This window comes from Moheibacter sediminis (assembly GCF_900176425.1).
Classification (GTDB): domain Bacteria; phylum Bacteroidota; class Bacteroidia; order Flavobacteriales; family Weeksellaceae; genus Moheibacter; species Moheibacter sediminis.
The window spans coordinates 57,672-226,844 of the sequence record NZ_FWXS01000006.1; the positions used below are offsets into that span (position 1 = coordinate 57,672).

The window sequence follows — 169,173 nt, forward strand, 5'->3', positions numbered from 1 at the left end:
ATTCTTATTTGACGAATTTAACTTGTGCCACACCGATTGAAATCAATTTAAATCTGGAAGAAATTTACCGTTATTCTAAATCCAAATACAAACTTTTTTGGAAAGAACATTTCGTTTGTTTTTCGCCGGAAACCTTTGTCAAAATTCACAATGGAAAAATTTATTCCTATCCGATGAAAGGAACGATTGATGCTTCGGTTGAAAATGCAGCAGAAAAAATTCTCTCTGATGAAAAAGAAATGGCTGAACATTACACGATTGTAGATTTGATCCGGAATGATTTGAGCCAAGTTGCCAAAAAAGTAACCGTTGAAAAATTCCGTTACATCGATGAAATTTCAACACACGAAAGAAAAATTTTACAAGTAAGCTCTGAAATTTCAGGTAAATTAGCTGAAAATTTCCACGAAAACATTGGAACTATTTTTAACAAATTATTACCTGCTGGTTCCATTTGTGGCGCACCCAAAAAGAAAACCGTTGAAATTATTTTAGAAGCGGAAAATTATAATCGAAATTTCTACACGGGCGTTTTCGGTGTTTTTGACGGAGAGAATCTCGATAGTGCAGTGATGATTCGTTTCATCGAACAAACGGATAAAGGTTTGGTTTTCAAAAGTGGCGGCGGAATCACACACCAAAGCAATGCAGAAGATGAGTACAACGAAATGATACAAAAAGTATATGTCCCGATTTATTGAAAGCATCTGTATCAAAGACGGGGAAATCCGAAATCTCACTTTTCATCAAGCGCGAATGAACCGTTCACGTTATAAAATTTTGGGAATTGACGGGGGAATTAATTTGGAAGAATTCATTCTTTCCCATCAAATACCACAAAATGGAAAGCATAAATTCAGAATTGTTTACGATGAAAAAATTGAATCGATAGAATTCATTCCTTATAAGATCAGAACAATCAATTCGGTTAAATTAATCGAAGACAATCAAATCGAATATCCTCATAAATTTCTTGACAGAATACAGTTTGAATTACTTTCTGACAATGTTTCGGAAGACGAAATTTTGATTGTTAAAAATGGAAAAATTACAGATACATCTTATTCCAACATCGTATTTTTCGACGGAGAAAATTGGATTACGCCTTCGACCTTTTTACTCAACGGAACGATGCGTCAATATTTACTAAAATCTAATCAAATCATCGAAAAAGAGATTGATGAAAATGATTTAAACAAATTTATTTCGTTTAAGCTGATCAATGCCATGATGAATTTGGAGGAAAGTCACGAGCTGGATATTTCAATTATCCGTTAATTTGCTGAATGAAATTTGACAAATTCGTTCTGGCAATCATTGTTACAATCATCATTGCTTATTTTTTTCCGCAATTTGGCGCTGAAGATTCAGTTTTACCATTGAACCTAATTGCTTCGGTCGGAATTTCCCTGATTTTTTTCTTTTACGGATTGAAATTGAGCAAAGAAAAAATAAAATCAGGGTTGAGCAACTGGAAACTTCATTTACTGATTCAGCTTTCAACTTTTGCACTGTTTCCCTTATTAATTATCGCGTTTTATCCCTACTCAACTACGAACGATCACATTCATACAATTTGGCTCGGATTTCTGTTTTTAGGCGCATTGCCTTCTACGGTTTCCTCTTCGGTGGTAATGGTTTCTATGGCGAAAGGAAATATGCCTGCCGCGATTTTTAATGCCAGCATTTCGGGTATTATTGGAATTCTCATCACACCTTTATGGATTGGATTATTTGTACACCAAACGAATCATGATTTCGATTATTCAGCCATTTACATCAAGTTGCTTTTGGAAATTGCTGCGCCACTTACATTAGGGATTCTATTACAGAAATTTGGACATCAATTAGCAATCAAATATGCCAAAGAACTGAGCTTATTTGACAAAAGCATCATTCTCATCATCATTTACAAAAGCTTCGCTGAATCCTTTATAGAAAACATTTTTTCAAGTTTGGAATGGAAAGATTTAGGAATAATTTTGGTCATGGTTTTAATTCTTTTCTTAGTTGTTTATTTACTGATTGCAAGGATTTCACGTTTCCTGAAATTTTCGCAGGAAGATACAATTACTGCACAATTTTGTGGAACAAAGAAATCATTGGTTCATGGAACGGTTTTCTCAAAAATACTTTTTCAGGGAACAACTTCTATCGGAATTATTCTGCTTCCGCTAATGATTTTTCATGCAGTTCAAATCCTTATCATCAGCTTGATTGCTACAAAACTTGCGAAACGTGAAGATGTTTTGGGTTAAATATTTTTATCAAATAATTCTCTGATTTCTTTGTCTGAAGGACGTGGTGCATCTGCGCTTAAAATGTTTCCGTTTTTGTCAATCAGTAAAAATCTCGGAATCGCATCGATGCCGTAAGCTTTTACGAATTCAGATTTCCAATCACTGTCAGCAAATAACTGAACACCTTTCAATTGTTTGTCCGTTACCATTTTTTTCCATTTTTCAAAATCTTTTTGAACGTCAATTGAGATGCTGATTATTTCTACATTTTTACTTTTGTAATCTTCCTTTAACTGTTTCAAAGCAGGAATTTCCTGGATACACGGTCCGCACCAAGTAGCCCAAACATCGATGTAAACCAATTTTCCCTTGAAATCATCTAAAGAAACGTTCTTTCCGCTGATATCTTGATAAGAAAATTTCGGTGAAGGTTTTCCAACCAAAAGACTTTTAATGGCATTGGTTTTTTGAAGCGAACGCATTTTAAGCTGTTCGTTTTCAGAATATTGCTGAATGATTTCATTTAAACTTTCAGAATCTGGATTCGTTGAAGAAATTCTATAAAACAATGCGCCGACCAAGTCTTCTTTGATTTCTTTTGATTTGATTTTTGAAACCATTTCTTCCAAAGCTTTTGGAGATTCTGCCTTTTCAATATCCAACATGTATTTATTGATAATCAAATCTTTATAGTAAGGAATCAATTCATAATCTTCCTGACTGTCATAACTGATTCCATCCAATTCTTTTAAAAATCCTGCGGGCAATTCTGGAGCATTTCCTGTGAAATATTTGTGAGCATCAGGATATTGAGCGATGAGAGAAAGGTATCCGTATTTCAAGTTTCTTTTTTCAATTTCTTTGAATTCTTTTTCGGCTTTGGATGAATTCAAAGCAGTTTCCAATTCTTCAGAATGTGTTTTAAATTTCTTTTGAAAATCAATTGGATTGAGAGAAAATAATTCTGCGGAACTCGTTCCCATAGCTTCTTCTTTCAAGAATTTTTTAACCAAATAATTATTTTTATCAGCTCCAATTCCGCTGTAAACGATGGATTCGTCAAATTTTTGTGTGTCCAAAGTGATGTACAAGCTATCGCCTGAAAAAAGAAATAATTCCGCTTGTTCTCTGCCGTCAGAAAAATAAAAATATCCTTTTTGGTCTAATTGAATCGTGTCATAAAATTCACCTTTTTCATTCAAGGCAAATGATTTTTCTCTATCTGGAAAGTAAAGATAAACACTGTCTGACTGCGGATTTATAACTTTTCCGGCAAAAACAGTGTAATCTTTCGGCTCGTTTTTGTCACAAGAAATTATGAAAAGCGCGGACAAAACTGCTAAGAATATGGATTTTTTCATTTCGGGCATTTAGCCGGCAAAGTTAATGCTATCTGAGGATTTATCCGCCTCAAATCCAGTATCAATTTTTAAATCTTTTGAATTTGCAGCAGCAACTGCAATTACGTCGGCGCGTTCGTTGAATTCATTTCCTGCGTGGCCTTTTACCCATTGGAAACTTACTTTATGTTTTCGATAAAATATTAGGAATCTACGCCACAAATCTTCATTCTTTTTCCCCTTAAATCCTTTTTTTTCCCAACCCAAAACCCATTTTTTTTCTACTGAATCGCAAACGTATTTTGAATCGGTATAAATCGTAATTTCAGTTTGCGGTTTTTTGAGCATTTCCAAAGCAACGATCACGGCCAATAATTCCATACGGTTATTGGTTGTCAAACGAAATCCTTGTGAAAACTCTTTCTTGACCTTTTTTTCCGTTTCCAATAAAATCGTTCCGTATCCGCCCGGCCCAGGGTTTCCGAGCGATGAACCGTCGGTGTATGCTATGATTGCCAATTTATTTTTGTTTAAAGTTTAAGGTTAAAAGTTTCGAGTTATTCAGATTTTAGTTCAGATAAAATCTTTTGAAAGCAAACTTCTTTCAAACCGTCTTTATCCTTCAAACTTAATTCTTTTGTTTCGATTATGTCCAATAATTTGACTTCAACTGTTCCGGGATACCCTTTGCGCCAACTGAAAGGAAACATTTCTTTCAAGCCTTTGATTGTATAAACCGCAATCGGCAAATCAGTTATGGTCGCAATCGCAAAAGCACCGTCTTTGAATTCATCCAAAATTATATTTGTATCATCGGGAACGCCTCCTTCAGGAAAGATTACAATGCTGTTTCCTAAATTAATTTTTTCTTTTGCCAATTTAAAAACCCGGCGTTTACTCGTATTGTCAGACCGATTGACGAGGATGCAAATTTGCTTATAAATCCTGCCAAATATGGGAACTTTAGACAATTCTTCTTTGGCAACAAACACAATTGGGTGTTTGGGATGAATGATAGCCATGACCAAAATGTCGATTCCGGAAGTATGATTGGATATAAACATATAAGATTGGTTTGGATTGAGTTCTTGATTTCTTTCAAGATTTAATCGAAATCCGGAACCATAAAAAATTAAAATTGCCCACAATCGTATACCTTTGTAAGCCAATGGAAATGTTTTTTGGGAAAATGAAAGTGGATAAGTCCAGAAAATACCGATGGTAAGAATAAGAAAGACAGTCAGAAAACAAAACCAGCATTTCCAAAGTATAATAAATATTTCGCTGAGCATTTTCATTTCGGATCAAAAATAAGAATTCCCTCAAATTATAGGAAATAAAAAAGCCCCGAATTTCGGGGCTTGATTTTTATAAGCTTCGCTTAATTATTTTGCAGGAGCTTCTTCAGTTGCAGCTGGAGTAGTTCCGTCAGCTGGAGCAGCTTCTACTGGAGCAACTTCAGTTCCGTCAGCTGGAGCAGCTTCTACTGGAGCAGTTTCTACTGGAGCAACTTCTTCAGTTGGAGCAACCTCAGCACCTTCAACACCTTCTTCTGTAGTTTCTACAGTTTCTTCAGCTTTTTGCTCACAAGAGATGTTAGCGAAAGACAAAGCAACAACTGCTAATAATGCGAATCCTTTTACAAATACTTTTTTCATAACTAAAATTTTTTAATGGTTTTTATTTGTTCCAAAAGTACATTAGCTTTGCATCTGAGTTGTTGAAAATGGGTTGTAAGGGTCTTGTAAATCATTTTACAATTTACAAAAAACTGAAAATCAATAAATTAAATCTAAATATTTGACTAAATTTTCTGATATAGAATTGTTTGATTTGCTTAAAAAAGACATCACTAAACACTTTTTTGAGTCAAATTCTGCTTCGTCTTATGACATTTCGGAGTGGAAAGGACAAGACATTGTAACTTTTCAGGAAGATTTGTTTGCAAGAACAAAATCAACGGTAAGCGAAAAATGGTTTTATACCTATTTCAAATCTGATTTTAAAAAGCTTCCACGGATAGATATGTTAAATATTTTGGCGCAATATGCCGGGCATACTAATTGGGCGGCATTTTCCAGGTCACAAAATAACAATTACGTTCCCGAGACTCCTGTTTCAGTGGAATTAGACGTAATTCCTGTTACCACTGAAGCGGATATTTCTCAGATTGAAGATAAAATAGAAGCTAAAATCATCAATCCTCCAAAAAAGAAAGGCAAATATGCAGTAACAGCTGCAATTAGTATTTTGATTTTAGGAATTTTTGGTGCAATTATTTATTATTCATTCTTTTATCAAAGAACTTATGAGTTTTGTTTTATAGATTCTGACAGAAATACTTCTATAAAAGACCCGATTGAAATTACAATTCTCAGGAAAGGATTTACACCGTTGCAGTTGGTTACCAATAATGGCTGCATTCAATTTAGTTCGATGGAAGACACTTTGCAGATGTATGTAAGTTCTCCTTATCATAAATTAGATACGTTTAAAATTAATTTACATCAATACCAAAACAAAGAAAATATCCGCTTGGAACCTGATGATTATAAGGTAATGTTGCGGCATTATTCAAAATCTTCCCAAAGCGTTAAGGAAAGAATCAAAATGCTCAATGAAATGATTGCGGATGATGCGTTGATCTATCAAGTATATGATAATGAGTTCTTTGGCGTAGAAGTTTTGAGCAAAAAACAATACATCAATTTAGTATCGCTTCCCACAAGTTCATTGAAAAATTTCACTTTGATAGAAGCTGAAAGGAAAAACGGGAAGATCGTTAAGTTAAAATTTAAAATCCATTCAGATGAAAGCTAAACGTTTTATATCGATTTTATTCTGTTTGATTTTTGTTGCAGTTGCCTGTAAAAAAGAGCAATTCTTTGATGGAGAGCATGATCCGGAAGTAATTAAAAATTATAAAAATGAGTCTGCTCCGGTTTCCAAAATGGATTCTATCGCCTCTATCAACTTCATTACCAAACAGAAACTTTTGGAAGTTTACGAACTTTCTCTACTTTATTCGTCTAAACAAAATGACAGCATTTTAAAAGATTTACTTCATTCACAATTAGCAAGTTACTTTTTAGAATCAGATACTTTGAGTATTCTTGAAATGTTGAAAGAAATTGATTCGCTTCAGGCAAAATTTATAGAAATCAGGAATTTTAAAGATGTGGAAAGTGATTCTATTACAGATGATTCCGTAAGGAAAATTGATTATTGGGTAAAATATTATTCGGTAGACAAAAAACTGATTGATTCTCTAAACAAAACTGCAGAATTCATTTTGAAAAAAGAACCGAAAAAATTCAAGCACGAATTTACTTTTTATTTTACAGATTTGAATTTGCCTAAAAATCAAAAGGATACAATTTCCTCTCCGGTAACGCAATAATCCAGTGGAACATCCGATTCAAAAATATTTTCTATTTTCGGAATGGGTGCAAAAAAATTCAATCCGATTTTGATGATGTCTTTTCTGCAGTCTTTTAAAAATTGATCGTAATATCCACCTCCATAGCCAATCCTGTTTCCATTTTGGTCACAAATCAGCATGGGCATAAAAATTACATCGATTTGTTTTGAATCAATGAGTTGAAAAGATTTAGGTTCAGGAACATTGAATTTTCCAGATTCAAATTCCGTGTTTTCATTAATCAAACAACTTAGCATTCTATCTTCTTCAACTTTTGGAACACTCACTTGTTTTTCAAGATGAAATAAATAATCAATAATCGGTAAAGTGTTGATTTCTTTTTGGTTTGAAATCGGAATGAATACATGAAAAGAAGAATTTCCCCAAATCTGCATTGATTGTAAATTCTCTAAAATTCTTAGGCTGATTACATTTACTTCTTCTGAAGAAAGTTCTTTCCGTTTGGATTTGTAAAGCGTTCTGAGCTCGGATTTGGTCATGTTTCCTTTACTGAAATGATATTGACAGGACAAGCTTTTGCGGCACGTTCACATTCATCCAAAACACTATGATCAGGATCTTTCAGTGTATGAAATCCTCTTTTTTCAATGGATTTCAGCAACACAGATTTACCATCTTTTTTAGACATCCTGAATTTTTCAGGTGCTAATTCGGCACAATAATTACACCCAATACATTTATCTCTTTGTAAGGTAATAATTACCATTTATGCTTCGGCGTATTCTGTTTTTACCAATTTGTATAATTTATCGGAAGGACGTATTCTGAAGTCCATCGGAATAGTAATACTGTCACCTTTTTTGGCAGAATCAGAAACTACATCTTCCACCATCATAGAAGAAATAATCAATTCTTTCGCTCCGGTTGTCGGTCCTGTAACCAAAATTTTATCCCCGATTTTCACATCGTAAGCTTCAATTTCAAATTGTCCAATATTGGTTTTCGGGAAGAAATGTTTTCCTTTTCCGACGTAAACTTTTTTCTGAGTAGCCATCGAACCATTTGCAGGCGACCATTCTCCTAATTTTTGACCTAAATAATAACCACTCCAGAATCCTCTGTTGTAAACGGTTTGCAACAAAGTCATCCAATAATCTGTTTTTTCTTTGGAGAAAGTTCCATCTGCAATTGAATCAATTGCTTCGCGGTAGCAACGAATCACGGTTGCGACGTATTCAGGTGCGCGACCGCGGCCCTCAATTTTCAAAACCTTAATTCCCGCATCTTCAATTTCATTTAAGAAATCAATCGTACACAAGTCTTTTGGCGACATCATGTATTCGTTATCCAGCTCAATTTCAAAACCGGTTTCCTGATCTATAACGGTATATTTTTTACGACAATTTTGTTTGCAAGCGCCTCGATTTGCAGAAGAATTACTCGAATGTAGGCTCAAATAACATTTTCCGGAAACCGCCATACAAAGCGCGCCATGACCAAAAATTTCGATTTCAACCAAATTTCCTGAAGGCCCGCAGATGTTTTCTTTTTTGATTTGATCGGTAATTTTTTTTACCTGACTTAAACTCAATTCACGGCTTAAAACAACTGTATCTGCAAACATTGCATAAAACCTCAAGGTTTCGATGTTTGTCACATTGATTTGCGTTGAAATGTGAATTTCCATTCCAACTTGTCTTGCATAAGCAATTACAGCTTGATCCATCGCAATTACTGCGGTAATTTTAGCGTCTTTTGCTTTGTCAATCAATGTTTTAATAACTGATAAATCATGATCATAGATAATGGTGTTAAGGGTAAGATAGGTTCTAACACCCAATTCTGAACAGCGTTTAGAAATTTCGGGCAGATCATCCATCGTAAAATTGATAGAAGCTCTGGCACGCATATTTAACTGTTCCACACCAAAATAGACAGAATCGGCTCCATTGTCCAACGCAGCTTGTAATGATTCAAAATTTCCGGCAGGTGCCATCAATTCAATTTTTCCGTCTTTAGTCATAATCTGATTTTTGAATTTGCAAAGTTACGTTTTTTTGTAATTGCCTGCAGAAGGTTAATTAGGTTAAAATATGTTAATGTGAAAATAAAAAACCAGCTGAATTTCAGCTGGTTTGAATATATAGTTTTTGTTAAAACATTATCTGGAAGTTACAGTAATATCAACTCTTCTGTTTTTTGCTTTACAGATATCGCTATCGTTTTGTTCACAGCGAAAATGTTGTGCTCCATATCCTTCTGATTCGATCCTGTCAGCGGAAATTCCTCCGGCAACCAATTCTGATTTTACTTTTTCAGCTCTCGCGGTAGAAACTTTTTTGTTAGCATCGTTAGTCCCAGAGTTGTCAGTATATCCTCCGATCTTTATTTTTGATGTAGGAAATTCATTTAGTAATAAAACTATGTTTTGAATCTGTACTTTTGATTTGTCAGTTAAATCAGCAGAATTGGTTTTGAAATAAGTTCTATCTAAAGTAATCCATTTCCAGTCTTCACCACGTGCTCCTGCAGATTGGATTTCTTCATTGGTCAAAAAATGATATAAACTTTGTTCTGTAGAATTTCTACCTGTATTGATTTTTTTTCCAGAAGGTAGATTAATAGCTATTTTATCTCCTAAATCATATACAAAATTCCCATCGGTATCCAATGTTTCGACATAAGTGGATTGAGCAGGTGTTCCGGTCGTAACTACTTCTGATGTTGGGGAAACAACTACTTCTGAAGTATGTCCGCCTAAAATTGGTGCAATCACCAATCCAACTAAACAGGTTAATTTGATCAAAATGTTCATGGAAGGTCCTGAAGTATCTTTGAATGGATCTCCAACAGTATCTCCAGTAACAGCTGCTTTGTGTGCATCGGAACCTTTGTAGGTCATTTCTCCGTTGATTTCAACCCCTGCTTCAAAAGATTTTTTAGCATTGTCCCAAGCACCACCAGCATTGTTTTGGAAAACAGCCCAAAGAACACCTGAAACGGTAACCCCAGCCATGTATCCTCCTAACATTTCAGCCACCAGTGCATTTGCACCGATGTCATTCATGTAAACCAATTTTCCAAAAAGAACAATTGCAATTGGAAAACCGATAGTCAGAATTCCAGGTAACATCATTTCACGCAATGCTGCTTTGGTTGAAATTTCAACACATTTTCCATATTCGGGTTTTGCTTTCCCTTCCATGATTCCAGGGATTTCTTTGAACTGACGACGCACTTCATAAACCATATCCATTGCAGCTTTACCTACTGAATTCATGGCTAAAGCAGAGAAAACAACCGGAACCATTCCTCCTATAAATAACATAGCCAATACCGGCGCTTTGAAAATATTAATCCCATCAATTCCGGTAAAAGTTACGTAAGCCGCAAACAAAGCCAATGAAGTCAATGCAGCAGAAGCGATTGCAAAACCTTTTCCTGTTGCCGCAGTTGTATTTCCAACAGAATCTAAAATATCCGTTCTTTGACGAACTTCTTTTGGTAATTCACTCATTTCGGCAATTCCTCCTGCGTTGTCTGAAATTGGTCCGAATGCGTCGATTGCCAACTGCATTGCGGTTGTAGCCATCATTGCAGAAGCTGCCAATGCTACTCCATAAAATCCTGCAAATGCATAAGATGCCCAAATTGCGGCAGCAAATAATAGAACAGTTGGGAAAGTAGAAATCATACCTGTTGCCAAACCTGCTATCACGTTGGTTCCTGCTCCGGTTGATGATTTTTGAACGATTGCCAAAACTGGTTTTGTGCCCAATCCTGTATAATATTCAGTTACAGATGAAATTACGCCGCCTACAACCAATCCTACAATTGTTGCATAAAATACTCTCATAGAAGAAATATCTTGCAATCCTTCTCCAAAGAATTCCATTTTCATGGTTTCAGGTAACATATATTTAACCAATGCAAAACAAGCGATTGCAGTCAAAATGATTGAAACCCAGTTCCCAAGATTTAATGCTCCTTGTACTTGTTTTTCTTTTGCATTGTTGTCTTTAATTTTAACCAACATGGTTCCGATGATAGAGAATAAAATCCCAAACCCGGCAATTGCAATCGGCAATAAAATTGGGCCAATTCCGCTGAATCCCTCGCTAACAATATTTCCACCCATGTCTTTGATAACATAGTTACCCAAAACCATCGCCGCCAATACAGTTGCCACATAAGAGCCAAACAAATCGGCACCCATTCCGGCAACATCACCTACATTGTCACCTACGTTATCTGCAATTGTTGCTGGATTACGAGGGTCGTCTTCAGGAATTCCTGCTTCCACTTTACCTACCAAATCTGCACCAACATCAGCTGCTTTGGTATAAATACCTCCACCCACACGTGCAAAAAGTGCAATAGATTCTGCACCTAAAGAAAACCCAGCCAATGTTTCCAAAACAATGGTCATGTCTTCAGTCGAAGTCCAAGTTCCGTTCATGAAAACCTGATATAATATAATAAAGAACCCAGTCAGACCTAAAACTGCAAGACCAGCTACTCCCAATCCCATTACAGTACCACCTCCGAAAGAAACTTTCAATGCCTGTGGCAAACTTGTACGGGCGGCTTGCGTCGTTCTTACATTGGTTTTGGTTGCGATTTTCATGCCCATATTTCCTGCCAATGCAGAGAAGATTGCTCCGAAAATAAATGCAATTACAATCATCCAGTGCGTAGTTGGGACTATCATTGAAATTCCTGCCAATACAATGCTGGCTCCGATTACGAAAAAAGTAAGTAATCGGTATTCTGCCTTTAGAAATGCCAGAGCACCTTCATAGATGTAGTCTGAAATTTCTTTCATTTTACCATCGCCGGCATCCTGCTTCAGTACCCAACTTCTTTTAATTGCCATAAAAATTAATCCGACAACAGATAAGATTATCGGAATCCATAAAAATATTTCGCTCATAGTTCTTAAAAAATTTAACAATTAACAAATATAGTATATTCACTTAATTTGAAAAGAAAATATAGAATGAATACACTTTAATTTAAAAATAAATAAAAAAGCCTTGAATTTTTTGAGGATTCAAAGCTTATTAATATGACTAAATAGTGATTTATTATTTTTGCTGAAAATAAACCTCTTCATAAGGCTGAATCAACACCCAACCATTTCCTGAAAATTTCATTTGAAATTCTTCTCCGCTTCCTCTTCCAATCAAGCTTCTGAATGAGACACTTGTTTTCAACTCCGGACTTAAATTTCCTGACCAAGCAACTGTGGCATTTGGATCTGTGAAAACCGGATTTTCCGGTGTAACCATCAATGTCAATGGATCTCCGTGAGTAGTGATGGCAACGTGTCCTGTTCCGGTCAATTTTACTTGGAATAAACCACCAGACATCATACCTGCAACGCTTTTGAGCATTGTAATTTGATTGGTTACGGTTTGATCATGGGCTAAAATATCGTTACCATTGACGCAAATGCTGTCATTTTCCAAATGTAAAACCTGTACTTTTTTGCCGCTGTCTGCAACGTACAGTCTTCCTGTGCCTTCGGCTTTCATTAATTTTGCACCTTCACCTGTTAAAGTTTTTTTCAAAAGATTTCCCAAACCGCCTGAAAGCATTCCTTCACGTTGAAAATTAATGTTTCCTACATAACCTACCATGCTTCCTGCCTTGGTCCAAACAAATTGGTTTTTGAGATTTATCTCAAGAAGTTGAGGTTTTTCTAATTCAAAATAATCATGTTCAGCGTCATTTTGTTTTGTCTTTGCGATAAAAGACTGGATTGAATATTCGCTCATATTTTTTTATTTTATAAATTAAAAATAGGTAATAGTTAAGTTCTGAATTGTTAAATAAAATATAAATAAATGTAATATTAAAACTTTAACCTGTGAATAAATCATGTAAACTCTGTATAGATTTAGAGGTGATGAAGTCATGAATTCTTTTAACTTTGCTCAAACCTTTCAGATATGCAACAACGTGAAGATTTTCTTCTAAAAGCTTACGAACTCGGAATCATTAAATTTGGGAATTTTACATTGAAAAGCGGTATCGAATCGCCTTTTTATGTGGATTTGCGTCCGTTATCGTCCAGTCCTCAACTTTTAAAAACTTTGTCCAACAATTTATTGGAATTGGTGGAAGATGCTCCTTTTGACCTCATCTGCGGGGTTCCCTATGCGGCATTGCCGATGGGGACTACGATGAGTTTGGCGAGCGGTGTTCCATTAATTATCAAAAGAAAAGAAAACAAGGGTTACGGTACAAAGCGTATGGTAGAAGGTGTTTATGAAGATGGTCAGAATTGTTTGTTGGTGGAAGATGTAATTACCAGCGGACAAAGTTTGTTGGAAACTATCGAGGAAATCGAAAGAGAAGGATTGAAAGTGACAGATTTGGTTGTGGTTCTTGACCGCGAACAAGGCGGAATCAATAAATTGAGAGACAAAGGTTACAGAGTACATACTTTGTTTACAATTAATGAGGTGATTGACATTTTGCATCGCTACCATAGATTGAGTGACGGTGATATGGCAAGAATCAAAAACTTTTTGAACAATCCCCCGGCTCCGCCGCAGATGAAGAGAATTCCTCTGGAAGGAAAAAAAATACAACATCCGATAGGGAAGAAGCTGATTGAATTTGCTTTGAAGAAAAAGTCAAATTTAATTGCTTCGGCAGATGTAATTACTTCTAGCGAATTGTTGAAACTAGCTGAAGAAGTAGGTGACCATGTGGTTGCGCTGAAATTACACACAGACATCATCAAGGATTTTTCATTTGATTTAATTGATAAATTGAAAGTGATTGCCAAGGAAAAAGAGTTTCTTTTATTTGAGGACAGAAAGTTTGCAGATATAGGAAACACGCAGGAATTGCAGTTCAAAGAAGGCGTTTATAAAATTGCTGATTGGGCGGACATGGTTACTGCACATCCGATTGCGGGTGAGGAAAGTTTACAGGTTTTTGAGCATGTGGGTGTGGTTGCAATTGTGGAGATGTCTTCTAAAGGGACGTTGACGGATGATTATTACATCACGAAAGCTTTGAATGTGGCTGAGAATTCTTCGAATGTTTTGGGAGTTGTGGCGCAGAGACAAGTGGCAGATGAATTGCTTTTGTTTACGCCGGGAGTAAATCTGAGTTCGAAGGGTGATACAAAAGGGCAGCAGTACAATACGCCTGAAAGGGTTTTCAAAGCGTATCATACAGATTTCATGATTGTCGGACGCGGGATATACCAATCTGTGAATGCAAAGGAATCTGCAATTGAATACCAAACTGCTGGTTGGAATGCTTACTTGGAAAGTTTGAATTAATTTAATTGATGAAATATATAAATCCTGTCAGGTTTGCACTTGACGGGATTTTTTGTTTTAAGAAAGGAATGAGTATTTTGGACGGTGGAAAATGAGTCAAGCATTTTCATTACAGCATTTTAATAAAAAAATGCACTGGGAATTCTCCGAAGTGTTTTGTGAATTCCGGGAATTTTAGCAGGAATTTCTGACTTGGTACTACTAGTTTTGAGTTGAAATTTTAATTTGTTTTTATTCGGATGATTAAATTTAAACATTCTTAAAAATTATCATGAGCAGTTTGAAAATAAAATCGTTAATAGAATTATATGACCATATTCCAGAGAAAGAGTTTCTTTTGGTTGATGTTTTGCGCCAGATTACCATTGATGCTTTGAATGGATATGGTAAAGAAAAGATTTCTTATAATGTTCCATTTTTCCATGGTAATAAATCTATCTGTCTTATATGGCCGGCTTCTGTACCGCGGGGCGGTGTGAAAAGCGGGGTGATGTTTAGCTTTTGGTATGGAAATAAATTGAAGGATGAGGACAATTACCTGACGCATGGCACCAATAAGCAAATTTTCTATAAGATTTACCAAGCGGTGGACGAGATAGATGAAGGGGCATTGGTAAAGCTATTGCAAGAGGCAATAGAACTAGATAAATGTCTTGGAAAACGTTGAAAATAATTAATTCCCTCCTGCTTTCCAAGTATCGTATTGGGTTACAACTTCTACGATGTCGTCATGTTTGAGTTCTTTATCGTCAATTTTTTTACTTAATTGGGGATAATCTTTGAAGTATTCAGTCGCATTTTTCCGAAAAATGCTGTTCTTATTTACCTGCGTTCTGAATGTCCATGAAACTATAGTTGCCACATCTTCGTTTGGTCTTTTGCAGTACCAGAAAGTATCACTTACGTCCACATTTCCGCGGTTACCACCACCTTGATTTACGTTAACTGAAGATGCTGAAAAAACTCTGTATAATTTAATGTTAGGTAAATCCAAGATAACTTCTGCCTTGATGCCGTCTTTCACTTTTTTATTGTTTGCATTTTTATAGCCCTTGATGGTTACAATTTTCCCTACTTGTGAATCCTGTGCGTGTAAGTGGTTGAATGAGAAAAGGCAGAATACGGCTAAGAAATAAATGTAGTTTTTCATGTTTTAATATTTTTTAAGATAAATCTAAATTTAAACAAATAATCTATACAATCAAATGCAAAGTTTAAATTTGTTGAATGGAGAAAATCATTTTGGGTATCGACCCAGGAACAACAGTAATGGGTTTTGGTTTAATTAAAATTGAGAAAAAAAAGATGTATTTTCTTTTGTTGGATGAGTTGCTGCTGCATAAACTTGATTCGCATGAATTACGGCTGAAAAAGATTTTTGAGAAAACACTTCATATCATAGATACTTATCATCCGGATGAATTGGCGATCGAAGCACCTTTCTTTGGGAAAAACGTACAGTCGATGCTGAAACTGGGTCGTGCGCAGGGTGTTGCAATGGCAGCGGGTCTTTACCGTGAGGTGCCGATTACGGAATATTCGCCCAAGAAAATCAAACAATCCATCACGGGAAACGGAAATGCTTCTAAGGAGCAAGTTGCGGGTATGCTTCAAAACTTATTGGGTCTGAAAGAATTGCCGAAAAGACTGGACTCTACCGACGGATTGGCTGCTGCGGTTTGTCATTTTTTTAATATGGGTCAGGAAACACAGACGAAATCTTATAGCGGATGGGATGCTTTTGTGAAAGCACATCCGAGTAGGTCGAAATAAAAAAACGGAATCTTAATGAAAAGATCCCGTTCGGAAAATAGTATTAATCTAAATTATTGTTAATCTAATATAAGATTCTGAAATTGGATTAATTTATTGCCAAGATTCTAGAACTGAAATATTCAGAGATGATTGAGCCATTTCCTGATTTAAAAAAGTGGTATTGATTGCTTTTCCCACAGCGAATGTTGTTTGTACATTTCTTCCGAAACAAGCTACCCTAACATTATATACAGTACCTCCCGCACCTCCTGGTATTGGAAGATTCTCCAATGTTACATTCATATTAATGATTTTGTTGCTTCCTGTAGTACCTCTTACTGCGTCAGTTCTTACTCCTTTTAATCTGTAAATAGTTTCAGCTTGCTGTTTCATGAAAATGCCACAGGCAAAACTTGCAGATGCTGAACTTCCGTTTCCGGTAATTTGCCCGGTGGTCTGAAAAATCAAGTTTGTTTTATTACTTGTTTTGTAAACGGTAAAAGAATTATCAAGTCCACTCAATATCTTCCAATCTGTTGTTATAGGCTGATCAAAACTATAGGCGTCTTGATTTACAGTTGTCAAATCCACCCCTGTTGTATCAAAATAACTATTCATGTATGTTAGGTTGAAACTTTCGCCAAACCCATCAGGAATGGTTTTCTTAACCCATGCTGTAGGATTTGTGGGGCCTGAGGAAACAATAATGTCTTTGTCATCTCCCTCATCTCCGGGTTGGTTTGTATTTAGTGCGCCTCCTTTAAGAAGTATGCGGTGAGAAACATTCGTTATGCCATTTACATCTAATCCTACTTCTGATCTTGGATTCTCGGTTCCTATCCCTACCTGTGCATTTAAACTAGCACCAATTATAAAAATTATCGATGTGACCTTTATATATAGTTTCATTTGAAAAAGATTAATTATTGAACAATATCGTTAAAAACCTGAGGTGCTTCATACACTTCAACTTTCAGTGAAGATTTGGCAACAAACTCATTGATATTTGTAGAGGCACTTCTACCTATTGTTAAGGTAGGTAAAGTTCCATGGCTGGCTGTCCGTTTACAAGCAACTTCTACTTGATGTAATCCAATACCTAAATCATCTGCAAGGGCAATCTGGGTGTAAGTTATAAAAGGGTTACTCGAAGCACCATATGATTGTTGCAATGTTAATTTTCTAAGACCCCTTAATGTACGTGTAGTTGTTGTATTTCCACCAGCAAAAATTCCACAAACAAAATCTGCTCCAATATCTGTTCCACCTCCTGTGATATGAGCTACAGCCTCGAAAGTTATATAAACCTGATTTTCATTGCTATAAACTTCAAAAGTTTTAGTGAGTCCGGTTATTGTTGTGAAATCGGTACCTAGCGATGCTCGGGTAATACCTAATTCATAGGGACCATTATTACCAGCAGTACTATTTATGGTTATCCCTTCGTTTACAGTATTATCATTTGTAAAATCTGTGAACGCGTTATTATAAATTAAGTAAAAGAAATTTTCTTCCACAGTAGGTATGTTTAAGGTTCTCCAACGCGGTGGTAGTCCAGTGCCCTGAGAAACCAAGACCTGACCATTTTTTCCTGGGTTGCCTAACGTGAGATCTGTACCCCCTACAAAAATCCTGTCTCTTATAGTAACGTTTCCATCCACCGACAGACCCGTGCCGGCACCAGGTGTATAGTTTGTTAAAGAACTGATTCCAACCTGTGCTGAGAGTTGAATACAACTCAGAATTATAAATAAATAAAATAAATTTTTCATCGTTAAATATTTTTTAGGGTGTTGATACTGTTACTAATTCAATTATATCCATTTTGAGAACAGAGCCAAGCATAAAATCATTTGAAACATTATTTCCGGCATTAGCAGAGTTCCCTATCGATAACAATGATGTTCCCACTGTACCTCCTCCATCTGTAAGAGAAATTCTTCGACAGGCAGTACTGAATATATAATTACCTACAGGTGTATTATTAACTGTATAATTTAAAGTGAACACCCCCTGAGTTTTATCCATGATGGTTTTATTGATTGTATTATTTATCTGGTCACCTCTCAATGCAATCAATGTAGCTGAAGATAATGGCTGAGAAGAAGTCCTTCTAAATAGTCCACATAGAAATCTGATATTTCCAGCTATTTGAGAACCTGTAGTTGCTGCGTTCATCTTTGACTCCACACCTGTTTGAAAAATTACAGATATTTTATTGTCCCCATTATTTATTGTAACGGGTATATCTAATCCAGGAATATTTCTCCAACTTTTTGCTCCTATTTTCTCTCCAATTGAAGAAAGGTTTAGGTCATAAGCGGGATGTACAAGAGATCCCAAATCATATACAACGATGTCATCCAGGACATTCGCACGGCCTCCATTACTCATTCCTTCAAAGGCGATTTGGTAAGTAGCGGATGGATTTGGAAGCTCCAGTGTAACCTGCGTCCATGCAGAAACATTGGTTGTATAAGTAGCAGTAGGTATCAGCGTCCAACTTCCTCCAGATGTAGTTCTATAATAAACTCTTAATTGATTTTGATTTGTGTTGACTGCTTGTGCATAGAAAAAGGAAACAGACGGGGCTGTCATAGAAGATAAATCAAACGTAGGGCTTATAAATCTCGTTGTCTGGCCTGTGGTTGATGTAAATCTCGCGTTTAAAGTATTACCTGTACCTGCCGTATTGTCTGCAGTAGGATTTCCTGCACCTGCGCCTGCTCCAAACGTCCAGTCTGAGGTGCCTGAAATTCGCTGATTTGTCCAACATGACCTCGAACCGCTAGTTACCTCGAAATTTTCTGTAAAAGGAAATTTGTTGATGGTGCAAGCAGCTGTTGCATTTAAGCCATCATCAACTGTTACATCATCCACAACAACCGCTCTTCCTGCGGTTGCAGGATTGGTAGCTAAAAATGCTATCTGGTAAGTGGAAGAAGGACTTGGTAAAGTAAGTGTTCTTTCCGTCCAAGTGTTGACAGCTGTTGTCCATTGTGCAGTAGGAATTAATAGCCATGAACCAGCTGGAGAAGTCCTGTAGTAAACCCTTAACTGGTTAATTCCGCTTCCATTATTTTCCTGCGCGTGCCAAAACCTCAATCGGGGTGTTGCAAGGGAACTCAAATCCATTACAGGACTTACATAATAGGTTGATCTAGATGCACCTGTTACAAACCTAGCGTTTAAAGTACCATTATCAGCTGTGTGGTCTGTGTTTGAAAGAGGTGCAGTACCAGCGCCAGCACCCTCACCATGAGTCCAAGTATTGGGAGTACTACCACTAACAACTTGATTTGTCCAATTGGTTCTTGTTGTGCTATGATCTTCAAAAGTTTCTGTAAAAGGGAAAGAGGTTATAACAGTATTGTCGCTATCTACAACCACTTGGTCTATCACATTGGCACGTCCTCCGCTGCTTACTCCTTCAAAAGCAATCTGGTAGGTGGATGATGGATTGGGTAGATTTAAATTTACCTGAGTCCATGCTGTAATGCTGGTTATGTAAGTCGGTAGAATCTGTACCCATTCACCCGCTGGAGAGGTTCTGTAATAAATCTTTAGCTGGTTTTGATTTGATCCGCTTGCACGTTGCCCGTACCAAAAGCTGATGCGAGGTGAATTTAACTGGGATATATTCATTACCGGACTTACCAATTTTGTAGTTTGACCAGCAGTACTTGTAAATCTTGCATTAAGAACGCCTGCATATGCTGTATTATTAACAGCTCCGTTTGGGGTACCCGTGCCCCCTCCGTCTCCCAAAGCATATGTCCAATTGGTGGCTCCCACTACACGTTCATTTGTCCAACAAGAACGGGTTGTACTGTTAGCCTCAAATGTTTCTGTAAAAGGAAAAGTCTCTACTACACATCCTCCAAATTCTCCAATCCAGTCAATTCCGACTTGATCACTCTTTGCATATGTATTAACGAGTTGGTATTGGCCTTCTTCTAGAAATGTTACATTGGCAGTTTTCCATTCTGCATCTGAAATTTGTCCGCGAGAGAAATATATTTGTCCAGGAAGCCCTGGGTTTCCGTTTATTCGCAATTCATCCCTTAATTGGATGCTTCCGTTGATGTCTAATTCTGTTTGGGGGGTTTGCGTATTAATCCCCACTTGCGCATATATGCAGGTTACGCACATAGCACAGCATAAGCTGAGTAGAAGCTTTTTCATTTTTGTTAGTTTAGTTAATAGTTCATTTAAAAGGAACTAAGTTGTTTAGTTATGTAAAAATCATGAGCAAAACTCATAATTTTCGGCAAATATAGAAACTTAAATTTGTTTTTCAGTTAACTGACAAACAATGTTTTAAAAAATAATAATTTATATAGATAAGATGTTTTCATTTCCTAACTGATATACAGTATAAAGTCTATGTCCTTCTACATTTTCCCCTTTAAAATTTAACAATAAATAAGTTTCACCTCCCAGAAAATTCTTTTTTACAGGGTAAGACCATTCATCTAAATCGTAATGATTATCTTCCTTGCCAAAAAGTTCCTGAATTTCTTTTTTGGTTCTTCCCGTAAATAGTTTGTTTTTGATGATTGAACGAACGATTTTTACTCTATAACTAGTCAATGTTTTCCATAAATCACTCCTAAATTCTGTTTCTTTTTTTATCATAATTACAATTCAGTTTAGATTAGAATAGTTGGTCAGGGGCTCTCTAAATTAAAAGAGAGTATGTAAGCGTATTAATCTCGAAAAATAATTGTAGTAGAGAAGAAAAACCCCTTTTTGATTATTTCAAAACTAGGGGTCTCTGACATTTGTTTTGGTTTATTTAAGGTTTAACAAAAATAAGTAATCAATCTATAAAATTCAAACGCTTGGCTTTCCGTTTTCAGGAATATGAGAAAAAATAGAATTATAAATATATACAATTCTTTAAAAATTAAAGAGTTGTAAATTTAAAATTTAACATTTAAAACAACCTACATTGTAATAAATTTCGTCATAATTAGTTTTTTGAGCTCTTATTTTCTGCCAAATGAGAAAGAAATGTTGTAGGAGATACGCCAGTTACATTTTTGAAAATCGTAGTGAACTTGCTGTGTGATGAGAAGCCGCATTCGTCAGCCAAATAACTGATTTTATAGTTGGAATAAATCGGTTCATCATGCAATTTTCCAACGATGTAATTTATTTTGAGTCTGTTGATATAGTTATTGAAATCGGTCTGTTTGTTTTTATTGATGACATGCGAAAGATATTTTGTATTGGTTTCCAGTTCAACAGCAAGCATGGAAAGTGAATATCCTTTTTCGAGATATTTAACAGAATCCTCGAAACCATTAAGTTTATCCATTATTTTTTGTTCAGTCTCTATCGGAACAAATTCTCTTTCGAAGCTTTTTTGTTCTGATTTTGAAACAGTTTGTTCTTTTGTTTTTTTATGTCTTTGCTTTAATTCCTGTATGGTTTGGTTGAAATGAAGGATGTCTTTTCTTCTCTTCTTTCTGATATAAAGATATGAGCCGAAAGCGAAAACAATAAGCAATACACTGATTCCAATAATTGTATAAAAATTGAAAGCCGCAGATTTTTCACGAGAATGAAGTTCCTTTACAACATAATTTGCTGACAATGTTTTTGCTTGTTCAAACTCATCTCTCAGTTTCAGATATTTTTCATTGAACCGGACATAATTTTCCTGATCTTTTGTGATTTTATAGTAATTAATAAGAGCCTGATAAACCTCCTCTTTCAATGCCAGGAATTGAGAAGCTTCTGCAATTTCAAGAGCCAGATTGTAATATTTAATTGCACTTTCGTTGTCATTTCGAGCCAAATGAATATTTCCCATCCCATTGTAAATAAACCCTTCCAAGGCGCTTTCGTTGCCAGATTTATCTAAAAAAGAAATTGATTTTTCATAGGCAGCCAATGCCTGTTCATATTCTCTCAACGACACATAGTTTTTGGCAATTAATTCCTCATTGGTTGCAAGCAGAAAATTTCTTTCTTTGGTAATTTTAACTTTTTCAAAAGATGATTTTCCTTTTTTTAAAATAGAGATGGCTTCCCTATATTTTAAATCATCCATTGCATAATAAGCCATTTCCTGATGCAGATTTCCCTGGAATTTGGAAGAATTATTAATATCGACTATTTTCTGGCTCGCCTTCATAGCTTTTTCCAGATAAACTTTACCCTGAATGGGTAATTTAGCAACCCTGTAAATGGTAGAAATCAATCCGCAAACCCTTGCCTGTAAATCATGAAGTTGAGATTTTTCCGCAATACTGTCTGCTCTTTTTGCATAGACAAGCGCTTCATTTATCATCCCCGTTTTCTGAAGCAAATTTGCCGATAACATAGAAGCCCGGACTTTCTGCTCTTCTGTAGCAGATATTTTGTAAAGTGAATCTGCAACGTTTACCGCCCATTTCATTTTGATAGTTTCAGAAGATACTAGATTGTAAACACTGTCAAATTTACTTTGTTGAGCGTAAATCGATTGTGAGCACAGAAACAAAATGGAAATGCATAAAAACTTGGTCATTCTTTAATTTTTTTCATTAAAAATGAAATTCATTCTCAATGATAATGGCAAAATATTTATGTAGGGCTTTGGTTTAGTCTTGTCAAAAGTAAAAAAAATACTTGGTCGAGCGCCTAATTTTCAAGTTTTTTGTATGTTTACCCAAAATGAAATAAATGCGGAATTTAGTATTGGTATGTTTTTTTCAATTGGTTTCAATTGGTTTATTTGCGCAAAGACAAGGCTACTGGCAGCAAAGGGTTGATTATAAAATGGATATCAATGTTGATGAACAGAAATTTCAATATGACGGAAAGATGAGTTTGAAATATGCAAACAATTCTCCAGAAACATTAAAAAAAGTTTACTTTCATCTTTATTACAATGCATTTCAGCCGGGAAGCGCGATGGATTATCGATTGGTAAATATTGCCGATCCCGATGCGCGAATGGTCACCAACAAAGGTACGAAAGAAAATCCGCAATTTGAAAGCAGAATCGCACAGTTGAAGCCTGAAGATCAGGGATTTCAAAAAATAAAATCCATCAAACAAAACGGAAAAGAATTAAAATTCAAAATTTCAGGAACAATCCTCGAAGTGGATTTGACACAGCCTATGACTTCCAATTCTACCACCAATTTTGAAATGGAATGGCAGGCACAAGTACCTTCCATCATTCGCCGCGGAGGAAAGAATACCAAAGAAGGTGTTGATTTTTCGATGACACAATGGTATCCGAAAATGGCGCATTATGATGAATTTGGCTGGCATTTGGATGAATATATCGGTCGTGAATTCATAGCTCCGTTTGGAAATTTTGATGTGAAAATTAAAATTCAGCAAGATTATGTTATCGGAGCTTCAGGTACTTTGCAAAATCAAAATGAAGTAAAAGGCTATACTCAAAATGCAAAACCCAAAACCCAAAACGGTAAAACAACTTGGCATTTCGTGGCTGAAAACATCCACGATTTTGCGTGGGGCGCAGATAAAGATTTCGTAGTGGAAAAACAAACGGTTCCGAACGGACCTGAATTATTTTTCGTTTACCAACCCGGAGAAAAAACAACTCCCAATTGGCAGAAAACACAAGAACCTTCTGTGAAATTCTTTGAATACATGAGCAAACATTTCGGGAAATATCCTTGGAAAACTTACACTATTGTGCAAGGCGGCGACGGCGGTATGGAATACGGAACCGTGACTTTGATTACCGGAGAAAGAAATTTTGAAAGCCTTTTGGGTGTTATTTACCACGAGGCTGCACATTCTTGGTTCCAGCATCTTTTTGGGTTAAATGAAACGGTGGACGAATGGATGGATGAAGGATTTACTTCCTATGCTGAAAACTTAGCTTACCTCGAAATTTTCAATAAAAAATTAGATGGAAACCCAAATTTAGATGCGAATGCAGGTTATATCGATTTGGCAAAATCAGGTGTGGAAGAGCCTATGAGTTTGTTGGCAGATTATTACAATTACAATTATGCTTACGGCGTTCAGGCTTATAACAAAGGGCAGGTTTATTTGATTCAATTGGGTTATATCATCGGTGAAGAAAATTTGAAAAAAGTATTTTTGGAATTTTACAACCAATGGAAATTCAAACATCCAACACCCAATGATTTCAAAAGAGTTGCAGAAAATGTTTCAGGAATTAATTTGAAATGGTTTCAGAATTTGTTTGTGAATACAACTCGTGTGATTGATTATTCTGTCAGAAATGTTTCGGATTCAGATATCGAATTGCAAAATCTGAGTAATTTTCCGATGCCTATTGATTTGTATGTGGAATATGCCGATGGTTCAAAAGAGTTATTTTACATCCCGGCTATGGAAATGAGGGCAGAAAAACCTGCGGAAAATTTTGAAATTTACAAAAACGTAAAACGTACCGTTTTGGAACCTTGGAAATGGACGAATCCAAATTACAATGTGAAAGTTTCTAAAAAGGTAAATAAAGTAATCATCGATCCAACGCAGCGATTGGCTGATGTAGAATTTTCAAACAATGTTTATCCAAAATAAATCATGTTATTAGCTGTAAACATAGGAAATTCGAACATCCGTTTTGGAGTATTTCAATCGGATGGAGAAATTATTTCGTGGTTTATTAATACCAGACCTTATCCTACAGAAGATGAATTTTTTGCGAAATTCAGCTCGATGTATTCACCTTTCGGATTGAAAAAAGAGTCAATTACAGGCATCGTAATTGGCTCGGTTGTTCCTGCTTTGACGAATTCCGTTTTTAATTCTTTAGAAAAAATTCATCAGATAAAACCTATCATCGTTGATCGAACTTCCAATTCCAAAATCGAGCATACTTCAAAACAAATGGGAACGGATTTATTTGCCAATGCAGTTGCTGCAAATGAATTTTATCCGGGAAAAAAAATCGTAGTCGATTTCGGAACAGCATTGACTTTCACGGGAATCGACGAAGCCGGAAAAACGATGGGTGTTGCCATCGCGCCTGGTATCATTACCGCACTCAAATCATTGGTTGGCGCAACTGCCCAACTTCCGGAAATCGAAATCAAAGCACCCGCAAAAGTTCTGGGATTTGATACAGTAAGCTGTATGCAGAGTGGAATGGTGTTTGGTTTTTTGGGAATGGTAGAAGGGATGATTGATAGAATTAACCAAGAAGCAGGCGAAGAATGTTTCGTAATAGCAACCGGAGGAATGAGCTATGCGTATGCTCCACTTTCAAGTAAAATCAATATACAGGATGCTCTTCATACGATAAAAGGTTTGGCGGTTTTGTATGAATTAAACCAATAAAAATTCCCCTGATATTTCAGAGGAATTCTTAGAAAATAAAATTTTAGAATTTAAATCTTTTCAAAGGTCAAAAGATCTACGCTGCCATCACCGCCGCTCACGTGTCTCAATTCTATCTTTGAAGGGGTTTTCGAAATGATTTGCCAGTCTTCTGTTATTTCTTCAAAAGGGCTGTCGTCGGGAGCCGCCGGGAAAGTAATCCACAGTTTGTTTAGGCTGTCATCATTTCCAGTTGACCAGGTTCCCGTTTGAGTAGTGCCTCCATTTACTGCAACCAAAGTACCGTTGGTGTTAAATGTAAATGCGTAACCTGAAAAATGATTTGTCTGATTTGAATTGTCTTCCTGAAAAAGTGTAACTCTCCAAGAACCTTCTACAACAATGCCAGAGGTTCCACCATTGTTGTTATTATTGCTGTTGTCATCATCATCGCTGCCAAAGCAGGAAACAAGGGAAAAGCTAAGCATCAGGCCCAGCAAAACCATGAGGTAAGAATTTTTTTTCATAAAATGATTAGTGATTTTCTAGGATAACGAATAACTGATTTATTTATTATGTAAGTCAAATTGGTATAAATATTGAGCACGTCGATGTTAAAAAACTAAGAAATATGAAAAATCAAATCTTAATGCTTGCTGTTGCTGGTTTTGTCTTATTCAGCTGCGAAACAAAGAAAGAAGAATCTGTAATTAATCCAGATGAAAAACAAGTAGTAGACGAGCACAATGCTAAAAATTCATTGGATATTTTAGGGACTTATAAAGGAATCTTACCTTGTGCAGATTGTGAAGGAATCGAAACTGAAATTACTTTATCTAAAGATGAGACTTACACCAAGAAAATGAAATATCTAGGCAAAGATGAAAAAGTATTTGAAGAAATGGGAGATTATACCTGGAAAGAAGATGGGAATACTTTGGTCTTGGAGAATATCAATTCAGATATAGTAGAGTATTTTGTTTCTGAGAATTCGCTTACGCAATTGGACATGGAAGGGAATAAAATAACAGGAGATTTATCAGGAAAATATATCCTTAACAAGTGAAAATAATTTTTGGCATGAAGTTTGTTACTGAATAAATAGATTTAGTAAAATAAATTGTCCTCATGTGTTAATTAAGATAAAAAGCCTGGTTTCTCGACTAGGCTTTTTTTCGTTTATCTTAATTCCTAGTCAATTATTTCATAAAAGACTCTGCTTTTTCTACCATATTTTTGGAGCCGCAGAAAAATGGAACACGTTGGTGAAGTTCTGTCGGTTGGATGTCCATGATTCTTTCAAAACCATTAGTAGCTTTTCCGCCGGCTTGTTCTGCCAAAAATGCCATTGGATTACATTCATACAGCAAACGCAGTTTCCCGTTCGGATTTTTGGTTCCTGATGGATAAATATAAATTCCACCTTTCAGCATATTTCTATGAAAATCAGCGCACAACGAACCAATGTATCTCGAAGTGTAAGGTCTGTCACCTTCTTCTTCCTGACAATATTTTATATAATCTTTTACACCTTTTGGGAAAAGTGCGTAATTTCCTTCATTAACAGAATAAATTTTTCCGTCTTCAGGAATCTTCACATTCGGATGAGAAAGATAAAAAGTTCCAATCGAAGGATTGAGTGTGAATCCATTTACACCATTTCCAGTGGTATAAATCAACATGGTTGAGCTTCCGTAAATCACATATCCGGCAGCTATCTGCTGATTTCCGGGCTGAAGAAAATCTTCCAACTGTACAGGTGTTCCTTCCGGTGTAACCCTTCTGTAAATAGAAAAAATTGTTCCTACAGAAACATTTACATCAATATTTGAAGAACCATCTAAAGGGTCAATCAAAACCACATATTTACTTTTTTCAGAATTCTGATGATTTTCAATTCGTATGAAATCATCGTTTTCTTCAGAAGCGATTCCACAAACCACCTCGCGTTGTGAAAGGGTTTTGATGAATGCTTCATTAGCAAACACATCTAATTTCTGCTGTTCCTCACCCTGAATGTTTTCACTCCCAAATGCACCCAATATTTCGGTAAGCCCCGCTTGGTTTACTTTATGGTTCACGATTTTGGTTGCGAGTTTGATTGAGCTTAGCAATCGGGTTAATTCACCAGATGAATACTTGAAATCTTTTTGGTTTTCGATGATAAATTCACCTAATGTTTGTCCGGATTCTGCTTTCATGTTGTTTTGGTTTTACGTGCGGCAAATATCGTTAAATTTATAGTACAATCACATTTTTACGAAATCGTTTTCGTAATGAATTTGGAATTAAAATCAATTAAACAATTAAAAATGTATTTCTAAATTGCGCACACAATTTTAAAATTTGAAAAAAATAATTTTTATATCCTGTTTTGTCATATCATTTTTAAGCAAAGCGCAGGAAGATAGCTTGTCTGTAAAATTGGATAGTATCATAGTAGATTCATCACAAATTCAACAAGTTCAAACGAAGAAAAATCCTATTTGGAAAAACCTGAAGTATGATGCTTCCAATATGGCGGGTGGTTTTTTGAATGCTTATACTCAGCCTACACGATGGCAAAAAGATGATTACATAAAACTCGGCGCAACCGCCGCGGGAATTACCTTATTGTATTTTGTAGATGAGGAAATCAACAATTATTTCCATAAACAAGAGCCCGATGTACCTGGTGTCATCAAAGATTTCGGGTGGTATTTCGGAAGTCCGCAAAATAATTATGGAATTACAGGAGCCGTTTATCTTTTTGGGCTTTTTACAAATAACGAAAATATACGGCAAACGGGTGTTTTGATGATTACTTCTGCAAGCGCTGCAGGTCTCATTCAACAGGTTTCAAAATCTTTGGCTGGAAGAGCAAGGCCTAATTCTGGATTGGGGCATGACCATTTCAAACCATTGGGTGGTTCGGCGGAATATCGTTCGTTTCCTTCGGGACATACAGTACTTTCTGTGACGACGATGTATGCTTTGTCTAAACAATTTGAAAATCCTTGGGTAAAGGCAGGTTTCTGGACAGTAGGGATGATTGCTCCCGTTTCCCGATTGTGGGAAGGAGCGCATTGGTTTACGGATATCGCGTTGAGTACAGCCTTAAGTGTGGCAATCGTAGAGGGGGTAGATAATTACCTGAAAAGAAATCAGAAATATAACTATTCAGAATTTAAATCCAAAAAACAAATCAATTGGAAATTGGTTGCCGGCCCTTCGCAGTTTGGTATTATCGGTGTTTTTTGAATGAAATAAAAAATTAATGACAGATTTTCAAATTCAAAAAACTCTTAACATGGTTCTGATTTTAAACTTTGTTTCCTGGGAAAGATTATTTTGTGTTTTTAAATTTTTATTTTTTTAAACTCCTTTCAATCATTCATCTCTTTACTGATTAGTAGAGAGGTTTTTACTTTACAATTATTTAACTAAAATAGTCTATAAATTTGGTAGAAAGTACTAACTTTGCAGACTCATTTAAAAATTGAACAAAATGAAAAAATTATTTACAACTTTAACTGTTCTTGCAGCTCTTTCTTTGTCTGCACAGAATTTATTGACAAACCCAAGCTTTGAAAGCGATTTCACAGGTTGGGCTTCAGGTCCTGCCGCATCTTATACTGCTCCTACAGTAGTTACAGGTGGTGCTCAAGACGGAAACAAAAGTGTTGCTTACAATTCTCCAAGTGCTACTACAGGATTTTTCCAAAATGTACCTGTAACTTCGGGAGAATCTTACACTATTTCTTTCTGGTACAAAGCTTCAGGTGACGATTCTGATGCAAGATTGTGGAGTATCTTCAAAGATGCTGCTGGAACACCGGTTTACACTACTGAGGCTACAACAGAAGACCCATTCAGAACAAATGACGGATACCTTCCAACTACATCAGCTTGGACATTCCACACAGCTACTATGCCTGCAGGTCCTGGCGCTACTAATTTAGATGTAGCTTTCAGAGCTTATACTGGTGGTACTGCTTCATTTGATAACGTTTTGGCTTATACAGGAACGATGTCTGTAGGTGATGTAAATAACTTCGCAAACGGAGTTAAAATGAACACAGTAGTTACAAACAAATTGACTCTTCAATTGCCTGAGCGTGCAACTGTAGATATCTACACAATCGAAGGAAAATTGGTTTCTTCTAACCGTGTTGATAACAACGGAAGCGTTGATACAAACTCTTTAGCTAAAGGAGTTTATGTAGTAAAAGTTTCTAACGGATACGCTACAACGACTCAAAAAATCGTTAAAAAATAATTCTTTTTAGAATTTAAAATTATAAATCCCGTTCTAACTGAACGGGATTTTTTATGGAATTAATTTTAATTTGGATTAATTTAAATTCTAAACTTTCTTAAATCAATTTTGATTCATTGACCAGAGTTAAGATTAAATTATTTCAAGCTAGTGTGAAATCGTAGAACGTCTTTTCTTGATTAATCTATCCAAAGAATACCTTCCCGGACCTATTAACAACAAAGCAAAATAAATAGCAAGATACATCAATGCTAATTCCTTGTCACCAAAAGCATCATTGAGATGTACAACAAACCCTGCATAAACCATCGTGAAAATCAAAGGAATCAAAGCATAACGTGTCATCAGCCCTAAAATAATCAAAATCGAACATATCGCTTCTGCAAAAACAACCAATGCCAAAGTAGCTGTAGAACCTATCCCAAAAGGATCGGCGAATTCTATTTTTTCATCAGAAAAGAATTTGAGAAACTTTCCTCCGCCGTGCTGGTAAAGCATAAAACCTCCGCCCACCAAGCGTAAAATCAGGCTTGCAAGGTTCAAATTGGTTATAGATGTTCCGGACGAAAAGAAATTTCCTTTTTTCATATTTTACCCTTTAGGCAGGATAAAGGTATAAATTTATTCGGAATCAATCTAAATCACATTCTAGTTTTCGAGGAAAGCAATGGTTTTTTGGAAGAATTCTTGCGGATTTTCAGCGTGAACCCAATGTCCTGAATTCGATACAGTTTGGATTTCCGCTTGCGGAAAATGCTTACGAATCAAATCAAAATCTGCATCCAAAACATAATCTGATTTTGAACCACGCAAAAACAAAGTCGGCTTGTCAAAAATACCATTGGATAAATTTCCTCCAACCATTCCATCATAAGAATCGGTCAGTGTCTTAAGATTGAAACGGAAAGCATATTTCCCATTTTCAGCATGGTAAACATTTTTCAAAAGAAACTGACGCGTACCTATATCTGGGATATATTGTTTCAAAATTTCTTCCACGTCAGAACGTTTTTCAATTTTATCAAAATCAATTGAATTCAAAGCTTTGATGATTCCCTGATGATGTGGCGGATAAGCCTTTGGAGCCATGTCTGCAACGATCAATTTGTCGATGTTTTTAGGATGTTTGTAAGAAAATTCAATTACGGAGCGCCCACCTAAAGAGTGTCCGAGCAAATAACAGGATTCAATTTGATGATGATTTAAATAATTCAAAATATCATCGGACATCGCATCAAAACTCATGTCATCCGAATGAAAACTTCTCCCATGATTTCTCAAATCTATGGCATGAACGGTATAAAATTCCGCAAACTGTTTTGAAAGCGTTGCGAAATTGTCCGATTGACCAAACAATCCATGAAGTATCAATAAATGTTTCGGTTTGTCACCCGTTATTTTGCTGTGGAGAATTTCAGTCATCTATTAAATTTATTAGCCATCTCAATCCTCTTTAAATAAGCCTGAATCGTATTTTCAAATCCCATGTAAATCGATTCCGAAATCAAAGCATGACCGATGGAGACTTCATCAATTTCTGGAATTTGTTCGATGAAATATTGCAGATTATCCAGACTCAAATCATGTCCGGCATTCAATTTCAATCCGTTTTTCAGAGCTTCATCCGTCGTTTCGCGGTAAGGATAGATTCCGTTTAAATTTCCTTTTGCATACTCAACCGCAAAACTTTCCGTGTACAGTTCAATTCGGTCAGTACCTGTTTTCGCAGCGGCTTCCACCAATTTTGGATTTGGATCTAAAAAAATAGAAGTTCTGATGCCATTTCGTTTGAATTCGGAAATAATTTCAGTCAAATAATCCAGATGTTTAATCGTATCCCAACCCGCATTGGAAGTAATCGCATCGTCCGAATCAGGAACCAAAGTCACTTGCTCAGGTTTCACTTCCAAAACCATTTTCATGAAACTTTCCACCGGTTTTCCTTCGATGTTAAATTCAGTTTTTACGACTTTTTTTAAATCATAAACATCCTGGTAACGAATGTGTCTTTCGTCCGGTCTTGGATGCACGGTAATTCCCTGCGCACCAAATTCTTCCGCTTTTATAGCGGCTTCTGCGACATTCGGAGTATTCCCGCCACGCGCATTTCTGAGCGTTGCAATTTTATTGATGTTTACACTAAGTTTAGTCATGATGTTGAATTACAAATGGTTGTGATATTTCTAAATCAAATTCTTTGGAAGCACTTATCAAATGGTCAAATATATCAGATTGAATTCGTTCAAACTCAATCATATCCGATGAACTTGCAAAACAGCTGATTTCCAAAGGCAAACCTTGTGAAGTTAATTCCAATTGGCGGACAACGATTTTATCACTTTTTGAAATATCGTTTCGGTTCGAAAGATAATTTTCTGCATATTTCCTGAAAACACCGATGTTCGTCAGTTGTCTTCCGTTGATTACATAATCTTTGTTGGTAATATTTTTATTGCTTTCCTTTAATTCTTCTTCTTTCAATTGAATATAAGCGCTGATTAAGTCAATTTTTTTGAAACGGCTCAACATTTCTTCATCACAAAAAGAAAAAGAATTTACATTAAATACAATCGGACGTTTTATTCTACGTGTATTGGTCGCGGTCATCCATGAGTGATTTGTAACTTCTGAAGCAATCAAATCGTAAGTAGGAACCGTAGAAACTGTTTTGTCAAAATTCTCAATTTTAGTTACAGCAAGGTTAATTTCCTTTACAATTCCCTGAATACTGTATTTGGAAACTGAAATCCAATCGCCTACTTTTATACTTTTTGAAGAAGCAATCTGCAATCCTGAAACAAACCCTAAAATCGAATCCCGGAATATCAATAAAACCACCGCAGTCAAAGCTCCTAATACAGTAAGTATCTGTCCGATTTTTACGTCTATCAATGTTGCGATAAACGTCAATATCCCAAAGAAAGCAACAAATATTTTGATCATCTGACCAAAAGTCCTTACCCCAACCGTTGTGTGACTGGCTTCTGCATCATTGATATCGATAATGGCATCAATAACTCTGAAAAGGAATCGAAGAATTAAAACAATAATAATTAAGTTGATAAACTTGTCTGCAAATTCGTCAAAGCCATGGTAACGCTGAAAAACATACGGATTGATGCTGATCAAGATGTTCAATGGAATGAAATGAATGAGTGACCGAAATACTTTATGGGTATAAAACTTTTTAATCCAAGTAAATTTCGAATGCTTTGCAATCAATCCGAAAATTCCACCAAAAATCTTTTGCAGAAGAAAATCCAGTAGCAGCAAAGCAGCTATCCAAACAAATACTTCAATAAAAGGCAAAAATGCTTTGTTTAAAGTATCGCCAAAAATTTCCCTGATCTGCCTTCTGACAACTTTTGCCATTTCAGTGAGAAATTTGTTGGAATATAAATTGGGCGCTTTATCAAACACAGATTTTATTTTTTGCAAATTTAAATCAAACCTAATAATTATATGTTTAAAAATTCCCTAAAAAGCATTTACATTTACGTTGTGGAAGAAATTATCATCAAATCTTTATTTGCATTGGCGATGTTAGTAGGTATAGTCGGTGCAGTTTTGCCGGTTTTACCTGGGTCAACATTGGCATTCGGATCACTTTTACTGGCTAAAATTCTCAATTATTCAGAAATGAGCTGGTGGATTGTAGGTATTTTCGGTTTTTTTACAATTTTAGGAGTTGTGCTCGACTACATCATTCCGATTGCCACCACCAAAAAAATGGGCGGCAGCAAATACGGGATATGGGGTTTGATTATCGGGTTAATTGTCGGAATTGTATTTTCACCGTTCGGGCTTGTAAGCATCATTATTGCACCATTTTTAGGAGCATTCATTGGAGAATTAATCTATGACAGAGATAACTACAAACGAGCACTGAAAGCGGCATTGGGATCTGTTTTAGGTTATGGTTTAACCACAGTTTACAGTCTGGTACTTGCGATTGCAATTTTCGGGACTTTTTTCTTTACTGATCTGTTTGGATTAATTAAAGCCTCAATTTAAACATAAATATCATTTTGACCTTTCTGCAGTCGGACAGTCAAAGGAGAATTTCAAAACAACTCCATCGTTTTGATTCCTTTTTCCAATTCGAGTAAATATTTTTTTCGGTGCAGTCCTCCCGCATATCCCGTCAGGCTTCCGTCTTTTCCGATGACGCGATGGCATGGGATAATAATCGAAATTGGATTTTTTCCATTGGCACTTGCTGCGGCACGAATTGTTTTTTCATCTCCTAAATCTTGTGCCAATTTCAGATAAGAAATTGTTTTACCATATGGAATTTTCTGTAATTCGTTCCAAACTCTTGTTTGAAAATCAGTTCCTTTTGGTTTCAGCGGAACATCGAAAGTCCATTTTTTATGGTTGAAATAAGCATCAAACTGCTCATTTAATTGAATGAAATGTTGCGGTAATTCTTCCGAAACCTCAGGTTCATCTTCTTTGAAATAAATCGAATGAATAAAATCTTCATCTCCTTTGATTTCGAGCCAGCCAATTTCTGTGTAATATTTTCCGGTAAAATTCATCAATTCAAAAAGTTGTCGTATATTTGCAACGAATTTAAGGAGAAAAACCAATGAAGAGAGCCCATAGCTCTCTTTTTTATTCATTATGAATCAACAATTAGTAAAACAGTTAATAGACGAAGCAGTTGCCGAGAATCCTGAACTTTTTTTAGTAGAATGGAAAATCTCCGGCGACAATGCGATTGAGGTTCTGGTTGATGGAGACAAAGGTTTGTCAATCGATGAAATCGTTAGAATCAGTCGCCATGTAGAGCATAATCTGGACCGTGAAGAAGCAGATTTTTCACTGAATGTTTCATCTGCCGGAATAGGAAACCCACTGGCTTTACCGCGTCAATACCAGAAAAATATTGGCAGGATTTTGAAAGTTACTAAAACAGATGGCAGGAAAGAGATAGAAGGCGAATTAGTTTCAGCAGACGAGGAAAGCATCGTTTTGAAATGGACTGCACGTGAACCCAAACCGGTAGGGAAAGGGAAACACGATGTGGAAAAACAAGAGAAAATAAATTATACAGAAATAAAAAAAGCAATTGTAAAAATCACTTTTTAAACTATACGAAAATGGACAATATTGCATTGATCGAATCATTTGGTGATTTCAAAGATGAAAAAAACATAGACCGCATCACGCTCATGGCGATTTTAGAAGAATCTCTTCAAAGCGTTTTGAGAAAAAAATACGGCTCAGACGATAATTTCGATATTATCGTAAATCCTGACAAAGGAGATTTAGAAATTTGGCACAACCGAATTGTGGTTGAAGATGGAATGTCTGAAGACGACAGCGCGGAAATTGAATTATCAGAAGCCCGTAAAATCGAGCCGGATTTTGAAATAGGCGAACAGGTTTCTGAGTCAATAGCTTTGATGGATTTAGGTCGTAGAGCGGTTTTGGCGTTGCGACAGAATTTGGTAGCCAAAGTAATGGAACATGACAACGCGAATCTTTACGAAAGATTCAAAGACATGGAAGGGGAAATCGTTTCGGGTGAAATTCACCACATCCGTCACAAACACATTATTGTGATGGACGACGAACAAAACGAAATGATTTTGCCAAAAGAAAACCAGATTCCTTCTGATTATTTCAGAAAAGGAGAATCGGTTCGTGCAGTTGTTGACGAAGTAAAATTGAAAGGAATTAAACCTCAAATTATTTTATCAAGAACTTCACCTAAATTTTTGGAAAAATTATTTGAACAAGAAATCCCTGAAATCTTTGACGGAATCATTACTATTAAAGGTTCAGTTCGAATTCCAGGTGAAAAAGCAAAAGTTGCAGTTGAATCTTATGATGACAGAATCGATCCGGTTGGAGCCTGTGTCGGAATGAAAGGTTCAAGAATTCACTCCATCGTGCGTGAATTGAAAAACGAAAACATAGACGTAATTAATTATACAAGCAATCTTCAGTTGTACGTAACACGTGCTTTGAGTCCTGCAAAAATCTCACGAATTGAAATCGACGAGAAAAACAGTAAAGTAACCGTGTATGTAAAACCGGAAGAAGTTTCCAAAGCAATCGGAAAGGGCGGGCACAATGTGCGCTTGGCTGGAAAATTGTTAGGAATGGAAATTGACGTATTCCGTGATATACCACAAGACGAAGATGTTGAACTGGCAGAATTCTCTGATGAAATCGATGCGTGGGTAATCGAAGCCTTCCAAAAAATTGGATTGGATACAGCCCGAAGCATTTTGGAACAAGATGTAAATGACCTGATTTCACGTACCGATTTAGAAGAAGAAACCATCCAGGATGTCATCAGAATATTGAGAGAAGAATTTGAGGAATAATATAATACCTGTCACTAATTTTAGAATTAGTACATTTGCAAACTGAAAAATCCAAATCATTGTATGTCGGAAACGATAAGATTAAATAAAGTACTTAAAGAATTAAACATCTCCATCGATCGCGCAGTTGACTTTTTGAGCGAGAAAGGGGTTCAGGTTGAGCGTACGCCAAATACGAAAATCGACCAGGAAACCTATTCTGTTTTGATCAAAGAATTTCAATCCGATGCTAAGCAAAAAGCAGCATCAGAAGAAGTTGTCATCAATAAAATGCCAGATAGAAAACCTGAGCCGGTGAAAGAAGAGCCTGCTCCAAAACCAGTTGAGCCGGAAAAAATTACCGTGCCCAAAGTGGAATTGGAAGGTCCTAAAACCATTGGTAAAATTGATTTGGATCAATTCAATAAAAAACCGAAGCCTGCTGAGGCGGAAGTGAAAAAAGAAGTGGAAGCTCCAAAAGCTGAAGAGCCGAAAGCCGAAACGCCAAAAATTGAGACACCTAAAGTTGAAGTTCCGAAAGAAGAGCCAAAGCCTGAACCTATACCAGAGGTAAAGCCTGAACCAAAAGAAGAGCCAAAACCTGTGGTAGAAGTAGCGCCAACGCCAAAAATTGTTGAGCCTCCGAAGCAAGAAGAAACCAAAAAAGAGGAGCCGAAAAAGGAAGAACCTAAAAAGGAAGAGGTAAAACCTGCTGCTCAAACTCCTGAAGCTTCACAATCTACAGAGCCTGAAAAAATCAAAACCCAATACCAAAAATTGGATGGGCCTAATTTTACAGGGAAAAAATTAGATTTGTCTGAATTTGAAAAAGACAAAAAACTTGCTGAAGAACGCAAAGAAAAACAAAAGAAGGAAAACGAAAATAAAAAGAAACGCAAGAGAATCCGCAAGGATGTGAAGTTAGACGACAAACCTTCTGGCAACAATACAAATAATAACAATAATCAGAATTCCGGAAACAGACCTCCTTACAATCCAAACAGACCAAATCAAAACAGACCGGGTCAAGGTGGTGGTGGAAATAACAACAATCGCCCTCCGGTAAGAAGACAACCTGCGGAATTAACAGATGAACAAGTTTCAAAACAAATCAAAGAAACTTTAGAAAAACTTACCAATAAAGGAGTTAAATCCAAAGCCTCTAAACACAGACGTGACAAAAGAAAAGAACGTCGTGAATATGAAGCCTTGGAACAAGAAGCCATGGACATGGACAAAACTTTACACGTAACAGAATTTGTTACGGTAAATGAATTGGCCAGTTTGATGGATGTTGCGGTGACGGAAGTTATTTCTGCATGTATGTCATTGGGTATCATGGTGACCATGAATCAAAGATTAGAAGCAGATACCATTTTATTGGTAGCAGATGATTTTGGATTTGATGTTAAATTCAGCAATGTTGAGGAAGAAATTACCACAGAAGATGTAGTAGTAGATGCGCCGGAAGATTTGGTTCCGCGTGCACCGATCGTTACAGTAATGGGTCACGTTGACCATGGTAAAACTTCATTGTTGGACTACATCAGAAAGGCTAATGTAATTGCGGGTGAATCCGGAGGGATTACTCAGCACATCGGTGCCTACAATGTAGAATTACCGAACGGACAGAGAATTGCATTTTTAGATACACCGGGACACGAGGCATTTACCGCGATGCGTGCGAGAGGTGCGCAGGTTACCGACATGGCGATAATCGTAATTGCCGCAGACGACCAGGTGATGCCGCAAACACGCGAGGCAATCAGCCATGCGCAGGCAGCTGAAGTTCCGCTGATATTTGCAATTAATAAAATTGACAAACCGGGAGCAAATCCTGAAAAAGTAAAAGAACAATTAGCCCAAATGAATTTGTTGGTTGAAGATTGGGGAGGAACCATTCAGTCTCAAGACATTTCAGCCAAACAAGGTCTTCATGTAGAAGAACTTTTGGAGAAAATATTATTGGAAGCCGAAGTATTGGAACTGAAAGCCAATCCAAAAAGATTAGCAATCGGAACAGTTGTCGAAGCTGCTTTGGATAAAGGGAGAGGATACGTTTCAACCATCATTGTACAAAACGGAACGCTTAGAGTAGGAGACTATGTAGTAGCCGGAAGCAATCATGGAAAAGTACGTGCGATGTTGGACGAAAGAGGAAATCAGGTGAAAGAAGCAGGTCCTTCTACACCGGTTACAATCTTAGGTTTGGACGGCGCACCGACTGCAGGTGATAAGTTCAGAGTATTTGAAGACGAAAGGGAAGCAAAACAAATTGCAACCAAACGTGAGCAATTACAAAGAGAGCAGACAATCCGTACGCAGAAGCACATTACGTTGGATGAAATCGGAAGACGTATTGCTTTAGGAGATTTCCAGGAATTGAACATTATATTGAAAGGAGACGTGGATGGTTCGGTAGAAGCATTGACAGATTCATTACAAAAATTATCGACGGAAGAAATTCACATCAACATTTTACATAAAGGAGTAGGTCCGATTACGGAATCCGATGTTTTGTTGGCGAGCGCTTCCGATGCGATTGTGATTGGATTCAACGTACGTCCGGGAACATCTGCCAAAGAAATCGCAGACCGCGAAGAAATCGAAATTAGAAACTACTCCATTATCTATGATGCCATCAATGATGTGAAAGAAGCAATGGAGGGAATGTTGTCACCTGAATTGAAAGAACAAATTACAGGAAACATCGAAATCCGAGAAACTTTCAAAGTTTCAAAAGTGGGAACGATTGCAGGTTGTATGGTTTTAGACGGAAAAGTAAGCCGAAATTCAAAAATCAGACTGATCAGAGATGGAGTTGTAATTCTAGATGGAGAATTGGCGAGTTTGAAACGATTCAAAGACGATGTGAAAGAAGTTTCAAAAGGATACGAATGTGGATTGAACATCAAAAACTATAATGACATTCAAGTAGGAGATATAATCGAAGCTTACGAAACAGTAGAAGTCAAAAAGAAATTAAAGTAAAGTACAATTCTATATTAAATAAAAAAAGTGATAGGTTTTTAAAATCTATCACTTTTTTTGCAAAATAAATAAATGGATATAAAGACAAATTCTATTTATATTTGAATTACTTAAAATTTAAATAAAAACTCATGAAAACAATATTTGCTTTTTTAAGCTTAGTGACTTTACAATTTGTATATTCTCAAAGGATACATAGCGAACGCATTAATACTGGTTTTAATAAAAATGGTTCAATTGAATTAAAGGCACCGACCAAAGGAGAGTTAGAAGGATCAATGTATATTTATGAGGAATTTTCAGCAATAAAAGCAGGAGGAGAACTTCAGGTTTTCTTAGGGAGATACAATGCTTTTAAAGATAAGATGGAATTTAAAGATAAAGATAAAATTTATGAATACTACCCAAGTGTAGGTGATAAAGATATTCTTATTATAAATTTAAACAAAACTTACGTTTACGTTAATTATTATATAGATGACAAAAAGGATGAAAATGGTTATTTAGTAAAGTTACAGTCCGGAGATAATGTTGTTTTATATAAAAAAGAAAAAATAAAATTCAAGGAAGGGCGGGTTTCACAAACAGGATATGACAAGACAGTGCCAGATAAGTATATTAAGGCAAATGATGTTTTTTATATAAAAGTAAATGATGGCAATATTGTGAAATTGCCAAATTCAAAAAAAGAATTTGCTAAAATGTTTGGAGAAAAGGAAAAAGATATTCTAAAATTCATAAAAGATAATTCATATTCATTAAATGAAGAGGCACATATAAATCAAATACTTTTTTTTATAAATAAATAATTTTACAAAACACTAAATTATCTATAACCTCCATATATTTTAATGCTCAATTTTTAAGAAATAAATTAGGTTTTCTTAATAAAATGTTACAATTTTGTGATGATAATGTTATAAAAATTTAAGTATGAGGACAAAAAATGCATTTTTAAGTGCACTATTCCTGCTCATAGGGCAGGTCTTATTTGCCCAAGTCACTGGTGTTGTGAAGGATGGGGATGATTTTCCTGTTTCTGGAGCAGAAGTAACCGTGATGGGTAGTAATGCTTCAACCGTAACTTCAGAAAACGGTAGTTTTTCTATTGATGCGAAAGTTGGAGATGTTTTAGTTATTGTTGATGACATGGGTACATCGCAAGATTTTAAAGTTTCTAAAAATAATTTAGGCACATTAAAATTGGGATCAGCGGTTGAATTAACTACTGTAACCTTACTTGGAGGTATTAAAATGGATGCAGCTCAAAAAGTAGGAGCCTATGATGTAGTTTCAAGAGAACATTTTGAGTCTACACCTTATTCATCTGTTGATGATGTGTTAAATGGACGCGTTGCCGGTCTTACATTCTCTTCTGCGAGTGGAGATCCAGGTTCGTCTAACATGGTAATTATTCGTGGAGTAAGTTCATTAGTAGGATCTCCCAATCCACTTTATGTGATTGATGGAGTCGTTGTAGGTAAGGGAGCGGATAATGCTGCTATGATGGAATCATGGAATCCTTTGTCGGCATTAGATCCTAATGCGATAGAGTCTGTTCATGTGTTGAAAGATGCTTCTGCCACTGCCTTGTATGGTTCAAGAGGGGCTAACGGAGTTATTATTGTTAAGACAAAACAAGGAAAGTTTAACCAAAAAACAAGATTCAATTTTTCTTCGGAAATGGCAATTCAGGACAGAGCCTTTGAGAAAATGACGTTGATGAATGGTGATGAATACATAAAATACGGAGGTATGTTAATGTGGAACTCACAGGGAGGTAACGGCTTACCTGGAAGCACTACTTTCTCTACACTTGAGGATGCTACAAATTATTTTTTAAATACATATGAGCCTCAATATACAGCTGGAGACCCTTTCACAGATTGGACAGATGCTGTAACGCGTAATCTTGCAATAGTAAAAACCTATAGTTTTTCTGCAGCGGGAGGAGGTGAAAATACATCATATAGATTAGGAGGATCTTATTATGAAAATAAGCCGTGGGTTAGAGATGCAGGATTTAACAGAATAAGCTTAAATTCAGCAATTGAGCACAAAGCCTCAGATAAATTAAGATTTAGTGCCAATGTCAATTATAGTAATATTGACAGAGATACCTATGCTGGAGGAAGAGCATCTGCAAATCCAGTTAACTCCGCCATCATGTTGTCGCCATTAAGACAGATTTATAATGCGGATGGAACTTATAATCAAGATCTAGGTAACTTAGGTACAAATGATTATACTCCTGGATTTAATCCTGTAGGTGTTCAAGACGGTACTATAGAAAAAGCTAGAATAAATACAGTTATCGGATCCATAACTGCTGATTGGGAGTTTGCTAAAAATTTGAATTTTAATTCACTTTATGGTGCACAATATCAGTGGATGAAAGAATCACAATTAGTTGCTAGCTACATTCCATATTTTGTTTTATCAATTGATGATAAAGGATTCTACCAGGATAACAGAACCCAAATGTTGGATTGGAACTGGTCAAATACGGTTAGCTATACAAATAAATTTGCAGACAAACATGACTTACAAGTTTATTTAGGAATGGAATACCAAGATCATATGTATGATCAACTTAGTGCTTTTACATATGGGATGAACGAATTTAAACCTTATTTTCGTTTTACGGATGAAGAAATCTTCGTAGGTAATACTGACTTTCGTTGGACTCAGATTTCATATTTCTCACGTTTGAATTATAGCTTTGAAAATAAATATACATTTTCAGGACAATTCAGAAGAGATGGTAACTCTACTTTAGGTTCAAGAGAAAAATTTGGAAATTTTTGGTCTTTAGGTGCTGCCTGGAATTTGCATAATGAAGAGTTTATGTCTGATGCTATTTCTACATTAACTCTTAGAGGAAGTTATGGGGTATTAGGAAATATACCATATGCTGACCAATGGGGTGGGCAATGGGATGCTTTAGCATTATTAGGATACAATAATACAAATACTTGGGGTGGTAATACCGGTATTGGAGCTATCAATAATCCCGGCAACTCTTCTTTGGTTTGGGAAGAATCTAAACACTTGGATATTGGTCTTGACTTAGGTTTTTTCAATAATCGTTTAAAATTAACCCTTGATTATTATGACAAAATGACTGACTTGGCAATTTTTGGTGTTACACCTGCTGTAGAGTCCGGTTTCTTAGGCGATTATAACGGAAATGCAGCTACATTGAGTAACAAAGGATTTGAACTATCTTTAGATGCTTCTATTATCAATAATGAAAATTTCAAATGGTTTTTGAACTTAAACGGATCATTTCAAGAAACTTTTGTTGATAAGCTTTATCAAGACTTAGTAACTTTTGGTTCTGACGATCCGGGAGCTGGGGATAACGAATTGGTAGCGTTGGCTCCTGGACATTTACTAGGAGAATATTATACTATATTGTATGGTGGTGTAGATGAAAATGGTGCTGCATGGTATTGGACAGATGGTACTAAAACAGAAACAACAACAGACAAAACTTTAGCAGAAAAAGCTTGGTTTGGCAAAAATGCTTTTCCAAGATATATGGCTGCAATTAGTTCAGATTTTTCTTACAAAAATGTATCTTTAAGCTTTATGTTCTCAGGTCAGTTTGATTTTTATGTACAGAATGCAGTTCATTCTTATACAATTCATGATGGTAGATTCCCAACACGTAATCAGATTACTGATGCGTTGTATGATAGCTGGACAACTGCTCCGGGGATGGAAAATACTGACGCATCAAATCCAATGGCTACTTTGGGGAATCTTAGTGAATCGCGTTTAGAATCATCAAGATTTTTGAAAAAAGGAGACCATATTAGATTGAAGGATTTAAAAATAGCATATTCTTTTGGAGACTTATTCAAAAGTAGTACTGGTTTAAATAATTTGTCAATCTATTTCAGAGGTACAAACTTATGGACATATGCATTTGACAAAGATCTGAATTTTGATCCTGAATCAAACTCAAACTCATGGTCTTGGATTGGTAAAGGAAGATACTGGTATTCTGCACCTGTTTTAAGAACCTATTCATTAGGTGTACAAATTGATTTTTAATTTTTTATTATGAAAAAGTTTTTAATAATATTACTTGCTCTATTTGCAACTCAGATTATGACATCATGCTCTGAAGACGAATTAGACATTAAGCCTGAGTATCTAGATAATCTAGATACGATTGATACCGAGGAAAAATTGCAAATGTTTTTAAACGGTGCATATTTAAGTATAACAAACGTTCAAGCTTACGGAGCAGAAGCACTGATGTTTGGTGATTTGTTGTCAGACCAAATGTTTTCAAGTTCATATCTGAATACAGCCAATTTTTCTTATAATGAATTAGTAAATGACTTTAGTACTTATGGTCATATGTATGCTGCAATACTGAGATGTAATTTAGTGATAAATAATGATTTAGTAGATGATTCTGAGAATGTTAGTAGAATAAAAGCTGAAGCTAAAATTCTAAGAGCATTTGCTTATTTTCATTTAATTAGCACATATTCTGCTACTCCAACTTCAGGACTAAATCAGGAATACGGTGTGCCGATAGTTTTAGGAGATTTTGATATTACAATTCAGCCGGCCAGATCAACAGTAGCTGAGGTTTATGATCAAATTATTTCAGATTTACAAGCTGGTATTCAAGGTGCACACAGCGCGCCGGAGTATAAAAATTACTTGAGCCAAACTGCTGCTAAATTGATTTTATCTCGTGTTTATTTGACAAGAAGAGCCGCAGGTGATGCAGAACTTGCTTTGCAATACGCTACAGAAGTTGTAAATAGTTCACCATCAGTTTTTGCACCTATTTCTACTGTAAACGCTCCAATTTCTGGAGCAGATTATGTTGCGTATTTTAATGCTAACCTTAATGCTGTAACTGAAAATCGTCCAGAAACTATTTGGGAACTTGACTTAAATTTTAATAACAGCGCTTCTGCTGGGATTGGAGGTAATTTATCTTTGTCAAGTTATTATGAAAGAACAGGAACAAGAAGATCATTCTTATTTACACAAAGTTTTTTTGCTAGTTTTGGCGACAATGTTGGTGATGTAAGAAAAGGTCTTTTTACAGCTCAGGGGGTACCACCTACAGATAGCCCAACAGGGCTTTGGACGACTAAATGGACCCGGAATTCAGAATCAGGAAATTTTGTTAGAGATATTAAAATTTTAAGATTCGCTGAAGCTCAGTTAAATCGTATAGAAGCTCTTTATTTAACAGGTCAGACTGGTGTTGCCCTAACAGAATTGAATGATTTTGCAACATCTAGAGGAGGCTTAACTTACACAGGAAGTAATCTATTAAATGACATCCTTACTGAAAGATATAAGGAGTTTTTTGCAGAAGGACATAGATTCTATGATTTAAAGAGGTATAATTTACCAATAGTTAGAACTACTAACTGTAATACTTGTGAGTTACCTGCAAATGATTTAAGATTTGTTTTCCCTATGGATGAAGGAGTTTTAAATCAAAATAGTGCTTTGACTCAATATCCTGGATATTAATCATTTTTTAAATTTATTTAACCGTTTCATAATCTTTATGAAACGGTTTTTTTATTTAACATAGTTAAAAATTAACTTTTAAATTCTGGACGAAATTCTAAATAAACTTGGAATTCTTAATAAAATGTTACAATTTTGCGACGATAATGTTATAAAAAATAAAGTATGAGGACAAAATTTGCATTTTTAAGTGCACTTTTCCTGCTCTTAGTTGGGCAGGTAGTATTTGCCCAAGTTACGGGAATTGTACAGGATGGGGATGGATTTCCACTATCTGACGCAGAAGTAACTGTAAGAGGGGGAGATGCTTCGGCGATAACAAATGAAAAAGGAGCTTTTTCGATTGACGCCAAAGTGGGAGACGTTTTGGTTGTGGCAGATTTATTTGGAACAACTAAAGAGTTCAATGTTAGTAAAAATAATTTAGGAGTTCTTAAATTAGGCGAAGCTTTAGTATTAACTGAAGTTACTCTAGTTGGTGGTGTTAAACTAGATGCTGCGCAACGAATAGGAGCTAATACAGTTGTAGGAAGACAAGATTTTGAACTAGCACCAGTTTCTTCAGTAGATGAGGTATTAAACGGACGGGTAGCAGGTTTGTCATTCTCTACAAATAGTGGTCACCCAGGAGGTACTAACCTAATTACAATTCGAGGTGTGGGTTCCTTTGTGGGGACACCAAATCCATTATATGTAATTGATGGAGTAGTAGTGGGTAAAGGACAAGATGCTGCATCTATTATGGAATCCTTTAATCCGCTTTCAAGTATTGATCCTAATAGTATTGAAAATATCGCAGTATTAAAAGATGCTTCTGCGACTGCTTTGTATGGAGCAAGAGGAGCTAATGGGGTAATTGTAGTTACTACAAAAAGAGGTAAATACAATCAGAAAACAAGATTTAATTTATCATCAGACTTTGGTATTCAGAATATTGCCTTTGATGACCAAAAATGGATGACCTCTGAAGAATTTATTAAATGGGGTGGATTGACTTTATTCAATGCAAATCCAGGAAATTTTGAATCAATGCAAGCTGCAGTGGATCAATTTTCTTCAGACAGAGGATGGGATGGTACTACAAATACAGATTGGTTAGATGCCGTTACCAGAAATAATGCTTCAGTTAAAACATATAACTTTTCAGCAACAGGTGGATCTGAAAACACTTCTTTTAGAATTGGAGGTGCTTATACTGAAAACAGACCATTGTTAGTAAACAGTAAATTTGATAGATTTAGTTCAAATTTAGCAGTTGATCATAAAGTAAGTGATAAATTTAAATTAGGTGGTAACGTTAACTTTACTCACATTTCAACAACTGGTATTGACGATGGTGGAGCATTCAGAAACCCATTCTTAACAGTTTGGACTATTGCCCCGATATATCCAGTTTATAATGAATCTGGAGATTATAATCAAGACTTAGGTGCTCAAAGTGATTACAATCCGGTAGGACTTCAAAATGTGGATGAAATGAGCGCAAATATTAAAACATTTGTTTCTTCTATCAATGCTGAATTTCAATTTGCTAAAAATTTCTATGCTTATTCTATGTTTGGAACACAGTACCAAATCATTGACGAACTTCAGTTTTGGAGTAAACAGATGGGCGACGGTTTGAACTATGGTGGTAATGTCGTAAAGTCGAATACCCAAACTTTTGATTGGAACTGGAACAACTCCATTAGCTATAGAAATGTAATCAACGAAAAACATGATGTACAAGCCTTTGTAGGCGTTGAGTATCAGGAACATAAATATTTTAACTTAGGTGCGCAGGCATGGCAATTAGTTAGAGATATACCTTGGATAACTTTTGGTTCTCAGGATCAAGATCAGATTTTACCTGGTTTTGATGATTTCTTGGAATGGAAGCAGTATTCTTACTTTGCTAGAGGAAATTATATTTACGATAGCAAATATACATTGTCTGCAACAGTTAGAAATGATAATAACTCAACTTTAGGTAATGATAAGTCAGGATGGTTCTGGTCGGTAGGTGCCGGATGGGATGTGGCTAAAGAGAAATTTATGCCTTCATTCTTAGGTGAATTGACATTGAGAGCAAGTTATGGTGAAATTGGAAATGTTCCTTATGCTGATGGATGGGGGTCAATTTACAATCAATATACTTTAGTAGGAGCTGCTGGATATGGTGGTCAGCCTAGCTTAGATCTTATAAGAATAGGTGATCCTACTTTAATATGGGAAACCGCAGAACAGTTAAACCTTGGTTTAGATTTCAGATTAGCGAGCAATGTTTTTGGAGCTTCAGTAGATGTCTATAATAAAACTACATCTTCTGCAATCTACAATGCAAGTATTGCAAATACTACATATCCAGGTACTTCACAAAGAAATATTGGTGAAATTATTAATAAAGGAGTTGAGGTTGCATTTGATGCAAGACCAATCAACAAAGAATTCAAATGGATTTTAAATGGTAACTTTTCATATAACAAAGGTACAGTAGGTAATATGTTGAATCCTGATGAAATTCAAGTAAGTTCATTGCGAGGAATTCAAGAAGGAAGACTTTTTGCAGAGTATTATATGAGAGGTTGGGCAGGAGTTGATCCATTAACCGGAGCAGGTTTATACTTTACAGATGAAACTGAAACAGAAACAACAACAGATAGGGCATCAGCTTCACCTTATTTTCAAGGCACAACACCATTTCCGATGTATATGGCAGGTTTAAAAACAGAATTCATCTACAAAGGTTTTAGCTTGAGTGCATTTTTTACAGGTCAGTTTGAATTTTCTGTAATGAACAGATGGCAAAATTATGTAACCAATGATGGTGAGTACAATACATACAACCAAACTACAGACGTATTGTATGATAGCTGGACTCCTGAAAATCCAAATGCTTCAAATCCAATTCAGATTGCTGGAAACAGTTCACAGTCAAACTTATTCTCTACGAGACATTTGAGAGATGGTGACCATATCCGTTTGAAAGAGGCAAAAGTAGCTTATAGCTTTGGAGAGTTGTTCAAAAGATCTACCGGTGTAGATAACCTTACAGTTTATGTAAAAGGAACCAATCTTTGGTTATGGGTTTTTGATGAGGATTTAAATTTTGATCCCGAATCTAACACCAATGCTTTTGGGGGAGGATGGCAAGGTAAAGGTCAGTTTGATTATACAGCGCCAATTATGAGAACCATTTCATTAGGTGTATCTATTGATTTCTAAATTAAAAAAAAATGAAATTTTCAAGATTTATATTAAGTTTATTAGTATCTTCTGTTTTACTGAATTCATGTAAAGAAGACGAATTAGATATTTTACCAGTTTTACAAGATCCTTTGGAGACTGCGATAACGGATGAAACAAGTCTTCAGGCCATGTTGGTTGGAGGTTATGATCAAGCGAGTACTGCAAATATGTTCGGCGCAAACATTTTGATAAATGGAGATTTAATCTCTGATAATGTTTTTGTGAGTACTACCAATGATGGTTATTTTACGGGAGTAAATAACTTAGGTTTTTCACCTCAAACAGATTTAGGGCAATTGGGTGGTTTGTATAAAATGATTGTTTATGCCAACATTGTATTGAATCATCAATTGGAGGTAACTCCTGTTGTTGAAAACATTGAAGGGCAGGCTCATATGATGAGAGCGCTAGGACTATTTTATGCTTTGAACCTTTTTGCTTCTAATCCAACTTCTGGTCAGTACCAAGAATATGGAGTTCCTGTATATACGGGTCCATTTAATCCGTCTGAAACATATCCAAGAGCTACTGTAGCGGGAACTTATGATCAGATTATCTTAGATTTAGAGAAGGCGATTGCTAAAATGAACCAGAACATTAATTTGAATAAAGGTTATTTCAGTCCAACTGCAGCTAAATTTTTATTGTCAAAAGTTTATTTGACAAGAGGACAAGCTGGAGATTATCAATTGGCTTTGAATTATGCTGATCAAGTGATTAACAGTTCTCCAGGTGAATTTGGATTTGTTTCATCTGCAAATTATGTGACTTATTTCAATGGAGAGGTTGCTTTGAGTGAAAATCAACCTGAAACTATTTGGGAAATTAACTTTACAACAGGTGACAACTTACAGTTAAACTCTGCTATTTCTTCTTTTTACCACAGAACAGGTGCTCATGGAAGTTTGTTGTTCAGACAGGATTTTTATAATATGTTTGAGGCAGGGGATGTACGTAGAGGTTTATTCTCAACTGCTGGAGCTCCAGCATCTGATACACCATTAGGTGTTTGGACGACTAAATGGCCAAGAACTGTAGCACCAGAAGGGAACTATGCAATCAATGTTAAGGTTTTCAGAATGTCAGAGGCTGTATTGAACCGTATCGAGGCACTTTATCATTTAGGGCAAACAGGAACTGCATTGACTGAATTAAATGCTTTTGCTGCTACAAGAGGTGCAAGTCCTTATTCCGGAACAGATTTATTAGGCGATATTTTGACTGAAAGAAGAAAAGAATTCTTCGGAGAAGGTCAACGTTTTTATGATTTGAAAAGAAATAACTTAGGATTTGTAAAATCAACTAACTGTGGAGGAACTATATGTGATGTTCAAGCAAACAGTAGATACATGGTATTTCCTATGCCAGAAGTAGGGGAGATGTTATTAAATCCATTAATGACTCAACACCCATTGTGGCAATAATATTTATTAATATTAGTAATACTAAACCCACTCAATCGAGTGGGTTTTTTTATTCAATTAAAATTCAGTTAACTTTGTGGCAAATCAATTGTCGTTATATGAAGCAGCTGTTTGGGCTATTGTTTCTTTTAATATGCTTTTTCAATTTGGATGCACAAATCATTCAAAATAACCAAGACCAGAAAGCAGTTCAGGATTCCTTAAATGAATTCAGCAAACGTGAAGTTGCCAACGACAGCTTGGCGGTTCACAATCCTACTATTTTAGATTATAAATATTGGACGGAAAGAAATACCAAACCAGAGGTCATCGACACGGCTTTGACAATCGAAAGTTTGTACAATCAGAATTTCACCCAAAAAGACGTTTTTGGAAAGATGTTCTTTCCCAATTTCGGGCAGACATTTAATCCGTTAGAATACGAAGAATCCAACCCAAGGATTCAATTATTGCCAACCGGAAAATCGTTCAACTATATTTATGCAGAAGACGTGAAATACTACGATGTAAAAACACCGTCTACAGAATTCATTTATGAGAACGGATTGCGCGAAGGGCAATACCTTTCCACCACGTTTACGCACAACCTGACGCCTCAGTGGAATTATTCCGCACGTTACCGAGGACTTCGTTCAGTGGGTCGGTATGCGAACAGCTTGGCAGCAAATAATGCCTTTATTGCAACTCTTAGCCATCAATCTAAGAATGAAAGACTGAAAATCTGGACGCATTTCATGTCGCAAAATATAGACAACGAAGAAAACGGAGGGATTCAAAATCTCGACGAATTTGTGAAAGACGACAGTTTAGGAACCACGAACCGCCAGAATATATTAGTCAATTTAGACTATACTGACACCGAATTTGATTCAAGAAGATTTCATGTGGGTTCGAGTTATGGTTTCTTTGGGAAGGCAAAATCAGATTCGTTGTCCACAGGTTCGCCCTTGCGGATTAAAAATGTTTTTACCTACGAAAAACAAAAATATTTACACAAGGAAAATACAGCCGAAGATTATTACCAAAGCGCAGTATTTATAGGATTGGGAAGGAGAAATCTCAGAAGTTTTGAGACTTTACAAAATACTTCCACATTGGAATTTACCTGGGGCGAACGATTGCTTATCGAAGCCGGTTTCCGGTATGAAAATGTGAAACTATATTCACCCGATCCACTCACACAAGGGTTGGTCAATATTCCGCAACAAATGGAAGACCAGTTGATCGGTGGTATTGCGAAACTATATTTTGACTGGAATGAAAAAATTAAATTAAATGCCGATGCAGAATTCAAATCGGGAGAAATTTTTAAAAGCCAATACAACGTCAATGCAGTACTAGATATTCAGCCTATTGACGGTTACCATATCATCGGAGGTGCCTTGTTACAATCCGCTTATCCGTCTCTAAATGTGATTTACAATCAAAGTTTCTACAAAGATTTTAATTATTACAACATCGGATTTGACAATACCAATACGCAAAAACTATTCGGGAAAATTGATTTGGAGAAATTAAACACAGACGTCGAAGCCAGTTTGTATAATGTAGAAAAGTATGTGTATGTAGGCTCAGATTTCAGACCGCGACAATTGGACGGGAGCATTTCTCTTTTCCAGATCAAAGCCAATAATTTACTTACATACAAGAAATTCAATTTGAGAACCACCGTTCAATACCAAAAGGTAACCCAAAACGCAGCCTTCATGCCGTTGCCGGACTTGATTGCGAGAGCTTCTATTTACTGGCAGAGCAAAGTGTTTGACAATGCAGCAGAAGTCCAGATTGGTTTCAATGCCAATTATTTTACAGAATTTGAATCGAGAGAATTCTTCCCGGTCATCAACGAATTCATGCTGCAAAGAACCAACACAGAAACGGGCATTCAGAAAATCGGAGGATTCCCCATGTTAGACTTCTTCCTCAACATCAAAGTCGACCGTATGCGCATCTATCTGCGTGCCGACCATTTCAATACATTCTGGGGAGAAAACAATTATTACAGCGCACCCAATACACCTTTCCGCGATTTCAAAATCCAGATGGGAGTGAAGTGGTATTTGTTTACTTAATATTTGTCAATTGAAATCTATTCCATGGTTATTGATTATATTCCGGTTGCTTTGCACACCTATTATACTTTTAATAGCTTATAAATTTAAGGAAGAAAGCACTATCTGGGTTTTATTATTAATGTATCTTGGTTTTATTTCTGATATCTTTGATGGAATTATAGCCAGAAGATTAAACGTTTCAACAAAATTATTACGACGAGCCGACAGCCAGGTAGATCTATTATTTTGGATATCCATTGGTTTTTCTATTTGGATGATTTATCCTGAATTCATTAATGAAAATAAATGGTTTATTTTACCTTTATTTATATTAGAAGGAACAATTTATCTCATTAGTTTTCTGAAATTTAAAAAGGAAATTTCAACACATTCTTATCTGTCTAAACTTTGGGGAATTACACTTTTACTTGTTTTTACATCTATTTTAGGATTTCAGGAAATGGGATTCTTCTTTTATCTGTGTGTCATAGTTGGGATGATTTCACAAATAGATGTTATATTGATTGTATTAATTTTACCTCAATGGAATCACGATATACCAAGCTCATATCATGCTTACTTAATTCGAAAAAGTAAACCATTCAAAAAATGGAAGCTATTTAATAGCTAACTATTTTAGAACTCCTCAAACCCATAATGGCCGATGATTTCATAATGAAACAAAACATCTTCGAGCACTTGTCCGCCGCCGATGTTGTGGACGATTTTGAAACGTTTCCCGTCTTTGGATTTTTTATCAACGACCATGCCGATGTGTGTCATTCCGTTGATGAGTCTCCAGCAGACGATGTCGCCCGGTAGGTAATCATCTGCATAATCCGTCATCGGTTTTTCCTGTCCAAATCTGGAAAAATAAACCATCAGATTAGGTACACGGCGGTGGTCGATGTTGGTATCGGGCTTGGAAAGTCCCCAAGTTTTGGGATAAAGATTGAAATTAGCTTTCATATCTTCGTGCACCAATTGCTGCAAATCCACACCCAATTTTCTGTAAGTGCGAATTACCACATCGGTACAAACTCCTTTGTCGGCAGGCACATCACCGTTCGGATAATCAATACTGAAATAAGCCGGATCGTAATCGATGCTCGGATCCACGATAGATAAAGCTGCGTCCGAAATTTTCTTTTGCTTCGGGGTTAAATTTGTTTCTTGTTGAGGGATTTCAGCAGATTTAGCAAGCGTTTTAATTTCTGCTTCATTATAAGAATCATGGGATGTAACTTCCAGCTTGCAACTTATCAACCCAACTGCAATTACTCCTAAAACAAAAACCTTTTTCATTTAATCAAAATTTATGAATTCTAAAATTACATCCGGTATACATCTTCCGAGCTACGTCATCATTTCTTATCCAACCTTTCCCAATACCCTTCAAACTCTTTAAAAACAGCAGCGGGCAAATCCTCCGGATTGAAATCATACATATCGTACATCGGATCATAATTCGTTTCCGCTGTATTTTCGATTCGGTAAAATTTATTTTTGTAGATCAAAAGCAAAACCACACTGAGTTGTGTGTCTATATCACCTTTCGGATGTTTCGAATATACAAACAGCACATCTGCCTGCCCGTCCTTATCCGCATCGAAAAACGATTTCCTCGCATCCCATACCGAAGTCATGATTCCTTTTTCAGCAACTGTCTGCTCGGAAGTCACTTTCCACTCGCCATTCACTTTTTTGAACTGCTGTATGTACAGCTCATCTTGTCCTGAATTGTGTTCATTCTTAGAAAATACAAAATAGTTTTCCTCTTGGGGTGTCAAAATGTTCTCCACCTGCAAAACGCGTTTTCCTTTGTATGGAAATCCGGAGTTTTCGAAATTTTCTTTGTTGACAGAGGTATTGGTGATTTGTGCAAAGACAAAACTGAATAGGAATAAAGCGGGCATTAGAAATGTTTGTTTCATCTGAAAAAATTAATTCAGATAAAAGTAAAGATTTTTTTGTTTCAGAATATTTGATGTTAATTCTTTTTAGCTTGACCTACCCAATTGGGAGCGTTGTTAATTGTCTGTCGTAATAACAAGTTTAACTGAGCGGAATGGTGTTGAATGTGTCTGATGTTATAAATCAAAATTTCAAATTGAGAATAATTTTTGTATTCATTGATCCATCTTTGGTTTAATTTCTCGCTTGTCAGCTCTGATATTATCAGGTTTGCCTTTTTTCGACAATGCTCTAAGTAAGAAAGCACTTCAGTTTTGGTGTAAGTTCTATCTGGCAACTTTCCTGTTGGGTCAAATTCTGAAAATGTAAAAGGTGGGGGTGGAGTAAATTTGCTTGGTTCGGTCGTTAAGTAATAATCTGTCCAAAAAATACAATGGTAGCAATCATACCAAAATCGTATTTCCGTGTCCCAATTTTCGTCCGGACACATCGTAATTGCATTTTCAAGCATGTCAAGACTGGCGCCAAATTGACTCCAAATGGATTCTTTTATTGATTTGGAATTGTCCATATTTTAAATAATATTTATCTGGGTGTTATACAATCATCCCTCTTTCAAAGCATCGAGCCAATCTTGTTCTATGCGTACGATCTTTTTATTTTCGGGATTCATCATGATCCATTTTGTTCTTGAATCTACGACCAGTTCGCCGTTTTTATAGAATTCAACTTTACGCGGCTGACGGATTCCTTCAGGGTTTTCAGGGTAAGTTCTCAGGATTAATTCGTCACCTAAATAAATCTGTTTTTTGTATTGTATATGATGATCCACCAAAAACCAGATGTTTGCGGAATGTTTGGTTTTATGTTTTTCCAGATCCCAATGTTCAGCCGCAATCATTTCTACCCAAGCAACAAACTGCACGTTATTTACATGGTTGTTTTTGTCTAAATGTTCAGCGGTGATTTTGATTTCTTTTTCGTGGATAAGCATAATAAATTTTTAAATAAGGAAACGAATGATTTCGGTCTGGAATAGATTTTAAAATCTTCAAATTTCCAAATTTTCAAATTGAGAAACATCATCCAAAATATCGATCAATTCACTCAAATTATCAGAAGTAACCAGTTTTTGTCGGTAAGGCTTGAAATGCGAAACCCCTTTGAAATAATTGGTGTAGTGCATGCGTGTTTCGAGAATTCCGGTGCGTTCGCCTTTCCATTCACAAGCCCAAGTCAGGTGGTTTTTGGCTGCTTCGGCACGTTCTGCTAAAGTCGGATCGGGTAAATGTTCGCCCGTTTTTAAGAAATGTTTGATTTGGTTAAAAATCCAAGGGTTTCCGATGGCAGCGCGACCAATCATGATGCCGTCAACGCCGTATTTTTTTTTGTATTCCAAAGCTTTTTCAGGCGAATCGATATCGCCATTTCCGAAAATAGGAATTTCAATGTTTGGGTTGGCCTTCACTTTGGCGATTTCTGTCCAGTCAGCTTCACCTTTGTACATCTGCGCACGTGTTCGTCCGTGGATGGAAAGTGCTTTGATGCCCGTTTCCTGCAAACGTTCCGCAACTTCCTGAATGTTGATAGAATCATTGTCCCAACCCAAACGGGTTTTCACGGTAACCGGAAGATGTGTGCTTTCAATCACAGCTTTGGTCAAGCGAACCATCAAATCAATGTCTTTCAAAACACCGGCTCCGGCTCCTTTACAAACGACTTTTTTTACCGGACAACCGAAATTGATGTCCACCAAATCAGGCTGTACAGTCTCCACAATTTTTGCAGAAAGAGCCATAGCTTCTTCATCTCCGCCAAAAATCTGAATACCAACGGGTCTTTCATAATCGAAGATGTCCAGTTTTTTGCGGCTTTTGATGGCGTCGCGAATCAATCCTTCCGAAGAAATAAATTCAGAATACATCAAATCCGCACCGTGAATTTTACACAAACGGCGAAACGGCGGATCGCTCACGTCTTCCATGGGCGCAAGCAACAAAGGAAATTTCGGTAATTCTATGTTTCCGATTTTTGGCAAAATGAAATTTTTTGCAAAGATAAGCATTCAAAAATTTAAAAATAATTGATGTCAATTGTATTATATATTTATTACAAATTAAATAAAAATCTATACAAACATCTTTAGGGAAATGCAAAAGCGGAAAACAGAAGCGTCAACAATTATATAGAAACTTTGCTTTGGTATAGCTTTGGTTTTAGAGCGCCAAATGCTGTGGCATTGGCTGCGATTTAGCAAGTTCAGGATCATATGGAGGGAAAAATAAGATTAGACAGGGGAGTCTCTTTGTGAATATTTGAATAGGATTGTTGAAAAGGGGTGGCGTTTCCGCAATTCCTCCCGAAATGAATCCTCACAAATTAAAAGGGAATTACAAAAGTATGTTAGAATGCCAGATACAGCCTGATTTGTTAATCATCTGGTTACAGATTGACGAACCGACGCAAGAAATTCGTTTAGGCTCTCATTCAGAATTGTTTTGATTTAAATCAATTACTTTTGCAGAATTATTTCATTAAGAAAAACATGTCAGAAGAACGCAAAAACAAACCGGTCAATAAATACCTGCAGCTGACAAGCATAGCTTTTCAGATGATGGCGATTATGTTGGTCTTCATCTGGCTTGGTAGAAAGGCAGATGAAAATTGGAATTCGTCAGCAACAAATTATTACACTTTGTTAGGCACTTTGGTTGGATTGGGCATTTCTCTTTATTTAATTTTGAAGCAATTAAAAAATATCAAATGACATTCATTTGATTTAAAATTATGATTTATAGATGAAAGATTTCATTACCGCATTTTATTACGTATTGTATTTTATGGGAATCGAAGCACTGCATTTTGCATTTATGCGTTTCGTATTAGAATCTGAAACGGACTTCATGCCGATTTATAAATTTACCACTTTCATCCTCGCGCTTGTACTTGCAATCGTGGTTCAATTGAATATGATTGCCAAAAACTATATCGGGTTTTTATTTCTGTTCGTAATGGGTTTGAAACTATTTGTTGCAAAGATTTTCATGGACAGACAAGAGCAGTTGGGCGATTCTGAATTTAAATTTAGTTTCGTAGTTTTGTATCTTATTAGTTTAGTTTTGATTACAGTTTTTCTGGTTAAACTTTTAAAACAAGCGGAAAATGATAAAAAGCAGAAAAATACGTTTCCGAATTAATAAAATTAGGTTTACTTTTGCACCCAAAATTGAGTTAAATGAAAACCCCGATAGGTAAATTCTTTACTTTCATTCTTTTAATATTCGCTTTTTCGTTTTCTATGGCGGAAAATCCTCATGCACCAGAAGCAGCAACTCATGTTGATGAGAAGGCGCAGCGTAGAACTGAAATTCAGGCTGATATAGAGCATCACTTACAAGATTCTCATTTCTATGGGATTTTCGGTGACAAAGAAAAAGGAGTTTATTATGGCTTTCCGCTTCCGGTTATCCTAATTGATAATGGATTGAAGGTTTTCAGTTCATCTGAATTTGATCATGGTAAGAAATTGGTTGAAAAAGACGGAATTTTCTACAAATTGTATCACAACAAAATTTATAAAACTGATGCGCAAGGAACCATCAATTATGATGAGCACCACCACGCTATGAATGAAAAACCTTTGGATTTTTCAATTACTAAAAACGTATTCAACATCATTTTGACAGGAGTTATTTTGTTATTGCTTTTCGGAGCAATGGCAAAAGGATATAGAAAATCAATGGTTCCTAAAGGAGTTTCAAGCTTCTTAGAGCCGATTGTATTATATGTAAAAGATGAAATCGCAATTCCAAACATCGGAGAAAAACATTACAAAAAATTCATGGGCTTTTTGCTTACGGTATTTTTCTTCGTTTGGTTTTTGAATATGTTGGGTATATCTCCATTAGCAGCAAATGTCACAGGAAGTGTTGCGGTTACTTTTGCATTGGCTTTGATCGTTTTGATCATTACTTTGGCAAAAGGAGGGAAAACTTATTGGTTGCATATTTTTGATCCATTGGGAAATACTATGCCTTGGATTGCAAAAATTCCTTTGTACATTTTGTTGATTCCAATTGAGATCTTAGGGATTTTTATCAAACCATTTTCATTGATGATTCGTTTGTATGCAAACATTACAGCAGGTCACTATGTTATGATGGGATTGTTGGGGATTATTTTCATTGAGAGAAGTATAGGAATGAGTTCATTCTCTTTCGTACTTGCTTTTGTGATTTTTATAATAGAATTCTTTGTGGCATTATTGCAAGCTTACATCTTTACAATGTTAGCATCATTGTATTTCGGATTTGCAGTACAGGAACATCATCACGACCACGAAGAAGCGCATTAATTAGAAATTGTTTAATTATTTAAATATATACTTATGGAAATTCCAAGAATTGTAGGAGCAGGTTTAGCTGTTATCGGTGTCGGTGTTGGTATCGGTATGATCGGTAAAGGTGCGATGGAAGGTATCGCAAGACAACCTGAAGCTGCAGGTAAAATTCAAACAGCGATGTTGATTGCAGCAGCGTTAATTGAAGGTATCGGATTTGCTGCATTATTCGCAGTAACTGAAGGCTAAAAATTTAGAATCCACTGTCAACGGTTGGTTGCAGTGGGTTTTATTCTTAAAAAGTATTAAATAAGATAAATTAAAAATATAATGGAGAAATTAATAAATGATTTTTCATTTGGATTGTTTTTTTGGCAAGTAATCTTGTTCTTGTTGTTTCTTTTCTTATTGAGAAAATTTGCATGGAAACCAATTTTAGGTGCAGTTAACGAAAGAGAAAAATCAATCGAAACGGCTTTGAACGAAGCAAAAAAAGCACGAGAAGAAATGGCTTTCTTGAAATCTGAAAATGACAAGATTTTAAAAGAGGCAAAAATCGAGCGTGATGCCATTTTGAAAGAAGCAAGAGAAATGCGTGACGGAATCGTTGGAAAAGCAAAAGAAACTGCGCAAATTGAAGCAGATCGTTTAGTGGAAAATGCAAAAGCAGCTATCCAAAACGAAAAAGCAGCAGCGATGACTGAATTGAAAAATCAGATTGCACAGCTTTCTATCGAAGTTGCTGAAAAAGTGCTTAAGAAAGAATTGAGCGACAAATCAGCACAAGAAGCATTGGCAAAAGAAATGATTAACGAAGCTAAATTAAACTAAATCATGGCAGGATTTCGTGCAGCAAAACGATACGCCAAAGGATTGATGCAGTTCGCAGTAGAAATCAATCAGGCACAGCAAATCAACCAGGAAATGGTCGATTTGAAAAATGCCTTGACTGATAACCGTGAATTGGTACAATTCCTAAACTCTCCGGTTTTGGATGCCAAAAGAAAAAATGTGATCGCAAAAGAAATTTTCAAAGATTTTTCTCAGCCTACACAAAATTTCATCCAATTGGTAATCAATCAGGGAAGAGGAAGCGGTATGAAAGAAATTGCCGTGGAGTACAATGATTTATACAATAAATTAAATAACATCCGCATCGCAGAAGTGGTGTCAGCCGTTAAATTGGACGATGCGATGGTACAGGAGATTGTGGATCAGGCAAAACAAACAATGGGTGCCGAATATTCTTATGAAATTGAGAATAGAGTTGACCCGAATTTGATTGGAGGATTTATTTTGCGTGTTGGTGACAAACAAGTTGACAGCAGCGTAAGAAGTAAATTGACCCGATTGAAGAAGCAATTTGACAAAAACGAATACATTCCTAAAATCTGAAGTTAGATTTCAGAAGTTAGATTAATTAATAAAAAGTTGCAAGTAACATTAAACTTGAAACATTAAACTTTAAACAAAAGTAAAATGGCAGAAATTAAACCGGCTGAAGTATCAGCGATATTAAAACAACAACTTTCCAACTTCGACGTAAATGTTGAATTGTCTGAAGTAGGAACAGTACTAAGTGTTGGAGACGGTATTGCCCGTGTTTACGGATTAGACAATGCTCAAATGGGTGAGTTGGTAGAGTTTTCTAACGGATTGGAAGGAATGGTATTGAACCTTGAAGAAGACAACGTAGGTGTTGTATTGTTGGGTCAATCCAAAGAAATCAAAGAAGGAGACACCGTAAAGAGAACAAACCGCATCACATCTATCCGCGTAGGTGAAGGGATGTTAGGTCGCGTTGTGGATATGTTGGGTAACCCTATCGATGGAAAAGGTCCGTTGGAAGGTGAATTATTCGAAATGCCAATTGAACGCAAAGCTCCAGGGGTTATCTACAGACAACCGGTAAGTGAGCCTTTGCAGACAGGTATCATTTCTATCGACTCGATGATTCCGGTAGGTAGAGGACAACGTGAGTTGATAATCGGTGACCGTCAGACTGGAAAAACTTCAGTGGCGATTGATGCTATTTTGAACCAGAAAGAATTTTATGACAGAGGTGAACCTGTTTTCTGTATTTATGTTGCAGTTGGACAAAAAGGTTCTACCGTTGCCCAAATCATGAATACATTAGCAGCTCACGGAGCTGATAAATATACAGTAATCGTTGCAGCGAATGCATCTGACCCTGCACCAATGCAGGTTTATGCACCAATGGCTGGAGCGGCAATCGGAGAATATTTCCGTGATACAGGTCGTCCTGCACTGATTGTTTATGATGATTTGTCTAAACAAGCAGTTGCATACCGTGAGGTATCTTTGTTGCTTCGTCGCCCACCGGGACGTGAAGCTTATCCTGGAGACGTTTTCTACCTTCACTCTCGTTTGTTGGAGCGTGCTGCAAAAATCATCGGTGATGATAAAGTAGCTGCTGAAATGAATGACTTGCCTGCATCTTTGCAAGGTAAAGTAAAAGGAGGTGGGTCTTTGACGGCATTGCCTATCATCGAAACACAAGCAGGTGACGTTTCTGCATACATCCCGACGAACGTGATTTCCATCACTGACGGTCAGATTTTCTTGGAATCAGACTTGTTCAACTCTGGTATCCGTCCGGCAATCAACGTAGGTATTTCGGTATCGCGTGTGGGTGGTAATGCACAGACAAAACCAATGAAAAAAGTTTCTGGTACGCTTAAATTAGACCAGGCACAGTACCGCGAATTAGAAGCTTTTGCTAAATTCGGTTCTGACTTAGACGCAGCAACTATGTCTGTAATCGGGAAAGGAGAAAGAAACGTGGAGATTTTGAAACAAAATGTAAACTCACCGATTCCGGTTGAAGAACAAGTAGCAATTATTTATGCAGGTACACACGGTTTGTTGAGAACGATTCCGGTAGCGAAAGTGAAAGAATGGCAAGAAAATTTCTTATCATTATTAAGAAACAAACATGCTGATTTATTGAGTTCACTTCGTCAAGGAAAATACGATGATACAATTGTTGACCAATTGAAAACTATCATCACGGACAGTGTAGCACAATACGCAAATTAATTTGAAAGTTAGATAATTTGAAGATTTGAAAATGGATTTTAGAATCAATTTCAAGAATTCATTTAAAATTCAAAATTTATAATTTAAACCAATAAAGTCTTTACTTTAAAAGTATGGCAAATTTAAAAGAAATACGAAGCAGGATTTCATCGGTAGGTTCAACGATGCAGATTACAAGTGCCATGAAAATGGTATCTGCCGCAAAGTTGAAACGTGCCCAAGATGCTATCGTGCAGCTTCGTCCTTACGCAGACAAATTAAGAGACATACTTCAAAACATCAGTTCAACACTTGATGCAGATGCAGGTGGGAAGTTGACTGAGCAAAGAGAAGTTAAAAAATTATTGCTCATAGTAGTGACTTCCAACAGAGGTTTGGCAGGCGCATTTAATTCAAATGTGATTAAAAAGGCAAGTTTGCTTTTAACCGATGCCAAAACTTCAGGTGCAGAAGTTGAACTATTGACAGTAGGGAAAAAAGGTTTTGATTTGTTGCGCAAGCAATCAACGATTTACAAAAACAGTTCTTCTCTTTGGGACAATTTGAATTTTGATGACGTAGCCACAATTTCTGAAGAAATAACGGAAAAATTCATCGCTGGTGAATTTGATCAAGTAAGAATCGTTTACAATCAATTCAAAAACGCAGCTACTCAAGTCATCGTTGACGAACAGTATTTGCCGGTACAGATTGAATCGGGCGAACAAACAGCTCCTTCAATTGACTACATTTTTGAACCTTCAAAAGAAGAAATCGTAAAAGATTTGATTCCTCAGACTTTGAAAACCCAATTGTACAAAGCCATTTTGGATTCCAATGCATCTGAGCATGGAGCACGTATGACGGCGATGCACAAAGCGACTGACAATGCCGACTCTATGAGAAGAGCGTTGGTGTTGCAATACAACAAAGAACGTCAAGCTGCAATTACTAACGAAATCCTAGAAATCGTAGGTGGAGCAGAAGCTTTGAATAATTAATATTCAATAAATAAAATAATTTTGAAAGAGACTGGCATTTTTGTCCGTCTCTTTTTTTATTTGCGAAATATATTTTAAATCCATTCCAAATTGAGCATAATTATAGCTTAATTGAGGGCTATACATGAATTTCACTATGTAAAAGCAAACCAAATTAGTAATAAGAAAATTAATTTTATGAAAAAGAATTGCATAAATGCTAATAAATCGTTAAAATTGAATTAAATTTAAATTTACATAAATTAGATTTTAAATAAAACGATAAGTATATATGGAAAGAACTTTACGGATTATTAAATTTATTCCACTTTTAGTTTTCGGAACTTTGCTGATTATCAATCAGGCAAGTCTATCTAAAAATGAAAAATTAAACAATAATGCAGGGTTAGGATTTAACTCGACTGCATTAGACTTCAAAAACACTACGGATTTTAAATTTCCTAAAGAATTATTTAAAGATAGTTTTGACGGATTCATGAAACCTTCAAGTGTTGTAAACGCACCTGATCAGATTCCATGTGATTTCACGCCTGTGTGTTCAAACGAAACTTTCTCGGGTGATGCTCCTGTTGGTAATCCAATGGGCACGATTGAATCTAGCTGTCAAATTCTCGAAAGTGATGACGTGACCTGGTATTATGTACAAATCCAATCGGGAACTACTTTTACTTTTGTTATATCACCGGAGGGAGATGACGATTATGACTTTGCTGCATGGTTAAACCCTGCGGATTGTAATAATTTAGGGATAGCCGATCGGGCTTCTTATGCTGCGCCAGGGGGAGATTATGATACAGGTTTGGCATTAAGTGCGTCTGATACTTGTGAGACAGCCTTTGGTGATGGATTTGTAAGTCATTTTGATGTTCAGCCAGGAGATATAATCGTTATCGCAGTTGATAAATATTCAGATAATGCTCCAGGTTTTGAACTTTCTTTTGGTGGAGATTCTGTTTTGGATTGTTCAATCTTGGGAGAAGCTTTTTATGAAGAATGTGACAATGATAATAATGGAGAGGTACAATTTGATTTGAATTCGATAGCTGTTGATTTAGCAGAAGGAGATGCTACTTTGCAATTTAAATTTTATTCAACAGAAGAAGATGCTACAGATGACACAGCAAATAATTTGCTAAGTTCTCCTTATACTCTAGCAGTTTCAAATTCTCCAACACTGATTTATGCTCAGGTTAAAAATCAAGGCGGAGTAATCGTTGAAATTATCGCTGTTAGTTTAACCTTGAACCCAGGGATTCAGTTAGAAAATGGACCTTTTGTGATACAAGTAGAAGGAAGCGGTACGGGAACTTTTGATTTAACTTCGATTCAATCAAGTTTAGTAGCGGATCCAACCGGACTTACTTTCTTATATTATGAACAAGAATCCGATGCAAATGCTGGAAATAATAATTTTATAGCAAGTCCTACAACTTATCAAGCGGCAAACGGAACTACAGTTTATGTAAGAGTGATTAGCGCTTCTGGTTGTTCAGCGGTTGCATCAGTTAATTTGAGATTAAACCAAGTGAATAACCCTTGTAATTTTATACCTATTTGTTCAAACGATGATATTAATGAAGATGTAGTACCTCTTCCTGAAGCGATTCAATTAAATGCAAGTTGTGTCAGTTTTACCAATACAGACATAGCTTTCTATTATTTGAGAATTGAAGAAGGAACAACTTTTACTTTTACAATTGCTCCAGATACCAACAATGACTATGATTTCATGCTTTGGCAGAATGCTCCGGATTGTAATGACCTGACAAACACACAAGCAACCAGAGCATCTTACGATGCGCCCTTCGGAAGTTATGAAACAGGTTTGATGTTGGATGAAACCGATTTATGTGAAGGTGCAGCTGGTGGAGGATTAGTAGAAGGTTTTGTAAGGCATTTGGATGTACAGCCGGGTGATGAAATCATCATTGCCATCTATAAGTTTAATTCAGGAGGTGGTTTTAACTTATCATTTGGAGGTGATGCTATCCTTGATTGTACAATCTTAGGGGAATTAGATTACGCTCAATGTGATGATGATCAAGATGGAGAAGTGATTTTTGATTTAAATCCGATTGCGGAAGACATAGTTAATGGTGATGATTTCTTAAACGTTACTTTCTATTCAACAGAAGCTGACGCTACAAATGATACTGGAAATAATATTGTCAACACACCTTATACAGTAACGAACACAAGTTCTCCCGATGTTATTTATGCACAAGTAAAAGATGACCTAGGAGAAGTAGTGGAAATATATACAATTACTCTAAGTATAAGTGAAGGTGTTACAGGTGCACAAAGTGTAAGCGATTCTTATTGTGATGCAGGATTAGATGGAACCGAAACTGTAAACTTAACTTCGTATAATTTAATTCCAAATCAGAATACATATACACTTACTTATTACGAAACAGAACAGGATGCAATCGACGGAAACGCAAGTTTCATCCCTACACCTGCAAATTATGTTACAGGAACGACTACAGTTTATGTAAGAATTGAAAATGCTGGAGGATGTTTTGATGTTGTTGAGATTAACATTGAGGTAAGCGGATTGGAAGTAGACTTAGGTGAAAACTTTACTATGTGTGAAGGTGAATTTACAGTAACCGCTGCAGGTGACTTCTCAAACTTTACGGGAGTTACATTTACATGGCAATTCAATGGAGATGTAATTCAGGGAGCTACAACAGATACATTGACCATTACTCAGCCAGGCGAATATACAGTAACTGTAAATACAGCTGAAGGTTGTTCAGGAACTGACACAATCAATGTGTTACCAGGTGAAGCTCCAGTAATTACAGCAGTAAATGTAGGTCCTGATTATGTAATCGTAGAAGCTACCGGTGGTGTGCAGCCTTATCAGTACTCAATTACAGGAGTGGTTTGGCAAAACAGCAATCAGTTCAATTATTTACAGCCGGGAACTCATACAGTGTATGTTAGAACAGCGGAAGGTTGTATAGTATCTCAGGAATTTGTGATTTTCCAGATTCCAACCATGTTTACACCAAACGGTGATGGTATAAACGATACTTGGAACATTCCTGGATTTGATATCTATCCGCAATCCAACATCGTGATTTATGACAGACAAGGAAGGTTGGTTTATCAGTCTGAAATTACATCAAATCAGATTTGGAACGGATTCTTTATGAATGGGCAAAAAGCACCGACTCAGGATTATTGGTACATTATCAATGTATCTGACGGACGTAAATTTACAGGTCACGTAACTGTAAAAAGCCGTGGAGAAAAAAATTAATCAATAAAACTTCGGGGAAGTTCATTCCCTGAAGTTTTCACAATAATTAAAATATTTTTTAGCAGATATAAATTACTACTAAAATGAAAAAACAAAACATATTTCTTACTTTGACACTGAGTTTAATCTCATTTTGCGCTGTTGCACAATCAAGCCTACCGTTTGATGAACAGTATTTCATCATGGATAAATTCCTCGTCAACCCATCATTTACCGGTGCTTCAGATGACATCGTTTTCAGAGCATCACACAGAAGGCAATGGGACAATATGCCAAACAGTCCGGTAACTACTCTTGTGAGCGCACACGCAAACATAGTAGACCGTGTAGGTTTGGGTATGTATTTTATGAATGATGTAAATGGAAATACCAAAACCAATAGCTTCAACCTTTCAGCCGCTTACCACATTCCGATTGGTGACCAAAAAAACAGACAAGCAGGTCAGTTTTCTTTCGGTACATCATTGAGCTTTGCAGGTATGCGTTTCGGTGGGGTGACTGAACAGCCGAACGACCCGATTTACAACGACATGGAAAACAGAGTTTACGTTCCTTACATCAACTTTGGCGCATCGGCTACTTACAAAGGCTGGATGATCGGAGTTTCTGTGTTGGACATCGCTTTGAGCTACAACTCGCCAATTGTAAATCAATACGAACCTTCGCCGACTTTCTATTATGGAATGTTAGGGAAAACCATCAACGTTTCGGAGCAATTTGAACTAGAACCTATGGTTGCTTACCGTTCAAATTTCGACAAAGACAGCCGTTTGGATGCCAATTTGAGAGCCAAAGCAAAATTTGATAACAATGCTGTTTGGTTGGGAGCAAATTACAGAATGGATTTCTTCAATGATGGAAACGAATCATTAAGCGTTTCTCCGGCAATCGGTGCCGAAATTGGAAGAATGCATTTGGCATTTTCTTACAACATTGGTTTGAGCGATATGAACAACGAAGGAAACAACGGATTTACGGGAGTTTTAGGATTTGATATAGAAAACTTTTTTAACCCTCAGTTTAAATAGGAAGTCCTATTTTTAAGGGCTAAATTCATTCAATGTTAAGTTTCCTAAAAAGGTATAATTTCTATTTAATTTTAATCTTAACATTAATTTCGAAATGTTCGTTTGCACAAACGATTTTTGTCAATCCACCTGCAAACTCCAACTCAAATCTTTTGCCCTCACAATTGGTCAAGGAAATTTTGTTAGAGGGCGGAGAATGTTCGGGCATCTCAAATTTTCAGCTTAAAGACAATACTTCAGCGCCATTCCCAAATCCTACAAGAAGCTGGGGATATTTTGAAAGAGGAAATTCTGATTTTCCATTTGAAAAAGGAATAGTCCTGACTTCAGGATTCGCTATAGATGCCATTGGTCCGAGCGAACAAGAAACTCTTTCAAAAGGAAACAGGACATGGCTCGGCGATGCAGATGCAGAGGCTTTAGCTGGAGTGATTACGTACAATTCAACTGTCTTTGAATTTGACTTCGTTCCGCAGGGAAATACCATTTCATTCAATTACATCTTTGCTTCGGAAGAATATCCCGAATGGGCATGCAGCCAGTACAACGATGTCTTCGGATTCATCATCAGCGGTCCCGGAATTGTAAACGACCCCGGATTGTCGGGTAAAAATATAGCTTTGTTACCCAATGGAAATCCTGTTACTATTAACAATGTAAACGATCAGGAATGTGGTGACGATACCTACTATGTGGGGGGAGATTTTCAGGACATCGGCTACGACGGCAGGACGACGCCACTGACTGCATTTGCAGAAGTAATTCCCGGACAAACTTACCACATCCGTTTATTAGTCTCAGATTCTGGAGATGAACGCTATGATTCAGCTGTTTTTCTAGAAGCAGGTTCATTTAATTTAGGATTAAATATAGTTGATGAACAAGGCATTGATGTCGGAGAAAACAAGTACATCTGCGGTGTAGATTCATATACTTTGTATATAGATTCGGACAATCCCAGTCTGCAGTTACAGTGGTACAAAGATGGAAACTCAATTCCCGGCGCAAATTCAAACCTGCTCACTGTCAGCGAATCAGGATTTTATTCTATAAATGCAATCAGCGAAACCTGCTCTCAAGAGGATGGCGTTACCGTTTTATTTGATGCTTTTGAAATAAATGCAGGCGAAGATTTCAGTCTTTGCAGCGGCGAAGCATGGATCAATTTAGAATATGACATATTGGGAGAAATGACTTTCCAGTGGCAATTAAATGGAGAAATCATTACCGAAGCAACCTCAGATTCACTTCTTATTTCACAGCACGGTACTTATGTTGTGACTGCATACTCTTCATTGGGATGTATCGGAACAGATTCCGTTATGGTTTCCGAAGGAAACGGATTTGTTATTTCAAACATTGAGGTAGGCGTAGATTATATCATGATTCGGGCATCGGGTGGCGAAGAGCCTTATCAATATTCCATAGACGGTAGCACTTGGCAGTCAGATAACTATTTTTATGATTTGCCATCAGGCGATTATACGGCTTATGCCCGTTCAGCAGATGGTTGCATCGCATCCAAATCATTTTCGGTATTCAATATTCCTACTTTATTTACCCCAAATGGTGACGGCATCAACGATACTTGGCGTATCAAAGGAGTCGAAAATTATCCCAATTCCCAAATATCAATTTTTGACCGTCACGGCAGAAATGTCTATGAAAGTCATTTGAATTCAAATGAAATCTGGAATGGATTCTTCAAAAACGGAAAAAAAGCTCCCACACAAGATTATTGGTATATCCTCAAAATAGCAAACGATAGGACTTATTCAGGTACCATTACTGTGAAATCGCGTTCTGAAAAAGGAATGTAAATTTAATTAACCTCAATACTTATACTTGCACTTTGCTGAATTAATTTGGTATCTCATCGCGCTGCTGCGGGGTACGCTTCACTTCCGTCCCGAGGTTCCTCTCTGGACCGGCTCGTTCCTCGCCGCCCTCCACATCACGGACGCGGGAGAAATCCTAAAACTGCTGAAACTTCAAGTCTTCTTTATGATGTGGTAAATATTAGTTTTATAATTCATAAAAAGAATCACAAACCCAACATATATTCCTTAATTTTGCTTCATGCACCTCGAATGGTTAAAGCTCCGCAATTTTAAAAATTTCACAGAATCCGATTGGGAATTTTCTCCCAAAATCAATGCTTTTGTGGGAAGTAATGGCGTTGGTAAAACCAATGTTTTAGATGCTATTCATTACATGGCACTCACAAAAAGCTATCTCAATTATTCAGATGCTCAGAACATCAATTTCGATTCAGATTTCTTTTCGCTCGAAGGAAATTTCCAGAAAAATGAAAACGAAGATGTCATTTTTTGTGCAGTCCAAAATGCAAAAAGTAAGGTTCTGAAAAAAAACTCCAAGACTTACGACCGCATTTCGGAACACATTGGCCAGTATCCGCTGGTCATGATTTCTCCTTACGACAGCGATTTGATCAAAGATGGAAGCGATACCAGAAGACGTTTTATAGACAATATTATTTCGCAGTCCAATAAAGAATACCTCAATAATCTCATGCGTTACAACCGCGTAGTCGTTCAGCGAAATTCTCTCTTGAAATATTTTGTGCAAAACAATACTTTCGATGTGGTTTCACTTGAAATTTATGACGACGGACTCATTTCACTCGGAAATGAAATTTACAAGGAAAGAAACAAATTCATTGAAGAATTTCTCCCTATTTTTCAGGAATATTACCAATTCATTTCACAAGGAAACGAAAAAGTAAATATCGTTTACCAATCTCAGTTAAGTGAAAATTCATTCCAAAACTTACTTAAAGAAAATTTATCCAAAGACCGTTTGGCACAATATTCAACACAGGGAATCCACAAAGACGATTTGAGTTTTGAAATTATTAATTATCCCATAAAAAAATTCGGTTCGCAAGGACAGCAAAAATCCTACCTGATTGCGCTCAAACTCGCTCAATTGGAATTAATGAAAAAAACTTTGGGCATTACGCCATTGCTTTTGCTCGATGATATTTTTGATAAATTGGATGAAACACGCGTGGAGCAATTAATCAAATTGGTCAATGAAGAACGTTTCGGACAGATTTTTATTACCGATACACACCCGGAACGTACCGGAAATGTGGTGAAAAGAATTAATTCCGAAAGTAAAATTTTCCGATTATGATGAAAAGGAAAGATAATCAGCTATCACTAGGCGATGCCATCAAACACATGATTTCCGATTTAGGAATGGAAGACAAAATCCTTTCAGTTCAAATTGAAGAAATTTTTGTGGAAATGATGGGTGCTTACATCATGAAATACGTGGAAAGCATTTCTGTTCAGAAACAAGTTCTTTTCATCAGAATCAATTCGCCTGAGCTCCGAAACGAATTGCAATACGGTAAAAGTAAAATCATCGCACACATCAATGAAGAGATCGGAAAAGAATATTTAAAAGACGTAAAGTTTAACTGATGCCTTGGATTGAAAATTCTAAATACAAAGCTTTTGGATTCCTCTCTCGAAATCCGCATTTTTCGACCATCTATATGGCGAAATTGAAACAGTTTCGTTCCCCGGATTACCAAAGAATTAAGTTAGAATTGAGCGACGGAGATTTCTTAAATTTAGATTTTCAGAAAAAAAATGACAAAAAAGCAATCATTTTATGCCACGGTTTGGAAGGTGATTCGCGCAGAACTTATATGAATACATGCGCGGAATATTTTTTGTCAAAAGATTATTCGGTTTTTGCATGGAATTACCGCACTTGCGGCGGAGAGATGAATCGTCTGGTGAGGATGTATCACCACGGAACAGTTGATGATTTGGATGAGGTGGTAAAACATGTAATTGCAGAAGGTTTTGAGGAAATTTATCTGATGGGATTTTCAATGGGTGGTGCATTGACTTTAAATTATTTAGGTCAAATTAAAACAGATGAAAAAATCAAAGCTGCCGTTGCAATTTCAGCACCGCTTAGTTTGAAATCGAGTTCTGATCAGCTCAAAAATGGATTTAACAGGGTTTATTTAAAAAATTTTACCTACAAAATTTCAAGAAAATTAAAAACAAAAGCCAAACAATTTCCTGATTTGATTGACCATTCCAAAATCAAATTAATCAAAACTTTTGATGAAGTTGACGGACTTTTTACCGCGCCATTGCACGGTTACAAAGACAAAGAGGAATATTACCGAAAGGCATCACCGATCTATGTTTTGGACAAAATAAAAATTCCGACTTTGATAATCAATGCTTGGGATGATCCTTTTTTGGGAAAAGAATGCTATCCGGTTGACTTTGCTAAAAACAGCAAAAATATTTTCTTGGAAACACCGCAGAAAGGTGGGCATTGCGCATTTCCATTAATTAAAACAAAATACTCCTGGGCAGAAATGAGGGCTTACGAATTCTTCAATCCGGAAATAACTTCCAAAGGATTTTGAGCTGCAAAAACTGCATTTCCAGCAACCAAAACATCAGCCCCTAACTGAACCAGTTGAGCCGCATTTCCTGGAGAAACGCCACCATCAATTTCGATCAAAGTATCTGCATTTTTTTGTTCAATAAGTAAACTCGCCTGCGTCAATTTTTCATAAGTATGCTGTATGAATTTCTGTCCGCCAAATCCGGGATTTACACTCATGATCAAAAGTAAATCAATATCACGGATGACATCTTCCAAAACATGAACGGGTGTGTGTGGGTTGAGCGCCACTCCAGCTTTCATTCCCTCATCTTTGATGGCTTGAATCGTTCTGTGCAAATGCGTGCAAGCTTCGTAATGAACTGTCAAAACATCTGCTCCAACTTCCTTAAAATCTTTGATGTACCGTTCAGGTTGCACAATCATCAAATGTACATCCAAAATTTTATCGGTCAAATCATCAATCGCTTTGATGACAGGCATTCCGTAAGAAATATTCGGAACGAAAACGCCATCCATCACATCGAGATGAAACCATTCGGCTTCACTTTTATTGATCATTTCCACATCACGTGCAAGGTTTCCAAAGTCGGCGGCTAAAATAGAAGGAGCTACAATCGGCATAATTTTGTTTGTTTGAGCAAAGATAATTAATTGACTGCAGGTAGCAAGTATCGGGAAGCAGTAACAGTATTTTTTGTCATTGGCTTCGCCGAAATAAAATTCATCGACTGGAAAGAGATAATCTTTGATTTCCGAGATGGAGAGGAATCTCAAGCGAAGAATCTTATTTTTTGCTTTCGAGCTCTGAAATACGTCTGGTAAGTTCTTCTATACGTTTTTCGTATTGCTCGATCAGTTTCTCGGAAATCATATTCACCACTCCTTCATTATAAGCAATACTTTGATTATCGGCGTGATTAATAATTACTCTGTCTTCTGTCAGAAAATCATAAATGTCCTTGTCAAAATTTTTAGCAATAGTATCCATCAGGTAAATATCAGGCTTGCTTTTTCCGCTTTCTATGTTTGAGATGGTAGCCTGCGTGACACCCAAGAGGTGTGCAAGCTCTTCCTGGGAGATTTTACGCTCTTCTCTTAACTGTCTGATCTTGTACCCGATTTCCATAGCTATAAAAAATTTGGTTAAAGTTATTAAATATTTAATTGGATGGGAAAATGCAGTTTACAAAATTTGCCGTATTATAAAATTTAATTAATTTCACAAAACCTAATCAACAATTTATGAAAAAATCAGCTTATTTTTTGACGCTGTGTCTTATGGTGCTTTTCACATTCTATTTCATGTAATAATGATGATTCTTTTTTACAGTTAAAGGAGAATCAAGATAACGGATGGAATCAAAGACAAATTAGCTTTAGTGAATTTCTCAATGCAGAAGGAACTAAGCAAAAAATAAAAAATATTCAAAAATATTTCCAAGGACACCAATCTGATGTTTCTAATAAGAATACGGATAGCATTCATTGGGAAATTGATACTACAAGAGTTAATCAAATTATAACTCCAGAGCTTACTACTTACACTTTTTGGGTTAACGAACACGATACTATTGAAGGGTTTCGCAATGTGCTTGTAAAAGTAAGGGGGGATAATGTACAAACTTATCTGATTCATTATCCGGATGGGATAGATTTTGAAAATCATACTACTAGAACTGCTATTGGAGAGGAAATAGAGCCTGAAGCATGGGGTAAAAGTATGACCTGTTATGAGGTGATAATATTCACGGTTTCATGTGATGATACAGAATGTGAATATGGTTGGGGATTGATTGAAGTACCATGTGGAGGTGGCGGAGGTTCATCAGGAGGCGGTGGGTCAGGAAATGGAACCGGTGGAGGGGGTACTGGTGGAGGGACCGGAGGTGGTGGAATACCAACGGGCCCTATCGGGTTTCCACCTGCAGATGGCGGCGGCGGTGGAGGCGGTGCTTCCTATAATACATTTCTTAATCTGTTATCACCACAGCAACTTCAATGGTTAAATCAACCCCAAAATGCGTTACTTCGTTCGCAATTATATACCCACTTAGTTAATAATAATTATTCGGATCAATCCATTAATTTTGCAATTGATTTTGTTATATTTTGTGAAGAAGAGGGAGACCCATTACAGAAATTAAAACAGGCCATTGCTGGTGGTATTACAACGACAGCTGAATATACTCATAAAATTTTTAAGAAATTTTCGACATTGGTTAGTCAATACCCAAGCTCTAGGACATTTGTTAATACTTTTTTGCAGGGATTAAGCAATGGTGTATCTTATCTTGTTAATAAAAATCCTGATACTTGTAGTTTTGCGGATTTATTTAATATGTGGTTATTTGAATTAGGCCCTCATCCAATAAATATTAACGGGCTAAAAGTTACTACAAATCAATTAAAGAATCAAGAAGGAGTAAATCAGGCAAGAGCAGAAGCAATCTTGAGGATACAAACAGGTACATTTTTAAGTAATCCCATAGTTAATCATGAGTGGAGTTATGGTCAAGGTGAGTTTTATGATGGAATGCAAAACGGGAATTTTGTAACAGCATTTTTAGGTAGTTATAGTACAAAAATTACCACAACTCAAATTTCAAATGGGTATCAACTTTATTTTGAAGTTTCTAACACTTCAGGCTGGGAATCTGCAACAAGATTCAGAATTGATAATGATGGAATTAATGGCCATGATGGAATTTTCCCTAATACCTACAGGCATATAACTACTGATATAAGATTAGGCGGGAATTTTACTCAGAATTGGTCTTGGACAGAAATTATAAATTAATTATGAGAATAAAATTCATTTTATTAGGATTCATTTCATTGCTACTATCATGTCATGGAGCTTTTGCAGAGGGCGATATTCAGAGAAAGAATATTAATTTTACAGAAGAAAATCTTGTGGGAATATGGAAACTCGATAAATTTTCTTACAAATATCTTTCAGGTAAAGATAGTTTTGATAGTATTTACATCACTTTTAAAAGTGATAGTACTTTTGAAATGAATAATTCAAAACATTTATTTGATTCTGATGCTAATAAGTTTTTTTTAACTAATAATACACCTGATACAGTTGCTATATTAGATAATGTTTTAACGAATGGTTATTGGAAAATCCACCGCCTCCAAATGCCTGATTACAATATTACAAGTTTAGACCTTATCTATGATGATAAATCTGTTCAATCAGGTTTGAGTATTTATAAAAAAGACACTGTATATCAGATTTGGCATTTTTTCGGAGATCCTGATTCTGGAGAGAGATTGAGATTTTTGAAAGAATAAAATAAAACAGATGCCCAAAAAATTCCGCCCGTTCTTAGAACGGGCGGAATTTATAAACTTTATACTTTGAAACTTTTACAGGATTATTTCCCGATATAAGAGTTCAAAATCTTACTTCTTGAAGTATGTTTCAATCTGTGGATTGGTTGACTTAGTAGAAATTATGAAAATTTACCGTTTCGAGGCTACTACTGCAAATTGTTTGTAGAAAATATCACTTCCACCAAAGAAAAGAAGAAGCCTGAATAAATAAGGCTTGAGTGATTTTGTTTTAGATATTCCCTCAAAGTGGTCTATGTTGTATCCTGAATCGGAAAACAGTTTTTTTATGCTTTTATGAGTGTAGAATTTGAGGTGCGTGAAATCCATAATTCCCGAGTCTTCGTACTCCCAATGGCTTTTGAATACCAAACCGAACAAGTTTTCATGGTATCTCATGTTGGGTATGGAACAGATGATCTTTCCTTTATTGGTCAGCTTTCCTTTCAGATCCATTAAAACCGATTTAGGGTCGAGGAGATGTTCCAGTACATCATTGAAAATAATCAGATCGAAATAATTATCCGGTAAATTGGGAATCAGTTCCTCACATTTTCCAACTTGTACATTGTCAATGATAGAGCGAGCTTCTTCGGCGTATTCTTCCATCAGCTCTATGCCCCAACTTTCTATATCTCGTTTCAGATTTTCTTTTATCAACTTTATGAAAACACCATTGCCGCAACCTATTTCTAGGACTTTCGAAATATCTTGCGGCACATATCGCAGCATGTCATACCGGGGATAAGTATAATATTCGCTCTTTTTCTCTGCGTAATCCATCGGGAATGATTTTAAGTAAATATATTTGAAATAATTTATTGAATGATAAACATGTGTGATGTTTGTGAACATTTTTATCAGGAAAATAAAGAGACTTATTGCACGAATAAAAATGTTCACAAAATAAAAACTCCCGCTAAAAATCAGCAGGAGTTACTTTATACATTATATAAAAATACTTTATACAATCAATTATTTTCCGATATAAGATTTCAAAATCTTACTTCTTGAAGTATGTTTCAATCTGCGGATTGCTTTTTCTTTGATCTGGCGAACGCGTTCACGTGTCAGGTCAAAAGTTTCTCCTATTTCTTCCAAAGTCATCGGGTGTGCTCCGTTTAATCCAAAATAAAGACGAATCAAATCCGCTTCTCTCGGTGTCAAAGTCTGCAATGCACGTTCGATTTCGATGCGCAAAGATTCTGTCATCAACAATCCGTCCGGACTTGGAGATTCACCTGTGTTTAATACATCGTACAAGTTAGAATCCTCACCTTCCACCAACGGTGCATCCATCGATACGTGACGACCCGAGTTTTTCATCGACTCTTTTACGTCACTTTCAGACATATCCAAAAGTTCAGAAATTTCCTCTGCTGACGGCGCACGTTCATGTTCCTGCTCCAATGAAGCGTAAGCTTTGTTGATTTTATTGATCGAACCGATTTTATTCAATGGTAAACGTACGATACGTGATTGTTCCGCCAAAGCCTGTAAAATAGACTGACGAATCCACCAAACTGCGTAAGAAATGAATTTAAAACCACGCGTCTCATCGAAACGTTGTGCAGCTTTGATCAAACCTAAGTTTCCTTCGTTGATCAAATCGGGTAAGCTCAAACCTTGATTCTGGTATTGTTTTGCAACAGAAACCACAAAACGCAAGTTGGCTTTAGTTAATTTTTCTAAAGCAACTCTATCTCCGGCTTTGATTCTTTGTGCTAATTCTACTTCTTCGTCTGCTGTGATCAGGTCAACTTTCCCGATTTCCTGTAGATACTTGTCTAATGATGCAGTTTCCCTGTTGGTTACCTGCTTAGTAATTTTCAGCTGTCGCATTCTGTATAACTCTCTATTTTAAGTGTAATAAACTATATACGTAAAAACAATGTAAAATGTTACATAATATATTAAATTAATTAAAAGTCAGTAGTTTTGAACTCTAATTTTAAATGATGAACATAGAAGAATTTAGAATCTTTTGTCTCGAAAAACCTGCTGTTACAGAAGAATTTCCTTTTGGTCCGGAAACGCTGGTTTTCAAAGTAGCCGGGAAAGTTTTTGCGCTGACGGGTTTGGATGAAGTAAATTTCAAAGTAAATTTAAAGTGTGATCCTGGTTATGCAGAAGAATTGCGTGAATCCCACGAAGAAGTAAAACCGGGCTACCACATGAACAAAAAACATTGGAACACTGTTGATTTCGAAGGAAGTTTACCTGAAAAATTATTGAAGAAATTAATTGACCATTCTTATGAATTGGTTGTAAAATCACTCCCTAAAAGCAAAAGAGAAAATCTAATCTAAGGTCGTATACTTGAAATTGAGCAAAATGTTATTCTTCAAAACATGAATCGTATCGTTGTTTGCTTTTTTCCAAAGAAGGTAAGGCTGTTCGATGTCGATAAGCGTTCCGCCTGTTTTGGAATGAACAATCAAAGGATTGTAGATAGCAGTGTCCAATTTTAATTTATCTAGGTTATCCCGGATAAATCTATGTTTCGTCTGAAGGTAATAAGGATCGTTTAACCTTAACAATCCATCATTTTCAACTTTCCATTCGATGTAGTAAGGATTGATGGGCATTGCTTTGTCAACATAGATTTTAGAGGTGTTCAAGACAAATCGAACCATCAATATCAAAGCGGCAAAGATGGAAAATACCATCAACCAATAGAAGCGTTTCCACTTACGACTTTCTTTATTTCTTTTCTTTTCAGACAAATTAGGCAGTTTGCCACAAAAGTAATGAAAACAATTTTTATTAGATTTTAAATTTAATCAGAATTGAAAATTTCTTTGAATTCAAGTACTTTCAGTCAAAAATGCAGTGAATTTTCTTGAATAAATTGGCTAAATTTGCACGTTTAATTTAGAAATATCACAATGCATTACCTACACGGAGAAATAGAAAGTAAATGGCAGAAATATTGGCAACAAAACCAAACTTTCAAAGCCGAAAACAATTCTTCCAAACCCAAATATTATGTTTTAGACATGTTTCCTTATCCGTCCGGAGCGGGATTGCACGTAGGACATCCGCTGGGGTACATCGCATCTGATATTTTTTCGCGTTACAAAAGGCTCAAAGGTTTCAACGTTTTGCATCCGATGGGTTACGATTCTTTCGGATTGCCGGCGGAACAATATGCGATTCAAACGGGTCAGCATCCGGCAGTTACCACAAAAGTAAATATCGAAGGCGGCGTTGACAAGCAGGGAAATGAAATTGCGGGTTATAGAAAACAATTGGACAGAATCGGTTTTTCATTTGACTGGAGCCGTGAAGTGAGAACTTCCGAACCGGATTATTACAAATGGACGCAATGGATTTTCATCCAATTATTTAATTCCTATTATGACAATGATTTGGGCAAAGCGGTTTCCATTAATGAATTAATTAAAAAATTCGAAAAAGAAGGAAACCTCAAGGTAAATGCAGTTTGTGATGATGATACCGTTCATTTCGCAGCTGAAACATGGAACAAACTTTCCGAAAAACAACAGCAGGAAATACTTTTAAAATACAGATTAACTTATCTGGCTGAAGCCGAAGTAAACTGGTGTCCCGCACTGGGAACGGTTTTGGCGAATGATGAGGTAGTCAACGGCGTTTCTGAACGGGGTGGTAATCCCGTGATTCGCAAGAAAATGACACAATGGATGATGCGCATTACGGCTTATGCAGAAAGGCTTTTGAATGATTTGGACAAAATTGATTGGCCACAACCCATCAAAGATGCGCAAACGTATTGGATTGGGAAAAGTAAGGGTGCTTCCATCAAATTTGGAGTAAAAGACCACGCTTTGGAAATCGAAGTTTTCACAACCCGTCCTGATACGGTTTTCGGCGTTTCCTATGTGACTTTGGCTCCTGAGCATCCGTTTGTTCCGAAAATTGTAACGCAGGACAGAAAAGAATCTGTTTTTAATTACATAGAGCAGACTTCCAAACGTTCAGAGCGTGAACGTATGGCGGATGTAACCAAAATTACAGGTGAATTTACAGGTGCGTATGCAGTTCATCCGTTGACCGGAAAAGAAATTCCAATCTGGATTGGCGATTATGTTTTGTCGAGCTATGGAACCGGAGCTGTAATGGCTGTTCCAGCCGGAGATGAGCGCGATTACAAATTTGCGAAGCATTTCAATTTGCCTATTCCAAACATTTTCAAAGGAAAAGACATTTCAGAAGCGGCTTTTATAGAAAAAGAAGGTTTTGAACTGGAAAATTCAGAAGTTTTAGATGGATTAAATTACAAAGATGCCACGGAAAAAATCATTTCCATTTTGGAACAAAACCATTTCGGAAAAGGAAAAGTGAACTACCGTCTGCGCGATGCGGTTTTTTCGCGTCAGCGTTATTGGGGCGAGCCTGTTCCTGCTTATTACAAAGATGGTGTTCCGTATATGATTGAGACAGAACATCTGCCTTTGGTTTTACCGGAAGTGGATGAATATCTACCGACAGAAACGGGCGAACCGCCTTTGGGACGCGCCAAAGATTGGGCTTGGGATTCGGTTAACAAGAAAGTAGTAAGCATCGATATGCTTCGACAAGCTCAACATGACCCAAGTACTGAGGCCCTTAGAGAAGCAAGAAATGAAAATCTTCCTGATGAGCCACATGCTTATGTCGAAGGACAAACGATTTTTCCTTTGGAATTAAATACCATGCCGGGTTGGGCGGGAAGTTCCTGGTATTTCATGCGTTACATGGATGCGAATAATGAAAATGAATTTGCATCAAAAGAAGCGATGGATTACTGGAAAGAAGTGGATTTGTACATGGGCGGAAGCGAGCATGCGACCGGACATTTGCTGTATGCACGTTTTTGGCAGAAATTTTTATTTGATCAGGGAATGGTTCCGACCGATGAATTCGCTAAAAAACTCATCAATCAGGGAATGATTTTGGGGATGAGTGCATTTGTAAATAGAATAACAGTGGATTATAAAATTGCGGTTTATGATAATTCATTGGAAGAAAAATATAGAAATCATCCAACTTTAGAAATAACATCTATGCCGACTTCTATATATATATCGAAAAATATTGAAGCTAACATTGAGAATTATAATGATGTGCTGCTTCAAAAAGCAACGAATGATTTTAAAAAAAATATTATTGAAAAATCATCATATGACTCAGAATTTTTGCGATATGAATTTGAATCATTAGGAGCAAATGTTCAAAATATCCACGTTGATGTAAGCCTTTTAAAAGATGGTGGAGATGAATTAGACATAGAAAAATTCAAAGCTTGGCGTGAAGAATATGCAGATGCTGAATTCATTTTAGAAGATGGAAAATACATTTGCGGACGAGAAGTCGAAAAAATGTCCAAATCCAAATACAACGTCATCAATCCCGACGACATCTGCGAACAATATGGTGCGGATACTTTGAGATTGTATGAAATGTTTTTGGGTCCGATAGAGCAGGCAAAGCCCTGGAATACGCAAGGTTTGAGCGGCGTTTATTCATTTCTGAAAAAGTTCTGGCGTTTGTATCATAGTGGAGAAGGAGAGAATGCTTTTGTGATTTCAGACGAGGCACCGACCAAAGAAGAAATGAAAGTTTTGCACCAAACCATCAAAAAAGTAGATGAAGACGTGCATAATTTTTCATTCAATACTTCGGTTTCCAACTTCATGATTGCAGTCAATGAATTGACCAAATTGAATTGTAAGAAACGTGCGGTTTTAGAACCTTTGGCAGTTTTGATTTCGCCTTATGCGCCGCACATCGCTGAGGAATTGTGGCAAAAATTGGGTCATGATAAAAGTATTTCTTTTGCGGAATTTCCTGAATTCAATGCGAAATGGTTGGTGGAAGATGCAAAGGAATATCCGGTTTCTTTCAATGGAAAAATGCGTTTCAAATTGGAATTACCGATGGATTTAACCAAAGAGCAGATTCAGGAAGCGGTTATGACAGACGAAAGAACAATCAAACAATTGGAAGGAAAAACTCCAAAAAATATTATAATTGTTCCGGGAAAAATTATTAATATAGTAGGCTAATTTTTTTATAACAAATTTAAATTTCAAAATCGAAAAAATTGATTTGCAAAATTTAATTTGGTAACATTTTTGTACTATTCAATTCAAGTAATTAAAATATTTATTATCCAATACTAAACAATATGGAAGCGGAATTTATAGAAAAGGAAGAAGTAATCAACTATCACTTTGCAGAAGCAAATCCAAAAGACAATCATATCACAAAAGACCAACTGGAACGTGCGGTGCGTTTAGGAAATGAATTCAAATCTAAAACCTACATCACTTTTTTGACGAATGAAGGTCCGAAAAGAATCGAAACTACAGTTTGGACTTTGACTGACGAATACATTCAAATCAAAGGTGGTGTGTCAATCCCATTAAAATCATTGATTGATATAGACTAAATTTACCTCAATTTAGTCAGCATTTTTTCAAGTCTCGTTTGCAAAAGCGGGTCTTGTTTTAAGCGTTCGGCAATTGCAGTATAGTCACGTTTGGTAAGTTCTTGTCTGGCATAAGCTTTTGTCACATCAGATTCTAATTTGTCCTGAATTTTTTCTATTTTGGGTTGGACTTTTTCATATTTGTCAAAGTCTTCTTCGGGAACATCCGGTTCTATATCAGGATTATTTTTTGTGTCATTGATGGCGTGGTAAACCTCTAAATCCAATTTTTCATCTGCAATGATTTCTGCCATTTCATTTTGAGCCTTGAGATTCAACTGAACCATCTCTGAATAAGCTTTGGCAAATCTTTGTAGATCATAGTCAGTAACTTCTTGTGCATTTATATTTGTGAATAAAGAAAGTGCAGTTGAAAAAAGCAGTATTTTAAAATAATTCATTGTTTTTGTTTTTATATGAACGAAATTTCTCCAAATATATTGCCAAATTTTGGTTTTGAAAAACGATTTAAAATATTGAAGGTCAGTTGATTGTAAAAATGGCATAATTATTTCATTTTACCTTCAGTAATTTTAAAATTAAATTTTATGAAAATCACAGGAAAAATGTTTGGTACGCTGTTGGGAATTTTGATTTTTTCCTCCTTTGCATTTGTATCATGTAGTAGTGACGATGACAGTCCTGCAGACAGTGACATCTTTGTAGGTACTTATCGCGGTGACGTTAGTTATAGCAATGGTGAGTCCAATACAAGCGATGAAAACGGGAGAGTTACAGTAGTGAAAGTGGGTAACAATTATAATTTTGAATTTTCAAATGGAATCCCGTCTATTACGGGAGTAGAATTCGAAAGAGATGGAGAAACTCTAATCAATGTAGGATCAAGTTCTATTCAGTACATACGTGTAACTGCATCTACTTTGCAGATTCTTTATACAGAAAATGACAATGATGTTTGGACTGCCAATTGTACGAGATAATTATTTAAAAAATTAATTAAATCTTAGGAATTAAAAATTTAAAGCATTTTGCGGAGACGTGAAATGCTTTTTATTTTGCCAAACAATTCAAAGCCATCCATAAAAGATTTGGATAAACACCTAATGCAATGGTCAATACAGTTCCTGCAATTAATAACAATTGCGTAGTGAATGAAAGTTTAATTGTTTTCTCTTTTGAACTTCTGAAATACATCGCAATAATTACTTTGATGTAATAATAAATGCTCAAAACTGCCAAAACCAAAGCTGCTATCACCAAGATCAAATTCGAAGGGTCACCCATCGCGGAACTCAATATCATAAACTTAGCAAGAAAACCTGATGTAAATGGAATTCCCGACAAGGACAACAAAGCAATCGTACTTGCAAAGGCCAATACTGGTGCGCGTTGAGAAAGTCCGTTGAAATCTTTGTAATCATTTTTAACCTTAGTCAAAGCATAAAACAAAACAACACTCGCCAGACCGTAACTGATAGTATAGAATAACAATGCATTTTTAGAAGCTTCGTTGATTTCAAACAATGCAAACATCATAAATCCGGCTTGTACAACAGATGAATAAGCCAACATTCTTTTTACGCTGGTTTGTTTCAATGCTGAAAAATTACCCAAAATCAAAGTTAAAATGATGATAAAGCTCAATAAATATTGGTAATTGTTAGAAACAATTTCTGAAGTAATTTTAAATGCAGACATCACCGTTATGAAGGTCATAAATGCGGCTCCTTTCACAATCGTAATCATGTAAGAAGAAAACACGGTGGGCGAACCGTCATAAACGTCCGGAGCCCAAAAATGCAACGGAGCAACTGAAACTTTGAAACATAAGGAAAGAATTAATAAAACCCAACCCAAATAATAAATCGATTGGAAATCAAATGCATAAGCCGTAATGTTTTCGAGTAGGAACGAACCGCTTGCGCCGTAAATCAGTGTGATTCCCATCAACATGATTCCGGTTGAAAATGCTCCCATTAAGAAATATTTCACGGCAGCTTCCGTACTTCTCATTCTGTGTTTTGCAGACCCGGCAAGCGCATACAATGGAATCGAAAGGATTTCAATTCCTAAAAACATCAATATTAAATTGTTGAATGACGCCAAGACTGCAATTCCCGTAAAGGAAATGAAAATCAAAGCTAAATAATCAGAAACCTGACTTCCGGGTTTAGAGAAATTATAGCGGTTGACCAAAACATAATAAATTCCAACCACACACAGAATCATGAAAAATGAAATTCTGTAAGGATCGGTTTCGATCATATTCGGATATTTTCCGGCCAAAATTTCACAACCTTTCAGCTGAAACACAGCTGAAACGATCATCGCTACAAAAAGCAACACAGAAAGTAGGTTCAGATGGCGTTTGTCTTTGAAAAAAAATCCACTGAACATGAGTATAATTCCCGATAATGCCGATGTCAATATAATATTCATTCCTGATTAGTTTTGCAAAAGATTAAACACAATGCTCGGATAGATTCCCAACACGAGAATCATGAGTGAAATTAATCCAAAAAGTACATAAAGTGTTTTTGGGAATTTAACCTTTTCTTCTTTTATATTTTCTTGTTCTCCAAATAAAATCGCTGTGGTCATACGCAAAGTATAAGCTGCTGAAAGAATCACACCCGTACAGCCAATCACACATAAAATCGGATTGTAAGCATAAAGTGCATTCAACATCATGAACTCTCCTATGAAACTACTTGTCAACGGCAAGGCAACGTTTGCCAATCCGAAAAATGTGAAAAACACCGCAAATACAGGATCCACTTTCGCCAAACCTCCGATAGATTTGATGTTGGTTACATTGTACTTTCTTTCGAGGTAATCTACACCTAACCACATCCCCAAAACCACCACACCGTGGCTGAACATTTGGAAATAAGCACCTAAGATTCCGGCTTCCGATTGAGAATATAAACTCATGAAAATCAAAGCCAAATGCGCTACGGAACTATATGCGACAATTTTTTTGATGTTATTCGTTGTCAATGCAATCAATGAAGCATAGAATAACCCGAAACCTGCGATGTACAATACATTGTCAAATTCATTACAGATTTGTGGGAATAAATTCAACAACCAATTTACCACAGCAAATAATCCCATTTTTGCCATCAATGCACTTAATATTACAGTGACTGGAGTAGGAGAGGTTTTGTATGCTGCAGGCTGCCAGGAATGCAATGGGAACAATGGAATTTTAATCGCAAAAGCAATCAAAAATAACCAAGCCAAAGTCGTCAGATTTCCGAAATCAGCAGTCACTTTCATCACATCTGTCAAAAGGAAACTTTCCGGTTTTAATTGAAATCCGATGTAAATAATTCCCCCCAACATCAACATCGAACCTAAAATAGTGTAAAGGAAAAAGGTCGTATTGGCAGAAATTCTTGTGCGTTTGTTGCCCCAAATTCCAATTAAAAAATAGATTGGAATTAATACAATCTCCCAGAAGAAATAGAACAAAACCAAATCCTGTGCAAGAAATACTCCATTCAATCCTGCATAAGCAAGCAATAATAATCCGTAAAATGTATTGGAATAATTTTTCTTAACTGTATAGAAATAAATGAATAATATAGCATACACCAAATTAGTCAGCAACACCATCAAAGCACCTAATCCGTTTAAACTTAAAGCGATATTGGTTTTTACGCCACCCAATTCAAACCAGTCAAATTTTACATATAAATCAACCGGTGTCTGCGTGAACAATAAAAATAAAGTGAATATAAATAAATAGATACTTACCCCTGTTCCCACAAAACCCAATGAGCGGTTATGCTTGATAACAGTCAGTCCCAATCCAGCCAATAACGGTAATATAATTAGTAACGATAACAACATTCTTTCTATATTTTTAGTATCAGGTATTTGGTATCAAGTATCTGGTACTTTTATTTTAAATTATAATTCTAAGTTTTAATTCTTGTGTCTTTTGTCTTGATACTTATGTCTAATTATAACATTCCTATAAAGAAAATTCCCAATGCGGCTACAACTCCGATGATCATCAAAACGATGTACATACCGATGTTTCCGGTCTGAACGGTTCTTATATTTTTTGCGAAATAATAAGACAAACTCCCGGTTCCCGAAACGGCTTGTACAATTCCCGATTTCTCTATATATTTTCTAAATACATTTCCTAATCCGAGCAAAGGATTGACTACAACCGCCTGATACAATTCGTCCACGTACCATTTATTTTCAAAAATTTTAGCCAAACCAGTCGCTTCTTTGTCCACTTTTCCATTGTAGAATTTATGAGCCAAGAAAATCGCAACGGCAACACAAGCCAACAAAGCACCGATTAACATCCATTCTGTCGCGTGAGAAATGTGATGAGGTTCTGCATGCGGAGCAACAACGCCAGATAAAAATGTGTTTAATTTATGTCCGTCTTCCATGAATAATTTTGGAATTCCTATAAAACCACCGACAATTGATAAAACTGCTAAAACTACTAACGGAATTGTCATCGCTTTTGGACTTTCGTGCGGATGCGTGTGGTCGTCTCTTAATTTTCCTCCAAACGTCATGAAATACATTCTGAACATATAGAAAGAAGTTAGAACTGAAACCAAAAATCCAATTGCATAAATCGCTTTATTTCCTAAAAACATGCTCAACAACATTTCGTCTTTTGAGAAAAATCCACTCAACGGCGGGATTCCCGCAATTGCGATACAACCAATCAACATTGTGATGTGAGTCGTCGGCATGTATTTTTTCAATCCACCCATTTTGGTCATGTCCTGTTCATGGTGCATTCCATGAATCACAGAACCTGCGCCTAAGAATAACAATGCTTTGAAGAAAGCGTGCGTCATCACATGGAAAACGGCTGCTACATAAGCACCCATCCCGAGTGAAGCGAACATCAACCCCAATTGTGAAACGGTTGAATAAGCCAGTACTTTTTTGATGTCATTCTGACGAATGGCAATCGTTGCGGTAATCAATGAAGTTAAAATTCCAATCCAGGAAATGATTGCTAAAGTATTTGGTGCCAATTCAAATAATTCATTACATCTTGTAATCATAAAGATACCCGCAGTTACCATCGTCGCCGCGTGGATCAAAGCTGAAACCGGTGTCGGTCCTGCCATCGCATCAGGCAACCATGTGAACAATGGAATCTGTGCTGATTTCCCGGTGGCTGCCAAGAATAATAAAAGGGTAATTCCGCCTAAAGCAAATGTTGACGCATTAGATAATGAAGCGAAAACTTCTGTGTATTGTAAAGTTCCAAATTCCTGATAAATCCAAAACATTGCCAACAAAAATCCAACGTCACCAATTCGGTTCATGATAAATGCTTTCTTGGCTGCGCCTACATAATCTCTGTTTTTGAACCAAAATCCAATTAACAAAAATGAACACAATCCTACACCTTCCCATCCGATAAACATGATGAAAAAGTTGCTTCCCATTACCAATAATAACATGAAGAAAATGAACAAGTTCAGGTAAGCAAAAAACTTCCCGAATCCTTCATCTTCATGCATATATGCTGAACTGTAAACGTGAATTAAAAATCCGATTCCAGTGATGATTAACAAAAATAGACTTGTCAAAGCATCAATTTGAAATGAAAAAGGAATTTTTAGTGCTTCAAGATTAATGATGTCAAATGCGTGAAAAATCAGTGGTTGTGCACCTGCTCCCGAAGGAACATTCATAAAAACCAAAACCGACAAAATGAAACTTCCCAAAATAACGCCTGATCCAATGATGGAAATCAAACTTTTTGATAAAGCATTTCTTCCTAGACCGTTGATGAAAAACCCGATAAGCGGTAACAAAGGGATTAACCAAATATACTTCTCCATAAATCTTAATGCTTTAATCGGTTGAGGGATCTCACGTCCACGTTATATTTCTTTCTATAGTACAAAATGATAATAGACAGTCCGACTGCGACTTCGGCGGCAGCAACCACCATGATGAACAAAACGAGCATTTGTCCGTCAATTCCGGCATCGGTTCCCAAATTTTTCGCTTGGTGCATTTTTGAAAAAGCAACCAGCAATAAATTCACTGAATTGAGCATCAGCTCCACACACATCAGGATGATGATGATATTTCTGCGCGTCATCACACCAATCATCCCGATGGTGAAAAGCGTCAGCGACAGAAATAAATAGTAACTAATCGGTATCATTCTTTATTATTTTATATGATGAATTTTAAATGATTCTTATTTCAAATCCAAAACTCATTTTCAAATCTTCAAAATTATTTAATTATCAAATTAATATTAATCCTTTGTCTTTAAATCGTCCGTTTTTTTCGATAACAAAACCGCACCGATCATTGCTCCCATAAACAAGATACTTGCTAATTCAAATGGAATTACATAATCTGAATAAAGCGCTACACCGATTTTTTCTGTCAAACCAATGTTTCCTTCTGAAACCAATGTAGAATTATTTGCCGATACATCAGACTGCAAAAGAATCCCTGCCGTCAATGCGAAAAATAAGGCAGAAATAATCACTCCCGCCAACATCACAAAAGGTTTTCCGAAACTTTTGTCTTCTTTGTTTAAATTCATCAACATCACCACAAACAGGAACAAAACCATTATGGCTCCTGCGTAAACGATGATATTTACAACCGCTAAAAATTGAGCATTTAACAAAACATAATGTCCGCTGATACTGAAAAAAGTAATGATCAAATATAAAATCGAGTGAATAGGATTTTTACTCAAAACCGTCAACAAACCACTCAAAATGGTCAATCCCGCCAATACAAAAAATAAAATTTCCGCTAATGCCATAGAATTAATTTGATTTTTTTGGATGTGGAATTAATAAATCTTCTTTAGAATAGATGAAATTCTCACGCTTGTAACTTGCCGGTGTCACTGTTTGAGAAAGGTAAACAGCGTCTTTGGGACAAGCTTCTTCACAGAATCCGCAGAAAATACAGCGCAGCATATTGATTTCATATTTGGCTGCATATTTTTCTTCACGGTACAAATGTTCTTCATTCGGAAGTCTTTCTGCAGCTTCCATCGTAATCGCTTCAGCAGGACATGCCAAGGCACACAACCCGCATGCAGTACAGTTTTCGCGTCCTTCTTCGTCACGATTCAATACATGCAATCCACGAAAAACTGAACTGAAAGGTCTTTGTTTTTCGGGATAATTGATGGTTGCTTTTTTCTTGAAAAAGTGCTTCAACGTAATCCACATTCCTTTGAAAATCGAAATCAAATACAGTCTTTCCCAAAAATCCATTGGGCGTCTGTCAACTTGTTTCGCTCTGTTTGTCAGAAGTTCCATTCTTCTTTTTATTTTTAATTATTTAATAATAAAATTACTAAACCTGTAATCAACATATTTATCAATGCCAAAGGCAATAATTTTTTCCAGCCCAAATCCATCAACTGGTCGTAACGGAATCTCGGGATTGTCCATCTCACCCACATAAACACGAAAATGAAAAAACATGCTTTGGTGAATAATGACAAGAAATGTAAAATTGCCATCCAATTCATTCCAATGCTTTCCGTTAAGCTGACATCATTCACAAAAGGAATGTCGTATCCTCCGAAATAAAGGGTTGCAATAATTACCGAACTGATGAAAATATTGATGTATTCCGCAAATAGGAAAAATCCTAACTTCATCGATGAATATTCAGAATGGTAACCACCAATCAATTCATTTTCCGCTTCCGGTAAGTCAAAAGGTGTACGGTTGGTTTCAGCAAAAGCACAAACCAAAAAGATGATAAATCCGACTGGTTGTAAAATGATGTTCCAATAACCGTCCATTTGTCCTTCTACGATTCCTCTCAAACTCAAAGTTCCGCTGATCATCAAAATGGTAATCAAAGCGATACCCATCGGTAATTCGTAAGAGATAATCTGAGAAGCGGCACGTAATCCGCCCATCAAAGACCATTTGTTATTTGATGCCCATGAACCCAGCATGATTCCATAAACACCCAAACTCAAAACTCCTAAAATGTAAAGAAATCCAATGTTGATGTCTGCAATTTGAGGAACGATGATTGAGTCACCCCATTCAAAACCTGTACTCCAAGGAATCACTGCTCCCGTCATACAAGCCAAAATCATAGCGATTGTAGGACCTAAAATGAACAAAAATTTCTCGGCGTGTCGAGGAGTAATTTCTTCTTTGAAAAATAATTTTCCACCATCCGCCAAAGGTTGCAACAATCCACCCCAGCCTGCACGGTTAGGTCCGCGTCTGTCCTGGATGTAAGCCGCAACTTTACGTTCTGCCCAAGTTGAATACATCGCTACCACCAACGCGAATCCAATCATGATTCCTGCCAATGCTGCTTTTTCTCCTACTAAACTCCACAATTCTGAGTCCATACTTTCTTTTTGTTATTTTAAATTTTGAATGAAAAATTAATTTTTACATTTTCAAATCTTCAAATTCTCAAATTAATTTAATCTTTATAATCCTGACTTGTCGGTGGACGATTAATTTTACTCAAATCTTTTTCCGGCTCATTTACTTCACTTATATCATGGATGTTGAGTAATAATTTCGGATCGCGGCCTTTCATCACACGTTTAAATGTTTCGTTTGGTGTTACATTTCCAACTTGGCCTGCATAATGTCCTTGACGGATTACAGAATCTCTTGAAACCATTGAAGGTTGCTCAATAACCCAGTCTTTCGTTTCTTTTTTGTCAAATCGACAAGTATTACAAATCCAGTCTTCAACTTCGTTCCATTCATTTTTACGGGCTGTCACACGAAAAACTTCATCACCACGGAACCAAACCTGTGTTTTTCCACTACAAGTAGGACAATCTCTGTGCGCATCTACCGGTTTCAAGAACCAAACACGGTTTTTGAAACGGAAAGTTTTATCAGTCAAAGCACCCACCGGACAAACATCGATGATGTTTCCGATGAATTCATTGTCTAAAGATTTTTCTAAATAAGTAGAAATTTCAGCATGATCACCACGGTGCATCACACCATGTTCACGGCATCCGGTAACCTGATCGGCCGTTTTCACACAACGGTAACACAAAATACAACGGTTCATGTGCAATTGAATATTTGGTCCTAAATCTTCAGGAGCAAAAGTTCTGCGTTTGAATTCGTATCGGGTTTCTTCTTTCCCATGTTCGTAACCTAAATCCTGCAATTTACACTCTCCAGCCTGGTCACAAACCGGACAATCTAAAGGATGGTTAATTAATAAAAATTCCACCACACCTTCTCTTGCGGTAACTGCTTTTTCGGAAGTTTTGTTTCCGACAACCATTCCGTCCATCACAGTAGTACGGCAAGACGCAACCAATTTAGGCATAGGTCTTGGGTCGGCGTCGCTTCCTTTGGAAACTTCCACCATACAAGTACGGCAGTTTCCTCCGGTATCTTCTAACTTTCCGTAGTAACACATCGCTGGAGGCGCAACTTCTTTGCCGATCATACGAGCAGCTTGAAGTATCGTCGTTCCTGCCGGAACTTCAATAAATTGTCCGTCGATGGTTACTTTCATTAATGGCGTTTGTTCTGACATAGTCAATTAATTTGCCTGTTCTTTTATTTCTAATGGATCTGCATAATGTGCCAATCCGTAATTTCTTGTCAAACACTCCTCAGGATTGAGAACGTGCCACTCAAATTCATCTCTGAAATGTCTGATAGCTGCTGCAACCGGCCAAGCTGCTGCGTCACCCAACGGACAAATCGTATTCCCTTCTATCTTTCTCTGGATGTCCCACAACAAATCGATGTCAGACATTTTTCCATTTCCTTCATCAATTCTTTTCAGGATTTTTTCCATCCAACCTGTTCCTTCACGACATGGAGAACATTGTCCACAGCTTTCATGACGGTAAAATCTTGCCAATGTATAAGTGTGGTAAACAACATCTTGATCTTCATCCAAAACAATAAATCCACCTGAACCCATCATGGTTCCTGTTGCGAATCCGCCATCGGCTAAACTTTCGTAATTCATCAGACGAGGCTGTCCCGTTGCGGTTGTCAATAATAAATTGGCAGGTAAAATCGGAACTGAACTTCCGCCCGGAATACAGGCTTTTAATTTTTTACCATTTGGAATTCCACCGCAGAATTCATCTGAATAAATAAATTCTTCAACGGTTTGTGTCATGTCTATTTCATAAACGCCTGGTTTGTTGATGTTTCCACAAGCGGAAATCAATTTTGTTCCAGTAGAACGTCCTACGCCAATTTTTGCATATTCGGCTCCGGTCATCATAATGATGGGAACTACTGCGGCAATCGATTCCACATTGTTCACAACTGTTGGTCTTCCCCAAGCACCTTTAACTGCCGGGAATGGTGGTTTGATTCGAGGATTTCCTCTTTTTCCTTCCAATGATTCCAACAAAGCCGTTTCTTCACCACAGATGTATGCTCCACCACCGCGCTGCACATAAATTTCGCAGTCGAATCCGCTTCCTTTGATGTCTTTTCCAAGCCATCCGGCAGCTTTTGCTTCGGTAATTGCTTCTTCCAAAATTTCTGCAACCCAAGCATATTCACCACGGATGTAGATGTAAGAAGCGTTACTTCCCAAACAATAAGAAGAAACAATCATTCCTTCTAAAAGTAAGTGCGGAATGAATTCCATCAAATAACGGTCTTTGAAAGTTCCCGGTTCTGATTCGTCAGCATTTACAACCAAGTGACGAGGAACACCTTCTGGTTTTGCCAAAAAGCTCCATTTCATTCCTGTCGGGAAACCTGCTCCACCACGACCACGTAATCCTGAAACTTTTACTTCTTCCAGGATTTCTTCCGGTGTCATGGTAAATGCTTTTTCTACCGATTTATATCCATCATGCTCGCGGTAAGCGTCGTAATGACGGATTCCTGGAACATTGGCATGTTTTAATAATAATCTTGTTTCTCCCATTTAAGCGAGTTTTTTCAATTCTTCCAACAATTCATCTACTTTTTCGATCGTCAAATGCTCACGATAGGTTTTCCCCAACTGCATCATCGGTGCATATCCGCAAGCGCCTAAACACTCTGCAGGTTTCAATGTGAATAATCCGTCTGCAGAAGTTTCTCCTGCTTTGATGTTCAATTTTGTTTTGATGTGGTTGATGATTTTATCTGAACCGCTCAACATACAAGGTCCGGTTTGGCAAACTTCTAAAACGAATTTACCAACAGGATTTAAATTAAACATCGAATAAAATGAAGCCACTTCATAAACCTCAACAGGCAAAATGTTTAAAATTCCTGCTACGTGGTCCAAAACGGGAATGTCCAACCAACCGTTTGATTGTTCCTGCGCAATGTGCAAAATCGGAATCAAAGCACTTTTATGCTTTCCTTCAGGATAATGCGTAATGATTTCCTGTATTCTTTTATTTGCTTCTTCTGAAAACTGAACTGTCGTCGTCATTTTATTTGTTTAAAGTTTAAAGTTCAAAGCTTAACGTTGTTTTTTCGTTTAATTCTCAACTTTAACTTATTTCTAATTTTTAATTCAAAATTTAAAATTCAATTTAAGCATCTAATTCGCCTGCAATTAAATTTAAACTACTCATTGTCAAAATTGCATCACTCAACATGGATCCTTCTACCAATTCAGGAAATGCCTGATAGTAAATGAAACATGGTCGTCTGAAGTGCAATCTATATGCGGAACGTCCGCCATCACTAATGAAATAATATCCCAATTCACCATTGGCGCCTTCTACTGCATTGTACAATTCCCCTGCAGGAATGTCCACTTCTCCCATGATAATTTTGAAATGGTAAATCAAAGCTTCCATTTTGGTGTAAACGTCTTTTTTCAACGGAAGGTAAAAGTCAGGAGCATCCGCATGGTATTTGGTTGCTTCTTCTCCGGTCAAAGCATTTATTTTTTGAATAGCTTGTTTGATCAAGCTAATGCTTTGTTTCATTTCTTCACCTCTCACCAAATAACGGTCGTAACAGTCGCCTGTCGTACCAACGGGAACTTGGAATTCGAATTCGTCGTAACGGCAATAAGGTTTTTGAACACGGATGTCATAATCAACGCCTGCAGCTCTCAGGTTCGGACCTGTAAACCCATAAGCCAAAGCACGTTCTTTGCTGATGCCGCCAACGCCTTGCGTACGTTCGATGAAAATTCTGTTTCGATTGAAAAGATTTTCAAATTCTTCCAAAACCCCGGGATATTCCTCTACAAAACGATTGATTTTTTCCCAAGCTGCATCGCTGAAATCTCTTTCGAAACCTCCAATCCTACCGATGTTGGTAGTCAAACGGCTTCCGCAGATTTCTTCATAGATTTCATAAATCAATTCACGGTAGCGCATTAAATATAAAAATCCGGTAAATGCTCCGGTATCAACGCCTAAAATCGAATTACAAATCAAATGGTCAGCGATTCTCGCCAATTCCATGATGATAACTCTCAAATAGCTTACTCTTGGCGGAACTTCAATTCCTACAAATTTCTCTACCGTCAAATGCCAACCGATATTGTTGATCGGGGCTGAACAATAGTTCAATCTATCTGTCAAAGGTGTTACCTGATAAAGTGGTTTTCTTTCCGCGATTTTTTCAAATGCGCGGTGGATGTAACCCACAGTAGGAGTTGCTTTGATGATACGTTCACCATCCACTTCCAAAATATTTTGGAATACACCATGCGTCGCCGGGTGTGTTGGACCCAAGTTCAGCGTGGTCGTCGTTTTTTCTAAAGACTCCTTTGGTAATTTTATATTGTTTTTAACTTCCTGCATTTTATCTCTTAAATTATACAGTGAATCCTCCTAAATTGAAACTTCCGCCGCGTCCAAACATTTCGTCGTCTTTGTCTTTACGTGTTTGGTCTTCTAATGGGAATTCTTTCCTCAATGGGAAATAATCCATTTCATCTACATTCATCACACGGATCAAATTCGGATGACCGATAAAATTCACTCCGAAGAAATCATAACATTCTCTTTCAAGCCAATTGGCAGTGTCAAATAATTTCGAAGCGGTATAAATGTTGGGTTCATTGATGTCCAAACCAAATTTCAATCTCACATGGAAATTTTTCTGCATATTGTAAACCAGATAAGTAACCACCAATTCTTCGCCTAAATTATTAGGATAATGAATTGCGGTCAAGTCTGTCATGAACCTGAAACCTAATTCTTCTTCGTCATATAAATATTGAAGAATTTTCAGGTTAAATTCTTTGTCTGCATGGATGGCAATTAATTCAAAATTTTCTTCGTAACCGATGATCGATTCTCCGAATTTCTCTCTTAATTTATCAAATACAAATTTATTATCCAACATATACTTTTCGCTTATGAAATGCCGTAGCTTGTCAATAATTCCTGATATTCCGGGCTATTTCTTCTTCTTATACTTTCACTTTCTACCAAATCCTGGATGCGCAGAACACCATCGATGATTGCTTCCGGACGTGGCGGGCAACCCGGAACGTAAACGTCCACCGGAATTACTTGGTCGATTCCCTGCAAAACAGAATAAGTGTCAAAAATTCCACCGCTGCTTGCACAAGCACCAACTGCAACAACCCAACGAGGTTCAGCCATCTGGATGTAAACCTGACGTAGAACCGGAGCCATTTTTTTAGAAATGGTTCCCATCACCATCAAAAGGTCACATTGTCTCGGTGTAAATGCCAAACGCTCACTTCCGAAACGTGACAAATCATATGTAGAACCCATCGTTGCCATAAATTCAATCCCGCAACAACTCGTTGCAAATGGCAAAGGCCATATGGAATTTTTACGAGCCAATCCAATTACTTTAGAAAGCTGCATGGTCATGAAACCTTCTCCCTGATAACCTTCCGGCATATCCACAACTTTGATGTTTGTGTTGTGTGTTACCGGTCTTTTATTATGAATCATAACTTTCTTTTTTAGTTAAACAACATTCAGTACTTCGATTATTTTTCCCAATCCAAAGCACCTTTTTTCCTCACATAAAGATACATAATCAAAAACAGACCCACAAATGTCGATACTGCTGCGAAACCTTCCCATCCTAATTCCTTGAAATTGACTGCGTAAGGATAGAAGAAAATGACTTCCACATCGAACAGTACAAATAGAATAGCTACCAAATAATATTTAATAGAGAAAGGTCTTCTTGCATTTCCAACCTGTTCGATTCCACTTTCAAAGTTGTCCAATTTTTCGTCTGTGCTGCGTTTAGGTCCTAAAAAGTGAGTTGCTACGATAGTACCAACCACAAAACCAACCGCTAAGAGGAACAAAATTAAAATTGGAATATAGTCTAAAGATGTGTTCATTTTCATTAAAAATTCAGCGTGTAAATTTACGAACTATAAACTGTACACAAAGCCGAACGCAATGGAATTTGTCAGTTTTGGTTCAAAACAGTTAATTTATACTCATTATAAATAATTAAAATTCAATTTTGCAAACATATCTTCAAAGATTGTTAAAATAAACTAAAATAATTCTTGCGTTTTCGAGGATTTAATGAAAAATTAATAATCAGAAATTTAAGTGTCTGAAAATTATTTGAATATCATAAGGATAATTCAATTTAAATTTCTACATTTGCCGTCCGAAAAATTAATTAAAAAGTATAACTAATGTATGCAATTGTAGAAATAGCAGGGCTTCAATACAAGATTGAGCAAGACCAGCAATTGTATGTTAACCGTTTGCAAGGTGATGCGGGTGCGGAAGTTTCTTTCGACCGTGTGTTGCTTACTGACAATGGTTCCATACAAGTTGGCGCCCCGGTTATAGACGGAGTTTCTGTCGTAGCAAAAATCGTTGAACACGTAAAAGGTGACAAAGTAATCGTCTTCAAAAAGAAAAGAAGAAAAGGTTACAAAAAGAAAAACGGTCACCGTCAGCAATTCACTAAAATAGAAATCATTTCTATCGGTGGAGGAAAAGCCAAAGCGGCTAAGAAAGAAGCTAAAGTTGAGGACGAAGCTCCAAAAGCTGAAGTGAAAAAAGCGAAAAAGGCAGAAGGCGATAGCGCTGAACCTAAAAAAGCTGCAAAGAAAAAAGAAGATTAATTAACAGAAAAATTTAACTGAAATGGCACATAAGAAAGGAGTTGGTAGTTCTAAGAACGGCCGTGAATCTCATTCGAAACGCTTAGGCGTTAAAATCTTCGGTGGACAAGATGCTATAGCGGGAAACATCATCGTTCGTCAAAGAGGAACAAAGCACCATCCAGGTGACGGTGTAGGTATTGGTAAAGACCATACTTTGTTTGCTTTGGTAGATGGAAAAGTCGTGTTTAGAAAAAAACGTGACGATAGATCTTACGTATCTATCCAACCAAATGTAGAATAACCCGTTTATATAATACAACAATGAAAGGCTTCCCAACGGGTAGCCTTTTGTTTTTTGGCTCCGTAGCTCAGCAGGACAGAGCAGTAGTTTCCTAAACTATTGGTCGGAGGTTCGAATCCTCTCGGAGTCACTTTTTCCATTTTAAATCAATGAATAAGAAAAAATTCTTCCAAGACCTCAAAGAATTCTTCGGACACATGCTCGAGGTAGTTACCCATATTTGGAAATAGAAATTATTCTACACGAAAATTTTCAAATCATTATTTGAAAATTTCATAACTCTTATTATCTTCGCTTTACTATTTTTTAATTTAATAATGAAAACAATTAAATTCTTCCACCCGGAGGAAACGTTCACTTACTACATCGAGAAATGTTTCTGCAAAGTAGTATATTCAGGACAACAACACCAACTCCTTATTGAAGTCCACTCCAACGACGACTTAGATCATGTTGACGACGATTCTTTGCAAAATGAATATCCGCAAGTCATCATGTCCATCGACGATTTTCCTCTTCCAGTTACTTCCATCGAAGAATTGGACGGGCAGACCATCGAAATTCCCAACAGCTATGTCGAAATCGAAGATGAAGATGGCGAATTGGTCGATGTTTATTACACAACGCTCAATTTTTCCGAATCCAAATTTGAATCAGACAACAACAAACTGACCTTTTTCAAAGACGAAACCGGAACTTTGTGCGTCAGATGGAAAGGCGAAGCCGTGGATTTTACAGAAGAAACCGACGAGCTGATTCCTTTTGAAGTGTCCTGCGCATTCGTCCCCCAAAAAATAGAAGAGAAAGACTAAAATCGCATTCTTCTTTTTCAGGAGCCCATCCCGTTTTCCGTTCCAATCTTTTGCTCATCCGCTTATTTTGTCAGCGGTAAAAAAGGAGTTCCACTGCGTTCCACTCTTTTTTACCGTACAAAAACACGCATCCTCACAAAAGGATTTTCACTGCAACCGGGGCTAATTTCTCATGCGAAATCATCTCTTCCCAAAATCTCATGCCCACTGCCAAAAATCCTTTATCTTTGCCCTTGGTTTAAGAGAAAAAAATGAGAACGGAAAAAGACGATAAACTGAAGCAGGACGCACTGCATTACCACGAATCAGGAAGAAAAGGAAAGATAGAAGTGATCCCGACCAAAAGCCACAGCACCCAAAGAGATTTGGCATTGGCTTATTCACCCGGCGTGGCAGAGCCTTGTCTGGCAATCGAGCAAAATCCAGATGATGCTTACCGCTATACCACCAAAGGAAATTTGGTTGCGGTAATTTCCAATGGAACAGCCGTTTTAGGATTGGGCGACATCGGACCTTTGGCATCAAAACCCGTGATGGAGGGGAAAGGTTTATTATTCAAAATCTTTGCGGACATCGATGTATTCGACATTGAAATCGATGAAAAAGACCCTGAAAAATTCATTCAAACTGTAAAAGCAATTTCACCCACTTTTGGTGGAATTAATCTGGAAGATATAAAAGCGCCCGAAGCATTCGAAATCGAAAGAAGGCTCAAAGAAGAATTGGACATTCCTGTTATGCACGATGACCAGCACGGAACTGCAATTATTTCAGCCGCCGCTTTGATCAATGCTTTGGAATTGGCAGATAAAAAAATTGACGAAGTAAAATTCGTTGTAAATGGTGCCGGAGCCGCAGCAATTGCTTGTACGCATTTGTACGTTGCATTGGGTGCGATGCCGGAAAATATTTTGATGTGTGACAGCAAAGGTGTCATCAATCATCGTCGAAATGATTTGAACGAAGAAAAATTACCATTCGTTCGCCAGACAGATTTGAATACTTTGGAAGAAGCTATGAAAAATTCCGACGTTTTCATCGGACTTTCCAAAGCAGATGTGGTTTCTGAAGAAATGTTGCTTTCGATGAATTCAAATCCAATCGTTTTTGCCATGGCAAATCCCGTTCCTGAAATCAGCTATGAAAAAGCAGTTGAAACCAGAAAAGATGTCATCATGGCGACCGGTCGTTCCGATTATCCAAATCAGGTGAACAATGTACTTGGTTTTCCATTTATTTTCCGTGGAGCATTAGACGTTCAGTCTACAAAAATCAATGAAGAAATGAAATTAGCAGCGGTTCATGCTTTGGCAAATTTGGCAAAAGAACCCGTTCCTGAAATGGTAAACATGGCTTACAACGCCGGAAATTTAAGTTTCGGAAAAGAATACATCATTCCAAAACCATTTGACAACCGTTTGATTACACGCGTTTCGATGGCAGTTGCAAAAGCTGCTATAAAATCTGGTGTTGCCAAAAATCCGATTTCAAATTGGGAGGCTTATGAGGAGGAGTTGCTTAACCGAATGAGCAGCGACCAGAAATTAATCAGATTACTTCAAAATAGAGCAAAACAAGATCCAAAAACGGTTGTGTTTAGTAATGCTGCCGAATACAATGTATTAAAAGCTGCACAAATCGTAAACGACGAAGGAATTGCAAAACCCATTTTGCTTGGAAACAAAGCCAAAGTTGAAGAAATAAAAAAACAATTTGACATCATTCTAGATGTTCCGATTATCGATCCGAAATCTCCAGAATCAGAAGAGCACGTAAATAGATTAGCCGAATTGCTTTGGAAAAAACGCCAGCGCAAAGGAATGACTTTGTACAATGCAAAACGTTTCTTGACCAATCGTGATTATTTTGGTTCGATGATGGTAGAAGCGGGTGAAGCAGATGCCTTTTTGACGGGTAGCACGAGAAGTTATGCAAGTTCTTTGAAGCCGGCATTGGAAGTAATTGGTGCTGCGCCAAATGCAGGAAGAGTTGCAGGTTTGATGTTGATGCTTACAAAAAAAGGTCCTTTGTTTTTTGCTGATACGACGATCAATGACAATCCGACCGCGAAAGATTTGGCGAAAATTGCAAGAATGACTGAATATGTGGTAAAAGGAATGGGTATCCAACCGATAACGGCAATGCTTTCTTTTGAAAACTTTGCGGCACGTACCGAAACTTCTAAAAAAGTAAGCGAAGCCGTTTCTATTTTGCACAAAAGTTTTCCCGATATGGTAGTCGATGGAGAAATTCAGCCGGATTTTGCTTTGAATGAAGATTTAATCCAAAAAACATTTCCTTTTTCTAAATTAAACGGAAAACGTGCCAACGTGCTCATTTTCCCAAATTTAGCTTCAGGAAATTTATCTTATAAAATTTTACGCGGAATAGAAAACAGCCAGATCATTGGTCCGATTTTGATGGGAATGAACAAGCCTGTTCACATTTTACAGATGCGTTCTTCGATTGAAGAAATCGTGAATCTCGCAACGATTGCTGTTTTAGATGCCCAACAAAGAAAAAAATGATAACACACTTAAACGGAAAATTAATCGAAATTTATCCAAGTCATGCGATTGTAGAATGTGGCGGAATCGGATATTGGGTCAACATTAGTTTAAACTCCTATTCAAAATTAGAAAAAGAGGAAAACGTTAAAATTTTCACGCAATTTGTCGTTCGGGAAGACGCGCATATTTTGTTTGGATTTCATTCAAAAAAAGAAAGAGAAGTTTTTCAAAAATTGGTTTCTGTAAATGGAGTCGGTCCTTCGTCCGCGATGATGATGCTTTCTTCTTTGGAAATTGATGAAATTGTGGAATCCATTGAAAATGCAGATGTTAAAAAATTACAAAGCGTAAAAGGCATCGGAGCCAAGACAGCACAGAGAATCATCATTGATTTAAAGGATAAGTTAACAGATGATGTTTTTAATTTTAACATTAATTCCGATAATTCTAAAAATAAATCTAAATTTGAGGCGTTATCAGCATTAGACGTTCTCGGAATACCAAGGAAAACCGCCGAAAAAGTAATGGAAGTTGTTTCAAAAGACTATCCTGACGCAGAAGCCGATGTCTTGGTGAAAGAAACGTTGAAAAGATTATAATATTTTTATTGAAACAGCTTTATATACGCATGAGGATGATGAAAAGCTTGTTTCCGGTAATTTTTTTACTATTAATTATCGGAAGGGCAAATGCACAGGACCCTGTTGAGTCTGACACTTTAAAATTTCCGTTTGACACACAAACCGGAGGTTTATTTTTGGACAATCAGATAAATTATGAGGTCGTGTACGACCCCATAAATAACCAATATGTTCTTTGGCCGAAAATCGGTGGGATTACAGTTTCTGAACCCATTTATCTTTCGAGTCAGGAATATCTTGATTTGATTCTAAATCAGGATATCAATAATTATTACAAAGACAAATCCAGAGAATACGATAAACTTTATCGTACGAATGCTTTTGGAGATAAAGATGATGGAAATGGAAGCATCATCCCTAGCTTCAAAATCAAATCACGTGCATTTGAAACGATTTTCGGTGGAAATGAAATTCAATTGATTCCACAAGGAACTGCTCAATTGGACTTGGGATTATTTATCCAAAAAATTGACAATCCGCAATTGCTTCCGCAAAACAGAAATACGCTTACGGTCGATTTGAGACAACGTATCCAAATGAGTGTTTTGGGTAAAGTCGGAGAAAATTTACAGTTAAAAGTAAACTACGATACACAAGCTGGTTTTGGTTTCGAAAATGAAATGAAACTCCAGTGGAAAAACATGAAGGATGGTGGGGAAGATGATATCATTCAAAACATTGAAGTGGGTAACATTTCTATGCCTTTAAATACGAATTTAATTACCGGCGCACAATCACTTTTCGGAGTTAGAACCGATTTGAGATTTGGTCGAACTGATGTGTCGATGGTTTTCTCAGAACAGCGTTCGGAAACCAAAAATATCACAGTTCAGGGTGGAGGTGTTTTGTCTGAATATAAGGTCTTTGCCGAAGATTATGACTACAACCGACATTATTTCGTAGGGCATTTTTTCCGAGACAGATATGACCAGGCATTGTCTAATTATCCACAAATCCAAAGTGATATTGTAATCACACGTATGGAAGTCTGGAGAATTGACCGTGGTGGCGCCAATCAGGAGCAGCGTAGAAGCGTTTTGGCTTTAAGAGATTTAGGCGATGCTCCAGGGAATCCTGATAATGGAACTTTATATACAGAAGTCTCTAATACTATAGGTTCACCAAGACAAGCGAGTACTGCCCGTTCCAGTATGAGTAATTTTAATGATGGTGTAGAAACTTATCAGGAAGGAGAGCATTTTCTTGTCAATGAAAACATGAGGAAATTGGATCCGGGAGAGTATACCTTTTACCCATCTTTAGGTTACATTTCCTTAAATCAGCCTATGGTTGACGGGGAAGATATGTTAGCAGTTTCATTCCAATATACCAGAAACAGTCAACCTGGACCTATCTTCAAAGTAGGGGAGATGTCCGACGAGCAAAGTGAATTGCTAATCACAAAATTAATCAAACCAAATACCACGGTTAACACAGCTTCGCCGATGTGGGATTTGATGATGAAAAATATTTATTCCATCAATGCATTGTCGATTTCTCCCGAAGATTTCATCATGAATGTAGAATTCAAAGACAACAGTGCAAATTCTTCCGGAGTAATTAATTATTTACCCAACACACCGGTTCAAGACCAGACATTACTTCAGGTAATGAATATGGATAGATTAAATCAAAATGGAAACCTTCAGCAAAGTGGAAATGGGTTTTTTGGAGATGGTATTTTTGACTTTGTGCCTGGGGTGACAGTAAACCAAACACAGGGAACCATCATATTTACAACTGTAGAACCCTTTGGTGGGCATTTAGCAGGGGTTTTACAAGATTCAAATTCACCCTATGTTTTTGATGAAATTTACCGCCAGCTTCCAAATACACTCGATGCGGAAAGATTGGCACAACGATATAGTATAGCAGGTCGTTACAAAGGTGAAGTAGGCGGAGGAATTCCGCTTGGAGCCTTCAACGTTCCGGAAGGTTCAGTAAAAGTTACCGCAAACGGACAGGAATTGATGGAAGGTGTTGACTATACCGTAGATTATCAATTAGGTCAGGTAACGATTTTGAACCAACAATTGAAAGACTCGGGTGTTCCTATCAACATCAGTTTAGAAAATCAATCCTCATTTAACATGCAGAAAAAACGTTTCATGGGATTGAATGTTGACCACCGTTTCTCTGAAAACTTCTTGGTAGGAGGTACAATTGTCAATTATCAGGAAAGACCATTGACACAGAAAGCACAATTCGGAGCAGAACCTGTAAGCAATACAATTTTCGGATTGCATACAGAATATACAGGAGAATCCGACTTCCTGACGCGTATTACCAATAAAATTCCAGGTATCAAAACCGATCAGAAGTCTCAAATCAACTTCAGTGCAGAGGGCGCTTATTTAATGCCAGGGACTAACAAAGCTGCAGGTGGAGATTCTTATATCGATGACTTTGAAGATGCACAATCCAGAATTAGTTTAATGGATGCTGCTTCATGGAAATTTGCCAGTACACCGGGTAAGCCAGCAGGTTTAGATGGAAATGCTCACCCTTATTTTCCTAATGGAGCATTGAATGATAATCTTAGTTATGGTAACGGACGTAAATTGATGTCATGGTACAGCATTGATCCTCGTTTCTATGGTATCGGAGGAAACGCTCCTGCCGGAATTACCGATGCCGAACTTTCTCAGCACCGTGTAAGACGAGTAGAATTAAGAGAGCTTTTTGACCAAAGAGATGTGATGGCAGGAACTGCTGCGTATATCAATACTTTTGATATGACTTTTTACCCGTCACTCAGAGGTCCTTACAATGTCAATCCAAATAATACCGACACAGACAGCTGGGGTGCAGCAATGCGACCAATTTCTGTTACAAATTTCATCGATTCCAATGTCGAATACATTGAATTCTGGATGATGGATCCTTATGCAGACGGAACAGGAAGTGAAGGAGAATTATTAATTCACTTAGGAAACGTTTCTGAAGATATATTGAAAGATGGCAAAATGTTGTATGAAAATGGATTGCCACATTCAGGAAGTACGGAGCAGCCAGAAGTATCTAATTGGGGAAATCAACCGAAAAATTACCCAATTATTTATGCCTATGATACAGAAGGAGCCGCAAGAAAACAACAAGATTTAGGTTACAATGGTTTAACTGACGCTGACGAAACTATTAAATATAATGGTTTAACGGGAATCAATCCGGTTACAGGAGAAAGTGACCCTGCAGCAGATAATTACGTATTCTATTTAGATGATCGCTGGACAGCTACACCAGATGGAGGCTCAGTAACAGGACGTTATAAATACTGGCAAGGCTCGCAAGGAAATAACTCTACTGATGATTTGCTTCAGGCCTACAGCATGATGCCTGATGCAGAAGACATCAATTTGGATTATAATTTAGATCAAACAGAATTATACAACCAATACCGAGTTAACTTAAGCCCATCAGCGCTTCAGAACAACCAAAACAACTTTATCGTAGCGACAAAGGAGTCACAGGTAACACTTCCAAACGGACAAACAGAAACAGTAAAATGGTACCAGTTTAGAATTCCTGTAGATGCTTATGATAAAGACATCAACGGAGATGGTGCAGATGACTTAATTACAGAAGAGTCTTTAGCAGCAGCACAAAGTGTACTTACTTCTGCACGTTACATGAGAGTTGTGATGAGAGGTTTTGACCAAGAAACAACAGTTCGTTTTGCAACGATGGACTTGGTACGAAGCAACTGGAGAAGATACCCTAAAATATTGTCACCGATACCAGGGTCAACAGATCCCGCAGAAGGTGTAAATGCAGATCCTTTCCTTTCAAATTTAGAAATTGGAGAAGTCAACATCGAACAAAATTCTACAAACGTACCTCCTTATGTGATGCCTCCGGGAATCGTTCGTGAGGAAATGCAAGGAACCACAGGTTATCAAAGCCAAAACGAAGCTTCGATGGTTTTGAAAGCGAAATTAGATGCGAAAAGTCCGACCAAAGCGGTTTTCAAAAATACCAATTTGGATATGAGAAGATACAAACGCATGGAAATGTTTGTACATGCTCAGGATTTGAAAGACCCTACAAATCAGAATATAGATGAGAACACAAAATTATTCCTTCGTATCGGTAGCGATTATTCTGATAACTATTATGAATATGAAATTCCTTTAAAATATACAGCCAGAACTCCAGATCGAAATCCTAGCAGAATATGGCCGGATGAAAACTTAATTGATCTGCAAACGGATTTCTTTACAGATGCAAAAAAGGCGAGAGACTTGGATCAAACAACAAATACGCTGGAACGTTTTATGTATGTGCCGGATGAGAATAATCCAAACAAAATTATCTATGTAAAAGGCCGCCCTTCATTGGGTGGAGTCACTTCAGTGATGATTGGTTTACGTTCAACAAATGCACAAGACAAAGAAGTTTTGGTTTGGGTAAATGAACTTCGCTTGAGTGAAATTGACAATGAAGGTGGTTATGCAGCCATGGCAAGTCTAGGATTTACATTAGGAGACTTTGCACAGGTTCAGGTTTCAGGGAGTATAAACTCAGCAGGATTTGGAGCCATAGATCAAGGCCCAAGCCAACGTAACCAAGATGATTACAGAGACTATGCTTTAAACGCACAGATGAAATTGGATAAATTCTTACCACAGAAATGGGGAATGGAAATTCCATTTAACGTCTCCATCAGTGAGCAGTTTACAGACCCGAAATACAACCCGCTGGACAATGATATCTTGTTTGACGAAGCACCAAATAAAGAAGAATTGAAAGACATCGTAAGGACTTATGCTCAGCAAAAATCCTTCACGTTCAGCAACATTAGAAAAGTAAAAACAAGCACGGCACCAGCCAGGTTTTATGATGTTTCCAACTTTGCATTGTCATTCATGTATGGGGACACCTATATGCGGGATGTTTATACTTCATATAATCTGAGCAAACAGATAAGAACATCGTTGAATTATAACTATACATTCAAACCGAAGTATTACCAGCCGTTGAAAGATTGGAGAGCCGTTCAGGATACAGCGAAATCTTCTAAATATTTAAAATTCTTAAAAGAATTCAATGTAAATCCATTACCGGCGAGATTCTCATTCAGAACTGAAATTCACAGAACATACAACGAAAGACAGTACAGAGATTTGAATCAGTATTTCGGAGGAAGCTCATATCTGTTCCCCGTTGCGTTCAGTAATAACTTCTTATTCTCTTGGCAGTACAATGTTGGATTTGATTTGACTAAATCGTTACGATTAGATTATACTTCTTCAACCCGAACTTTAAATGACGGTTCCAGATTTGAATACGCAGACAAAGGTTTAATTTGGAATAATTTATTTGAAGTCGGAAGACCTGTAAACTATGACCATCAAATTCAGTTGAACTGGAAAACGCCACTTCATTTATTCCCATATTTGAACTGGGCAAATCTTGAATTAGGATTTACTTCCAATTACAACTGGCAGGCGCGTTCTACAGTATTCAGAAATGCACAGGATGAGAACGGACAAAGGGTAAATCTAGGTAACATCGCTCAAAATTCTAGTAACATCAATATGATTGGTGATTTTGATTTGACAAAATTCTATACTGAATTCAGAGGCTACACCAAATTAGATTCCATCAAACGAGGAAGAAACCGCGAAATCGATTCACTTACACGTGCATATGAAGAGCAGGCTTTGAGTAAAACCAAAAGAAGACAAAACAGAAAAGCATACAAGTTCAAAAGCAAGTATCGTGCTCAGGATTATGGATGGATGGTTCTGTCAAGTGTGAAAAAAGTGAATTTCAATTATAACCAAACCAATGGAGCAGTCGTTCCGGGAATTCTTTCTGATCCTAATTTCTTCGGATTTGGAAAAAATGGCGGAGGACCGGGCGCAGGGTTTATTTTTGGAACTGAATTTGACATCAAGCGAACCCTTATAGAATCAGGAAATGATTGGGTAACAAGAAGCGAACAATTGCTCGAACCTTATCAAATTACAAGAGGAACCAATTTTACAGCACAATCGCTCATAGAACCTTTCCCTAAACTGAGAATTGATTTGAATGCCAAGCGTTCCTCAAGCTTCAGAAGTGTGGAAACAGGATTCAATTTGAGATCGGCACAGAATCCTTTGGTATATACTTACGTCGATAGTTTTGAAACATTGAACAGCAGCAACGTTGCGATTGCAACTGCTTTTATGGATCCTGATCAGATGTATCAATCATTCATCGATAATACGCAGATTATATCACAAAGATTAGGCATGGCAAACGGTATGGCTCCATCGGGAGATGGTTACTATACTGGCTACGGTCGAGCCAACTATGATGTATTGGTGCCTGCATTCATCGCCGCTGTAGAAGGAAAAGATGCATCCAGCTCATCATTGGGTCACAATCGTAAAATTCCATTGCCAAACTGGAATATTACTTACTCAGGTTTGACAAATATCCCGATGATCAATAAATTGTTCCAGGTATTTGAAGTATCGCATTCTTATTTGTCATCATACACAGCAAACGGTATTCAGTCCAATCCAAACTATTTTATGGATCCGATGGGACGTGATTATGATAACAATTTTTACTCTAAAAATATCTATGGAAGCATCAATATGATTGAATCATTCTCTCCTTTGATTGGGGTTGATATGACTTTCAGAAACAGCTTCCAGTTGAGAGCACAGTACATCAAAGACCGTATGTTGACCATGAGCTTGAGTAATTATACACTGACAGAAGATTACGGAACAGAATATGTAATCGGTATGGGCTATGTGATGAAAGATGTAAAATTGAAAATGCGTTACCAAGGGAAAAACAAAACCTATACAGGCGATATGAACTTCCGTGCAGATGTGAGAATGAGAGACAGCGAAACGCGAATCCGCAGAATTCTGGAAAATGATTCGCAGGTTACGGGAGGTCAAAAATTGGTATCGATTATGTTCTCGGCAGACTATGATTTCAGCAAAAGTTTCAACCTGAAATTCTTCTGGGATCAAATGATGACCGAATATAAAATTTCAACCGCTTATCCAATTTCAACCATACGCGCAGGTTTAAGCGCAACCCTTACATTTGGAAATTAAAAAACAATCAAAAAATATTTTAAAATGAATATCCCACAAGATTTAAAGTACAGCAAAGACCACGAATGGGTAAGAGTAGAAGGTGATACCGTAACCATTGGGATCACAGACTTCGCACAAGGAGAACTAGGCGACATCGTTTATGTAGATGTAGATTCAGAAGGTGAAACATTGGGCGCGGAAGAAGTTTTCGGAACTGTAGAAGCAGTGAAAACCGTTTCTGATTTATTCATGCCACTAAGCGGAGAAGTACTTGAATTAAATCCAATTCTGGAATCAGAACCTGAAAAAATAAACTCAGATCCTTACGGAGACGGATGGGTAATCAAAGTAAAAATTTCTGACGCTTCAGAACTAGATAACTTATTAGATGCAGCAGCGTATAAAGAGCTTGTTGGAGCATAAAAACTCACAGTATTTCCGTGTAAGCCTATATGCTTACACGGTTTTACTCTTCATTGCCACGCTTACCCCCCTCGGCTATTTTCAGGGAGGTGATTCCAGCTTACTTAGCCAAATAGTATTTCCACACATTGACAAAGTAGTACATTTCTTTATGTTCTTCTTTATGGCAATACTGCTTTATTGCTCATTCAATCTCAACAAAATTCTCTATTTCACCATTCCCACCGCAACCGGAATCCTTATCGAAGTATTACAACATACCACCAACACCGGTCGTACATTTGATATCTTTGACATTGCCGCAAATACTGCCGGCGCATTCATTGCATTTTTATTCATCAGAAAACGATAATATCGTATTTCATCCCTTTCGTTGTCAAACCCAACATTTAAAATTGACTTCGTCCAATCTTCCATTTCATCATTCGAAATTTATAATAATATAGGGCGCCTTATCGGGCTGCTCCGGGGTACGCTTCGCTTCCGTCTTCCGCTCCACTTCAGACCGGCTCCTTCGTCGCCGCCCTTCATATCCCGGGCGCATTCAATACCTGTACATTGCTTAAATTCTTCTCAATACCGAAACCTACATTTAACCCTTAGTTAAAATCCACCCATTTTAGATTCTCTAATTTTGTGTTCTAATTATTTGTACAATGAGGAAACTCTTACTGATTTTTCTCCCTCTAACCCTATTTGCACAAATACCTAATTATTACCAAGGAATTGATTTCAGCCAGACAAGTTCAGAACTACAGTCAGACCTTGCCGCATTGGTGACAGCCACACATACGCACGAACTGGTGTATACACCGCAAGTTTGGAATGCACTCAGGCTCACTGACCTAGACCCGGAAAACCCACTAAATGTATTTCTAGTTTATGGTTACGATGATACCGATGATGATTTCGTAAATGACCGCACACGTGACAAAACACTGAGCTGCCACAATACCGATTGCGATGGCAAATGGGTACGTGAGCACGTCTTCCCCAAATCCCTTGGCAATCCGTCATTCCAGAACACTGGTCCAGGCTCCGATGCACATTCCATCCGTTCTGTAGATTATACCTGGAACAACTCTCGCTCCAACCGTAAATTTACTTATGGACAAGGAAATTCACACATTACAGACAATGGACTTTTCTACCCTGGTGATGAGTGGAAAGGAGATGTTGCCCGTATGATGATGTACATGCACATTCGATATGCAGAACGCTGCAAAGCCGGTTATGTAGGAACAAGCTCTTACACTTACCACCACGAAATGCCCGATATTTTCCTTCAATGGAATGCCGAAGACCCCGTGAGTGAACACGAACTCGTGAGAAACGAAGTTTTACAAGACATGCAGGGCAATCGAAATCCATTCATCGACAATCCATATCTCGCAACACTCATCTGGGGTGGAGATGCAGCAGAAAATACATGGTTTGAACTCTCCGTACAAGAAGAAATTTTTGCTAAGACGCAGATTTATCCAAATCCTGCATCAGATATATTAAATATAAATTCAAACAAGACCATTCGTTCCGTTTCTCTTTTTACAACTATTGGAAACAGGATTTATAATAAGGAAGTCTATAAAACAGAAACACAATTGCAGCTTAATCAATACGAAAGCGGCGCTTACATCTTGCTGATTGTTTATACAGACAACACCAAAGAGACACGTAAGGTCATCTTCAAACATTAATTTTTCTTTTTCAAACATAAATCCGGACGTTTAGCGATTTGTTAAATGCCCGGATTTTTCCTTTCATAATTTACCAATAACTAACAACCATTAACCATCAGCCACTTTCCAACTTTTTTCCCATCTTTGTACCACAAATTAATATTATGGCAGTCCAGAAACCATCAATCCCAAAAGGAACCAGAGATTTTTCTCCCGAAGAAGTAAGCAAAAGACAGTATATATTTGATATAATCCGCCATCAGTTTCAGTTATATGGGTATTCTCCCATCGAAACACCTTCTTTCGAAAACCTTTCTACTCTTACCGGAAAATATGGTGAAGAAGGAGATCGCCTCATCTTCAAAATCCTCAATTCAGGAGATTATTTAGAAAAAGCAGACCCACAATTATTGGCAGATAAAAACAGCCAAAAACTAATCTCAACGATATCCGAGAAAGCATTGCGATATGACCTCACTGTGCCATTCGCGCGTTACGTCGTTCAGCATCAAAATGAAATCACATTTCCTTTCAAACGTTACCAGATGCAGCCCGTTTGGCGTGCAGACCGCCCGCAGAAAGGACGTTTCCGTGAATTTTACCAATGCGATGCTGATGTTGTGGGAAGCGATTCCCTTTTGCAGGAAGTAGAACTCGTTTCGCTTTACGACGCAGTTTTTTCTCAATTAAATATTCCCGTAGAAATTCATTTCAACAATAGAAAAATCCTCAGCGGACTCGCAGAAGTTGCCGACATCTCCAATCAGTTGATTGACTTCACTGTTGCTTTGGATAAATTGGACAAAATAGGCGAAGAAAAAGTAAAAGAAGAAATGTCGCAGAAAGGAATTTCCGAAACAGCCATTAAAAAACTTTCTCCTTTGTTCGCGATGTCAGGCGATTTCAATTCACAATTAAATTCATTGGAAGAAATTCTTAAATCTTCCGAAACCGGAATGAAAGGTGTCGAAGAGGTTCGTTTCGTATTCGAAAAAATAAAAAATTTAGGTTTAAATTCTTCCGATTTAGTTTTGAATTTAACGCTTGCCCGCGGACTCGATTATTACACCGGTGCCATTTTAGAGGTTAAAGCCAAAAACGTGCAGTTAGGTTCCATTGGCGGCGGCGGACGCTACGATGATTTGACAGGAATTTTTGGTTTGAAAGGCATTTCAGGGGTTGGGATTTCATTTGGTCTGGATAGAATTTATTTGGTTTTGGAAGAATTAAATTTATTTCCGGAATCAATCGAAAATACACTCGATGTCTTATTCATCAATTTCGGCGAAAATGAATCCGTAAAAGCCATGAAGCTGGCAAAACAACTTAGAGCAAATGGTTTTCGCTGCGAAGTTTATCCCGACAATGCCAAAATGAAAAAACAGATGCAGTACGCCGACAAAAAAGCGGTAAAATACGTCATCATTATTGGCGAAGAAGAATTAAACTCCCAAAAAGTATCTGTCAAAAACATGACTTCCGGTGACCAGAATTCAATCTCAGACGAAGAATTAATTCAAAATTTAAGCTTTTAAAATCGTGTGTGAAAATTAATTACATTTACGCATTAACAAAAAGCACATGAAAAAACATTTATTATCGCTACTGTTGTTTGCAGGAAGTATTTCATTGGCATTCTCCCAAAATCTACTTACCGAAAGAGCAACAAAGAAAATCAGCTACAATGAATTTGGCGTTGTAAACAAAGTGACCTTTAAAAAAGGAGCGGTGGCACAAAATTCTTCTTTAGATTTACTCAAAGAAATTACGGGTGAAGTACCAAATTCTGAATTTGTTTTGAAATCTTCAAATACAGATAAATACAATATAACTCACGAAGAATTTACCCGTACCTACAATGGGATTCCGATAGATTTGGAAACGTATAAAGTCCATTCAAAAAACGGATACATCATGTCAGCTAACGGAAGTTTTTCTCTATTGGATCTGGATTCAAATCCAAATTTCATTTCGGCAGAAGAAGCTTTCCAAAAAGCAGTAAATTCTACCAATGCTGAAACTTATGCCTGGGAAACCAATGAAACATTAAACCCAAAACCACAACCTGAACTTGTGATTTTGCCGGCAGGTTTAGCAAAGGAAAAGAAAGTGAAATATGCTTATAAAATAAACATATTTGCCGTGAAACCTTTGAGTAGAAACTGGATTTACATCGATGCACAAACCGGACAGATTCTGTTCAAAGACCCGATTATAAAACATGCCGAAGGTCATTTTGATAAGCATACAGCGAAAGAAGGTGCATTTATTTCTCTTAAAAAAAATAATTTTCTTTTAGTTGAGGGTAATGGAGATACACGTTATAGTGGAAACCAGCCTTTGGAAACATCTTTAGGTAATGATGACCGTTATTTTCTAAAAGATGATACAAGAAACATTCATGTTTTAAACTCAAACCAAACATTTCTTTGGGATGTTACAGAGTTTACAGATGATGACAATGTATGGAGCGATGCAGAATTCAACAATGAATTCAAAGACAATGCAGCATTGGATGTATTATGGGGCATGGGTAAAACCTATGATTATTTCATGGATGTTTTTGACAGAGATAGCTATGATGACAATGGCTCTCCACTTATGGGATATGTACACCTAGATTTTGAATATGACAACGCATTCTGGTCAGGTGATTTTATGGGATATGGTGATGGAACGTCAAATGGAGAGGAAGGAAACGGAAGATTTGATGCTTTGGTTTCTGTTGATGTAACTGCGCATGAAATCGGACACGGAGTATGTCAGGAAACAGCAAATTTAATTTACGAGCGGGAGCCGGGAGCATTAAACGAATCTCTCTCTGACATTTGGGGTGCAGCCGTTGAGTATTACGCCGCGCCAAACGATCCCAACAAAGATCATTGGTTGATCGGAGAAGAAATCGACCGTAGAGAAAATTCAATTGGTCTCAGGTCTATGAAAAATCCTAAAGATAAAGGCAGTCCAAATACTTATAAAGGGCAATATTGGAGACCAGCATCTTATGAAGAATGTCCGATTCCTGATTATTATGAAAATGATTACTGTGGAGTTCATTATAATTCAGGTGTTTTGAACTATTGGTTTTATTTGGTTTCAGAAGGTGGAAATGGTGTAAATGATAACAGCGATGCTTATGATGTCGAAGGAATTGGAATCGAAAAAGCAGCTGCAATTGTTTACTGTGCTGAAACAAATTACCTGGAATATGATTCATGGTACGAAGACGCAAAAGAATTCATGACAGAGTGTGCAGCGAACATATTTGGAGACAATTCTCAAGAATTTCAAACAGTAAAAGACGCATGGTACGCAGTAGGTTTGGGGGATGGAATCATGGCTGTAAATGAAGTTAAATCTAAGAATATTTTGGTTTATCCTAATCCTGTAAAAGATTTCATCAACATTCAAACAAAAGAAAACATAGGAGAGCTGACTTTCAAAATATTAAATTTAAATGGTCAGAAACTTGCTGAGGGAAAAGTTGTAAATGGTAAAATAAATACAGCTTATCTAGTTCCGGGAAATTATGTTTTAATGATTAATGGTAAAAACCTAAATCATACACAGAAATTTATCAAGAAATAAAATTTTAAATTATATGAAATGAAAGGTAGCTTAGGCTGCCTTTTTTGTTTGATAAAATAGATCTCATCTCCCTAAACGTTAAATAAAAATTAAAGTTTCACTATTTTTTTTATCTTTGATTCTGCTCAAAAAGCAAAACACAGAGGATGAAAAAACTAATATTGCTGATTTGCGCATTCAATGCGCTTACAATCAGTGCACAAAACATTACCCTGGAAAATATTTGGGGTGGAAAATATTATCCGCAATCTTTATATGGAATCAATTCCATGAATGACGGCGAACACTATTCAATTCAGGAACAGAATGGCATTTATAAATATGCTTATCAGTCGTTTATCAACAAACAAGATTCGAAAGAACTAATAGTTTCCGGAAGTTTTGACGAATATAAATTTAGCTCAGACGAAAAATATATTTTGGTTTTGACAGAGTCGATCCCGATTTACCGTCATTCAGTAAAAGGAAAATGGCAGATTTATGACCGTGAAAAGAAATCTTTCCAAACCATTTTTGATGGGAAACCAATTCAGGAACCGACTTTCTCGCCCGACGCTAAAAAAGTAGCATTTGCATTTGAGAATAATTTATACTATCAGGATTTAACTTCCAATAAAGTCACGCAAATCACCAAAGACGGTAAAAAAAACGAAATCATCAACGGTATCACCGATTGGGTTTATGAGGAAGAATTTGCTTTTGTACGTCATTTTGATTGGAATGCAGACGGTTCGGCTATAGCATTTGTGCGATTTGATGAAAGTGCCGTGAAAGAATTTCACATTCCGATTTACGGACAAAATCTATATCCGGAAGAAATGCGTTTCAAATATCCGAAAGCGGGCGAAGATAATTCAAAAGTGAGCTTGCATTTGTTTGGCTTAGAGTCAAATAAAATAGAAAATATATCACTTTCATCGGTTGAAAATTATTACATTCCACAAATTAAATTTACAAAAGACAAAAACACATTGGCGGTTTTGACTTGCAATCGTCATCAAAATAAAGTTGATGTAAATTTTGTAGATATTTCATCGAAAAAAGTGTCGAAACTATTTACTGAAACTGACAAAGCATGGATCGAAACCGATAAATTCACATTTGAATTTTTGGATAATAATAATTTCCTTTGGGCTTCTGAACGCGATGGAAACCGCCACATTTACCAATATGATAAATCAGGGAAATTAGTGAAACAAATCACAAAAGGTGATTGGGAAGTGACTGAATATTATGGATTTGATTCAAATGATAAAACAGTTTATTTTCAGTCAAATTCATTCAATGGAAAGAGAATTTCAACCGAAAAACACATTTACAAAATAAATTTAGACGGGTCCAAAATGGAAATGCTTTCCCTAAAAAATGGAACAAATTCCGCAGATTTCAGCAAGAATTTTAAATATTTCATTCACAATTATTCTTCCATATCGGAGCCTTCAGTTTACAATTTAAATGATGGTAAAAAACCACATGAATATGGCGTAATTTTGAACAATTCGGATATTAAAACGCGTTTGTCGGCAGACAACATGGGAACAAAAGAATTGTTCACATTGAAAACAGAAAAAGGACACGAATTAAATGCGTGGATCATCAAACCAAAAGATTTTGATTCAAAAAAGAAATATCCGGTTTTGTTGTACCAATACAGCGGTCCCGGTTCGCAGGAAGTTGCCAATTCTTGGATTGATATGAATGACCAATGGCATTTTATGCTTGCCCAAAAAGGATATTTGGTGGTTTGTGTGGACGGACGCGGAACGGGGGGGAAAGGAACGGAATTCAAAAAACAGACTTACCTGAATTTAGGTAAAATGGAAGTCGAAGACCAAATCGATACAGCAAAAGTTTTGGCGAAATATGAGTATGTGGACGCTTCGCGTATCGGAATTTGGGGCTGGAGCTATGGTGGATTTATGTCGAGCAATGCAATTCTGAGAGCAGGAGATGTTTTCAAAATGGCGATAGCTGTTGCGCCGGTTACGAATTGGAGGTATTATGATTCGGTTTATACCGAAAGATTTTTGCGTACGCCACAGGAAAATCCGAAAGGATACGATGAAAACTCGCCGATGACATATGCGACGCAATTCAATGACAAAGAAGATAAATTCCTTTTGGTGCATGGAACGGCTGATGACAATGTTCATTTGCAAAATGCGATGGAATTGTCGGAGTCATTGATTCAAGCTGACAAGCAATTTGAAATGATGATTTATCCCGACAAAAATCACGGGATTTACGGCGGAAAAACGCGCATTCAACTTTATAGAAAAATGACGAATTTCATTTTAGAAAATCTTTAGAAGCCAAAAATTAGCAGAAAGTGAGAATGTCTTTTTAATTCTGGGATTTGATAAAAATTAAAATAAGAACACAATATAAAAAGGTATTATACCTTAAAATTTTAAATTATGTGGAAAAATCACCCTAAAGCGTTACCGTTTTTGTTCCTATCTGAAATGTGGGAACGTTTCGGTTATTATCTGATGATCGGGATTTTTACGCTTTACCTCAAAGATGTGGAAAGTGGATTTGCGATGACCGAAAAGGAAGCAGCCGATTTGTATGGAACTTTCATCGCATTGGTTTTTCTTACACCTTTCATTGGTGGATTGATTGCGGATCGTTATTGGGGTTACAGAAAATCCATTATCATCGGTGGTTTGCTGATGGGAGCGGGTTACGTTTTGATGAGCGTGCACAATATTACTGCTTTGTATGTAGCGATGACTTTGGTGATTCTCGGGAACGGATTTTTTAAACCGAACATTTCCACGCTTTTAGGGAATTTTTATTCGCAAGAAAAATTTAAAACAAAAAAAGACGAAGGTTACAATATTTTCTACATGGGAATCAATGTCGGAGCCTTTATTTGTAACTTCTTTGGTGCGGCATTGTACATTCTATTAGGATGGAATTTTGCGTTTATAGCAGCCGGTGTCGGGATGTTCATCGGTGTGATTGTTTTCCTTTTGGGAACGAAACATTACGTTGGTTTCGACCAGAAAAAAGGTGTTCAGGAAGGCGATATGTCTTTCGGGAAAATTGTGATGTTCATTTTGGTGCCATCAGCAGTTTTCGGCGCGATTGGATGGTTGATAAAAGGTGTTGAATCTGCTTCAAATCCCAATGCGGCTATCTTTGGTTCTGATAGTACGGATGCATTTATTTTTGCGTGTATTCCGGTTGTTTTCTTTTATGCCAATATTTATTTCAGGGCGAAAAGCGAACACAAACGTTCGATCGGTGCATTGTTGGCAATTTTTTCAGTCGTAATTTTATTTTGGGCAGTATTCAAATTAAATGGTTCAGCACTCAATACCTGGGCAGACCGATACACGGACAGACAAGTGACAGGCGTTTCGGAAGACGTTTTCAACGGACTTTATTTGGCGCAAGAAATTGAATATAAAAAAGATTCGGTTGCTGCCTATGATGCGGCATTCAGGATTCAGAAAGAAGGAGACAAAGTTATAAAAGAAGTGAATTATCCGATTTATTTCAGAAATGTCGCTCCTGAAAAATTACCTGAAGAAAAATCAAAAATTTCACTGTGGGCAACGAATTTAAGTCAATCCATCAATCCGGCTTGGGTAATTATATTTACACCTTTAGTGGTTGCGTTTTTCACATTTTTACGAAATCGAAACAAAGAACCCTCGACACCAACCAAAATTGCATTTGGACTCTTGATTTCGGCATTATCCGTTCTGGTAATGATTGCCGCCGTAAAAGCCGGCGGAAACGGCGCAGAAAAAGTCAGCGTTTGGTGGCTCGTCGCGAATTATGGAATCATCACAATTGGGGAATTATTCCTCAGTCCGATGGGATTGTCCGTGGTTTCAAAACTGAGTCCGGCAAATATTACTTCCCTTATGATGGGCGGATGGTTTTTGTCCACTTCTATCGGAAATAAAATGTCCGGTGTACTGGCGAGTTTGTGGGATACTTACGATGATAAATCAAATTTCTTTTGGATAAATTTCGGATTGCTTATGTTTGCAACCTTGTTGATGTTTGCACTTCTGAAATACCTCAACAAAGTAATGCGGGAAAATAATATACATTAAAACAATAAAGAACTAAAATTATACACACATGGTGGGAACTAATGAAATGACTTTAGAAGAACCTAAGTCAACCAAACATCCGAAAGGCCTTTGGGTACTTTTCGGAACTGAAATGTGGGAGCGTTTCAACTTCTATGGAATGCGCGCCCTTTTGACCTTGTTTATGGTCAACGCATTGATGATGAAAGAAGCAGATGCTTCCATTATTTATGGTGGATTTTTGGCGCTGTGTTATCTGACTCCGCTTTTGGGAGGATTCATTGCGGATAGATTTTTAGGAAACCGCGCTTGTATCATTTTAGGAGGAACACTGATGGCAATCGGACAATTGTTATTGTTCTTCAGTGCGTCTTTTTTTAGCGAAAACTTAGGACTATCCACTACATTATTGTGGGTGGCATTGGGTATAATTATTTTCGGAAACGGATTTTTCAAACCGAACATTTCTTCGATGGTGGGAAGTCTTTATCCAAAACAAGAAAAGAGCAAATTGGATTCTGCATTTACCATTTTCTACATGGGAATCAACATCGGAGCATTTTTGGGTCAATTTATCTGTCCATTCTTAGGTGACGTAAAAGTAGATGGTGTTCGTGATTTATTTGCATTCAAATGGGGGTATCTTGCTGCCTCAATTGCGATGGTAATAGGTACTGTAACTTTCATTTTATTAAAAGATAGATATGTGGTAACACCGGATGGACGTGCAATAGGTGGGTCTCCAAAAAATAACACCACTGACGATTTTGAAGAAGGTGAAGCAACAAAAGCAGCATTTTCCTCTAAATCTCTGACATTTGTTGGGATTTTATTTGTAGCCTTATTTTTTGTATTTCAATATTTGATGGTAGATGGCATCGGGTTTTCAAATCTGGAAGGTGCGCAAATGATCAAAGGAATTATTTATCCAATCATTTATGCTTCCGGTATCGCATTGGCTACGTTGATTATTTCAGATTCAGCTTTAACGAAGGTGGAGCGCGATAGAATTTTAGTAATTTACATCATATCCTTCTTTGTGATTTTCTTTTGGGCTGCATTTGAGCAAGCAGGTTCGTCTTTGACATTTATTGCAGATAATCAGACAGACAGGAATATTTTAGGTTGGGAAATGCCCCCATCAATGGTTCAGATATTCAATGGATTGTTTGTAGTGGTTTTGGCAATTCCATTCAGTATTTTATGGGACAAATTAAGAGCAAAAGGAAAGGAGCCCATTTCACCTTTCAAGCAAGCGATTGGTTTAGCATTGATGGCAGTGAGTTATTTCATCATAGCGTATAATGTACAAGATTTAGGCAATACAGGATTGCTTGCCATCAAATGGTTGATCCTATTGTATTTCATCCAAACTTGTGGTGAATTGTGTTTATCTCCTATCGGACTGTCGTTGGTAGGGAAACTATCTCCAAAACGATTTTCATCTTTGTTATATGGTGTATTTTTCATTTCCAATGCTGCAGGGTATGCATTGGCAGGGACGTTAGGCTCCATCTTACCGGCAACCGGAGAGAAATTTGAAAAAGCAACCGAATTAGGAATTAATTTGCAAGGAATTTTGGACAAATCAGTTGCACTGACGCCTGAAGTTCAAAAAGTATTAACTGAGAATCAATTGCCATTCCAATATCCGGTTTTTGCTGGATTTGAAATCACCAGCTTATTTGAATTCTTTATGGTATTTGTGATTTTGTGTGGTATCGCAGCAATTATATTGGCAGCAATTACTCCTATTTTGAAAAAAATGATGCACGGAATTCGTTAATATGTTTAACGGACAATAATAATTTATACTTTAGCGAGGATGTTTTCGAAAGAAAGCATCCTCTTTTTTTAGATTAACACATTATGGTAACACTTGAACAAATTCAAGATTTCAAAGGAAAATATCCCAAACAGATTTGGTCGCTTTTTTTCTCTGAAATGTGGGAACGTTTCTGTTTCTACGGAATGCGCGGGATGTTGGTATTCTTTATGATTCACCAATTAAATCTTGCCGAAACAGAAGCTAATCTCCAATACGGAGCAACGCAGGCTTTTGTCTATGCTTTCACTTTTGTCGGAGGCTTATTTGCGGATAAAATATTAGGATTCAGGAAATCACTTTTCTGGGGTGGACTTTTGATGATTGTCGGAAGTTTGATTCTGGCAGCAGACCCACATAAATTTTTCTTTTTGGGAATTGCATTTACAGTTGTAGGAACAGGTTTTTTTAAGCCAAATATTTCAACAATGGTTGGGAAACTTTACAAAAAAGGAGACTCAAGGACAGATGCCGGTTTTTCACTATTTTATGCAGGAATTAATTTGGGTGCTTTATTGGGTGGCTACCTTTGTATTGCGATCGGAAAAGGTGAAATGTTCGCTGATGCAATTCCGGAAGCTTTGCGTTGGAATGTGGCGTTTGGATTGGCAGCAATTGTAATGGTCATCAGTTTGATCAATTTCGTTTTCACGCAGAGAAGTTTAGGTCCGATTGGATTACAGCCTCAAATGATAAAAGTGGACGGGACTTACCAACCTATTGAAAAATGGAAAGAATATGGCGTTTATGCACTGACTTTGGTTTTTGTGCCTTTGATTATGACTATGGTTGCCAAGACGGAATATACCGATTATTTCATGTGGACGATCGGACCTTTGACGCTCATTTATCTTTTTTATGAAATGTCTAAAGTGAATTCTGCAGACCGTAAAAAACTTTTTGCTGCACTTGTTTTTATCATTTTCTCAATTCTATTCTGGGGAATTTATGAGCAGAGTGGTGGTTCATTGAGCATTTTTGCAGCGAAGAACCTAAACAAAGATTTATTAGGCTTAGATCCAAATGGTGTGAATAATTCCGCAGGTGCGTTTTTTATTATATTTCTTGCACCGGTTTTGGGATTGTTATGGATTTGGTTAAGTAAAAAGAGAATTGAACCCAATACAATTATCAAATTCGGACTCGGGTTTATATTCCTTGGATTAGGATATTATGTTTTATTCGGAACAAGATTATTTGCGGATTTACAAGGTGTAACTTCATTGAATATATTCACAATAGCTTTGTTAGTCATTACATTAGGGGAACTTTGTTTATCGCCCATTGGACTTTCCATCATGACAAAACTTTCCACGGAGAAATTGCAGGGGATGATGATGGGATTGTGGTTTTTGGCAAGTGCTTATGGGCAATATGTTGCCGGAATCATCGGTGCAAACATGGCCACAGCTAAAGAAGGTTCTACCAATTACGATGCGCTGATTGCTTATACAGATGGATATAAACAGTTGGGGTTGTATGCAGTAATAGCAGGAGTATTGCTGATACTGATTTCGCCGCTTGTCAAAAAATTAATGCAGGAAGTAAAATAATTTAATTCAAAATGAAAGAAAATAATAATAAATCACTTTTCCAGACGCTGGGTTCATTTAATAAAAATTTCTGGATAGCCAGTTTCATGGAATTGATGGAACGCTGGGCGTGGTATGGAATTTATACACTTTTCGGATTGTACCTAGTAGGCTCAACAGATGATGGAGGACTTGGGTTTAATCACATCCAGAAAGGAAGCATCATGTCTTTTATTGTGGGAATTCTTTATTTTTTACCCTTAATTTTTGGAGTAATTGCAGACAGAATCGGATACAAACTTTCGCTCATCATCGCTTATGTAATACTCATTTCGGGTTACTACATGATGGGTGAAGTACGGACTTTTTGGAGTGTTTATTTTGTGTTTTTATTTGTGGCAATCGGCGCAGCATTTTTCAAACCAGTCGCCTCTGCAATCATAGCCCGAAACACGGACGAAACTACTGGAACGATGGGGTTCGGGATTTTCTACATGATGGTCAACATTGGTGGCTTCATCGGACCTGCAATGTCTTCTACTTTGAGAAACAGCATGGGATGGAAAATCATTTTCATTCAAGCTGCGGTTGTAATTGCCATTAATTTAATTGTGTTGTTGTTATTTTATAAAGAACCCAAAATTGAAAAACCAAAAGATTCCATCGGCAAAGCGATTAAAGATTCTGTCATGGGAATTTTTGAAGCATTAAAAGATACAAGACTTTCTATCCTTTTGTTGTTGATGGTTGGATTTTGGACGATGTTTAATCAATTGTTTAATACGCTTCCCAATTTTATTGAAGATTGGGTAAACTCATCAGTAATAAGTGATTGGATCAATTTAAATATTCCTTTTATTGCAGAAGCACTTACATTAAACGGACAAGTAAAACCAGAATGGTTTACCAATATTGACTCCTTGATGATTATATTCTGTCAAATTTCAATTTCCTATTTCGTAATCAAAATGCGACATATTACCGCTGTAATTCGTGGAGCAATCATCGCATCCATCGGTATTGGATTGACTTTTTATTCAGGAAATGTGTGGTTTACGATTATCGGAACGATGATTTTTGCGATTGGAGAAATGATGTCGAGCCCGACAGTTTCTTCATTTATCGCCTTAATTACCCCAAAAGGAAAAGAAGGTTTGTACCAAGGAACTTATTTTCTTCCTGTAGCGGCGAGTTATTTTGTAACGAGTTTCATTTCAGGAGATTTGTATCAGGCTTGGTCAGACAAACTATCATTGCTTCAAACAGAAATGAAAACACGAAACATTGCGATGCCGGAAGTAGTTTCTCCTGAGAAATTTATCGAAACCGGTTCGAAGGCACTTAATATGCCGATTTCAACTTTTGAAAAACAATTTGATTTGAAGGCAGAAAAAGTAGATTGGGTTTCCGTGGGGGATTCTTTTAGAGAATTTGCAACAACCAAAGGTGCCGATATTTCCAATGTGCATTTACCTTTTTCTAAAAATGAGTACTTCACTTTGGCGGAGCAAAAATTAGGAATGTCTCATTGGGACATGGCAGATATGTTGTGGCAGACTTACAATCCAAACAAAATCTGGTACGTAATTTTCGCAATCGGAATGTTTTCAGTGATTTCTTTGACGATTTACGACCGAATGGTCATACGTCCTAGAGAACGAAGATTAAGGGACATCGAACCCGATGTAGAAAACATAAATAAGTAAATAATTAAGACAGCCCGCAGAGATTTCCCTACGGGCTGTTTCATTTAAAAAAAACTTAGTACTTTGCGGTCTTAAATAAAAATTTAATGAGCGATTCAAGTTCGAGAGAAAATATCTTTAGTTCTACGGTATTGGGGCATCCATCCGCATTATTTGTACTTTTTTTTACTGAAATGTGGGAACGATTCTCCTTCTATGGAATGAGGGTTTTACTAGTTTTGTTTTTAACCGCTGGACTTTTAAGCAATAATCCCGGTTGGGAATGGCCGAGAGAAAATGCATTGGCGCTTATTGGAACTTATGGTTCTTTGTTATATTTAACGCCTTTGATTGGCGGATATGTTGCCGATAAAATTACCGGCTATCGTGTTGCTGTTGTGATTGGATGTGTTATCATGACCTTGGGGCACGCAGCCATGGCTTTGGAAACGAAATCTTCATTTTATTTAGGATTAGGTTTATTGGTAATTGGAACCGGATTTTTTAAACCCAATATTACATCTATCATTTCCAACATGTATAAAGGAAAAGATGAGAAAAAGGACGGAGCTTATACCATTTTTTATATGGGTGTAAATGCCGGAGCATTTTTTGGGATGATGATTTGTGGTTATCTGGCAGAAAATTTTGGATGGTCTTGGGGATTTGGTTTGGCAGGTATTTTTATGATGTTAGGATGTTTACAATTTTGGTTGGCAAGACCTATTTTTGGTGATATTGGAGCCAAGCCAACAAGATATAATTTGACACCCGATTTGCCTTTAACAGATGCTAAATTTGAAGAATTAGAAGATGGTCCGAAAGTAGTGAACCAAGAAACGGATAAACGAAATCCATTCAGAATGTTCGATTATGTTTTGATGGTTGTTTCAGCAGTCGGAGGATTGCTTTATTTGTTCAACGATCCTTTGGAAAAAATTGAAAAAATAAATCTTTTACCCTTTAAGGTAGGAAGTCTCAGCGGAACTCACTTCGTTGTATTGGTAGCGCTTGTTTCCTTTTTGATTTTATTGATTACTCGAATTATACGTTATTCCCCGATTACCCGAGATAGAATTATCGCCGTTTGTTTTTGTGGATTATTTACGGTATTTTTCTTTATGGCATTTGAACAGTCTTTGGGTTCGATGACCATTTTTGCTGATAGTTACACAGACCGCGAATTGGTAGGTTCATCCGCTATGATTTTTAAAATTATTGACGCATTGTTGACTACAGTTCCTTTGATTATTATTACATGGGTTTTACTTAAATTATTTGGCCAAACATTTAGAAAAATCAGTTTGTCCAATATCTTTTTGGGAATAGCTTTCATGGGAATTTGGTGCTTGGTAATTTTCAGATTGGTGAATAAATTTTCTGAACCTGGAAATACTATCGATGCTTCATGGTTTGCGATTTTGAATTCATTTTTTATTATTTCCTTAGCGCCATTATTTTCAAAATGGTGGGAAAGCAAATACAACCCAAGTGCAGGTATGAAGTACGGATTCGGATTAATCCTTTTGGGAATTGGGTTCGGGATTTTAGCATTTGGTGCATGGGACATTCCGCAAGGAGCTATGACCGCAAAAGTGAGTATCATTTTCTTGATTTTGGCTTATTTATTTCACACAATGGGCGAATTGTGTTTGTCACCTCTAGGACTTTCTTATGTCAGTAAATTAGTCCCGCCAAGGATGATTGCTTTCATGTTCGGAGTTTGGTATTTAGCAATTGCAGTTGGTCAAAAATCTGCAGGAGCAATGGGAGGGATGATTGACAAAATTTCGGAAGCATATTCTATTGGAACTTTCTTCCTTATTTTTACGATTGTTCCGATTGGGATGGGATTATTAGCTATGTCCCTCAGTCCAATTATGAAAAAACTAATGCATGGAATCAAATAATTTGTAAATTTGTGTTCCTTAAATCATTGAATTTCAAATGAAGAAATATATAATTTTCAGCTTAATGCTTTTCTCTGCTTACGTTTCGGCGCAAGACATCAATTGGCTTTCATTGACCGAAGCGGAAGCCGCCCAAAAAGCAAATCCACACAAGCCTTACTTCATCGATTTTTATACAAGTTGGTGCGGTTGGTGCACAAAAATGGATCAATCTACTTTCAAGGAAGCTGAGGTGGTGAAGCACATCAACGAAAACTACATTCCTGTAAAGTTCAATGCGGAAACCAAAGAAGACGTTACCTTTAAAGGCAAAGTTTACAAATATGTTAAAGCCAGCAATGGGCGTGGGATTAATGCTTTTGCCTATTTTTCGTTGCAGGGAAAAATGTCTTATCCGTCTTATGCAGTGATGAATGGCGATGGAGAAACGGAAAAGCTTTTGTTGGGTTTCATGCCGAAAGACAAATTGATCGAAGGGCTTAACGCGAAACAGTAATCACTTTCGCTCCTGAATCACGTGTGCGCCAAAGCTTAAATTCTGAATTTTCAAGATGATTCGGATAACTACTTCCATCCAAAATAACTTCTGTTTTGTTTGAAATGGAATCTGAATGAATTTCAGATGAATTTTGAATTAAAATATAATCAAAATCGTTTGTTTTTATATCTAAGTCACGATTCACAATCAGGATTTTTTTACCATTCCAAACAATGATATTTTTAGATTTTGCATAAGTTAAATTCATTTCATTCTCCATATTGAAATAATGAATCGAATCAATTATTTCGTTAATGCAATAAGGTTTTATGATATATTGATTGATTTTTGCAGAATCTATTTCATCAGAAATAAATACATCCAATTTTTTACCTTTTCTGATTCCCAAAATTGAATTTTTGTATTGATTAAATACAATGAATTCTTCTTTTTGGCCGAAGGAATAATTTTTGTGAATTCTGCTCAGTTGAAAAATTAAAAACAAAGTAAGTATTGAAATGAAATATTTGGGCGAATAATTCATCACCAAAAACCTTATTCCTAAAATGATAAAAAGCAAAACATAAACCTCAAGAATATTGAATGAAATGTTTTCAAAAACTAAATTTTCATGCGATGAAAGCCAATTTATAAACCAATTACATAACCAGAAAAATCCATTGAAAACTTGGATCCAGATTTCAAAATCAATATCTAGCCAAGCTAATAAAACACTGAACATTCCACCTAAAATCATCAGAAACGAAGCAGGAATCATTAAAATATTTCCTGCTAGAAATAGACCAGAACTTTGATGAAAGTAAAACGCAGCAATCGGAAATGTGCCCATTTGAGCTGAAATACTTGTTCCTGTGAAATCTCTCATGTAAATTAGTTTTCGATTTTTAAAGGGTAAAATTTTTCTGTAAACCGGCATCAACCAAACGATGAAAAATACTGCTGCATAGCTTAGTTGAAATCCAACATCGAAAATAAAATTCGGATTGATAATTAGTAAAACAAAAGCAGAAAGTGCCAACGTATGGTAAATATTGGGTTTTCTTCTGAAAACCAAAGCGAGATGGAAAATTGTAATCATCAATGCCGAACGGGCAACAGGCGGTTGCAATTCGACAAATAAAGCATACAACCAAATGAAAATGAGGCTACAAATAATCCTCAATAATTTCCCTTTTTGAAGATAAATCAGCGGATAAAACAGAAAGTAAAATATCGTGTAAACCATCACAATATGTAAACCTGAAATGGACAAAATATGGACGACGCCGGTTTTTCGGTAACTTTCTTCGACTTCAGGATCCATTTCGGTTCGGTCGCCTAGAAGCATCGCGCCGATGATGTCCGTTGCATTTTTAGAATAACCGAAACTGAGTAATTTTATTCGGATTTCTGACTTGAATTTGGCGGCTTTGTTGTTCCAGCTATTTCCTACAAGTTCAATATAATAAACCGAACCCGAAAAGGAAGTGTAATGAATTTGCTGTCGGCTGAGGTATTTTTGATAGTCAAACTGATGCGGGTTTTTAGGTGGTTCGGTTTGATGAATTTTAGTGTAAACCCATACTTTATCGTTGGCATGTAATTGTTGATTTTCCTTTTTCCAATAAAGCAAAAGATGGGTTTTCTGAGTTGAAATCGAATCTGCAAAAATAATTTCAGCTTTGTATTTTCTATATTTTTCTGAGGAACGGTAAGTGTTTTCAATTTTTAATTTAACCCATTTTTTTTCATTTAATAAATCAGAATTTAATTCTTCTTTTGAATTAAAATGATGAAATCTGATGATTCCAAAAAATGTGAAAAATAACAGAATAGATAGACTTCCTAAAAAGTAAAATTTTGATTTGAAAATGAGAATGAAAATAATTGCGGTCAGAACAATTAATTCCAAAAATCGCCAATCACTTTCATGTAGAAATTGTCCCAAAAGAATACCGGAAATCATCCCCAATAAAGGAAATAAGAAAGGTTGGTCTTTCATTTTAAGTAGGTTAGGTCAATTAAATATACAAAAAAACGCCTTCGAAAGAAGGCGTTTATATAAAAAATGAGAAGTTTTTTTATTTCCTCTTATGGAATCTTAATTCCGGGATAATTGTTTGGATTTACATTTCTCAATGTAGAACCGTATTTCTGATTAATTGCATCGATGAAATAATTCGCAACGACCGCATATCCTTTACCTGTCAAGTGAACTGCATCCAAAGAAAATGCACCACCACTTACATAAGTCGTTGTGTAAGTATTCCCGAAATAAGTAATACCTGACTGACTGCTCAAATCCTGCATTGCTTTGTGTGCATCTACAAAAGCCAAATTGTAATCTGTAGCCAATTGTCTTATAGCCGCATTGTAAGCTGCTGTAGCCGTAAGAACAGCTTGTTTTTCAGTTGGAATCAGAACCCATTTGTCAGTTAATGGATAAGTAACTCCATTTACGGATAGTTGAGCCGCCTGTTCTTGTGGCACTCCCATGGTCATTAATTCGGTTAGACGAGTTGTATTGATTTGACCAATTATTGTTTGTGATGTAAATACGATTAAATCCTCGGCAGTCGCTTGACGCGATTTTTTATAAGTATCAGCTAAAACCGTAGCTGTACCTACATCAACTCCTTGTGAAACTAAAACTGTTCTGATTTGAGTTGATAAATCAGTCAAAGTTTCATCCTCAATAACAACGGCACTTGCTGAATCAGTATTAAATACAATTTTTCTTTCAGGAACTCCTAAATAATCAAATACAGCATTTAGTTGACCAAATTGTGCATTTAATGCAGGAATCATTGGTCCAAAAGAAGCATTTGTAGGGCTTAAAGGTGCATGGGGCACAGTTGTAAAATAAGGAATGTCTGTAATGCTTGGAATATTGGCGATCACTCCTTTTGCACCTGCGGCATCTAAAGCAATTAAATAATTTTTAATTGCGGTTGCTAATACAGTTGGATCTGTAATGTCTTCCGAACCATAAGTTGTTGGATCAAAATTCCCTGTGCGGTCGACACCTACACCTCCCCCCGTAGCGTAAGAAAGCACATCATTGTTTCCAATCCATAATGAAAAGAAAGTAGGTTGTTGTGCTATCGCATCAGCAATAACTGAAGTTGAAGGAGACGAAGCAAAACGAACAAAATAAGGATTTGCGTAAACCCCTATTCCTGCTGGATTACCATAACCATTTAATCCTAAATGAAATGATTTAGCTCCCGGAACCCCCATGTTGTTCACAGAACCATTTACCATAGTCAGTGGTGATTGAGCCGGTGTTGCAACCGGACCCATAGCACCTGTAGCAGGATTAATTACTAAATTTAACCTTCCATCCATGTATAAAGGAGCAGGTCCATTGAATCCTCCGATTTCATCCGGCATTAAAGGTTGAGTAAAAGCACCACCGCCTGCCATCGCCATTTGCATAGCCAGCATATTCGGATACGAATTTACTTGTCCATTGATGAAAAGCGCATTATCAGTAAAACCTGAAGTCAAAGAGTTTCCTAAAGCTATATATTTGGAGAAATCGGCATCACCCGAAGTCGCTTGGAAATCTTCAACCGGTTCGTCAAAGTCAGGCTCGCAGCTTGCAAAAACAACCAGTGAAGTTGCAATAAATATTTTAGATAAATTTTTCATTTCTGGATTAATTTAAAAAGTTATAAGAAAGTCCAAGTCCGAAAATGAATGCGCTTGAATTTACATCACCTTGGAAACCGCTTTCTACATTGTGTACAAATCGTTCAACGCCCATGCTGTACTGTCCGTAAGCGTCCACATAGAATCCTTCTCCGAATTTAAATCCTAAACCTCCAGTAAAAGCATGCAAGTTGGTACTTGGCGTTTCAGGAGACCAATGCTCAGCCGGTGAAGGAGATTCGTCGAAATAGTAACCCAATCTCACTGCCAGCATATCAGTTGCCTGGTATTCCGCTCCGAATTTGTAAACAGCACGGTCTTTGAAATTTTTGGTTGCATAAGAGTCAAATGTCGCTCCCGTTTCAGAATTTTCCAATTTGATGTCCAAATCAGAATATTTGCTCCATCCATGTACAGAAACCTCACCTGCAAGCATCAATCTTTCAGTTACCTGATAAGAAAGACCTGCTGTGAATTCAGATACAAGTGGCAACATCGCTGAGAATTGATTCGAAGCAAATGGCATCGTTGAACCTAATGCTGTAGGAGTTCCTGACCACATCACATCACCATCGTTGGCTTTCATGTCTACTTTTGAACGGTATGCCAAACCGATATTTACTCTTTCATTCGGACGGAAATAAGCACCGACGTTAAATCCTAATCCGTGTGCATCTGTATCATCCAATTCCAGTCCTACATCGTTTCCCGCAACGGTCGTTGTTCTTTGCAAGTTCACAGAACCCATCGCATAGATAAATCCAGCACCTGCGCTGAACCATTCATTGAATTTCACGGCAACAGTCGGCTGGATGAAATATGATTTTAATTCAATTTCTGTAATGTTAGATTTTCCTGCCCAGTCGCTTGGCCATTTCACAGTACTGCCAAAAGGCGTTGTGAAACTCACTCCGACCGTTACATCCTCAATCGGACGGTAAGAAGCAGCAAAATAAAGCGGAGTTCCCAATGGGCTATCCGTTTCAGCACTTTCAAGCGTACTTTCGTTCTGCCATTTCACGTTGTTCATTACTCCAAATCCACCGGCAGCGATGCTTAATTTCCCCTCTACGAATGCAAGACCCGCAGGGTTATAAAAAGCAATGCTTGCATCGCGAGCGTGCATCACACTCGTAAGTCCCATGGATGCCTGACGCACCCCTTGCAATGCTACACGGTATCCACCTGCAAATGCAGTTGTACAGAGACCCAATGCAGCAAGCATCAAATAAACTCTTCTCATGCTATTTTCTATTAAATGTTAATGTTATGTAAACAAATGTAAAAAAATTAATTGGAATTGTTATGCGTACATAGTAAAATTTCTGATTTCCCAATAGTTAAATAACTTAGGAAGTTTTGAATTGGTGTACAAGTTACAGTAAAGATGATTTCAAATGTTCTGAAATTAAAAATGCTTCACTCCAACAAGCCTGAAAATTAAACCCGCCCGTGATGGCATCTATATTCAGAATTTCTCCCGCAATGAATAAATTCGGAACGACTTTGCTTTCCATCGTTTTGAAATTGATTTCTTTCAAATCCACACCGCCCGCCGTTACAAATTCGTCTTTGAATGTGCTTTTTCCTTTTACGTTGTAAATTCCTTCGGTCAGTTCTTTAGAAATATTTTGAATCTGATTTTTGTTTAAATGAGAAAAAGTCAAATCCTGAGGAATTTTTTGAACTTCCAGAATTCTGTTCCAGAAACGTTTCGGGAAAGAAAAAGGATTGATTTTATAAATAGATTTTTTGGCATTTTCGATTTTAAATTCATTTAGAAATTCAATGGATTCTTCCAGTTCTTGTTGAATAAAATTGATGCAAATCTGAAATTCATAATTCAATTTATTCAATTCCAAAGCGCCCCAAGCCGAAAGCCTCAGAATTCCAGGCCCGCTCAATCCCCAATGTGTGATGAGCATCGGTCCTTCCGATTCCATTTTTAATTGCGGAATAGAAATTTCAGCCCATTCAAAACTGATTCCCATCAAATCTTTCAAACGTTCATCTTTGATGTTAAATGTAAATAATGAAGGAACAGGTTTTACAATTTTGTGTCCTATATTTTTCATCAAATCCATCGATTTTATACTGCTTCCCGGTGTGAAAATGACTTTTTCAAATTCATAGTAATCTGATTTTGTGTTAATTACAAATGATTTTTCTTTTTTTTGAATGGATAAAACCGTTTCTCCAAATCGAGTTTCCACTTGGTTTTTATCTACTTCTTTTAGTAAACATTCGATAATGCTCAAAGAAGAATTGGAAACAGGAAAAATGCGGTTGTCATCTTCGATTTTCAGCGGAACTTTCCGGCTTTCAAACCATTCCATCGTATCGCCCGGCTGAAATTTATGGAAAACGCTCAGCAATTCTTTTTTTCCGCGCGGATAAAATTCTACCAGCTCATTTGGGTCAAAGCAAGCATGCGTCACATTGCATCTTCCACCACCCGAAACACGTACTTTCTGCAAGGGCAAAGAAGCCTGCTCAAACAAAACAGTTTGTTTCCCCAATTCCTTTCCCAAGTTTGTTGCAGTGAAATATCCGGCAGCTCCGCCTCCGATGATGGCAATTTTTTTCATTTTTGTTCGAAATTCGAAATTCGTTTGGCGAAGTTCGCATAAAATTAGGACTATTTAAAATTGGATAAATAAATGAGATGGATTTAATATTAATTTTCTGAAATTCTTAATAACTCAAATTACGAATTTCGAACTTCGCATTTCGATAAACGATTCGTACCTTTGCACAAAAATTTCGGTATGCAACTTTTGGATGGGATAAAACTCGCGCGTGAAATCAAACAGGAAATCAAAGAATCGGTAGAAAATCTTATAAAAGAAGGGAAAAGACCACCGCATTTGGCGGCTGTTTTGGTAGGAAATGATGGTGCGAGCCAAACGTATGTAAGCAATAAAATCAAAGATTGCGAACAGGTTGGATTCAAATCATCTTTGGTTAAATTGCCCAACACCGTTTCTCAAACCGAATTAATAGAAGCCATCCAAAAATTAAATCAACAAGAAGATTTAGACGGATTCATCGTTCAGCTTCCGTTACCACAACAAATCGACCAGGAAGAAATCATCGAAGCTATCGATCCAAAAAAAGATGTTGACGGATTTCATCCGGAAAATTTTGGAAAAATGGCGCTCGATATGAGTACATTTTTACCGGCTACGCCATTCGGAATTTTGGAAATGCTTGAACGTTACGATATTTCGACACGTGGAAAACATGCCGTTGTAATTGGAAGAAGCCGCATAGTGGGTCGTCCTATGAGTATTTTGATGGGAAGAAAAGATTTCCCCGGAAATAGTACCGTGACTTTGACGCACAGCAACACCGAAAATTTATCTTATTACACGCAACATGCTGACATTGTGATTACGGCATTAGGTGTTCCAGGATTTCTAAAAGCAGAAATGATTAAAGAAGGCGCCGTAGTGATCGATGTGGGAATCACACGTGTGGATGATGCAACGACCGAAAGAGGGTTCAAATTGGTGGGTGACGTTGATTTTGAAAATGTAAAAGAAAAAGCTTCATGGATCACGCCGGTTCCGGGTGGAGTAGGACCGATGACCAGAGCCATGTTGTTGAAAAATACATTATTAGCTTACAAGAATAATACAAAGTGATTGCATTAAATTCCATTACTGAAGAACAATCTGAATTACTGAAAGAAGGAAAATTTCTTCCGGTGATGGAGCATTTTTACACGCTTCAGGGCGAAGGTGCTCATGCGGGAAAAGCGGCGTATTTCATTCGTTTGGGGGGCTGCGATGTGGGTTGTCATTGGTGCGATGTGAAAGACAGTTGGGATGCGGAAAAACATCCGTTGACCGATATAGAGAAATTAGCTAAAGAAGCAACTGATTTATCAAAAACGATTATCATCACAGGGGGCGAACCATTAATGTGGAATCTGGATTTTTTGACTAAAAAACTAAAAGAATTCGGAGCGGCGATTCATATTGAAACTTCAGGCGCTTATTCGCTCAGCGGGCAAATCGACTGGATTACGCTTTCTCCGAAAAAATTAGCAGATGTAGAACCGGATGTTCTGGAAAAAGCTTCTGAATTGAAATGCATTATTTTTAACAATGACGATTTCCGTTTTGCGGAGAAATATGCGGAACTAGTGGATTCCAGTTGTAGATTGTATTTACAGGTGGAATGGAGCAAAAAAGAAAAAATGTCTCCGCTGGTGGTTGAATATGTGAAAGCAAATCCAAAATGGCAGGTTTCTGTTCAAACGCATAAGTATTTGGATATTCCTTAGCGAAATTTTATTTTTTTTGAAATTAAAATTTTATCAATAAATGAATAATGGATTAACATTTAAAGAGCAAATTGAAAATGATAAACCTATAAGCAATTTATTGTATAATGCAGATATTAAAATTGCCGAAGATTTTTCAAATAGGATTTTTTCTGAGGAGTTTAAGGAGTATATCAAAAATGATTTATACAATAGCTTCAAAAGTATTTACTTCAAGAATCTTGACACTAAAAATTATACCATCATAATTGCTGTCCTAAAATCGGTTGATTATTTAGCAGTTAATGACATTAAAACAAAAATCATAAATGATTTAGAGGTTCAGTTAAACCAAGCATTTAATAACTTGGAATCAGTTAAAAATGCATTAAAATATGCTGAAACAGGTTATGAATATAAACTAAAGCGTATTGATGATTCTCTCAGTTATTTAGTGGAATATATTTTAAATCATTTTGATTACAATCCAAATATTCAAGCATACAAAGAAAAAATAATCAATTCAAGTTTAGATATCTGTGATATAATTCCTAAAAACAAACCAACTAAAAATACTGCTGTACATGATGTAAATGAAAAGATTATAAAAAGATTGAAAAATATTAAAATGTCTGATAACCAATATAAAAGATACTCATTAAATGTAGAGTATTTAAATCAAAAGAGAAAAAAGATTGACATTAAATACAAAATAGTAATTGGAGTTGGAATTTTGATTTTATTGTTTAGGTTTGTAAGAGTTTTTTAGTAAAGAATTGTAAATCACTGAGAATAGAACTAATTCAAAAAAATATATGAAATTATTATCAGCATTGCTTATTTTATTCGTTTCATTCGGATTAAATGCACAAAACAAAAAAATAGATACTTCAAAGAGCTCAATCCATTGGGTTGGAAAGAAAATAACGGGTCAGCACGACGGAACCCTTGATTTCAAAGACGGAACTTTGGTTTTTGACGGTAAAAAATTAACAGGAGGAAGTTTTACTGTGGATATGACGACCATCAGCGCGACGGATGTGGAAGGGAAAACCAAAGATAAACTGGACGGACACTTGAAAGCGGAAGACTTTTTCGGCGTTGACAAACATCCGACTTCAAAATTGGATTTCAAAAAGATTGCCGACAAAGGAAAAGGCGTTTATACGGTGACTGCCGATATGACCATCAAGGGGATTACAAATTCAGTTACTTTTGACATCACAGTAAAGGACAATTCGGCCACAGCGAAATTCAATGTAGACAGGACGAAATATGACATCAAATACGGTTCGAAATCTTTCTTCGAAGGAATCGGCGATAGGGCAATCAATGATGAATTTGAGTTGGAAGTGAAATTGGCTTTCTAAATAGAATTCATTCAAAATATAATAAATTCCGTTCACTGAAGTTCTCGAAGTGAGGGGAATTTTTCTTTTAAATGATTTATAACAGTGCTGATATCCCTCATTTTCATTTTAGAGAATTAGAATTAAATTTATAAAGATTTAAAGCTAAACAAACATGAAAAAATTACTATTAATTTCCATTTTATCCATTGGATTAATTTCCTGCGGCTCTGACAAAAAAGAAGCAGAAACAACTGTTCCAACAAAAGAAACTTCAACTGAAACTTCCGTTTCCAATGAAATTTCTCTCAAAGGAAATGACGAAATGAAATTTGACACAACAAAATTCACCGTCAATGCAGGTCAGGAAGTTACTTTGACTTTTACGAATGAAGGCATTTTGCCATTGGAAACAATGGGACACAACGTTGTGGTTTTAGAGAAAAATGCTGATGTAGCGCAGTTTGCAAATGCCTCAGCAAAAGCAAAAGAAACCAATTACATTTCAGAATTGTACATCACAGACATCATCGCACAAACCAAACTTTTGGGTCCGGGCGAATCTGAAACCATCAAATTTACTTTGAAAGAGCCGGGCAAATATACTTTTATCTGTACTTTTCCGGGACACTGGATCGCAATGAAAGGAACTATCACAGCGATTTAAACAGATTCTAAACTTTGGCAAAATCCTGAACTTTGCCAAAGTTGTTCTAATTTTGCATTTTAATTTCAAAGAATGGCAGACGTTAAAATTACTATCATAGACCGCGACGGAATTTCCCATGAAGTAGAAGCTCCAACCGACATGGCAATGAACGTAATGGAACTCGTTCGTGCTTATGAATTGGCACCTGAAGGCACGATTGGTATCTGTGGAGGAATGGCAATGTGTGCGTCTTGCCAATGTTATATTTTGTCAGAAGACGTGGAGATCCCACCGATGCAGGACGATGAAGAAGCCATGCTTTGGGAGGCTTTTAATAAAAAAGAAAACAGCCGTTTAGGCTGTCAAATCAATATTACCGAAGAACTCGAAGGGCTAGTTCTGGAACTTGCGCCTGAGTACTAATCAATCGATTCCTTTTCTTTTCTACGGTCTGCAGCGGATGCATCTTCTGCGATGCCTGATTTCCAATAAGAATAAGCATACAATTCTTCCTGCCCCCAATGAAGTTCTTTTCTGAGATAATTTCGAATATTTTTTACCGTTGAAAATTCAGCTGCCACATAACCAAATTTATATTCTTCAGGTAAGCTCAAACCTTTTATGACTTCAAACAATTCACTTCCTTTTTGAGGATCTGCATTAAATAACCACAAAAAATGAATATCTGCTTTGGTTTTAATTTTTTGGATGTCTTCACGGTCATGAACTTCCAGTACGCAAACGCCTTTTGCTGATTCTGGCAAATCTTCAAGGATAGCACTTATCACAGGAATTGCCGTTGCATCACCTACCAAAACATAAGATTTAGCTTGGGAATAAAGTTCAGATTTTCCGTCGTGCATCATCACACCTAGCACATCTCCTTTTTCAGCGGAAATCGCCCAGGCAGAGGCCGGACCTTCATCTCCGTGCGCTACAAAATCAATCCAGATTTCTTTGGAATTTAAATCAATTCCTCGATGCGTATATGTTCGCACAAAAGGACGGATTTCATCCGGCTGAGGTTTCCAACGCATATTTTCATAATCAAATTCAGGAAAATGAATTTGATTAATTCCTTTTGGCGGAATCAGAATTTTATTATTGACGCCAATCGTTGTATTGTCAAACAATTCAATGTCTTCTCCGGTCAGGTAAACTCTTATGTAATGTGGAGTAAGATATTCTTTTCTTGTTACAATTAATTCTGCCTGAATATTTTTTGAACTTTTCGGACTCATAATTCACTTTACATTTTTAAATTCGTTGTAAAGCTAATCAAAAATTATTTATGTAGAATGATTCTAAATAATAAAAATCTATCGTCAATAGATTAATCAAATGTAGCTGTATAATTCATCAGATCCGTGTACAAAGGATCTGCTTTTGTATAGAAATTTTTGATAAGTATTCGCATGTTAGCGCCATCGCCATATTCTACCGCCTCCATGTCCGCATAAACCGTATCCTCTTCTACTTTGTCCAATTCATTATTGTCCGCTTGCAAACCCGAAATCAAATAACCATTTTCATCATAAGACAATACGAAATTATCAGGTGAATAAGTTCCAGCTCCTTGTATAAATGAAGCTTCAGAGTCAGCCATCAAATAGATGATCAAGTTAGAATCTTCATCATACTCATGGTACATGGTCGAATAAAACTCAACGATGTTGTAGATTCCGTTGCTCCTCGCATATTTTACGCGAATAGTCGCAGGGGTTTCCCCTGTTTCAGAGAATTCTTCAGTAACGATCATCACTTCATATTTATTTCCGTCAGAAGCTTTCCACGAATAGAAATCAATGATGTCAACGCTTTTTGCCTGCCCGTTACAGATAGTTATGAAGCTTAACAGTACAAATGAAAAGAAGATTTTCATGATTTTAATAAATTTTAGTTTGCACAAATATATAGAATTTACCCTATATAAAATTCCAATTTTGTTACCTTTACCTCCTATGAATTCAGAAGACAAAAGATTATTTTTACTAGACGCTTACGCTCTAATTTTCAGAGGATATTACGCATTTATCAAAAGTCCTAGAATTAACTCAAAAGGATTGAATACGTCTGCAATTATGGGTTTCACGAACTCGTTGCTTGACGTTTTGAAGCGTGAACAGCCCACACACATTGCAGTGGTTTTTGACGTGGGGCAGGCGACTGTAAGAACAGTCGATTACGATCAATACAAAGCCAACCGCGATGAAACGCCCGAAGCCATCAAGATTGCGGTACCATACATTCAGGAAATATTAAAAGCACTGTGTATTCCCGTGCTTTTTGCAGAGGGTTACGAAGCCGATGACGTCATCGGAACTCTGGCGCAAAAAGCTGAAGAAAGAGGTTTTACAACCTATATGGTGACACCCGATAAAGATTTCGCGCAATTAGTAACTGATAAAATTAAAATGTACCGCCCTCCCGCATTTGGAAAGGGAATTGAAATATGGGGGGTGGAAGAAGTCAAAGCCAAATTTGAAGTCGATCATCCGATGCAAGTAGTTGATTTTCTAGGAATGATGGGTGACAGCGTGGATAATATTCCGGGGCTTCCGGGAGTCGGAGAGAAGACTGCCAAAAAATTCATCAAAGATTATGGATCTTTGGAAAATTTACTTGAACACACCCACGAACTCAAAGGAAAACTTAAAGCAAACATAGAAGCCAACAAGGAATTAGGAATTCTTTCTAAAAAATTAGCCACAATTCTTACAGATGCGCCGGTGGAATTTGATGAAGAAGATTTGACAATGTGCGCACCCAATATAGAAAGGGTCAAAGAACTTTTCATGGAACTGGAGTTCCGTCAGTTACTCGAAAATTTTTACCGAACTTTTAATCTGGAAACACAAGTCACAGAAAAAGCTAAAACCGTTTCTCAGCTTGCTGTTCAGGCATCTTTGTTTGGAGAAAATGAAGTAGCACCTTCAGAATTGACGAGTGAATCTTATTACAAAGAAATTGATACCTATGACCATTTGTACCAATTGGTAGAAGGAAAAATGGGACGTAAATTATTATTAGATAAATTACTCAAACAACCAGAAGTTTGTTTCGATACAGAAACCACAGGATTGAATGCTTTAAGTGCTGAATTGGTAGGGATTTCATTCAGCTTTGAACAAGGAAAAGGTTATTACATTCCGTTTCCTGACAATTTTGACGAAGCCAAATCAATAATAGAAGAATTCAACCCTTTTTTCGAATCGGAATCCGTTTTGAAAATAGGCCATAACCTGAAATACGATTACAAAGTCCTTTACAAATACGGAATAGAACCCAAAGGAAAATCTTTTGATACGATGGTTGCGCATTACCTTTTAAATCCCGATATGCGACATGGAATGGATGTTTTGTCGGAAACTTACCTGCAATACAAACCCGTTTCCATCGAATCTTTAATTGGAAAAAAAGGTAAAAACCAAAAGCTTTTTAGCGAGGTTGAATTAGAGCAGCAAAAAGAATATGCGGTGGAAGACGCCGACATCACTTTACAGCTCAAACATTTCTTTGCGCCACAATTGCCGGAAGTCAATGCGCAGAAATTATTTGAAGAAATAGAAATGCCGCTAATGGAAGTGCTTTCTGACATGGAAATCGAAGGAATTCGTTTGGATACAGATGTTTTGGCAGAACAATCGGTAAAAATAACAGCCGACATCGTAGAATTAGAAAAGAAAATTTATGCCGATGCCGGAGTTGAATTCAATTTGAATTCTCCGAAACAATTAGGAGAAATTTTATTTGACCAATTACAATTAGATTCAAAAGCAAAGAAAACTTCAACCGGACAATACGCAACCGGTGAGGAAGTTTTGACCAAATTGCGCGACAAACATCCGATTATCAACGATATTTTAGATTACCGCCAACTTCAAAAACTAAAATCTACTTACGTCGATGCTTTGCCCAAAGAAGTAAGTCCGGATACCAAAAGAGTGCATACAACATTCAGTCAAACCGTTGCTGCAACAGGAAGATTGGCTTCTGTGAATCCGAATTTGCAAAATATTCCCATCCGTTCGGAACAAGGCCGCGAAATCCGTAAAGCATTTGTCGCACGCGATGAAAACCACGTGTTGGTTTCTGCCGATTATTCACAGATTGAATTGCGCATCATTGCCGAATTGAGCGAAGATCCGAAGATGTTAGAATCGTTCAGAAATGGAGAAGATATTCACCGTTCGACCGCTGCCAATGTGTTCAAAGTTGCTTTGGAAGAGGTAACGCGCGAACAAAGGAGCCATGCGAAAACCGTAAATTTCGGAATCATTTATGGTGTTTCTGCTTTTGGTTTGAGTGAACAAACCGGACTTTCCCGTTCGGAATCTAAACAGTTGATCGATGCTTATTATGAAACTTATCCGATTCTGAAAAAGTACATGGAAGGTCAAATTCAAACTGCCCGTGAACAAGGTTATGTCGAAACAATTTTAGGGCGAAGAAGATACCTGAAAGACATCAATTCCCGAAATGCAGTAGTGCGAAGCCATGCCGAAAGAAATGCGGTCAACGCGCCGATTCAGGGAAGCGCGGCGGACATCATCAAAATCGCGATGATCAATTTACAAAAGAATTTAAAGGAAAACTTCAAAACAAAAATGCTCCTGCAAGTGCATGATGAATTGGTGTTCGACGTTCCCAAAGACGAACTCGAAATCGTCCAGCCCATCATCAAACAAACGATGGAATCTGCTGTGAAAATGAGTGTTCCGATCGAAGTCGAAATCGGAGTTGGGCAAAATTGGTTAGAAGCGCATTAAATCTTATGAAAAATATTGACAAAAACAGTTTAGAAAATGCATATCGATTGTTTGAATCGAATGACATCCAAAAAATAGAAATTGGCACAACCAGGGGACTCAAAGAAATACATTGTTATCTGTTTGACGGTTTGTATGATTTTGCAGGTGAAATTCGAAACCATAATATTTCAAAAGGCGGTTTTAGATTTGCAAATGCATTGTATCTTCAAGAAATTCTTGTGAAAATTGAGCAAATGCCTGAAAGTTCTTTTGAAGAAATCATTGCCAAATATGTCGAGATGAATATTGCACATCCATTTATGGAAGGAAATGGCAGATCTATGCGCATTTGGCTGGACATGATTTTAAAAAAACAACTCAAGAAAGTAGTAAACTGGCAATTTATTGACAAAACGCTTTATTTGCAATCGATGGAGAGAAGTCCCATCAACGCTTTGGAGTTAAGAACGCTTCTGAAAGACAATTTAACTGATGAAGTAGACAATAGAGAAATTATCTTTAAAGGAATTGAACAGTCTTATTATTATGAGGGTTATCAAAAGGACGAAGAATAATCTCGCTTTCTGATTTTATAATCGCTGGATTTGGGTGTTGTTGAGTTCCCTCTTTACCTCAGGCAAAACGTACAATGTATAAAAAAGCCTTGTCAAAGTTTAAAACTTTGACAAGGCTTTTTTTATTTAAAGAGTTTTTAAAATCTCATGAAAAACAGTCTGTGCCGAATAAATCCTGTTCGTCGCCTCCGGAATCACAATCGAATGTTCCGAATCCAAAACACCATCGCTCACCACCACATTCCTGCGAACAGGTAAACAATGCATAAATTTCCCGTTATTGGTCAGTTTCATTTTGTCCAAAGTTACTTGCCAATCCATTTCCTGTGGGATGATTTGCCCGTAATTTTCAAAGCTGCTCCAGTTTTTAGCATAGATGAAATCAGCATCTTCAAAAGCCTTTTCCTGGTCGTATTCTATGTGTGCACCTTGCGTGAAATCCGAGCTTAATTCATAACCTTTCGGATGTGTAATCGTAAAATCAACCCAATCAACCTTAGAAAACCATTGCGCAAATGAATTCGGAACCGCTTGCGGTAATTTCCTCGGATGCGGTGCCCAAGTCATCACGACTTTTACCTTTTTATCAAATTTCTGATGAGGTTGGTAACCCGAATATTCAGCTACCGTAATCAAATCCGCAAAAGACTGAAGCGGATGCAAAGTCGCACTTTCCAGGCTCACAACCGGAACAGAAGAAAGTTCCTTCACTTTATTAAACATCACTTCATTGTAGTCGTAATCTCTTTCTTCCAGTTTCGGAAAAGTCCGCACACCCAAAATGTCGCAATAGGCACTCATCACACCGATGGCTTCTTTGATGTGTTCCTGCGTATCGCCGTTCATCACCGTTCCGTCCGACATTTCCAAAGTCCAGGAATCCGCTCCTGCATTCAGAACCCAGCAGTTCGCGCCAAGATTGTAAGCCGCTTTCACGGAACTCAAACGGGTACGTAAACTGGGATTGAAGAACAACAAACCTATGGTTTTATTTTTGCCCAAATCTTGTTGTCCAAAAGGATTGGACTTGATTTCTAAAGCAGTATTTAAAAGTTGGGTATAATTTTCAACGTCGTTGAAAGAGATAAAATTTTGCATCTGAAAACTAAGTTTTTTTTTCAGAATTCAAATCTACGCATTATAAAAAGAAAAGAACTCGTTTCTAAAAATGATTTTCAAATAAAATTTAACCCGAATTGTCATTTCGACCTGTCTGCCGACAGGCAGGGGTAGGAGAAATTTCTCATAATATTTAACCATTTTTTTTACAAACCAAAGACCCAATTAAATCCCGATAAACCCTACTTTTGCAATTCAATTTATTCAGGTTTTGGACACCAAACAAAAGCAGCGCGTAGCCCTATCAAGTTTTTTCTTATTATCAGGAATTTGTTTCTCATCTTGGGCTTCCCGCATCCCCACGCTCAAAGACCAATACCAGCTCAGCGATGACGTATTAGGGAGTTTACTCATCACCATGCCCGCAAGTGCTTTGATAGGCATTCCGCTTTCTGGTTGGTTAATTTCCAAATATGACAGCCGCATACCATTGCGGTACGCCAGTTTTTTGTTTATTGCGTCTTTGTTAGCAATAGGTTTTACGAATTCCCTCTGGACGGTCATCGCCGCATTGGTCGTTTTTTCCATCGCACTGCGCGTCATCAACATTTCCATCAATACCCAATCCATTTCATTACAAGAAAAATTTACAAAAAAAATCGTAGGTTCATTCCACGCCATTTGGAGCATGGGCGGGATTTTAGGCGTTTTGATTTCCACTCTCATGCTGCACTTTGAAATCTCTATGGAATGGCATTTCGTCACCATCGCCCTCCTCGGAATCATCATCATTTTCTCAGCCTATCCCCATTTGATCCAAAAAGACAAAGCCGCTTCAGGCGGAGGATTCAAACTCGGAAAACCCAGTAGATACATCATGCTGCTCGGATTGCTCGTGTTTTTTGCAGCAGTCTGCGAAGGCGGTATGTACGACTGGAACGGAGTCTATTTCAAAGAAGTCGTAAAAGCCGAACTCTACACATTCGGTTACCTCTTATTCATGATTTGTATGACCATTTCCCGTTTGAGCATAGACAAACTCATAGAACATTTCTCCATCCAAACACTCTACATGGCCAGTTCCATCTGCGTGATGCTCGGCATCTCCATCGCCATATTGTTCCCTGTATTTTGGGTAGCACTTATAGGATTTTGCCTCGTCGGATTTGGGATTTCATCGCTATTCCCGATGACATACATGCTTACCAGCAAAGCCAAGAAATATTCTGTCGGTATCGTCATTTCCATTGTCAGCACCTATTCCACCGTCGGACTTTTCATTGGTCCGCCGATTATTGGGTACCTTTCAGAACTATTCGGACTCCAAAACGCATTCATTACCTTCCTCATCGCAGGTTTCATGTTCATCCCACTCTCCATGCTCACCTTTAAAGAAATCAAAAAGATGGAAAATACCTAAATCTAAAATTAATTATTAAAAATTTCCCTTGAGTTACTTTTACGCTTTGCCTTTTTACTTTTGCCTTATAAATTTTGGGCGCCTTATCGCGCTGTCGGCACTCGCTTTTTTGTGAAATTCGCATCCGCGAGATTCACAAAAAGAGCTTAAACAAATGCCTTCATCACGGGCGCTGGCAAAACCCAGCAAAAAAACTAAAATTCGCAATCATCCCATTACCATAGCGGAGTTTGCAACAGCCGAAAACAGGTAAAATAGCCGCCCACTCAAGTGAAATAGCGATCGACTTAGGTAAAACAGGCACCGACTCATGTAAAATACCCATCAACTCAGATAAAACAGTCACAGACTCAAATAGAATTGTCGTCAGTTTAAGTAAAATAGCCACCGTCTCAAGTAAAATAGCGATCGTCGCATATAAAACAACCACCACCTCAGGCAAAACTCTCACCACCTTGGCCAATACTTCCCCCTACTCAGCCATTTTCCTCAACCCAAAGTTAACCTCGAACTTCGCAACAAAAAAAGACCTGCTCAGTTTTCCAACCAGGCAAGTCCCCTCTATTAACCTAAAAACTATGAAAAATTTATCTTAAATACTCGGGTAAATTCATCGGGATTTCCATCAACAATATCTCTGCATCTTCAGTTGCCTCCAGCTTAAAACCATCCACATCCCATATTCCAAAACCATCTCTGCTGTTCAACTCCTGATCATCGATTTTCGCCGAACCATTGACCACAAAAACATACACACCATTTCCTTCTTGATGAATTTTATATTTTCTCGAAATACCCTTATCAAACTTCGCTAAATTGAACCAAGCATCTTGATGAATCCACAATCCTGCATCATCCACATTCGGAGAAATTATCTGCTGGAATTCATTTCTAATTTCACCATCTTTCATACTCATCTGCTCGCCTCTCGGTTCCACACCCAACTCTCTGGGAAAAATCCAAATCTGAAGAAATTTTACATCCTTATCCTTATTGTGATTGTATTCACTGTGCTGAACGCCTTTACCAGCACTCATTACCTGGATTTCCCCTTTTTGAATAACACCCCTGGTTCCCGTAGAGTCCTTGTGTTCCAAATCTCCTTCCAACGGAATCGAAATGATTTCCATGTCGCGGTGTGGATGTGTCCCGAAACCCATTCCTCCTTTGACAGTGTCATCATTCACAACTCTTAAAACTCCAAAATTTGAACGTTTATCATCCTGATAGTTGGCAAAACTAAATGTATGATAAGAATCCAACCAACCATGGTTGGCATGTCCTCTGCTGTCGGCTTTGTGAAATACAGTTTTCATAATCAATCTCTTATTTTTCTTATACAAAGTTCTGAAAACGAAGAGATTTCTACATTGATGTAAGATAAGAACGAAAAAGCCATTTTCGTTAGAAAATGGCTTATGTCATTGACCTCGCCGAATCTTTGATTTCCGAGGAACGAGAAATCTCTAAAAATTAATGACTCTTTACATTCCTATATTCATTCCAACTCTTAATTTCCAAATCATCCAATCCCAAAGTTGTAAACGCATTGATGTAAGCCGCAGCCAATCTGGCATTGGTAATCAACGGAATATTAAAATCAACTGCTGTACGACGGATTTTGTAGTCATTGTCTAATTCTACTTTTGTTAAATTCTTTGGAATGTTGATGACCATGTCGATTTTTTTATTTTGAAGATAGGAAATTACATTCGGTTCTTTGTCGTCATTTGGCCAATAAACCAAAGTCGAATAAACATCATTTTCCATAAAGAATTTATGCGTTCCTTCCGTTGCATAAATTTTATATCCCTTTTCAATCAATTGCTTTGCAGGACTTAATAATGCAACTTTAGATTCAATTGGTCCACCCGAAATCAAAACTGTTTTTTTCGGGATTTTATAGCCGACGGAAAGCAATGATTTCAATAAAGCATCCTCAGCAGTTGTGCCGATACAGCCGACTTCTCCGGTTGATGACATATCTACAGAAAGAACCGGATCTGCTCCGGCTAATCGTATGAATGAAAATTGAGAAGCTTTCACACCCACATAATCCAAATCATAAACGATTTCTGAATTTCCTTTTTCTACATCCAATCCGAGCAAAACTTTAGTGGCTTTTTCGATTAAATTATTCCCAGAAACTTTTGAGACAAAAGGAAATGAACGTGAAGCTCTGATGTTGCATTCAATCACGCGAACCGCATTATTTTTAGACAAAAACTGAATGTTCATCGGTCCTGAAATTTCAAATCTTTTTGCAATTTTTTCAGCTACTTTACGCATTTGTCGGATGGTTTCGATGTAAACTTTCTGTGGCGGATAATACATTGTCGCATCACCGGAGTGAACTCCAGCAAATTCTACGTGTTCGGAAATTGCATAATCCACAATCTCCCCGTTCTTCACAACCGCATCCAATTCAATTTCCTTTGCTCCTTGCACGAATTCTGAAACCACAACCGGATAATCAGGTGAAACTTCTTTTGCTAATTTTAGGAAAGAATCCAATTCATCTGTATTGGAAACCACATTCATCGCAGCACCGGAAAGCACATAAGACGGGCGAATCAAAACCGGAAATCCTACTTCATTTACAAATTCATGCACAGCTCTGAGGGAAGATAATTCTTTCCATCGGGGTTGATCAATTTCCAATTCATCCAAAATTGCAGAGAATTTATGGCGGTTTTCGGCATCATCAATTCGAAGTGGAGAAGTTCCCAAAATCGGAATATTTTCATCATACAATTTCATGGCTAAATTGTTGGGGATTTGTCCTCCCGTAGAAATGATCGTTCCTGACGGATTTTCAAATTCCAAAATATCCATCACGCGTTCAAATGATAATTCTTCAAAATAAAGCCTGTCCGAAATATCATAATCGGTAGAAACGGTTTCAGGATTATAATTGATGATAATCGTTTTGTAACCTTCTTTTGCAGCGGTTTGGGCCGCATTCACACCACACCAGTCAAATTCCACTGAAGAACCGATTCGGTAAACACCTGAACCTAAGATACAAACAGATTTTTCAGTTTCGGGTTGTAAGTCATTTTCTGTTCCGTGATAAGTTAAATATAAATAGTTGGTTTGTGCAGGGAATTCAGCTGCTAAAGTGTCAATCTGTTTAGCAACCGGAAGAATTCCGTAATTTTTTCGTAATTCTCTGACGGTTAATTCATATCTGTGAACAGCTGAAGTTCCTTTGATTAAAACGCCAATTTGCTGGTCAGAAAAACCTAATTTCTTTGCTTTTGAAAGTAATTCAGGTTGCAATTGTTCAAATCGGATTAATTCTTCCAATTCAGTTGAAGCCGAATAAATTTTCTCCAATCTTTGTAAAAACCATAAGTCTATTTTGGTCAAATCATGAATTTTTTCAATTGAATAGCCGGCTTTGAAAGCTTCAGTGATCGCATACAATCGTTCATCATTCGGTTCAGATAACCAAACGTCTAATTCGTCTCCTTCGGGAATTGTAAAATTATTTGCCACAAATCCACGGTGTCCGATGTCCAACATTCTGATTCCTTTTTGAATCGCTTCCTCAAACGAACGTCCAACTGCCATCACTTCTCCCACGGATTTCATTGCGGAACCAATATTTCTACGAACTCCGTAAAATTTATTCAAATCCCAACGAGGCAATTTCACGACGCAATAATCCAATGCAGGCTCAAACATCGCTGAAGTAGTTTGAGTAACGCTATTTTTCAATTCAGCCAAATTGTAACCCAAAGCCAACTTTGCCGCTACGAAAGCCAATGGATAACCTGTCGCTTTGGATGCCAATGCAGATGAACGTGAAAGACGTGCATTTACTTCGATGACACGGTATTCTTCATTGTTGGGATTAAGTGCGTACTGAATGTTGCACTCACCAATTACGCCCAAGTGGCGAATGGTGCGGATGGCAACTTCACGTAATTTATGGTATTCGGAATTGGTCAAAGTCTGTGATGGTGCAACAACAATCGATTCTCCGGTATGGATACCAATCGGGTCGAAATTTTCCATATTACAAACCGTAATACAATTGTCTTCTGCGTCACGAACGACTTCGTATTCCACTTCTTTCCAACCTTTCAGTGATTCTTCAACCAAAATTTGGGTGGAATAATTGAATGCTTTTTCGGCCAATTCTTTTAATTCTTCTTCGTTGTCAGCAAAACCCGAACCCAATCCACCCAAAGCATAAGCCGCTCGGACAATCAAAGGAAATCCGATTTCATTTCCGGCACGAAGTGCATCAGAAACAGTTTCGACCGCTTCACTTCTTGCAGTAAAAACATTGATTTGGTTTAGTTTTTCGATAAAAATGTCACGGTCTTCTGTCGCTTCAATTACGGAAATCGGCGTTCCAAGAACTTTGACATTATACTTATCGAATATTTTATTTTTGTTTAATTCAACTGCACAATTCAAAGCCGTTTGTCCGCCAAAAGCGACCAAAACACCATCCGGTTTTTCTTTTTGGATGACCTTTTCTACGAAATAAGGTGTAACCGGAAGGAAATAAACTTCGTCGGCAATGTTTTCAGAAGTCTGAACAGTAGCAATATTGGGGTTGATAAGTATAGTATAAATTCCTTCTTCCTTCAAAGCTTTGAGCGCCTGCGAACCTGAATAATCAAATTCTCCGGCTTCTCCGATTTTCAAAGCTCCTGAACCTAAAACCAATACTTTTTTGATGTTTGTAATCATGTTTTTTTATTTATACCAATTCTCCTTTATATTTCTTTATGACATTGATGAATTCATCAAATAAAAACTCCGTATCTACAGGTCCACCCATCGCTTCAGGATGGAATTGAACTGTGAAAAACGGTTTTTCTTTGTGGCGAATTCCTTCACAAGTTCCGTCATTCAAATTGCTGAAATAAGTTTCCCAACCATCTGGCAGTTTTGAGTCGTCTAAAGCAAATCCATGATTTTGAGAAGTGATGAAACATCTTTTAGTGCCTGCCATGACTACGGGCTGGTTGTGCGAACGGTGTCCGTATTTTAGTTTGAAAGTAGAAGCTCCTGCAGCCAGTCCAACCAATTGATTTCCTAAGCAAATTCCGAAAACCGGCTTGTCTTCAGTCAATGATTTTTTAATGTTTTCAATCGTTACATCACACAAAGTCGGATCTCCGGGACCATTTGAAATGAATAATCCATCATATTCCAAAGTCGAATAATCATAATTCCAAGGTACGCGAATTAATTCTACACCACGTTTTACAAAACAACGAATGATGTTATTTTTTACGCCGCAATCAATCAAAACGATTTTGATTTCAGAACCTTCATTGTAGCGTTTGATTTCTTTCAAACTAACCTGATCAACAAGATTGTCAAGATTTGGGTCGTAAAATTCGAGGTCATTTTCGGCAATAATTTTTCCTAAAGTAGATCCTTCTTCACGCAATTTTTTGGTAATGGCGCGCGTATCGACTCCGTAAATTCCGGGAATGTTTTGTTTTTCCAGCCATTCTCCCAATTTCTGAAAACCGTTCCAATGGCTGAATTCATCTGAATAATACGAAACAACCAATCCGGTTACCTGAATTTTATGGGATTCCATGAAAGCTTCGATTTCGTCAATCATTTCCGTTTCGCTTGGAACGCCATAGTTTCCAACGATTGGGAAAGTCATCACCATAATTTGCCCCTTGTAAGATGGGTCAGTCAAACTTTCCGGATAACCTATCATCGCCGTGTTGAAAACGACTTCGCCGGCAGCTGAAGCATAGGCCCCGAAAGAATTTCCTTCGATGGTTTGTCCGTCTTGAAATACGAGTTTTACTTTTTTCATTCTTGAATTTTGTGTGCAGTTTTTGAGTAAATTATTAGATTTAATTTTCTTGTTTATTTAAAATTTCTTCTTCCAATGCATTGATGAACTTATCTGCAAATCCTTTGTGTAAAGTCAGGGGTGGTAAAAGACGAATGATATTCGTTTTTGCATTTCCCACGAAAATGCGGTGTTTTTGCAATAAATTATTTTTGATTCCAGCGATTGGAAAATCCAATTCGATTCCAATCATCAAACCACGTCCGCGGATTTCTTTTACCTTCGGCAAACGGTTCAAAGTTCTTGAGATATAAAATCCCACTTCATCTGCATTTTGAATTAGATTTTTTTTTTCAATTACTTCCAAAACGGCCAGGGCAGCGGCACATCCTAAATGATTTCCCCCGAAAGTCGTACCCAAAAGTCCATGTGAAGCTTTGAATTCCGGTGAAATCAAAACACCTCCGATTGGAAATCCATTGCCCATTCCTTTTGCCATCGTAATCAAATCGGCTTGGATGCCGGAATGCTGGTGTGCAAAGAATTTTCCCGTTCTTCCGTAACCGGACTGAATTTCATCTGCAATTAAAACTACACCATTTTCAGTACAGATTTTTCTCAATCCTTGAACAAATTCGTCTGTGGGTAAAATGATTCCGCCAACACCTTGAATCGGTTCGTAAATGATGGCAGCAACTTCTTTACTTTTAATAATTTCTGAAATTTGATTCAAATCATAATCAACAAAAGAAACCGAATGTCCTGCATTGAAAGGCGCAACGATTTTAGGATTATCTGTCAAAGCAACCGCTCCGGAGGTGCGTCCATGAAAAGCTCCTTTGAATGCGATGATGTGATTTTTTCCAGTATGAAAAGATGCTAGTTTTAGCGCGTTTTCATTTGCCTCCGCTCCGGAATTGCATAAAAAAAGGCTGAAATCCGGATAACCTGACAACTGCCCTAGTTTTTCTGCTAATCTTTCCTGAATGGGATTCTGAACGGAATTGGAGTAAAAAGCCAGTTTTTTCAATTGCTCTTCCATTCGGTTTACATAATGTGGATGCGTGTGACCAATGGAAATCACAGCGTGACCGCCATATAAGTCTAAATATTCCGTTCCGTTTTCATCCCAGAGAATACAATCTTTGGCTTTGACCGGAGTTACGTTCATGAGTGGATATACGTCGAATAGTTTCATTTTTTAGAGTTTTGAGTGGTGAGTAATGAGTTTTGATCTAGTTTTCATTTCTAATTTTATTAATTAAAGAAATTATCATTGCTTTGATCTCATTACATTCATTATTTAAATTTTCGAATAATTCTACATTTATATAATTTAAGTCTTTTGCTAAAAGCAGGAAATAAGTTGATTCGTTTAGCGAGCCCAATGAAATATTCAGAAATTGAGCAAATTCTTTGTTTGAATTTCTACCACAACCTTCTGCAATATTTGCAGGAACAGAAGATATTGCTCTTTTGATTTGATAAATTTCAATCGTCAGAGAATGTGAACGTTGCCATACTTGTAATTTTCTATAATCTTGCATAGTGTTTAAATTTAACTCAATACTTAAAACTCAAAACTTAGAACTTTTCAAATTCAATCCTAAATTTTCTTTAAACCCAAACATCAAATTCATATTCTGAACGGCTTGTCCCGAAGCACCTTTTGTCAAATTATCGATGATGGATGTAATTAATAAAACATCATCATGTTTCTGAATTTGAAGTAAACATTTATTGGTATTCACAACTTGTTTCAGCGCAATTTCTGTATCAGAAATAATTGTAAACGGATGTTCTTTGTAATAATTTTTATAAATTTCAATTGCTTCTATTTCAGTCAAATCAGATTTTAAATAAACGCCTGCGAGAATTCCTCTTGTGAAATCGCCGCGCATGGGCAGGAAATAAATTTTATTGTTGAATGAATTTTCTAATTGATAAATTGACTGATAAATTTCGGCTTCGTGTTGATGTGAAAATTCTTTATAAAACGAAGCATTATTATTTCTCCAACTGAAATGCGAGGTCTCAGAAAGGCTTTGCCCAGCGCCCGTAGAGCCTGTAACTGCATTGATGTGAATGTCATCATGAAGTAATTTTTTTTCTGCCAGAGGTAAAATGGCTAATTGAATTGCTGTCGCAAAACATCCCGGATTGGCGATGTTCTGAGCGGAAATGATTTGATCCCTATTTAATTCAGGTAAACCATAAACGAAATTTCTATCTTCAAAATTTTGCTTCGGAGCGGCTCTGAAATCATTACTTAAATCAATGAATTTTGTCGTTTCAGAATATTTATTTTTTGCTAAAAATTCAAATGACTTTCCATGTCCGAGACATAGGAAAACCAAGTCAGATTCCACATCAATTTTATCTGAAAAAATCAAATTCGTTTCTCCCAATAAATCATCGTGAACTTTTGTAATTGGATTTCCGGAATTAGAAGTACTATAAACCGACGTGATTTCCACATGAGGGTGGTTGATGAGTATTCTCAACAATTCCCCTGCTGTGTATCCGGCTCCGCCTACGATGCTGGCTTTGATTGTGTTTTGAGTTTTGAGTTCTGTGTTTTGAGTCATTTTATGAAGTTTTGAGTTTTTGAGTTTTGAGTCGTGAGAAAACTTACAACTTTTAACTCATAACTTATTACTCGAATGAATGGTAAATTTTCAACTGATTTCCAAATATTTTAATAAATCCCCTCGCATCGCGACCATCCCACGCATCCATATCTTCTCCGTAAGTTGCTATTTTGGATTGCATCATGTCAAAAGGAGATTCAACTCCGATCAAATCAAACCTATATGGATGCAATTTCAAAATAACTTTTCCGCTTACGTGGTTTTGGGAAGATTCTAAAAAAGCTTCGATGTCACGCATTATAGGATCCAAATATTGTGCTTCATGCAACAAGGTTCCGTACCAGTTTGCCAAAGAATCTTTGTGCAACAACTGCCAGCGGGTCAAGGTATGTTTTTCCAATAAATGATGCGCTTTGATGATTAAAGTTGCGGCAGGAGCTTCAAATCCGACACGTCCTTTGATTCCAAGAATTGTATCGCCTACATGTGTGTCACGTCCGATGGCATAACCTCCTCCTATTTCATTTAATTTTTGGATCAAATCAACGGGACTCAAAGTTTCTCCATTTAACTTAAAAGGAATTCCTTTTTTGAATTCAATTTCAATGGTTTGAGGTTCAGATTTTGAAAGTTGAGTCGGATAAGCATCTTCCGGTAAAGATTGGTTTGAAGTCAAAGTTTCCACACCACCGACAGAAGTTCCCCAAATTCCCACATTGATAGAATATTTTGCTTTTTCCCAGCTGTATTCTACGCCTTGTGACAGCAAATAATTAACTTCTTGTTGTCTTGTCAAACGCTCATCACGGATGGGGGTGATGATTTGGGATTTCGGAGAAATTACTGCAAAAGCAACATCAAATCGGATTTGGTCATTTCCGGCTCCGGTTGAACCGTGCACAATGTATTCGGCAGCTACTTTTTTAGAATACTCAGCAATTGCGATTGACTGAAACATCCTTTCAGCACTTACCGATAGCGGATAGGTATTGTTTTTCAAAACGTTTCCGTAAATCAAAAAACGAAGACAATCGTCGAAATACTTTTGGGTGATGTCAATCGTTTCGTGGTGAAAAGAGCCTAATTCATAAGCTCTTTTTTCAATTGATTCCAATTCTTCTTTTGAGAATCCGCCTGTGTTTACAATTACGGTATGCACTTCAAATCCTTTTTCGCGCGTGAGATTTACAAGGCAATAAGAAGTGTCCAGTCCGCCGCTATAGGCCAATACAGCTTTTTTACTCATGTTATGATTTTAATATTGGGAATTAAATTTTCGATTTGACGGATGAGGTTTTGTCGGTTGAAATTTTCCTGCAATGCGATGAAAATCGTATCGTCACCAGCAATAGTTCCAAGAATTTGTTTCGAATTCAACTGGTCAATTTCGATGGCAATTCGATTCGCAAATCCGGGACGTGTTTTTAAGACTGCTAAATTTCCCGTGAAGGCAAGCGTTTCCGAATCTGTGGAAATTTCTTTCGATTCTATTTCGGTCAATTGGTAGATGTAATTTCCTTTGGAATTGGGAAGCTTCGATACTTTTAATTCTCGTAAATCTCTTGATAAAGTCGCTTGTGTAACAACAACTTCCTTCACCAAAAGCTGTTTGATTAATTCTTCCTGATTACTGATTTCATTATTTGAAATCAAATCTTTAATTAAATCTTGTCTGTATAATTTTTCACTCATTTTGGAATAATTATTCAATTATCGGGCTTTTTCTTTGATTTTTTAGTAAAAAAATTTAATAAAGATGAATATTTATTCATTTCAATATTTTCTCTAAACGATTGTAATTCGAGTTCTATTTGTTTGGATTTGGACTGCGCAAACTGATCATTTAAATTATCATAAACCAAACCTGTACACAAACACATTTTGCGCTCATTTTCCATCAGAATATCATGATTTTTGCAGCCTTGACAACCTTTCCAGAAATCTTCACTTTGGGTAATTTCAGAAAAAGTGACAGGCTTGTAACCTAAATTATAATTCATTTTCATCACAGCTAGACTCGTTGTGATGCTGAAAATTTTGGCATTTGGAAATTTTGTCCGGGATAATTTAAAAATCGACATTTTGATTTTGCGACCAATGCCCGAATCACGCATATCGGGACGCACAATCAATCCTGAATTGACTACGAATTTTTCTTCTTCATAAGTTTCGATATAGCTGAATCCGGCAAGCAAGCCATCATCATCAAATGCGATGATTGCATTTTCGGTTTCCATCTTTTTTCGGATGTAAATCGGATCCCGTTTTGCGATTCCGGTTTTTCTTTGTTTCGCTGATTCCTCATACCAAATACAAAGCTCATCTGCGTATTGGATATCGTTGATATTAGCTGTCCTTACGTACATTTTAAATGAAAGGAGATTTGTTGATTAATAAAAAAAAGGAAAAAATAAAAGTAATTGGAACTACCAACACCTTTTGAGAAAGGTAAAAAATACTAAAGCCCGACTGGGCGGAACCCTCGGGAGAAAGAAAATTTAATATTTTGTGCATTAATCAACATTCAGTTATTTACTGAGGTGCAAAGTTATAAAAACTTTATTTTTGTAACGTTAAAATTTTAATAATTCGTGAAAAAAATAACTAATTCTTTGAAAATCTTCAAAATAGGAGGTGGAATCATTGACGATCAAGATCAATTAAACCAGTTCCTTGAAGATTTTTCTAAAGTAGAAGGTGCTAAAATTTTGGTGCACGGTGGCGGGAAAGGTGCGACCAATCAACTAAAGAGAATGGGCATCGAACCCAAAATGATTGACGGCCGTCGCATTACCGATGCGGAAACTTTGCAAGTGGTAGTTGGTTTTTATGCAGGTATCACGAATAAAACGATAGTTGCTCAATTAAATAAATACAATCAAAATGCAATTGGATTGTCGGGTGCCGATGCCAATTTAATTAATGCAGTAAAGCGTTCTGTAAAAGACATCGATTATGGTTTTGCTGGAGACTTAAAGGAGAATTCGGTCAACGGAAAAATTTTAAATCTGTTGGTAGAAAATGGAAATCTTCCCGTGGTTTGCGCCATTACACACGACGGAAATGGGCAATTATTCAATACTAACGCCGACACGATCGCTTCTGCTATTGCCAAAGAATTAGCAAAAAATGAAGAATGGGAGGTAGAGCTTCATTTCTGTTTTGACAAAAAAGGCGTGATGAAAAATCTGGAAGATGAGTCTTCATTAATTCTCGAAATGGATTTTGAATTTTATCAGGAATTAAAAGCAGATGGAATCATTTCCGATGGAATGATTCCTAAATTGGACAATGCTTTTGAAGTCATAAATTCGGGAGTTAAGAGTGTTTACATCCAACATGCTTCTAATGTTGGTAACGAAATTGGAACTAAGCTGATATGAGTCAAGAATTAAAAAATAAGGCCGTCGAACTCCTGAAACGATTGATTGAAACCCAATCTTTTTCAGGCGAAGAAGACAAAACCGCTGATTTGATTTTCGAATTTTTAAAATCCAACGGAGCAAAAGCACAACGTCAAGACAACAATGTTTGGAGCATTCATCCGAATTATGATGAATCCAAGAAAACAATTTTATTGAATTCTCATCATGATACAGTCAAATTTGGTGCAAACTGGACTTATAATGCTTTGCAGGCAACCGTCGACGGAGATAAGCTGATTGGTTTGGGAAGTAATGATGCAGGGGCTTCCGCAGTAAGTTTACTGGCGACATTTCTTTATTTTTCAGACAAAAAATTGCCATTTAATTTAATTGTGGCAATCACTGCGGAAGAAGAAAATTCAGGGCAGAAAAATGTTGCGAGCATTTTGCCGAAATTAGGAAAAATCGATTTAGGAATCGTTGGTGAACCCACGCAAATGGACATGGCAATTGCTGAGCGCGGACTTGTGGTTTTAGAAGTGGAAGCCAAAGGGAAAACCGGCCATGCTGCCAGAAACGAAGGCGTAAATGCCATTTATGAAGCATTACAAGACATTGAATGGTTTAAAAATTATCTGTTTGAAAATGTTTCCGATATGCTTGGCCCTGTAAAAATGACCGTCACGCAAATCGAAGCCGGAAAGCAGCACAATGTTGTTCCGGATTCCTGCAAAATGGTAGTCGATGTACGTGTAAATGAACTGTACAGCAATCAGGAAGTAGTTGATGTTGTGAAAAAACATATCAAATCAGAAGTCAATCCTCGTTCACTTCGGTTGAACTCTTCCAAAATAGACATCGCCCATCCGATTGTTCAGAAAGGAATTTCGCTGGGTTGTAAAACTTATGGTTCGCCCACTTTATCGGATATGGCGATGATGGATTTTGATACGGTGAAAATTGGTCCGGGCAATTCTGCGCGTTCACATACCCCCGATGAATTCATTTTAATTTCCGAGATTGAAAACGGAATCGACCGATACATTGCTCTTTTGAACGGATTTAATTTTGATAAAATTTAATATGGCAAATACTCCTATAATAAGGCAAGTTGCTTGGTGGGCATTGATTCCACAATTATTATTCATGTGGCTGCTGGTCTTTGTTTTTTACTTGTTGAGTGTTGAGCAATTCATCCTATTTGGAGCATTAAGCTATCTGATGATTTCATTTTTACTGAGAAACCTAATTCCCACAAATCACCGCAAAGGAATTAAATTAACGAAAGAACTAAAATTCCAGGAAGCCATTGCTGAATATAAAAAAAGCATTCAGTTTTTTACGAAACATAGCTGGCTTGACAAATACCGTTATTTAGTGTTGTTAAATTCTTCCAAAATGGGTTTCAGAGAAATGGGTTTGTGTAACATTGCATTTTGTTATGGACAAATTGGAAATGTCAACGAAGCAGAAAAATATTATAATCGAGTATTGAATGAATTTCCTAAAAATGGAATCGCACAAACAGGAATAAGAATGATTAATTCAATCAGAGAAAATGATTAAGGCTTTCCAGGGAAATTCTCCACATATTTAATAGTAACATCAGGAAAGTTTTCTACGAATTTAATCTTGGTATCTGGGAAATTATCAACCATTTTCCACTGACCGCATTTGTCAGGGAAATTCTCAACCAATTTGACTTTCAAATCAGGAAAATTCTCTACCACTTTCACTGTGAGGTCAGGGAAGTTTTCGACTATTTTAATTTTTCCATATAATTTAAATCCTTTACAGGTGCAGTCATCATCAATGGGGTTGGAGCTGAACAAAGTAAATAGGGAAGTGGTGGCAAGGATGATTAAGGTTTTCATTTCAATTAATTTAATTTGTGGACTTTGTGAAAATCTTAGTGAACTTAGTGATGAATCTTAACCACAAGGCGTACAATATAAATCACTAAGAACACAATTTTTATTTAAAATAAATGTAAGAATTAATTTCAAAATAATTTACGAATTTCTTCGCATCCTTTTCGGACCATACCACAGCCAGAATCCCGTGACAGTAAAGGTCAGCAAAGCCAATCCCATCACAGTAGTATAAATGAGTTTAAAAATTTCTCCGTCCGTTTTGAAATAATAATCGAGAATCGAACCGTCATGGATGTTTTCGATGAAGTCGGAACGCCTTTTTTCGATGTGGAGCAATTCACCCGTCGCGCCGTCCAGTTGAACGCCCCAAAAATGGTCGATGAACACGAATTTTACCATGCCTTTGTCTTTGCGCACGTCGATTCGCTCCAGCTCAAGTGACAATTCAGGAGAAATGGAATCATGCATGATTTTACATGCATTTTTGTGCAAACTATCAAGTGGTAACCATTCTTTCAAATCGGTTGAAGTACCTTGATAAGATTTGGGAAGAATCATCCCATCGCTGTGTTTTTTCCATCCCAAAAGCAGTCCGGTGATGGAAACCACAAAGAAAAAGATGAACAAAAGAGCGCCCGTCGTCCGGTGGATTTTCCTGAAAATCCTAAGCAGGCGGGCTTGCTTTTGTCTTTTGCTTTTATCGGGCATATTTTTTATTTGTCATTTCGAATGTAGTGAAATGCAATGAGAAATCTAAAAACTTATTTATCTTAGATTCCTCGTACCTCGGAATGACATGCGTCAATAAATTCACTGGTTAATTATAACATTTTCAAAAAGTTAACTTCTTGTTCGGTGAGGTGTCTCCAATCGCCGCGTTTGAGGTTTTTCTTGGTCAACCCGCCTATAGAAACACGGTCAAGCAATTCTACTTCGTAACCTAATTTCTCAAAGATTCGACGTACAACACGGTTCCAGCCGATGTGTACTTCGATACCTACTTCGTCTTTCGGCTTGCCTTCGATGAAGGAAATATTGTCCACTTCCGCAATTCCTTCCGGTATCAAACGAACGCCTTTTTTGATTTCGTCCATGTCGGCATGCGTCAGTTTCTTGTTCAGTTTTACATGGTAAATCTTTCTTACCGAGTGGCTTGGATGCGTCAATTTTTTAGTCAGATAACCATCATTGGTAAACAACAACAAACCTGTTGTCGCTCTGTCCAAACGACCTACGGGGAAAATGCGGGCTGTGGTAGCGTTGGCAATCAAGTCCATAACCGTTTTGCGGTCTTTTTCGTCTTTGGTTGTGGTGATGAAACCTTTGGGTTTGTTGAGCAAAACATAGACGTTTTTCTCTGCGGAAATGGTATTTCCGTCAAATTTCACGACGTCTCCGGGCTGTACTTTGAAGCCCATTTCGGTGATTACTTTTCCGTTTACTTCTGCGAGTCCGCTTTTAATGAGTTCGTCGGCTTCGCGTCTGGAAGCGATACCAGCGTTGGAAATGTATTTGTTGAGGCGGATGGTTCCGTCGTCAACCGGTGCTTTTTTCAAACGGGGTTTGAAAGGTTTTCCGGGGTTTTTGAAATTCGGTTTTGAATTTGCGTCCGGTTTTTTGAAACCCGGCTTTGAGTTTAAATTTGCGCCCGGTTTTTTCGGGGAAGCATCACGCTTTTCCTGTCTTTTTTTCATAATTGTTATGTAAATGATGTTTTACTCGGTTTCTAGTTTGCGTGAGGGATAGCAGCGGAAAGCCCGGAGCCATCATGAAATATGGCGAGGACTTGCAGCGTATAGCCCGGTCGCGGTGTGCTTCGATCTTGATTTTGTTATGAATTTTCAATCACAACGCGACACGCCCGAGTTTAAATTATCTTTTGCAAAGCTAAGGGATTTATATCAATGAACACCATGTTGAAGATGCCGAATCCGATTAATAGTTTGAATGTCAGGTGCAATATCTTGTAATTGGTCTTGGATCGAGAGCTCAAAAGCGGTATCAAAAGCAGCAACATGAGCATTGAGCTGAAGAGGAAAAAGTAGCGCATATAGCCTGTGTCGCTATCGTAGCCCATGTAGGCGGCGAGCGCGGAATTGAGGATAATCAGGATGGTGAGGATGGTTTTTGTTTTTTTCTCGCCATAGATGACGGGCAGTGTGCTGTAATTGTAAATCGTGTCGGCGGTGGCGGATGTGAAATCTTTGAGGATGTCGGTGATGAGCAAAAGCATGAACAGAAACCCGGCGTGGAGAAAGATGATAGATGCCAAGTTTTCGTAATAGATGAACAATGCGAAAAACGGAAAGACCATCAGGATGACTGAATAAATGTTGTTGAGCCAAACAATTTTGTTGATTTTGTGGGAATAAAACCAAACTAAAAATTGGTACACAAAAAAGAAAATCATCACGCGCCAAGAGGCAAAATAGGCAATTCCGAGTGCGAGGATATTTAAGCCTAAATAAACATTGAGCTTGAAATTCTGCGAGATGAATCTTTCGATGTAATGTTGCAGTGGTCTGTCAATGGCATCTTTCTCTAAATCATAAAAATTGTTGATGATGTAGCCTGCCGCCGCGCTTAGAGCCGATGCGATAACGATGAAGGAAAGGTTTTTATCAAAAAGGATTTCGAGGTGGTTTTTGCCTTCGTTGAATATGAACAAACTCGCCATATACTGCGCGAGCATGAGCATCGCAATGTTGTAGCTGCGAATGACTGTAAACAACGCCAGGGTTTTTACAAGTAATTTTCGCAAACTGAGCTTGTCCATTTTTTATGCAGATTGGATTACTTTGTCTGCAAACCAACATGTTGCCGAAAGGTTGAGTTCATTTTCTTTGGCGTATTCGATGACTTTGTCTACAAGTTTTTTACCGTAACCTTTGCCTTCAAATTCTTTTTTAACGTAGGTATGATTGATGGAAATTGCGTCTTCGCGTCTTTTCCTGAATGTAACTTCTCCAATATTGGTTTCGTCTTCGAAAAGGTAAAATGCACCTCCGAGATCGTCTTCTTCGAATGTAAAACGTTCCATGTTTCTAAAATTTATAAATTACTTCAGTATCAAATTCTTTCAAATGAAGTTTTGCCTGTTCGTAATCTTTGGTGAAACCTAAAACGTAGCCTCCACCGCCCGAACCGCAAAGTTTCAGGTAGTATGAGTTGGTTTGAATTCCATATTGCCAAGCGTCCAAAAGACGTTGGGGAATCATGGGTTTGAAGTGTAGAAATGCCCAGGTAGATAATTTTTTCAAATTGCTGAACAAAGGATTGAAATCTCCTTTGACAAACGAATCTATGCAAGCGTTGTTGTATTTAATGAATTCTTCTTTCAAGGTATTTCGGAATCCTTCTTGTTTTAATTTGTCAAAGAAAATCTGAACCATAGGTGCGGTTTCGCCCGGTGCACCTGAGTTTACCAAGAAAATTGCGCCCGTTCCTTCTTTTTGTTCCGGGATTCCAATGGTTGAAATGTCTGTTTTTGAATTGATTAACAATGGTAAATTCAAATAACAAATCAATGGATCCAACCCTGAACTTTTTCCGTGGAAAAATGATTCCATTTTAGAAAAAGTTTCTTTCAACTGAGAAATTAAACCTTTTGTAATTCCATCAGCAATGTCAATTTTATTAATGGCATACCGCTCGTAGATTGCTGCCACCAAAGCTCCTGAACTTCCCACACCGTAACCTTGAGGAATCGTCGAATCGAAATGCATTCCTTTGTCGATGTCGGCATTGAGCTTTTCCATGTCAAACTCATCTCCGAAATTTTGTTCCAGATATTCTGCAAAACGGTCTATGCTTTCGTTGGAAATTTTTCCGGTAGATTTTTTGTTGAATTTGAGCGAGCCTTTGTAAGAATTGTAAGGAATCGTCAGACCTTTGGAGTCTTCGATGATGCCGTATTCTCCGAAAAGAAGGATTTTAGCGTAGAATAAAGGGTTTCTCATTGGGTTTTCAATTGCGTTGCAAATATACGAATTATTTGATTCTCAATGTTATGTTAAAAGCAAATTGTGTGCCGTTGTTTATTGTGATTTGGTTCAAGGAACCTTCACTTCAATCAAAGTAGAGTTATTTTCTGGAATGATTTCATAATCAGAAATTTCAGCAGGCATCAGTAGGCATTCGTACTTTTTTAATCCGATTTCTGAATTTTCAGTTTTGAATTTTACATTTCCTTCGGTGCAGACGTAAATTTTGAATTCATCATTTGAATTCATTTGAACGGATTCATTTCCTTCAAAAATCTGCGTTGTGAAATAAGGCGAATTGATTAATTCAGAAAATTCATTTTCCTTTTTGGAATAATCGGTTTTGATGTTTTCAATCGGATTAAAATCAATTGCGTCTAATGCCATTTCCGTATGTAATTCACGTTTTTTACCGTCTTTGTCGATACGGTTGTAATCGTAAATTCTATAAGTAATATCAGAAGTCTGCTGGATTTCCGCCAACACAATTCTTCTTCCAATTGCATGAACTCTCCCTGCCGGAATGTAAACCGCGTCGCCTTTTTCTACTATAACTTTGTGCAGAATATCTTCTAAAGTTTCATTTTTTAAATGTTCAGAATAATCTTTTTTTGTAATTCCATTTTCAAATCCGATGATCAATTCCGCATCTTTTTCCGCATCCATGATATACCACATTTCCGATTTTCCAAAAGAATTGTGCAGACGTTTGGCTTGTTCGTCATTGGGATGAACCTGTACAGAAAGCGGTTCTGCAGCATCAATGAATTTTATCAAAAGCGGAAAATCATTTCCAAATTTTCCCCAAACCTTTTTTCCAAGTAATTTTCCCTGAAATGTATCAATGATTTCATTCAGATTTTTACCTTTCAAATCTCCGTTTTCTACCACGCTTACATTTTCAGTAATACCAGACAAACACCAGATTTCACCTAAGTTCTCTATTTGAGATTCCTTGGGTAAAATTTGATTTAATTTATTTCCACCCCAAATTCTATATTGTGGAATTGGTTTGAACTTTAGTGGATATAATTCTGAAATCATTTAATAAATTATGCTTTTGTAAATTCCTGCAAAAAATGAGCCGCCAATTTCGCGGTTCGGTTATCTTGGTCAAACTCCGGATTTAATTCCACCACATCAAAAAGTTTAATCTTGTTGGATTGAATTATTTTCTGAATGATTGATTTGACTTGAAAAGGAGTTAATCCATTGGCGCAGGGAGCACTGACTCCAGGCGCAAAAGCTCCGTCCAAAACATCTAAATCCAAACTCAAATAAATAACGGAATGTTTCTCTAAAAATTTTTCAAGCTGATGTAAAGTTTGTTTTAAATCTGAATGAATTTCATCTGCCAAAACCGTTTCTACATTCAACTCATTTGCTCTATGGAAAAGCGCTTCTGTATTTCCTGTCGGCTGAATTCCCACGCAGAAATAATGGAATTCGCGATTATTTTCTTGACAAAAATGAGCCATTTCAAAAAAGGGAGTTCCTGAAGTGCTTCCTTCTACTGGAATTCTCAAGTCATAATGTGCGTCGATGTTGACGATTCCAATATCCTCAAAATTATCTGCCAAAGCGAGGTAATTTCCCAAAGCAGTTTCATGTCCGCCCCCTAAAATGATGGGGAAATATTTTTTTTGAAGTAATTCTGAAACAGATTCAATTTGCTGTTTTCTTGCACTTTCCAAATCAGTTTCTTCACAAACTACATTTCCAAAATCTGAAATGGGAATTTGTTTTTCTTTGGAATAAGGCAAATTGGTACAAGCTTTTCTAATAAAATCAGGCGCATTTTTCGCACCAACTCTTCCTTTGTTTCTTCGCACGCCTTCGTCTGAACGAAATCCCAATAATGCAATGTGTGGTTCCTGTACGGATCGTAAATTGTCAAAAGTTTGTGTTTGTATAACTTGATGCCAGCGCAATCCAGATTCGCCATCTTCATCATCAAACCTTCCGGTCCATATATTTTGATTTGCAAATTCAATCATGTGTAAATTATTTGAATTTCGGAATGCTCCATCTGTTGTAAACAGCTAAAATTCTTATGGTTATGATCAATCCTCCGGAAATTAAGAAATTGAAAGTTCTGTGGACGTCAAAATAATTTAAAATTAAAAATAAAATTGCTCCTGCCAAACAAGCTGTTGCATAAATTTCTTTTCGGAAAATAACCGGAGTAGAATTTGTCAAAGTATCGCGAATCACACCACCCATGACGGCTGAGAACATTCCCATAATTGCTGCAACTACCGGATGAACGCCAAATTCGAGCGCTTTTTCGGTACCCAAAATGGTAAAAAGGGCAATTCCCATCGTGTCAAAAAGTGACAAAGTTCGTCTGTAACGTTGAAGTGAAGCATAAAAAAGACGCATCAAAACGACACCCAAGATGATTGCATAAATGAAATTCACATCATTGATCCACACCAAAGGATAACTTCCCAGAAGCATATCACGCAGACTACCGCCGCCGATTGCGGTGATGAATCCGACGAAAGTTACTCCAAACCAGTCTTGTCCGGATTTTTCCCCGGCAGCCAAAGCTCCGGAAATAGCAAACACGACGGTTCCGATAATTTCAAAATAATACTGAATCGGCATATATTAAATTCTAAATTTTATGCGAATGTAAAAGTAAAGAAAGAAAAATCATTTGTAGATTTATCACCTGATTTTTTAAATTTAAACTGGATGAACCATTTTTCGATAGCGTTTTACAACACAGAAAATTTTTTTGATACCAACGATGATGAATTTAAACATGATGTTGATTTCACGCCGAATGGCAGAAAAAAATGGACGGAAAACCGCTACCGGATCAAAGTGAAAAAAATTGGACAGGCAATCAGTCAGTTGGGCTTGGCTGAAACCGGTAATCCGCCTTTATTTGTGGGGTTGGCTGAAGTTGAAAATGCAAATGTTTTGAACGATTTGATTCACTCTGAATTTTTAGAAGAGTTTAAATATGAATTCATTCATTTTGAATCCCTGGACGAACGAGGAATTGACACTGCATTGATTTACAGGTCAGACTTAATTCATCCTTTAAAAGTTGAGGCTTTGCAAAATACGTATCCTGAATTCGGCGATCCGACTGATTTTACACGCGATGTTTTGTATGTTCAGTTTGATTTGGAAGGACACTTGATTCATACGTTTGTGATGCATTTGCCATCGCGTCGAGATGATGATGTCAACCGTGATTTCAGAAATTTAATTCTAAATAAAATCAGAAGTAGAATGGACGAAATTTACGCAGAAGAATCAGATCCTTACATAATTTTGATGGGCGATATGAACGGAAATCCGGATGATTTGGATGCGGTAGATATTTTGAAAACAAGAGATGTGAATCAAATGGAACCGCATGAATTGTACAATCCAATGTTTGAATTACGCAAAAATACAGGCTCGCTCAAACATGCAGGAAAATGGATTTTATTTGATCAGATTTTATTTTCACATGCTTTTTTTCAATCTATGAGTGGAATAGTTTGTTTAAAAACAGATGTTTTCAAGGATAAATTGATTCAAGACAACGACAGAAGATTTTCAGGTTCGCCTTTCCGAACTTATGCCGGAAACAGATATTTGGGTGGATATAGTGATCATTTTCCCGTTTATGCCATTTTAAATTACTAAATTTGCGCCCCCTAAATAAATGAATTATACAAATGAAGTTATCAGATTATCTTGACTCAACTTACCTGAAAAACTCTAAGCAAAGTGGGTTGTCGGATTCTAAAACTTTGGAAAAAGTGCATGCACTTACAGAAGAAGCAATCTCGAATGGTTTTTTTGCGGTAATGATTCGTCCTGATTATGTTCGTTCAGTACGTATGCTGATTGAAGAAAAAAATGCAATTGTAAAACTGGGAACTGTGATTGATTTTCCGGAAGGAAAAGGAACGGTAACTGAAAAAATTTCAGAAGCGCAAAAAGCAATCGGTGACGGCGCAGATGAACTGGACTTTGTAGTTGACTATACTGCTTTCAAAAAAGGCAACGAGGAAAAAGTAAGGGAAGAGGTTGAGTTGTGTTCACGTTTAGGGTTGAAAGAGGAAAAAGTGGTTAAATGGATTATCGAAACTGCAGCTTTGACAGATGATGAAATTGCTAAACTCTCTTTATTAATCAAAGAAATTTACTTGGAAAAACTTTCAGCATTTCCGGTGGAAAATATTTTTGTAAAATCATCTACAGGATTTTTTGAAACTGTTGACGGGAAACCAAATGGAGCAAATGAGCACGTTATCAAAATCATGCTTGAAAATGCCAGTCCGCTTCCGGTAAAGGCTGCAGGCGGAGTGAAAACAAAAGCGGAAGCTGAAGCCATGATCAGTTTAGGTGTAAAAAGAATCGGAACTTCCTCTGCATTGCAGATTGTTTTGGGAGAAGAAGTTAAGAATAATTATTAAACAATACTTTTTCTTAAAATCCGTTTAAGAACATAAAGTTATTTATACTAATTTTAGCAAAAATTAAAAAAATGAATAAATATTGCCTTCTTGTTTTGGCTATTTTCGGATTTTTACAAAGTTGTTCGGATAGTGAACTAATTACACCCGGAGACGAATTTCAAACACCGATCTTACCCGGAACTTATACAGCCGAACTAAACGGAGTTTTTACTGACTTCAGCGAAACAACCTCAGTCAACTCCAATGATGTAGCAACTAGCATCAACGGCGCAAATGAAGAAGGGCAAACCATTAGTATATCTTTTCCTGCAACACTTGCAGAAGCCACATATACGCAGGCAACTGGAGCTGTAATTATGCTTATGATGGGTGGTGATGCAGGTACTTTTATGAATTTAGGTGCGACTGGTCAAATACTTCCTCTTAGAGTTAGAATTACAGAATTAAATATGGCAGACAGAGTTGTAAGCGGTACTTTCACGGGAGAAGTTTATAATTCTTTGGCAGATGAAACCTTGACTATAACCAATGGTCAATTCAAAGAATTGCCTTTTACACTTGTTGATGGAGGCGATGGAATCTTGAAAGCTAAATTTGACAATGTTTTATTAGATTTCAGTACAGACGCAGTTGCAGCCGGAAATGTAACCAATGCAACGATTTCAGGTCAAAATGCGGAAATGCAAAATTTAATAATAACAGTTCCTGAAGGATTGGAAGTTGGAACTTTGACTGAAGCAGACGAAGTTGTAGTTCAGGTTACACTGGGAACTTCAGGGAATCCGAATGATGTTTACAGCAACTATGATGCAGCGACTGAAACATTCTTACCATTTACACTTGTCATTACTGAAATTACCGAAGGAGCGAACGGAAGGGTAAAAGGTACTTTCATCGGAACCATCAAGAAATTTGTAGGAGGGACAGACGAAGAAATTGAAATTACAGATGGGGAAATTGATGTCCCGGTTAATTAAGAGAATTAACTAGATAAAATATAGGAACCGGAAGCAGAAAAAGTTTCCGGTTTTTTATTCTTTTTTGTCGGCAGGTGTATCACATCCGCAACCTTTTGAGCAGGATTTATTTTTAGAACCGAAAGATTTTCGGAACATTCCTGTCATATACAAAACTGCAATTATAAAAACGACAGCGATAAATACATATTGAATGATTGTCCAGAACATGTTTTAAATTTGAGTCAAAGTTATTTAATTATAAAAGAATAATAATGTGAATCTACATATCAGATTTTTTAAATATAAAAGGCAGTTCATCATAATGTCCTGCAGCCATAAATAAAATATTGCCGGAGTGTTCCGCATAATTCATGATGACCAAATTCCCCTCTTTGTCTTTTCCGATCCGGATTCTGTCCACTTCAATTTGGCTGTACAACAAAGGAATTACAGTCTGATTTTTTTTGAAATAAATTTCCATAAACTTATTTTTCATTTTACCTTCAAGGACAACTTCTTTATTATCAGCACCTTGTAAATAAGTTAGTTTGACTTTGTCTTGATCAATAGACAAATTGATAACATCAGCCTCTCCTTCCAAATTAAACAATTTTAAAATGTTGATTGAATGATTGTTGTTTCTTTTTGTGGATTCTGAATTACCATAATATTTACCACTCAATTCTGAGATAGAGGAATTGAATTTTACAAATTCTTTCGTTTTATTAAATTTTAAAGTTCCACAAGAATTGAAAATCAACCCTATGAGCATTATAAAACAAAATCTTAAAAGAATTTTCATATAAATTATTTCAAAAACTGATAAGCCATTAATGCCGCAAGATAAGCCAATCCGGTCATGAAAACGATTTGTATAAAAGTCCATTTCCACGAATCCGTTTCTTTTCGAACGATCGCTATCGTCGCCATACACTGCATCGCAAATGCATAAAACAACAACAATGAAACGCCGGAAGCCAAGTTATATGCTGGTTTTCCTGTGTTGGAATTGATTTCTTTTGCCATTCGTTCCCTGATGGTCAATTCATCATCGGTTCCTCCTAAGCTGTAAACTGTAGCCATCGTTCCTACGAAAACTTCACGAGCCGCAAACGAAGAAATCAATCCGATTCCCATTTTCCAATCATATCCCAAAGGTTCGATTGCAGGTTCAATCGTTCTTCCTAAATAACCCAAAAATGAATATTCGAGTTTATAAGAAGTGATTTCATTTTCCAATTCTTCATCGGCGAGATTTGGATTTTTTGCAGTTACGATTTCTTCCGCAGTGTTGAAATTTTCTCCTATTCCAAAAGTTCCTAAAACCCAAAGAATGATGCTGATGGCAAGAATCACTTTTCCGGCTCCGACAACGAATCCCAAAGATTTTTCCCAAACGGTGAGCAATACATTTCGCCAAACCGGAAGCTTATAAGTCGGCATTTCCATGATGAGGTAACTTTTGAAATTGGTTTTGATGATTTTTTTCAAAATCCACGCGCTTCCCAATGCACCAAAAATTCCCAAGAGATACATTGCAAACAATGCAATTCCCTGCATATTAAATCCATATATTTTTTCTTCAGGAATGATTAAACCAATGATCACAACATAAATCGGTAATCGCGCCGCACAAGTCATAAACGGCGTAACGAGAATCGTAATCAAACGCTCTTTGTCGTTTTCAATGTTTCTAGCAGACATGACCGCAGGAATTGCACAAGCTGCACCGGACATCAATGGAACAGCACTTTTCCCACTGAGCCCAAAAGGCTTCAGCCACCTATCCATCAGATAAACAACTCGGCTCATGTAACCGGACTCTTCCATGATGGAAATGAATAAAAACAAAATGACAATTTGTGGTACGAATATCACAATTCCGCCAATTCCGGCGATGATTCCATCGGTTAAAAGCCCATTAACCGGACCTTCGGGAAGGCTTTCGGAGACTGTGCCGGTAAGCCATGCAAAAGATTCGTCAATGAAATCCATAAATGGTCCCGACCACGCAAAAACTGCCTGGAAAATCAACATCAATAAACCAAAGAAAATCACATATCCTAAAACCGGATGAATCAAAATATTGTCTAATTTTTCGGTAAATGAAGTTTTCTTTTCAGCAGATTGGGTGAAAATTTTTTCTAAATGAAGGTTGATGGATTCATATCTGTCAATGGTCTCTTTTACCTGTAGCCTTTTAGCAATGATTTTATTTTCTTGTTTTAATTTATCAATTTCAAATTGTTCTTCCACCGAAATCGTTTTGATTTCTTTTTGCGACAGAAATTGCCAGGCTTTGTAATTATTTTGAATAGAGAATTTACCCTTGATGAAATTAATTTTATCCGAAAATTCATTCGGGATTGTATAAGATTCAGAATATTCAGAAACATTTTCAGCCAAAGCATTTTGCAGTTCATTCAAACCTTTTCCGCTTCGGGCATCGGTTGTGAAAACTTTGGTTTGCAGGATTTTTTCCAATTGTATTAAATCAATCTGAATTCCGTTTTTCTCTGCCTCATCAATTCTGTTGATCACAAAAATGGCAGGAATTCTCAACTCACGAACTTGCTGGTAAAGTAAAATCGCCCTTTTCAAATTATCAGGCGAAGCCACCACAACTCCCAAATCCGGATGCTGTTTATGTGCCGGATTGCTCAAAATATCAGTCACCACTTGTTCATCTAACGAAGTCGGATAAATCCCATACGTTCCAGGAAGGTCAATCAGCTGGTATTTATGACCGTTATGAGAAAAAAATCCGGTCTTTTTTTCCACCGTCATTCCCGGATAATTCCCGACTTTCTGGCGCAATCCCGTCAACAAATTAAACAAAGAAGACTTTCCCACATTGGGATTTCCTATGAGTGTGATTTTCTTTTCGTTCATCAGATAGATTCAATTAAAATGGAACTGGCTTCAGATTTTCTCAGCGCAATCAAATTGTCATTTTCTGTCATCTGAATGCAAATCGGACCGCCAAATGGAAGCCTTTTTTTCAAAATAATTTCAGAACCGGGAAGCAATCCCAATTCATATAATTTTACGGGAATTTCCTCTGATGTATAACCACTTATCCTCGCAGATTCATCTATTTTGAGATGCGCTATTGTCTTTTGCAAATCCATTTTTGGTTCGAATGTGTGATTCACAAAGATATTTAATTATAATTAATCTAAATAATGAGGTTTAATTGCTTTTGGGCGGCTCCCGTTAGGAACAAAAACCCGTTATTTCATTCAATATTTCAGCCAACGGGATCAGGCTATACATTGCAAGTCCTCATATCGCTTCGTTGCACTCCGCTCCATTCCGGGCTTTTCATTACTATCCTTGCCGCGGGGAAAACCCCAATCTCAGTAAAAAATCTAATTCTTTCGTGATAAAATTCATTCCACCAAAAACTTAAAACTGTTTTATCTTCGTTACAAATTAAAAAAGATGAAACAATTGGTATTGGCAATCGGAGGTTTATATGGTATGACTTCGGTTATTTTAGGAGCTTTTGGTGCACATGCATTCAAAAAAATCCTTCCGGCAGAAAAACTCGCAAGCTTTGAAACAGGCGTAAAATACCAAATGTACCATGCATTGCTTTTGGTCGCTATCGGATTATTTCTCCAATTTCAAACCACATTGGAAAAAAGTGCGGCATGGTGCATCATCGCAGGAACTTTCATTTTCTCTGTGAGCATTTACCTTTTATCATTTGCCGACCATTGGGGTGCAAACCTGAAATGGCTCGGACCCATCACACCGCTGGGTGGATTGTTTATGATTGTCGGCTGGGTTTTGCTTATCTTTTATTTCGTTAAGAGAAATTGATTATTCATCAAACCAGGTTTCCTTGATCGTGTGGCGAACCATGCGGTATCTGCCGGCATTGTCATAATAGAAGAAAATCACGTATTCGTTGATGCCGTCGATTAAGAATTCATATTCGTTGCCGACATCGCTTTTTATATCCATTTCATACAAAACCTCATTTTCATCATAGTCCCATTTAAGGATTGTATAAGTGGATGAAATGCTTCCGGTAATGTGTCTGAAAGAAGTCAATTCTGTATTGAAATTCATGATAGTGGTTCCGTCTTCTGTGGAATCGATGTTCCATTTTCCGGCTTTTTCGTCCCAAACTCCATCTTCGCGAAAGTTGGTCGTTACGGTCAATTGTGCATTTACAAAATAAGATGCAACCAATAAGAATGAGAAAAGTAAAGTTTTCATTTAATTAAGTTTTTCAGAACAAATATATTGCAATAAATGATTCGTAGTTTAATTTTGAGAATTTTTGATTATATAATCTTCGGTTTCTTTTTGGTCGAGCCATCCGTTGATTTTCAGCGGGTCGGTATCGTAATTGGCAAGCCATGTTTCGATGATGGTAATGATGGATGGGTGTTTTGATTTTAATTCTTCAAAAGTTTTAACGTGTAAAACATTTAAAGTTTCGTCGGCAGGAACTGCTATAATTTTGTAATCTTCTTCGTTGTCATCGATTAGTTTTACAGTAGCGATGGGAATGATGGGAATCAAAGTTCCTTGTGACAATGCTTCGCTGATGACAAAAATATCTACAGGATCACCGTCTCCGCCTTTGGTTGAATCAGAAAGGGTAGAAGGGATGTAACCGTAATTTGCAAAATAGGGAAGATATGGTATGATGCGGTCTTTGCCATCGCGCTGGTCGACTTCGAAAGAAAGGTCTTCGGTATTGTATTCGTATTTTTTGTTGGTTCCGGCGGGTATTTCAATGAGTGCATTGAAGAATCCGGATTCTGATTTGAAGGGGAGGTTTTTCATATTTTTTTCTTCACAAGAAAGAAGCAACAACCCTGAAATGAACAGGATAAAGATTTGTTTCATGGTGGTAATGCTTGAATTGATATACAAATATACTTAAGTTAATATATAATTTAATGAACATTCTCAGTATAAATGAAGTTCTCCGGAGATCAAGAATTTAAGGAGTCAAGTAAAATATTAGAGTAATCTTTGTTTTTTAACCTGACATTTCTCATATTTCTCAAGTTTTTTTGTTTTCCTTAACATAATTAATTAAGTTTGGAATTCGTTAAAACTAAGATTATGAGAACCAACCTATCGCTTAGCGGCATCCTGCCGTG

At 37.0% G+C, this 169,173-nt stretch carries 158 protein-coding genes and 1 tRNA gene (1 of these 159 cut by a window edge); 80 read left to right on the forward strand and 79 right to left on the reverse strand.

The genetic code is table 11. From position 1 onward, the window contains the following. The 3 genes in view from B8977_RS09780 to B8977_RS09790 are tightly spaced (at most 8 nt apart) and all read left to right on the forward strand, a layout consistent with a single transcriptional unit that may run on beyond the window. A protein-coding gene (locus B8977_RS09780; RefSeq protein ID WP_084017533.1) for an aminodeoxychorismate synthase component I crosses the window boundary here: on the forward strand, positions 1 to 701 show its 3' portion. It extends 256 nt beyond the left edge of the window; only the last 701 of its 957 coding nucleotides appear in the window; its start codon lies beyond the left edge, outside the window; it ends in the stop codon at positions 699 to 701. Beyond that, complete coding sequence (locus B8977_RS09785) at positions 685 to 1,278, forward strand: aminotransferase class IV (protein ID WP_084017534.1); 594 nt, start codon at positions 685 to 687, stop codon at positions 1,276 to 1,278. Before B8977_RS09780 ends, B8977_RS09785 begins: the two co-directional genes overlap by 17 nt. Positions 1,279 to 1,286: 8 nt before the next feature. After that, positions 1,287 to 2,258 carry a bile acid:sodium symporter family protein gene (locus B8977_RS09790; RefSeq protein ID WP_084017535.1) on the forward strand — a complete coding sequence of 324 codons (972 nt, stop codon included), beginning with the start codon at positions 1,287 to 1,289 and terminating at the stop codon, positions 2,256 to 2,258. On the opposite strand, the gene B8977_RS09795 is transcribed toward B8977_RS09790, so the two are convergent. From B8977_RS09795 to B8977_RS09810, 4 genes are all read right to left on the reverse strand, one after another. Further along, complete coding sequence (locus tag B8977_RS09795; RefSeq protein ID WP_159447480.1) at positions 2,255 to 3,601, reverse strand: TlpA family protein disulfide reductase; 1,347 nt, start codon at positions 3,599 to 3,601, stop codon at positions 2,255 to 2,257. The genes B8977_RS09790 and B8977_RS09795 overlap by 4 nt on opposite strands. A 9-nt stretch (positions 3,602 to 3,610) precedes the next feature. Beyond that, the gene (rnhA, locus tag B8977_RS09800) at positions 3,611 to 4,099 is read right to left on the reverse strand and encodes a ribonuclease HI (RefSeq protein WP_084017537.1); all 489 of its coding nucleotides are present in this window, start codon (positions 4,097 to 4,099) and stop codon (positions 3,611 to 3,613) included. Between the two features lie 38 nt (positions 4,100 to 4,137). Next, positions 4,138 to 4,878: a lysophospholipid acyltransferase family protein gene (locus B8977_RS09805; RefSeq protein ID WP_084017538.1), complete on the reverse strand. Its 741-nt coding sequence runs from the start codon at positions 4,876 to 4,878 to the stop codon at positions 4,138 to 4,140. Positions 4,879 to 4,965: 87 nt separating this feature from the next. Further along, the gene (locus tag B8977_RS09810) at positions 4,966 to 5,238 is read right to left on the reverse strand and encodes a hypothetical protein (RefSeq protein WP_084017539.1); all 273 of its coding nucleotides are present in this window, start codon (positions 5,236 to 5,238) and stop codon (positions 4,966 to 4,968) included. A gap of 142 nt (positions 5,239 to 5,380) precedes the next feature. Between B8977_RS09810 and B8977_RS09815 the strand changes: the two genes are divergently transcribed. After that, a complete protein-coding gene (locus tag B8977_RS09815) occupies positions 5,381 to 6,400 on the forward strand; it encodes a hypothetical protein (RefSeq protein WP_084017540.1) in 1,020 nt (339 codons plus the stop codon). Beyond that, the gene (locus tag B8977_RS09820) at positions 6,390 to 6,980 is read left to right on the forward strand and encodes a hypothetical protein (protein ID WP_084017541.1); all 591 of its coding nucleotides are present in this window, start codon (positions 6,390 to 6,392) and stop codon (positions 6,978 to 6,980) included. Before B8977_RS09815 ends, B8977_RS09820 begins: the two co-directional genes overlap by 11 nt. Here B8977_RS09820 and B8977_RS09825 read toward each other — a convergent pair. The 5 genes from B8977_RS09825 to B8977_RS09845 form a co-directional block, all read right to left on the reverse strand. Continuing rightward, entirely contained in the window at positions 6,944 to 7,501 is a 558-nt protein-coding gene (locus tag B8977_RS09825; RefSeq protein ID WP_084017542.1) for a 5-formyltetrahydrofolate cyclo-ligase, read from the reverse strand. The two genes, B8977_RS09820 and B8977_RS09825, sit on opposite strands and share 37 nt — an antisense overlap. Further along, positions 7,498 to 7,728, reverse strand: coding sequence for a ferredoxin (locus B8977_RS09830; RefSeq protein WP_084017543.1), 231 nt, complete (start codon positions 7,726 to 7,728; stop codon positions 7,498 to 7,500). The genes B8977_RS09825 and B8977_RS09830 overlap by 4 nt, the downstream gene beginning before the upstream one ends. Then, positions 7,729 to 8,985, reverse strand: a complete 1,257-nt coding sequence (locus B8977_RS09835) for a peptidase U32 family protein (RefSeq protein WP_084017544.1) — start codon at positions 8,983 to 8,985, stop codon at positions 7,729 to 7,731. Positions 8,986 to 9,123: 138 nt separating this feature from the next. Next, on the reverse strand, positions 9,124 to 11,895 hold the full coding sequence (locus B8977_RS09840; protein WP_084017545.1) for a sodium-translocating pyrophosphatase: 2,772 nt from the start codon (positions 11,893 to 11,895) through the stop codon (positions 9,124 to 9,126). A 154-nt stretch (positions 11,896 to 12,049) separates the two neighbouring features. Then, entirely contained in the window at positions 12,050 to 12,742 is a 693-nt protein-coding gene (locus tag B8977_RS09845; RefSeq protein ID WP_084017546.1) for an AIM24 family protein, read from the reverse strand. A 174-nt stretch (positions 12,743 to 12,916) separates the two neighbouring features. On the opposite strand from B8977_RS09845, the gene pyrF reads away from it, so the two are divergent. Next, positions 12,917 to 14,266 carry an orotidine-5'-phosphate decarboxylase gene (gene pyrF, locus B8977_RS09850; RefSeq protein ID WP_084017547.1) on the forward strand — a complete coding sequence of 450 codons (1,350 nt, stop codon included), beginning with the start codon at positions 12,917 to 12,919 and terminating at the stop codon, positions 14,264 to 14,266. Between the two features lie 271 nt (positions 14,267 to 14,537). Continuing rightward, positions 14,538 to 14,933, forward strand: coding sequence for a DUF1801 domain-containing protein (locus B8977_RS09855; protein ID WP_084017548.1), 396 nt, complete (start codon positions 14,538 to 14,540; stop codon positions 14,931 to 14,933). 6 nt (positions 14,934 to 14,939) lie between these two features. Here the strand turns inward: B8977_RS09855 and B8977_RS09860 are convergent, their stop codons facing one another. Beyond that, entirely contained in the window at positions 14,940 to 15,416 is a 477-nt protein-coding gene (locus B8977_RS09860) for a hypothetical protein (protein WP_084017549.1), read from the reverse strand. A 77-nt stretch (positions 15,417 to 15,493) separates the two neighbouring features. Here B8977_RS09860 and ruvC point away from each other — a divergent pair, with 77 nt between their 5' ends. Continuing rightward, positions 15,494 to 16,039 carry a crossover junction endodeoxyribonuclease RuvC gene (gene ruvC, locus B8977_RS09865; RefSeq protein WP_084017550.1) on the forward strand — a complete coding sequence of 182 codons (546 nt, stop codon included), beginning with the start codon at positions 15,494 to 15,496 and terminating at the stop codon, positions 16,037 to 16,039. Positions 16,040 to 16,132: 93 nt separating this feature from the next. On the opposite strand, the gene B8977_RS09870 is transcribed toward ruvC, so the two are convergent. From B8977_RS09870 to B8977_RS09890, 5 genes are all read right to left on the reverse strand, one after another. Continuing rightward, positions 16,133 to 16,930, reverse strand: a complete 798-nt coding sequence (locus tag B8977_RS09870) for a hypothetical protein (RefSeq protein WP_084017551.1) — start codon at positions 16,928 to 16,930, stop codon at positions 16,133 to 16,135. 14 nt (positions 16,931 to 16,944) lie between these two features. Then, entirely contained in the window at positions 16,945 to 17,793 is an 849-nt protein-coding gene (locus B8977_RS09875) for a hypothetical protein (RefSeq protein ID WP_084017552.1), read from the reverse strand. Positions 17,794 to 17,806: 13 nt separating this feature from the next. After that, complete coding sequence (locus B8977_RS09880) at positions 17,807 to 20,206, reverse strand: choice-of-anchor J domain-containing protein (RefSeq protein WP_084017553.1); 2,400 nt, start codon at positions 20,204 to 20,206, stop codon at positions 17,807 to 17,809. A 150-nt stretch (positions 20,207 to 20,356) separates the two neighbouring features. Further along, a complete protein-coding gene (locus B8977_RS09885; protein ID WP_084017554.1) occupies positions 20,357 to 20,659 on the reverse strand; it encodes a hypothetical protein in 303 nt (100 codons plus the stop codon). 337 nt (positions 20,660 to 20,996) lie between these two features. Further along, positions 20,997 to 22,541, reverse strand: coding sequence for an AraC family transcriptional regulator (locus tag B8977_RS09890; protein ID WP_084017555.1), 1,545 nt, complete (start codon positions 22,539 to 22,541; stop codon positions 20,997 to 20,999). Positions 22,542 to 22,696: 155 nt separating this feature from the next. On the opposite strand from B8977_RS09890, the gene B8977_RS09895 reads away from it, so the two are divergent. Together B8977_RS09895 and B8977_RS09900 are read left to right on the forward strand one after the other, a co-directional pair. Continuing rightward, positions 22,697 to 24,550 (forward strand): M1 family metallopeptidase, encoded by a 1,854-nt coding sequence (locus B8977_RS09895; RefSeq protein ID WP_084017556.1) that lies wholly within the window; start codon positions 22,697 to 22,699, stop codon positions 24,548 to 24,550. Continuing rightward, entirely contained in the window at positions 24,551 to 25,309 is a 759-nt protein-coding gene (locus B8977_RS09900; RefSeq protein ID WP_143736439.1) for a type III pantothenate kinase, read from the forward strand. It begins immediately after the preceding gene. Positions 25,310 to 25,359: 50 nt separating this feature from the next. On the opposite strand, the gene B8977_RS09905 is transcribed toward B8977_RS09900, so the two are convergent. Then, the gene (locus B8977_RS09905) at positions 25,360 to 25,815 is read right to left on the reverse strand and encodes a hypothetical protein (RefSeq protein ID WP_245828518.1); all 456 of its coding nucleotides are present in this window, start codon (positions 25,813 to 25,815) and stop codon (positions 25,360 to 25,362) included. A 104-nt stretch (positions 25,816 to 25,919) separates the two neighbouring features. Here B8977_RS09905 and B8977_RS09910 point away from each other — a divergent pair, with 104 nt between their 5' ends. Continuing rightward, on the forward strand, positions 25,920 to 26,354 hold the full coding sequence (locus tag B8977_RS09910) for a copper resistance protein NlpE (RefSeq protein ID WP_084017558.1): 435 nt from the start codon (positions 25,920 to 25,922) through the stop codon (positions 26,352 to 26,354). 133 nt (positions 26,355 to 26,487) lie between these two features. Here B8977_RS09910 and fbp read toward each other — a convergent pair whose 3' ends face one another. Further along, positions 26,488 to 27,489 carry a class 1 fructose-bisphosphatase gene (gene fbp, locus B8977_RS09915; protein ID WP_084017559.1) on the reverse strand — a complete coding sequence of 334 codons (1,002 nt, stop codon included), beginning with the start codon at positions 27,487 to 27,489 and terminating at the stop codon, positions 26,488 to 26,490. A gap of 145 nt (positions 27,490 to 27,634) precedes the next feature. Here fbp and B8977_RS09920 point away from each other — a divergent pair, with 145 nt between their 5' ends. Together B8977_RS09920 and B8977_RS09925 are read left to right on the forward strand one after the other, a co-directional pair. Beyond that, positions 27,635 to 28,528, forward strand: a complete 894-nt coding sequence (locus tag B8977_RS09920; protein WP_084017560.1) for a phosphatase PAP2 family protein — start codon at positions 27,635 to 27,637, stop codon at positions 28,526 to 28,528. 247 nt (positions 28,529 to 28,775) lie between these two features. Then, positions 28,776 to 29,546 (forward strand): T9SS type A sorting domain-containing protein, encoded by a 771-nt coding sequence (locus B8977_RS09925; protein ID WP_084017561.1) that lies wholly within the window; start codon positions 28,776 to 28,778, stop codon positions 29,544 to 29,546. Between the two features lie 147 nt (positions 29,547 to 29,693). On the opposite strand, the gene B8977_RS09930 is transcribed toward B8977_RS09925, so the two are convergent. Genes B8977_RS09930 through B8977_RS09945 form a run of 4 tightly spaced genes read right to left on the reverse strand, consistent with a single transcriptional unit; the run spans position 29,694 to position 32,918 of the window. Further along, positions 29,694 to 30,134 carry a DoxX family protein gene (locus tag B8977_RS09930; protein WP_084017562.1) on the reverse strand — a complete coding sequence of 147 codons (441 nt, stop codon included), beginning with the start codon at positions 30,132 to 30,134 and terminating at the stop codon, positions 29,694 to 29,696. Positions 30,135 to 30,194: 60 nt separating this feature from the next. Further along, positions 30,195 to 30,968 carry an alpha/beta fold hydrolase gene (locus B8977_RS09935; protein ID WP_084017563.1) on the reverse strand — a complete coding sequence of 258 codons (774 nt, stop codon included), beginning with the start codon at positions 30,966 to 30,968 and terminating at the stop codon, positions 30,195 to 30,197. Beyond that, the gene (locus B8977_RS09940) at positions 30,965 to 31,699 is read right to left on the reverse strand and encodes a pyridoxine 5'-phosphate synthase (RefSeq protein ID WP_084017564.1); all 735 of its coding nucleotides are present in this window, start codon (positions 31,697 to 31,699) and stop codon (positions 30,965 to 30,967) included. Before B8977_RS09940 ends, B8977_RS09935 begins: the two co-directional genes overlap by 4 nt. Further along, positions 31,692 to 32,918: a mechanosensitive ion channel family protein gene (locus B8977_RS09945; protein ID WP_143736441.1), complete on the reverse strand. Its 1,227-nt coding sequence runs from the start codon at positions 32,916 to 32,918 to the stop codon at positions 31,692 to 31,694. The genes B8977_RS09940 and B8977_RS09945 overlap by 8 nt, the downstream gene beginning before the upstream one ends. A 90-nt stretch (positions 32,919 to 33,008) precedes the next feature. On the opposite strand from B8977_RS09945, the gene B8977_RS09950 reads away from it, so the two are divergent. Next, positions 33,009 to 33,560 carry a DUF456 domain-containing protein gene (locus B8977_RS09950; RefSeq protein WP_143736443.1) on the forward strand — a complete coding sequence of 184 codons (552 nt, stop codon included), beginning with the start codon at positions 33,009 to 33,011 and terminating at the stop codon, positions 33,558 to 33,560. Between the two features lie 50 nt (positions 33,561 to 33,610). Here the strand turns inward: B8977_RS09950 and B8977_RS09955 are convergent, their stop codons facing one another. Beyond that, positions 33,611 to 34,171 (reverse strand): methylated-DNA--[protein]-cysteine S-methyltransferase, encoded by a 561-nt coding sequence (locus B8977_RS09955; RefSeq protein WP_245828520.1) that lies wholly within the window; start codon positions 34,169 to 34,171, stop codon positions 33,611 to 33,613. Between the two features lies 1 nt (position 34,172). Between B8977_RS09955 and rimP the strand changes: the two genes are divergently transcribed. The 10 genes from rimP (at position 34,173) to B8977_RS10005 (ending at position 51,714) form a co-directional block, all read left to right on the forward strand. Further along, positions 34,173 to 34,640, forward strand: a complete 468-nt coding sequence (gene rimP, locus B8977_RS09960) for a ribosome assembly cofactor RimP (RefSeq protein WP_084017566.1) — start codon at positions 34,173 to 34,175, stop codon at positions 34,638 to 34,640. A gap of 11 nt (positions 34,641 to 34,651) precedes the next feature. Continuing rightward, entirely contained in the window at positions 34,652 to 35,887 is a 1,236-nt protein-coding gene (gene nusA / locus B8977_RS09965; RefSeq protein ID WP_084017567.1) for a transcription termination factor NusA, read from the forward strand. Positions 35,888 to 35,950: 63 nt separating this feature from the next. Further along, positions 35,951 to 38,857 (forward strand): translation initiation factor IF-2, encoded by a 2,907-nt coding sequence (infB, locus tag B8977_RS09970; RefSeq protein WP_084017568.1) that lies wholly within the window; start codon positions 35,951 to 35,953, stop codon positions 38,855 to 38,857. A gap of 131 nt (positions 38,858 to 38,988) precedes the next feature. Further along, a complete protein-coding gene (locus tag B8977_RS09975) occupies positions 38,989 to 39,666 on the forward strand; it encodes a hypothetical protein (RefSeq protein ID WP_084017569.1) in 678 nt (225 codons plus the stop codon). 124 nt (positions 39,667 to 39,790) lie between these two features. Then, positions 39,791 to 42,919 carry a SusC/RagA family TonB-linked outer membrane protein gene (locus tag B8977_RS09980; protein ID WP_084017570.1) on the forward strand — a complete coding sequence of 1,043 codons (3,129 nt, stop codon included), beginning with the start codon at positions 39,791 to 39,793 and terminating at the stop codon, positions 42,917 to 42,919. Between the two features lie 9 nt (positions 42,920 to 42,928). After that, a complete protein-coding gene (locus B8977_RS09985) occupies positions 42,929 to 44,377 on the forward strand; it encodes a RagB/SusD family nutrient uptake outer membrane protein (RefSeq protein ID WP_084017571.1) in 1,449 nt (482 codons plus the stop codon). A 165-nt stretch (positions 44,378 to 44,542) separates the two neighbouring features. After that, positions 44,543 to 47,581, forward strand: coding sequence for a SusC/RagA family TonB-linked outer membrane protein (locus tag B8977_RS09990; protein ID WP_084017572.1), 3,039 nt, complete (start codon positions 44,543 to 44,545; stop codon positions 47,579 to 47,581). Positions 47,582 to 47,592: 11 nt separating this feature from the next. Continuing rightward, positions 47,593 to 49,029 carry a RagB/SusD family nutrient uptake outer membrane protein gene (locus tag B8977_RS09995; RefSeq protein ID WP_084017573.1) on the forward strand — a complete coding sequence of 479 codons (1,437 nt, stop codon included), beginning with the start codon at positions 47,593 to 47,595 and terminating at the stop codon, positions 49,027 to 49,029. A 98-nt stretch (positions 49,030 to 49,127) separates the two neighbouring features. Then, positions 49,128 to 51,101: a putative porin gene (locus B8977_RS10000; RefSeq protein ID WP_084017574.1), complete on the forward strand. Its 1,974-nt coding sequence runs from the start codon at positions 49,128 to 49,130 to the stop codon at positions 51,099 to 51,101. Positions 51,102 to 51,111: 10 nt separating this feature from the next. Beyond that, positions 51,112 to 51,714 carry a CDP-alcohol phosphatidyltransferase family protein gene (locus B8977_RS10005; RefSeq protein WP_084017575.1) on the forward strand — a complete coding sequence of 201 codons (603 nt, stop codon included), beginning with the start codon at positions 51,112 to 51,114 and terminating at the stop codon, positions 51,712 to 51,714. 5 nt (positions 51,715 to 51,719) lie between these two features. Here B8977_RS10005 and B8977_RS10010 read toward each other — a convergent pair whose 3' ends face one another. From B8977_RS10010 to dusB, 5 genes are read right to left on the reverse strand one after another with little or no spacing between them, the layout of a single operon-like run. Next, a complete protein-coding gene (locus B8977_RS10010; RefSeq protein WP_084017576.1) occupies positions 51,720 to 52,388 on the reverse strand; it encodes a DUF1287 domain-containing protein in 669 nt (222 codons plus the stop codon). A gap of 59 nt (positions 52,389 to 52,447) precedes the next feature. Then, positions 52,448 to 53,017, reverse strand: a complete 570-nt coding sequence (locus B8977_RS10015; protein WP_143736445.1) for a hypothetical protein — start codon at positions 53,015 to 53,017, stop codon at positions 52,448 to 52,450. 56 nt (positions 53,018 to 53,073) lie between these two features. Further along, a complete protein-coding gene (locus tag B8977_RS10020; protein ID WP_084017578.1) occupies positions 53,074 to 53,568 on the reverse strand; it encodes a DinB family protein in 495 nt (164 codons plus the stop codon). A 33-nt stretch (positions 53,569 to 53,601) separates the two neighbouring features. After that, a complete protein-coding gene (locus tag B8977_RS10025; protein ID WP_245828522.1) occupies positions 53,602 to 53,991 on the reverse strand; it encodes an acyl-CoA thioesterase in 390 nt (129 codons plus the stop codon). A 57-nt stretch (positions 53,992 to 54,048) separates the two neighbouring features. Beyond that, positions 54,049 to 55,035, reverse strand: a complete 987-nt coding sequence (gene dusB / locus B8977_RS10030) for a tRNA dihydrouridine synthase DusB (protein ID WP_084017685.1) — start codon at positions 55,033 to 55,035, stop codon at positions 54,049 to 54,051. Positions 55,036 to 55,325: 290 nt separating this feature from the next. Here dusB and B8977_RS10035 point away from each other — a divergent pair, with 290 nt between their 5' ends. The 15 genes from B8977_RS10035 (at position 55,326) to B8977_RS10105 (ending at position 70,101) form a co-directional block, all read left to right on the forward strand. Then, positions 55,326 to 55,499, forward strand: coding sequence for a type II toxin-antitoxin system YafQ family toxin (locus tag B8977_RS10035; RefSeq protein ID WP_262494082.1), 174 nt, complete (start codon positions 55,326 to 55,328; stop codon positions 55,497 to 55,499). A 43-nt stretch (positions 55,500 to 55,542) separates the two neighbouring features. Further along, positions 55,543 to 55,764 carry an AtpZ/AtpI family protein gene (locus B8977_RS10040; protein WP_084017580.1) on the forward strand — a complete coding sequence of 74 codons (222 nt, stop codon included), beginning with the start codon at positions 55,543 to 55,545 and terminating at the stop codon, positions 55,762 to 55,764. A 31-nt stretch (positions 55,765 to 55,795) separates the two neighbouring features. After that, the gene (locus tag B8977_RS10045; RefSeq protein ID WP_084017581.1) at positions 55,796 to 56,194 is read left to right on the forward strand and encodes a hypothetical protein; all 399 of its coding nucleotides are present in this window, start codon (positions 55,796 to 55,798) and stop codon (positions 56,192 to 56,194) included. A gap of 38 nt (positions 56,195 to 56,232) precedes the next feature. Next, positions 56,233 to 57,351 carry a F0F1 ATP synthase subunit A gene (gene atpB, locus B8977_RS10050; protein ID WP_084017582.1) on the forward strand — a complete coding sequence of 373 codons (1,119 nt, stop codon included), beginning with the start codon at positions 56,233 to 56,235 and terminating at the stop codon, positions 57,349 to 57,351. A gap of 33 nt (positions 57,352 to 57,384) precedes the next feature. After that, entirely contained in the window at positions 57,385 to 57,585 is a 201-nt protein-coding gene (gene atpE / locus B8977_RS10055; RefSeq protein WP_084017583.1) for an ATP synthase F0 subunit C, read from the forward strand. An 81-nt stretch (positions 57,586 to 57,666) separates the two neighbouring features. Continuing rightward, entirely contained in the window at positions 57,667 to 58,167 is a 501-nt protein-coding gene (locus B8977_RS10060) for a F0F1 ATP synthase subunit B (RefSeq protein WP_084017584.1), read from the forward strand. 3 nt (positions 58,168 to 58,170) lie between these two features. After that, a complete protein-coding gene (gene atpH, locus B8977_RS10065) occupies positions 58,171 to 58,731 on the forward strand; it encodes an ATP synthase F1 subunit delta (RefSeq protein WP_084017585.1) in 561 nt (186 codons plus the stop codon). Positions 58,732 to 58,815: 84 nt separating this feature from the next. Further along, positions 58,816 to 60,396, forward strand: coding sequence for a F0F1 ATP synthase subunit alpha (gene atpA, locus B8977_RS10070; protein WP_084017586.1), 1,581 nt, complete (start codon positions 58,816 to 58,818; stop codon positions 60,394 to 60,396). A 113-nt stretch (positions 60,397 to 60,509) separates the two neighbouring features. Next, entirely contained in the window at positions 60,510 to 61,376 is an 867-nt protein-coding gene (gene atpG, locus B8977_RS10075) for an ATP synthase F1 subunit gamma (protein ID WP_084017587.1), read from the forward strand. A gap of 271 nt (positions 61,377 to 61,647) precedes the next feature. Beyond that, entirely contained in the window at positions 61,648 to 64,647 is a 3,000-nt protein-coding gene (locus B8977_RS10080) for a T9SS type B sorting domain-containing protein (RefSeq protein ID WP_084017588.1), read from the forward strand. 83 nt (positions 64,648 to 64,730) lie between these two features. Next, complete coding sequence (locus B8977_RS10085; RefSeq protein WP_084017589.1) at positions 64,731 to 65,675, forward strand: PorP/SprF family type IX secretion system membrane protein; 945 nt, start codon at positions 64,731 to 64,733, stop codon at positions 65,673 to 65,675. Positions 65,676 to 65,827: 152 nt separating this feature from the next. After that, positions 65,828 to 67,495, forward strand: a complete 1,668-nt coding sequence (locus B8977_RS10090) for a T9SS type B sorting domain-containing protein (RefSeq protein WP_159447481.1) — start codon at positions 65,828 to 65,830, stop codon at positions 67,493 to 67,495. Between the two features lie 259 nt (positions 67,496 to 67,754). Beyond that, a complete protein-coding gene (gene recF / locus B8977_RS10095) occupies positions 67,755 to 68,834 on the forward strand; it encodes a DNA replication/repair protein RecF (protein ID WP_084017591.1) in 1,080 nt (359 codons plus the stop codon). Then, on the forward strand, positions 68,831 to 69,127 hold the full coding sequence (locus B8977_RS10100; RefSeq protein WP_084017592.1) for a DciA family protein: 297 nt from the start codon (positions 68,831 to 68,833) through the stop codon (positions 69,125 to 69,127). Before recF ends, B8977_RS10100 begins: the two co-directional genes overlap by 4 nt. Continuing rightward, positions 69,127 to 70,101: a YheT family hydrolase gene (locus B8977_RS10105; RefSeq protein WP_084017593.1), complete on the forward strand. Its 975-nt coding sequence runs from the start codon at positions 69,127 to 69,129 to the stop codon at positions 70,099 to 70,101. Before B8977_RS10100 ends, B8977_RS10105 begins: the two co-directional genes overlap by 1 nt. Here B8977_RS10105 and rpe read toward each other — a convergent pair. Both rpe and B8977_RS10115 read right to left on the reverse strand, forming a co-directional pair. Then, positions 70,059 to 70,706: a ribulose-phosphate 3-epimerase gene (rpe, locus tag B8977_RS10110; protein ID WP_084017594.1), complete on the reverse strand. Its 648-nt coding sequence runs from the start codon at positions 70,704 to 70,706 to the stop codon at positions 70,059 to 70,061. The genes B8977_RS10105 and rpe overlap by 43 nt on opposite strands. Before the next feature lie 163 nt (positions 70,707 to 70,869). Continuing rightward, entirely contained in the window at positions 70,870 to 71,211 is a 342-nt protein-coding gene (locus B8977_RS10115) for a helix-turn-helix transcriptional regulator (protein ID WP_084017595.1), read from the reverse strand. Between the two features lie 462 nt (positions 71,212 to 71,673). Between B8977_RS10115 and B8977_RS10120 the strand changes: the two genes are divergently transcribed. Together B8977_RS10120 and B8977_RS10125 are read left to right on the forward strand one after the other, a co-directional pair. Beyond that, the gene (locus B8977_RS10120; protein ID WP_084017596.1) at positions 71,674 to 72,882 is read left to right on the forward strand and encodes a hypothetical protein; all 1,209 of its coding nucleotides are present in this window, start codon (positions 71,674 to 71,676) and stop codon (positions 72,880 to 72,882) included. 2 nt (positions 72,883 to 72,884) lie between these two features. Then, positions 72,885 to 73,385 carry a hypothetical protein gene (locus tag B8977_RS10125; protein WP_143736447.1) on the forward strand — a complete coding sequence of 167 codons (501 nt, stop codon included), beginning with the start codon at positions 72,885 to 72,887 and terminating at the stop codon, positions 73,383 to 73,385. Between the two features lie 171 nt (positions 73,386 to 73,556). Here B8977_RS10125 and B8977_RS10130 read toward each other — a convergent pair whose 3' ends face one another. Then, positions 73,557 to 74,279: a class I SAM-dependent methyltransferase gene (locus B8977_RS10130; protein ID WP_245828525.1), complete on the reverse strand. Its 723-nt coding sequence runs from the start codon at positions 74,277 to 74,279 to the stop codon at positions 73,557 to 73,559. Between the two features lie 120 nt (positions 74,280 to 74,399). Next, positions 74,400 to 75,266, reverse strand: a complete 867-nt coding sequence (locus B8977_RS10140) for a sigma-70 family RNA polymerase sigma factor (RefSeq protein WP_084017599.1) — start codon at positions 75,264 to 75,266, stop codon at positions 74,400 to 74,402. A 116-nt stretch (positions 75,267 to 75,382) separates the two neighbouring features. Between B8977_RS10140 and B8977_RS10145 the strand changes: the two genes are divergently transcribed. Further along, on the forward strand, positions 75,383 to 75,733 hold the full coding sequence (locus B8977_RS10145; protein ID WP_084017600.1) for an MmcQ/YjbR family DNA-binding protein: 351 nt from the start codon (positions 75,383 to 75,385) through the stop codon (positions 75,731 to 75,733). Here B8977_RS10145 and B8977_RS10150 read toward each other — a convergent pair. Continuing rightward, positions 75,725 to 76,150, reverse strand: coding sequence for a hypothetical protein (locus B8977_RS10150; protein ID WP_084017601.1), 426 nt, complete (start codon positions 76,148 to 76,150; stop codon positions 75,725 to 75,727). The genes B8977_RS10145 and B8977_RS10150 overlap by 9 nt on opposite strands. Positions 76,151 to 76,312: 162 nt before the next feature. On the opposite strand from B8977_RS10150, the gene B8977_RS10155 reads away from it, so the two are divergent. Together B8977_RS10155 and B8977_RS10160 are read left to right on the forward strand one after the other, a co-directional pair. Continuing rightward, entirely contained in the window at positions 76,313 to 79,453 is a 3,141-nt protein-coding gene (locus tag B8977_RS10155) for a leucine--tRNA ligase (protein ID WP_084017602.1), read from the forward strand. Positions 79,454 to 79,575: 122 nt separating this feature from the next. Next, positions 79,576 to 79,839, forward strand: coding sequence for a hypothetical protein (locus tag B8977_RS10160; RefSeq protein WP_084017603.1), 264 nt, complete (start codon positions 79,576 to 79,578; stop codon positions 79,837 to 79,839). 2 nt (positions 79,840 to 79,841) lie between these two features. Here the strand turns inward: B8977_RS10160 and B8977_RS10165 are convergent, their stop codons facing one another. Beyond that, on the reverse strand, positions 79,842 to 80,279 hold the full coding sequence (locus B8977_RS10165; protein WP_159447482.1) for a DUF4168 domain-containing protein: 438 nt from the start codon (positions 80,277 to 80,279) through the stop codon (positions 79,842 to 79,844). Positions 80,280 to 80,426: 147 nt separating this feature from the next. Here B8977_RS10165 and B8977_RS10170 point away from each other — a divergent pair, with 147 nt between their 5' ends. Next, positions 80,427 to 80,819, forward strand: a complete 393-nt coding sequence (locus tag B8977_RS10170) for a hypothetical protein (RefSeq protein ID WP_084017605.1) — start codon at positions 80,427 to 80,429, stop codon at positions 80,817 to 80,819. A gap of 70 nt (positions 80,820 to 80,889) precedes the next feature. Here B8977_RS10170 and B8977_RS10175 read toward each other — a convergent pair whose 3' ends face one another. The 14 genes from B8977_RS10175 to B8977_RS10240 form a co-directional block, all read right to left on the reverse strand. Continuing rightward, on the reverse strand, positions 80,890 to 82,278 hold the full coding sequence (locus B8977_RS10175; protein ID WP_084017606.1) for an NADH-quinone oxidoreductase subunit N: 1,389 nt from the start codon (positions 82,276 to 82,278) through the stop codon (positions 80,890 to 80,892). 6 nt (positions 82,279 to 82,284) lie between these two features. Further along, entirely contained in the window at positions 82,285 to 83,697 is a 1,413-nt protein-coding gene (locus B8977_RS10180) for a complex I subunit 4 family protein (RefSeq protein WP_084017607.1), read from the reverse strand. A gap of 113 nt (positions 83,698 to 83,810) precedes the next feature. After that, positions 83,811 to 85,685, reverse strand: a complete 1,875-nt coding sequence (gene nuoL, locus B8977_RS10185; RefSeq protein WP_084017608.1) for an NADH-quinone oxidoreductase subunit L — start codon at positions 85,683 to 85,685, stop codon at positions 83,811 to 83,813. A gap of 5 nt (positions 85,686 to 85,690) precedes the next feature. Beyond that, positions 85,691 to 86,017 (reverse strand): NADH-quinone oxidoreductase subunit NuoK, encoded by a 327-nt coding sequence (nuoK, locus tag B8977_RS10190; RefSeq protein WP_084017609.1) that lies wholly within the window; start codon positions 86,015 to 86,017, stop codon positions 85,691 to 85,693. 96 nt (positions 86,018 to 86,113) lie between these two features. Then, positions 86,114 to 86,638, reverse strand: a complete 525-nt coding sequence (locus B8977_RS10195; protein ID WP_084017610.1) for an NADH-quinone oxidoreductase subunit J family protein — start codon at positions 86,636 to 86,638, stop codon at positions 86,114 to 86,116. A gap of 4 nt (positions 86,639 to 86,642) precedes the next feature. Beyond that, positions 86,643 to 87,146, reverse strand: coding sequence for an NADH-quinone oxidoreductase subunit NuoI (nuoI, locus tag B8977_RS10200; protein WP_084017611.1), 504 nt, complete (start codon positions 87,144 to 87,146; stop codon positions 86,643 to 86,645). A gap of 14 nt (positions 87,147 to 87,160) precedes the next feature. Beyond that, positions 87,161 to 88,210, reverse strand: coding sequence for an NADH-quinone oxidoreductase subunit NuoH (nuoH, locus tag B8977_RS10205; protein ID WP_084017612.1), 1,050 nt, complete (start codon positions 88,208 to 88,210; stop codon positions 87,161 to 87,163). Between the two features lie 77 nt (positions 88,211 to 88,287). After that, the gene (locus B8977_RS10210; RefSeq protein ID WP_084017613.1) at positions 88,288 to 89,379 is read right to left on the reverse strand and encodes an NADH-quinone oxidoreductase subunit G; all 1,092 of its coding nucleotides are present in this window, start codon (positions 89,377 to 89,379) and stop codon (positions 88,288 to 88,290) included. Positions 89,380 to 89,385: 6 nt separating this feature from the next. Continuing rightward, positions 89,386 to 90,747, reverse strand: coding sequence for an NADH-quinone oxidoreductase subunit NuoF (gene nuoF, locus B8977_RS10215; RefSeq protein ID WP_084017614.1), 1,362 nt, complete (start codon positions 90,745 to 90,747; stop codon positions 89,386 to 89,388). Continuing rightward, the gene (locus tag B8977_RS10220) at positions 90,748 to 91,245 is read right to left on the reverse strand and encodes an NADH-quinone oxidoreductase subunit NuoE family protein (RefSeq protein ID WP_084017615.1); all 498 of its coding nucleotides are present in this window, start codon (positions 91,243 to 91,245) and stop codon (positions 90,748 to 90,750) included. 103 nt (positions 91,246 to 91,348) lie between these two features. Continuing rightward, a complete protein-coding gene (locus tag B8977_RS10225) occupies positions 91,349 to 92,578 on the reverse strand; it encodes an NADH-quinone oxidoreductase subunit D (RefSeq protein ID WP_084017616.1) in 1,230 nt (409 codons plus the stop codon). A 13-nt stretch (positions 92,579 to 92,591) separates the two neighbouring features. Then, complete coding sequence (locus tag B8977_RS10230) at positions 92,592 to 93,125, reverse strand: NADH-quinone oxidoreductase subunit C (RefSeq protein WP_185116607.1); 534 nt, start codon at positions 93,123 to 93,125, stop codon at positions 92,592 to 92,594. Positions 93,126 to 93,136: 11 nt separating this feature from the next. Continuing rightward, a complete protein-coding gene (locus tag B8977_RS10235; protein WP_084017617.1) occupies positions 93,137 to 93,709 on the reverse strand; it encodes an NADH-quinone oxidoreductase subunit B in 573 nt (190 codons plus the stop codon). A gap of 38 nt (positions 93,710 to 93,747) precedes the next feature. Next, positions 93,748 to 94,113, reverse strand: coding sequence for an NADH-quinone oxidoreductase subunit A (locus tag B8977_RS10240; protein WP_084017689.1), 366 nt, complete (start codon positions 94,111 to 94,113; stop codon positions 93,748 to 93,750). A gap of 309 nt (positions 94,114 to 94,422) precedes the next feature. On the opposite strand from B8977_RS10240, the gene rplU reads away from it, so the two are divergent. From rplU to B8977_RS10335, 19 genes are all read left to right on the forward strand, one after another. Next, positions 94,423 to 94,860, forward strand: coding sequence for a 50S ribosomal protein L21 (gene rplU / locus B8977_RS10245; RefSeq protein ID WP_084017618.1), 438 nt, complete (start codon positions 94,423 to 94,425; stop codon positions 94,858 to 94,860). 22 nt (positions 94,861 to 94,882) lie between these two features. Then, complete coding sequence (gene rpmA / locus B8977_RS10250; protein ID WP_084017619.1) at positions 94,883 to 95,143, forward strand: 50S ribosomal protein L27; 261 nt, start codon at positions 94,883 to 94,885, stop codon at positions 95,141 to 95,143. A gap of 56 nt (positions 95,144 to 95,199) precedes the next feature. Continuing rightward, positions 95,200 to 95,273: transfer RNA gene (locus B8977_RS10255), tRNA-Arg, on the forward strand. A gap of 187 nt (positions 95,274 to 95,460) precedes the next feature. After that, on the forward strand, positions 95,461 to 95,955 hold the full coding sequence (locus B8977_RS10260) for a hypothetical protein (protein ID WP_084017620.1): 495 nt from the start codon (positions 95,461 to 95,463) through the stop codon (positions 95,953 to 95,955). A 251-nt stretch (positions 95,956 to 96,206) separates the two neighbouring features. Next, positions 96,207 to 98,483 (forward strand): NADP-dependent malic enzyme, encoded by a 2,277-nt coding sequence (locus B8977_RS10265; RefSeq protein WP_084017621.1) that lies wholly within the window; start codon positions 96,207 to 96,209, stop codon positions 98,481 to 98,483. Next, positions 98,480 to 99,064 carry a Holliday junction branch migration protein RuvA gene (gene ruvA / locus B8977_RS10270; protein ID WP_084017622.1) on the forward strand — a complete coding sequence of 195 codons (585 nt, stop codon included), beginning with the start codon at positions 98,480 to 98,482 and terminating at the stop codon, positions 99,062 to 99,064. The genes B8977_RS10265 and ruvA overlap by 4 nt, the downstream gene beginning before the upstream one ends. Before the next feature lie 35 nt (positions 99,065 to 99,099). After that, entirely contained in the window at positions 99,100 to 106,173 is a 7,074-nt protein-coding gene (gene sov / locus B8977_RS10275) for a T9SS outer membrane translocon Sov/SprA (RefSeq protein WP_245828528.1), read from the forward strand. Positions 106,174 to 106,197: 24 nt separating this feature from the next. Further along, positions 106,198 to 106,578 carry a glycine cleavage system protein GcvH gene (gene gcvH, locus B8977_RS10280; protein WP_084017624.1) on the forward strand — a complete coding sequence of 127 codons (381 nt, stop codon included), beginning with the start codon at positions 106,198 to 106,200 and terminating at the stop codon, positions 106,576 to 106,578. Then, positions 106,544 to 106,930 carry a VanZ family protein gene (locus B8977_RS10285; RefSeq protein ID WP_084017625.1) on the forward strand — a complete coding sequence of 129 codons (387 nt, stop codon included), beginning with the start codon at positions 106,544 to 106,546 and terminating at the stop codon, positions 106,928 to 106,930. Before gcvH ends, B8977_RS10285 begins: the two co-directional genes overlap by 35 nt. Positions 106,931 to 107,234: 304 nt before the next feature. Then, entirely contained in the window at positions 107,235 to 108,275 is a 1,041-nt protein-coding gene (locus B8977_RS10290; RefSeq protein ID WP_084017626.1) for an endonuclease, read from the forward strand. Between the two features lie 146 nt (positions 108,276 to 108,421). Continuing rightward, positions 108,422 to 109,792 carry a histidine--tRNA ligase gene (gene hisS, locus B8977_RS10295; protein WP_084017627.1) on the forward strand — a complete coding sequence of 457 codons (1,371 nt, stop codon included), beginning with the start codon at positions 108,422 to 108,424 and terminating at the stop codon, positions 109,790 to 109,792. A 46-nt stretch (positions 109,793 to 109,838) separates the two neighbouring features. After that, positions 109,839 to 111,845, forward strand: coding sequence for a M4 family metallopeptidase (locus B8977_RS10300; RefSeq protein ID WP_084017628.1), 2,007 nt, complete (start codon positions 109,839 to 109,841; stop codon positions 111,843 to 111,845). A 146-nt stretch (positions 111,846 to 111,991) separates the two neighbouring features. Beyond that, the gene (locus B8977_RS10305) at positions 111,992 to 114,154 is read left to right on the forward strand and encodes a S9 family peptidase (protein WP_084017629.1); all 2,163 of its coding nucleotides are present in this window, start codon (positions 111,992 to 111,994) and stop codon (positions 114,152 to 114,154) included. A 108-nt stretch (positions 114,155 to 114,262) separates the two neighbouring features. Continuing rightward, positions 114,263 to 115,921, forward strand: coding sequence for a peptide MFS transporter (locus tag B8977_RS10310; RefSeq protein WP_084017630.1), 1,659 nt, complete (start codon positions 114,263 to 114,265; stop codon positions 115,919 to 115,921). Between the two features lie 28 nt (positions 115,922 to 115,949). After that, positions 115,950 to 117,686, forward strand: coding sequence for a peptide MFS transporter (locus tag B8977_RS10315; RefSeq protein WP_084017631.1), 1,737 nt, complete (start codon positions 115,950 to 115,952; stop codon positions 117,684 to 117,686). An 83-nt stretch (positions 117,687 to 117,769) separates the two neighbouring features. Beyond that, positions 117,770 to 119,278, forward strand: a complete 1,509-nt coding sequence (locus B8977_RS10320) for a peptide MFS transporter (protein ID WP_185116608.1) — start codon at positions 117,770 to 117,772, stop codon at positions 119,276 to 119,278. A gap of 11 nt (positions 119,279 to 119,289) precedes the next feature. Continuing rightward, positions 119,290 to 120,963, forward strand: coding sequence for an MFS transporter (locus tag B8977_RS10325; protein WP_084017633.1), 1,674 nt, complete (start codon positions 119,290 to 119,292; stop codon positions 120,961 to 120,963). 86 nt (positions 120,964 to 121,049) lie between these two features. Then, positions 121,050 to 122,852: a peptide MFS transporter gene (locus tag B8977_RS10330; protein WP_084017634.1), complete on the forward strand. Its 1,803-nt coding sequence runs from the start codon at positions 121,050 to 121,052 to the stop codon at positions 122,850 to 122,852. A 37-nt stretch (positions 122,853 to 122,889) separates the two neighbouring features. After that, complete coding sequence (locus B8977_RS10335) at positions 122,890 to 123,348, forward strand: thioredoxin family protein (RefSeq protein WP_084017635.1); 459 nt, start codon at positions 122,890 to 122,892, stop codon at positions 123,346 to 123,348. Here the strand turns inward: B8977_RS10335 and B8977_RS10340 are convergent. From B8977_RS10340 to B8977_RS10355, 4 genes are all read right to left on the reverse strand, one after another. Continuing rightward, positions 123,332 to 125,332 carry a ComEC/Rec2 family competence protein gene (locus tag B8977_RS10340; RefSeq protein ID WP_084017636.1) on the reverse strand — a complete coding sequence of 667 codons (2,001 nt, stop codon included), beginning with the start codon at positions 125,330 to 125,332 and terminating at the stop codon, positions 123,332 to 123,334. The genes B8977_RS10335 and B8977_RS10340 overlap by 17 nt on opposite strands. Before the next feature lie 89 nt (positions 125,333 to 125,421). Next, on the reverse strand, positions 125,422 to 126,984 hold the full coding sequence (locus B8977_RS10345) for an SGNH/GDSL hydrolase family protein (RefSeq protein ID WP_084017637.1): 1,563 nt from the start codon (positions 126,982 to 126,984) through the stop codon (positions 125,422 to 125,424). Positions 126,985 to 126,991: 7 nt separating this feature from the next. Further along, entirely contained in the window at positions 126,992 to 128,227 is a 1,236-nt protein-coding gene (locus B8977_RS10350; RefSeq protein WP_084017638.1) for an OmpP1/FadL family transporter, read from the reverse strand. 133 nt (positions 128,228 to 128,360) lie between these two features. Then, positions 128,361 to 129,572 carry a BaiN/RdsA family NAD(P)/FAD-dependent oxidoreductase gene (locus tag B8977_RS10355; protein ID WP_084017639.1) on the reverse strand — a complete coding sequence of 404 codons (1,212 nt, stop codon included), beginning with the start codon at positions 129,570 to 129,572 and terminating at the stop codon, positions 128,361 to 128,363. Between the two features lie 180 nt (positions 129,573 to 129,752). Between B8977_RS10355 and folD the strand changes: the two genes are divergently transcribed. The 6 genes from folD to B8977_RS10385 all read left to right on the forward strand — a co-directional run bounded on the left by folD (position 129,753) and on the right by B8977_RS10385 (position 133,675). Further along, positions 129,753 to 130,631, forward strand: coding sequence for a bifunctional methylenetetrahydrofolate dehydrogenase/methenyltetrahydrofolate cyclohydrolase FolD (gene folD, locus B8977_RS10360; RefSeq protein ID WP_084017640.1), 879 nt, complete (start codon positions 129,753 to 129,755; stop codon positions 130,629 to 130,631). Positions 130,632 to 130,645: 14 nt separating this feature from the next. Beyond that, complete coding sequence (locus tag B8977_RS10365; protein WP_084017690.1) at positions 130,646 to 131,275, forward strand: 7-carboxy-7-deazaguanine synthase QueE; 630 nt, start codon at positions 130,646 to 130,648, stop codon at positions 131,273 to 131,275. Positions 131,276 to 131,315: 40 nt separating this feature from the next. Further along, positions 131,316 to 132,023 (forward strand): hypothetical protein, encoded by a 708-nt coding sequence (locus tag B8977_RS10370; RefSeq protein ID WP_084017641.1) that lies wholly within the window; start codon positions 131,316 to 131,318, stop codon positions 132,021 to 132,023. A gap of 46 nt (positions 132,024 to 132,069) precedes the next feature. Then, a complete protein-coding gene (locus B8977_RS10375; protein ID WP_084017642.1) occupies positions 132,070 to 132,624 on the forward strand; it encodes a YceI family protein in 555 nt (184 codons plus the stop codon). A gap of 154 nt (positions 132,625 to 132,778) precedes the next feature. Continuing rightward, complete coding sequence (locus B8977_RS10380) at positions 132,779 to 133,270, forward strand: plastocyanin/azurin family copper-binding protein (protein ID WP_084017643.1); 492 nt, start codon at positions 132,779 to 132,781, stop codon at positions 133,268 to 133,270. 72 nt (positions 133,271 to 133,342) lie between these two features. Continuing rightward, complete coding sequence (locus tag B8977_RS10385) at positions 133,343 to 133,675, forward strand: 2Fe-2S iron-sulfur cluster-binding protein (protein WP_084017644.1); 333 nt, start codon at positions 133,343 to 133,345, stop codon at positions 133,673 to 133,675. Here the strand turns inward: B8977_RS10385 and B8977_RS10390 are convergent. Together B8977_RS10390 and B8977_RS10395 are read right to left on the reverse strand one after the other, a co-directional pair. Continuing rightward, positions 133,672 to 134,493, reverse strand: a complete 822-nt coding sequence (locus B8977_RS10390) for a siderophore-interacting protein (protein ID WP_084017645.1) — start codon at positions 134,491 to 134,493, stop codon at positions 133,672 to 133,674. The genes B8977_RS10385 and B8977_RS10390 overlap by 4 nt on opposite strands. A 92-nt stretch (positions 134,494 to 134,585) precedes the next feature. After that, positions 134,586 to 135,134: a hypothetical protein gene (locus B8977_RS10395; protein ID WP_084017646.1), complete on the reverse strand. Its 549-nt coding sequence runs from the start codon at positions 135,132 to 135,134 to the stop codon at positions 134,586 to 134,588. A gap of 79 nt (positions 135,135 to 135,213) precedes the next feature. Between B8977_RS10395 and polA the strand changes: the two genes are divergently transcribed. Both polA and fic read left to right on the forward strand, forming a co-directional pair. Continuing rightward, positions 135,214 to 138,021, forward strand: coding sequence for a DNA polymerase I (gene polA / locus B8977_RS10400; protein ID WP_084017647.1), 2,808 nt, complete (start codon positions 135,214 to 135,216; stop codon positions 138,019 to 138,021). Between the two features lie 5 nt (positions 138,022 to 138,026). Beyond that, positions 138,027 to 138,578, forward strand: a complete 552-nt coding sequence (fic, locus tag B8977_RS10405; RefSeq protein WP_084017648.1) for a protein adenylyltransferase Fic — start codon at positions 138,027 to 138,029, stop codon at positions 138,576 to 138,578. Positions 138,579 to 138,704: 126 nt separating this feature from the next. On the opposite strand, the gene B8977_RS10410 is transcribed toward fic, so the two are convergent. Then, positions 138,705 to 139,676: an N-acetylornithine carbamoyltransferase gene (locus tag B8977_RS10410; protein WP_084017649.1), complete on the reverse strand. Its 972-nt coding sequence runs from the start codon at positions 139,674 to 139,676 to the stop codon at positions 138,705 to 138,707. A gap of 232 nt (positions 139,677 to 139,908) precedes the next feature. On the opposite strand from B8977_RS10410, the gene B8977_RS10415 reads away from it, so the two are divergent. Next, positions 139,909 to 141,057, forward strand: a complete 1,149-nt coding sequence (locus B8977_RS10415; RefSeq protein ID WP_084017650.1) for an MFS transporter — start codon at positions 139,909 to 139,911, stop codon at positions 141,055 to 141,057. Between the two features lie 163 nt (positions 141,058 to 141,220). Here B8977_RS10415 and B8977_RS10420 read toward each other — a convergent pair whose 3' ends face one another. From B8977_RS10420 to B8977_RS10465, 10 genes are all read right to left on the reverse strand, one after another. After that, positions 141,221 to 141,511 carry a hypothetical protein gene (locus tag B8977_RS10420; RefSeq protein ID WP_143736451.1) on the reverse strand — a complete coding sequence of 97 codons (291 nt, stop codon included), beginning with the start codon at positions 141,509 to 141,511 and terminating at the stop codon, positions 141,221 to 141,223. A 133-nt stretch (positions 141,512 to 141,644) separates the two neighbouring features. Then, a complete protein-coding gene (locus tag B8977_RS10425) occupies positions 141,645 to 142,373 on the reverse strand; it encodes a pirin family protein (RefSeq protein WP_084017652.1) in 729 nt (242 codons plus the stop codon). Between the two features lie 157 nt (positions 142,374 to 142,530). Next, on the reverse strand, positions 142,531 to 145,767 hold the full coding sequence (gene carB, locus B8977_RS10430) for a carbamoyl-phosphate synthase (glutamine-hydrolyzing) large subunit (protein ID WP_084017653.1): 3,237 nt from the start codon (positions 145,765 to 145,767) through the stop codon (positions 142,531 to 142,533). 10 nt (positions 145,768 to 145,777) lie between these two features. Continuing rightward, complete coding sequence (carA, locus tag B8977_RS10435; protein WP_084017654.1) at positions 145,778 to 146,863, reverse strand: glutamine-hydrolyzing carbamoyl-phosphate synthase small subunit; 1,086 nt, start codon at positions 146,861 to 146,863, stop codon at positions 145,778 to 145,780. Between the two features lie 40 nt (positions 146,864 to 146,903). Next, positions 146,904 to 148,040: an aspartate aminotransferase family protein gene (locus B8977_RS10440; RefSeq protein ID WP_084017655.1), complete on the reverse strand. Its 1,137-nt coding sequence runs from the start codon at positions 148,038 to 148,040 to the stop codon at positions 146,904 to 146,906. Positions 148,041 to 148,077: 37 nt separating this feature from the next. Next, on the reverse strand, positions 148,078 to 148,389 hold the full coding sequence (locus tag B8977_RS10445; protein ID WP_084017656.1) for a four helix bundle protein: 312 nt from the start codon (positions 148,387 to 148,389) through the stop codon (positions 148,078 to 148,080). 30 nt (positions 148,390 to 148,419) lie between these two features. After that, positions 148,420 to 149,430, reverse strand: a complete 1,011-nt coding sequence (gene argC / locus B8977_RS10450) for an N-acetyl-gamma-glutamyl-phosphate reductase (protein ID WP_084017657.1) — start codon at positions 149,428 to 149,430, stop codon at positions 148,420 to 148,422. 67 nt (positions 149,431 to 149,497) lie between these two features. Beyond that, positions 149,498 to 150,679, reverse strand: a complete 1,182-nt coding sequence (argG, locus tag B8977_RS10455; protein ID WP_084017658.1) for an argininosuccinate synthase — start codon at positions 150,677 to 150,679, stop codon at positions 149,498 to 149,500. After that, a complete protein-coding gene (locus B8977_RS10460; protein ID WP_084017691.1) occupies positions 150,676 to 151,125 on the reverse strand; it encodes an arginine repressor in 450 nt (149 codons plus the stop codon). The genes argG and B8977_RS10460 overlap by 4 nt, the downstream gene beginning before the upstream one ends. A gap of 14 nt (positions 151,126 to 151,139) precedes the next feature. Beyond that, positions 151,140 to 151,799 carry a GNAT family N-acetyltransferase gene (locus B8977_RS10465; protein WP_084017659.1) on the reverse strand — a complete coding sequence of 220 codons (660 nt, stop codon included), beginning with the start codon at positions 151,797 to 151,799 and terminating at the stop codon, positions 151,140 to 151,142. A 225-nt stretch (positions 151,800 to 152,024) separates the two neighbouring features. On the opposite strand from B8977_RS10465, the gene argB reads away from it, so the two are divergent. Genes argB through B8977_RS10480 form a run of 3 tightly spaced genes read left to right on the forward strand, consistent with a single transcriptional unit; the run spans position 152,025 to position 154,364 of the window. Then, on the forward strand, positions 152,025 to 152,816 hold the full coding sequence (argB, locus tag B8977_RS10470) for an acetylglutamate kinase (protein WP_221405781.1): 792 nt from the start codon (positions 152,025 to 152,027) through the stop codon (positions 152,814 to 152,816). Continuing rightward, positions 152,813 to 153,880, forward strand: coding sequence for a M20 family metallo-hydrolase (locus B8977_RS10475; RefSeq protein WP_084017660.1), 1,068 nt, complete (start codon positions 152,813 to 152,815; stop codon positions 153,878 to 153,880). Before argB ends, B8977_RS10475 begins: the two co-directional genes overlap by 4 nt. A gap of 1 nt (position 153,881) precedes the next feature. Next, on the forward strand, positions 153,882 to 154,364 hold the full coding sequence (locus B8977_RS10480; RefSeq protein WP_084017661.1) for a tetratricopeptide repeat protein: 483 nt from the start codon (positions 153,882 to 153,884) through the stop codon (positions 154,362 to 154,364). Here B8977_RS10480 and B8977_RS10485 read toward each other — a convergent pair. The 9 genes from B8977_RS10485 to B8977_RS10525 form a co-directional block, all read right to left on the reverse strand. Then, a complete protein-coding gene (locus B8977_RS10485) occupies positions 154,361 to 154,672 on the reverse strand; it encodes a 7(1) septoil knot domain-containing protein (RefSeq protein ID WP_143736453.1) in 312 nt (103 codons plus the stop codon). The genes B8977_RS10480 and B8977_RS10485 overlap by 4 nt on opposite strands. A gap of 138 nt (positions 154,673 to 154,810) precedes the next feature. After that, positions 154,811 to 155,380 carry a PepSY-associated TM helix domain-containing protein gene (locus tag B8977_RS10490; protein WP_084017663.1) on the reverse strand — a complete coding sequence of 190 codons (570 nt, stop codon included), beginning with the start codon at positions 155,378 to 155,380 and terminating at the stop codon, positions 154,811 to 154,813. Between the two features lie 113 nt (positions 155,381 to 155,493). Next, positions 155,494 to 156,366 (reverse strand): pseudouridine synthase, encoded by an 873-nt coding sequence (locus tag B8977_RS10495; protein WP_084017664.1) that lies wholly within the window; start codon positions 156,364 to 156,366, stop codon positions 155,494 to 155,496. 173 nt (positions 156,367 to 156,539) lie between these two features. After that, on the reverse strand, positions 156,540 to 157,448 hold the full coding sequence (locus B8977_RS10500) for a geranylgeranylglycerol-phosphate geranylgeranyltransferase (RefSeq protein WP_245828531.1): 909 nt from the start codon (positions 157,446 to 157,448) through the stop codon (positions 156,540 to 156,542). Between the two features lie 3 nt (positions 157,449 to 157,451). Further along, positions 157,452 to 157,712, reverse strand: coding sequence for a GNAT family N-acetyltransferase (locus tag B8977_RS10505; protein WP_084017665.1), 261 nt, complete (start codon positions 157,710 to 157,712; stop codon positions 157,452 to 157,454). Positions 157,713 to 157,716: 4 nt separating this feature from the next. Beyond that, complete coding sequence (locus B8977_RS10510) at positions 157,717 to 158,631, reverse strand: mevalonate kinase family protein (RefSeq protein ID WP_084017666.1); 915 nt, start codon at positions 158,629 to 158,631, stop codon at positions 157,717 to 157,719. Positions 158,632 to 158,724: 93 nt separating this feature from the next. Next, a complete protein-coding gene (gene manA, locus B8977_RS10515; protein ID WP_084017667.1) occupies positions 158,725 to 159,699 on the reverse strand; it encodes a mannose-6-phosphate isomerase, class I in 975 nt (324 codons plus the stop codon). A gap of 8 nt (positions 159,700 to 159,707) precedes the next feature. Then, complete coding sequence (gene hutG, locus B8977_RS10520) at positions 159,708 to 160,652, reverse strand: formimidoylglutamase (protein WP_084017668.1); 945 nt, start codon at positions 160,650 to 160,652, stop codon at positions 159,708 to 159,710. A gap of 7 nt (positions 160,653 to 160,659) precedes the next feature. After that, positions 160,660 to 161,265: a trimeric intracellular cation channel family protein gene (locus B8977_RS10525; RefSeq protein WP_084017669.1), complete on the reverse strand. Its 606-nt coding sequence runs from the start codon at positions 161,263 to 161,265 to the stop codon at positions 160,660 to 160,662. Between the two features lie 90 nt (positions 161,266 to 161,355). Here B8977_RS10525 and B8977_RS10530 point away from each other — a divergent pair, with 90 nt between their 5' ends. From B8977_RS10530 to B8977_RS10540, 3 genes are all read left to right on the forward strand, one after another. Next, positions 161,356 to 162,306, forward strand: coding sequence for an endonuclease/exonuclease/phosphatase family protein (locus B8977_RS10530; RefSeq protein WP_084017670.1), 951 nt, complete (start codon positions 161,356 to 161,358; stop codon positions 162,304 to 162,306). Positions 162,307 to 162,338: 32 nt separating this feature from the next. Further along, the gene (gene deoC / locus B8977_RS10535; RefSeq protein ID WP_084017671.1) at positions 162,339 to 163,082 is read left to right on the forward strand and encodes a deoxyribose-phosphate aldolase; all 744 of its coding nucleotides are present in this window, start codon (positions 162,339 to 162,341) and stop codon (positions 163,080 to 163,082) included. Between the two features lie 71 nt (positions 163,083 to 163,153). Next, positions 163,154 to 164,062 carry a hypothetical protein gene (locus B8977_RS10540; RefSeq protein WP_084017672.1) on the forward strand — a complete coding sequence of 303 codons (909 nt, stop codon included), beginning with the start codon at positions 163,154 to 163,156 and terminating at the stop codon, positions 164,060 to 164,062. 54 nt (positions 164,063 to 164,116) lie between these two features. On the opposite strand, the gene B8977_RS15010 is transcribed toward B8977_RS10540, so the two are convergent. The 4 genes from B8977_RS15010 to B8977_RS10555 are packed head-to-tail and all read right to left on the reverse strand — an operon-like array spanning position 164,117 to position 167,199. Continuing rightward, entirely contained in the window at positions 164,117 to 164,272 is a 156-nt protein-coding gene (locus B8977_RS15010; RefSeq protein WP_143736455.1) for a FeoB-associated Cys-rich membrane protein, read from the reverse strand. A gap of 52 nt (positions 164,273 to 164,324) precedes the next feature. After that, positions 164,325 to 164,846 (reverse strand): hypothetical protein, encoded by a 522-nt coding sequence (locus B8977_RS10545; RefSeq protein WP_143736457.1) that lies wholly within the window; start codon positions 164,844 to 164,846, stop codon positions 164,325 to 164,327. A 5-nt stretch (positions 164,847 to 164,851) separates the two neighbouring features. Then, a complete protein-coding gene (gene feoB, locus B8977_RS10550; protein WP_084017674.1) occupies positions 164,852 to 166,936 on the reverse strand; it encodes a ferrous iron transport protein B in 2,085 nt (694 codons plus the stop codon). Continuing rightward, positions 166,936 to 167,199 carry a FeoA family protein gene (locus tag B8977_RS10555; protein WP_221405782.1) on the reverse strand — a complete coding sequence of 88 codons (264 nt, stop codon included), beginning with the start codon at positions 167,197 to 167,199 and terminating at the stop codon, positions 166,936 to 166,938. Before B8977_RS10555 ends, feoB begins: the two co-directional genes overlap by 1 nt. A 289-nt stretch (positions 167,200 to 167,488) precedes the next feature. Here B8977_RS10555 and B8977_RS10560 point away from each other — a divergent pair, with 289 nt between their 5' ends. Then, the gene (locus B8977_RS10560) at positions 167,489 to 167,872 is read left to right on the forward strand and encodes a DUF423 domain-containing protein (protein ID WP_084017676.1); all 384 of its coding nucleotides are present in this window, start codon (positions 167,489 to 167,491) and stop codon (positions 167,870 to 167,872) included. Here B8977_RS10560 and B8977_RS10565 read toward each other — a convergent pair whose 3' ends face one another. Together B8977_RS10565 and B8977_RS10570 are read right to left on the reverse strand one after the other, a co-directional pair. Then, complete coding sequence (locus B8977_RS10565; protein WP_084017677.1) at positions 167,873 to 168,274, reverse strand: hypothetical protein; 402 nt, start codon at positions 168,272 to 168,274, stop codon at positions 167,873 to 167,875. It abuts the gene before it with no gap. Between the two features lie 48 nt (positions 168,275 to 168,322). Next, complete coding sequence (locus B8977_RS10570) at positions 168,323 to 168,913, reverse strand: inorganic diphosphatase (RefSeq protein ID WP_084017678.1); 591 nt, start codon at positions 168,911 to 168,913, stop codon at positions 168,323 to 168,325. Positions 168,914 to 169,173: the final 260 nt, after the last annotated feature.

Coding starts and splice junctions, on each gene's coding strand:
- B8977_RS09785 (WP_084017534.1), top strand. CDS start 685: ATGTCCCGATTTATTGAAAGCATCTGTATCAAAGACGGGGAAATCCGA.
- B8977_RS09790 (WP_084017535.1), top strand. CDS start 1,287: ATGAAATTTGACAAATTCGTTCTGGCAATCATTGTTACAATCATCATT.
- B8977_RS09795 (WP_159447480.1), bottom strand. CDS start 3,601: ATGAAAAAATCCATATTCTTAGCAGTTTTGTCCGCGCTTTTCATAATT.
- B8977_RS09805 (WP_084017538.1), bottom strand. CDS start 4,878: ATGAAAATGCTCAGCGAAATATTTATTATACTTTGGAAATGCTGGTTT.
- B8977_RS09810 (WP_084017539.1), bottom strand. CDS start 5,238: ATGAAAAAAGTATTTGTAAAAGGATTCGCATTATTAGCAGTTGTTGCT.
- B8977_RS09820 (WP_084017541.1), top strand. CDS start 6,390: ATGAAAGCTAAACGTTTTATATCGATTTTATTCTGTTTGATTTTTGTT.
- B8977_RS09825 (WP_084017542.1), bottom strand. CDS start 7,501: ATGACCAAATCCGAGCTCAGAACGCTTTACAAATCCAAACGGAAAGAA.
- B8977_RS09830 (WP_084017543.1), bottom strand. CDS start 7,728: ATGGTAATTATTACCTTACAAAGAGATAAATGTATTGGGTGTAATTAT.
- B8977_RS09835 (WP_084017544.1), bottom strand. CDS start 8,985: ATGACTAAAGACGGAAAAATTGAATTGATGGCACCTGCCGGAAATTTT.
- B8977_RS09840 (WP_084017545.1), bottom strand. CDS start 11,895: ATGAGCGAAATATTTTTATGGATTCCGATAATCTTATCTGTTGTCGGA.
- B8977_RS09845 (WP_084017546.1), bottom strand. CDS start 12,742: ATGAGCGAATATTCAATCCAGTCTTTTATCGCAAAGACAAAACAAAAT.
- pyrF (WP_084017547.1), top strand. CDS start 12,917: ATGCAACAACGTGAAGATTTTCTTCTAAAAGCTTACGAACTCGGAATC.
- B8977_RS09855 (WP_084017548.1), top strand. CDS start 14,538: ATGAGCAGTTTGAAAATAAAATCGTTAATAGAATTATATGACCATATT.
- B8977_RS09860 (WP_084017549.1), bottom strand. CDS start 15,416: ATGAAAAACTACATTTATTTCTTAGCCGTATTCTGCCTTTTCTCATTC.
- ruvC (WP_084017550.1), top strand. CDS start 15,494: ATGGAGAAAATCATTTTGGGTATCGACCCAGGAACAACAGTAATGGGT.
- B8977_RS09870 (WP_084017551.1), bottom strand. CDS start 16,930: ATGAAACTATATATAAAGGTCACATCGATAATTTTTATAATTGGTGCT.
- B8977_RS09875 (WP_084017552.1), bottom strand. CDS start 17,793: ATGAAAAATTTATTTTATTTATTTATAATTCTGAGTTGTATTCAACTC.
- B8977_RS09880 (WP_084017553.1), bottom strand. CDS start 20,206: ATGAAAAAGCTTCTACTCAGCTTATGCTGTGCTATGTGCGTAACCTGC.
- B8977_RS09885 (WP_084017554.1), bottom strand. CDS start 20,659: ATGATAAAAAAAGAAACAGAATTTAGGAGTGATTTATGGAAAACATTG.
- B8977_RS09890 (WP_084017555.1), bottom strand. CDS start 22,541: ATGACCAAGTTTTTATGCATTTCCATTTTGTTTCTGTGCTCACAATCG.
- B8977_RS09895 (WP_084017556.1), top strand. CDS start 22,697: ATGCGGAATTTAGTATTGGTATGTTTTTTTCAATTGGTTTCAATTGGT.
- B8977_RS09905 (WP_245828518.1), bottom strand. CDS start 25,815: ATGAAAAAAAATTCTTACCTCATGGTTTTGCTGGGCCTGATGCTTAGC.
- B8977_RS09910 (WP_084017558.1), top strand. CDS start 25,920: ATGAAAAATCAAATCTTAATGCTTGCTGTTGCTGGTTTTGTCTTATTC.
- fbp (WP_084017559.1), bottom strand. CDS start 27,489: ATGAAAGCAGAATCCGGACAAACATTAGGTGAATTTATCATCGAAAAC.
- B8977_RS09925 (WP_084017561.1), top strand. CDS start 28,776: ATGAAAAAATTATTTACAACTTTAACTGTTCTTGCAGCTCTTTCTTTG.
- B8977_RS09930 (WP_084017562.1), bottom strand. CDS start 30,134: ATGAAAAAAGGAAATTTCTTTTCGTCCGGAACATCTATAACCAATTTG.
- B8977_RS09935 (WP_084017563.1), bottom strand. CDS start 30,968: ATGACTGAAATTCTCCACAGCAAAATAACGGGTGACAAACCGAAACAT.
- B8977_RS09940 (WP_084017564.1), bottom strand. CDS start 31,699: ATGACTAAACTTAGTGTAAACATCAATAAAATTGCAACGCTCAGAAAT.
- B8977_RS09945 (WP_143736441.1), bottom strand. CDS start 32,918: ATGGCAAAAGTTGTCAGAAGGCAGATCAGGGAAATTTTTGGCGATACT.
- B8977_RS09950 (WP_143736443.1), top strand. CDS start 33,009: ATGTTTAAAAATTCCCTAAAAAGCATTTACATTTACGTTGTGGAAGAA.
- B8977_RS09955 (WP_245828520.1), bottom strand. CDS start 34,171: ATGAATAAAAAAGAGAGCTATGGGCTCTCTTCATTGGTTTTTCTCCTT.
- rimP (WP_084017566.1), top strand. CDS start 34,173: ATGAATCAACAATTAGTAAAACAGTTAATAGACGAAGCAGTTGCCGAG.
- nusA (WP_084017567.1), top strand. CDS start 34,652: ATGGACAATATTGCATTGATCGAATCATTTGGTGATTTCAAAGATGAA.
- infB (WP_084017568.1), top strand. CDS start 35,951: ATGTCGGAAACGATAAGATTAAATAAAGTACTTAAAGAATTAAACATC.
- B8977_RS09975 (WP_084017569.1), top strand. CDS start 38,989: ATGAAAACAATATTTGCTTTTTTAAGCTTAGTGACTTTACAATTTGTA.
- B8977_RS09980 (WP_084017570.1), top strand. CDS start 39,791: ATGAGGACAAAAAATGCATTTTTAAGTGCACTATTCCTGCTCATAGGG.
- B8977_RS09985 (WP_084017571.1), top strand. CDS start 42,929: ATGAAAAAGTTTTTAATAATATTACTTGCTCTATTTGCAACTCAGATT.
- B8977_RS09990 (WP_084017572.1), top strand. CDS start 44,543: ATGAGGACAAAATTTGCATTTTTAAGTGCACTTTTCCTGCTCTTAGTT.
- B8977_RS09995 (WP_084017573.1), top strand. CDS start 47,593: ATGAAATTTTCAAGATTTATATTAAGTTTATTAGTATCTTCTGTTTTA.
- B8977_RS10000 (WP_084017574.1), top strand. CDS start 49,128: ATGAAGCAGCTGTTTGGGCTATTGTTTCTTTTAATATGCTTTTTCAAT.
- B8977_RS10010 (WP_084017576.1), bottom strand. CDS start 52,388: ATGAAAAAGGTTTTTGTTTTAGGAGTAATTGCAGTTGGGTTGATAAGT.
- B8977_RS10015 (WP_143736445.1), bottom strand. CDS start 53,017: ATGAAACAAACATTTCTAATGCCCGCTTTATTCCTATTCAGTTTTGTC.
- B8977_RS10020 (WP_084017578.1), bottom strand. CDS start 53,568: ATGGACAATTCCAAATCAATAAAAGAATCCATTTGGAGTCAATTTGGC.
- B8977_RS10025 (WP_245828522.1), bottom strand. CDS start 53,991: ATGCTTATCCACGAAAAAGAAATCAAAATCACCGCTGAACATTTAGAC.
- B8977_RS10040 (WP_084017580.1), top strand. CDS start 55,543: ATGTCAGAAGAACGCAAAAACAAACCGGTCAATAAATACCTGCAGCTG.
- B8977_RS10045 (WP_084017581.1), top strand. CDS start 55,796: ATGAAAGATTTCATTACCGCATTTTATTACGTATTGTATTTTATGGGA.
- atpB (WP_084017582.1), top strand. CDS start 56,233: ATGAAAACCCCGATAGGTAAATTCTTTACTTTCATTCTTTTAATATTC.
- atpE (WP_084017583.1), top strand. CDS start 57,385: ATGGAAATTCCAAGAATTGTAGGAGCAGGTTTAGCTGTTATCGGTGTC.
- B8977_RS10060 (WP_084017584.1), top strand. CDS start 57,667: ATGGAGAAATTAATAAATGATTTTTCATTTGGATTGTTTTTTTGGCAA.
- atpH (WP_084017585.1), top strand. CDS start 58,171: ATGGCAGGATTTCGTGCAGCAAAACGATACGCCAAAGGATTGATGCAG.
- atpA (WP_084017586.1), top strand. CDS start 58,816: ATGGCAGAAATTAAACCGGCTGAAGTATCAGCGATATTAAAACAACAA.
- atpG (WP_084017587.1), top strand. CDS start 60,510: ATGGCAAATTTAAAAGAAATACGAAGCAGGATTTCATCGGTAGGTTCA.
- B8977_RS10080 (WP_084017588.1), top strand. CDS start 61,648: ATGGAAAGAACTTTACGGATTATTAAATTTATTCCACTTTTAGTTTTC.
- B8977_RS10085 (WP_084017589.1), top strand. CDS start 64,731: ATGAAAAAACAAAACATATTTCTTACTTTGACACTGAGTTTAATCTCA.
- recF (WP_084017591.1), top strand. CDS start 67,755: ATGCACCTCGAATGGTTAAAGCTCCGCAATTTTAAAAATTTCACAGAA.
- B8977_RS10100 (WP_084017592.1), top strand. CDS start 68,831: ATGATGAAAAGGAAAGATAATCAGCTATCACTAGGCGATGCCATCAAA.
- B8977_RS10105 (WP_084017593.1), top strand. CDS start 69,127: ATGCCTTGGATTGAAAATTCTAAATACAAAGCTTTTGGATTCCTCTCT.
- rpe (WP_084017594.1), bottom strand. CDS start 70,706: ATGCCGATTGTAGCTCCTTCTATTTTAGCCGCCGACTTTGGAAACCTT.
- B8977_RS10115 (WP_084017595.1), bottom strand. CDS start 71,211: ATGGAAATCGGGTACAAGATCAGACAGTTAAGAGAAGAGCGTAAAATC.
- B8977_RS10125 (WP_143736447.1), top strand. CDS start 72,885: ATGAGAATAAAATTCATTTTATTAGGATTCATTTCATTGCTACTATCA.
- B8977_RS10130 (WP_245828525.1), bottom strand. CDS start 74,279: ATGTTCACAAACATCACACATGTTTATCATTCAATAAATTATTTCAAA.
- B8977_RS10140 (WP_084017599.1), bottom strand. CDS start 75,266: ATGCGACAGCTGAAAATTACTAAGCAGGTAACCAACAGGGAAACTGCA.
- B8977_RS10145 (WP_084017600.1), top strand. CDS start 75,383: ATGAACATAGAAGAATTTAGAATCTTTTGTCTCGAAAAACCTGCTGTT.
- B8977_RS10155 (WP_084017602.1), top strand. CDS start 76,313: ATGCATTACCTACACGGAGAAATAGAAAGTAAATGGCAGAAATATTGG.
- B8977_RS10160 (WP_084017603.1), top strand. CDS start 79,576: ATGGAAGCGGAATTTATAGAAAAGGAAGAAGTAATCAACTATCACTTT.
- B8977_RS10165 (WP_159447482.1), bottom strand. CDS start 80,279: ATGAATTATTTTAAAATACTGCTTTTTTCAACTGCACTTTCTTTATTC.
- B8977_RS10170 (WP_084017605.1), top strand. CDS start 80,427: ATGAAAATCACAGGAAAAATGTTTGGTACGCTGTTGGGAATTTTGATT.
- B8977_RS10175 (WP_084017606.1), bottom strand. CDS start 82,278: ATGAATATTATATTGACATCGGCATTATCGGGAATTATACTCATGTTC.
- B8977_RS10180 (WP_084017607.1), bottom strand. CDS start 83,697: ATGTTGTTATCGTTACTAATTATATTACCGTTATTGGCTGGATTGGGA.
- nuoL (WP_084017608.1), bottom strand. CDS start 85,685: ATGGAGAAGTATATTTGGTTAATCCCTTTGTTACCGCTTATCGGGTTT.
- nuoK (WP_084017609.1), bottom strand. CDS start 86,017: ATGATACCGATTAGTTACTATTTATTTCTGTCGCTGACGCTTTTCACC.
- B8977_RS10195 (WP_084017610.1), bottom strand. CDS start 86,638: ATGGCATTAGCGGAAATTTTATTTTTTGTATTGGCGGGATTGACCATT.
- nuoI (WP_084017611.1), bottom strand. CDS start 87,146: ATGGAACTTCTGACAAACAGAGCGAAACAAGTTGACAGACGCCCAATG.
- nuoH (WP_084017612.1), bottom strand. CDS start 88,210: ATGGACTCAGAATTGTGGAGTTTAGTAGGAGAAAAAGCAGCATTGGCA.
- B8977_RS10210 (WP_084017613.1), bottom strand. CDS start 89,379: ATGTCAGAACAAACGCCATTAATGAAAGTAACCATCGACGGACAATTT.
- nuoF (WP_084017614.1), bottom strand. CDS start 90,747: ATGGGAGAAACAAGATTATTATTAAAACATGCCAATGTTCCAGGAATC.
- B8977_RS10220 (WP_084017615.1), bottom strand. CDS start 91,245: ATGACGACGACAGTTCAGTTTTCAGAAGAAGCAAATAAAAGAATACAG.
- B8977_RS10225 (WP_084017616.1), bottom strand. CDS start 92,578: ATGCAGGAAGTTAAAAACAATATAAAATTACCAAAGGAGTCTTTAGAA.
- B8977_RS10230 (WP_185116607.1), bottom strand. CDS start 93,125: ATGTTGGATAATAAATTTGTATTTGATAAATTAAGAGAGAAATTCGGA.
- B8977_RS10235 (WP_084017617.1), bottom strand. CDS start 93,709: ATGATTCATAATAAAAGACCGGTAACACACAACACAAACATCAAAGTT.
- B8977_RS10240 (WP_084017689.1), bottom strand. CDS start 94,113: ATGAACACATCTTTAGACTATATTCCAATTTTAATTTTGTTCCTCTTA.
- rplU (WP_084017618.1), top strand. CDS start 94,423: ATGTATGCAATTGTAGAAATAGCAGGGCTTCAATACAAGATTGAGCAA.
- rpmA (WP_084017619.1), top strand. CDS start 94,883: ATGGCACATAAGAAAGGAGTTGGTAGTTCTAAGAACGGCCGTGAATCT.
- B8977_RS10260 (WP_084017620.1), top strand. CDS start 95,461: ATGAAAACAATTAAATTCTTCCACCCGGAGGAAACGTTCACTTACTAC.
- B8977_RS10265 (WP_084017621.1), top strand. CDS start 96,207: ATGAGAACGGAAAAAGACGATAAACTGAAGCAGGACGCACTGCATTAC.
- ruvA (WP_084017622.1), top strand. CDS start 98,480: ATGATAACACACTTAAACGGAAAATTAATCGAAATTTATCCAAGTCAT.
- sov (WP_245828528.1), top strand. CDS start 99,100: ATGATGAAAAGCTTGTTTCCGGTAATTTTTTTACTATTAATTATCGGA.
- gcvH (WP_084017624.1), top strand. CDS start 106,198: ATGAATATCCCACAAGATTTAAAGTACAGCAAAGACCACGAATGGGTA.
- B8977_RS10285 (WP_084017625.1), top strand. CDS start 106,544: ATGCAGCAGCGTATAAAGAGCTTGTTGGAGCATAAAAACTCACAGTAT.
- B8977_RS10290 (WP_084017626.1), top strand. CDS start 107,235: ATGAGGAAACTCTTACTGATTTTTCTCCCTCTAACCCTATTTGCACAA.
- hisS (WP_084017627.1), top strand. CDS start 108,422: ATGGCAGTCCAGAAACCATCAATCCCAAAAGGAACCAGAGATTTTTCT.
- B8977_RS10300 (WP_084017628.1), top strand. CDS start 109,839: ATGAAAAAACATTTATTATCGCTACTGTTGTTTGCAGGAAGTATTTCA.
- B8977_RS10305 (WP_084017629.1), top strand. CDS start 111,992: ATGAAAAAACTAATATTGCTGATTTGCGCATTCAATGCGCTTACAATC.
- B8977_RS10310 (WP_084017630.1), top strand. CDS start 114,263: ATGTGGAAAAATCACCCTAAAGCGTTACCGTTTTTGTTCCTATCTGAA.
- B8977_RS10315 (WP_084017631.1), top strand. CDS start 115,950: ATGGTGGGAACTAATGAAATGACTTTAGAAGAACCTAAGTCAACCAAA.
- B8977_RS10320 (WP_185116608.1), top strand. CDS start 117,770: ATGGTAACACTTGAACAAATTCAAGATTTCAAAGGAAAATATCCCAAA.
- B8977_RS10325 (WP_084017633.1), top strand. CDS start 119,290: ATGAAAGAAAATAATAATAAATCACTTTTCCAGACGCTGGGTTCATTT.
- B8977_RS10330 (WP_084017634.1), top strand. CDS start 121,050: ATGAGCGATTCAAGTTCGAGAGAAAATATCTTTAGTTCTACGGTATTG.
- B8977_RS10335 (WP_084017635.1), top strand. CDS start 122,890: ATGAAGAAATATATAATTTTCAGCTTAATGCTTTTCTCTGCTTACGTT.
- B8977_RS10340 (WP_084017636.1), bottom strand. CDS start 125,332: ATGAAAGACCAACCTTTCTTATTTCCTTTATTGGGGATGATTTCCGGT.
- B8977_RS10345 (WP_084017637.1), bottom strand. CDS start 126,984: ATGAAAAATTTATCTAAAATATTTATTGCAACTTCACTGGTTGTTTTT.
- B8977_RS10350 (WP_084017638.1), bottom strand. CDS start 128,227: ATGAGAAGAGTTTATTTGATGCTTGCTGCATTGGGTCTCTGTACAACT.
- B8977_RS10355 (WP_084017639.1), bottom strand. CDS start 129,572: ATGAAAAAAATTGCCATCATCGGAGGCGGAGCTGCCGGATATTTCACT.
- folD (WP_084017640.1), top strand. CDS start 129,753: ATGCAACTTTTGGATGGGATAAAACTCGCGCGTGAAATCAAACAGGAA.
- B8977_RS10370 (WP_084017641.1), top strand. CDS start 131,316: ATGAATAATGGATTAACATTTAAAGAGCAAATTGAAAATGATAAACCT.
- B8977_RS10375 (WP_084017642.1), top strand. CDS start 132,070: ATGAAATTATTATCAGCATTGCTTATTTTATTCGTTTCATTCGGATTA.
- B8977_RS10380 (WP_084017643.1), top strand. CDS start 132,779: ATGAAAAAATTACTATTAATTTCCATTTTATCCATTGGATTAATTTCC.
- B8977_RS10385 (WP_084017644.1), top strand. CDS start 133,343: ATGGCAGACGTTAAAATTACTATCATAGACCGCGACGGAATTTCCCAT.
- B8977_RS10390 (WP_084017645.1), bottom strand. CDS start 134,493: ATGAGTCCGAAAAGTTCAAAAAATATTCAGGCAGAATTAATTGTAACA.
- B8977_RS10395 (WP_084017646.1), bottom strand. CDS start 135,134: ATGAAAATCTTCTTTTCATTTGTACTGTTAAGCTTCATAACTATCTGT.
- polA (WP_084017647.1), top strand. CDS start 135,214: ATGAATTCAGAAGACAAAAGATTATTTTTACTAGACGCTTACGCTCTA.
- fic (WP_084017648.1), top strand. CDS start 138,027: ATGAAAAATATTGACAAAAACAGTTTAGAAAATGCATATCGATTGTTT.
- B8977_RS10410 (WP_084017649.1), bottom strand. CDS start 139,676: ATGCAAAATTTTATCTCTTTCAACGACGTTGAAAATTATACCCAACTT.
- B8977_RS10425 (WP_084017652.1), bottom strand. CDS start 142,373: ATGAAAACTGTATTTCACAAAGCCGACAGCAGAGGACATGCCAACCAT.
- carB (WP_084017653.1), bottom strand. CDS start 145,767: ATGATTACAAACATCAAAAAAGTATTGGTTTTAGGTTCAGGAGCTTTG.
- carA (WP_084017654.1), bottom strand. CDS start 146,863: ATGAAAAAAGTAAAACTCGTATTTCAAGACGGACAAACCATCGAAGGA.
- B8977_RS10440 (WP_084017655.1), bottom strand. CDS start 148,040: ATGAAACTATTCGACGTATATCCACTCATGAACGTAACTCCGGTCAAA.
- B8977_RS10445 (WP_084017656.1), bottom strand. CDS start 148,389: ATGCAAGATTATAGAAAATTACAAGTATGGCAACGTTCACATTCTCTG.
- argC (WP_084017657.1), bottom strand. CDS start 149,430: ATGACTCAAAACACAGAACTCAAAACTCAAAACACAATCAAAGCCAGC.
- argG (WP_084017658.1), bottom strand. CDS start 150,679: ATGAGTAAAAAAGCTGTATTGGCCTATAGCGGCGGACTGGACACTTCT.
- B8977_RS10460 (WP_084017691.1), bottom strand. CDS start 151,125: ATGAGTGAAAAATTATACAGACAAGATTTAATTAAAGATTTGATTTCA.
- B8977_RS10465 (WP_084017659.1), bottom strand. CDS start 151,799: ATGTACGTAAGGACAGCTAATATCAACGATATCCAATACGCAGATGAG.
- B8977_RS10475 (WP_084017660.1), top strand. CDS start 152,813: ATGAGTCAAGAATTAAAAAATAAGGCCGTCGAACTCCTGAAACGATTG.
- B8977_RS10480 (WP_084017661.1), top strand. CDS start 153,882: ATGGCAAATACTCCTATAATAAGGCAAGTTGCTTGGTGGGCATTGATT.
- B8977_RS10485 (WP_143736453.1), bottom strand. CDS start 154,672: ATGAAAACCTTAATCATCCTTGCCACCACTTCCCTATTTACTTTGTTC.
- B8977_RS10490 (WP_084017663.1), bottom strand. CDS start 155,380: ATGCCCGATAAAAGCAAAAGACAAAAGCAAGCCCGCCTGCTTAGGATT.
- B8977_RS10495 (WP_084017664.1), bottom strand. CDS start 156,366: ATGAAAAAAAGACAGGAAAAGCGTGATGCTTCCCCGAAAAAACCGGGC.
- B8977_RS10500 (WP_245828531.1), bottom strand. CDS start 157,448: ATGGACAAGCTCAGTTTGCGAAAATTACTTGTAAAAACCCTGGCGTTG.
- B8977_RS10505 (WP_084017665.1), bottom strand. CDS start 157,712: ATGGAACGTTTTACATTCGAAGAAGACGATCTCGGAGGTGCATTTTAC.
- B8977_RS10510 (WP_084017666.1), bottom strand. CDS start 158,631: ATGAGAAACCCTTTATTCTACGCTAAAATCCTTCTTTTCGGAGAATAC.
- manA (WP_084017667.1), bottom strand. CDS start 159,699: ATGATTTCAGAATTATATCCACTAAAGTTCAAACCAATTCCACAATAT.
- hutG (WP_084017668.1), bottom strand. CDS start 160,652: ATGATTGAATTTGCAAATCAAAATATATGGACCGGAAGGTTTGATGAT.
- B8977_RS10525 (WP_084017669.1), bottom strand. CDS start 161,265: ATGCCGATTCAGTATTATTTTGAAATTATCGGAACCGTCGTGTTTGCT.
- B8977_RS10530 (WP_084017670.1), top strand. CDS start 161,356: ATGAACCATTTTTCGATAGCGTTTTACAACACAGAAAATTTTTTTGAT.
- deoC (WP_084017671.1), top strand. CDS start 162,339: ATGAAGTTATCAGATTATCTTGACTCAACTTACCTGAAAAACTCTAAG.
- B8977_RS10540 (WP_084017672.1), top strand. CDS start 163,154: ATGAATAAATATTGCCTTCTTGTTTTGGCTATTTTCGGATTTTTACAA.
- B8977_RS15010 (WP_143736455.1), bottom strand. CDS start 164,272: ATGTTCTGGACAATCATTCAATATGTATTTATCGCTGTCGTTTTTATA.
- B8977_RS10545 (WP_143736457.1), bottom strand. CDS start 164,846: ATGAAAATTCTTTTAAGATTTTGTTTTATAATGCTCATAGGGTTGATT.
- feoB (WP_084017674.1), bottom strand. CDS start 166,936: ATGAACGAAAAGAAAATCACACTCATAGGAAATCCCAATGTGGGAAAG.
- B8977_RS10560 (WP_084017676.1), top strand. CDS start 167,489: ATGAAACAATTGGTATTGGCAATCGGAGGTTTATATGGTATGACTTCG.
- B8977_RS10565 (WP_084017677.1), bottom strand. CDS start 168,274: ATGAAAACTTTACTTTTCTCATTCTTATTGGTTGCATCTTATTTTGTA.
- B8977_RS10570 (WP_084017678.1), bottom strand. CDS start 168,913: ATGAAACAAATCTTTATCCTGTTCATTTCAGGGTTGTTGCTTCTTTCT.